Origin of the sequence: Bradyrhizobium sp. CCBAU 45321 (genome assembly GCF_028128975.1) — a bacterium.
Taxonomy (GTDB): domain Bacteria; phylum Pseudomonadota; class Alphaproteobacteria; order Rhizobiales; family Xanthobacteraceae; genus Bradyrhizobium; species Bradyrhizobium yuanmingense.
In genome coordinates, this window is record NZ_LFKZ01000121.1 from 1 (window position 1) to 222,962 (window position 222,962).

A 222,962-nucleotide genomic window follows, 5' to 3' on the forward strand; every position below is an offset into this window, starting at 1 on the left:
CCGGGCGGGCCGCAGGGGGAGGCGGAGGAGCTGCAGGCGGCTGGGGCGGTGCAGCCGCCGGCGGCGGAGCCGCGGGGCGTGCGGGTGCTGCAGGCGGCGCCGCGCCTGGCGGTCCCTTCGGCGGCTGCTTCGGTCTTCCGTCAGGGCCCGCGTCCTGCGGCTGGGCCTGAGCGACGACGAACGGCGCAGCGTCTTGCGCATGCGATGCGGTGTTGGCCAATTGCATCGCGGTCAAAGCCGTCGTCGCAAGCAGCACGAAACGAAGGTTGGTCATGTGGTGAACTTCCCCGGAAGGTTCTTTGTCGAAGTGTCGGGATGAACGGCTAAGCGTTAGGCCGCATTGTGGCGGGCGATGCAACTGCGACCCGATTTATTTCTGCACGCAAATCATCTCACTATGGCAACGTTCATTGCGCATTCAGGCGCTGGTGGCAATCGCCTGACATTGCTTCGCCGTTTCACGCGTGATCGCGCGGCGGAATCGCATCCGTCGCAGGATTGGGCGTGAGCGGCCCGTTCGGTCCGCGCGATGGGATCTCCTCAGGCATGCGGCCCGGCAATTCGTCGGGCCGCGGCGGCGAGCCGGGCTCGCGCACCGGCGGCGTGATTTCGGGCTGCGGATTGCCGGGCGGGATTCCGGGCGGCGGCTCAGTTGGCGTACCGGGCGTCGACGGCGGAATCTCGGGCGGTTCAATCGGCATCGGCATCATCGGGATCGTTGTCCAGAGGACAACAACGAAGGTGCAGCACCGATGTTCCGCGTCACATCGCTTCGAAGACCGGATTATTCCGGCGTGTGGCAGACCGCTTCGATATTGTGGCCGTCGGGGTCGAGCACGAAGGCGCCGTAATAGTTCGCGTGATAATGCGGGCGGATGCCGGGCGCGCCGTTGTCGCGGCCGCCGGCCGCCATCGCCGTCTTGTAGAATGCATCGACTGTGGGGCGGTCCTTGGCGTGGATGGCGACGTGCACCGGCTTGTTCATCGCGCCTTCGCCCCCGATCCAGAAATCGGGCTTGCCGTCGGCTCCGAAGCCTGCAGCCGCAGCGTGTCTGGTCTGCTCGGCAGTGACCTCCATGATCAGGCTGTAGCCGAGCGGCGCCAGTGCCTTCGCATAGAACGCCTTGGCGCGCTCATAGTCGGAGACGGAGAAACCCAGATGATCGATCATCGCAACCTCCCTTGTTCGTACCCGTCAGCGGGACAGAAACGTATTGCTTCGTGTCTTGCGTGCGATCGTAAAGCCGCGCCCGACCATGTCGGCAATACAATCCTGCTGCCATTCGTTTTGTGACAGATGCTCGATCACCACCGCACGTGGCCAGAGCGATTGCGGCGCGTCGCGGAAGAAGCCGATCAGCACGCGGTCCTCAAAGCCCTCGACGTCGATCTTCAGCGAATCGACTTGGCCGACGCCGGCCTCCTCCAGAATGCGCACCAGGCGCAGCGACGGCACCTTGATGGCCTCGGCACTGGCCGTGCCGGTGACGACGTGGGTAGCGCCGAGGTTGCCGCCGCCGCTCTCGATCATCAGCTCGCCGTCGCTGTCGCCCGCGGCGGCCTGCACCAGGCGCACCTGCGGCGTCTTCGATGCGGCGTGGTTGAACGAGAGCCGTCCGAAGGTCAGCGGATGCGGCTCGATCGCCACCACTTGTCCGGATGGCCCGATCTGATGCGCCATCACCAGTGCGAAAGTGCCGACATTGGCGCCGACATCGACGAACGTGCCGCCCGCCGGGGTGTGCTGGCGCAGGAAGTCGAGCTCGTCGAGATTGTAGTCGGGATTGAACAGCGCGCCGCGCTCGGTCGCGCTGCCCTGGTGATGGAAGCGGAACGAGGCGCCCTGATATTGCACGTCGACCGGACCGTTGCGCAGCAGATTGACCAGCCGCGACATCCACGGTCGGAACGCGCCGCGCTTCAGCCCCGACCGTTGAGCGAGGCGGATGATCGCAGCCTGCGCCGCATTGGGCGCGAACGCACCGAACGGCGCGGGCGAAGGGGCATTGTCGGACGTCAAGCAGCAGATCCTCGTTGCAGGCGGCGCATGCATAGCGGGTTTTAACGAGGACTCCAACGCTCGATCACAGTCCGGTAGCCCGGATGGAGCGCAGCGTAATCCGGGATTCTTGCCGCGCGGATGGACCTTCCCGGATTGCGCTACGCTCCATCCTGGCTACGAATCACGCCGCCTTCTTTGGCGCCTTGCGCTGCCGCAAGAACCGCCCGAGCAGCCGGCGCCGGCCCTTGCGCGGAATCAGGTCGATATCGCTGACGAGCTTGGCGCCGCCCTTGCGCCGCTCCAGCACGATCTTGCGGCTGTGGAAAGCCTCCAGCTCGGCGCGATGCGCGACGCTGACGATGGTCGCCTTCGGCAGCGCCTCGGTGATCATCTGCATCATCTTGTCCTGGCTCTTCTCGTCGAGCGCCGAGGTCGCCTCATCGAGCACGACGATGTCGGGGTTGTGCAGGAGCAGCCGCGCAAAGGCGAGGCGCTGCTTCTCGCCGCCCGACAAGGTCTGGTCCCACGGTGCCTCCTCCTCGATCTTCTCCTTGAGATGATCGAGGCCGACCTTGTGCAGGGCTGCGCTGATCTCGTCCAAAGTCCAGTGGTCGGCCGCGCCGGGATAGGCGACCGCTCGCCGCAAGGAGCCGGAGGGCACATAGGGCCGCTGCGGCAGCATGAACAGCCGGCGATCGGCATGGAAATTCACGCTGCCGCCGCCCCACGGCCACAGCCCGGCGATGGCGCGCACCAGCGTGCTCTTGCCGGTGCCGGATTCGCCGGCGACCAGCAGCCGTTCGCCGGGCTCGATCACCACCTCGGTCTCGCCGACCACGGCGGTGCCGTCGTCGAGCGTGACCGAGAGATCCTTCAGCTCCAGCATGGCCTCGTTGCTGGTCTCGCCGCGCTTGATGCGGCCGAGGCCGTCGCCCTGCTCGGCGCGCTCGAGGCCGTCGAGCGACATCATCAGCGAGGCGATGCGCCGCGCACAGGCATTCCAGTCGGCGAGCCGCGGATAATTGTCGACCAGCCAGCCGAACGCGCTCTGCACGATGGTGAAGGCGGACGCGGCCTGCATCACCTGGCCCAGCGTCATGCTGCCGTCGAGGAATTTTGGCGCGCAGAGCAGAAGCGGCACGACCGGCGCAACGAGGCTCGATCCTTGCGACACCAGCGTGGTGCGCATGTGCTGGCCGGCAAGGCGCGCCCATTGCCGCAGCACGCTCGTGAAGTTGCGATCGATGCCGTCGCGCTCCTCCTCCTCGCCGCCGAGCAGGGCGATGCTCTCGCCGTTCTCGCGCACGCGCGTCAGGGTGTAGCGGAACTCGGCTTCGGCCTGGTTCTTGCCCTCGGAGACCTGCACGAAGCGCCGGCCGATCACCACGATCGATCCGGATGCGATCGCGGCGTACAGCATCGCGGCGATCACCAGGAAGCCCGGAATGGTCACGGACGAACCGCCGATCGTGACTGTAAGTGCCCCGCCGATGGTCCAGAGCACGACGATGAAGGTCGCGGCCGACAGCAGCGCCGACGTCACGCCGGCAAGAAAGTCGACGGGGGAATCGGTCGCAATCCGCAGATCCTCCGCGATCCGATATTCGGGATTCTTGTGATCGCCGCCAACGAGGTTGAGCTGGTAATAGCGCCCGTTCTTGAGCCACCGTGTCAGCACGCTCGCCGTCAGCCAGGCGCGCCAGCGTCGCTGGATGCCCATGCGCGCGAACACCTGCACGACTGCGAGCACGATGCTGCCGATCGCGAGCGGGAAGAACATTGCGGTGAGATGGAAGACGCTCGCTGCATCGCGCTTCTCGATGGCATCGAAGATCGCGCGATTCCAGACGTTGATGCCGTATTGGAAGCCGACGGTCAGCACGATCAGCAGGCCGAGACCAACCGAGAACGGCCAGGCGAGGCGGTCGCCGTTGCGGCCCCAGAAGCCGCGGGCGCTGATCCAGAACCGCGTCAGTAGATAATCCTTGCGGACCTGCTCGGCTTCCTCGGGTGACAATTCGGGGTCGGGTTCGACCAGCTCGGGCGGCGGCGGTGTCACCTCGCCGTTCTCGCCCTGGATATCGATGATGGGCGGCTTCTTGCCCTTTTCACGCGTCGCGGCCGGCTTGTACATGAACGGACAACGCCAAGGGAACTCGGCCGGTTCCCGCGAGGTTCCGGAGCCCCTATTCGGCGGCGCCGTCCCTGACGTGCCGGATCCGCGCCGCCCGATGCAGAACGCGCGACAATTCCTCGATCGAATAAGGCTTCTGCACGAGGTCGCAGCCGCCGGTACCCTCCTGCGACAGGGCCTGGCTGTAGCCGGTGGTCAGAACGACCGGCACGCCGAGTCCGCGCTCGCGGATCGCCTGCGCCAGATCGAGCCCGGTCATCCCGGGCATCACCACGTCCGAGAACACGACATCGAAGCGATCGGCGTCCACGACGAGCTCGGCGAGCGCGTCGGTCGCGTTGTCGACCAGCGTGATGCTATAGCCGAGCTCGGTGAGGCCATCGGCGGCGAAATTGGCCAGCTCGATATTGTCCTCGACCACCAGCACCGACATGCCGCTGCCGGCCACCGCCGGCGCCATGTTGGGCGCTTGGCGTTGCGGCAGCAGGCCCGGCGGCAAGCGCGGTAGATAGAGCGAGAAGGTGCTGCCGTGCCCCACCTCGCTCGCCACGGTCACCTCGCCGCCGGACTGCCGGGCGAATCCGAACACCTGGGACAGGCCGAGGCCGGTGCCGCGGCCGACCTGCTTGGTGGTGAAGAACGGCTCGAAGATGCGGCCGAGCCGCGCGGCGGGAATGCCGACGCCGGTGTCGCTGACGGTGACGCGGACGAAGCCGTGGTCCGGGCTGGCCGAAAGCTGCACCAGCGCGTCGGGAACGGTCGTCGTGGCCTCGACCTTGAAAACGATTCGCCCCTGGCCCTGCATGGCATCGCGCGCGTTGGTCGCCATGTTGATCAGCGCCGTCTCGAACTGACTGGCATCGGCATTGACGAGGCACGGCTCCGCCGGCAGCTGCATGACGATCTCGATCGCGGGGCCCAGCAGCGTGGCGAGCATGTCGTGCAGCGACTGCACCCGTGCGCCGACGTCGAACACCTCCGGCTTGAGGGTCTGGCGCCGCGCAAAGGCGAGCAGTTGCGAAGTCAGCTTGGCCGCACGCGCCACCGAATCGGCAATGGCCGTGATGTAGCGCTGTCGCCGCTCCTCCGTCAGCTGCGGACGGTTCAAGAGATCGACCGAAGCGCGGATCACCGTCAGGAGGTTGTTGAAGTCATGCGCGACGCCGCCGGTGAGCTGGCCGAGCGCTTCCAGGCGCTGGCTGTGCTTGAGCGCCTCCTCAGCCTCGCGCCGCTTTGCAGCTTCGGCCTGAAGGTGCTGGGTGCGCCGCAGAGCGAGCGCCAGCAGCAGGAACAGCAGCGCGGTGGCGGGAATGCCGAACACCAGATGCTGGCCGATGGTGGCGAGCCAGCGTGCGCGGATCGCAGAGGTCTCCAACCCGGCGCTGACATAGATCGGATATTCGGCGACGCGCCGATAGGCGATGCGCCGCTCGATACCGTCCGAGGGCCAGGCGACCGTGATGAGGCCGTGCACGGGCTGGGTCGCGATCTTCTGGCCCACCGGTCCGGTCGGATCGAGCCGAAGCTCGTGGTCGAGCCGGGGAAAATGCGCGAGCATTGCGCCGTCGGTGCGCCCCATCGCAAAGAAGCTGCCGGGATCGGTGCCAATCCTGGCATAGAAGCTTTCGAAATATTCCGGCAGCACGGAGGCCTGGATCACGCCGATGAAGCGGCCGTCGTCGGACTCGCGGCGGCGGCTGACTCCGAAGAATCGGGCGCCCTGATAGGGCGGTCGTGGCGTCAGGGCCGTGCCGATGAACGTGCCGATGCTCTGGTCGACATGGGAATAGAAGTAATCGCGGTCGGCAAAGCTCAGGTCCGGCGGCGGCGAGACGAGGCTGTTGACCAGCGCCTTTCCGTTCGCATCAAAGATCCAGGCCGATTTGAGCTGCGGCAGCGAATCGGTCAGCCGCTTTAGCCGGCGATGCAGCGTCGGCTCGCGCTCGCGGATGATGCCGTCGGGCAGGCTGCGCACGACCTCGTTGAGCTCGGCGAGGCTGCGGTCGATGGTCTCGAAGACCTTGAGCGCGTGCTCATGTGCGACGTCGACCGTGCGCTCGATCTCGCGGTCGGCGGTATCGTTGGTCGATGTGTAGGAGATCGCGGCAGCAACGACGAACAGCCCAATCGGCAGCGCCAGGGATGCCGCCATCATCCACTGCAACAGCCTCAGCGAGTTGCGTTGCGCCCTCTGCACAGTCGCTCCGTCCCTGACGGGAGCTTAACTGAATCTCGCGCAAGGAAGGAAGCAGCTTGTGCTGGAACCGTTGGTTGCGAGCCGGAAATTTGCGCGTCGAGCGGGTCAGAAAAAATTCTGCTCGAATTGACGGCAAATGCAGAACACCCCGGCCGGTTTGGCCGGGGCGGAAGAGGGGACTTCGCCTCAGATCTGGCGTTCGACCATCTTGAGCTTGAGCTCGGCGATGGCTTCGGCCGGGTTGAGGCCCTTCGGGCAGGCCTTGGCGCAGTTCATGATGGTGTGGCAGCGATAGAGCCGGAACGGGTCCTCGAGATTGTCGAGCCGCTCGCCGGTGGCCTCGTCGCGCGAATCCGAGACCCAGCGGTTGGCCTGGAGCAGCGCGGCGGGGCCGAGATAGCGCTCGCTGTTCCACCAATAGCTCGGGCAGGAGGTCGAGCAGCAGGCGCAGAGGATGCACTCGTAGAGGCCGTCGAGCTTCTCGCGGTCCTCGTGGCTCTGGCGCCATTCCTTCTGCGGGGTCGGCGAGGTCGTCTTCAGCCAGGGCTCCACAGAGGCGTATTGCGCGTAGAAATTGGTGAGGTCAGGGACGAGGTCCTTCACCACCGGCTGGTGCGGCAGCGGGTTGATCTTCACCGCGCCGTCCTTCACGTCGTGCATCGACTTGGTGCAGGCCAGCGTGTTCTGGCCGTCGATGTTCATCGCGCAGGAACCGCAGACGCCTTCACGGCAGGAGCGACGGAAGGTCAGCGACGGGTCGATGTGGTTCTTGATCCAGATCAGGCCGTCCAGCACCATCGGGCCGCAATCATTGGTGTCGATGTAATAGGTATCGACGCTTGGATTCTTGCCGTCGTCCGGATTCCAGCGATAGACCTTGAACTCGCGGAGCTCGGTCGCGCCCGGGGGCTTCGGCCAGGTCTTGCCGCCAGTGATCTTGGAGTTCTTCGGAAGTGCGAATTCAACCATTCGATTAAGGCCTTCGCTGTTCGATCAATACACGCGCGACGCTTAGTAAACGCGAGCTTTGGGCGGGATGTACTGCACGTCGTTGGTCATGGTGTAGTTGTGAACCGGGCGATACTCGATCCTGACCTTGCCGGCATCGTCAAGCCAGGCCAGCGTGTGCTTCATCCAGTTCTTGTCGTCCCGCTCGGAGAAGTCCTCGCGGGCATGGGCGCCGCGGCTCTCGGTGCGGTTGGCGGCCGAGTTCATCGTCACCACCGCCTGCGAGATCAGATTGTCGAATTCCAGCGTCTCGACGAGGTCCGAATTCCACACCAGCGAGCGGTCGGAGACGGCGATGTCGGTGATGCCGCTGTGGACCTTCGCGATCAGGTTCTGGCCTTCGCTCAGCACTTCGCCGGTGCGGAACACCGCGCAATTGTTCTGCATCACGTGCTGCATGCCTTCGCGCAGCTTCGCGGTCGGCGTGCCGCCTGAGGCGTAGCGGTAATGGTCGAGGCGACCGAGCGCCATCTCGGCCGAGTTCGTCGGCAGCTCGGGCTGCTTGGCGTTGGGTGTGAGCTTTTCGGCCAGGCGCAACGCGGCGGCGCGGCCGAATACGACGAGGTCGATCAGCGAGTTGGAGCCGAGGCGGTTGGCACCGTGCACGGAGACGCAGGCCGCTTCGCCGATCGCCATCAGGCCGGGGATCACCGCGTTGTCGTCGCCGTCCTTCTTGGTCAGCACCTCGCCGTGATAGTTCGTGGGGATGCCGCCCATGTTGTAATGCACGGTCGGCACGATCGGGATCGGCTCGCGCGTCACGTCGACATTGGCGAAGATCTTGGCCGATTCCGAGATGCCCGGCAGACGCTCGGCGAGCACGGCGGGATCGAGATGGTCGAGATGCAGGAAGATGTGGTCCTTCTTCTTGCCGACGCCGCGTCCCTCGCGGATCTCGATGGTCATCGCGCGCGAGACCACGTCGCGCGAAGCGAGGTCCTTGGCCGACGGCGCATAGCGCTCCATGAAGCGCTCGCCTTCGGCGTTGACGAGATAGCCGCCTTCGCCGCGGGCGCCCTCGGTGACGAGGCAGCCCGAGCCGTAGATGCCGGTCGGGTGGAACTGCACGAACTCCATGTCCTGCATCGGCAGGCCGGCGCGCAGCACCATGCCGCCGCCATCGCCGGTGCAGGTGTGCGCCGAGGTGCAGGAGGCGTAGGCGCGGCCATAGCCGCCGGTCGCTAGGATCGTGGTCTGGGCGCGGAAGCGATGCAGCGTGCCGTCGTCGAGCTTGAGCGCGACGACGCCGCGGCAGGTGCCCTGGTCGTCCATGATCAGGTCGATGGCGAAGAACTCGATGAAGAACTCGGCCGCGTGGCGCAGCGACTGGCCGTACATCGTGTGCAGCATGGCGTGGCCGGTGCGGTCGGCCGCGGCGCAGGTGCGCTGCGCCTGGGCCTTGCCGAACTCGGTGGTCATGCCGCCGAACGGACGCTGGTAGATCTTGCCGTCCTCGGTGCGCGAGAACGGCACGCCCCAATGCTCGAGCTCGTAGACCGCGTCGGGCGCGTTGCGCACCATGTATTCGATCGCGTCCTGGTCCCCGAGCCAGTCCGACCCCTTCACGGTGTCGTACATGTGCCAGCGCCAGTCGTCCTTGTGCATGTTGCCGAGCGAAGCGGAGATGCCGCCCTGCGCCGCGACCGTGTGCGAACGGGTCGGAAACACCTTGGTGATGCAGGCGGTGCGGAGGCCCGCTTCGCTGCAGCCGACGACAGCGCGCAGGCCGGCGCCGCCGGCGCCGACCACGACGACGTCGTAGGTGTGGTCTTCGATCGGATAGGCTTTTCCGTTGGTGGCGGGAGCGCCGTTGCCCTTGCCATTGGTCTCAGCGGCCATGGGTTACACTCCGGAAGAGAGCTTCAGGATCGCGTAGGTCGAGGCGAGCGCCACGGCGACCGAGAAGAAATTGTTGAGCATGATCGCGGTGAGCTTGAGCTTCTCGTTATGGACGTAGTCCTCGATCACCACCTGCATGCCGATCTTCATGTGCCAGGCGCTGGCGAAGATGAAGAGCAGCAGGATCACCGCAACGGGAATGGAGCTCAGGGTCTGCGCCGCATAGACCTGGTTGCGGCCGAGCAGCATCATGATGATGACCAGCGCCGGGATCATCAGCAGCGTCATGGCGACGCCGGTGATGCGCTGGCGCCAGAAATCGGACGTGCCGGAATGCGCGGCGCCGAGATTGCGGACGCGCCCGAGCGGGGTGCGCATCGAGGGACGCTTCGGAGAGCCGTGCGACTCGTCAAAGCTCATCGGCCGCCTCCGTTCGCATAAGCGATGATCCAGATCAGCACCGTCAGTGCGATGCCGCCGACCAGGGCGCCCCAGGTCAGCGCTTCGCGCTCATTGGCCTTGAAGCCGTAGCCGAGATCCCAGACGAAATGCCGGATGCCGCTGAGCATGTGGTGCATCAGGGCCCAGGTGTAGCCGAACACAATCAGCCGGCCGATGATGCTGCTGGAGAAAGCCTGGACATGGGCATAGGCGGTCGGGCCGGAGGCCGCGGCAACCAGCCACCAGACCAGCAGCAGGGTTCCGACGTAAAGGGCGATACCGGTGGCGCGGTGCACGATGGATAGAGCCATCGTCAGCGTCCAGCGATAGGTTTGGATGTGCGGCGAAAGCGGTCGTTCGATCCGTGCGGTCATGGGCGGCTTTTGATGTTTGTTGCGGCCCAGCATGGGGCGCGCGGGGATCGCGAAAGGTGGGCTCTATTTACGGAGTCGATCTGGCCTGCGCAATCACCAAATCGCCATAAAACGAACTGTGGTTCAGCTCTATGGCCTTGATGAACCAAGGCCAATCAGGGTCTTGGTATACCAGCCTATCGGTCCGCAAACGAACATAGGAATCTAAATTCATCACTTCGGGGCCGGCGTTTGGCGCATTGAAATCACTACTGGAACGCCTCTAAGCCGTTGCGAGCCGGGGCGTGGCAATGCGTTAGCGAAGGATGCCGGGCGCGAATCTGCCCGGGCCGTTGCCCGATTGGGTTTTTGGCACTCTCACCGGTTCACGCGCTGCGGGCCGATATGCGCAACCTGCATTCCACCCCAGCCGGGCCGCGCGACGTTCGGCCGCCCAGATCGGATCGCCTACTGCTGCCGATGCGCTCGGCTGCATCTATGCCGGATGGCCCGCCGCGGCGAGCTATCCGGCTTGTCGCAGCCCTGCAAGTGCCCTTCGGGTTCAGCTCGTCTCGCTGCTCCGCGCCGCGCTGATGATGCCGATGAGCCTCGTCACCCTGCCGCTCGGCGTGAAGGCCGCGGATGCAATGTCGAAGCGCACGCTGGAGATGGCGTTCGGGTGTTATCTGTTGATCGTAGGCAGCCGGTTCGTCCTGAGCCTGCTGGGCTGGCTGTAGCCGCCACATCCACCGTCATTGCGAGCGAAGCGAAGCAATCCAGGCTGTCTCTGCGGAACGATTCAGGATTGCTTCGTCGCAAGTGCTCCTCGCAATGACGGGGAGAGAGCAGAGCCAGAAAACGCAAGGCGGACTAATCCTTCAGTCGCACTTCGCTGTGGAACCATGATCGGAGATCGCCGATGCCTTCGATGCGATCGGAGTCGGAAAGCACCTTCAATCGCGCAGCAATCACTTCGCCTTCGATCTGCAATCCAAGCTCTTTGCAGCGATCCAACACATAGGTGACCATCATCGCGGTTTTTCGCCAGGTCGGCTTCATGACCGAGAAAATAATCTCGTCGAGTTGCTTTTCGGTCATCGACGCCGGGAGCTGCACCTCATCCCACGTGAGTTCGCAAATATACCTCAGCGGTTCTCGATCGGATTTTGGCGGCTCCAGATCCGGGTACTGATCGTAGATCGGCTGGAGCAGTTCGTCCTCTAAGGCGGCAACGACTTCCTCAAGCCAATCTCCGAACCCGATCCGCTCAGCCTTGCCAAGTGCCGCGATGCCCATTCGGGCCTGGTCGAGGGCCCTATAAGCATCGAGGAGATGATCGTTGATCCGGACAGCCTGCTCGCGCTTCATGCATCTCCCCAGCCCCGGAGCATTCGCTCCTACTTCTTCGCGTAAATATCCTTGTACGTCTCGCGCAAGATGTTCTTCTGCACCTTGCCCATCGTATTGCGCGGCAGCTCGTCGACCACGAAGACCCGCTTGGGCATCTTGAATTTCGCGAGGCGCCCGTCGAGGCCCTTCAGCACGGCCGCTTCATCGATGCTCGCGCCGGGCTGGCGCACCAGCACGGCCGTGACACCCTCGCCGAAATCGGCGTGCGGCACGCCGATCACGGCCGACTCCACCACGCCAGGCATGGCGTCGATCTCGCTCTCGATCTCCTTCGGGTAGACGTTGAAGCCGCCGGAGATCACGAGATCCTTGCCGCGTCCGAGGATGTGCACGTAACCCTTGTCGTCGATCTTGCCGAGGTCGCCGGTGATGAAGAAGCCGTCGGGCCGGAATTCGGCCTTAGTCTTCTCCGGCATGCGCCAATAGCCCTTGAAGACGTTCGGCCCCTTCACCTCGATTATGCCGATCTCGTCGCGCGGCAGCTCTTTTCCTGTCTCGGGATCGGTCACGCGCACGGAGACGCCCGGCAGCGGGAAGCCGACCGCACCGGGCACGCGCTCGCCGTCATACGGGTTCGACGTGTTCATGTTGGTCTCGGTCATGCCGTAGCGCTCGAGCACGGCATGGCCCGTGCGCGCCGACCATTCGCGATGGGTGTCGGCGAGCAGCGGCGCCGAGCCCGAGATGAACAGCCGCATGTGCTTCGTCGTCTCATGCGACAGCGCGGGGTTCTGCAGCAGGCGGGTGTAGAAGGTCGGCACGCCCATCAGCACCGTCGCGCGCGCCATCAGCTTGATGATCAGGTCCGGATCGAGCTTCGGCAGGAAGATCATCGAGGCGCGCGCGAACAGCGTCACGTTGGTCGCCACGAACAGGCCGTGGGTGTGGTAGATCGGCAGCGCGTGGATCAGAACGTCCTTGTCGGTGAAGCGCCAATAGTCGACGAGCGAGAGCGAGTTGGACGCGAGATTGTCATGCGTCAGCATCGCGCCCTTGGAGCGGCCGGTGGTGCCCGAGGTGTAGAGGATCGCGGCGAGATCGTCGTTTTCGCGCGGCACCGTCGTGAATTCGCTCCTCGCCTTGTCTGCGGCCTCCGTCAGCGAGCCCTTGCCGTCAGCCCCGAGCGTCTCGACCTTCGCCCTCACCTTGCCTGCGATCGGCGCGAGGCCTTCTGCCTTGGCGGGATCGCAGACCACCAGCGACGGCTCGGCATCGCCGATGAAGTAGTCGAGCTCGTTCAGCGTATAGGCCGTGTTCAGCGGCAGAAAGACCGCGCCGGCGCGCACTGTGCCGAGATAGAGCACGATATTGGTGACCGACTTTTCCACCTGTACCGCGACGCGGTCGCCCGGCTTCACGCCGCGCGCGACCAGCACGTTCGCCATCTGGCCCGCGTGCGCGATCAGATCGCCATAGCTGATATGGGCGCCGTCATGCGTCTCGATCGCGAGCCGCTTCGGATCGGCGAGGCCCTCGAACAGGCGGGAAAACAAATTGGCGTTGGCAGCTTGGTTCATGCAACATTCCTCACCGGCATAGGCCGGTCAAAACCGAGGGCTGGATTAGCAAAAACCGCCCCGATGAAGCAACGGAGACAGTTTGCATGTCAAAAAGCGGGAAACGCGTGGCCTGGGTCACGGGTGGTGGCAGCGGGATCGGGGAGGCCGGCGCCGAGGCGTTAGCTGCCGACGGCTGGACGGTGGTGGTCTCGGGCCGGCGGCAGTCAGCCCTCGATGCCGTGGTGGCGAAGATCACGGGGGACGGTGGGGCGGCCGAGGCCATTGCGCTCGACGTCGCCAACGCGGCCGCAGCCCAGAAGGCGGCCGATCAGATCGTCGCGAAGCACGGGCGCATCGACCTGCTCGTCAACAATGCCGGCATCAATGTCCCCAAACGCAGCTGGAAGGACATGGAGCTGGAGGGCTGGGACAGACTGGTCCAGGTCAATCTCAACGGCGTGCTTTATTGCATGCGCGCCGTGCTGCCGACGATGCGCCAGCAGCAGGACGGTTCCATCATCAACGTCTCGTCCTGGGCCGGCCGTCACGTCTCGAAGATGCCGGGCCCGGCCTACACCACCACCAAGCACGCGGTGCTGGCACTGACCCATTCCTTCAACATGGACGAATGCGTCAACGGCCTGCGCGCCTGCTGCCTGATGCCGGGCGAGGTGGCGACGCCGATCCTGAAGCTGCGTCCGGTGGTGCCGAGCGAAGCCGAGCAGGCGAAGATGCTGCAGCCCGAAGACCTCGGTCGTACCATCGCCTTCATCGCGAGCATGCCGGCGAGGGTCTGCATCAACGAAGTGCTGATCAGCCCGACGCATAATCGCGGGTTCATTCAGACGCCGAACAACAGGGATTGAGGCGAGGACACTGCCTCAACGGGCACGCCGTCGTAGGGTGGGCAAAGGCGCGAAGCGCCGTGCCCACCGTCTCTCTCCGCATTTGCGTTTGGTGGGCACGCTTCGCTTTGCCCATCCTACGGCTTCGCTACGCTTGTCCAGGACGGCAGTGGGGTTTTGTCGCGTGCTCTGGTTCGCACACGAACATCCCCGCCGATAGTTTCACCCATCACAAAGAATTTTTCCCCGAAACCGCACCTGAAACCCTCCCGTAGTTCGGTCCAACGACGGCACTGCTGCATCACCCTCAACTGTCGCAGGCGCCGTTGTTGCTCAGCTCAACGCCGGCCATCGCCGGTCTCAATTCAATCGGGAGACTCTCTCATGTCGAAGCGCATTGCCTATCTCGCTGCCGCCGCCTTCAGCGCCCTGGCTCTCACCGCGACCGTCGTCGCGCCCGCCAGTGCCGAGGAAAAGACCGTGATGGTCGGCGGCGCCGCGATGTACCCGTCCAAGAACATCGTCCAGAACGCGGTCAACTCCAAGGATCACACCACGCTGGTGGCGGCGGTGAAGGCGGCCGGCCTGGTGCCGACGCTCGAAGGTAAGGGCCCGTTCACGGTGTTCGCGCCGACCAACGCCGCCTTCGGCAAGCTGCCGGCCGGCACCGTCGACAACCTGGTCAAGCCCGAGAACAAGGCGACGCTGACCAAGATCCTCACCTACCATGTCGTGCCCGGCAAGCTCGCGGCTTCCGACCTCACCGACGGTAAGAAGCTGAAGACCGCCGAAGGCGAGGAGCTGACGGTGAAGAAAATGGACGGCAAGGTCTGGATCGTCGACGCCAAGGGCGGCACCTCGATGGTGACGATCACCAACGTCAACCAGTCGAACGGCGTGATCCATGTGGTCGATACCGTGCTGATGCCGGCGACGTAACACCGCGCGATCCTGTTTCATCCCCGAACAGGACGTCCTCAGACCGCGAGCCGGGGATACCCGGCTCGCTCTTTTGTGACCACAATAGCCTCACGACATCGATTCGATGGCGAACGGGATGTAACGAAAGCCGAAACACCGGCGTATAATCGCTGTCACACGCCCTCAGGATGGAACCCGCCATGGCGAGCCTCACAGTCACCGACGAGCAGGTCACGGCCACCAAGTCCAAAGTGATCCAGCCGGCCTGGGTGCGGGTCATGCATTGGATCAACGCGCTCGCCATGATCCTGATGATCCTGTCGGGCTGGCAGATCTACAACGCCTCGCCGCTGTTCGACTTCCGCTTTCCGCGCGAGTACACGCTGGGCGGCTGGCTCGGCGGCGGCCTGCTCTGGCATTTTGCGGCGATGTGGCTGCTGATGATCAACGGCCTCGCCTATCTCGTCACCGGCATCGCCACCGGCCGCTTCCGCAAGAAGCTGCTGCCGATCACGGCATCGGGCGTGCTCCACGACGTCAGGGCGGCGCTGACCTTCAAGCTCGGCCATGACGATCTCACCGTCTACAATTACGTGCAGCGGCTGCTCTATGCCGGCATCATCGTGGTCGGCGTGCTGATCGTGCTGTCGGGCCTTGCGATTTGGAAGCCCGTGCAGCTCTATTATCTCGTGATGCTGTTCGGCGATTATCCGGCCGCGCGCTATGTCCACTTCTTCTGCATGGCCGCGATCTGCGCGTTTCTGGTCGTTCACGTCTTGCTTGCGCTGCTCGTGCCGAAGAGTCTGCGCGCGATGATCATCGGTCGCTGAGGAGGAGAATCGTCATGGCGAAGCGTCCGTTCCTCATTCCCGGCGTCGACAAGCGGCTGCTGATCAAGGATTCCATCAAGACGATGCCTGACGTCACGCGCCGCCGCTTCATTGCGGGCGGCGCCAGCCTGGGAGCGCTGACGCTGCTCACGGGTTGCGACGTCATCGACTCGTCCTCGGCCGAGACCATGCTGGCGAAGGTCTCGAAGTTCAACGATGCCGTGCAGGCCTGGATGTTCAATCCCGACGCGCTGGCTCCGACCTTCCCCGAAAGCGCGATCACCAAGCCCTTCCCGTTCAACGCCTATTACGATCTCGACGACGCGCCCGATATCTCGGCCGCCGATTGGAAGCTCGAGGTGCGCGGCCTCGTCGACAACAAGAAGTCCTGGACGCTGGATGAACTCCATCAATTGCCGCAGGTCACGCAGATCACGCGTCACATCTGCGTCGAGGGCTGGAGCGCGATCGGCAGCTGGACCGGCACGCCCTTGCGCGATTTCCTCAAGCTGATCGGCGCCGACACGCGCGCGAATTATGTCTGGTTCCAGTGCGCCGACAAGGACGGCTACAATTCACCGCTCGACATGCGCAGTGCGCTGCATCCGCAGACCCAGATGACGTTCAAATACGCAAACGAGATCCTGCCGCGCGCCTACGGCTTTCCGATGAAGATCCGCGTGCCCACCAAGCTGGGCTTCAAGAACCCGAAATACGTGGTCTCGATGGAAGTCACCAACGATTACAAGGGCGGCTATTGGGAAGACCAGGGATATAATTCGTTCAGCGGGAGCTGAGAGGGCGAATAGCGAATCGGGAGTGGCGAATAGGGAAGCAATGAAGCCAACCCGCTCTCAATTCGCCACTCGCTATTCGCTATTCGCCTTTCGGGCCCACTTTCCTCTGGCACAACGCCGCCACCGCGCCCAGCGCCAATAGCGCCGCCGACACATTCAGCGCGTAACTCAGGCTCCCCAGCGCATCCGTAATCGCGCCGACCACGATCGGCCCGAGCGTCTGGCCGACGCCGAACGAGATCGTCATCGCCGCGATCGCGGTCGGCCACACCTCTGGCGGATAGTTGAAACGGACGAAGGCGGTGGTCGAGCCGACCACGGCGAAGAAGGCGACGCCGAACACGATCGCGGAGACCGCGAGCCAGGCCGGCGAATGCCCGATCATCGGCAGCGCTGCGCCAGCTGCGTTGGTGCCGAGGATGATGGCGGTGGCAAGTCCGCCGCGATCGAGCGCCAGCACGCCGCGCCAGGCCCAGGGCGTCACGAACGCGGATAGGCCGATCAGGCCCCAGAACGCCGCCTGCGCCGCGGCCCCGCCGCCGCCGTCGCGCACATAGGCGATCATGAAGGTCATGTAGGCGATATAGCCGGCGCCGAACAGGAAATAACCGGCCAGATAAATCAGCACCGGCAGGATCGCGAACGAGGCATGACCGCCTTCGGAGAAGCGCGCGCCGCTCTCGATGCGGATCAGGAACAGCGGGATCGTCATCGCGACCGACAGCAGCGTCAGCGCCCACCACACGATCCACCACGAGCCCGGCCCAAAATGTTGCAGCGTGAACGGGGCGATCAGCCCCGAGGACAGAATGCCGATGCCGGGTCCGGCATAGAACAGGCTGAGCAGGAAGTTGGCCCGTTCGGGCCGCGACTGGGCGATGGTGGCAGCGAGTGCGCCGCCGGCGACGAAGCCGGCCGCCGCGCCCAGGCCCAGCACCAGGCGCGCCAGGCTCAGCGCGACGAAATCCCCCGTCAGCGCGCAGGTGGCGAGCGCTGCGACGCAGGCAATTGTTCCGCCGCGGATCGCGGCGGCCCAGCCGACGCGCCGGATCAGGCGGGACGCCACCAGCGCGCCCACCAGATAGCCGACGGCGTTGATCGTGTTCATGAAACCGGCCGCCGAGTATGACCAGCCGAGGTCCTCCCGCATATCAGGCAACACCAGCGCATAGGCAAAGCGGCCGATGCCCAGTCCGACAGTGGCGGCCAGCGACAGCGTCAGGATCAGCCGCGCGGGACGCGCGTAGGGCAGGCGGTCAGGGGCGTGCAAGGGGTACTCCGGCCTGCCCAGTGTGGCAGGCCCCGCCCGCCTTGCACAGCCGCACCCCGGCAATGGTGTCTTGCCAAGCGCGCAACGCCGCTCTAGCACTCCGGCGCCGTCATTCCGGGGCGCGCGAAGCGCGAGCCCGGAATCCATAACCCCGGCTGGTGGCTATGGATTCCGGGCCCGCGCTAAGAGGCGCGTCCCGGAATGACGAGAGAGGATCGAAAAGGACACGACCATGGCGACCCACAAACTGCTGCTGCTTCCCGGCGACGGTATCGGCCCCGAGGTGATGGGCGAGGTGAAGCGGTTGATCGACTGGCTCAATTCGGCCGGGATCGCCAAGTTCGAGACCGACACCGGCCTCGTCGGCGGCTCCGCCTATGATGCGCACAAGGTGTCGATCTCCGAAGGCGACATGGCCAAGGCCAAGGACGCCGACGCCGTGATCTTCGGCGCGGTCGGCGGCCCGAAATGGGATGCCGTGCCTTACGAGGTGCGCCCGGAGGCCGGCCTCTTGCGCCTGCGCAAGGATCTCGCGCTGTTCGCCAACCTCCGTCCCGCCGTGTGCTATCCGGCGCTCGCGGATGCTTCCAGCCTGAAGCGCGAGGCGATCGAGGGCCTCGACATCGTCATCGTGCGTGAGCTCACCGGCGGCGTCTATTTCGGCGAGCCCAAGACCATCACCGATCTCGGCAACGGCCAGAAGCGCGCCATCGATACCCAGGTCTACGATACCTATGAGATCGAGCGCATCGGCCGCGTCGCCTTCGAGCTTGCCCGGAAGCGCAAGAACAAGGTGACGTCGATGGAGAAGCGCAACGTCATGAAGTCGGGCGTGCTCTGGAACGAGGTCATGACTCAGGTCCACAAGCGCGAATACCCCGATGTCACGCTCGAGCATCAGCTCGCCGATTCCGGCGGCATGATGCTGGTGAAATGGCCGAAGCAGTTCGACGTCATCGTGACGGACAATCTGTTCGGCGACATGCTCTCCGACATCGCGGCGATGCTCACGGGTTCGCTCGGCATGTTGCCCTCGGCCTCGCTCGGCGAGGTCGACGTCAAGACCAAGAAGCGCAAGGCGCTGTACGAGCCCGTGCACGGCTCGGCCCCCGATATTGCCGGCAAGGGCCTCGCCAATCCTATCGCGATGATCTCGTCCTTCGGCATGGCGTTGCGCTATTCCTTCGACATGGGCGATCTCGCCGACAAGGTCGACCAGGCAATCGCTGCCGTGCTGGCCAGCGGCCTGCGCACCGCCGACATCAAGTCGGAAGGCACCACGGCCGCTTCCACCACGCAGATGGGCGAAGCGATCCTGAAGGAATTGCAAAAGCTGCACGCGTAGCCACAAGCACCGCCATCGTAGGGTGGGCAAAGCGTAAGCGTGCCCACCGCTTCTATCGCGATTGCCGAGAGATGGTGGGCACGGCGCAAGCGCGCCTTTGCCCACCCTACGGCGTCTTCATCGGAGCCGCCTCATGGATACACCCCGCCCCAAGATCGCGGAAACCGTCATCCATGAGACGGTGCGCCTGCGCGAGGCGCAGATCGGGCGACGCTGCGAGGTGCTCGCGAACACGCGCATCGAATATGCTTCGCTCGGCGACTACTCCTATCTCGGCGAGAATTGCGACGTCGCCGACGCCGTGATCGGCAAGTTCACGGCGATCGCCAACTCGGTGCGGATCGGTGCGCCAAACCACCCGATGGGCCGTCCCTCGCAGCACCGCTTCACCTACGTCCCCGAATATTACGAGGCGGGCGCGACGCGCGACCGCGACTTCTTCGCAGGTAGGCGCGGCGACCGGGTGATCGTCGGCAACGACGTCTGGATCGGCCACGCCGCCATCCTGCTGCCGGGCGTGAGCGTCGGCGATGGCGCAGTGATCGCCGCAGGCGCCGTCGTCAGCCGCGATGTCGAGCCGTACACCATCGTCGGTGGCGTTCCCGCCCGTCCCATCCGCAAGCGCTTTGACGATACCGTTTCCGCAAGCCTGCGCCGCATCGCCTGGTGGGATTGGCCGGATGCGCTGATCTTCGAGCGCCTCAGTGATTTCCGCTCCGAGGCCATCGAAGAATTTTGCCGGCGCTACGATCCGGCAGCCAACGCGTGAGGCGCACGCATCTCGCGAAAAACAAAAATGGCCGGGCGTGAGCCCGGCCATTTTGCTTCGGATCGCTGTCCGCCTCAGTACAGCGGGAAGTTCTGCGGATAGCCGCCGACATCCTGCGGCGGGGAGAGCGGCTGGCGGTCGATCGGCCGGTTGAGGTTCTCGCGGGCGAAGGACGGATAGCCCACGGCCGGGGGGAAGGCATAGTCGGTGAACTTGCGGTCGCCCGGATTGACCTCTGTGCCGCCGTCCAGCCAGGAGCGCTTGCTCACATAGAGGCGCGTGCGGCCCTGCTGGTAGACCGTGTTGGGTCCACCAGGGCCGTAATAGGGCCGGCCGCGGTCGTCATAGCGCTGCTTGGTCCTGGTGTCGGCGGAAGTCGGGGTCGCGAACGCAACGGCAATTGCGGCGCCCGCCGCAAGCAATGTCGCCAGTTTGTTCGCGGCAGAAAATTTCAAGCTCATCACGTCCCCTTCAGGCGGCAGGCCGCCAGTCGATTTCACCCCATACTAGCCCGGCCGGGGCGGACGCAACTAGGTCAATTGGGTCACACCAGCTCGGAATAATCGTGCGCGCCGGCAAAAGTTGCATGCAAACCAGCCACTTGAGCTTGATGCAGAATCCTTGATGCAAGTCAAAGCGCTCCGCGCAATTGCGCGTTCGCTGCGCCCAGCAGCCAGTCCGGCGAGCCCTGGGGGTCACAGCCGCGGCGCCTGAGCTCGGCATGGGCGAACAATTCCGCCAGCCTCGGCTCGTTGCCCGAGGCCAGCAGCGTCAGCCGGTTCAGCGTGCAGGCGATCGCCGCGCGCCGGGCGGGCAAGCTGTCGCCCTGGCAAGAGAAGCCGGAGATTTGCAAGGCAGGCTCCTCGTAGCGCTTGAGATAGCCGAGGCAGGCCCGCGTCCCCTCTGTCGCGCCGACCGGCCGGAACAGGGCGACGGGGCCGAATTTGCTGTCGATCAGGCCAGCCTGCTCGAGCGGGGCATCTGCACTCAAACCCATCCGAGCGGCCAAGCCCGCGGCCGCCGGCCGTGTCACGTCGAATTCGGCGCCTTGGCGGTAGATTTCGAGCTCGGCCACCGGCTTGTCCGCCATATCGGTCCAGCGCAGCACGTCCCTGCGGCCGCCTTCGGGATGCCGAAAGATGATGTAAGACGCTGTTTTTTCTGATGAATCGATCCGGCTGACGGCGAAGGCCGGATGCGAGCGGTGGGCGATGCTCCAGTCCGGTCTGTCCCTCGGACCATCGCCACGCAGGTCGGGCAGCTGTCCCAGTCCTGCGAGGGCGAGGATGGCAAACAGGGCGAGCGCCCCTACATAGGCGACCAGATGCGCCAGCGTGCCGACGATCTCGTCGGCGACGGCCAAGAGCGTCAGCTGGATCTGGGTAGGGCTAACGGCCGTGCTGGCCTCAGGCGACTGCATCCACGTCCCTAAGGCATGGTCTTAACGTTGTCTTGAGGCCGGTTCTCGCATAGAAGCGCTGCTCTTCCTGTTTAAGCGTCAGCTTCGGGAACGTGCTTTTTCATCGGAGAGTGAACGATGGGTTACAAAGTCGCAGTCGTCGGCGCGACCGGCAATGTCGGTCGGGAAATGCTCAACATCCTGGATGAGCGCAAATTCCCCGCGGACGAGGTCGTGGCCCTGGCGTCGCGCCGCAGCGTCGGTGTCGAAGTCTCCTATGGCGACCGCACCCTGAAGGTCAAAGCGCTCGAGCACTACGACTTCTCCGACGTCGACATCTGCCTGATGTCGGCGGGTGGGTCGGTGTCGAAGGAATGGTCGCCGAAGATCGGCGCCGCCGGCGCTGTGGTGATCGACAATTCCTCGGCCTGGCGCATGGATCCGGACGTGCCGCTGATCGTGCCCGAGGTGAATGCGGCCGCGACCGAAGGCTTCAAGAAGAAGAACATCATCGCCAACCCGAACTGCTCGACCGCACAGCTCGTGGTGGCGCTCAAGCCGCTGCACGAGAAGGCGACGATCAAGCGCGTCGTGGTCTCGACCTATCAGTCGGTGTCGGGCGCCGGCAAGGACGCGATGGACGAATTGTTCTCGCAGACCAAGGCCGTCTACACCAACGACGAGCTGGTCGCGAAGAAATTCCCCAAGCGCATCGCCTTCAACGTCATCCCCCACATCGACGTCTTCATGGAGGACGGCTACACCAAGGAAGAGTGGAAGATGATGGCGGAGACCAAGAAGATCCTGGATCCCAAGATCAAGCTGTCCGCCACCTGCGTGCGCGTGCCCGTGTTCGTCGGCCATTCCGAGGCCGTCAACATCGAGTTCGAGAATCCGATCACCGCCGATGAAGCCCGCGAGATCCTGCGCAAGGCGCCGGGCTGCCTCGTCATCGACAAGCAGGAGCCCGGCGGCTACGCCACGCCCTATGAAGCGGCCGGCGAGGACGCGACTTACATCAGCCGCATCCGCGAGGACGCGACGGTGGAGAACGGCCTCGTGCTCTGGTGCGTGTCGGACAATCTGCGTAAAGGCGCCGCCCTCAATGCGATTCAGATCGCGGAAGTCTTGATCAACCGCAAGCTGATCACCGCCAAGCAGAAGGCGGCGTAAGGGGCTTACATAGGCCGGACTTCGACCACGTCAGGCACGAAGTGCTTGAGCAGGTTCTGGATGCCGTGCTGGAGCGTCGCCGTCGATGACGGGCAGCCGGAGCAGGCGCCCTTCATGTTGAGATAGACGATACCGTCCTTGAAGCCGCGGAAGGTGATGTCGCCGCCGTCATTGGCGACGGCCGGCCGCACCCGGGTCTCGATCAGGTCCTTGATCATGTCGACGGTCTCGGCGTCGGCTTCATCGAAGAACTCGTCCTCGTCGTCGAGATCGGCATCGCTGTGCGCTTCGCCGTCGGCGAGCAGCGGCGCGCCGGACATGTAGTGCTCCATGATGGCCCCCAGAATCGCGGGCTTGAGCTGCTGCCACTCACCGCTCGCCTTCGTCACGGTGATGAAGTCCGATCCGTAGAACACGCCGGTGACGCCGGGCACCTCGAACAGCTTTTCGGCGAGCGGCGAACGCGCCGCCGATTCGCGGCTCGAAAATTCCATCGGGCTGCCGTCGACCACGACGCGGCCGGGAATGAACTTCAGCGTGGCGGGATTGGGGGTTGCTTCGGTTTGAATGAACATGGTTTTCTCCAGACGTCGCCGGTTCAAGGCCGGCGCGTGCTCTATCCCCTAGCAGATGGCGACGGCGAACGCACGGTCAAGGGGAAGGCTGGACGTTTCGGTGCAATTTCAGTGGGTTAAGGTACGCAATCTTCTCTCGTCGTCATGGCCGGGCTTGTCCCGGCCATCCACGCTTTGCTTCGTCGTGCCAAGAACGTGGATGCCCGGGACAAGCCCGGGCATGACGAGTAACCCACCGGCAGAGCCGTCTACGACAGCGAATCCACGCTTTCGTCGCTCAGCGCGCCCGAGATAATCGTCACCGGCACCGGGAAGGTGCCGAGCGCATTTGCGAGCAGCGAGACCAGGGGTCCGGGCCCCTCCGCGCCAGGATTGGCGGCGAGCACCAGCATGGCGATATCGGGGTCCTCGTCGATCACTGCGAGCAGCTGTTCCATCGCGCTGCCCTCGCGGATCACCCGCTCCGGCGTGATCGCAGCGATGCCGTTGGCGCGCCCGGCGGCGCGGTCGAGTGCGGCCTCGGCGGCTTCCTGCGCTTCGGCGCGCATGATGTCGGCCACCCCCAACCATTCCTGGCTCTGCTGCTCCGGCTCGATGATGCGCAGCATCACCACGCCGCCGCCGGCGCGGATCGCCCAGCGGCTTGCGTAATAGACGGCGCGATCCCATTCGGCGCTGTCGTCGACGATGACGAGGCATTTGGGCTTGTGACCCGGCTCGTAGCAAAGTCGCTTGCTGGTCATGCATGTCCCGGATTGTGCACGGGGAGCATGCTGCCACACTCCCGCGATGTTTGGGAGGGGCGAAGCGGCCGGCGCCGTGGCGCCAGCCGGTATCGTGAAGCGCGCCCTAGCGCCGGCGGATGAAGCCAACGATGTCCTTGGAGAGCTTCATGGTCTCGTCGGCGATCGCGCGCGCCCGATCGGATCCCTCGTTCAGGATCGCGTCGATATGGCCGGGGTCGGCGACGAGGCGCTTCATCTCGCCGGCGATCGGCGCGAGCTTTGTCACGCACAGCTCTGCCAGCGCGTTCTTGAAGCTGGAGAACTGGCCGTTGCCGAATTCGCGCAGCACGTCCGCCTTGGAGCGGCCGGACAGCGCGGCGAAGATGCCGACGAGATTGTCGGCCTCGGGCCGCGCTTCCAGGCCTTTCTCTTCCGTCGGCAGCGGCTCCGGATCGGTCTTCGCCTTGCGGATCTTCTGCGCGATGGTGTCGGCATCGTCGGTGAGGTTGATGCGCGAATTGTCGGAGGCGTCCGACTTCGACATCTTCTTGGTGCCGTCGCGCAGGCTCATCACGCGCGTCGCCGGACCCGTAATCAAGGGTTCCGGCAGCGGGAAGAACAGCCCGTCATTGACGCCCTGCGCGCGGATCGAGTCGCCGAAGTCGTTGTTGAACTTCTGCGCGATGTCGCGCGAAAGCTCGAGATGCTGCTTCTGGTCCTCGCCCACGGGAACGTGGGTGGCGCGGTAGAGCAGAATGTCGGCGGCCATCAGCACGGGATAGTCGAATAGACCGACCGAGGCGTTCTCGCGGTCCTTGCCGGCCTTCTCCTTGAACTGGGTCATGCGGCCGAGCCAGCCCATGCGCGCAACGCAGTTGAAGATCCAGGCGAGCTCGGCATGGCCGGAGACCTGGCTCTGGTTGAACACGATGTGCTTCTTCGGGTCGATGCCGGCCGCGATGAACGCGGCGGTCACCTCCCGGGTGTTGCGCGCGAGCTCGACCGGCCCGCCCCAGACGTCCACCCCTTGCGTGATCGCGTGCATGTCGACGACGCAATAGATGCAATTGTGGGTTTCCTGCATCTTCACGAAGTTGACGATGGCGCCGAGGTAATTGCCGAGGTGGAGATTGCCCGTCGGCTGGACGCCCGAAAAGACCCGTTCAACGAATGGCATGGTCAGCCTTCCCATAGGTATTCGGCCGTCGTTTCCAACAGCGGCGCTGCCCCGTCAAGGGTCTTTCGCCGGGCTCGCGGTTTAGCCGGGCCGTTTCAACGCGTTAACCGCCTCACGCCAGGAGGCGGCGCCGACGGTTTGCAGCAGCAAGCCGTAGACGGCGATCCCGGCCACGATCTGTACACCCAGCGCAATGAAGTGGATGAGCCCATGGGCGCCGGCAGGCACCAGACCCGTTGTCAGCCAGAGCAGGGCGCCCATGGCGATCGCGGCCAGCACGATCCGCGGCAATCGCGTGCGGGCACTCGCATCGATCGAGAAGCCGAACGCGGCCGTGCCCTTCCGGATCAAGGAGAGCGCGCTGCTCCAGGCGCCGGCCGCGATACCAGCCGCGATACCGCTCGCGCCAAGGAGATGGCCGAGCAGAATCGCGAGCACGACCGTCACCACGAAGCCCTTGGCGGTCGCGAGCAGCGGCGTCACCGTGTCGCTGCGGGCATAGAACGCCGGCGACAGCGCCTTGATCAGCACATGAGCCGGCAGGCCCAGCGCCAGCCACATCAGCGAGCGCGCGGTGGCCGCGCTGTCCTCCGCACCGAACGCGCCATGCTCGAACAACAGCCGCACGATCGGTTCGGCCAGCACGATCAGGCCGAGGGTGGCCGGCAGCGCCAGCCCGGCGGCAAGCTCGAGCGCGCGGGATTCGGCATGCGCCACCGCGTCGCGATCGGAGCTAGCGACGGCGCGCGTCAGCTCCGGCACCAGCACGGTGCCCATGGCGACGCCGACGATGCCGAGCGGCAGCTCGATCAAGCGGTTGGCGAAATAGAGCCAGGACACGGCGGACGGCGTTGCGGACGCGATGATCGCACCCGCCACCATCAGCCATTGCGGCCCCGAGCTTGCGATCATGCCGGGGATCGCCTTGGCGAAGAAGCCGCGCATCTCCTTGTCGAAACTGGCGCGCAGCGGTGTCGCCAGGCGCGCGCTTCGCCGCGACAGCAGCATCAGCAATTGCAGCAGGCCGGCCAGGCCGACCGTCGCCGCCAGGATCCACGCGGCGAAGCCGGCGTCTGCATGCCAGACCAGCAGCATCACGATCGCCGCGATCAGCGCAATGTTGAACAGCAGTGGCGAGAACGCCGTCAGCGCGAAGCGCCCCTGCGCATTGAGAAGCCCCATCAGCACGGTGACGGGACCGGCGAAGGCGAGGTAAGGCAGCATCAGCCGCGCGTTCTGAACCGCGAGATCGAGCGTGCCACTGCCGAGGAATCCCGGCGCGATGACCGTCATGATCAGCGGCATCAACAAGGCGATCAGGATCGAGCTCGCGATCAGGGCCGCGCTGACCGTGCCGAGCACGCGCCCGGCGAACGCCGCGGCTTCCGCCACCCCGTCGCGGTCCCGCACCCGCAGCCAGGCTGGGATCAGCGCCGCGTTCAGCGCGCCCTCGCTGAGCAGCCGCCGCACCACGTTGACGAGCTGGAACGCCGCCAGAAACGCGTCCGCCACCGCGCCAGTGCCGAGCAGCGCCGCAATGAGGGAATCGCGGGCGAAACCCAGCAGGCGCGAGGCCAGCGTTCCCGTCGAGACGGTCAGGAAGGAGCGGATCATGCTCTCGAAAATACCGTTGCTTGCCCGCCAAGGCCCGGTCGTGATAGGCCGCGAGCTTGGATTTCAGGCCGACAGGAAGCGGATTTCCGGTTAGATCGCAATCCGGCAAACAGGATCAAGGTGAATGGCTGACGTGAAATATGACGTTCTCGGCATCGGCAACGCGCTGTTCGACGTGCTGGTTCGGACCGACGAGGCCTTTCTGGCCAAGCATGGCATGGCGAAGGGCAGCATGTCGCTGATCGACGAGGCGCGCGCGGCGGCCATCTACAAGGACATGGGTCCGGCGACCGAGGTCTCGGGCGGTTCGGCCGCCAACACCATCGTCGGTATCGGCAGCCTGGGGGCGCGCGCCGCCTATGTCGGCAAGGTCAAGGACGACCAGATCGGCAAGCTCTACGTGCACGACATTCGCGCCGCCGGCGTCGCCTTCAACACGCCCGCTGCCAAGGACGGCCCCGCCACCGGCTGCTCCTACATCCTGGTCACCGGCGACGGCGAGCGCACCATGAACACCTATCTCGGCGCGGCGCAGGACCTGTCGCCCGCCGACATCGATCCGGCCGAGATTGCGGGCGCGGGCATCGTCTACCTCGAGGGCTATCTCTGGGACCCCAAGAACGCCAAGGAGGCCTTCGTCAAGGCGGCCAAGATCGCCCATGACGCCAAGCGCAAGGTGGCGCTGACGCTGTCGGATTCCTTCTGCGTTGATCGCTATCGCGACGAGTTTCTCTCGCTGATGCGGAGCGGCACCGTCGACATCGTGTTCGCCAACGAGTCCGAACTGCACTCGCTCTACATGACCTCGGATTTCGACACCGCGCTGAAGCAGCTGCGCAACGACGTCAAACTCGGTGTAGTGACCCGCAGCGAGAAGGGCTGCATGGTGGTGTCGTCGGAAGACGCGGTCGCCGCGCCGGCCTTCCCGGTCGAGAAGGTGGTCGACACCACCGGTGCCGGCGATCTCTTCGCCGCCGGCTTCCTCTACGGCCTCGCGCGCAACTTCGGCTACAAGCAGTGCGGCGAGCTCGGCGCGCTCGCCGCCGCCGAAGTCATCCAGCACATCGGCGCCCGCCCGCTGGTGTCGCTGAAGGAGCTGGCCGAGCAGCGCGGGTTGACAGGTTAAGGTCCCGCTCTCACTCCGTCATTGCGATCCTCATTCTCCGGTGTCATCGCCCGCGAAGGCGGGCGATCCAGTATTCCGGAAGCATCAGCGGGTTACGAAAAAGCCGCGGCGTACTGGATTCCCCGCTTCCGCGGGGAATGACACCGTCAGTGTTGCGCGAGTGTTCGACAACTCAGGCCGTCTTCGCCGCCTTCAATCCCAGCCGCTGCTCGACTGCCTCGCGCATCAGGAATTTCTGGATCTTTCCGGTTACGGTCATCGGAAACTCGTCGACGAACTCGACGTAGCGCGGAATCTTGTTGTGGGCGATCTGGCCTTCGCAGAAGGCGCGTACTTCCTCAGCCGTCAGTTGCTCGCCCGTTCTGACGCGTATCCAGGCGCAGAGCTCTTCGCCGTAGCGGGTATCGGCGACGCCAAAGATCTGCACGTCCTGGATCTTGGGGTGACGATACAGAAACTCCTCGATCTCGCGCGGATAGAGGTTTTCGCCGCCGCGGATCACCATGTCCTTGATGCGGCCGACGATGTTGCAATAGCCCTCGTCGTCGATGGTGGCGAGATCGCCGGTGTGCATCCAGCCGTTCGCGTCGAGCACGTCGGCGGTCTTCTCCTTCTCGTCCCAATAGCCCAGCATGATGCTGTAGCCGCGGGTGCACAGCTCGCCGCGTTCGCCGCGTTTGACGATCCTGCCCTCGAGATCGACGACCTTGACCTCGACATGCGGATGGATTCGCCCGACGGTGGAGACGCGGCGCTCCAGCGGATCGTCCACCGCGCTCTGGAAGCTGACGGGGCTGGTCTCGGTCATGCCGTAGGCGATGGTGACCTCACGCATGTTCATCTCGGTGTTGACGCGCTTCATCACCTCGATCGGGCAGGGCGCGCCGGCCATGATGCCGGTCCGCAGCGATGTCAGGTCGAAGCTGGAGAATTCGGGGTGATCGAGTTCGGCGATGAACATGGTCGGCACGCCGTAGAGCGCGGTGCAGCTCTCCTGTTCGATCGTGCGCAGCGTCGTGAGCGGGTCAAAACCCTCGCCGGGATAGACCATTGCAGCGCCGAGCGTCACAGAGGCGAGGTTGCCCATCACCATGCCGAAACAATGATAGAGCGGCACCGGAATGCAGATGCGGTCCTGCTCGGTAAGGCGCATTGCGCGGCCGACGAAATAGCCGTTGTTGAGGATGTTGTGGTGGGTCAGCGTCACGCCCTTGGGTGATCCGGTCGTGCCGCTGGTGAACTGGATGTTGACGGGATCGTCGAACTGCAGTTCCTGGCCGAGCGCGGCCAATTGCTGACGGTGTCGGTCGCCGCCCATGCGCGCGACCTCGTCGAAGGCAATCGTGCCGGGTGCGGCCGGGCCGCCGATCTGGATGACATTGCGGAGGGCCGGCAGCCGTGCCGCATGCAGCTGTCCGGGCTTGGCGGATGACAGCTCCGGCAACAGCGTGTTGAGCATCTCCATGTAATTGCTGGTCTTGAACGCCGTCGCGGTGACGATCGCCGCGCAGCCGACCTTGCGGAGGGCAAATTCCAGCTCGCTCAGGCGATAGGCAGGATTGATCGTCACCAGGATCAGGCCGGCCTTGGCGGCGGCGAACTGGGTCAGCGTCCATTCCGGCCGGTTCAGCGACCAGATGCCGATCCGCTGGCCCCGCTCGAGCCCGAGCGCAAGAAAGCCGGCCGCGAGCGCATCAACCCGTTCGGCGAATTCCGACCAGGTCCATCGCACGCCGTGGCTGGGCGAGACCAGCGCCTCGCGGTCGCCCCAGCGCCGCGCGGCATGGTCGAGACTCCGGCCGATCGTGTCGCCGAGCAGCGGCGCGTCCGAGATGCCGCAAACGTAGCTGTCCGCCCTGTCCGACACGTCAAAATCCTTTCGTCATGGAATGAGCAGCTTGATCCTCTTCGGTCGGCATGGCCAGGCCGAGCCCGGCCATGCCGCGTGGCGAGAGCACTCAGCCCCTTACGCCGCCTTCTGTCCGCTTCCGGCAGCATCGAGCCCGGCATAAACGCCGCGCTCAAAGCCTGCGAACGCCTCCAGGCATTTCGCGTCCGCGAACGGCAGCAGCTGCATCAGGATGACGCCGGTGACGTCTCGCGCCGGGTCGATCCAGTAATAGGTGTTGGCGAGGCCCGCCCAGGCGAGGCTGCCGGCGCTGCGGCCCTCGGCGGTCTTGGCGGTGTTGATCATGAAGCTGAGGCCCCACTTCTTCACCTGCTCCGGATAGAGATCGACGTCGTTGGTGTACATCGGCGCCGCCGTCGTCATCTTGGTCATGTTGAGATCGCCCATCTGGTTCTGGCTCATCATGGCGACCGTCTCGGCTTTCAGCACCTGGTTGCCGTTGCCGCGGCCCTTGTTGAGGATCATCTGGGTGAACTTGATGTAGTCGGACGCGGTCGAGTAGAGGCCGCCGCCGCCCATGTGGAATTCCGGCTCCTGCTCCAGCTCGAACGGGATCGCTGCGAGCTGGCCGTCCTCGCCGCGCGCATGCATGCCGACCAGGCGCTTGCGCATGTCGTCGGTGATCTTGAAAGCGGTGTCGCGCATGCCGAGCGGCGCGAACAGATTGTCGCGCAGGTACGCGTCGAGCCGCTTGCCGCTGGCGGCCTCCACGGCCTTGCCGACGAAATCGATGTTGGTGCCGTACTCCCAGCGCGTGCCGGGGTCGGACATGATCGGCGTCTTCAATGCCGCGTTCTGGCAGGTGGTGATGGCGGGAATGCCGTTCTTGTCCAGATAGACCGCGAGATCGCCGTTCCACATGTTGTAGCAGAAGCCGGCGGTGTGGGTCATGAGCTGGCGCAGCGTGATCGGCCCCTTGGCCGGGCGCAGCTTCGCCTCGCCATTGGCGTCAAAACCTTCGAGCACCTGCGGATTGGCGAGCTCCGGCAAAACATTGCCGATCGGCGCATCCAGCGACAGCCTGCCCTGCTCGACCAGCTGCATGGCGCCCGCTGTGGTCACCGCCTTCGTCATCGATGCGATCCAGAACACGCTGTCGGCGGTCATCGGATCGGGCTTGGACAGATCGCGCTTGCCGAACGCACCCTGATACAGCACGTCTTGACCGCTGGCCGCGATGGCGACGACGCCCGGAATCTCCTTGGTCTCGCTCTTCTGACGCAGAATCTCATCGATCTGGGCTTGGCTTTGCATGGCGTTTCCTCGGGTTTGATTATTGTTGGAAGTGATCGATTGTCTTCCCGGATCTCCGGCGCGGCAAGCGCCATCTATGTACCTGCACCGGTCGCGATGTCGTGACTTGACGGTCTTGATCCAACGCAGGACGACAACGAGGCTGAGCGCGTACGCTCTTTTACAATCTGCGGTGGATCGACGTGTCTCGCCTCACCTTGGATGGGTTTCTCGCGATATGCTTCGTGGTTTTCGAACCCCTGAAACATTTCGTGAGCTGCCGCGTTCAGCACCCGGCCCGATCGACGAGCCGTTAAGACTTGATGCAAATGTGCCGGCCGTGGATGGGCGGCGAGGGGGACCTCAGATGATTTCGACCTGGAGCGAATGGAAACGCTATCCCCGTGCCGGACGGGGCGAGAATCTGGAGGCGCCGATTTCGCCCGGCATTTACGAGGTCCGCATCGCCGGCACCGGCGCGCTCTATTCCTTCGGCGCCGTCGACAATCTGGCGCAGGCGCTGGCGCTGCTGCCGGTCGGCTCGAAGTCGTGGTTCGGCCGTCGCGACACCTCCCACGTTCCCGATCTGGAATACCGGACCTGCGCGACCTCCACGAAGGCGGACGCCAAGGCCGCGGCCGAACGCATGATCGGACGCCGCGAGACCTATATGAGCGGCGCGGCCTGATCCTTCCGCGGCGGTGGTGCTTCACCTCTCCCCGCCGGGGAGAGGTGAAGGACCAGCGGCCCTCAGCTTAACTCCCAGCAGATGTGCGTTGCCGGGCGGTGCATTGCGCATCGCTTGCTCCTATATTCCGGGCCGATCCGATCGCCCAGGGAGAAACGCCATGACACCGACCGCCGCCGCACGCGCCCCGCAAGCCACCGCCACTCTGCGCGACCGGTTGAAGGACCCCTCGCTGCTGAAGGAGGCCTGCTACATCGACGGCGCCTGGGTCGGCACGCCGGTCTTCGCCGTCAACAATCCCGCCACCGGCGTCGAGCTCGCAAAGGTGCCGCAGCTTGGTGCCGACGACACCACCCGGGCGGTTGAAGCCGCCGAGCGCGCCTTTCCGGCCTGGGCAAAGCACACCGCCAAGCAGCGCTCCAACATCCTGCGTAAATGGTTCGAGCTGATCACGGCCAATCGCGAGGACCTCGCGCTGATCCTCACCTCCGAGCAGGGCAAGCCGCTCACCGAGGCGCTCGGCGAGGTCGATATCGGCGCGGCCTATATCGAGTTCTTCGCCGAGGAAGCGAGGCGCGTCTATGGCGAGACCATCCCGACCCAGCGCGCCGATGCGCGCCTGCTCGCCATCAAGCAGCCGATCGGCGTCTGCGGTGCGATCACGCCGTGGAATTTCCCGAACTCGATGATCACGCGCAAAGTGTCGCCGGCGCTGGCGGCCGGCTGCACGGTGGTGCTCAAACCCGCCAACGAGACGCCGCTGTCGGCGCTGGCGCTGGCCGTGCTCGCCGAGCGGGCCGGCGTCCCCAAGGGCGTGCTCAACATCATCACGGGCGATGCGCCGCCGATCGGCAAGGTGCTGTGCGAGCATCCGGCCGTGCGTTTCGTCGGCTTCACCGGCTCGACCGCCGTCGGCAAGATCCTCTACCAGCAGGCCTCGGTCGGCGTGAAGCGGCTCGGCCTCGAGCTCGGCGGTAACGCGCCGTTCGTGGTGTTCGACGACGCCGACATCGACGCCGCGGTCGAAGGCGCCATCGTCTCGAAATACCGCAACATGGGCCAGACCTGCGTCTGCGCCAACCGCATCTACGCCCAGGACAAGATCTACGACGAGTTCGTGCAGAAGCTGTCGAAGAAGGTCGCCGCGATGAAGATCGGCGACGGCACCGAGAGCGGAGTGACGCAGGGGCCCCTGATCAACATGAAGGCGGTCGACAAGGTCGAGCGCCACATTGCCGATGCCGTCAAGCGCGGCGCCAAGGTCGTCACCGGCGGCAAGCGCAGCGAGCTCGGCCGCTCCTTCTTCGAGCCGACGGTGCTGGCCGACGTCAAGCCTGACTCGCTGGTGTCGCAGGAGGAGACCTTCGGCCCCCTCGCACCCGTGATCCGCTTCAAGGACGAGGCGGACGTCATCGCGATGTGCAACGCCTCGCCCTTCGGCCTCGCCTCGTACTTCTACTCCCGCGATATCGGCCGGGTCTGGCGTGTCGCCGAGGCGCTGGAATCGGGCATGGTCGGCGTCAACACCGGCCTCATCACCACCGAGGTCGCGCCCTTCGGCGGCGTCAAGGAAAGCGGCCTGGGCCGCGAAGGCTCGCGTCACGGCATGGAAGAATATGTCGAGATCAAATACGTGATGATGGCGGGGGTGTGAGAGCCGCCGTCCTCTTCGCGAACGCGAGGCAGGCAGAAATGGTGGAGAGGGGCTCCCGGCCTCTCCACGTCATTGCGAGCGGAGCGAAGCAATCCAGAATCCCTCCACGGAAGACTTTGGATTGCTTCGCTGCGCTCGCAATGACGGAGCTGCGGTAACAGCCGGGCCTAAATCTTCAGCTCTGTCCCCGTCACGCGCCGATACGCTTCCAGGTACCGCTTGCTGGTCGCGTCCACCACGCTGGCCGGCAGCGGCGGCGGCGGGGCGTCGCCGTTCCAGCGGCCGGCGCGGCGTTCGACGTCGAGATAGTCGCGCAAGGGCTGCTTGTCGAAGCTCGCCTGCGGCTGACCCGGCTTGTAGGCGTCCACCGCCCAGAAGCGCGACGAGTCCGGCGTCATGACTTCGTCGATCAAGATGATGCGGCCGTTCTTGTCGCGGCCGAACTCGAACTTGGTGTCGGCGATGATGATGCCCTGCTCGCGGGCGAGCTCCTCCCCGAGCGTGTAGATCGCGCGCGTCATGCTCTCCAGCGTGTAAGCGACCTCGTCGCCGACCACGGTGCGCATCTTGGCGATAGTGATGTTCTCGTCATGGCCGCTCTCGGCCTTGGTCGCCGGGCTGAAGATCGCCGGCTCCAGCTTCTCGCTCTCGACGAGGCCGGCCTTCAGCTTCTCGCCGGCCAGCGTGCCGCTCGCGGTATATTCCTTCCAGGCGGAGCCTGAGAGATAGCCGCGGATCACGCATTCGATCGGAAACACGGTGGTGCGCTTGCACAGCATGGCGCGGCCGAGGATCTCGGCGCGGTGCGGTTTCAACGCCGGCACGGCCGCGACGATCGCGTCGGTGTCGGCGCTGATCATGTGATGCGGCACCACGCCTTCGAGCTCATTGAACCACCACGCGCTGATCTGCGTCAGCACTGCGCCCTTCATCGGGATGGTCTCGCCCATCACCACGTCGAAGGCGCTGATGCGGTCGGTGGTGACGAGCAGCAGGCGGTCGTCGTCGACAGCGTAGATATCGCGCACCTTGCCGCGTCCGATCTTGGCAAGCGGCAGGTCGCTGGAGAGCATGGTGGTCATCGGCAAAGCCTTCGCACAGGGAATCCAGCCGCATTCGTTGTGCGGCCGGACACCGGATTAGCCTATTCCGGCAGCGGAATGAACTCGTGTTCCTGCGGAACTGCGGCGAAGCGGCCGGTTTTCCAGTCCTGCTTGGCCTGCTCGATCCGCTCCTTGCTGGAGGAGACGAAATTCCACCAGATGTGGCGCGGGCCCTCCAGCGCATCGCCGCCGAGAAACATCATTCGCGTGGCCTTCAGGGCTTTCACGGTGATGCGGTCGCCGGGCCGGAAGATCAGCAGGCGCGGCCCTTCGTAGCGCTCGTTCGCGATCTCGACCTCGCCGTCGACGACATAGATCGCGCGCTCCTCATGGTCCGGATCCAGCGGCACGCTCGCGCCTGCCACCGCCGTGACCTCGGTGTAGAACCAGGGCGAGACCATCGACACCGGCGAGGTGATGCCGAGGGCGGAGCCCGCGATCACCCGCGCGGTGAAGTCGCGCTCGGAAATCATCGGCAAATCGCCTGCCGCATAATGCTGGAACGACGGCGCGATCTCTTCGGAGCCCGCCGGCAGCGCGATCCAGCTTTGCAGGCCGAGCATCTTCTGTCCCGAGGCGCGCTGCGCGTCCGGCGTGCGCTCGGAATGCGCGATGCCGCGCCCGGCCGTCATCAGGTTCATCGCGCCCGGCGCGATCTCCTGGACGTTGCCCTCGCTGTCGCGATGCATGATTGCGCCGTCGAACAGATAGGTGACGGTGGCGAGCCCGATATGTGGATGCGGCCGCACGTCCATGCCCTTGCCGGAGACGAACTGCACCGGTCCGAAATGGTCGAAGAAGATGAACGGCCCGACCATCTGCCGCTTGCCGTGCGGCAACGCCCGCCGCACCGCGAACCCGTCACCGAGATCGCGTGTGCGCGGCACGATGACGAGATCGAGCGCATCGCAGGACATGGGATCGCCGAGCACGGGATCGTTCGAGGGCTGCCAGCTCATGAGTGGACTCCTTTTGGCTTTGTTGGACGCGACGGTAGCAGACTTTCACATCAGCGTCGCGACAAAGCGAGCGCCCGACGTCGCAGCTGCGATAGCCTACATACTCCGCTGTCATGCCCCGGCTTGACCGGGGCATCCAGTACGCCGCAGCCCATCGATTCAACCGCTGCCGTCTCGGAGTACTGGATCGCCCGGTCAAGCCGGGCGATGACAGCTGTGGATGCCGCCGCTAGCCCTTGCATGCGGATGGACCTTGAAAAAGCGAGCCTGACGAACGATGTTCGGCTGCCTTCAACTGCGACCGTTCGACCCAGCCGATGACCCTTACCGCAACCGAGCTCGCCTTCCGCGCTGCCAGCGTCGCGCTGCTGCTTGTGCTCGCGGCCTCGCTTGTCTCCGGCCTCCGTCATGTGCTGGCAGCCCGCCTCGGCGCCGTCTTCGCGTTAGGCTCGGCGGCGCATGCCGCGAGCTATTCCATCGGCGTGTCGTCGCCCGTTCCGATCTGGCACGCGCCGCTGATTGCACTGTCGACCGGCAACATCGTCGTGTTCTGGCTGTTCACGCGCGCGCTGTTCGACGACGACTTTGGGCTACGCTGGTGGCATGGTTTGATCTGGGCCGCGGTGACCGCCTTCAGCTTGGTCGGGTGTCTCTGGATCGCGCCGGGCGGCAACGCGCGGTTCTCCGTGACGGCAGTGAACCTGATCGTGCTCGGCTTCATCGCGCTCGCGGTGGCGCAGACGATCGGATCGTGGTCCGCCGATCTGGTCGAGCGCCGCCGCCGCCTGCGCGTCGTCATCGTCTGCGCCGCCGCACTCTATGGCGGGTCGAATGCGCTGCTCCAGATCCTCGTTGCCTTCAGCGTGGGCGATGTCGCCGACACGATCAATACCGGCGTGCTCGCCTGCATCGTTGCCGCGATCGCCTACGCCATGTTGCGCGTCGATGGCGCCGATCTGTTTCCGATTGGGCCAGAGCCCGCACCGGCGATCGCGCCGATCCAGCCTTTGGCCGAGGACTCCGACAAGAAACTCATCGATGCCCTGATGCGCCTGATGGCGGACGAGCGGATCTATCGCCAGGAGAACATCACCATCGGTGTGCTGGCGGGCCGGCTGAAGATTCCCGAATACAGGCTGCGCCGGCTGATCAACCAGCGGCTCGGCTATCGCAATTTCAATGTATTCCTGAACAACCACCGCATCGAGGAAGCCAAGGCCGCGCTCGCCGATCCCTCCCAGGCCGAGGTCCCCGTCATCACCATCGCCATGGACGCCGGCTTCCAGTCGCTGGGACCATTCAACCGCGCCTTCAAGGCGGTGACAGGCGTGACGCCGACCGAGTACCGGCGGTTGAAGACGAGTGCGGCGTGATCCTTCTTTACCTCTCCCCGCTTGCGGGGAGAGGTCGGATCGCTCTTGCGATCCGGGTGAGGGGGAACAGGTCTCACGACGAACTCGTCTGGGGAGAGAGCCCCTCACCCCAACCCTCTCAGCGCGAGCGAAGCTCGTCGCGGCCCCGTAAGAACGGGGAGAGAGAGCAGACCCATCGCTGTCTCACTTTCGTATCACTCTGAAATAGCTCGCTTATTCCAAAATCGGCCAGCCCGCCCCGATTTCAACCAACCCCTTTTCCAAATCCGGCGAGCATCCCCCATCCGCATCCCGCTTCCTCCCCGGCATACGCCCCAGCCGGAGAACGCCCGTGACCCGCCGCCGCAAGATCCTCCTCATTGCCTCCGCGATCGCCGCAGCCGGCCTCGCGCTCGGCGCGGCCCGGGCTCGCGACGTGCCGAAGGTCGCGACCGGCTTCGTCGCCGATATCCTGTGCGCCGAGACGTTCGTCTCCGGCCTCGATCCCAGGCGCAACTTCGCCGAGACCATGGATGCCATGCCAGGAGCGAGTCTGATCGACTGGGCGATGGAGTACAGGGTCGACCGCGTCCGCAAGGATGTCACGGTGACGCTGTTCGGCCTCGGCCGCAGCCACGCCATGTATCGCGAGGGCCTCGGCTGCACGCTCGAGCACGGCGCTGGCATTGCCTCCGTCGAGCCGCTGCCTGACGACAAGCGGCCCGCGTTGCTTCCCGCGATCGCCGGCCCCCCGATCGTGCCGCCGCAGAGCCCCGAGCTCGGCGCCGCGCTCGACCGGGCCTTCGCCGAGCCCGCTCAACCGCCTTACCGCCGCACCCGCGCCATCGTCGTGATGAAGGCCGGCCGCGTCGTCGCCGAACGCTACGCCGACGGCATCGGCCCCGAGACGCCGCTGCTCGGCTTCTCCATGACCAAGTCGGTGGTCTCGGCGCTGATCGGCGTGCTGGTGCGCCAGGGCAAGCTGAAGCTCGACGGCCCCGCACCGGTCGCCGCCTGGAAAGATCCCGACGATCCGCGCCATGCCATCAATGTCGATCAGCTGCTGCGCCACACCGCGGGCCTTGCGCTCGGCAGCTCGCTGCAGGCCTCGCTCGGCTCCGCCTTCGAGCCGGTCAACCGGATGAAATTCGCCGAGAAGGACATGGCCGCCTATGCCGAAAGCATGCCGCTCGCAACCGCGCCCGGCACCGCATGGAATTATCACGACGGCAACACCCTCATTCTCTCGCGTCTGATCCGTGATGCGGCCGGCGGCACACCGCAAGACGCGCTGCGCTTTGCGCGCCGCGAATTGTTCGCCCCGCTCGGCATGCGGAATGTGGTGCTCCAGCTCGACGGCGCCGGCACGATCGAAGGGTCGAGCGAGATGCTCGCCTCCGCCCGCGACTGGGCGCGCTTCGGCCAGCTCTATCTCAATGACGGCGTCGCCGGCGGCAAGCGCATCCTGCCGGAAGGGTGGGTGAACTATTCGGCGACGGCCACGCCGAATGCCTGGGTCGGCATCGGCGCCGGTTTCTGGACCAACCGCGGCGACAGCTTTGGCGCAAATTTTCGCGTGGAGCACGGCTGGCCGCGCGATGCCTTCTTCGCCAAGGGCACGATCGGGCAGTACGCGATCGTGGTCCCGTCGGAGCAGCTGGTGATCGTGCGGCTCGGACGTTCCCCAAACGCACCGCCGCAAGCCGACGGCGTGTTCGAGTTGGTGCGGGATGTCGTGGCAGCAACGCGCGAGAAGGGGAAGCTGGCGGGAGAGGATTAAGACGCCTCTTACCCTCCCCTGGGGGGAGGGTCGATCGCGCGCAGCGCGAGCGGGGTGGGGTGACGGTCTCTCAGCGACGAACAGTGCCCGAGTGGAGAGATCACCCCACCCCGTCACGCAATCTCGCTTCGCTCGATCGCGTGCCGACCCTCCCCCTCCAGGGGAGGGTAAGAAGCGGCTGCGGCTCTAGCTCTTACCTCCCCAATTCCGTCGCCTGCGCCACGCGGTCGAACCGCTCCAGGGTCATGATCGCATCCGCGAACTTCTCCGCGCGCGCGTTCAGCACGGGACGGGCCAGCGTCAAAAACTTCTGCTGCATCGCCTGCGTATCCGGGAACGAGGTCGGCTCGCCGGAGGGATCGGCGTAGAGCCGCTCGTGCACGCCGTCGTCCGTGGTGATGCTTACGCGCGCGCCGAAGGGATGGGTGCGGCCGATCTCGAGCCGGTCATCCTGCACCACGTCGAACTTGTCGGCGAGCGCGTCGATGGCGGCATCGCCGAGCCGGTTGTAATCGTCCCAGCCGAATGAACCCTGGTCGAGTGCGAGCGCGCCGGTGAAGAACATCGAGAACTGGCCGCCGACGATCGAGCGCGGGTGCCGCTTGGTCGCGGCGTCGCCGGTCAGCGTGATGCCGTTGCGGTGTAGGCCGATCTCGACGCGCTTGACCTGCTCCGGCGTCAGATTGTGCTCGCGCCGCATCGCGATGAGCGCGTCGATCGCGGCATGGGTGTAGCGGCAGCTCGGATAGGGCTTCACGCCGATCTTCATCGTTTCATAGGTCTTGCCGAGCTCGGCCACCGCCTTGTCCGGATGCGCATCGTCGGTATAGCCGGCGAGCAGGCCGTGCTTGCCTTCGACCGACTCGGTCGCACCGACGAAATCGTTGCGCGCCAATGTCGCGGCGATCACGCCGTTCATCGCGGCGGCGCCGACCTGGTAGCGCTTGTTCCAGGCGCCGTTGACCAGGAATTGCAGCGAGCCCGCGGCCTGGCTGCCGGAGACGCCGAATGCTGCAATCAGCTGCTTCTCGCTCAGGCCGAACAGCTTGCCGGCCGCCGCGGCGGCGCCATAGGTGCCGGCGGTCGCGGTCGGGTGGAAGCCGCGCGCGTAATGCGAGGTCGGATCGAGCGCGTTGCCGAGCCGGCAGCATACCTCGTAACCGGCGACGATCGCCGTCAGCACGTCGCGCCCGGAGGCGCCGACCATCTCGCCGACGGCGAAGGCGGCCGGCACCACCGGTGCGCTCGGATGCAGCGAGGAATCGGCATGGGTGTCGTCGAAATCGAGCGAATGTCCGAGCGCGCCGTTAAGCAGCGCCGCGACCGCCGGCGTCCAGGTCTTGGTATCGCCGAACACGGTGGATTCGCCCTTGGCGTCGAGCGCCAGCGCCTCCAGCATCTTCAGCATCGACGGGGTCGATTCCGCCTCGCGCCGTGCCCTGATCGCGCTGCCGAGGAAGTCCAGCGTCAGGACCTTGGCGCGCTCCAGCACCTCCGCCGGAATATCCTGGTATTTCAGATTGTAGACATAGGCGGCGAGCGTTGCGGTTTCGTGAGCCATCGTGTTTCCTCGATTTGGCGCGCAAGTTAGGCGGGCTGATTTGGCCTTTCAAGCGGCCTTGCGGGTGCGGGGATCAGCCATGCTTTTGCTTAGGCGAAAAGGATCGGGATATTCCGCATGACGCGCGCAAGGCAGCTGTTCGACCGGATTCGCGCGCGGCGGACGCAATTGGGGCTGGCGATCCGGGTCACCGTCGCCGCGACCGCGGCCTATGCGATCGCGACCGCGCTGCATCTGCTGCTGCCGCTCTGGGCGGTGCTGACCTCGCTGATCGTGACCCAGATGAGCGTCGGCCGCTCGCTGAAGGCGACGCGCGACTACATGCTCGGCACCATCGGTGGAGCCCTCTATGGCGGCGCCATCGCCATCCTGCTTCCCTATTCCAGCGAGGCGGGCCTGCTCGGCCTGCTGGTCCTCTCCGTCGCTCCGCTCGCCTTCATCGCCGCGATCAATCCGAGCCTCAGCGCCGCCACGGTCACCGCCGTGATCGTGCTCCTGGTTCCGACCCTGCATCATGCCGATCCCCTGACCTCGGCGATCGATCGGGTCAGCGAGGTCGGTGTCGGTGCCGTCACGGGATTGCTGGTCTCCTTCCTGGTGCTGCCCTCGCGCGCGGTGCGGCAGATCCGCGCCAGCGCGGCGGTTCTGCTCGAATTGATCGCCGATGCCCTCGCCGAGCTGCTGGCAGGCCTCACGCGCGGTCGCGACAACGACGCGCTGCACCGGATCCAGGACGGCATCGGCACCGCGATGGTCAATCTGAATGCGATCGGCTCCGAAGCCGAGCGTGAGCGCGCGGCGCGGCTGTCGAGCGGTCCGGACACCGGCCCGTTGCTGCGAACGATCCTGCGGCTGCGCCATGACGTCGTGATGATCGGCCGCGCCACGGTGGTGCCGCTGCCGGTGGAAGTGCAATTGCGGCTGGCAGCGCCCCTGTCGGAAGTGTCGACCGTGATCGCCCGCTTCCTCCGCTCGGCCGCTGGCGCCTTGCGCGAGGGCGCCGGCGCGCCGCCGATCCATCCCGTCCATGTCGCGCTCCAGCACTACGCCGAGGCGGTCGCGTCCGTCCGTCAGGATGGCCTGATCCGCGGTCACCCCAGCGACACCGCCGAGCGCTTCTTCGCGCTCGGCTTCTCCCTGGAGCAGATGCACCAGAATCTCGGCGACCTCGATCGCGTCGTCGGCGAATGGTCGGAGGCCTCGACAGATAAAACCGCACGCCTTGCGGAGTGAGTTCGGACGCGTCGTCGTCAACGTCGGCTTTCGACAGTAATGCGCGTGTGCGAAGCGCGGCGGTGATCGGCGGTCTGCGGCTCTGAGTCGCTCCACGCACGAGGTTCCATCGGGTCATGTTGCTGACGCATTCTCTGTTTTAATCGGCGAGAAGCTAAACACGACGTGAGGCCACCTCGGTTCTCACAACGGTTCCGTAGCCAGGGGTTGGCTCGAATCCGCAAAACGATCGGCAAGTTCATGAGCGCTGCTGCGTTCGCTTGACCACGTGTGCGGTTCTGGAACCGGACAATCTAAAAAATCACAGGACTCATGATGCTCTTCCGCTCGAGCGCCGCAATTTGCGGCGCCCTGGTTACGCTCGCCTTGTCTGTTGCCGTTGCTCGAAGTGAAACGCGTGGGGATCACTCAAGTGCCGTCGTCGATGCCGCCTCCGGCGAGGCGATCGTGGGCGCGGCGTCGACGTACAATCCGTTCAAGCCCGGCAAGGAGGAGGGCGGTCCGCAGACGGCCTCCGGCGAGCGTTATGATCCCTCTGCCTGGACCGCCGCCATCAAGACGAGCTTGCGCCGGAAATTCGGTGGAGTCGGATTTGGCGCGAGGCCGAAATATGCTCTCGTCGAGGCCGTGGGCAAGAAGGTCATCGTCAAGATCAACGACGTCGGGCCATTAAGACCTGGCCGCATCATCGACTTCAATGAACGGACGATGCGCCATTTCGATCCGAGCATGGACCTCGGCGTCATTCCTGACGTGAAAGTCAGTCCGCTCGCGGGCGACAATTGGACTCCAGGGCCGGTGGGCTGAACACGGGGTGTTCGTTCAAATATCGGCCCGCACAGTTCATCGGACAGACTCCACGATCCGTCCCATCATGTTGCGGACCACGAGCTTGTGGAAGGGCATGATTAGCGCAAGATAGGTCCGGCCGAGCCGGTTGTGCGTGCGCACCAGCGTGGTCGAGGTCACCTGCCGGCTCGCGGCATCGCCTGAAACGTCGATGACGATGCGGAAGTCGAGGTGCGAATCGTCGAAGCCTGCGACCAGCTGCTCCGGCGTCTCGCTCAGCACCGGAAACAGGCCGATCATGCCGCGTGGGGCCGGCGCGCCTTCGCCCGATGTCTTCAGCCCGAACGGCCTCACCAGAATGTTGCGCAGCCGCAGCAACGCGTCGATCCAGCGCGGCCCGTTCAGCACCATTCTCGTGCAGGCCTCGCGGGCATTCACCGCTGCGGCGCCGATGTCCACGCAAAACGCGTCGATGAACTGCGCGCCGCCGAGCAGCGCATCGGCATCGACTTCAGGCGCGACTTCGCGGACCGTCCCGATCATCCCGCCATTTTGCGCGTCAGCATCCGGAAGCGCAAGATCAGGAGCCCGGCATAGACGAACGTGCCGATCGAGAATCCGATCCAGACGCCGACCGCGCCCAGCCCTGTGTGGAACGCCAGCAACCAGCCGATGGGAAAAGAGACACCCCAATAGCCGATCGCGGCGAACAGCAGCGTCATCTTGGTGTCGTTGATGCCGCGCAGCGCGCCGCCCATGATGGTCTGCAGGCCGTCGGCGATGAAGAAGCTGGCCCCGACCAGCAGCAGCGTTGCCGTCAGCTCGACGGTGGCCGCACTTTCGCTGCCGCCGCCGAAGAACAGCCGGCCGAGCTGATAGCGACCGATCACGATGGCGATCGTCAGCGCGGAGACCAGCGCGAGGCCGAGCACGGCTGCGACGAGCCCTGCGCGTTTCACCGCCGCCGGATCATTGCGGCCGAAGGCATGACCGACTCGTACCGTCGCCGCCATGCCGATGCCGAGCGGCACCATGAACAGCACGGCGGTGATCTGGAGCGCGATCTGGTGCGCGGCAATCGCGGTGGTCGAGATCAGGCCCATCAGCAGCGCGGCCGAGGAGAACAGGCCATATTCCAGCAGCAGCGAGAACGAGATCGGCGCGCCGATCGCGATCAGCTGGCGCATCAAGGGCCAGTCGATCCGCCAGAGGCGGGCGAGCGGATGATAGTCCACGAACGGCTTGCGCAGCCCGGCGATCGCGAGCGCGGCGAGGAAGGTGCCGAGATTGACCAGCGTGGTCGCAAGCCCCGCGCCGAACAGGCCGAGCTCGGGCAGGCCGAACAGGCCGTGGATCAGGGCATAGACCAGCGCGGCATTGACCGGGATCGCCGCCAGCGTGATCCATAACGGCGCCTGCGGCCGGTTCACCGCGCTCATCATGCTGCGCAGCGCGATGAATCCGAGCGCCGGTGCGATGCCCCAGGCCAGGCCGTTCAGATAGTGCTGCGCAAGCGCGGCCGAGTGCGGTGTTTGACCGAGTGCGAGCAAGATCTGCTCGCCATAGAGCGGCGAGGCCATCATCGGCAGCGAGATCAGCAGCGCGGCCCATAGGCCGACGCGCAAGGAGCGGCGAATGCGCCTGACGTCGCCGGCGCCGAACGCCTGCGCCGCCAGCGGCGACACTGCGGACGTCAATCCGAGCCCGAACGTGAAGCTGACGAAATAGACCGTATGGGCCAGCGCCGCCGCGGCCACCGCCTCCTCGCCGAGCCGCCCGATCATCGCAAGATCGGTCGTGATCATCGCGATCTGCCCGAGTTGCGTCAGCATCAGCGGCACGGCGAGGCGCAGCGTCTCGATGAATTCTTCGGCAAGGTGGTTCCGCCGTGCGTCCAGGCGTGCCCGGTACCGCCGTTTGGTATCCAAAAGCTCGGTCATGCCGGGGACATAGCAGCCTCGATCGGCGAAGTAACGGCAAAGAAATGTGAGGGCGGGTGCCGCTGAAAAAAGGGCGGGCTCAGGCGAAGGAAAGGTCGGGTTGCGCCGTATTCGTCATGTGCGGCGAATCTGGGCCGGTCTCACATTGGAAATTGAGCATGATAACGAGATTTAGACTGACGTTCGCCGCGCTGTTCATCGGTTCTGCCATCCTGAGTGCCGGCGCCGCTGCAGCGGCCGACCTGAGGCTGCCCGCAGCGCCGCCCCCGCATGCGGCGTCGGCAGCCCTGCTGAGCTGGGCGGGGCCCTATTTCGGCGTTCTGGCCGGCTATCTGTCGGGCCGCTCCGAGATCTCGCTGCCGGCGACGGGTGAATTCCACTTTGTCGATCCGAAGGGCGCGATCGTCGGTGCAACGGCGGGCTTCTCGGCGCAATGGGGCCGGATCGTCGCCGGGCTCGAGGGCGACGTGAACTTCGTCGATGCGCGCGCGACGATCGATACCGGCTTTGCGCCGACACCCGCCGTCACGCAGCTCCAATCCGCGGTCAATTGGAACAGCCACCTCCGTGGACGGATCGGCTATGCTTTCGACCGCACGCTGCTGTTCGCCGCCGGTGGCCTTGCCGTCGCGGGCGTCGAGAGCAAGGCGTTCGACAATGGGATCGGCGCCGTTGCGAGCTGGAGCGATACACGGATCGGCTGGTCGATCGGAGCGGGCGGGGAATTCCGCTTCGCACCGCAGGCCTCGGTCCGGCTCGAATATCTCTATGACAATTACGGCTCGAAGACGCTGGCCGCCCAGACGATCGGCGCGACGACGTTCGGCGCGCGCGAGTCCCGGCTCGACACGCACACAGTACGAGCCGGAGTCTATTGGCGCTTTTGATGCTCGGTTGGAGGCGGCTATCGCCTGGTAGGATCGGTTCGCAATTCTCGGCTACGATGTCCGCAGGCCAGAGCAACAGATCGATGTGATGGAAGAGCCATCGGACGAGAGCTTGATGGCGGAGGTTTCGGCGCAGCGGCAGCACGCGTTTCGCGTCCTCATGCGGCGCCATATGCCTCGGGCGCTGCGGGTCGCGGAGCGGATCGTGCGCGACCCGGTCGAGGCCGACGACATCGGCCAGGAGGCGTTCATGCGTGTCTGGACGCACGCAGCCTCTTTCGACCCAGAGGTTGCGAAATTCACGACCTGGCTCTACCGCATCGTCCTCAACCTGACGTTCGACCGCACGCGGCGCCGAACGTTCCAGCCCCTCGAAGACGCTGGCGATGTGCCCGATTCGGGACCGCACGCCGTCGAACGGCTCATCGCCGATGAGGAGGTTCGCCTTCTCAACCGCGCGATGGCCGGCCTGTCGGACCGGCAGCGCGGCGCGATCGCCCTCTTCCACATGGAGGGATTGAGCGGTGAGGAGGCGGCGAACGCGATGAATCTCAGCGCCAAGGCGTTCGAATCGCTGCTGGGCCGCGCCCGCACGGCGCTCAAGGCAAATGTTCAGAAAATACAGCAGACGGGGAGCCACGTATGACGCCCGAACAGTTCAGACAATTGGCCGAGACATGGGGAGGTGACGTCGAGCGCTGGCCCGCGCCGACGCGCGAGGCCGCGCGGCGGATTGCGGCGACTGCGGAAGGCGCTGCGGTCCTGGACCAGCAGTCGCGCCTCGACCGGCTCCTTGCCGTCGCCCCGGAGATCGAGACGGCGAGGGTGGATCGTTCGAGCTTTCTGGTCCTGCAAAGGCTCGCCGCCATCCCGCAGCAGCATAGGCCGGCATGGCATCAGCGCCTGCTGCGCTGGCCGGCGCTCGTTCCCGCCGCAAGTGTCGCCTGCTCCGTGATGGTGGGTGTGTGGCTGGCGGGAGCGCTGCCCTATGCCCACGCGCCGTCGGACCCCCTGTCCGTCATGAGCGGCGTCTTTGACATCTACGCAATCGGCTATGGATCGGTGCAATGAAGTTCTGGCGAGAATGGTCCACTCCCTGGCGGGCGCTCATGCTGCTGTCGCTGTGCGTCAACGTCGTGCTGTTCACCTATGTCTCGGCGCAATGGCTGCGGCCCGGCGGCTTCAGGGCCGGTGCGGGCGTGCCGCTGCGCATGATCGAGCGTGTCGCCGAGAGACTTCCGGCGGAAGACGCGGAGATCCTGTGGAGCATCTATCGCGGCAAGGAGGCGGAGCTGGCTCCGCTCCAGGCCGAGTACCGGCTCGCATTGATGAAGGCGATGAAAACGGCGGCGCAGACGAATCTCGACAAGGCCGAGCTGGAAGCAGCCGTGAAGGATGCCCGCGACAAGCGCGTGAAGATTGGCGACCTCGTCGTCTCGACCTTCGTCGAGATGCTGGAACGAATTTCAGCGAAAGGACGCCGACAACTCGTCGGCGGCTATTTTCGCTGAGCCGCGCAGAGTGAACGAGGGATTCGGCCCGTCCAGACGTATCACCTACATCGATGTCTGCGAATTGGTGGAGATGATATGGTGCAACGATTTGACAGGACGGCAAGCGGACCAGTGGTGAGGTTCTCGCATCGGACGGCCGTCTACGTGCGTGCGGGTCTTGCGGCCGCGAGTCTGGTCGCACTTCTCGTGCTGTTTCTTTCGCAAGCCTCCGCAGGCGATGCGCGGAGTGAGGCGAAGCAGGCCTGCAAGGCAGACTATTCACGGTTCTGCGCCGGCACCATGCCCGGTGGCGGCCGCATCCGCAAATGCCTCGGCGACAATTACGCGAGCTTGTCCGGGGCCTGCAAACAGGCCGTCGACGCGAATCCGTCAAAATAGACCAGGTTAGCTCCGCTCCGGCACGCGCTTGATCTTCGCGCCAAGCGCGTTCAGCCGCTCCTCGATGCGCTCATAGCCGCGCTCGATCTGGTCGGCGTTGTTGATCGTCGAGGTGCCCTCGGCGCACACGGCCGCGAGCAGCATCGCCATGCCGGCGCGGATGTCGGGCGAGGTCATCGTGGCGCCGTGCAGGCGGCTGGGGCCGGCGATGATGGCGCGGTGCGGGTCGCACAGCACGATGCGCGCGCCCATCGCGATCAGCTTGTCGACGAAGAACATCCTGGATTCGAACATCTTCTCGAACATCAGGATCACGCCCTCGCATTGCGTGGCGGTGACAATGGCGATCGACATCAGGTCGGCGGGGAAGGCCGGCCAGGGCTGGTCCTCCAGCTTGGGCACATGGCCGCCGAAATCGTCCTGGATCTTCAATGTCTGATTGGAGGGCACGATGAGGTCGTCGCCCTCGATCCGGCAGACGATGCCGAGCCGCTCGAAGCCCATGCGGATCGAGCGCAGATGCTCGACGCCCGCGCGCGCGATGCGCAAGGGCGAGCGCGTCACCGCGGCAAGCCCGATCAGCGAGCCAACCTCGATGTGGTCGGGCTGGATCCGGTACGTCGTCCCGCCGAGCGTCGCTTGACCATGAATGATCATGGTGTTGGTGCCGATGCCTTCGATCCTGGCGCCGAGCGCGACCAAGAAATTGGCGAGGTCCTGCACATGCGGCTCGGAGGCCGCGTTGCGCAAATAGGTGATGCCGTCGGCGGCGACCGCCGCGACCAGCGCGTTCTCGGTGGCGGTGACGCTCGGCTCGTCCAGGAACACGTCCGCGCCCGCGAGCTTTGGCGCGCGGAATTCGAGCCGGTCGGTCGCGGTGACCTTGGCGCCGAGCTGCTCCAGCGCGAGCACATGCGTGTCCAGCCGGCGGCGGCCGATGACGTCGCCGCCCGGCGGCGGCAGCATCACTTCGCCGCAGCGGGCGAGCAGCGGCCCGGCGAGCAGGATCGAGGCGCGAATACGCACGCACAGCTCGGGGTCGAGGTCGGCGGCGCGGATGCTCTTGGCATGGATATGAAGCGTGTTGCGCGCGGACCATTCGGCCGACGCGCCGACCGAGCGGACCAGCTCGACCAGCGTCTCGGTGTCGCGGATCCGCGGCACGTTCTCCAGCACGACCGGATGCTCGGTCAGCAGCGCGGCGGCGATGATCGGTAGCGCCGAATTCTTATTGCCGGACGGCTCGATCGAGCCCGAGAGCCGGTGACCGCCCTCGACGATGTATTGGATGGGCGCCACGGGGTTCTCGCTGTCCTGTTGAGTGGGAGGGCCTGTTTCGGGCGGAAACTACAGAGATTTGAGCGCGGGAGCAATTGTACTGGGCGGTGGTTCGTGGCCGTTCCGTGAGCCCAGGCGAGGCTGCTGATCCCTCATGGTGAGGAGCGCGGAACGCGCGTCTCGAACCATGCAAGCCCCTATGTCGCCCGTGGCCATCCTTCGAGACGCCCGCTTTTGCGGGCTCATCAGGATGAGGACGGGAGCTTGTGGCAAGCGGCCCTCAAAACAGCCCGATGATATTCCCGATCACATAGAGGATCGCGATCAGGATCAGGGCCCCCATCATGAAAAAGGAGATTTCGATGGCGATGGCGCCGGTGCCGAGCGTGGCGGCGACGGCGGCGAGGAGCCGTTCCTCCCGGAAGATCAGGGAGAGCACCGAAAGCAGGATGGCGAGCAGGCCGAGCGAGATTGCCGTGACCGATGCGGTTTCACTCCAGCTTCGTCCAGCCGACTTCTCGACCTTCGGAGCCTGATACTCGACGCCCTTCACCTTCGCGACGATGCGGTCCTTGATGCGATGTCCGGTGTCGACGATCACCTTGTCCGCCGGCGGCGGCGGAAACACGATCGGCACGACCCAATGCGGTAGCACCGCCGCCATCAGCGCCAGCACGCCGACGATGCTGCCGATGATGCCGAGGCGGCGTGAGGGCACAGCGGAACTGGGCGTTGCAGAGGCGGTCATGGCGCGACATTTCCCGGCCGGAATTGGCCTTGCGGGTTCATGCCGTTTCGTCGCGACGGCCCGTGGTGAGGTTCAGAGCCGAATTGGTGCGCCGTCATGCCCGGGCTTGTCCCGGGCATCCACGTTCTTTGTTCCGCGGGGCAAGACGTGGATGGCCGGGACAAGCCCGGCCACGACGCCGCGGAAGCAGCGAGCCCTCAAATATCGATCGTCGCGCTCAGCGAATGTTCCTGAATGAAATCGCGGCGGGGCTCGACGACGTCGCCCATCAGCTTGGTGAAGATGTCGTCGGCCTCGTCGACCTCCTTAACCTTCACCTGGAGCAGCGAGCGTGCCTCGGTGTCGAGCGTCGTTTCCCAGAGCTGCTCCGGGTTCATCTCGCCGAGGCCTTTGTAGCGCTGCAGGCTGATGCCCTTGCGGCCCGAATCGGTCACGGCCTCGAACAGATCGACCGGGCCGTGGACCACGTGCTCTGAGTCCTTGCGCCGCAGCTTGCCGGAGCGGGCGTAAACGTCCTGGAGCTTGGTCGTGTATTCGTCGAGCTTGCGCGCCTCGGCCGAGCCAAGCAGCGCATCGTCGATGACGGCGGCTTCCTTGACACCGCGCACGGTGCGCTCGAACAGGAAGCCCTGGCCCTCGATGAATTGTCCGACCCAGCCGCGCTCGACCTCCTCGGCCTGGTTGTCCAGCCGGCTCGCGATGTATTGCGCGGCGGCCGCCGCCTTCTCGGGATCGCCGTAGATCTCCTTGTTCAGCACGCCGGTGATGGCGGCCTGCTCGACCACCTTGCGGTTATAGCGGCTGTGCAGGTTGCGCAGGACGCTGCGGACTACGCGGGCGTCGTCGACCAGTGCGCGCAGATCGCGCCCGGAGCGGTCGCCGCCGGTGCCGGGGATGTACACGCAATCATCGAGGCCAGCGTCGATGAGATAGTCTTCCAGCGCCCGCTCGTCCTTCAGGTACTGCTCGGACTTGCCGCGTGAGACCTTATAGAGCGGCGGCTGGGCGATATAGAGATAGCCGCCGTCGATGATGTCGCGCATCTGCCGGTAGAAGAACGTCAGCAGCAGCGTGCGGATGTGAGCGCCGTCGACGTCGGCGTCCGTCATCACGATGATCTTGTGATAGCGCAGCTTCTCGACCGAGAACTCGTCGCTGATGCCGGTGCCGAGCGCGGTGATCAGCGTGCCGATCTGCTCGCTCGACAGCATCTTGTCGGGACGCACGCGCTCGACGTTCAGGATCTTGCCGCGGAGCGGCAAGACGGCCTGGAACTCGCGGTTGCGGCCCTGCTTGGCGCTGCCGCCTGCCGAGTCGCCCTCGACGATGAAGAGCTCGGACTTGGCCGGATCCTTTTCCTGGCAGTCGGCGAGCTTGCCCGGCAGCGAGGAGACCGAGAGCGGGCTCTTGCGCGTCAGCTCGCGCGCTTTTCGCGCAGCTTCACGGGCCGCCGCGGCCTGGATCACCTTGCCGACGATCATCTTGGCTTCGCTCGGGTGCTCCTCGAACCAGGCAGCAAGCGCCTCGTTGAGGACGTTCTCGACCACGGGGCGCACTTCCGAGGACACCAGCTTGTCCTTGGTTTGCGACGAAAACTTCGGATCGGGCACCTTCACCGAGAGAACGGCGGTGAGCCCTTCGCGGCAATCGTCGCCGGTAAGCGCGATCTTTTCCTTCTTCGCATTGGCCTCGGCATAGCCGTTGACCTGGCGCGTCAGCGCGCCGCGGAAGCCGGCGAGATGGGTGCCGCCGTCGCGTTGCGGGATGTTGTTGGTGAAGCACAGCACGTTCTCGTGGTAGCTGTCGTTCCACCACAAAGCGGCCTCGACGCCGATGCCGTTGGCTTCCGAGCGCACCATGATCGGCGCCGGCACCAGCGCCTTCTTGTTGCGGTCGAGATATTTGACGAACTCCTCGACGCCGCCGGAATAGAACATCTCCTCGCGCTTCTCGACCGCGTGGCGCATGTCGGAGAGCACGATGTTGACGCCGGAATTGAGGAAGGCGAGCTCGCGCAGCCGATGCTCGAGCGTGGCGAAGTCGTATTCGACGTTCTTGAAGGTCTCGGTCGAGGCCAGGAACGTCACCTCGGTGCCGCGCTTGCCCGGGGCATCGCCGACGACCTTCAGCGGCGCCACGGCATCGCCGTGGGCGAACTCGATATAGTGCTCCTTGTTGTCACGCCAGATGCGCAAGCCGAGCTTGCTCGACAGCGCGTTGACGACGGAGACGCCGACGCCGTGCAGGCCGCCGGAAACCTTGTAGGAGTTCTGGTCGAACTTACCGCCGGCGTGCAGCTGGGTCATGATGACCTCGGCCGCCGAGATGCCTTCGCCCTTGTGGATGTCGACGGGAATGCCGCGGCCGTCGTCGCGCACGGTGACGGAATTATCCGCGTTGAGGATCACCTCGACGCGCGAGGCATGGCCGGCGAGCGCTTCGTCGATGGCGTTGTCGACGACCTCGTAGACCATATGGTGCAGGCCCGAGCCGTCGTCGGTGTCGCCGATATACATGCCCGGGCGCTTGCGGACGGCATCGAGTCCCTTGAGCACGCGGATCGATTCCGCGCCGTAATCGCTCGCGTTGGAGGGCTCGTTTTCGGCAGCGTGCTGCCGAGCAGGTTCTGTCATGAGAGGCCTTCGAGATGTCGCCCGAATCAGCGGCGCAAAAGGCGCTGATTTGCGGGGCTATTTGTGCCATGAAAGACCGCTTGCGCCTAGCGCAAAGTATCCTCCGGCAACCCTTTGAGCAGATAGGGTTTTTTGGCCGGTTTTCAAGGCGCCGGAGGGCCGATTCTGGGCGCCGCAAAAAGCCCGATTCGAGGGCAGTTTTTTGCCTCGAAAAGCCGTGGATTTTGCGGGGCGAAAGGTGCGGTTTTGGTCGGGCTACAGCGTCGGTGCAACCTCTCCCGCTTGCGGGATCGGCGCGTCCGGGCGATGCGAAGCATCGTCCCGCGCGCAGGGTGAGGGCTTTCTCATCTTGGGGATTGTCCCAATGTGGAAGCACCCTCCCCAACCCTGTCCCGCAAGCGGGAGAGGGAGCGCACCTGCTTCGTGGCGCCTCAATACATCTGCAGCGGCAGCACGTCGCCGCTCGGACCCACCAGAAGGCCCCAGGCCTCGCCGGCGGCAACGGTCAGGGACTCGCTACGCGCAGGGCGGCCGGGCAGGCGCAATGCGTACACGTATTTGCCGGGCGGTAGGTCGAGCATCGGGCCTTTCGGTGATTGCGGGCCGCCGGCGCCGGCTGCGATCTTCACCGTCTGCTTGTTGATCGTCAGCGCGGCCTCGTTCGCTGCCATGTTTCCGAGCATGAGCCGCGCTTGTCCCGCCTTCGGCATGATCTCGGCCTTGGCCGCGACATCGGCATTCTTCTGCGCCAGGCTGACCGTGGTCTCGCCCTTGGCGCGGCCGAGCTTGAGCATGGCGGGACCTTGCGGCGAGGTGAAGTCGATCTGCGCGCGTTCCGCGGACACGGTCGCGCCGTCGGCTCTCTCCTGCCAGCCCAGCTTTGCAAGCTCGGCCCGGTAGAAGGCGAGGACTTCGTCGAGCGAAGCGGGGATGCGGGCCTCGAGCTCGCGGCGGAGCGGCGCTTCGCCTCCGGGTATCTTGGTGGTGGCGAGCGATTTCGACGAACGCTGCGTCGGCACCGGCAGCGGGGACTCAGGATCGGGCTTGAGCGGCTCGGCGGATTTGGCCTGAATCTCCACCGCCGCGCCGGCCGCAGGCTTGGCCGCTTCGGTCACCAGGCCCGATCCGTCGGCGCGGACATTCACCTTCGGGCCCATCTGCATCACCGTCATCGAGATCGACTTGCCGCCCTTCGAGAACGCCATCACCGCCATGTTCGGCTGGTTGATGACGGAGGGCTGCTCCTTCCAGCCCGAGCTCTTCAGCGCGGTCCGATAGAAGCTGCTGAGCGCCTTCACGCTCGACGCCGAGGAGAATTCCAGGTGGCCGTCGCCGCCTTCGAACGTCACGGTTTCGGCGTTTTCGGGCAGCGGCACCGGCGTCTTGCTGTCAGCGAGCGCGGTGAGCGGGGCGTCCGACAGGGAGGCGGCCTGCGTCTTGCGCCTGATATCATCGGCCGCAATGAGCTGCTGAGCCGTACCCAAGGCATCGCTCAGGAATCTCGCGTCGGCCTCCTTCTTCGCCTTGGCGCGGGCGGCGAGCGCGGATTCCTTCACCTGCGCGGTCAGGCTGACCATGGTGAAATCATATTTGCGGCCGAGCCGCAGCACGCCGGTTTCATCGGTGTTGGAGATCTTGATCGCCACCTCGTCGCCGGGCGCGAGCGGTGCGCTGCCATCCTCCTGCCAGCCGCGCGCGGCGAGCTCGCGTTGATAGAAGGCGCGCACGGCGGGCAGCTCGGCCATCGCGGCGGCCGAGATCTCGCGCTTGTTCGAGCTGGCGCTGCCGAGGCCCCGCGCAGATTTGGTTGGCTTCGGCCGCGGCAGACCGGCCATGTCGTCGTCGGCCTCGAGCACCTCCGGCAGCGCGAACGGCGCGACCCGGATCTCGACATTGGTGCGGCCATCGTCGCGGCGCGTCAGGGTCAGCATCACCGGCTTCTGGTAGACGTGCGTCGCGTCGCGATCGGGGTGGTCATAGAAGACGCGAACGCCGTTCGGAACGGTCCCGGCAAGATCGGCGTTCGGCCAGCGCAAGGCCGTCTCTGGGTTCAGCTTGCGCCACCCCATCGCCGCCATGTCCTTGGTAAAGAATGCTGCGGTCGCATCGAGCGCGCCGGGCGCGATGCAGCTGAGATAGGGCCGGGTCTCGTCGAACACGAGATCGATCGCACCTTCCGGAAAGGGCACGTTCGCATAGATCCGGTTCGGCGTGTAGAACACGGCGGACTGGTCGGGTCGCCCGCGCGCCTGTGTGAAGGAAACGCGCAGCCCTTGCCGTCCCTTCTTGAAGGTCAACGCTGCGCTTTTCTCATCCAGCGGATACACATAGGGCACCCAGCCGTCGGCGCTCAGCAGCTTCCTGGTGGCGTCCGACGTGGCGGCAAGCGGGGTCGGCACGGTGTAGATCACGCGATAGGTGTCGGGACGCGAAGTGTCCTCCACCGCACCGTCGAGCCGCGGCAGCGTATGGACGTCGACGATGCCATCATCTGCCGCGCCGGCGGGACGCGAGGGGATCGCTATCGCGAGAATGCCGCAGGCAAGCAGCAGCCATCTTGCCGGGACTTGCGCCCCGCGCCGGATCATCGGCATCGTCACAAAACTCCTGGATGTCGCGCGGGTCGTCATGCCCTTGCACATTGGCGGGCTGCGGCGCCGTCGGCGCGGCCTCAGACGAGAAGTCGCGCCGGGAACCGGAGAGGTTCAACAGGCTCAGTACAGCTGCAACGGCGGCCAGGCGTCACCGTCGCGCCCGACCGTGAGCTCCCAGGTGTCGCCGGCGGCGACGGTGAGGATGTTCGTGGTGGCGGGTTGGCCCGGGACGCCCAGCCTGTACGAATACTCGCCCGGCGCGAGGTCCAGCGCGACGGCGTTCGCGCCGGCCGGGCGCGGGATGGTCCGCTCGTTGATGGTGAGGACCGCTTCCTTGTCGCCGATATCGCTGAACACCAGCTTCGCCTGGCCGGGTTCGGGCAGCACGTTCGCCTTCGTCGCCGTGTCCGCGTTCTTCTGCACCAGATGAACCGAGGTGCCGGAATCCTTGCGGTCGAGCTTCAGCGCGGCCGGCCCCAGCGGCGAGACGAAGGCGAGCCGGACGTGATCGTCGTTGACCACGGCGCCATCATGCTGCTCTTGCCAGCCGAGCTTGCGAAGCTCGGTCCGGTAGAAGGCGAGCACGTCGCTGAGCCCCGCGGGCACGGTGGCCTCCAGCCTGACGCGGAGCGGCGCGTCGACGCCCTGCATCAGCGTGCTGTGGATCCCTCTATAAGTGTAGCGGGTCGGTGCGGGCAGCTTGGCATCGGAATCCAGCGTGAGCGTCGTCGGAAACAGATGCGGCAGCGAGGCACCGGCGCTGGCCGCGAGCATGCACATCGCAAGCAGGGCGAAGCCGCACGCAAACAACTGCCATCGTGCCGGGGCTTGCGCCCCATGCCTCACCGCCGTCATGCTCATGCTCCAAAAATATCGCGAAGGATATCGCGCATGTCCGAGTGCTGCGCGATGGCCGCTTCTTGCGGCCTCAAGCAGCTAGTCGCGATCTGGAACAGGCGGGTTCAATGTGGCGGCCTAGCCGCGGGCCGAGACTCGTCCGCTCTCGACGTCAAACACTTCGCCCCCCGCGCCGATCTCGGCGAAGGCGGCAGGATCCGCACCGGTCAGCCACACCTGCGCGCCGAGCTTCTTCAGCTCCTCGAACAACGCCGCCCGGCGGTTCGGATCGAGATGCGCAACCACCTCGTCGAGCAGCAGCAGCGGCACGATGCCGGTCATCTCGGCGACCAGACTCGCATGCGCCAACACGAGGCCGATCAGCAGCGCCTTCTGCTCGCCGGTGGAGGCATCGCGCGCCGGCATGCTCTTGGGCGCATAGATCACCTGGAGGTCGGTGAGATGCGGGCCGTCGGTGGTGCGGCCGGCGATCGCATCGCGCGGACGGTTGTCGCGCAGGATCTGGCGGTAGCGGTCCTCGACCGAGGTCGCGGTCTCCTCGAGCAGCGCATTCTCCATCCAGCCGTCGAGCGCGATTTGAGCGGACGGAAATGCGGATTCTTGCGCGCGCGCGTTGAGCATGCCGGTGAGCCTTGCCGCAGTCTGGCCGCGCGTGGCCGCGACCGCGACCGCGAGCTCGGCCGTCTCGCGCTCGATCGCGTCGCACCAATGGTCGTCGTAATTGCGCGTCTCCAGCAGGCGGTTGCGCGAGCGCAAGGAGCGCTCGAGCGCGTTGATGCGGCTGGAATGCTCGCTGTCGATGGCGAGCACGAGACGGTCGAAGAAGCGCCGCCGTTCGGACGCTGCGCCCATGAACAGCCCGTCCATCGCCGGCGTCAGCCACACCATGCGGATATGATCGCCGAAGGCGCTGGCCGAGCCCACCGGCTCGCGGTCGATGCGGCAGCGCCGGCTGACCGTGGTGTCCGCGCGCGGCGCATCGATGCCGGTGCCGAGCGTCGCCAGCCCCAGCGCGCCCTCGACCTGCGCCGACACCGCCCAGGAGCCGTCGCCCTGGTTGTCGGCGACATCCTCCAGCGTCGCCCGGCGCAGGCCGCGGCCCGGCGACAGGAACGAGATCGCCTCGATGCAATTGGTCTTGCCCGCCCCGTTCGGCCCGACCAGCGCCACCAGATCAGCCGCCGTCTCGAGCCCCGCCGCCCGGTAATTGCGAAAATGCGTCAGCGTCAGCCGATGAATGCGGGAGGGGGTCATGAGATCCGTTTTCCGTCATGCCCGGCCTTATGCCGGGCATCCACGTTCTTGGCTCCGAAGACGTGGATGGCCGGGACAGGCCCGGCCATGACGATGTAGTGACAGGTATGGATGCCGGTAGCCCCTCACACCCGCATCGGCATCAGCACGTACAGCGCGCTCTTGTCGTCGCGGTCCTGCACCAGGGTCGGCGAGCCGGGGTCGGCGAGGCGGAGCGTGGCGACGTCGCCTTCGATCTGGGCGGCGATGTCGAGCAGATAGCGGGAGTTGAAGCCGATATCGAGCGCGTCGGAGGCGTATTCGACCTCGAGCTCTTCGGTCGCGCTGCCGGAATCCGGATTGGTCACCGAGAGCACCAGCTTGCCCGCCGACAGCGACAATTTGACGGCGCGGCCGCGTTCGCTGGAGATGGTGGAGACGCGGTCGACCGCGTTCTCGAAATCCTTCTTGTCGACCACGAGCTCCTTGTCGTTGTTCTGCGGAATGACGCGGCCGTAATCGGGGAAGGTGCCGTCGATCAGCTTCGAGGTCAGCACGACGTTGCCGATGGTGAAGCGGATCTTGGCCTGCGACAGCTCGATCGTCATCTCGGCCTCGGTGTCCTCGATCAGGCGCTGCACCTCGCCGACCGTCTTGCGCGGCACGATCACGCCGGGCATGCCCTCGGCCCCCTTGGGCTGCACCAGGTCGAGCTGGGCGAGGCGGTGGCCGTCGGTGGCGACACCGCGCAGGGTGGCGGCCTTTGGCGTGCCGGCGGCATGCAGATAGATGCCATTGAGGTAATAGCGCGTCTCCTCGGTCGAGATCGCGAACTGGGTGCGGTCGATCAGCCGCTTGACGTCCTTGGCGGCGAGCGAGAACGAATGCGACATGTCGCCAGCGGCCAGATCCGGGAAATCGTTCTCCGGCAGCGTCTGCAGCGTGAAGCGCGAGCGGCCGGCGCGGATCGCAAGCACGGCGCGGTCGCCGTCGGCCTCCAGCACGATCTGCGAGCCGTCCGGCAGCTTGCGGACGATGTCGTAGAACATGTGCGCCGGCACGGTGGTGGAGCCCGCGGTCGCGGTTTCCGCCGGCAGCGTCTCGGTCACTTCGAGGTCGAGGTCGGTCGCCTTCAGCGACAATTTCGCGTTCTCGGCGCGCACCAGCACATTGCCGAGGATCGGGATCGTGTTGCGGCGCTCGACCACGCGGTGGACGTGGCCCAGCGACTTCAGCAATTGTGCGCGTTCGACCGTAACCTTCATTGCACTACTCGCCCGATCCCTTAGGAAAACACAGCGTTGAGAAGGCCGGGCGGCGGGACGCGCGCCACGGCACCGAAGACCCCGCAAGGCCGGATCATTCCTGCCGATATGACCAAAGCCGTCTGGGTCGCGCAAGGTGCCGCGGATGCCCCGCGGATTCAAGGGATTGGGGCCAGTTCCCCACGATTTACCGCGCCAAAACGAAGACCGCGCCCAGGTGTAGGTGCGCTCCCTCGCCCCGTTCTTACGGGGAGAGGGTTGGGGTGAGGGGCTTCTCTCCGCGGGCGAGCCTGCCGTTGGATCGGTACCCCCTCACCCGGATCGCAAGAGCGATCCGACCTCTCCCCGCAAGCGGGGAGAGGTGAAAGAAGAAATAGGCCTTTATTCCTGAAGCTGGCGCTTCAGCGATTCCACTTCCTCCGACAGCGCGGTGTCCTTGGAGACCAGCGCCTCGATCTTGCGCACCGCGTGCAGCACGGTGGTGTGGTCGCGACCGCCGAAGCGGCGGCCGATCTCGGGCAGCGAGCGCAGCGTCAGCGTCTTGGCGAGATACATCGCCACCTGGCGCGGGCGAACCACATTGGCGGTGCGGCGCGAGGACAAGAGGTCGGAGCGGCTGACATTATACTGCCGCGCCACCACGCGCTGGATGTCCTCGATCTTGATCCGCTTGGGCTCCTGCGGCCGCACCAGGTCGCGCACCTCGTGCTCGGCCATCTCCAGCGTCACCGGCCGGTTGTTGAGCTTGGAATGCGCCAGCAGGCGGTTGATCGCGCCTTCGAGGTCGCGGCCGTTATGGGTGATGGTGCGCGCCAGATAATGCAGCACCTCCTCGGGCACCTCGAACGTGGCGTGATGGGCGCGGGCCGCCGCGACGCGCGACTTCAGGATGCCGTGGCGCAGCTCCTCGCCGAGCGATCCCATCTCGACCACGAGCCCGCCGGCGAGCCGCGAGCGGACGCGATCGTCGAGGCTCTCCAGATCCGACGGCGGACGGTCGGCCGCGATCACGACCTGGCGGCCGGCGTCGATCAGCGCGTTCAGCGTGTGGCAGAACTCGGCCTGCGTCGACTTGCCCTGCAGGAATTGGAGGTCGTCGATGACAAGCACGTCGATGCCGCGCAGCGCTTCCTTGAAGGCCAGCGCCGTCTGCGTCTTCAGCGCGGCGACGAAGCCGTACATGAATTTTTCGGCCGTGAGATACAGCACCTTGCGCTCGTTGCCGGAATTGCCGGCCCAGGTCACGGCCTGCAAGAGATGCGTCTTGCCGAGGCCGACGCCGGCATGGATGTAGAGCGGGTTGAACATCACGGGGTCGCCCCGACGCCCTTCGGCGACCTGGCGCGCGGCCGCATGGGCCAGCGTGTTGGAGCGGCCGACGACGAAGCTGGCGAAGGTCAGGCGCGGATCGAGCGGCGAGCCGCCGAGCGCGTCGTGATTGGCCGAGACCGGCGCGGTCGCGGTCGAACGCAATTCCGGCGTCGGCGCGCGGCGCGCCTCGACCGGCACCGGCGCTTCCTTCGGCTGCGCCGAGGGGCGCACGGCGGACCGCACCGTGAGATCGATGCGATGCACTTCCGGCATCTCGGCCTGCCAGCACGACAGCACGCGCTCGGCATAATGGGCCTGAATCCAGCTCTTCAGGAACCGCGTCGGCACCGAGAGCCGCACGCTCTCGTCCTGCACGCCTTCCAGATCCATGCGTGCAAACCAGCTGGTGTAGACGTCCTCGCCAACGCTCGAGCGCAGCCGACCCTTCACGCGTGACCAACGATCCTGTTCCATTGTCATCGTCAGAAAACTTCTCTTGAGAGATATAGTTGCGTTTGTGAGCGCCATGCAGGGTTCTTGCCACGGTCCCTGAAGTGGCGCGACCTCGAGCGAGTCCATCGTCGGGCATAGCTCGACCGTTCGGCGCGAACGCCGCGGGTCAGATCAGCGATGTCAGAGATGGAGGGGTCGCGAGGTCAGCGCGTACTCGGCGCTCCGTCACACGCGGGAGGCTGCAGATCCGACGGAGCTGAAACGGCATCGTTGGAAAAGGAAACGTGCTGAAATACCGCGTTGAGTCCGTAAGACATGATACCTCCCCGTCCTGCCGTGATCGCTCACGACAAGGTCCTGCGTGTCCTGAAGACAACCGCGCCGTACTCCTGTCGCGGATGCCTGCCCAAATGTACTAGCCGTCCGCTCGACTTCGCCACCTTGTGTGCCGGGATAGCTTCGCGATGTCTCTCTTGTACGCCTTGGCGCGACGGGATGGATAAGAACCCGCTTGGAGACATTCAGACAAAGTACTACCCTTCCCACATTGCTGTGGGTTCGTCCGACAATCACTTGTTGAAGCGTCGCCTACGTGCACATCGCCGCCGATTTGCACGCTCGCCCCGTTTCCGATACCGCGCTGGTCTCAAGATCGTGGGCGCCGCTGACGACCTAAGGAATACACTAAGCGGAAAGACTCGCAACGAATTGATTCACACTTGAGCCAGCAAAAAAACTTGACGTCAGTTAACGTCGCACGTGGGTTGTGCACAGGCTCGGAGCAAGTTTTTGGATTCGTGCACAGAATCGAAAATGCCGGACCTCATGTGACAATTCTCCGCCACCGCCGATTTTTTTTACAAATTTGTCACGCGTTCGACGCGCGGGCCGAATTTTCCAAATGCTTGCGGTCGCTATGTCGATAAGTGATTAACGAGACATCGTTTTTTGAGTCTCGTTTCACAGGGTAACTCCATCGTCACACGCATTCCTGTGAATCTACGGTGTGCAGAACTCTCGTCCGCCACCGATTCAATTCGCGCCCGCCTCACAGGGGTTTTTTGCAACGCAGTGAAGTTTCCGCTGTTGCAGAACATCAGCAGGTAAAATTACGGAACGAAGACTGACGGACGATGCAAATCGTCCAAGCGACGCGTGAGCCTCGCGCGACTGCTTGCGTAAATTTGACAGCCAACGAAAAAGCCCGGCGCGAGGCCGGGCTGTTTGACGCGCTGACCGGATCGACCGATCAGGCGATGTCGCCAAGATGACTTAGCAAGATTTACTTCGCGAGCTTGGCGATCTGCGCGGTGAGGCGCGAGACTTTGCGGCTGGCGTTGTTCTTGTGAATGATGTTGCGCTGGGCGGCGCGCATCAAGGCGGGCTCGGCCGTCGCGAGCGCCTTCACGGCAGCGGCGCGGTCGCCGCTCTTGATGGCTTCCTCGACGTTGCGCACGGCGCCACGCATCTGGGTGCGGCGCGACTTGTTGACGGCGGTGCGGCGGGCGATCTTGCGCGTCGCTTTCTTGGCGGAAGTGGTATTGGCCATGGTCTCAATGTCCTTTGCGGGTACCGGTCGCGTCTTGGTCGGGTAGCGCCGGCTTGCTTGACCGCGGAATCGACGCTCGGATTTAGGGTGTTCGGTTGCTGGGCCGTTCCCGGAACATGAGCGACCGCCTTGCGGCTGTCTCTGAGGCTCCAAGGTGTCTTCAAGCTCGGATGAGTCCTGAAGCCCAGGGTGCCTGCAACTGCTCAAAGAACAGCGGCGGCGGGATTGCGCCCACCGCCAGTTGGCGCCCTTATAGAGAGGGTCTTTCGCACCGTCAACGCTTTCGGGCGCCGGAAACGCGCCTTTGGCGGCCTGGATGAGTGCCGTAACGCCCTGAAGAGGTTGAATTTCTGCCGTCGGCCGGCTATTGGCTGGCATCGTTCCGAAAAGGTCGTCCGCTCGGACGGCCATCGTAGGTGAGGCATGATCCGCGGCTTTTTCCGACTGATTGGGCTGTTGCTGCTCGCCGGCGGGTTCATCTTCATGGTCTATGACGGCGCCCGCTGGGTGGCCGACCAGACCCTCAAATTCACCCGCTTCGGCCAGTTCTGGAACGACATCAATCAGGCCAGCCAATCGGCCTTTCGCACCTGGGTCGAGGCCAAGGCGCCCTGGCTCTGGACATCGGTGATCCGCCTGGTGCTGGAGCAGCCGGTCTTCGCCGTCCTCGGCATTCTGGGAATCCTCCTGATGATCCTGTTCCGCCCGCGGAAACCGCTGATCGGCTATTCCCGGGATTGAGCTCGCGTGAGCGCGTAACCGAGCTGCCTCTTACCCTCCCCTGGAGGGGGAGGGTCGGCTCACATTTGAGCGCAGCGAAAATGTGAGACGGGGTGGGGTGACAGTCTCTCCACGTCCACACTGCCCGAGTGGAGAGATCACCCCACCCCGCTCGCGCTGCGCGCGATCGACCCTCCCCCTCCAGGGGAGGGTTGGAGCCTCCACTCAACGCTTTATTAACCATAACCGGTGCATCACTGGAGCTGTCTCGTTTCGAGGATGGGTCCGGTGCCGGTTGCACGCGCGTTTCGATGGTCGAACTTGGCGTCCTTGGCAGCGTCCGCCGCGCTCGCTTTGGGCGGCTGCATGCAGACCGCAACTCCCGTCGCGATGGTGCAGCCTCGTCCCGATCTCGATGCCATGGCCTATGGCCAGCCCTATAATGCGCCGCGGCCGGTCGTCGTCGCCAACAACGGCGGTGGCGCGATCGCAGCGCTCAGCAATTCTTTTGCCGCTTCGCCCGCACCGATGCCGGTCGGCTACGCCGCGCCGATGGCGGTGCCGGTGCGCAATGGCGCCTCCTATCATCTCGACGCCGGCGACAAGCTTCGCGTCGTGGTCTACGGCCAGGAAGGTCTCACCAACAGCTATGCGATCGACGCCGGCGGCTCCATCACCATGCCGCTGATCGGTGCGGTGCCGGCCCGCGGCCGCACCACGGCGGGGTTGGCCGGCGAGATCGCCGCACGCCTGCGCAACGGCTACATCCGCGAGCCTTCGGTGGCGGTCGAGATCGAGACCTATCGTCCGTTCTTCATCCTCGGCGAGGTCCTCGCACCCGGCCAATATCCTTACGTGCCGAACATGACGGTCGAGAGCGCGGTCGCCATCGCCGGCGGCTTCTCGCCGCGCGCCAAGCGTGACATGGTCACCGTCACGCACACCGAGAACGGCGGCGCCATGCGCGCCGTGGTGCCGCTCGGCACGCCGCTCGCGCCCGGCGACACCGTGTTCGTCGGCGAGCGCTGGTTTTAAGACTCTCTCCCCTCGTCATTCCGGGGCGCGCGTTAGCGCGAACCCGGAATCCATTCCTCCACCAACTCTGCCGCCTTGATGGATTCCGGGCCCGCGCCTGTCGGCGCGTCCCGGAATGACGGTGGAAAGAGGCGGGGCTCTACCTCAAATGCTTCGCAAAAAACGCCATGCTGCGCGGCCAGGCGATGTCGGCGCTGGCCTTGTCGTAGCTGGCGCGCTCGTCGCAATGGAAACCATGCTGGGCGCCCGGATAGATGTGAACTTCGACCTCGGGCCGCTTAGTTTTGATGGTCTCGACATCGGCGAGCGGAATGCCGGCATCCTTCTCGCCGAAATGCAGTTGGGTCGGCACCTTCGGCACCTCGTCGGCGAAGCGCACGACAGCGCCGCCGTAATAGCCGATTGCCGCCTTCAGGCCGGTCAGTCGGGTCGCCGCGACGAAGGCGATGCTGCCGCCTAAGCAGAAGCCGATGATGCCGATGGGCCCGACGCTCTTCACCGCATCGATCGCAGCTTGCGTGTCGCGCAGCATCGCGGCCCAGTCCGGATTGGCCACGAACTTGCGCGCCTCTGCGATCTCGTCGGGCGAATAGCCCGACTGGAAGTTCGGCGCCGTCCGATCGAAGATCGACGGTGCGATCGCGACATAGCCTTCCCCGGCAAGGCGGTCGCAGACCGAGCGGATGTGGTGATTGACCCCAAAGATCTCCTGGATCACCACCACCGCGCCCTTCGGCGTGCCGGCGGGATCGGCGCGATAGGCGCCGAGCTGGAAATTGTCCGAGGCCGTCAGCTTGATGTCCTGTCCCACGCGGGTTGTCCTTCTTGGTTGGTCCTTGATCGAGAACTACGGCCGCTCTGCAAACTCGTCATGCCCGGGCATAGCCGTCTAAAGGACGGCGTCGCTTCGCTCGCCTATGTCCCGGGCATCCACGTCTTGTCTCAGCTCTCAGCCCGAGAGAACGTGGATGGCCGGGACAAGCCCGGCCATGACGATCCGGAATATCGGCGCTCAACACTACTCCCACATCCAGTTCTCGCCGTAGTCCTCCTTCCATCCGGCCAGCCGGCCGTGACGGAACTGCAGAAACAGGCGATGGCGATAGGGGATCAGGCCGCTGCCGCCGATGTTGCGCAAGGCGAGATAGATCTCGTGGCCGGGACGTCCCCGCACATATTGCAGCTGCTGCCCGAGGGCGCGCGCGGTCTGTTCGGCATCCATGCCGAAGGCGAGCGGAATGTTGTTCGACAAGGTCGTGACGAAAGGCTGGCGCTGCGGCACGGCGCCGATCGGCTCGGCCTGTGCGGATAGCGACAGCAACATCGTCCCCGCAGCCAGCATCATCAGCTTCATCGCCTGTGTCCCTGCTCGATCGGCCTACGCCGGCAAGTTCTTCAGGAAAGGCACGACCGCGTCAACAAAAGCCTGGGGCTGATCAATGTTGACGGCGTGGCCGGCGGCGGGGATCACGACCTTTTGTGCGCCCGGGATCTTCGCGGCCATGTAGTCGGACGCGGCGAGGAACGGGGTGTCGTCGGCGCCGACAACGATCAGGCTGGGCACCTTGATCTCAGGCAACAGCTCCATCACGCGCGCATCGCGCTGGGTCAGCATGCCTCGCGCGGCGAGCGCAAGGCCCCTAGCGTTGCGATGGCTCGCGGTTGCGCGCTCGCGCGTCGCCGCTTTCAAGACCTCGAGGCCTTCGCGGTCGAGCCGGTCGGCGGTGGCGAGCGCCCGCGCGTTCCAGGCTTCGCGCGCATCGTCCTTCCTGAAGCCGGGGCCGGTGTCGATGATCAGCAGCGCGCGGGCCCGCTCCGGATGTGCGCGGTAGAACGCCAGCGACATGTACCCGCCGAGCGAAAGCCCGCCGATGATGGCGCGCTTGGCGCCGACCGCATCGAGGATCGCCGCCATGTCACCGACCGTGAGGTCTTCGCTATAAGCACTCGCATCGTCAGGGTAATCGGACTGGCCGTGGCCGCGCATGTCCCACAGGATCAGCGTGTGGTCCTTCGCCAGCGCGTCGATTTGCCCATGCCACATCGCCGAGGTCGAGGAATAGCCGTGGGTGAGCAGCAGCGGCGGCCCGTCGCCATGAACCTCGTAGTAGATGTTGACGCCGTCGCGATTGATCTCCGGCATTGTTTCCGGCCCTTTCTTTTCTCGCCACCAACTCGGTGCTTCACCCTCCCCTGGAGGGGTCCGGGACGAGCGCAGCTCGCCCGTGGGTCGGCTCACATGGGGCGGAGCGAAATGTGAGACGGGGTGGGGTGACGGTCTCTCCACCTCCAACAGTGTCGTGTGGAGAGATCACCCCACCCCGCTCGCGCTCCGCGCGATCGACCCTTCCCCTCCAGGGGAGGGTAAGGTTTGCGTGCGGCTGCACCTTAGCTCGCCAAGTTACCTCGAAGAAACTGCCTGAATGCGATGGCACGCATGCCCGAGGCATGCGCTGTTGTGTCCAGTGGCTGCGTCGCCGCCCTTGGCGCGGCGCACAACGAGCGAGTGTGGCGGTCGTTTTTTCGACTCGTTCCAAATTGCGTTTGCCTCCGCGTCGGAACGCGATCATTCTCGCCGGCAAGGCTGACGCCAGCCCGGTGGGCGTCCGCCATTCAAGTTGCCGCCGTAAGCGGCTTCATGCACCGGCAGGGGAAGACGCCTATGCCAACTCTCACCATCAACGGGCGGAGTCTGTCCGTGGATGCGGCGAACGACACGCCGCTCCTCTGGGCGATCCGCGAGCAATTGCAGATGACCGGCACCAAGTTCGGCTGCGGTGCCGGGCTGTGCGGTGCCTGCACCGTGCACGTCAACGGTGAAGCCGTGCGCTCGTGCCAGACCATGCTCAGTGACGTCGCCGGCAAGAAGATCACCACCATCGAAGGCCTTTCCGCCAAGGGCGATCATCCCTTGCAGAAGGCCTGGATCGCCGAGCAGGTGCCGCAATGCGGCTATTGCCAGTCCGGCCAGATCATGCAGGCGGCCTCGCTGCTCGCCAAGAATCCCAATCCAACCAAGGAAGAGGTGGTCACCCATATGGACGGCAATCTCTGCCGCTGCATGACCTATTCGCGGATCCAGAAGGCGATCATGCGCGCCGCATCCGAGATGCGCACCGCCTCGGCCACCTCGAGCGAGCGGAGGCCCACATGAACGAGCATGTGAAGAAATCGACACCCGAGACGACGGATCTCAGCCGCCGCTCCTTCCTCGTCGGCACCGCCGCGACCGGCCTCGTGCTCGGCTATGCCGGCGTGCCCGGCATCGAATCGGCAGCCGCCGCGCCCGCCAATTTCGAGCCGAGCGTCTGGTACGCGATCGCGCCGGACGGGCTGGTCACCGTGACCTGCGGCAAGGCGGACATGGGCCAGCACATCGCCTCCACCATGGCGCAGATCGTCTGCGAGGAATTGGGCGCGAAATGGAGCGACATGCGCGTGCGGCTCGCCTCCAACGATCCCAAGTTCAACGATCCCGTGCTGGGCGCGCAGATCACCGGCGGCAGCTGGTCGACCATGATGAACTTCGAAGCGATGAGCCGCGCCGGCGCCGCCGGTCGCATCGCATTGACCGAAGGTGCCGCCGCCGCCATGGGCGTGCCGGCATTGGAGCTCGTGGTGCGCGATTCCATGATCGTGCATCCGAAATCGAAGAAGCAGATGTCGTTTGCCGATGTCGTGAAAAGCGGCAAGGCGACGAAAACCTTCACGCCCGACGAGCTGAAGGCGATCAAGCTGAAATCGCCGGACCAGTACACCATGATCGGCGTCTCGGTTCCGCAGCTCGACATCCCCTCCAAGACCAACGGCACGGCCAAGTACGGCATCGACGTGATGCTGCCGGGCATGGCCTATGGCGCCCTGGTCACGCCGCCGGTGCGCTTCGGCGCCACCGTGAAATCGGTCGACGACAGCGCGGCAAAGAAGGTGCCGGGCTTCATCAAGGCCGTCACGCTCGACGACAAGACCGGGACGACGTCGGGCTGGGTCGTCGCGGTCGCCAGCACCTACGCCAACGCCAAGAAGGCGGCGCAGGCGCTGAAGATCGCCTATGACGCGGGTCCGAACGCGAAGCTGTCGAGCGAGTCGCTGCTCGACGAGGCCAAGCGGCTCCAGAAGCTGGACGATTCCGGCCAGTTCTTCGTCAAGGACGGCGATCCCAATGCAGCCTTCGGTTCGGCGGCCAAGGTGGTGGAGGCGGAATACACCACCAGCATCAACATCCACGCGCCGCTGGAGCCGATGAACGCCACTGCGGAGTTCAAGGGCGACATCCTGCACATCTATTCCGGCAACCAGTTCGCGACGCGCTCCGGCGCGATTGCGGCGGGGGCGGCCGGGATCGATCCGAAGTTCGTGGTAATGCACCAGATGTGGCTGGGCGGCGGCTTCGGCCGGCGTCTCGATGCCGACATGATGATTCCGGCGGTGCAGGCGGCCAAGGCCGTCGGCAAGCCGGTGAAGGTGATCTATTCGCGCGAGAACGACATGACGATGGATTTCTCGCGTCCGCTCACCTATCAAAAGGTGAAGGCCGGCGTGGACGGCGATGGCAAGCTCATTGCGATCAGCCACGACGTGGTCTCGGCCTGGCCGACCGCGCGCTGGGGAATTCCCGATTTCCTGACGCCCTCGGTCGACAAGAAGGGCCCGCTCGATTCCTTTACGGTGAACGGGGCGGACTTCTTCTACACCGTGCCCAACCATTATGTGCGCGCGATCAAGAACGAGCTCGCGCACAACGCCACGCCGTCCGGCCAGCTTCGCTCGGTGGCGCCGGGCTGGACCTTCTGGGCGGTCGAAAGCATGATCGACGAGATCGCGGCAGCCACGGGCAAGGATCCCGCCCAGTTCCGCATCTCGTTGCTCGACGGCGCCGGCAAGAACGACGGCGGCGCGCAGCGCTTGCGCAACACGCTGCTCGCCGCGATGGGACTGTCCGGCTATGGCACCAAGCAATTGCCGAAAGGCGAGGGCATGGGCGTCGCCTGCGTCTCCTCGCAGGAGCGGGCGACCGCGAGCTGGACGGCGTGCGTGGCTCACGTCGCCGTCGCGCCGTCGGGGGAGGTGACCGTGAAGAAGCTCACGGTCGCAACCGACGTCGGCACGCAGGTGCATCCCGACAATGTCCGCGCCCAGGTCGAGGGTGCGGCGCTGTGGGGCCTGTCGCTGGCGATGTACGAGAAGGCGACGCTGAAGGACGGTGGCATCGAGCAGACCAATTTCGATGGCTACACGCCCTTGCGCATGAGCCAGACGCCCGAGGTCGCGATCGCCGTGATCGCCAATGGCGAGAAGGCCACCGGCGTCGGCGAGCCCGCGGTCACCGTGGTCGCGCCGGCCATCGGCAACGCCATCTTCAATGCCAGCGGCGCCCGCGTCCGGGCGCTACCGATCACCGCGGAGGCCGTGAAGGCGAGCATGAAGGCGTAAGCCGAGCCGCTATGGCTGAATGAGCTGATCCGCCGGAGGGCATGCCCTCCGGCGGATTGGTTTTGGGTGCGCTCGGTATTTATTTCGTCGTCATGCCCGGGCTTGTCCCGGGCATCCACGTTCTTCGCACGTCTAGCCCAAGGCCGTGGATGGCCGGGACAAGCCCGGCCATGACGGAGAGAAAATTCCTCTTTTCCATCAATGCCCGTTCTACTGTGCATGGGGTTGTTTGGCCGGTTGTGAAATTCCCCCCTGAACCCCAATCCGTAAAATTGCGTGCAATTCCCCAAGGTTCCATTGAGCACGCCTCTTAAGGGCCAGAGAACCTGATCCGGCTTAGGCTCATCGGCCAATACGCCCGAGTTTCCGGTCCTTGTGGGGAAGCCATGAACGCCACAGCCAAATCCGCCGCCAAACGCCGGCTCCTGCTCGCCTCCGATCGGAGCGACGGGAGCAGCGAGCTCGCCAGCATCCTGAAAGCGGTCGGCGACGTCTCCACGGTGAAGACGGACGAGATCCCCGCCCAGCCCTCGCGCGATCTCTCCGGCCTCGTGGTCGACATCAACCTGCGCTCGCCCGACAGCGTGCAGCGGGTCCGCAACAAGCTGCGCGGCGACGCCTATCGTTCGATGCCGCGGCTGTTCGTGCTCGCGGACGCCCTGCATCACGGCACCATGCAGGCCTGGGCGCTAGGAGCCACCGACACCATTTCACGCCCGCTCCAGGCTGAGGCCATCCTGCAGCGCATCCGCGCCGCCTTCCCGGACACCGCGGCCTATGACGCGACCGATCGCGGCAAGACGCTCAACCGCGGGGTCGAGGCGGCGCATGCGGTGCTGACCAAGATGTTCGAGAAGCTGCCGCTCGGAGTGCCTCTGACCTTCGACGACGTCATCGCCGCCGAGAGCAAGATCCTGAAGGCGATCAAGCATTCCTCGCTGCGCGAATGGCTCACCACGGTCGGCTGTCACCATGTCGGCAGCTACCGCCATTGCCTGTTCGTCACCGGCTTCGCCGTCGCCTTTGCCCAGCATCTCGGCATGCGCGAGGACGACCAGCGCCGCCTGACCCGCGCCGCGCTGCTGCACGACGTCGGCAAGGCCTTCGTTCCGGCCTGGCTGCTCGACAAGCCCGGCAAGCTCACCGACGAGGAGATGGCCGAGGTCCGCCAGCATCCGCGCCGCGGCTATGACGCGCTCGCCGCGCAAGGCGGCTTCCCGCCGGAGATGCTCGACGTGGTGCTGCATCACCACGAATTCCTCGACGGCTCCGGCTATCCGAACGGCCTGTCGTCGAACCAGATCAGCGACATCGTGCGCCTGACGACGATTGTCGACATCTACGCCGCGCTGGTCGAGAAGCGCGCCTACCGCATGCCCTTCACCCACTCCCGCGCCTTCACGATGATGGAAGGCATGGGCGGCAAGCTCGACCAGCAGCTGCTGCAGGCGTTCCGCCCGGTCGCGCTGGGGTCGTTCTAGCCGGGATGCCGTAGGGTGGGTTAGCCTCGCGGCTGCGCGAAGCGCAGGCGCCAGGCGTAACCCACCATGCCTCCGCAATTGCCGAACGAAGTTGGTGGGTTACGCCTTCGGCTAACCCACCCCACGAGCTCACCCCACCAGCTTCCGCAGCTCCGCCTTCGCCACCTTCTCCAGTGTCGAGCGCGGCATGTCGTCAACGAGCCTGATCTCGCGCGGCAGCTTGAAGTCGGCGAGGCCCTTGCGGCAGGCTTCCATCACGCGATCATGCAGATCGGGTGCAGCGCCCGCGACGCCGCCCTGCGGGATGATGAAGACCACCGGCACCTCGTCCAGCATCGGATGCGTCTTCGCCACCACTGCGGCCTCGCGCACGCCCGGCACGAGTGCGATCACCTGCTCGATCTCTGAGGCCGCAACGTTCTCGCCGCCCACCTTCAGCATGTCCTTGGCGCGGTCGCCGAACTTGATGAAGCCGTTCTGCAATCGCTCGACGCGGTCGCCGGTGAGAAAGAAGCCGTGCTCGTCAAAACTCTCGCGCGTCGCCTTCTCGTTGTGCAGGTACTCGGCGAACAGCGACAGGCCGGGGATGCCCTTGATCGCGAGGTTGCCCGTGCCGCCGACCTCCGTCGGTCGTCCGTCGTCGTCGGTGATGCGGATCTGATATTCGGGCGCCGCGCGGCCGATAGACATCGGGATGTTGGGCTGATCGACCTCGCCGACGATGCCGTGGGTGATGGTCTCGGTCATGCCCCACCAGCCGATCATCTTGACGCCGAAGGCGGCAAAGGCCGGCGGCTCGTTGATGGCGGTGCCCCACAGGCGGAACTTGTGGTCTTTCGGGATCTCCTGCTCGAGCAGCGCCTTCATGCAGAACGGAATCGTCGAGGTCCAGGTTGCGCCATGCTCGCGCGCGACGCCCCAGAACCGGCTGGCGGAGAAGCGCGGCTGGATCACGCAAGTGGCGCCGACCCACAGCGTCGCCAGCATGGAATAGGCCAGCGCATTGGTATGGAACAGGGGCAGGTAGGCCTGGTGCACGTCGCCGGCGTGAAGGTCCTCGTGCGCGGCGTTGATCTTGGCGCCCCACAGCGCGTTGGCATGGGTCCACAGCACCGCCTTGGGTCGCGACGTCGTGCCCGAGGTGTATTGCACGCTGCATGGCGCCAGCGGATCGGACGCGCGCCGGGGACGATCGGCACTGTCGGCGAACAGCGATTCGAAGCTGTCGCCGGGCGAGACGCCCCGCGCGGGGGCCGCGCCCGCATCGTGCGAGGTCACCGCCAGCCACCTTATGTTGCGGCAGTTCTGCGCGACGGCTTCCGCATAGGCCGGCTGCGTGATCGCGGCGACCGCGCCGCAATGATCGGCGAAATACGCGATCTCGGCCGGCGCCGAGCGCGTGTTGGTGGTGACCGCGACGGCCCCGAGCTCGACGCAAGCGAACCAGGCCAGCATCGCCTCGATGCAATTGTCGAGATGGATGAGCACATACTCGCCCGGCTTGATGCCGCGCCTGGCGAGGCCGGCCGCGAGCGCGCCGACGCGCTCGTGAAATTCGCCGTAGCTCCAGCGCCGCGCCGGCGCGTCGAACGGCGCCCAGATCAGGAATGGATGATCACGCCGGACTTCGGCGCCCAGCTTGAGCAGCCAGGGCACGTCGAGCCCGTCGAACGGGCCCACGATTCCGGCTGTGATCTGTTGAACTGGCATGGCTCCTCCCGGTGCAGCCTGCATCCTGCTGGCGGCTGCCTTTTGATTATTGCGTCTTCCTGCCATTGGACGACGCGGGAAGCAAATCGGGGGTATGCGTGAGCGCGCTCTCTCGGCCGTCATTGCGAGCGCAGCGAAGCAATCCAGACTCTCTCCACGGAGGCAGTCTGGATTGCTTCGTCGCAAGCGCTCCTCGTAATGACGGCGTTCGGGGGCGCGGCGGCTCTATTAGCCGGCGTCCCCGTACGACGAGATTTCGATCAAACTGCCATCGGGATCGCGGCAATAGACCGAGCGCAGCGTGCCGCGGGCGCCTTGCCTCGGGCCCGGACCTTCCTCGATCGCGACGCCATGTGCCTGCAAATGCGCCACCACCTCGTCCGGTGTGGCCGAGGTGAGAAAGCACAAATCTTCGCTGCCGGCGGTCGGATGGCTCGCGGTGAACCACTCCACCTTGTCGGCATCGCGTTGTCGGACGTTGATCCTCTGGTTACCGAATTCAAGGAAAGTCCGCGGCGCTTTGCCGCCGCCGGGATCGAACACCTTGACTTCCATGCCGAGAATCCTGCCGTACCACGCAGCACTTGCCGCGACGTCGCTGACATTGATCACGAGATGATCCAGGGCATGAACCTTGACCGGCATGTCTCATCCTTTCGTCGTGATGTGCCCCGCGCACTTTCCGCACGCGGCAAGCTTTGTTACAACCGCAGCGACGCGGCTTTCAAGCCATCCGACTTCAAGAACAACACTGGGAGAACCCTTGAGATGATCACTCGCCGTACCGCGCTGGGCCTGCTCGCCGCCAGTCCGCTTGCAGCCACCCCGCTGTCGAAGGCCCTTGCCGCCGATTATCCGGTCCGTCCAGTGAAATGGGTGGTGGGCTATCCGCCGGGCGGCGCCACGGACATCCTGGCACGGCTGATCGGCCAGCGCCTGTCGGAAAAGCTCGGCCAGCAATTCGTGGTCGAGAACAAGCCCGGCGCCGGGAACAACATCGCGACCGAATCGGTCATCAATGCCGAGCCCGACGGCTACACGCTGCAGCTGGTCAATCCGGCCAACTACATCAACGCCTCGCTCTACAAGAATCTGAAGTTCAACTTCGTGAACGATATCGCGCCGGTCGCCTCGTTCCAGCGCGTGCCGAACGTGATGACCGTCAACAAGGACGTGCCGGCCAAGAACGTCGCCGAGTTCATCGAGTACGTGAAGGCCAATCCCGGCAAGGTGAACATGGCCTCGTCCGGCAACGGCACCTCGGTGCATCTGTCCGGCGAGATGTTCATGGCCATGACCGGCTGCAAGATGCAGCACGTGCCCTATCGCGGCGCCGCGCCCGCGATCACCGACATGCTCGCCGGCCAGGTGCAGGTGATCTTCGACAACATGCCCTCGATCATTCAGCACATCCGCTCCGGCAGCCTGCGCGCGATCGGTGTCACCACCACGGAACGCTCGCCGCAGCTGCCCGACGTGCAGCCGATCGCCGACACCGTCAAGGGCTATGAGGCGAGCGCGTTGTTCGGCATGGGCGCGCCGAAGAACACGCCGAAGGAAATCATCGCCAAGCTCAACGCCGAGGTCAACGCGGTGCTCAAGGACCCCGACATGGCCAAGCGCCTGGTCGAGCTCGGCGGCGAGCCGCGGGTGCAGACGCCCGAGGCGTTCGGCGAGGAGATCAAGGCCGAGACCGAGAAGTGGAAGAAGGTCGTCGACTTCGCCGGCCTGAAGGTCGAGTAGAAATCTCGTGATGACGAGGAAGAGAGCCCTGCCGTTCGGCAGGGCTTTTTTCTTGGCTGCATTGCCGGCAACCCGATCACGCTCTCGTGCGGATCCGCGCCTGCGCCTTCCGGCTTGACGTTGCCGCGCTCGCGTCTATACTAAACCACATGGTTAAGTATCAGGACGAGACGCTGGACCGGACTTTTGCGGCGCTGTCAGACCCGACGCGGCGTGCCTTGCTGGCGCGCCTCGGCGAGCAGGACGGCCTGTCGGTGAGCGAGCTGGCGGCCCCGTTTGCGGTATCGTTGCCGGCGATCATGAAGCATCTCGACGTGCTCACCGATGCCGGGCTGATCGTGCGCGAGAAGACCGGGCGCACGGTCGCCTGCCGGCTGACCGCGCAGCCGATGGAGCAGGCGATGAACTGGCTCAATCGCTATGCGCAGTTCTGGTCCCACAATCTTGATCGCCTTGCCGCCTTCGTGGAGGAAGAGACATGGCCAACGCAGCCGCCAACACCGCCGAACGCCCGGCAGAACGACCAAGCCTCACGCTCACGCGCCGGCTCCGCGCACCGCCGCAAAAGGTCTACGCCGCCTGGACGCAAGCCGCGCAGCTAGCGCAATGGTTCGGGCCGCCGAACATGAAGCCGGCGACGCTTCAAGCCGAGCTCGACGTTCGCGTCGGCGGCCGGTTTCGCATCAGCTTCACCGGGGACGACGGAGAATATTTCGAGGCCGGCGGCCGCTATCGCGAGGTGGTGCTGAACGAGCTTCTGGTCTTCACCTGGGCCTGGCACTCGACGCCGGAGCGTGAATCGCTGGTGACGATCTCGATGAAGCCGGACGCTGCCGGCACCTTGATGATCTTCCATCACGCCCAGTTCTTCGACGAGACTGCGCGCGACAACCACCAGCGCGGCTGGAGCTCGATTTTCGACAAGCTCGATGCTTTCGTCGCCTGACCACAAGGAGAACGCCATGCAGCAACATCAGATCGTCTCGCGCGAGCAATGGATCGTCGCGCGCAAGGCCCTTCTGGCCCATGAGAAGGAATTGACCCAGGCCCGCGAACGGCTTGCCGACGAGCGCCGCCGGCTCCCCTGGGTCAAGGTCGACAAGGCATACGAATTCGAAGGGCCGAACGGCATTGTGTCCCTGGGCGATCTGTTCAAGGGCCGGCCGCAGCTCATCGTGCAGCACGTGATGTTCGCACCCGATTGGGACGCGGCCTGCAAGAGCTGCTCGTTCTGGGCAGACGGGTTCGAGCGCATGGTGCCGCATTTGGCCGCGCGCGACACCGCCATGGTTGCGGTCTCGCTGGCGCCAAGCGCAAAGCTCGAAAACTTCAAGAAGCGGATGGGCTGGACCTTCGACTGGGTTTCCTCGGGCGGCAACGACTTCAACCGCGATTACGGCGTGACGTTCTCACAGGAAGAGGTCGCGACCGGCAAGCCGATGTACAATTTCGGGACCACGCCGCTCTACGGCCCCGAGCTGCCCGGCATCAGCGTGTTCTTCCGCGACGAGGCCGGCGCGATCTTCCACACCTATTCCTGCTTCGCCCGCGGCCTCGACATGATGAACGCCGCTTATCAATATCTCGATCTCACCCCGCTCGGCCGTCATGAGGAAGGCCTGCCCTATCCGATGGACTGGGTGCGCCTGAGCGACCAGTACGAGCCGCAGCCGGCGAAGGGTGCGTGCTGCCACGGGTGAGGGGAGCGCTCGACGCACATCAAAGGTGTCATCGCCCGGCTTGACCGGGCGATCCAGTATTCCGAGACGGCGGTGATGAATCGAGAGGCCGCGGCGTACTGGATTCCCCGCCTGCCGCCTACGCTAAAGCTTCGGCGCCCCTGGACCTCAACCCCGGCGAAGCCTTGGCGTAGCCGGGTCGCGGGGAATGACAGCTACGGGTGAGCTGCAGGGTGTGCGTTGCCCGATAGCTACCGCTTCGCTTCCGCCTGCTCCGCCGCGTTGCACGAGATCAGCATCGTGTAAGGCCGGGCGTTGGCGGCGATGTCGGTGGTCTTGCGCTCGCTCTTTGGCTCGGCGGTCTGATAGGGCACGATCGAATTGTCGAGGAAATCGCGCAGCACTCCGGTCTTGATGGCGAAATTGATGTTTTCAGGGATGTTGCCGGTCGCCACCGCGATCCGCAAGGCTGGAATCTTGCCCGTGACCACGCCGACGACCTGACCCGTGTTGTCGAACAGCGGCCCGCCGCTATTGCCGGGCTGCACGGGTGCGCTGATCTGCAGGAAGCGCGAGTCGTTGCGCATGCCGCTGAGCGAGCTCACGATCCCGGTGGTCACGCTGAAGTCCGAGGTCAGGATGCCGTGATAGGGAAAGCCGATCGCGATCACGGAATCGCCGGAGCGGATCGAGCGGTCGCGGATCCGGGCAAAATCCTTGAAGGTCGTTGTCGACGGCGCCTGCAACAAAGCGAGATCGTTGTTGGCGTCGCTCGAGACGACGCGCAGCACCATTGCGGCCTCGCCGGTGAGATTGCCCTTGATGTCGCCGACGCAGCCGTCGATCACATGATGGTTGGTGACGATGTGCCCGCTCGTGCTGACGACGAAGCCGCTGCCGCTCCTGGCTCGGGCAGGTTTGCCGCCGGCCGGCCCTGCCGCCTGCTTCTCCGCCGTGACCGCCGGCTTGGCCGCACCCTTGGTGAAATCGCCTGCCTTGCTGAGCCCATCTGCCTTCACCCGCGTGACGCAGTTCGCCAGCGCCGCGATCAGGGGCGCCGTCGACGTCAGCACAAATTGGAGTGGCTTGCTGCCGTTGGTCGTCACCACCATCAGGCTTGCCTTCTGGAAGGTGCGAGCGACGTTGGGGGGCAGGATGGTCGTCACCATGTTGGTGGTGCCGGCGGTCGCAAACAACCTCGCCTGCTCCTGGCCGTCGAAGATGAAGTCGATGGGCGCGGTATCGCCCTTGTTAAAGCGAAAGCTGGGGCTGGCAAAGCTCAGCAGCCAGGAGCCGGCCGCATTCTGCGCGACGAAGAGACTCACGCCGTTGGCGTAAGGTGCGGTCGCCGCGCAATGGGAGAACGCGCCCGTCTCGTCATTGCTGAATGCGCCGCCAGCCCAGTTGCCGACATTGACGGTGCCGAACGGCCCCGCCGCGTTCGCCCCGACCAAACTCACCTGCAACACGAACGCAACGACCAACGACCTCAACCACATACCCCAGCCCCCGGCAAACGCACTTGCATCCATCTTATCCGCGAGGGCAGGTGAGGCGCAACCGTCAGTTGTCCGCTCTCGTCCGGCTGGCCGCGACAATTCAGGCTTGCATATACTTTGCAGTACCGTATACTTTGCAATACAAAGTAACGAGGCTCTTGCCTCGTAATGTCCGGGTGGAACGAGGTTTTGGCGTTGCCGATGCGCGATCTCGACAAGGCGCTGGCCGACATCGTGACGATCCGCAGCCAGATCGCGGCGGGTACCGCCTTCCGCGGTTACGGCCCGGCGACGATGGCGGCGACCGGCGCTGTGGCGCTCATCACCGCCCTCCTGCAATTCTGGTTGTTGGATGATCCCACCGGCGAGCCGCTCGTTTTCTTCATCGGCTGGTTCATCGCCGCCGCGCTGTCTGGGCTGATCATCGGCATCGAGATGCGCGCCCGGTCGCGACGCCATCATTCCGGTCTCGCCGACGCGATGATCCACCAGGCGGTCGAGCAGTTCCTGCCGGCGGGCATTGCCGGCGTTCTGCTCGCGGTGGTGATGTGGAAGTTCGCGAGCGAGACGCTGTGGCTGCTGCCGGGCCTGTGGCAGATCCTGGTGTCGCTCGGCATCTTTGCCTCGGTCCGCTCGCTGCCGCGCACCGTCGCGCTCGCCGGCGCCTGGTATTTCGTGTCCGGCTTCGCGGTCGTGGTGCTCGCGAGCCGAACCCACACGCTGTCGCCATGGACCATGGGCCTACCTTTCCTGATCGGCCAATCGCTGATGGCGGCCATTCTGCATTTTGCGTCGGGAGACAACGATGTCGAAGACTGACAGCGCGCCCTTCTCCTATGAAGGGCTCGACCGCGTGATCCACGAGAAGGCGAGGCTCGGGCTTCTGACCTCGTTGATGGCGCATCCGAAGGGGCTGGCGTTCGGCGATCTCAAGCAGCTCTGCGGCCTCACCGATGGCAATCTCAGCCGGCACCTTGCCGTGCTGCAGGAAGCCGGCCTCGTCGAGGTGACCAAGGGCTACGAGGGCAATCGCCCGCACACCAGCTGCCGCCTCACCAAGGCCGGCCGCCGCCGCTTCCTCGACTATCTCGCCGTGCTCGAGCGGCTGGTGCGCGACGCGGCGAAGGCCGCCGGCCGCGAAGCGCCGCCGCTCGGCCGTCTCGGCATCGCCTCGACCTGATCTCCCCCTTTTTTGACCGGAGACTTTGCAATGCAAAGTGACATCACGTCCCATAACGAGAAGCTTCATGTCGGCATCATCATGGACGGCAACGGCCGCTGGGCGACGCGGCGCGGCCTGTCGCGCGTGCGCGGTCACGAGGCCGGCGTCGAGACCATCCGCCGCATCGTCGAGGCCGCGCCCAAGCAGGGCATCGGCACGCTGACGCTTTACGCCTTCTCCACCGACAATTGGCGGCGGCCGAAGGCCGAGGTCGCGGCGCTGATGACCTTGCTGCGCTTCTACCTCGCGAACGAAGTGCAGAGCCTCGTCAAGAACGGCGTGCGCCTCTCCGTCATCGGCCGCCGCGATCGCCTGCCCGACGGCATCGCCGCCGCGATCGCGCGCGCCGAGGCGGCCACCGCCGATGGCCGCACGCTGCACGTGCGCATCGCCGTCGATTATTCCGCGCGCGATGCCATCCTCCATGCCGCGGCCAAGGCGGCCGCGCTGACCAGCCTGACGCGCGAAGCCTTCTCGCAGCTCGTGACGGGCGAGGCTGGCCTTCGCGACGTCGACCTCATCATCCGCACCTCCGGCGAGAAGCGGCTGTCGGACTTCCTGCTGTGGGAAGGCGCCTATGCCGAGCTGTACTTCACCGAGCGGATGTGGCCCGAATTCGACGCGGGCGATCTTGCCGAGGCGCTCGCCGCCTTCCATTGCCGCGAGCGCCGCTTCGGCGGGCTGCAAGCCATTATGCCCGAAGAGGCACCCTCGCTCTCGCGGGTGTGACGCGCCTCGCGCACCAGCCGGCTCTCTGCCGATTGCCGCCTGGCTTGGATCGTGCTCTAGTCTTCCGGCGTTGTGTACGGGAGCGTTCGCACCATGCGCGCAGTCCTCGATTATTGCACCGGCGGAACGGAGCGGCAGCTTGCCGCCGGCACCATCATCGTCGCCGAGGGTGGCACCTCCGGCCATCTCTACGTGCTGATGCAAGGTAGGCTCGAGGTGCTCAAGGGCGAGATGGTGGTCGCCACCGTCACCGAGCCCGGCGCGGTGTTGGGTGAGATGTCCGTGCTGCTGGGCCAGCCGCACACCGCAACGGTACGGGCCTGCTCCGACGCCATCGTCTACGAATTCGAGGATGCCGCCGCGTTCCTCGAGAGGGAGCCGGGCGTGGCGCTGCTGATCGCAAAAATGCTGGCGCAGCGGCTCAACGTCGCCAACACCTACCTCGCCGATCTGAAGCGGCAATATGCCGGCCACGGCACGCATCTGGCAATGGTCGGCGAAGTGCTCCAGAGCATGATCAACCTGCCGCCGGCTGAGGTTTCGCCAGGCTCGGATCGGCAATCCGATCCAAGAATGTGAGCCAGTCGGGCGGCGCCTCGATGGGGGTGGCGGGCCGCCGCAGCGGCGCCTTCAGGTCGATCCATTGCGCCTCGCCGGCCGCCAGCCAGAATGCCTTGTCGGCATCGAGATCGAGCACGATGCAGGTCGGGGGACGGCCAGGTTGCAGGCCCGTGTTGAAGACCCAGGTCTGGCCCAGCCGGTCGAACCACGATCCATTGCTGATGAAGGGCGATTGATGCACATGGCCCGAGATCACCATCGACGGCTGGTATTGCATGATCCACTGCACCAGCTCGACGTCGCCGAAGAAGCGCTTGCCGCCCCAGCTCGTCGGTGAATCCGCCGGCGGCGCATGATGCGCCCAGATCCAGCGCTGCGGCCTGATGGCTCCGGCATCGCGCAACTGCTCGATGAGGCGTTGCTTGACCTGGGGTCCGTCCCACCACGGGCACACCGTGAACAGGGTATCGCCGACCGTCAGGCCGTCGCCGTCGCAGGCGATGCCGAGCTCGCGCACCTCCGAGATCCAGCGCGAAATCTTCTCACCTTCGGCGTTGCGCTCGTCGAGATCGTGATTGCCGGAGCAGAGGATCACGCGGGTCGTCGCGGCCAGCAGCGCGAGATACTTCTTCACCACCACGATCTGGGCGCGGAAATCCACCATCGAGCCGATGTCGAGCGCGTCGCCGGCGAAGATCACGAGGTCGAATTGCGGCGCCGCGCTGACCAGCCAGTCGAGCTGCGGCAGAGAATAGTGCAGGTCGGCCACGACCAGGCAGCGCATGGAAAATCCGACGGCCAGAGAGCAAAATGTCAGGGAATTCCAAAAACGGCATAAAGCAAGAAGCAGACCAGCCCGGCCGCCCCTTTGCATCAATCCAATGAGCGACAGCATGCTGCGTCCCGTCGCAGAGCGCAAGGGGCGGCAATGCGGGGCTGGACCGGATCGCCGAATTCTGGTGTCGTGGCCTGCTCTCAACACCTGTGTTCACATGACCTCCTTCAAGACCATTCGCGCCCGCGCCGAGAAGCGCAAGGGCGGGCCCAAGGCGCTGGACAAGTTGATGCCGGCCAAGCCGGACCTCAAGCAGCTGGCCAAGCTCGGCGACGATCGTATCCTCGCCGAAATGACCAAGCGGGTGTTCTGCGCCGGCTTTGCCTGGAGCGTGATCGATTCCAAATGGGACGGCTTTGAGCAGGCCTTCCTGCATTTCCAGCCCGCCAAGCTCACCTTCCAGCCCGAAGACTATTGGGAGGGCCTATTGCGCGACGCGCGCATCGTGCGCAACGGTGCCAAGATCATGTCGGTGCGCGACAACGCCGCCTTCGTGCAGGAGATCGCGAAGGAGCACGGCAGCTTCGGCAAGTTTCTGGCGAAATGGCCGTCCTCCGACGAGATCGGCCTGCTCGACCTCCTCAACAAACGCGGCAGCCGGCTGGGCGGCAACACCGGCCAGATGCTGCTCCGCTTCGTCGGCTGGGACGGCTTCGTGACGTCGAAGGACGTCGTGGCCTGCCTGCGCGCTGCCGGTCTCGACATCGCCGAGGAGGTCAAGTCGAAGGGCGATCTCGCCAAGGTGCAGGCGCAGTTCAACGCCTGGGCCGAGGAGACCGGCCTGCCGTACACATATCTGTCACGCATCTGCGCGCTGTCGGTCGGCGAGAACAGCAGCGAGTAGCGCGTCGATCGACAGATCGTGTGCATCCTGTGGCGATCTTGTGCTGCGAACGCGGCCGATGAAACCCGCGATCACGAAATACATTTCGCAGGAACATTTATCCGCAGCACCTGTTCGGGACTCTGAGCCAGGCGCATAAGGGCGCAGGGAATGCTCGCTCCCGCCTGGCTCGATGAAACCGGATACAACAACGGAGCAGTCCATGAAGCTCACATCTGAACAGGTGAAGCAGACCGTCAACCAGCTCGGCGCTCAGGTGCTGCCCGACGAACATCCGGCGATGCCGCAGCTCAACAGCATGTTCGGCGAGCACACCTTCTTCGTCGACGAGATGGGCCTCAAGGTGCTCGAGCCGACGGGGTCGCTCGGCAGCGACCGCCAGAGTGGCGAGGTCGTCAGCCTCGCCGATTGGGGCGATTCCGACCTGACGCGCCTGATGGCGCATGAGCCCGAACCGACCGGCGTGATCGTGGTGTTCGAGCATGTGAGGCATTGAGCAGCCCGACGGGACGTTTTGGAGACACGTGCGCCACGGCACTCCCGTGGCGCGCGGCTTTGGCGTGACTGGTGACGTGGTGATCAGCTCCACCGTCTTGCGAACGATCTGGTGCCGATCGCATTATCTGCCGCGAATGCTCTGTGCGTAGCGCCACATTTCTCCGCGACAGGCCGGAAACAGCGCAACGATCGTGAGCGAAACCGCATATGAAAGGCAGAAGCAGGCTGCCAATTCCGGGATCCCTCCGATCGAACGCGCTAGCCAGCGATGCAGCAGAGACACCGTCACCACGGAAGCGAGCGCTCCGGCGAGATGAGGCCCGACCACTTTCATGAGGTCTCGATGATGCACCGGGCCGCGTCGCCCAATCAGCCACCACAGGATGGGCGTGCGCACGCACTCGCTGATGGAATATGCGCTGGCGACGCCGACTGGTCCGAACGGCAGCCCGCATATGAAGGCGAGAATCGATGTTGAGACATTGAACAGGCCCCATCGCATGTATTCCTTGGCGCGGCCCTGGCTGAGGAAAAGCCAGTTGGCGGGGCTGTTGCTGGTCTGCAGCAGACCGGCGATGCTGAGGGCGACGAAGATCGGCGCAGCCTCGCTCCATTGGTCGCCGAGCAGGGTTTCGACCAGCGTATCGGCGGTCGCGATCATGAAGCCGACGCCAGGCAACACGAGCAGGAGCGCCGGCAGCACCGCGCGACGGAACGAATCCCGATAGCGCTCCGGCTCCTTCAGCAGGCCCGACAGCGTCGGCAGCATGATTCGCACCATCGGATTGCTGACTTGCTGAAGCGGAAACAGCAGCAACCGGCAGGCGCGGTTATACGCGCCAAGCGAGGCAGCCCCCCAGACCTTGCCGATCAACACCCCGTCGGTATTGCGGGACAGGAATTCGGCAAGATTGTAGCCGGTCACGCCGAGCCCGAAGTTCAGCATGTCGCGTGCAGCCTTGATCGAGCCGGGCCTCGACGGCAACCATCCCGAACTCAGCCACGCGCCGCTCGCGAGCACCAGACCTGATGTCAGGCTGCCGGCGAGAATGGCCCAATAGCTGTGATAGACGTACGCGACCGCGGCAGAGGTCAGTAATCCAGTCAGTGCGGCCGCGGACTCCAGGCCTGCCAGCGTCCAGAATCTCATCTGTCGCGTCAGCAACGACAAATGCTGGACGTCAGCGCCGCTGAGCAGCAACGTGACGCTCATACCAGATGTCAGTGGGGCGAGATTTGGCGCGCTGTAGAACCTGGCGACGAGCGGCGATAGCGCCACCTGTGTGGCCGCCAGTAGCGCGCCGACCGAGAGGTTCACCCAGAACAGCGCACTCAGCTCGTTGTGCGTCAACTCGTCCTTCTGCACGGTCGCGTGTCCAAGACCGAGATCCTGGAACAGCACCGCGAAGGCGAGCACCGGCGAAGCCATTGCATAAGTACCAAAGTCGACTGGCGTCAGTAGGCGCGAGAGCAGGATCACAGATCCGGTCTGCGTCGCTACACGCACGACCTGAGTGACGATCGCAGCGAGCGCACCTTTCCGTACGTTCCGGGACTGCTCGTCCTCGGACAAGCGCATGTTGAGTTGAGTCACGATCAGCTCCTCGAGCGGCGAACAACGAAAATTTCAAGCGCAGTTCGAAAGCAAGACGGTGAATCAAACGACAGTTTATCTTTTCGATTTCATGCGATTGGCGCTTCATTCATGTGCGATCAACCGGACGCCCTCATGCGCGGATCACCGCACGAGAGGGACATCGAGGCTATCGCGCGTGAGCAGCGTCGCGAAACGCCGACGACTATCCGTCAGTACGTGTCAATTGAATGGCGCGACCAAACTGCGTTCGCAAAAAACTTTACGTCGATCGCGCTCGAACGAACAGCCAATGGAGTGCATCTTGCTCAGAGCAGCGCGTCGAAACCGAAAAAGAGGCTGGTCTGTCAGCTTCACGTCAGGCAGTGCCTCGAAGATCGACACAGAACCGCTCGCAATAGTGTCAAACCTCTAGTCTTCGCGGTTCTCGTGCAACGTGTTCTTCAATGGGAATTTCGATGACGATCTGAGTTCCCGGACTCGCCTTGCTCTCGAGCAGCAAGCGCCCGTTGAGCGATGAGATGACGAGATTGAACGCGATGTGCAGTCCCAGACCGGCATTGCCTTTCTCGCGGCTTGTCGTGACGAATGGATCGAAGATGTGCGCCTGCAGGTGGTCAGGGATTCCGACGCCTTCATCAGCGCAGACAAGGCGGACTAATGTCGGATTCGGTTGGCTGACCGTGATCACGAACCGGCCGCCTCTCTTGTCAGGATACGCATGCGCTGCAGTGTTGAGGGCGAGATTGCTGATCACCTGAGCAAGCGCTCCGGGATAGCTGTTGAGCTTGATTCCCGCCGGGCAGTGTACCTCCACGGTCAGGGCATGATGCGACAGCAATGGCCCGAGCCGGGACATCAACTCCGATAGCCAATCCCTGAGCTCGAAACTGCGCCGGTCCTCATCGGCTTGATGGACCGCGACCTGCCTGAAGCTGTGCACCATTTCGGATGCTCGGTGCAGATTTTCGAAGGTCAGGTTGAGCCCCTGCTTGAGCCGGTCAATGCCCTTGGTTAGATCGGACCGCCGGACCGATGCTCCGCCCAATGCATCACTCATCGTTTGCAGGTCATCCTGCATGGCCGTCGAGGTCGTCAAGGCGAGGCCGAGCGGGGTGCTGACCTCGTGAGCGACACCTGCCACCAATTGCCCGAGCGAGGCGAGCTTTTCCGCCTGCACGAGATGCTCCTGGGTCGCGCGCAGATCGCGCAACGATTTCTCGGAGCGTTCCTTTTCGCGTTGAAGCGCCTCGGATGTCCGGAACTGCTTTCGCGCCCGGTACTCGCGCGCAGCCACCGCGTAGAGCGACAATGCGTAGGCGTTGCCGACGAGAGAGTGGTTGATGAAGCTCAGGCCGGTCGGCATTGTCGACGCGAATGTCTCGGCGACCAGCAACGCCACCCACGACAGCAGGCAGAAGATCGCCAGCGAGCCGATCCGCAAGGGCAGCATGGTCGAGACGAACAGTATGATCATCATCATGCCGGGCGCGGCAAAGGTGAAGCCCGAGGGAAGCACGAGATAGATGCTCGGCAGAATGCAGCCGGGGATGACGCAATAGATGAGAAAGATCGTCTCCGCCCATGGCTTCATCCGGCGCCGCGACAGCAGCGCCGTCAGCGGGAGCAGGATGAACACGGCGGTTCCACCGCGGATTGCGAGCGTGGTCGGCACGACTTCGGGGTAGAGCACCCAATCCCAGAGCGTGTAGCTGGCATAGGTGGCGGCGCCGAGCAGCATCGCGATCTGCGTCCATCCGAGACTGCCCCGGACATATTGGTCGACAAACCGGCGTTCCTCGATGCGGTCTTCGAAGCGCAGTCCGAGGCGTATCAATAAGGCAAGCATCCAAACTCAATCGCGAAAAGTCATGTCTGGTGTATCTACGACAGGTTTGGCGCCGCGTCGCGGATAAAGATGCCGCGTTCACCGAAGGGGCCTCAAGCCGCGTTCAGATGCCCAGCGTCAGCTGCGGCTCCGACTCGCCGGCGGCGTGGAGCGACGACAGCGAGACCCCCAGCAGCCTGACGCGCTTGGGCAGCGGCATCTCGGCTTCGAGCAGGCCGCAGGCCAGCCGCTCCAGATCGTCGCGCCCGGCAACGGCCGCCGCGACGGATCGGCTGCGCGTGATGATCTCGAAATCGGCGAACTTGATCTTCAGGGTGACGGTGCGGCCGCGATTGCCCGTCGCCTCGCAATGCCGCCAGACCTTGTCGACGAGCGGCCTTAGCTCGGCGGCAAGCGCGTCGAACGCATCGAGGTCGGTCGAGAACGTGTTCTCCGCGCCGACCGATTTGCGGATCCGGTTGGCGCGGACCGGCCGCTCGTCGACACCGCGTGATATCCAATAATAATACGCGCCCGACTTGCCGAAATTCGCGTTCATGAACTCCAGCGATTGGTTGCGGATGTCCCGGCCGGTGAACAGGCCGAGCGCGTTCATCTTCGCCGCCGTCGCCGGACCGATGCCGTGGAATTTGCCGACCGGCAGCGGCTCGACGAAGGCCGGCCCCATCTCCGGCGAGATCACGAACTGGCCGTTGGGCTTGCGATGATCGGACGCGAGCTTGGCCAGAAACTTGTTGTAGGAGATACCCGCCGACGCGGTGAGGCCGGTCTTGGCCTTGATCTTCGCGCGGATCTCGAGCGCGATGTCCCGCGCCAGCGGGATGCCTTGCAGGCTCTCCGTCACGTCGAGATAGGCTTCGTCCAGCGACAGCGGCTCGATGACGGGCGTGTGCTCGGCAAAGATGTCGCGGATTTGCCTGGAGATCGCCTTGTAGACCTCGAAGCGCGGCCTGACGAAGATCAGGTCGGGACATTGCCGCTTCGCCGTCACCGACGGCATGGCCGAGCGAACGCCGAACTTGCGGGCCTCGTAGCTCGCGGCAGCAACGACGCCGCGTTCCGCGGAGCCGCCGACCGCGACCGGCTTGCCGCGCAGCTCCGGATTGTCGCGCTGCTCCACCGATGCATAGAACGCATCCATGTCGATATGGATGATCTTGCGCACGGGCGAGGGCTCGCCGGTCGTCGGGTCGGATTCGCTCATCGCAAGATGATACAATCGCGCGGGGAGATGCGCGAGCCGAGGATGCTTCCGTCGATCAGGCGGTTGAATTTGAGCTGCACTATCGCGGCAGGGCAAAGCCATCTCAGGCTTGCGACGACAGCCGCTCGTCAGTTCCGTTCAGTCGAGATAGTTTCGTCTCGGCCGCGATCGCTTGGGAGAGGCGGAGGCTCTTACTTGCCACGGATGAACTCGAGGAGCTGGCTTGAGGCTCCGTCGCCAACGCGCTGCGCACCTGCGACCGTGAGGTGATTGACGTCCCAATAGAGCCAGAGGCCGTCCATGGCGGTCGGACACTCGGCTTCTCCGCACAAATAACGTTCTGGATAGAGCAGAAATATCTGGTTCGGGTAGCGGCTCCGGATCTCCTCGAGCATGGCATGGAATTCGCGATTGTCGGCCTGCACGCGATCGAGGGGCACGGCAGGACAGGGCTTGGTTGGTGCGTGCCAGAGGGGTCCCGGTGCGAAGCGGGACATCGGGCTGCGGCAGCCCGGCTCGACTCCGGGCGCTATGATCAGGATGCGCCGTCCGCTGCCGCCGAGCTCATTTATCGTGTTCTCGATGCCGGCCCGCCAGACTTGCAGGGCCGGTGCATCGACCTCCGGCGTGAGCTCGTTGCGGAGCGCATTGCCGTAAGTCATCCAGGATTGGCTGAGCACGATTGGAGCCTGGTTCTGCCTGATCGCGGCGAGGTAGGTATCGCGCTGGCGTTTGCAGTCCTGCGAGCCGTCGAACGCTGTTCGCACCAGCCCGACGAGCAACGGACAACCTTCGGCCGTATAGGCCTCTCCCCGGACGGCGGCGCGCTTTGCCGCCGGGTCCAGCGCTGCGACATAATGCTCGGCGAAGGAGTCGCCGAACACTTGCACGCCAACGGGGTCGCTCAATGAACCGAAGGCACATTTCGATTGTGCGCTCTTGGCGCACGGCCAGAAGCCGAATCGCTGCAGATCGGCGACCTCGCGGGCCTGTGCCGGGAGCCGCCATGGCCAGCCATCTTGACGGTTGGCCACAAATGCAACAACCGCGAGCGCGACGATCGTCGCAGCGGCGGGGCCGGCGACTCGCAACAGTGACGAGCGACCCGCGCGATACGGCTGTTCGATCAGCCGATACATCAGCGCAGCCAGCGCCATCGCGAGGGCGACGATCAGCACTTTAACCGCAACCGACTTGGCGTCGTCGCCCATGATGTAGTTTGCGTAGACGATCAGGGGCCAGTGCACGAGGTAGAGCGAGTAGGACACCAGCCCGATCCCCGTACTCAGCGGATTGGTCAGGACAGGCGAAAGGACGTGACGCTCGCCCGCCAAGATCACGCAGGCTGCACCCAGGCATGGGATGAGGGCCGTCGCGCCAGGGAAGGAGGTCGCATTGTCAAAGCTGACGACCGCGTAAGCGATCAAGGCGAATCCGGCGGCAGCCAACAGCGAGCGCGCTCCGGCCGAGAAGGTCAGCCTCTGCTCCGCAAAGACGACCAGGGCTCCGATCGCAAATTCGAAGGCGCGACAGGTCGGCAGGTAGAAAGCACCCGAGCTGTCGGTTGCGAGTGTCGCTTGCGCGACGCCAAGCGAAAGGATTGCAATGCCAAGAATGAGCAAAGGTAGTGCGCGACCGAGTTGTCTGCGTCCCAGCAGAATGAAGACGGGCCAAAACAGATAGAATTGCTCCTCGACAGCCAGCGACCAGAAGTGAAGTACGGGGCTGGGATCGGTCGAGCTGGCAAAATATGCGTGGCTGCCGCGCCAGAAGTAGAAATTCGAGACCGATACCAGCGTAGCCACGACGTCTTGAGTCAGGCCCTTGAATAGCTCCGGGGAGAACCAGAGGCCGCCGACGGCCAAAATGCCGATGATGGTGACGATTGCTGCGGGAAAGAGGCGCCGGATGCGGCGCTCGTAAAATCGGGGAATCGAAAATTCGCCGCGGTCAGTCTCGCTGAGAATGATCCGAGAGATCAGATAGCCGGACACGACGAAAAACAGGTCGACCCCCACAAAGCCGCCGCCGAACGGCGGAACGTCCAGGTGATAGAAGAATACGCTCAAGACGGCGATCGCCCGGAGCCCGTCAATGTCGTGTCGATGGGATAGCTTTGTAACCAAGTGCTGGATCCACTGGCGGCGGTTCGTCCGACTACGGATACACGCGCGCCGCTTGCCTTTAGCGCGCCTGCATGCGTTCCTCAACTGCGGAACGGGCTGAGTTCTCCCCCAATCGGGCTCGCCCCGGTCAAGCCGTTCTCCGTCAAAGCCGGCAACCCATCCGGCGCTGCTGCGAAAAGACGCAGGACTTTGCCATGGCGCGCAGCGCATCGCTTCTCGTCGCTCGCAGCCGCAACGACGCTGCGTTCCGCGGAGCCGCCGACCGCAGCCGGCTGGCCGCGCAGCTCCCGATTGTCGCGCTGCTCCACCGATGCATAGAACGCATCCATGTCGATATGGATGATCTTCACGGCCGCGGCTGCGCCAGGCATCGTGTCGGATTTGCTCATGGCTAGATGATACAATCCGGTGATGAGAAGCGAGGTGATGGATGTTTCAGTTGTTGATCTTCGTCGCGGGCGTGGTCGGCACGGGCTGGCTGATCGGCGCGACCAATCCGCCCGGCGCGTGGTATGCGAGCCTTGCCAAGCCCGGCTTTGTCCCACCGAACTGGGCGTTCCCGATTGCGTGGACGATCCTTTACGTCCTGATCGCTGTTGCGGGATGGCGAACCTTTCGCCGTGAGCCCAGGGGCAAGGCGATGCTGGCCTGGGCGGCGCAAATGGCGCTGAATTTCATCTGGTCTCCCGTCATGTTCACGATGCACCAGATCGGCGCCGCGCTGGTCATCCTCATCGGCCTGTTCGTCGCGATCGTAACTTACATTGCCATTGAGATGTCACGCGACAGGCTGGCCGCCGCCTTGTTCATGCCCTACGCCGCCTGGGTCGCGTTCGCCGGCGTGCTCAATGCGGCGATCTGGCGATTGAATTGAGGCGTTCACTTGAGAGTTCTTCAAAGAAGAATCTCAGGCTTGTGAGTGGCAAGCATGGCCGCGAAACCTAATATGTGCCCGCGGAGGACAAGCCAATGCAATACAGCTCCGAGCTCATTCACACGATGCGTCAAGCGCTGGAGACCGTGATGGCGAGCGTACCCGCCCATCAATCGGTGTTCGGCCTGAAAGCTGCCGTCGCCGAATGCATCCTGAACGCCGCCGCACACGGCCAGACCTCATATGACGGGCTGGTGACGTCCGCCTCCGACCAGATCCAGGCGATCGTCGCGATGCTGACGTGAGGGCGAGGCAGGTGGTACTTGGCCAGGTGATACTTGGCCAGGTGATACTTGTCCGTGATGCTTGGCAACCTCTGCCTGTCTGAGCGCGTCACGGCGCTGACGTAAGCTGGTCTGCAACATGCTGGCAACTATGCCCGCCGCCGCGCCGACACCCGCTAGGCACGCGGTGATAACTTGCTGCGTCGTCCGATCGGTCGGCGGCTTCTCCAGCATCTCCATGACCTGAGCGAGCGAAATCGGTCACGCGAAGTGGACGGTGCAGCCTGCAATGGCAACGCAGCAGGAAGCGCAGCGGCGAAGGTGACGAGGCGACCGCGAATTTGGTCGGAAGACGGGACATGAGCTATGAATGCGTGCAATACACGGGTCAGGCTTGGCGCAGGAGTCTCTACAACGGGTCCATCGGCGACGAGCGTGCACGTTGTCGATCCGAAGCTTCGAAAACGTACAGCGAATATCAAAAAGGGCAGATACCAATCGCGAAACGTGAGTCAGCCGATGGAAAACCAACAGGCCTTGCGGCGTCCTGCGAACAACTCGTTGTCGAAGAAAAGGCGGCCGGCCGAAATCCGGTTCGAATAGCGTTCGCAGCTGTCACTCTCATAGGTAGGCTCAGGGCATTCGCCGATCCCGCGTCCGCTTCGCCGACTGCAAAAGGAGCGTTATCTATGAGCACCGCGAGCGACGCCCGTTTCTGGGACAGGTCGTCACGGAAATATGCCAAGAGTGCGGTCGCGGATCCGGCTGGATATGAGCGCACGCTCGATCGGACCAGTGCCTTGCTAAAGCCGGGCGACCGGGTGCTTGAGCTGGGCTGCGGAACCGGGACGACGGCGCTGAGGCTCGCAGCCGATGTGCAAAGCTATCTTGCGACGGACTTTTCCGCCGAGATGATCGAGATCGCCAGGGAGAAGCACGGCGCCTCCTCCATCCCGGGGCTTGCCTTCCAGACCGGGACGGTGGAGACGCTCGCCCCTGAGGCCGGGCCGTTCGATGCGGTCCTGGGCTTCAACTATCTCCACCTGGTCCGCGACCTGCCCGGCACCTTGCGGCGCATCAATGCGCTGCTCGCACCGGAGGGCCTGTTCATTTCGAAGACGCCGTGCCTCGGGGACATGAACCCGCTCATCCGGCTAGCGTTGCTGCCTGCAATGCGCGCGATCGGCATGGCGCCTTATGCCGGTGCTTTCCGGGCATCGGAGCTGGGCGAACTGATGGAGGCCGCGGGCTTCGAGATTCTAGCCACGGAAAACCACGCGACCAAAGGCAACGAGGCCCGGCCATATATCGCGGCGCGCAAGCGCCAAGGCAGGATGCGATGAAGCTGCCGAGCGGCCAGTCTGTCGACGCTGCGATCCACGCAGTGCCGCTCGACCACTGGCGCACCCGACACGATTCGAACGTGTGACCTTTGCCTTCGGAGGGCAACGCTCTATCCAGCTGAGCTACGGGTGCAGAGAGGCCTGATGTAGCCGATTGGCGCGGGGCGGGCAACCGCTTCTCGCAGGATCAAGCTCAAGCCGTTTTGCGCCTGACCAGGGCCGGAACCGCCTCTCCGTCGCGGGTGGCGATTTCGGCAAGCACCCGGTCGGCGCAGATGACGCGGTTGCGGCCGAGGCGTTTGGCGACATAGAGCGCCTCGTCGGCCGCGCCGAGCAGCCGGTCGGGGCCGCCGTCGGCACCGCCGGGAATATGGCTTGCGACGCCGACGCTGAGGGTAACGTGGTCGCCGGCGCCGATCGCGCCATGGGCGATCGCCAAGGCCATCACGGCGCAGCGGATCGCCTCGGCCACCATGCAGGCGCTGTCGCAATCCATGTCGGGGAGGATCAGCGCAAACTCCTCGCCGCCATAGCGGCTGGCGAGGTCGAGCGGGCGCACCGCGTGCCGGTTGACGACGGAAGCGACCGCGCGCAGGCACTCGTCGCCGCTCTGGTGGCCGTGCTGGTCGTTGAACAGCTTGAAATGGTCGACGTCGACGAACAGCAGGGCCAGCGGCTTCTGCGTGCGCTGGGCGCGGGCCCATTCGCCGAGCAGCATCTGGTCGAAGGCGCGGCGGTTCGCGAGGCCAGTGAGCCCGTCCTTGGTGGCGAGCTCCTTCAGCGCCATCTCGGCGCGCTTCTGGTCGGTGAGGTCGCGCAGAGTCTCCACCACCGCGATCAGGTTGCCGGCCTCGTCGTGGATCGGGCCGGCGTCGATGGCGAGATAGAGCTGGCTGCCGAGTTTGGGCATCACGCACCAGTTCTCCGCGGAGAAGCCGAGCCCGTTGTGGCCGCGCGCGGCATATTCCGAATAATACTCCGGCAACTGCTCGGGCCGGTCGAGCGCGACGAGGTCGGCAAGGCAGGGGCGCTTCGTCTCGTAGAACGCCTGCCAGTGCTTGCTGGTGCCGATCACTTCGGCGGCCCCGACGCCGGTCAGCCGCTCGCAGGCTCTGTTCCAGATCACGACGCGGCGCTTCGGGTCGATCACGAACGTCGGCACCACAAGGTGCTGCATTAGCCGCACGGCGTAGGAATCGGCGACATCGAGAATCTTGCGCGACTTCGGCATCAGGCCACCGCAGCCACGGGTAAGGCCCCGGGCGAGCCATCGCCGGCGCCGAACAGCTTGCGTACCTCGCTGGCCGGCTTCGGTGCACTGAACAGATAGCCCTGCATCTGCGTGCAGCCGAGCGCGCGCAGCATGTCGCGCTGCGCCTCAGTCTCGACGCCCTCGGCGACCGTGGTCATGCTGCTGGCGGCCGCGATGTTCACCACCGCCTGCACGATGACGGGCGAGCCGGTGGCCTCGGCGATGTCGACGACGAAGCAGCGATCGATCTTGATCTTGTCGAACGGGAAGCGCTTCAGGTAGCTCAGCGAGGAATAGCCGGTGCCGAAATCGTCGAGCGCGATGCGCACGCCGATCGACCGCAGCTGGTGCAGGATCGAGAGCGCCGCCTCGTCGTCGCGGATCAGCACGGCCTCGGTGATCTCAAGCTCGAGCCGGCGCGGGTCGAGGCCGGAGGCGGCGAGCGCGCCCGCGATCCGCAGCGCCAGCGTGTCGCATTTGAGCTGCACGGGCGAGACGTTGACCGCGACGCGCACATGCGCCGGCCAGGTCGCGGCCTCGTTGCAGGCCATGCGCAGCACCCAGTCGCCGAGCTCGTTGATCAGGCCGGTGTCCTCGGCGACCGGAATGAACTCGGCCGGCGACACCATGCCGCGCTCGGGATGGCGCCAGCGCAGCAGCGCCTCGCAGCCGGACACTTCGTTGGTGCGCAGGTCGACCAGGGGCTGATAGTGGATCTCGAAGCCGCCGTTCACCAGCGCCTGGCGCAAATCCTGTTCCATGCTGAGGCGCGCCTTGGCGCTCGCGTCCATCGCCGGCTCGAAGAAGCGGTGGGTGCGGCGGCCTTCGGCCTTGGCGCCGTACATCGCGAGGTCGGCGTTCTTGATGAGTTGATCGAGGTCCGAGCCGTCCTGCGGCGCCAGCGCAATGCCGATGCTGGCATCGGTCGAGAGCTGGTGGCCGAGGCAATGATAGGGCTGGCGGATCGCCTGGTAGATCTTCGTCACGAAGGACAGCACGTCCGCGGGGGACTGGATCCCGGTCTGGATCACCGCGAACTCGTCGCCGCCGAGCCGCGCGATCAGGTCGCCCTGCGTCAGGCAACCGCGCAGCCGGGCCGCGATCGCCTTCAACAGCTCGTCGCCGACATGGTGGCCGAGCGAATCGTTGATGCCCTTGAATTCGTCGACGTCGATGTAGAGCAGCGCGAATTGGCAGCCGTCCGCGACATGCGCAAGCTGGCGTTCGATCTGCTCGCGGAACAGCGTGCGGTTCGGCAGGTCGGTCAGCGCATCGTAATGCGCCATATGCGCGATCTTCTCGTCGGCACGCCGACGCTCGGTGACGTCGTCGATGACGTGAATGAGGTAGCGCGGTTCGCCGGCTTCATCGCGGAGGCCGATCCGGGTCGAGGTAATGTAGCGCAGGCCCATGCCGGGCATCTGCCAGGCGTGCTCGTCCTTGAACAATCCGTTGGCCGATGCCAGCGCCCTGCTGTCGTCCTCGGTGATGTGGGCAGCGGCCGCCTCGGGGAAGATGTCGAAGGCGGTCTTGCCGACGACGTCCTGGCGGGAGTGACCGAACAGCTGTTCGGCGACGACGTTGAGCAAGAGATATTGCCGGGTCCGGGCATCCTTCACGGTGATCTGCGAGGGGATATGGTCGATGATCTCGCGCAGGAAGGTGTAGTTGCGGTCGCGCTCCTGTTCGAGCTTGCGGCGCTCGGTGATCTCTTCGATGGTGGCGACCCATCCGCCCTGTGCGAGCGGCGTGTTGATGACCTGAAAGGCGCGGCCATTGGCCAGTTGATGGGTCAGCGTCGCGACTGTGCCCTCGGCGGCGACCCGCATGACCTCGGCGCAGAAGGCCTCGACGTCGCCGTCGAAGGCGCCGCGCTCCTTGCGATGATACATCGCCTCACGGATGTGACAGCCGGGCTTGATGACGTCGTGCGACAGGCCGAACATGTCGGCGTAGCGGCGGTTGCAGGTGACGATGGTGCCGCACGCGTCGTACAGGACCAGCCCCTGCGACATGTTGTTGAGGGCAGTATCGAGCCGCAGCCGCTCCGCCTCGATCCGCTGCTGGGCCTCGCGGTTCTGCTGGTTGATCTGGCGAATGATCAGATAGAGGATCAGCGCGATTACGCCGGCCGAGAAGCCTGCCGTTGTCACCAAGAAGCCGGTTTGCTGCCGCCAGTCCGCAAGTGCCGCTGCCGTGGTACTGGTGGCGATGATGACCAGCGGGAAATGCGTCAGCGACGCAGCCGAGCCGAGCCGCTCCTCACCGGTGACGGGGCTCCTGCCGCGGAGCGTCTGCTGACCGCCTTCGGCCAGCGCTTTCTGCATCAGCGGCCCGTCCTTGAAGTTCCGCCCGATCAGCTCCTCGGCGTGCGGATAGCGCGCCAGCATCTTGCCCTCGCGATCGAGCAGCGAGATGGCCGTGCCGTCGGCGAGCGCGACCGACGCGAAATATTGCTGGTAGCTGTTTGGGTCGATCCGCCGCACCATGGCGCCGAGGAATGTGCCGTCCGCGCCGCGCAGCCGGCGTGCGACGACCGTGGTCCATTTGCCGATGATGAGGCTGCGGACCGATTCCAGGATGACCGGCTCGGCCGCCGGGTTGAACTTGAACGACTGGAAATAGGCGCGCGCGGAGATGTTGATCTTGGGCAGCGGCTGGGCCCGCGACCAGTTGATCAGATCGCCCTCGGCATCGTAGATCGCGATGTCGCCGAGATACGACACGGAGCTGATCTTGCCGCGCAGCATCTGGTTTGCCGCAGGCCCGGACATGCGCTCGCGGAACGTCGCAGGCGAGGTGATCTCAGGCAGGTTCATCTGCCCGATCAGGTCGGCGGCAACGACCTCGGAATCCTCGAATTGCTGATCGAAATGCCGCGCGATCAGCTTCACCGTGTTTTCAAGCTCGCGTTCGCGGTTGGCGAGGGTCCGCTCGCGAAACTCGCCGATGGCAACGGCCGTGGCGATGAAGATGCCGGCCACCAGAAACACGCCGCACAGGGTCAGCCACAGGACAGGACCACGGCGCGCCAAGGCCTCCCAGCCGTTTCTCGCGGCTCGAGACATTCCGGCTGCTACGCTGGCAAAGACCTGGCGCATTCCCCCTCGCTGGAGGATCACGAATACACCGCACAAATGGCGCAAACCTTAGGAAAGCCAGTTACCTAAGCATTAATCCGGCTGGTGTGATCGCATCAATCGTAGCGCTACGCGCATCGCACGCGACGGTTGTGTTCGCGCGCCGCAATCGCGGCGCCGCATGGTAAATCATCGGCTAATGCGAGGGGCCGGCAGACTTCTTGCCGCCGCCATGGCGCAGCCGTCCGACCACGCCGGTCGGGAAGAAATAGACGCTGGCGATGAACAGCAGCCCGAGCCACAGCAGCCAGCGGTCGGGATGCAGCAGCCCCGGCAGCAGCGGCAGCCCGGCTTCGCCCGCCGCCTTGGAGGCGACGCCCATCAGCGATTGCAGATAGTTCTGGGCGAGGATGAAGATGGTGGCGCCGATGATCGCGCCGTAGATCGTGCCCATGCCGCCGATCACCACCATCAGCAGGATGTCGAGCATGATGGAGAAGCTCAGCGAGGTGTCGGGACCGGCATAGCGCAGCCACAGCGCGTTCAGGATGCCGGCGCTGGCCGCGACGAGGGCGGCGAGGCAGTTGGCGTAGGTCAGGTGGAACACAGTGCGGAAGCCGAGCGCCTCGGCGCGGAAACGATTTTCGCGGATCGCCTGCAGCACGCGCCCGAACGGCGAGTTCACCACGCGCAGCAGCGCGAGGATCATCAGGCCCGAGATCGCGAACACCAGGTAGAAGGTCAGGATGCGGCCGTTGATCTCGAAGCCGAACAGGTTCTTGGAGATCAGCACCGTGCCGGGGCGCAGCAGCTCCGGTAGCTGGAAACTGCGCCCGTCCTCACCGCCGGTCAGCCAGGACAGCTGCGAGGCCAGCACCTGGAAGGCCGAGGCGACCGCGAGCGTGATCATGGCGAAGAAGATCGCCGCGACCCGCAGCGAGAACAGCCCGATGGCGAGCGCAAGCAGGGCTGCGAGCGGCAGGCCGGCGACGATGCCGGTGGCGACTGCGGCCCAGTTCGGACCCATGCCGTACAGCGCGATGGCGATCGCGTAGCTGCCGATGCCGTAGAACATGGTGTGGGCGAACGACACCGAGCCGGTATAGCCGAGCAACAGATCGTAGGAGGCGACTAGCGCTGCGAACACGCAGATCTTGGCCGCGACGTTCAGCGCCTTGGCGCCCGGGAACAGGAACGGCGTTGCCGCCAGCGCCAGGATGATGACGACGAGAACGAGCGTCAGGACGCGGCTGCGCGGCGGATCGCCTGAGAGGATCATCATCGGCTGGTCACCGCATAGAGGCCGCGCGGCCGCCACATCAGAATGGCGACCATCAGCAGGATGTTGGAGACGAGGGCGAGCTTCGGCACCAGGAAGCCGCCGTAATTGGCGACCATGGCGACCAGAATGGCGCCGATGAAGCAGCCGCCGATCGATCCTAGCCCGCCGATGATGACGACGATGAAGATCAGGACGGTGAGGTCGTCACTCATGGAGGCGTGCACCTGCTCGCGATAGAGCGCCCACATCACGCCGCCGAGTCCGGCCAGCGCCGATCCGGTCATGAACACGCCGAGGAACAGGCGGCGGATGCGGTAGCCGAGCGCCTCCACCATCTCGCGGTTCTCGACGCCGGCACGGATCAGGAGGCCGAGCTTGGTGCGGTTGAGCACGAGCTGGATCGCGATGAAGACGGAAAGCCCGATCAGCATCGCCAGCACGCGGTACTTGGCGATCGCGACGTCGCCGATGATGAAGGAGCCGCGCAGCGAGGCTGGCAGCGGCATCGGGATGATCTGCGGTCCCCACAGCGCATAGAGCGTCTGTTCCGCAACAATGAGGCCGCCGGTCGTCATCAGGATCTGCTTCAGGTGCTGGCCGTAGACGGGGAGGATCAGCACGCGCTCGACGACGAGGCCGAGCGCGCCGGAGACCGCCATCGAGAGCAGCGCAGCCGGGGCCAGCACCGCGAGGTTCGTTAGAAGCGAGTCGGCCTGGATGGACGCCGCGAACGGCGCCAGCACCAGGGTCGCGACATAGGCGCCGACGGCGATGAAGGCGCCGTGGCCGAAATTGAGCACGTCCATCAGGCCGAACACCAGCGTTAGCCCTGAGGCCATGATGAAGATCATCATGCCCATGGCGAGGCTCGCGACGGTCAGGGTCAGCCAGGACGAGGTCGATCCGATCAGCGGGATCATCAGCAGCGCGAGCGCGAGCGGCAGCAGGATCGGCGCGAGATCGCGCTTCGGCTTCGGCAGCGGATCGGTTGCGGCAAGGTCTGTCACTGATGCGCCTCCAGGCTCAGGCCGAGCAGCCGCTCCTGCAGCGGCACGTCGGCGGCGAGTGCCGCCATCTCGCCGCGATGAACGATGGTGCCGTTGTCCATCACCAGCACGTTGTCCCCGAGCTCGCGGGCGGCAAAGAAATTCTGCTCGACCATCAGGATCGTCGCGCCCTTTCGCTTGATCTCCTTCAGGCACTCGATCAGCGCCATCACGATGGCGGGCGCGAGGCCCTTGGTCGGCTCGTCGATCAGGAGCAGCTTGCGCGGCTCGACGATCGCGCGGGCGATGGACAACATTTGTTTCTGCCCGCCCGACAGGCTTCCCGCGCGCGACAGCCAGAAGCGGCGCAGCGCCGGGAAGAAGCCGAAGATCCAATCCAGCTGCTTGTCGTCGAGCGGCGCGTCGCGCGCCGCCAGCACCAGGTTCTCCTTCACGGTGAGATCGGAGAACACTGCCATGCTCTCCGGCACGTAGCCGACGCCGAGCCGCGCGATGTCGGGCGTAGCAAGGCTCTCGATGCGCTGGCCTGCCAGGGTGATCTCGCCTTTCGAGGCCTGCCACAGGCCCATGATGGTGCGCAGCGTCGTGGTCTTGCCGGCGCCGTTGCGGCCGAGCAGCATCGTGACCTGTCCTTCCGGCACCGTGAGATCGATGCCCTGGAGGATGTGATAGCGCCCGATATGGGTGTGCACGCCGGAAAGCTTGAGGAGATCGCTCATGCTGCGCTCCCTGCAGCGTTCTTGGGCGCGATGCCGAGATAGGCTTCCTGCACGATCGGTGAGGCGATCACCTCGGCGGGTGCGCCGTCCGCCACCAGCTGCCCGTTATGCAGCACGATGATGCGGTCGGCGAGCGAGCGCACCACGTCCATCTTGTGCTCGACCAGGAGGATGATCTTGCTCCTGTCCTGCTTGAGCTGCGCGATCAGGTTCAGGACGATCGGCACCTCGTCGATGCTCATGCCGGCGGTCGGTTCGTCGAACATGAAGACTTTCGGCTCCAGCGCGATCATCAGCGCCACCTCGAGCTTGCGCTGGTCGCCATGCGACAGCGCGGTCGCAGTGACGCCGCGGCGATTGCCGAGCGCGACCTGGTCGAGAATGGCGTCGGCGCGCGCGATCAGGTCGCGGCGCACCGTCCAGGGCCGCAGCATGTCGTAGTGCGTGCCCGCCGCCGCCTGCACCGCGAGGCGGACATTCTCTTCCACTGAGAGGTTCGGGAAGAGATTGGTGAGCTGGAAAGCGCGTCCGAGACCCGCACGGGTGCGCATCGGTGCCGAATGCTCAGTGATGTCGGCGCCGTCGAACAGAATACTGCCGCCGGATGCCCGCAGCTGGCCCGAGATCAGATTGAAATAGGTGGTCTTGCCGGCGCCGTTCGGCCCGACGATGGCGGTGAGCTCGCCCGGGCGAAACGTGCAGGAGACATTGTTGACCGCGACATGGCCGCCGAAGCGGATGGTGAGGTCGCGGGTTTCGAGGGTGAGCGGCATGGGTGTCTGGCAAAGGATGAAACGAGATAGATCCGCAGGTCACGGTGCGCTCCCTCCCCCGCTTGCGGGGGAGGGGTGGGGAGAGGGCTGTCTCCGCGGGCGAGAACCCCCAAGAGGAGAAAGCCCTCACCCGGCGCGCGGGACGATGCTTCGCATCGCCCGGGACGCGCCGACCTCTCCCGCAAGCGGGAGAGGTGGAACTCACCGCTTGTTCTTGATCGGAACGTTCATGTCCTCGATCTTCAGCTCGCGCACCGGCTCGAGCACGGCCCAGGCGACGTTCGGATCGACCTTGACCTTGAAGTGATACATGCTCTGCAGTGCCTGATGGTCCTCTTTCCGGAACACCATCTTGCCCTTCGGCGTGTCGAACTCGAGGCCCTCCATCGCGCTGATCAGCTTCTCGGTGTCGGTCGACTTCGCCTTGGTGACGGCGGCGACGACGGACATCGCGGCCGCAAAGCCGCCCGCGGTGAAGAAGTCCGGCGGCGCGTTGAAGCGCTTCTGGTGCTCGGCGACCAGCCAGTCGTTCACCGGGTTTTTCGGGATCTCGTAGAAATAATAGGTCGCGCCTTCCATGCCGGGCAGACCCTTGTAGGCGGCGAGCGCCGGCAGGATGTTGCCGCCGGTGGAGAGCTCGATGCCGTAGCGCTTCGGGTCCATGTCCTGGAGCTTGGCCAGCGGATTGCCGGCACCGGCCCAGATCACCCAGATCACCTTGCGGCCGGGCTTGTCCTTCAGCGCGTCGAACAGGCGCTGGCCGACCGCGGTGAAGTCGGTCGTCGAGGTCGGGGCGTATTCTTCGGCGGCGAGCGTCGCGCCGGTCTTGGCGAGCGCCTCCTTGAACGCGGCGACGCCGTCGCGGCCGAAGGCGTAGTCCTGCGCCAGCGTCGCCACGGTGACGCCCTGCTTGCCGATCGCGACCGCGTTGGAGATCGCATCCTGCGAGGAGTTGCGCGCCGTGCGGAAGATGTAGCGATTCCACTTCTCGCCGGTAATCTGGTCCGCGACCGCCGGCTCGACGATCAGGATCTTCTTGTTCTCTTCGGCGACGGGAAGAATGGCAAGCGCCGCGGCCGACGAGGTCGTGCCGATCGCGATGTCGGCCTTGTCGTCTTGATAGGCCTCCGAGAGCGCGGCCTTGGCCAGGTCAGGCTTGCCCTGGTCGTCCTTGGTGATGATGACGATCTTGCGGCCGTCGAGCGTCATGCTGCCCTTGGTGGCGTATTCGAGACCCATCTTCAGGCCGGTCTCGGTCTGCTTGGCGTAGGCTTCGAGCGGACCGGTCTTGCCGTAGATCAGCGCGATCTTGAGATCGTCGGCGAGCGCGGAGGTGCCCGCGCCGAGCGCGAGGATGGTTGTTGTTATGATGAGTGATCGACGCACGATGGTCCCTCCTGATTTAAAAGTTTCTGCCAACAGCGATTTGCACAACGTTACGAACATTGCAATTGAACCTTCCGACGGAGCGCGCTTGCGCGTGAACATGCATCATTTTTAGGCCTGGCTCTCTTTGCGCGCCGCGCCGGCCTCGATCTGGCGCCAGTCCGACTGCGCTTCCTCCGCGCTTTCAAAGATGTGCGGCGCGACGCCGCGTTTCTCCAAGGCTTCGCCGAGCTTGATGCGCAGGAAACCCGACGTCGTGTAGCGCGACACGCCGGAATAGAAGCGATCGACGAGGCTGCGCACCATGGCCGAATAATCGTCCATCAGTTCCGGCAGGATGGAAAAATTGTCATAATTGACGATGGCGTAGACGCGGCGTCCGAGCGGCGCCAGGCGGGCCTCGACGATGGCGGCGATGGTGTCGATCTCCGCCTTGCTTCGCAGCGGGTAGCGCTCGAGATTGACGAAGAACAGGTTCTGCTGCTCGTCCAGTGTGAAGCGCTGGTCGAGCGGGATGGTGAGCAGGCGCTCGCGCAAATCCATCAGCCCGTCCCCGAAGATGCGCGCGTCCATCAGTGCGGGGTCGCGCGGGATCAGCGGCTTGAAATCCATCAGGCGCAGGATGTCGCGCTCGATGTCGATGCCGGGCGCGACCTCGACGAGCTCGAGCCCGTCTTCCCGGAGCTCGAATACGCAGCGCTCGGTGACGTAAAGGGTGCGTTGCTTGCGCGCGGCGGCAAACGGGCCGCTGAAGGTGACGTGCTCGACATTCTCGACGAATTTGCGCGACGTGGCCTCGTCCAGAATGACGAGCTTGCCGTCCTTCACCGCGATGCGCTGCTTGCCGGCGCCGAATGTGCCCACGAAGATCACTTCCTTGGCGTTCTGGCTGATGTTGATGAAGCCGCCGGCCCCGGCGAGCTTCGGTCCGAACTTGCTGACATTGAGGTTGCCGGCGCGGTCGACCTGGGCAAGGCCGAGGAATGCGGCATCGAGGCCGCCGCCGTCGTAGAAGTCGAACTGGTACGGCTGGTCGATCACCGCCTGCGTGTTGATCGCCGCGCCGAAATCGATGCCGCTCGCCGGGATGCCGCCGATCACGCCCGGCTCCGCCGTCAGCGTGATGAGGTCGATGATGCGCTCTTCATTGGCGACCGAGGCGATCCCCTCGGGCATGCCGATGCCGAGATTGACGACGCTGTTGGCCTTCAGCTCCAGCGCCGCGCGCCGGGCGATGATCTTGCGCTCGCCGATCGGCATCACCGGTAGCGAGGCGGCGCGGACCCGGATCTCGCTCGAGAAAGCCGGATTGTATTGCGTGCCGAAAGTCTGCCAGTGGTTCTCGGGCCTCGACACCACCACGCAGTCGACGAGGATGCCGGGAATCTTGACTTGACGCGGATTGAGGCTGCCGGCCTCGGCGACACGCTCGACCTGGGCGATGACGATGCCGCCGGAATTATGCGCCGCCATGGCGATGGCGAGCGCCTCCAGCGTCAGGGCCTCCTTCTCCATGGTGAGATTGCCGTCGGGATCGCCGGTGGTGGCGCGGATGATCCCGACATCGATCGGGAACGTCTTGTAGAGCAGGCATTCCTCGCCGCGCAGCGTGATCAGCTCCACCAGGTCTTCGGTGGTGCGTGCGTTCAGCTTGCCGCCGCCGTGCCGGGGATCGACGAAGGTGCCCATGCCGACGCGGGTGATGTGGCCGGGCCGGTGCGCGGCGATATCGCGGAACAGATGGGTGATGACGCCCTGCGGCAGGTTGTAGGCCTCGATCTGATTCGCAATCGCGAGCTGCTGCAGTTTCGGCGCAAGGCCCCAATGCCCGCCGATCACGCGCCGCACCAGGCCTTCATGTCCGAAATGATTGAGGCCGCGCTGCTTGCCGTCGCCCTGTCCGGCCGCATAGACCAGCGTCAGATTGCGCGGCTTGCCTTGCGTATAGGGCGCATCGCCCTCGTGGGACAGATAGAGCTCCTCCAGTGCGACGGCGATCTCCTCGGCAAAGCCGATGCCGACGAAGCCGCCAGTTGCCACCGTGTCGCCGTCGCGGATCAGCATGACGGCTTCATTCGCCGAGACGACCTTGCCCTTCTCGGAATTGCGTAAGTAAGGCAGAGCTGGATGATGGCTCACGGCGTTTCTCCCGCTCCCTGGACCGTAGGCCTTGTTGTGCTTGATCTTATCGCGAAGCGCTGCCCCGGAACAGGTTGCTCCTCGCGAAGGAAAGACGGCAAAGCGGAGAGCAAGGTCCGCGCCAGATCCTGCAACGTCGCGCAAAACCGCTGAAATCTGCGGCAATTGCCTGCGATCTGTCCCGGAAGAGCAGCCGGGTGCGGTGTCCGGAATCCGAGACTCCGGACAGTCCGGTGTCTCGAAACTCAGACGGGCGCCGATCCCGCGGCGAGGCCGAACTTGGCGAGCTTCTTGTAAAAGGTCGCGCGCGAGATCCGCAGCATCCGGGCGGCCTCGGTGATCTGGCCGTTGCTGGCGGCGAGCGCCTGTTCGAGCGTCTGCTTCTCGAACTCGGCCTCGGCTTCGGCATAGGGTACCACCAATCCGGCCGGGCGCTCGGCCGGTGCAAGCCTGACCTCGGTGCCGATGGGGAGAATGCGGGCGACATCCTCGCCGGTGAGCCGCCCGGAATCGCTGAGGATGAGCGCGCGCTCGAGGATGTTGCGGAGCTCGCGGACATTGCCCGGCCAATCGTAACGGGCGAGCGCGGCGAGCGCGCTCGGCGTGATCTTCGCCTTGACGTAGTCGCCCGACGCGCTGATGTCGTCGAGCAGCCGGGCGCAAATGTCGGGGAGATCGTCGAGGCACTGACGCAGCGGCGGCAGGTCGACCGAAAGCACGTTGAGGCGGTAGTAGAGATCGGCGCGAAATGCGCCGTCGCTGACACGCTTGCGCAGGTCCACATTGGTCGCGGCGATGACGCGGACGTCGACCCTGGTGATCTTGTCCGAGCCGAGCGGCTCGATCTCGCGCTCCTGCAGCACCCGCAGCAGCTTGGCCTGCAATTGCAGCGGCATCTCGCCGATCTCGTCGAGAAACAGCGTGCCGCCGTCGGCGATGCGGAACTTGCCCTCGCGTCCCCGTCGGTCGGCGCCGGTATAGGCGCCCGGCGCAGTGCCGAAGAACTCCGACTCGATCAGCGTCTCGGGGATCGCGGCGACGTTGACGCTGACGAACGGCTTGTCGGCGCGCGAGGAGGCGTTGTGGATCGCCTGCGCCAGCATCTCCTTGCCCGTTCCGGTCTCGCCGGTGAGCAGGACCGTGACGCTCTGCCGCGCGGCGCGGCTGGCGATCTCCTTGGCGCGCGCGATCGCCGGCGTCGTGCCGACGAAATCGGCGAAGGTGAAGCGCGCCGCGCGGGCGTTGGACAATTGCCGCCGAGCCAGCCGCAGATCGCTCTCGAGCTGGGCGACGCGGGCGAGCAGGGGCTTCAGGCTTTCGAGATGATCATAGAGCACGAACCCGATCGCGCCGATCACCGTCCCGTCCTCGTCCTCGATCGGCATTCGGGTGACGACGAGCTGCTCGCCGCCGAGCTCCATAATGTCGAGCAGGATCGGCTCGCCGGTCTCGGCCACCTTCCGCATCAGGCTGTTCGGGATGACCTCCTCGATCGACCGGCCGATCGCCTCGCTGGCATGGTCGAGACCGAGCGCGGCAAGATATTTCTCGTTGACGTAGACGACGCGCCCGCCGCGATCGATCGCAATCGCGCCCTCGCAGAGCTTCTCCAGCCGCTCGAACAGCGTCTCCATCGCGCGCGCACGGAGATAGGCGGAATCGGTGATCGAGGAGGTGGCGGCAGGCATGAGATACCTCGGGGAGGTCCGCCCGTGTATTAGCAAAAGTGCAGCGATTTCAAAGGGGGAATTCGGCATCGGGGTGCGCCCCATACTCAGCCGTCGTCCCGGACAAGCGAAGCGCAGATCCGGGACCCATACCCCCAGGGAGATGTGACTACGGGGACTCGGAGTGACGTCTCGGCGCCAAACCACGTCTTGTGGTTATGGGTCCCGGGCTCGCGCTTTGCGCGCCCCGGGACGACGGCGGTATGTGTTGCGCCGGCGCCGCCCCTACCGCCGGTACCCGCTCGCCCGCGAATAGCCCTGGCGGTTCTGTTGCGCCGGGCGGCTTGCCATGCTGACCCGCGCCTCGCTCGAGGAGGGCGTTGCGAGCTTCAGCTCCTCCAGGAAGATCGGCCGGGAGAAATAATAGCCCTGTGCGTAGCGGATCTTGGTCGCCGCCTGCAGATAGGCCAGCTCCTCGTAGGTTTCGAGGCCTTCGGCGATCACCGTCATGCCGAGCGCCTCGCTCAAGGATTCGATCGCGCGCAGGATGCCCTGGCTGCGCGGGCGCTTATGAATGTCGGTGATGAAGGAGCGGTCGATCTTGATCTCGTCGGCGGTGATGTCGGCCAGCGCCGAGAGCGAGGAATAGCCCGTGCCGAAATCGTCGATGGAGACGCCGACGCCGAGCTTGCGGAACATCGGCAGAATCTCGTCCTGAAAATGATTCTTGGCGACGAAAGCATCTTCCGTCACCTCGATCATGAACCGCTGGGGAAAGCCGGTCTCTTCCAGCGCCTGCGCAAAGCTGCGCATGAACTCGGGATTGCCGGCCTGCTTGGCGGCGACGTTGATGCTGATGGTCGCTTCCGGGCCGAACGTGTCGTTGATCAGGTCGATCGACTTGACGATCTCGGCGAGCACGAGATGGGTCAGCTCGTCGATCAGGCCGAGCTCACTGGCAAGATCGATGAACGAGCCGGGCGCCTGGATCACGCCTTCGTCGTCGCGCAGGCGGACCAAAGCCTCGATGCCCTTCACCGCTTGCGTTCGGATATCGACCTTGGACTGGAAGGCGCAGCAGAAGCGCTTTTCCAGGATGGCGAGCCGCAGCGACTGCTCGACCTTCATCCGCGCCTGAGCCTCGCGCTCCATGCTGGCGTCGAAGAACGCGGCCAGTCCCTTGCCGTTGTTCTTGATGCGGTACATCGCGATGTCCGCGTTCTGCCGCAGCGTCTCGAAGCTGCGTCCATGGTCGGGATAGAGGCTGATGCCGACTGAGGTCGAGGCGAATACTTCCGAATGGTCGATGAAGAACGGCGCGGTCAGCCGCTCCAGCGTCGATTGCATGAATTCGGCGACTTCCTCCTGGCTCTGGATCGGTGACAGCAGCAGCAGGAATTCGTCCCCCGAGATGCGCGAGAGCATGTCGGAATCGCGCAAGTCCCGTCCGAGCCGCTTCGACAGCTCGACCAGCAGCGCGTCGCCCACGGCGTGGCCGTAATAATCGTTGATGTGCTTGAAATTGTCGACGTCGAGGAAGGCCAACGCAAAGCCTCCGCCGCCGTCGTCGCGCGCGAGCAGGGCGTTGGCGCGGTGCTCGATCACGCGGCGCGAGGGCAGCCCGGTCAGCTCGTCGAAATAGGCCGAGCGGAACAGCTGGTCCTCGAAATTCTTCTGCTCGGTGATGTCGGAGGACGCCGAGATCAGCAGCTCGCGTCCGTCGAGACGAACGGGGCGATGGGTCGTGAGCAGCACCTTTCGCGCAGCGCCGACGTGAAGCGCTTCCTCGGTCACGACCGGCTGCCCGTCGCTCAGGGCCTGGCGGCAGGCTTCGCGCCGCGGCGTCAGATCGGGTGAAGGACGGCTGCCATCCAGGCCGAGCTGCGCGGCGGCGGCATCGTTGACCAGCAACAGCTCGCCATGCGCGTCCTGCACGGTGAGGCCGGCCGGCAGCATTCTAACGATTTCCTTGAGAAAACCGAGCTCCGCTTCAGTCGCGCCGGAATATTGGTTGTCGTTCATAGAAGTCATGAATCTTGTTGTTTCAGCGCGCCTTTGCAATGGGCGCGATCTTCCGCGGTTCCCTCTTAAGTTTGGTTAAGGGGTCAGGAGAAATACGGGGGTGTTTTGGAGAAAACTTGCGACGATCCGACGCGCGCTGGCGATCGTCATTAACGGAGCGTCAACGCCGCATGAAAAACTGCGATCGGAGTGCTTTCGAGTCTGACGCAGGATCAGGTGTGGCTATGGGCACCGGCTGGCTCCACAGCGTCATGGCCGGGCTTGTCCCGGCCATCCACGCCGTTCACGCGGCACAAAGAACGTGGATGCCCGGGCCAAGCCCGGGCATGACGACCTCTGCAAAATCCAAATGCGATTGCCCTGCGCAAGCGGGGGAGGGAGCGCACCTCCCACGTTGCGACACTTGAGCCTTACCGCTCGTCGCTTCGTGGAATTCGACACTGCATGATGCAATGCAGCCCGGTTTTCAGATACGAGATCTCAGTTTTGCCGTCGAAGGCCGACAGTGCCGACTTCAAGAGCTTGGTGCCGAAGCCGGGCTCCGACACCTTGTCCACGCTCGGTCCTTCGGTTTCGTCCCAGGTGATCGTCAGGCGGTCGTCGGTGATGGTCCATGACACCTGCAACAGACCGCGCGGTGAGGAGAATGCGCCGTACTTGCCTGCATTGGTGGCAAGCTCGTGAAACATCAATGACAGTGTGACCGCGAGCTTGGGCGGCAGGAACAGCCGCTCGCCGTTGAGCGTGAAGCGGACATGGCCGTAAGGCCCGAGCTCGGAGATCAGAAGGTCGCGGATGTCGCAGCCGGCTTTGTCGATCCGCGAGATCAAATCATCGGTTGCAGCCAGCGAGCGCAGCCGCGGATCGACCCGGGCCCAGACCTGCGGCTGGTCGTGCAACACCTGGTGCACCACGGCATGCACTGTCGACAGCTTGTTCTTCAGCCGATGCTGGAGCTCCTCGACCAGCAGCTTGCGATAATCTTCTTCCTCGATCAGGCGTCTGGAAATTCGGCGCTGCTCGGCCAGCATGGTGCGATAGTGCTCGACACCCCAGATGGTGATCGCGCACACGGCCCAGTAAAGCGCCAGCAGGACAAACCGCGCGCGATCGGCAAACGCATCGCCGAAATTCAGCGCGACGCCGAGCACGCCGCCTACGAGCGCCGTCACGATGCCGATCCGGAATCCGCCCACGGCCGCAGCAAAGAAGACGGCTGGGAAGTACGGCGTGAAATAGATGTCGGGACGAACCTGAGCGAGGCCCCAGCGGACCAGGGTTGCAGCCAACAGGCAGACCACCGCAAAGCCGATGCTTAGACCGACCGAGGGCGGCGCCGCACCCTGCCAGCCCTTGCGGAACTCCTCGATCAGCTTCCTCATGCCCTGCCTGGTTGCGATAGGCGTTCGACGATCGAGCGGCCCGTGAGGATGTTACGCATGCCGCCCCTTGAAGCATAGCTTGCCTTGTCGGAAGCGGGCAGGAATAGTGACCGCTGCGGCGACGGCGGCGGCCGGCATTCGCCATTTGGCATCAAATCACTCGAAAACAGGAACATTCCATGGGCAGGCTGGACGGCAAGGTTGCGGTGATCACGGGGGCGACGAGCGGCATCGGATTGCGCACTGCGGAAGTCTTCGTTGCCGAAGGTGCCAAAATTGTGATCGCAGGCCGACGCGTACCGGAAGGCGAGGCGCTGGCGAAGCAGCTCGGGGAAAGCTGCATCTTCCGTCAGACCGACGTCACCGTCGAAGCGCAGATGCAGGCGCTGATCGCGCTCGCGGCCGACAAGTTCGGCAGGATCGATTGCCTGTTCAATAATGCCGGCGGGCCGGCGCAGACCGGCGGCATCGAAGGGCTCGAGGTCGAGCGGTCCGATGCGGCCATGGCGACGCTGGTGCGCAGCGTCATGCTCGGCATGAAGCACGCCGCGCTCTACATGAAGAAGCAGGGCGGGGGCAGCATTATCAACAATGGCAGCATTGCTGGCCGCCTCGCCGGCTTCTCGTCGTCAATGGTCTATGGCGCGGCCAAGGCGGCGGTGATCCATCTCACCAAATGCGTGGCGATGGAGCTCGGCGAATCCAATGTTCGCGTTAATTCGATCTCGCCCGGCGCGATCGCGACCGGCATCTTCGGCAAGGCGCTGGGGCTCTCGACCGATGCCGCCGAGAAGACGCCGGCGGTGATGCGCGAGGTCTACAAGACCGCGCAGCCGATCCCCCGCGCGGGTCTTCCTGAAGATATCGCCCAGGCCGCAGTGTTCCTGGCCAGCGACGAATCCAGCTTCATCAACGGCCACGACCTCGTCGTCGACGGCGCCATGACCGGCGGCCGCAACTGGAGTCAACAGCAGCAGGGCTATGTGGCTTTGCGCAAGGCGTTCGATCAAGGGGCGTAGGCGGCGGCAGATGACGGTGCAGTAGGGTGGGCAAAGCGAAGCGTGCCCACCATTCTTTCCGTCGCGGCAAATCGTGGGCACGGCGCTCCGCGCCTTTGCCCACCCTACGAGTTCTACTGCGCAAGGCGTTCGACGAGGGGGTGTAGCGGATAGTCTCGTGCCCCGGACGCGGTGCGGCGCGAAGCGCCGCTCCGCAGAGCCGGGGGCCCATCCATCCGCAGCTTGCCTGTGGCAATCTAGGTCCCGGCTCGCGCTTCGGGCGTCCGGGACACGAAAAGCTACACCGCCTTCACCTTCACCCGCAGCCCGTCCCGCGGCTTCGGGATCGGCCACATCTGCCAGTCCGGCTTGTAGCCTGGCGCGAGCGACACTTCGATATTCTCCAGGAAATGCCGCGCGAAGCATTTCGCCTGCATGTAGGCGAAGTGCAGGCCGAGGCACATATGCGCGCCGCCGCCAAACGGCACGAAGGCGAAGCGGTGGCGGCCACGCTGGGCTTCCTCGGTGAAGCGCAGGGGATCGAAGCGGTCCGGCTCCGGCCAGATCTCCTTCATGTGGTGGGTATAGAGCGGGTTGATGCCGATCGCCGTGCCGGCGGGGATCGCAAAACCCTTGAAGCTGAAATCGCGCATCGCGCGGCGCGGCATCGACGGCACCGGCGGCTTGAGCCGCAGCGCTTCCTTGAACGCCATCTCGGTCAGCGGCATCTTCTCGAGATCGTCGAAGCTGGTCGGCGCGCCGGAGGCGAGGCCGAGCGCGAGCACCTCCGCGCGCAGCCGGTCCTGCCAGTCCGGATTGGCGGCGAGCTCGCCGATGAAGGAGGTCAGCGACGAGGTCAGCGTGTCGTGCGCGGCCATCATCAGGAAGCTCATATGGTCGATGATGTCCTGGTCCGACAGCAGCGCGCCGTTCTCATGGGTGGCGCGGCAGAGCTGCGAGAACAGATCGTCGCCGCCGTGATTGCCGCGCCGCAGCGGAATCTGCTCGCGGAAATAGGCGATGATGCGCTTGCGTCCCTTCACCCCTCGCGCCATCTGGGTGCCGGGCAGGGGGCGGCGGATCGGGGTGACGGCGGCGGCCACCATGTCGACGAAGGCGCGGTTGATCTCGTCGACCTCGGGCCCGATATCGGCGCCGAGGAAGGAGGCCGCGGCGAGATCCAGCGTGAGCTGTTTCATCGCCGGATAAAGCTGCATCTCTCCCGGCTTCGCCTTCCACTGCGCGACGCGCGCGGAAATGCCCCGGTCGAGATCGCCGAGATAGGACTTCATCGGTCCCGACTTGAACGCGACCGAGAGCGCCTTGCGATGCAGGCGATGCTCCTCGAAATCCAGCAGCATCAATCCGCGCGGAAACAACAGCCCCAGCACCTTGTCCCAGCCATGGGTCGAGGAGAACAGCTTCTGCTGGTCGAACAGCACGAGCTCGTTGGCCTCGGGCCCGAGCAGCACGACATTGGTCTCGCCGAAAAAGTGCGTGCGGTAGACCAGGCCGTATTTGGCGCCGTTCGCCTCGATATGGCCCTTGGGATCGGCGAGCACCTGAAAGGTCTTGCCGATGATCGGCCAGCCTTCGTCGCCGGGAATGTGGGTCAGCTCGTTGCGCCTGGGCGGAGTGAACGGAAGCGCAGGGGCGGCCACATTCTGCATCGACATGACGATTGCTCCGATTGCCTAGCCCAGCAAACATAGCACGATCCGGGCGCGATGAGCTGCGGTCGTCTTGCGCACAAAATCGTCACTCCCACCGCCGTCGTCCCCGCGGAGGCGGGGACCCCATAACCACAGGGAGGAGTTTTGGTGCGAGGCTGGTAGCTCCGAGTCTTCGTAAATCCGCATCCTGTGGTTATGGGTCCCGGGCTCGCGCTGCGCGCGCCCCGGGACGACGAGTGGAGTGCCTAACGCTTCGCCGCTTCCTTCTGCAGATCCGGCGCGTTGACGGCGGGAATGGCGACACGGCCGGGGCCGGTGACCTTCAGCGCCTCGGCGGCCTTCTCATTTTCCATGATCTTGGCCATCACGGCCTGACCCGCGCGCTCGAAGATCGCGCGGTTCTCGATCACGAATTTCTGCGACTTGCGAAGACCGTCGATATAGCCGTTGATCTCCGGCACGACGTAGCGCGCCACCATGTCCCAGCTCCGGCGGGTGTTTTCCGGATTGGCCCAGTCGTGCACGAAGCCGATGATGGCGCCGACGCCGCCGGAGACCTGCATCACGTTCTTGATGGTCTTGACGAGATCGTCGGGCGTGCCGATCGTGGACGCGGCCCCCTCGACGAAGGCGGTCTTGTCGACGGCCTCGTCGGGCGAGGAGAACGCGGTGAGGCCCGGCCGCTGCAGCGTGCCGACATTATATTCGTTGTGCCAGCGCATCAGGCCGGCGCCGGCCTCGCGGCGGGCTTGTTCACGCGTCTCGGCGATGTGCCAGGTCAGGAGCACGCGCCAGTCGGCGCGACGCACTGTGGTTCCGTGCTTCATGGCGGCATCCTCGGCGAACTGCCATTGCTGCTGCAGCGACATCAGGCCCTGCGTCGTCATCGAGCCCAGCGAGATGATGCCGATGCCGTATTTTCCGGCCAGCGTCATGCCAGAGGGCGAGATCTGCGAAGCCACCACGAACGGCATCTCCTCCTGCAAGGGCAGGATCTGCAGCGCGGCGTCGTTCATCGTGAACCAGTCGCTCCTGGCGGTGACGCGCTCGCCGTTGAAAAGGCGTCGGATGATGCCGATCGCCTCGTCCTGACGGTCGCGCTGCGTCATCGGATCGATGCCGAGCGTGTGCGCATCGGAGGCGAGCGCGCCCGGTCCGGAGCCGAAAATGGCGCGGCCGCCGGTCATGTGGTCGAGCTGCACCATGCGCTGGGCGACGTTGAAGGGATGGTGATAGGGCAGCGACACCACGCCGGTGCCGAGCTTGATCCGCTTGGTGCGCTCGCCGGCCGCGGCCAGGAACATCTCGGGCGAGGCGATCATCTCCCAGCCCGAGGAATGATGCTCGCCGCACCAGAATTCATCATAGCCGAGCGCATCCAGCTGCTCGACCAGGTCGAGATCGCGCCGGAACTGGAGCATCGGATGCTCCCCGATCGGGTGATGCGGGGCAAGAAAGGCTCCGAACTTCAGGCGCGCCATGGCGGTCTCTCCGGCTGAATTTTCTGTTTGTTGGTCGTGTCAGGCTACGTGCCTGACGGCACGAACGCAATCACGCGATGTCCCGCGCGGTGGAATGCAGGCATGCGCGGCGGCAAGCGAGACGTTGCGTAGTCCTCGCCCGCTTCGCGCTTCATCACGATTACGACACGCAGCGCGATTGGGCGGGTCCCTTCATTCGCGTTCGACACCTCCACGTCGAAGCCTCACAATCAGCGCGCGCAGAATTCCTCGCCTCGCTCGTGTCATTTGTGACATTCGTCATGATCGGCGCCCCATTTCCGGCGCGGATGCGCCGCGCACCGGCACGAGATTGCGACGTTGCGGTTAATGCGTGCGGATTCTTGCGGATTCTCAGCCAATTTCCCGAGATTGACAGCGCACGGTCTTTTTATTTTGCGCCGCAGCAACTATCTGGTTGGGCTGGACGTTGAACGTCGCCCACCAGGAACTTGCCGTGTCGTTAGCCCGAAACATCGACCTCTTGAGACGTCTGCCCCGGCTGGACGGACTGCGCTTCGCCGAGCCCGGCCGTGGTGCAGATGGATCTAGCCCGCTGCAGGAGGTCACCGGCTTCGGCGACAATCCCGGCGCCTTGCGCATGTTCGCGTTCGTGCCGGCGCAATTGCAGCGGCCGCGCGCGCTCGTCGTCGTGCTGCATGGCTGCGGGCAAACGGCGGCCGCTTACGATCTCGGCGCGGGCTGGTCGACGCTCGCGCAACATTACGGCTTTGCGCTATTGATGCCCGAGCAGCAGCGCATCAACAATGCCAACACCTGCTTCAACTGGTTCAATCCGGAGGACACCGCGCGGGACAGCGGCGAGCCGCGTTCGATCCGCGCGATGATCGCGCACATGGTGAAGACGCATCGCATCGATCCCAGGCGCGTCTTCATCACCGGCCTGTCGGCCGGCGGCGGCATGACCTCGGTGATGCTCGCGACCTATCCGGAAGTTTTCGCGGCCGGCGCGATCATTGCCGGGCTGCCTTACGGCATCGCCTCGAACTTGCGCGAGGCGCTCGACGGCATGTTTCATTCCCCGGCGCGCCCTTCGCGCGAGCTCGGCGATCTCGTGCGCAGCGCCTCCGACCATCGCGGCCCTTGGCCGAGGGTCTCGGTGTGGCACGGCAGCGCCGACCGCACCGTCAATCCCGGCAATGCCAACGAGATCGTCAAGCAATGGCTCGACCTGCATGGCCTGCCTGAACTGCCGATGGCGGAGACCAATGTCGACGGCTATCCGCGCCAGGCCTGGTGGGACAAGGACGGCGAGACGCTGGTCGAGTCCTATGCCATCACCGACATGGCGCACGGCACGCCGCTGGGGCTCGCCGACAACGATCAGCGCTACGGCATTGAAGGCGCCTTCCTGATCGAGGCTGGCATCTCCTCGTCCTACCACATCGCGAAGTTCTTCGGCCTCACCGGCTGGATTGCGGACGCCGCGACGACGAAGGCGGAAGCCAAATCCACGACGAAGTCCGCGACGAAGCCTGCCGCGAAGCCGGCGCTCTCGCCCGCGCCGCATCTCGCCCGCTCGATCCGCACCCTCGTCGCCGCGGAGCCGGCCGAGCCGCAGGGCGAGAAGGTGCGCGGCTTCGACCTCGGCCAGATCATCACGCGCGCGCTCACGGCCGCGGGGCTGATGAAGTAGCCCCGCTGTCGTCCCGGACAAGCGCGCCTGAAGCGCGCGCCGATCCGGGACCCATAGCCACAGGACAAAGTTGGGCACGAAGAGGTGACTCCGAGTCCCCGTAACCACATCTCCCCGTGGTTATGGATCCCGGATCTGCGCTTGCGCTTGTCCGGGATGACAGCGGAGTTTGTAGCGGCGGCTTCAATTCAGCTCCGCGAAAAGCTACCCCGTCTGATCGATCACCTCGACCGGCGTCACCGTCACCTCGCCGCCTGCGACCTTCCGCGTCACCTCCTGGTAGTGCTTGAAGAAGTCGCGCGATTGCAGCGTTTTCTGCGCAGCATCGTCGGCGACGCTGGCGAAGTGGAGATAGCTGCCGTCGTCGCGATGCTTCAGGCAACGATACCCGATCCTTCCCTTCAGCTCCGCATCGGCGTCGATCGCCCTGATGAAGCGGCCGATCTCGCGGTGCCACTCCTCCGTCGTGCCGTTCTTGAACTCGTATCTGATCATGAAGTGCTTCATGTGACGCTCCCTGTTCGTCTTGTGCGCCATCATCTGAGCCTTGCATGCGATCCCGCAAGTATGGACAAAATTGATAGTATGGACTTTTTTGCCGTTGCTCCTATCCTCGTCGCATAGCGTTTTCGAGCGAAGTGGTACCGGTTCGCGTAGAGAAAACGCGTCAAAACAAGAATCTTCCACATGGAGGAAACGACATGGCGAAGACGTCTCCCGCGCGCATCTGTCCGGTTGCGGCGTTTCAGAAGATGATCAGCGGCAAATACAAGCTGCGCATCGTCTGGGATCTCAAGGACGGCCCGCGCCGCTACGGCGAGATCAGAAGCGGCTTGCTGCGCGGCGCGTCAGGCAGCGCCGAGATCACCCCGCGCGTGCTCAGCCGCGAATTGAAGGCGTTGACGATGAGCGGCCTGATCGACCGCAAGGATTTCGGCGAGGTGCCGCCGAAGGTCGAGTACCGCCTGACGCGAAAAGGAAAGAGTTTTGTGCCCGTCGTCGCGGCGATCCGCGAATGGGGTGAACGAAACCTCGGCGAGCCCGTGCTCACCGAGGCTGCCGAATAGCGCATGATCCGGACCCGAAGGGCCGCGCTCGCGTAAAGAGTGAAGCGGTTTTCCGACTAGATCATGCGCGAGCAATAAGCCTACATCTCGCCGGTGATGAACGGATTGGTCATCCGCTCCTGGCCGATGCTCGAGCCGGCGCCGTGGCCGCAGATGAAGCCGACATCGTCGCCGAGCGGCAGCAATTTCGTCTTGATCGAACTGATCAGCGTGGCGTGACTGCCGCCGGGCAGGTCGGTGCGTCCGACCGAGCCGGCGAACAGGACGTCGCCGACATGGGCAAACCGCAGATCATTGTTGAAGAACACCACGCTGCCGGGTGAATGACCTGGACAATGCAGGATGTCGAACTGCAAGCCGCCGATCGACACGCTGTCGCCCTCGTCGAGCCAGCGGTCGGGCGTGAAATCGCGTCCTCCGGTCATGCCGAAGCGCGCGCCGCTCGCCACGACGTTGTCGAGCAGGAACTTGTCCGCGACATGCGGTCCCTCGATCGGCACCTTGAGCGCATCGCGCAGCTCGGCCGCGCCGCCGACGTGGTCGATATGACCATGGGTCAGCCAGATCTTCTCCACGGTGACGCCGGTCTGCTTGATCGCGTCCAGGATCTTCGGCACGTCGCCGCCGGGATCGATCACCACGGCCTTCTTGGAAGGCTCGTCCCAGATGATGGTGCAGTTCTGTTCGAACAGCGTCACGGGAACGATGATCGCGCCCGCCTTCGCTTGCCGGGATTCTTGAGTGTCGTTTTGCTCGGTCATGGCCTCACAATGCCGATTTTTGCCGAGCCGCCAAGCAAAAGATTCGTCCCCGCACCGGGGAACAACCGTCACACGGCCGTCCCAATTGGCCTGCCAATTTGAACCGGGGCGTTGCTGTCGCGTTCTCCCGCGCAAGGCGTCAGATTTGGGTGGTCTTCGGCATGGCTCACGACAACGAGAATTGGTGGCGCGACGGCATCTTCTATCAGATTTATCCGCGCTCGTTTCAGGACTCGGACGGAGACGGCGTCGGCGATCTCGCCGGCATCCTCAAGCGGCTGCCTTACGTCAAATCGCTCGGCGTCGATGCGATCTGGCTGTCGCCGATCTTTCCCTCGCCGATGGCCGATTTCGGCTACGACATCTCGGACTATGTCGGCATCGAGCCGCTGTTCGGCACGATGGCCGATTTCGACGCGTTGCTCGCGGCCGCCCACGACAATGGCCTGAAGCTGATCCTCGACCTCGTGCCGAACCACACCTCCGACCAGCACCCCTGGTTCATCGAGAGCCGGTCCTCGCGCGACAATCCCAAGCGCGACTGGTACATCTGGCGCGATCCGGCGCCAGGCGGGGGCGTGCCGAACAATTGGTTGTCCGAGTTCGGCGGCAGCGCGTGGGCTTTCGACGAGACCACGGGGCAATATTACTACCACGCCTTCCTCGCCCAGCAGCCGGACCTCAACTGGCGCAATCCGGACGTCCGCGCCGCGATCTACGACGTGATGCGGTTCTGGCTGGACAAGGGCGTCGACGGCTTTCGCGTCGACGTGATCTGGCACCTGATCAAGGACGCCGAATTCCGCGACAATCCGGCTAACCCGCACTACGTCGAGGGTCGTCCGCCGAACGAAAAAATCCTTACGCAATATTCCACCGACCAGCCGGAGGTGCATGACGTCATCGCCGAGATGCGGCGCGTCACCGATTCCTATGGCGCGCGCGTCCTGATCGGCGAGATCTATCTGCCGCTGCATCGCCTCATGGCCTATTACGGCAACGATCTCACCGGCGCGCAGATGCCGTTCAACTTCGCGCTGCTCTCGACCTTCTGGAGCGCCCGCTCGATCGAGAAGATCATCGAGGACTACGAAAAGGCGCTGCCGCGCGGTGCCTGGCCCAACTGGGTGCTCGGCAATCACGATCGCCCCCGCGTCGCGAGCCGCGTCGGGCCCGAGCAGGCCCGCGTCGCGGCCATGCTGCTGCTGACGCTGCGCGGCACGCCGACGCTGTACTACGGCGACGAGATCGGCATGCACCAGCTCGCGATCGCGCCGGAGGACGTGCGCGATCCCTTCGAGAAGAACGTGCCCGGCATCGGTGTCGGCCGCGACGGCTGCCGCACGCCGATGCAGTGGGATTCCTCGAACTTCGCCGGTTTTTCGCAAGCAAGGCCGTGGCTGCCGCTGCCGGAGGACCACATCCGCGAGAATGTCGCCAATCTCGAAGCCGATTCCCGCTCGATCCTCAGCCTCTACAAGCGCCTGATCGGCTTGCGGAAGAGCTGCCCTCCGCTGGTCACGGGCGATTATCATCCGATCGCCGCGCAAGGTGATCTCCTGATCTACCGCCGCGAGGCCGGCGGCAAGGCCGTGATCGTCGCGCTCAATCTCGGCCCCGATCCGGTCGCGGTGACCACCAGCGCGATCCGTTTCGGCAGCAGCATCTTGCTGTCGACGTTCCTGGATCGCGAAGGTGAGGAGATCGAAGGCGTGCTGGACCTGCGCGGCAACGAGGGCGTGGTGGTGGCGGCGCCGTAAACTGTCGTCCCGGGGCGCGCGTCGCTTCACAACCGCGGCCTGTGGCTATGGATTCCGGGCTCGCGCCAGGTGGCGCGCCCCGGAATGACGGGTGGGGAGACGGTGTCCGCCCCTCATGGAATCGGCTATTCTCGCCGTATGGACAACACCGCCCGCATCACACTCGTGCCGCCGCCGGATCGTCGCCAGTCGGAGACGGCGCTGGCGATCGCGCGCGGCACCGCGCGTCTGTTGCGCTCGCTCGGCTTCTCCTGCATCAGCGAATTGCCGTTGCCGTCGGGCCGGCGTGCCGATCTCGTCGCGCTGAACGAGCGCGGCGAGATCTGGATCGTCGAGATCAAGTCGTCGGTCGAGGATTTGCGCGCCGATCAGAAATGGCACGAATACCGTGCCCATTGCGACCGGCTGTTCTTCGCCTTCACGCAGGATCTGCCCTGCGAGATCTTCCCCGGTGACACCGGCCTGATCGTCGCCGACGCCTACGGCGCGCACCTGCATTGCGAGGCGCCCGAGCACAAGCTCGCCGCCGCCACCCGCAAGCAGATGACGCTACGTTTCGCGATGGCGGCGGCCTTGCGGATCAACCGTCTGGTCGATCCGCAGGGCCACGCGGATTTTTGGGAATGAATGCGTAGGGTGGATTAGCGCAGCGTAATCCACCAATTGCCGCCGCACGCGGGAGAGGTGGATTACGCCTTCGGCTAATCCACACTACGAGACCTTTACCTCGGCGCGCGCTTGGCCAGGATCCGCTGCAGCGTACGCCGGTGCATGTTGAGCCGGCGCGCCGTTTCCGAGACGTTGCGGTTGCACATCTCGTAGATGCGCTGGATGTGCTCCCAGCGGACGCGGTCGGCCGACATCGGGTTGGCCGGCAGCTCGGATTTGTCCGTGTTGGTCGACAGCAGTGCGGCGACGACGTCGTCGGCATCCGCGGGCTTGGAGAGATAATCGATCGCGCCCATCTTCACCGCGGTTACCGCGGTGGCGATGTTGCCGTAGCCGGTCAGCACGATCGCGCGCGCATCCGGCCGCTTCTTCTTGAGCGCCGAGACCACGTCGAGGCCGTTGCCGTCGCCGAGCCGCAGATCCACCACCGCGAACGCCGGCGCCGATTTGCCGATCTGCGCAAGCCCGTCCGAGACCGTGTCGCATGATGTCACCGAAAAGCCGCGGCTCTCCATGGCTCGTGACAAACGCTCCAGAAACGGCTTGTCGTCTTCAACGATGAGCAGCGAGCGATCGGTCTGTTCGTTCAGTTCGGCAATGGCGTTCAAGGTTGTGTCCTCTCTCCAGCGCATTGACATATGGCGCCGCAACGGCGCGGTGCCAAGGCGCCAAATGGTCGATCCGCCCCGTTGTGCGACGCAAGGTCGCGGCTATCCTATTGTTTCTTCGAGCGTCTCGATAGCCTCAAAACGCTGTCGCGGCCATGTGATCTGAACCACCGCACCATGGTCCGGAAAGATCCGGTTGGTAAACGAGACCTTGGCGCCGGTGCGCTCCAGCAAGGTGCGCGCGATGAACACGCCGAGGCCGAGGCCACGCCGTTCGCCGCCGCCATCATCCTGGGGCCGTCGCCGCGACAGATAGGGCTCGCCGATCCGGTTGAGGATATCGGGTGGAATGCCCGGTCCGTCGTCGGAGATCACGAGCTCGATATGGTCCTGGTTCCACCAGGCGTTCACCTCGACGGTGCTGCGGGCGAAATCGACCGCGTTCTCGACGATGTTGCCGATGCCGTAGAGGATCGCGGGATTGCGTGAGCCGACGGGCTCGGTCGCCGCGGCCACGGCGATCCGCACCTTGATGTCGACGCCGAAATCGCGGTGCGGGGCCACCACCTCCTCCATCAGCTCCGACAGCTTCATGCGATCGAACGGGGCCCCGGTGGGGGAGAGCTGGGTGATCTTGCTGAGGATGTCGCGGCAGCGCTGGGTCTGCTCGCGCAAGGTCTTCAGGTCGGCGGCAATGGTTGGCTCCTTCACCGTCTTTTCCAGCTCGCGCGAGATCAGGAAGATCGTCGCGAGCGGCGTGCCGAGCTCGTGTGCGGCCGCGGCGGCAAGGCCATCGAGCTGGGTCAGGTGCTGCTCGCGCGTCAGCACCAGCTCGGTTGCGGCCAGCGCGTCCGCAAGCTTGCGCGCCTCCTCGGTCACCTGGAACGAGTAGAGGCTGGTGACGCCGATCGCGAGCGCAATCGAAAGCCAGACCCCGACGAGATAGACCGGCGGCAGCACCAGGGGATCCTCGGAATCCCACGGCAGCGGAAAATGGAAGAAGAACAGGACCGACGCGCAGGCCACCGCGAGCAGGCCGAGGCCGAAGGTGAAACGGGCCGGCAGCGCCGTGGCCGAAATCAGCACGGGCGCGAGGAACAGGAACGAGAACGGGTTCTGCAGTCCGCCGGTGAAGAACAACAGGCCGGCCAGCTCGACGATGTTCAGCGCAAGTAGGCCGGCCGCCTGCATCGGCTCCAGCCGCTGCATCGGATTGGCTGCGGTCTGGAGTGCGAGGTTGAGCGCCGCCGAGAGCGCGATGATGCTGACGCAGGGAATGATCTCGACGTTGAACTCCAGCCCCTGGGCCACGATGAAGATCGCGGCGAGCTGCCCCAGCACCGCCAGCCAGCGCAGCCGCAGGATCGTGTCCAGCCGGATATGCCGCTGCGCGTGATGGAAGTCGGAATCGGCAATTTTGGTCATATCGGCCAATGTGGCGGCGCTTTCCAAGGTCACGGACGCCAGGCTGAAGGAACCGCCCGGTGAGGAGCCCTTACATCGAGCCTTGCGCTCGCCGATGCAATAGCAGAAGAACGGCCAGCATGACCGAGAATGGCAAGGCTTCAAGTCGGCTGACTGTCGCGGATCAAGATTCGTCCGCGGCAATTGCGGTCGATCACCTCGTCAAGGTCTACAAGCAGACCCGCGCCGTCGACGACATCTCCTTTTCGCTGCCGCGCGGCAGCATCACCGGGCTGCTCGGCGGCAACGGCGCTGGCAAGACCACGACCATCGCGATGATCATGGGCTTGGTGCTGCCGACCTCCGGCCGCGTGCAGGTGCTCGGTCACGAGATGCCGGACGAGAGTGCGTCCGTGCTGGGGCGGATGAATTTCGAAAGCCCCTATGTGGACATGCCGATGCGGCTCACGGTGCGGCAGAACCTCACCGTGTTCGGCAAGCTCTATGCGGTGAAGAACCTCACTGAGCGCATTGCCAGGCTCGCCGCCGATCTCGACCTCGGCGATTTCATCGACCGCGCCAACGGCAAGCTCTCCGCCGGGCAGAAGACCCGCGTTGCGCTGGCGAAGGCGCTGATCAATCAGCCCGAGCTGCTGCTCCTGGACGAGCCGACCGCCTCGCTCGACCCAGATACCGCCGATTGGGTGCGGGCGCATCTGGAGCGGTATCGCCGGGACAACAACGCCACCATTCTCCTCGCCTCGCACAACATGCTCGAGGTCGAGCGGCTCTGCGACCGCGTCATCATCATGAAGCGCGGCCGCATCGAGGACGACGATACCCCCGAGGCGATCATGGCCCGCTACAACCGCACCACGCTGGAGGAGGTGTTTCTGGACGTCGCCCGCGGCCGGGCGAACGGGGCGAAGGAGGCGGTGCGGTGAGGGGGAGTTGTAGAGCCCTGGATAGGGTCCCGTCATTCCGGGGCGCGCGGAGCGCGAGCCCGGAATCCATAACCACAGGCGGCAGCTGCGAGGCGAGACTGGTAACTCCGAGTCTTCGCCAAATTCAATCCTGTGGTTATGAATCCTCAGATGCGCAATTGCGCATCATAGCCCGCGACTATGTCGCGTCCCGGGATGACACTTTCCATCCGAGCTATGGGCTGCCCCTATGACCGGCCTCTCCCTCCACCGCGGCATCTCGCTTCATCGCATCGGCGCGATGATCCTGCGCTATTGGTATCTGCTGCTGTCGTCCTGGCCGCGGCTGCTCGAGCTGCTCTATTGGCCGGCGCTGCAGGTCATCACCTGGGGCTTTCTCCAGTATTACATCGCCGAGAACGCCAATTTCTTCGCGCGCGCCGGCGGCACGCTGATCGGCGCCGTCATCCTCTGGGACATCCTGTTCCGCGGCCAGCTCGGCTTCTCGATCTCGTTCCTGGAGGAGATGTGGGCGCGCAACCTCGGCAATCTCATGATGAGCCCCTTGAGGCCGATCGAGTTTCTGCTGGCGCTGATGGTGATGAGCCTGATCCGGCTTGCGATCGGGATCATTCCGATGACCCTGCTCGCGCTGTTCCTGTTTCACTTCAACATCTATGCCCTCGGCCTGCCGCTGATCGCGTTCTTCTGCAATCTGATCTTCACGAGCTGGTCCGTCGGCATCTTCGTCTCCGGCCTCGTGGTGCGTAACGGCCTCGGCGCCGAGAGCATCGTCTGGACCTTGATGTTCGCAATCCTGCCGCTTGCCTGCGTCTACTATCCCGTCAGCGTGTTGCCGGTCTGGCTGCAATACGTCGCCTGGGCGTTGCCGCCCACCTATGCCTTCGAGGGAATGCGCGCGCTGCTGATCGAGCAGACGTTCAGGAGCGATCTGATGATGGAGGCGTTGCTCATCAACGCCGTCCTTTTGGTTGCATCTTTTGGGGCATTCCTTGCCCTTTTGCGCAGCGCAAAGCGGCACGGTTCGCTGCTGTCGGGCGGTGAATAAAGTCACTTTCCCGTGGATTCACGCTGATTTGGCGGTTTTCGGCACGTAGATGTACGGAACCATGCATTGACGCAATATTACGCATTCGGCAGTATGCTGCGATGCGAAGAGGAATATGACGATGCCTATTGGTGAGTTCGGCGGCGCACCGCCCCTGGCGGCAGAAGGCAGTCCGGTCCTGACGACGCCGATGTACTGGATGTACGAGATGGCGCACGCCTCTCTCAATCCGGCGCGTGCGGTCACCGACGCGACCAAGCTGCTGTTTCAGAATCCCCTCAATCCCTGGTCGCGCACCGAGGTCGGCAAGTCGGTCGCCGCGGCCTGCGAATTGTTCGAGCGCACCACGCGCCGCTACGGCAAGCCGGAATGGGGTCTCAACGACACCGAGGTCAACGGCATCCGCGTCCCCGTCGAGATCCGCTCGGTCTGGGAAAAGCCGTTCTGCAAGCTGCTCTACTTCGACCGCAAGTTCGCCCGTCCGCTGCGCAGCCCGCAGCCGCGCGTGCTGATCGTGGCGCCGATGTCCGGCCATTATGCCACGCTGCTGCGCGGCACCGTCGAAGCCTTCCTGCCGGCGCATGAGGTCTACATCACCGACTGGGCCGATGCCCGCATGGTGCCCTTGAGCGAGGGCCGCTTCGATCTTGATGATTACATCGACTATGTCATCGAGATGCTGCATGTGCTCGGCGGCAACACTCACGTGATGGCGGTGTGCCAGCCCTCCGTGCCCGTCGTCGCGGCGGTCTCGATCATGGAAGCGCGGCGCGATCCGTTCGTGCCGACCTCGATGACGCTGATGGGCGGCCCGATCGACACCCGTCGCAATCCGACCGCGGTGAACAACCTCGCCCAGGAACGCGGCATCGACTGGTTCCGCAACCACGTCATCACAAAGGTGCCGTTCCCGCATCCGGGCATGATGCGCGACGTCTATCCAGGATTCTTGCAGCTCAACGGCTTCATCAGCATGAATCTCGACCGGCACATGGATGCCCACAAGCAGCTGTTTGCCCATCTGGTGAAGGGCGACGGCGATCTCGCCGACAAGCATCGCGACTTCTACGACGAATATCTCGCGGTGATGGATCTGTCGGCCGAGTATTACCTGCAGACCGTCGACACCGTGTTCGTGAAGCACTCGTTGCCGAAGGGCGAGATGACCCATCGCGGAACCCGCGTCGATCCTTCCAAGGTCAAGCGCGTCGCGCTGATGACGGTCGAAGGCGAGAACGACGACATCTCCGGTCTCGGTCAGACCGAGGCGACGCACACATTGTGCAGCGCGATTCCCGATCATCGCCGCGTTCATTACGTCCAGAAGGGTGTCGGACATTACGGCGTGTTCAACGGATCGCGTTTCAAGTCGGAGATCGTGCCGCGGATTCACGACTTCATGGTTTCGGCTGCGAATCCTGCTTCGTTGCAGGCGCTTGCGGCTGAATAACCCTGAATTTCGGCTTTCCCGTCGAAATTTGAGCCTCTGCCAGGGGCTCCCGCGGGGGCAAGTTCCCGCCAGATTCGCGGTATTTAGGTAGCTTTATAGGAGTGAGTCTACCCTCACCCCTTGGGGGTGTCGCATGCGTGCAGCGGGGGCGAAAAAACCCGGTTCCAACCCCAGTCTATAGGGTCTCCCGGACGCCTGACCGCTGTATATTGGGCAAATGATTTGTTTTTGCGCCGAGCGCTTTCCCTGGCGGCGGTTATGGCAGAATCCGGGCGCTCTCCTGCCCCCCGGACTGACAGACATGGCCACCCGCGCACTCCTTTATCGTCGGCCCCACGAACCGAAGACCCTCGTCATCACCCACGGATCGCAATTTTTTGCGATTCGGCTGCGCCGGCACCGCCGCGCGCGCCGCTACACGCTCAGAATTCATCCGAGCGACCGCGAAGCCATCCTCACCATGCCGCCGCGCGGCACGCTCGCCGAAGCAAAGGACTTCGCACAGCGTCACGGTGCGTGGATTGCCGCGCGCCTCGGCCGCTTGCCGAAGGCCGCACCGTTCCAGCCGGGCACGGTGATACCGCTGCGCGGCACGCCGCATCGCATCGTTCATCGCGCCGGTACCCGCGGCACGGTGTGGACCGAGGTGCGCGACAGCGGTGAGCGCATTCTCTGCGTCGCCGGCGGCCTCGAGCATGTCGACCGCCGCGTCGGCGATTTCCTCAAGCGCGAGGCGCGCCGCGACCTGCAGCGCTCGGCGGAGGTCTACGCGGCCGAGCTCGGCGTCAGGGTCAAGCGCCTCTCGATCCGCGATCAGTCCAGCCGCTGGGGCTCCTGCACCTCGGCCGGCTCGCTGTCGTTCTCCTGGCGCCTGATCCTCGCCCCGCCCTTCGTGCTCGACTACCTCGCCGCGCACGAGGTCGCTCATCTCGTCGAGATGAACCACTCGCCGCGCTTCTGGCGCGTCTGCGGCAAGGTCTGCCCGTCGATGGAGCGCGCCAAGAAGTGGCTCGACACGTACGGGAATGATCTGCACCGGTACGGTGTGGAGGATTAGGACTCGGCCCGAGGATCGGGCCTACGTTGCCAACTCAGCAAACACTGTCATCGCCCGCGAAAGCGGGCGATCCAGTACTCCGTGACGCCAGTGGTTGAATCGAGAGGCTGCGGCGTACCAGATCCCCGCCTTCGCGGGGAACGACAGTTGGGAACGCATCGGTGCGCTCTGCTCCATTCTCGCCACACTTCGCGACGATTGCGCCGCTTGCCTGATTAATCCCGGCGCATCAACCGCTTCGCAGCATCCAGCGTGCGTCTCGCCGGACGTCGCATTCTACTGTGCATGGGGTTGTTTTCGCAGTTTTGTTTGGAGGCCCTTCGCAAGGCCTACCGGTTTCCGCCAAACAGCCGGTCCATCAGCCAGCCATCGAGCCCGGCTGCCGCCTCGGGCCGCACATTGGCGCGCGTCGGAGGGGGCGGGCGATAGCCGCCGGCGTTCGGTTGTGCCGGTGCGGCAGATGTCGGCGGCGACACCTGCGAGGCTGCCTGCGCGAGGTTCGACAGGCCCCAGCCGCCCGGTGCGCTCGGCAAGGCTGCCACCGGCACGCCCTCGTGCGCGGCCTTCATGAAGCGCGACCAGACTTCGACCGGCAGGCCGCCGCCGGTCGCCTTCTTGGTCGGCGAGTTGTCGTCGTTGCCGAGCCAGACGCCGGTGACGAGGCTCGCGGTGTAGCCGATGAACCAGGCGTCGCGATAATCCTGGCTGGTGCCGGTCTTGCCCGCCGCCGGCCAGCCGGGGATCTCCGCCTTCTTCGCGGTGCCCGATATCAGCGTCTCCCGCATCATCGCGTTCATCATGCCGACATAGCGGGGGTCGACGACCTGATTGCGCTCTTCGGGTTGACGAATGTAGAGCAGCTTGCCGCCGACCGTCCTGATCCGCGTGACGACATGCGGCGCCACCGCGAGGCCGCCATTGGCGAACGGTGCATAGGCGCCGACCAGCTCGACAACCGAGACTTCGGACGTGCCGAGCGCGATCGAGGCGTTCGGCTCGAGCTTGGAGGAGATGCCGAGCCGGTGCGCGGTGCGCACCACGTTCTTCGGCCCGACCTCGAGGCCGAGACGGATGGCCACCGTGTTGAGCGACATCGCCAGCGCCTGCGTCAGCGTCACCGCGCCGAAATATTCATGGGTGTAGTTCTCAGGACGCCAGCCCTTGACCTCGATCGGCGCGTCCTGGCGCATGGTGTCGGGCGTCAGCCCCTGCTCGAGTGCGGTGAGGTACACGAATGGCTTGAACGAGGAGCCCGGCTGGCGCTTGGCCGTGACCGCGCGATTGTACTGGCTGTCGGAATAGTTCCGCCCGCCCACCATGGCGCGCACGGCGCCGTCGGGCGTCATGGCGACCAGCGCGCCCTGGCTGACGTTGAACTTCACGCTCTTGGCCGCGAGCTCGTCGATGATGGCCGCTTCCGCGACGCTCTGCAGCTTCGGATCGATCGTGGTCTCGACCTTGATGCTCTCGTCGATCTGGCCGACCAGATCGTCCAGCACCTCGCCGATCCAGTCGGCGACGTAATTGACCGTGCCGGCGCCGGCCGGCTTCACGTTGTAGGAGGGATGGCCGATCGAGGCCTTGGCCTGCGCGTCGGTGATGAAGTTTGCATCCGCCATCGCCGCGAGCACGATTTGCGCCCGCGCTTCGGCGCCTTCGGGGTTGCGGTTCGGGGCGAGGCGGGACGGCGACTTGACGAGGCCGGCCAGCATCGCGGCTTCCGCGACCGTCACGTTCTTGGCCGACTTGCCGAAATATTTCTGCGCCGCCGCCTCGACGCCGTAGGCGCCGGAGCCGAAATAGACCCGGTTCAGATAAAGCTCCAGGATCTCGTCCTTGGAATGCTTGCGCTCCAGCCAGATCGCGAGCTCCACCTCCTGCAGCTTGCGCTGAATGGTGCGCTCCTGGGTCAGGAACAGGTTCTTCGCGAGCTGCTGAGTCAAGGTCGAGCCGCCCTGCGAGACGCCGCGATGAAGCACGTTGGTGACGAGGGCGCGCAGGATGCCAACCGGGTCGATGCCGAAATGCGAATAGAAGCGGCGATCCTCGATCGCGATGAACGCCTTGGGCAAATACGGCGGCAGATCCTTCAGCGCGACATTGGCGCCGGCCATCTCGCCGCGCTGCGCCAGAATGCTGCCATCGATGCCGACGATCTGGATCGTCGGCGGGCGCTTCGGGATCTCCAGCGACTGGATCGGCGGCAGATGCGCGCCGACATAGATCACGACGCCAATCACCGCGATGACGCCCCACAGGCTCAGCACCGCGCCCCAATAGACCAGGCGGCCGAGACCGAACCCGCCCCGCGACTTCGCTCGTCGCTTGGCGCCGCTGCGGCTGTCTGATGCTTTGCGCTCGCGTGGCGCCTCGGTGCCGGCATCCTCGCTCTTGCGCTTGGCGGATGCTTTCGCAGATTTCTTCGGCTTGTCGTCGCCGCCGGGAACGCGGTCTGCTGGGGTGAGGCGCAGATCGGCGAGCGCCGCGGGCAAGCCGAACAGCGGCTCCTTCCGCGCACCCTTTTTCTTTCCCCACGCCATACGCAAAACGCCCGGTCAGCCCGCCCCGCCGAGACGCTAGCGGTCGCTGTTTAAGGCCGGGTTACCCCGGCGTTAACGCGCGATTAGGAGATGCGGCATTCGCCGGCCGCAGTTCCGCTTCCGGGGCGGCAAGGCTAGGATCGCTCGTATCAATAAGAAGAGGGAGCGCCATGGGCCATATCGATCCGACCAAGGAGATCTTCGCGCAATTCCGGGAGAACGATCGCCCGGGCCCGATCCACATGCTCAACCTGGTCCGCCTGCGCAAGGAGGCGGCCTATCCCGACGGCCGCAAGGCCAGCGGCGCGGAAGCCTATGCGGCCTATGGCCGCGAAAGCGGCCCGGTGTTCGAACGGCTCGGCGGCCGCATCGTCTGGCAGGGCAAATTCGAGCTGATGCTGATCGGCCCGCAGGAGGAACGCTGGGACCATTGCTTCATCGCCGAATATCCAAGCGTCGCCGCCTTCGTCGAGATGATCCGCGACCCCGTCTATCGCGAGGCGGTGAAGCACCGCCAGGCCGCGGTGGAGGATTCGCGGCTGATCCGGCACGCCGTGCTGCCGGTCGGGAAGAACTTTGGGGAGATACCGACCTGAACGCCATGTAGGAGGCTCTCTCGATCGTCATGGCCGGGCTTGACCCGGCCATCCACGGCTTCCTTGACGCCCCAAGAACGTGGATGCCCGGGTCTTCGCCTCGCCGAAGCGGCTCCGGCCGCGCAGGCGGGACAAGCCCGGGCATGACGTCGCAGAGGCAGATGCGTTCTAGCCCGACGGGCCGGTGTCCTCGATGATCGGTCCGAACAGCTCCCAGCGCTCGCCGTTGAACTTCATCATCTGCATCTGCTTGTTGACGCGGTAGTCGTTCGGCCCGGTGTTGATCTTGATGCCGGGCAGCGCCAGGCTCGGCGTGTAGCCCTTGATATTGGCGGCCTGCTTCATGATGTTCGCACGCGTCAGATCGTCGCCGCATTGCTTCAAGACCTGCACCAAGAGCTCGGCGACCGAATAGGCGTAGGTGTTGATGGTGTTGAGCTTGTCACCTTCCGGGAAATACTTGTCCATGAAAGCGAAGAAAGCCTTCACGCCGGGGTCGTCCTTCCACTGCGGGTCGCTCGGCTCCTTGCCGTAATTGGTCGAGATGATGCCCTTGGAGATGTCGAGGCCTGCCGGCTTCAGCGTCGCCGAAATCGGGCTCGCGTTGATGTCGAGGATGTGCACCGGCGTCCAGCCGAGATCGGCAAGCTTCTTGATCGCCTGCGCCGCGAATTTCGGCGTCGAGGCGTTATAGAACAGGTCGACGCCCATCGACTTCAGCTTCACCACCTGCGAGTCGACGGTGGGGTCGGTCACCTCATACGACACCTCGCCGACGATCATGTTGGCCTTGTCGCCGAGGCCGCTCTTGAGGCCGGCAAGATAGTCGCGGCCCATGTCGTCGTTCTGGTAGAGCACGCCGATCTTGGCGTTGGGGTGATTGGCGAGAATGTATTTTGCGTAGATCCGCCCCTCGGACACATAGTTGGGATTGTAAGCGATGGTCCAGGGATAGTTCTGCGGATCGTTGAAGCGCGCGGCGCCGGTCGAGGCCAGCAGCTGAGGTACCTTCTTGCCGTTGAGGTACTTCTGCACGGCGGCGTTCGCGGCTGTGCCGATCAGCTGAAAGGTGAACAGGACCTCATCGCCCTCGACCAGCTTGCGCACCTGCTCGACGGTCTTCGGCGGCGAATAGGCGTCGTCATACTGGATCAGGTTGATCTTGCGGCCGTTGATGCCGCCCTGATCGTTGATCATCCTGAAGTATGCGGCCTGGGTCTTGCCGATATTGGCGTAGACCGAATAGGCGCCGGAGAACGGCACGGTCTGGCCAATCTTGATCTCGGTGTCGCTTGCGCCGGTGTCGTATTTTTTCTGGGCGAGGGCCTGGCTGGTCGAGACTGCGACGGCGAGCGCCGCCGTGGCAGCTAAGAAGGCTCTGCGATTGTTCATATTGGAACGTTCCTCCTGACGGAATTATCGGCCGATGGTCTTTCTCCGTTGATTGCAACGGTCGCCATCGCTGCCGAAGATTGTGGAGGAAGCTTCGCCGCAGCGCAAGGATCGCGGCGCTGTGCCGTAGCGTCTCAGGCGAGAAACATCGCAATCAGCGCGATTGCCGCAGGCAGCGCCTGCAGGATCAGGATCCGCGTGCTGACGGTCGCCGCGCCATAGGCGCCGGCCACGATCACGCAGAGCAGGAAGAACACCTTGATCTGGAACGCGAAGGCCGGGTTGCCGTGGAACAGGCCCCAGACCAGGCCGGCCGCGAGGAAGCCGTTATAGAGGCCCTGATTGGCGGCCAGCATCCTGGTGATCTCGGCCTTCTCGGGCGAATTCCGAAACACCTTCAGGCCCAGCGGCTTGTCCCAGAGAAACATCTCCAGGACGAGGAAGAAGACGTGCAGCGCCGCGACCAGCGCCACCAGGACATTGGCGATCAGGATCAAGGTGAGCTCCCCCAAAGCATCAGCTTTCGGGTGGACGTTAGCACGGCCGCCGTGGCAAGTGCGATCGATGTGTTTCGATTGCTGGTGCCGCAATGTCCGCTCGATCAACCAAGGTGCCTGAACGCTTCGGCCTCGATCGCCTGACGACGCCGATCGGGATTGCGCTGCTCGTCACCGACGCCGAGGGCAAGCTGCGCGCGCTCGACTGGGAAGACTATGAGCACCGCATGCGCGAGCTGCTGCGCCTGCACTATGGCGCGGTGGATCTGCGTGATCAGCCTGCGCCGTCGGACATGCGGACCGCACTGTCGCGCTATTTCGACGGTGATCTCGGTCAGCTCCAGAGCATCGCATGGCGTATCGCCGGCACGCCGTTCCAGCAAAAAGTCTGGACCGCGCTCGCGCAGATCCCCGCCGGCACCACGATGAGTTACGGCGCGCTCGCCGCGAAGATCGACATGCCCAGGGCGATCCGCGCCGTCGGCCATGCCAACGGCTCAAATCCGATCAGTGTGGTGCTCCCCTGCCATCGCCTGATCGGCGCGGACGGTTCGCTGGTGAAGTATGGTGGTGGCCTCGAGCGCAAGCGTTGGCTGCTGCGGCACGAGGGAGTGGAGGTTTAGGTCTTTCAATTCGTCATTCCGGGGCGCGCGTAGCGCGAACCCGGAATCCATTTATCCGCGTCACTAGTGGCCCGATGGATTCCGGGTTCGCCGCTGCGCGGCGCTCCGGAATGACGAGTGGAGAGAGATGCGCGCCTCCGAATGAAGATAGGCGCGCCCGTCCGTTCACGCCGCCGGCTGCACCGCCTTGTCGCCAGCCATCACATGGGTCAGCGCGCTCTTGATCGCGGCCTGGCGCGTCGGCGCGTTGATCTGCGCGCCCAGGAGGTCGGTGACGTAGAACACGTCGCGTGCGCGCTCGCCGAAAGTCGCGACATGGGCCGAGGCGATGTTGAGATTGAGCTTGGAGATCGCGGTGGTCAGCTCGTAGAGCAGGCCGGGCCGGTCGAGCCCGGAGACCTCGATCACGGTGTAGCGATCGGACCATTGGTTGTTGATGGTCACTTCCGGCTCGATCACGAACGGCCTTGCCTTGCTGCGCACGGTGCGCCGCGCCACCACTTCGGGCAGGCGCAGCTTGCCCTCCAGCACGTCCTCGATCATCTCGCCGATGCGCGTGGCGCGCCGACCCTCGTCCTCGTCGCGGTCGTATTCGCGCGAGATCGAGATGGTGTCGAGCGCGCGGCCGTCGGTCGTGGTGTAGATCTGGGCGTCGACGATGTTGGCGCCGGCCGAGGCGCAGGCGCCGGCGATGATCGACAGCAGCCAGGGATGGTCGGCGGCGAAGATCGTCAGCTCGGTGACGCCGCGCACCTCGTCGAAACCGACATTGATCGCGAGCTTGTGGCCGGCCTGCTCGCTGGAGCGGACGAAGCGGGCGTGGCGGATCTTGCGCGGCAGCTCGACCTTGAGCCAGTAGGCCGGATAGTGCCGGCCGATATAGGCGTCGAGCTCGTCGTTCGGCCATTCGGCGAAAGCCATGCGGAATTCGGCGTGCGCAGCGGCGAGGCGCTTGCCGCGGTCGACTTCCGAGAAGCCGCCGGTCAGCACCGGCTCGGTCTCGTAATATAGCGAGCGCAAGAGCTGCGCCTTCCAGCCGTTCCACACGCCCGGGCCGACGCCGCGGATGTCGGCGGTGGTCAGGATGGTCAAGAGCTTCATCTGCTCGACCGACTGCACCACGGCAGCGAAATTCTCGATGGTCTTGCGATCGGAGAGGTCGCGCGACTGCGCGACCGTGGACATCGTCAGGTGCTCCTCGATCAGCCAGGCCACGAGCTCGGTATCGGCCGGGCTAAAGCCGAGCCGCGGGCAGAGCCGCCGCGCCACCTTGGCGCCGGCGATGGAGTGGTCCTCGGGACGGCCCTTGGCGACGTCGTGCAGCAGTGTTGCGATGTAGATCACCGCGCGGTGCTCGGGCCGGATCTTGCGGAACAGGTCGCTCGCCAGCGCGAACTCCTCGATGCCCCCGCGCTCGATGTCCTGCAGGAAGCCGATGCAGCGGATCAGGTGCTCGTCGACGGTGTAGTGATGATACATGTTGAATTGCATCATCGAGACGATCTTGCCGAAGGCGCGGATGAAGTGACCGAGCACGCCGGTCTCGTTCATCCGCCGCAGCACGATCTCGGCATTGTCCGAGGTCAGGATCTCCATGAACAGCCGGTTGGCCTCGGGATTTTCGCGCAAGCCCGCGTTGATCAGGCCGAGCGAGCGCGTCACGTCGCGCATCGCATCCGGATGGAAGGCGAGGTTGTTCTTCTGCGCGAGGCGGAAGATGCGGATCAGATTGACCGGGTCGTGCTTGAACACGTCGGGCGCGGCGACGTTGATGCGGTTGTTGTCGACGATGAAGTCGTCGCTGTCGGGGACGCGCCGCTTCACGGTGCTCGGTCGCAGCCGCGCCATCACCCGGCTCAGCACCGGCGCGGGCTTGGCCTGCTGGTCCTCGAGCTTGGCGCAGAGGATGGCGGTGAGGTTGCCGACTTCCTTGGCGACCAGGAAGTAGTGCTTCATGAAGCGCTCGACGTCCTGCATGCCCGGATGCGAGGTGTAGCCGAGACGGATCGCGATCTCGCGCTGGAGATCGAAGGAGAGGCGCTCCTCGGCTCGACCAGAGTAGAAATGCAGATTGCAGCGCACCGACCAGAGGAAGTCGGCGCAGCGGCGGAAGGTGCGATATTCCTGCGCATCGAACACGCCGCGCCCGACCAGCTCGTGGGTGTCGCGGACGCGGTAGACGTATTTGGCGATCCAGAACAGTGTGTGCAGGTCGCGCAAGGCCCCCTTGCCGTCCTTGACGTTGGGCTCGACCAGATAACGCGACTGGCCGCCGCGGCGGTGGCGCTCCTCGCGCTCGGCGAGCTTTGCGGTGACGAATTCGGACGCGGTGCCCTGCACCACTTCCTTGTCGAAGCGCTCGACGAGCTCGTCATAGAGCGGCTTGTCGCCGGTGAGGAACCGCGTCTCCAGGATCGCGGTGCGGATCGTCATGTCGCCGCGCGCCTGCCGGATCGATTCGTCGACCGATCGCGTGGCGTGACCGACCTTCAAGCCCATGTCCCAGAGGCAATAGAGGATCGCTTCGGCGACCTGCTCGCCCCAGGCGGTCTGCTTGTAAGGCAGGATGAAGAGCAGATCGATGTCCGATTCCGGCGCCATCAGGCCGCGGCCGTAGCCGCCGGTCGCCACCACCGCCATGCGCTCGGCCCCGCTCGGGATCGGCGAGCGGTAGAGATGGCGCGTCGCGGCCGAATACAGGATGCGGATGATCTCGTCCTGCACGTGGCACAGCCGCTCGGCGCAGCGGCGGCCGTGGCGGTCCTTCAGAAGGATCGCCTGGGCGGCGGCGCGCGCCGCGATCAGCTCCGCCTTGAGCAATAGCGCCATCGCCGTGCGGAACGCGTCCTCGCGCCCCTCGTGCTTCTCGGCAAGGGCATCGACCGCTGCGGTGATCCGCGCGGTATCGAAGCGCTCGTCCACCTGTGGCTTCTGCTCAGTCGCGACGCTGTCCATGTCTCACCGGATATAAGAGGTGACAGGCGCTGTCACGAGACATTCGCAAGGGGACGACCGGCGAGTTTGGCCACGCCGAGGAATCGGCTCCGCCCCCCGGGTATCGGTGCCTGGGTAACGTCATGAATGTGCTCAGATTTTTTCATGAATCCCCGGCGGCTCATGACTGCCTCCACCAATCATGGGCTGACACCAAACCGATCGCGCTCTATACCGCTCGTTGATATTCCGGGAGAGAACAACATGGACGCTGCAGAGCTGCGCCGGATGCAGGCCCCGATCAAGGAGCGCTACAAGACCGATCCCAAGGCTGCGCTGATCACGCTGAAGGCCAAGGGCTCCACCGATAGCGACGGCATCGCCTGCAAGGTCGAGACCGGCCGCGCCATCGCAACGGCCGGCCTCCACCCCGCCACCGGCGGTTCCGGCCTCGAGCTCTGCTCCGGCGACATGCTGCTCGAAGCCCTGGTCGCCTGTGCCGGCGTCACGCTGAAATCGGTCGCGACCGCGATCGAGGTGCCCTTGAAGACCGGCAACGTCTACGCCGAGGGCGATCTCGATTTCCGCGGCACGCTCGGCGTCGACAAGGAGACCCCGGTCGGTTTCGCCGAGATCCGTCTCCGCTTCGAGGTCGACACCGACGCCGCCCAGGACAAGCTCGACCTGCTGCTCAAGCTCACCGAGCGCTATTGCGTGGTCTACCAGACCATCAAGAACGGCCCGAAGGTTTCGGTGTCGATGCAAAGGATGTAAGACGCAGGCCGTCATCCCACCGATTGGTGTCGTCCCGGGGCGCGCCGCTTGGCGCGAGCCCGGGACCCATAATCCCCGGCCGTCGGGATTTCGGACGGTCGTTGCTCCAGCTCTCAAACATGTCGGCCTGTGGTTATGGATTCTCAGGTGCGCAATTGCGCACCGGAGCTCGCGCTTCGCGCGCCCCGGAATGACAGATAGAAATGTCCCTCGACCTCCACTTCCTCCTCTTCCTGCTCCTGCGCATGGCGATCGCGGCGGCGTTCGTGGTGACGGCATCGATCATCACCGAGCGCTCGGGACCCGTGATCGGCGCGCTGATCGCGACCCTGCCGGTCTCGGCCGGGCCGTCCTACGTCTTCCTTGCGATCGATCATGACGCCGCGTTCGTCGCGCAGGGCGCGCTGGCGAGCCTGCCCGTCAATGCGGCGACGATCTTGATGTGCCTCACTTACGTTGTGCTGTCGCAGCGGCACGCTCTCGTGGTGAGTTGCGGAAGCGCTTTCGCGGTATGGATCGGGATGGCCTCGATCATCCGCTCATTCGACTGGTCGCTCGCCGCGGGGCTCGCCGCCAATCTGATCGCGTTCGGCATTTGCATTCCACTGCTCGCGCGCTATCGCCATGTGAAGATGCCGCTGGTGACGCGTCGCTGGTATGATGTGCCGATGCGCGCTGCGCTGGTTGCGACCCTCGTCGCCATCGTGGTTTCGACATCGAGCTGGGTCGGCCCGCGCATCAGCGGCATCATTGCGCTGTTTCCCGTGGTGTTCTCCAGCATCATGGTCCTCCTGCATCCGCGCATCGGTGGACCGCCGACCGCCGCCGTGCTCGCCAACTCCGCCTGGGGCCTGCTCGGATTTGGCATGGCGATTGCGGTCCTGCACGTTGCAGTCGTGAAATTTGGATTGGCGGTAGGTCTTTCGCTCGCGCTTGCAAGCTGCGTGGTGTGGAACCTGATGCTGTGGTGGCGTGGACGCAGAAGGCTGCGCATCGAAACGTAAGCATTGTGTCCAGGATTTTGCGGCCTTTAGCCGGTAGTTCCGCGGTGTTTGACGGCGGGTTTCCGATAGTGTCGTTAATTTAATCTTCGTGTCTTGACCCTACACTTGCTCGTTGTCCGTAGAGACGGCGCCGTTGAGGGCTACATTTCCACCAGTACGAAAAGTTGTGAACGTCGAGCCGAAAGGCTCGAGCGCGAGCGCGACGCTGCGCACGCCATGCAAATGATTTCTCGTCGAGGAGATACTTGAATGTTCGGTCGCAAGTCCAACACTGATGCACAAGCGCGGCTCGATGCCATCGGCCGATCGCAGACGATGATCGAATTCAACCTTGATGGAACGATCATCACGGCCAATAAGAATTTTCTCGACGCCCTGGGCTACCGGCTCGAGGAGATCCAGGGGAAGCATCACTCGATGTTCGTGCCGGCCGACCAGCGCGACAGCGCCGAGTACAAGGCATTCTGGGCTGCATTGAACCGTGGCGAGTATCAGGCGCGCGAGTTCAAGCGGATCGCGAAAGACGGCCGCGAGGTCTGGATCGAGGCATCCTACAATCCGGTGCTCGACGGCAACGGCAAGATGGTGATGGTCGCCAAGATTGCGACCGACATCACCGAGAAGAAGATCCGCAGCATGACGGACGCCTCCAAGATTGCTGCCATCAGCCGCGCCCAGGCCGTCATCGAGTTCAAGCTCGACGGCACCATCGTCAGCGCCAACGAGAATTTCTGCAAAGCGCTCGGCTACTCGCTCGACGAGATCAAGGGCAAGCATCACAGCCTGTTCGTGGCCGAGGCTGACCGCAACGGCGCTGCCTACCGTGAATTCTGGGCCGCGCTCAACCGCGGCGAATACCAGACCGGCGAGTTCAAGCGGATCGGCAAGGGCGGCCGCGAGGTCTGGATCCTCGCCTCCTACACTCCGTTGCTCGACGAGAGCGGAAAGCCGTATGGCGTCGTCAAGTTCGCAACCGACGTCACCGCGGAGAAGCTGAAGAATGCCGATCTCGCCGGCCAGATCGCGGCGATCGACAAGGCCCAGGCCGTGATCGAGTTCAACATGGACGGCACGATCATCACCGCCAACGGCAACTTCCTCGGCGCGCTCGGCTATTCGCTGGCCGAGATCAAGGGCCGCCACCACAGCATGTTCGTCGAGCCCTCCGAGCGCGACGGCGCCGGCTATCGCGAGTTCTGGGCGGCGCTCAATCGCGGCCAGTATCAGGCGGCCGAATACAAGCGCATCGGCAAGGGCGGCAAGGAGGTCTACATCCAGGCCTCCTACAATCCGATCCTCGACCTCAACGGCAAGCCGTTCAAGGTCGTCAAATACGCCACCGACGTCACCAAGCAGGTCCTGGTCCGCATGGGCAATGAGCGCGTGCGCGGCATGATGGAATCGGTCGCCGCCGGCTCGGAGGAGCTCAACGCCTCGGTGCGGGAGATCTCCGAGGCCATGACCAAGTCGCGCGAGACCGCGATGAGCGCGGTCGAGCAGGTCGGCGCCGCCGACGCGCAGGCCCAGCGCCTCACCGAGGCCGCGCAGGCGATGAGCGGCATCGTCGAGATGATCAACAACATCACGGGGCAGATCAACCTGCTCGCGCTCAACGCCACGATCGAATCGGCGCGCGCGGGCGAGGCCGGCCGCGGCTTCGCGGTGGTCGCTTCCGAGGTCAAGAGCCTCGCCAACCAGGCCAAGCAGGCGACCGACAAGATCGGCCAGGAGATCGGCAGCCTCAACAGCATCTCCGGCGACGTCGTCAGCGCGCTCGGCTCGATCAAGCAGGCGATCAACAATGTCAGCGAGTACGTGACCTCGACCGCCGCCGCGATCGAGGAGCAGAGCACGGTGACCAACGAGATGTCGACCAGCATGCAGCGCGCCGCCGCGGAAGCCGCGGCGATCGCGGCGAGGGGCTAGGCCGGGCTCGGAATTGTAGGGTGGGCCAAAGGTGCGCTCTTTGCGCGCCGTGCCCACCATATCTCCCCGATCGTTTCAGGGAGCGGTGGGCACGCTCCGCTTTGCCCACCCTCCGGCACCATCACTGCTTCGGCAGCTTCGCCTTCAGCGCATACAGCGCATCCAGCGCCTCGCGCGGCGACATCTCGTCGGGGTGCAGCGCCTTCACCGCCTCCACCAGCAGCTCCGCTTCGCTCGGCGGCGCGGCTTCGGTGGCGGCGCGCGAAGGGACAGCGAACAGCGGCAGATCGTCCACCAGGGCTCGCGCGGTCTGGCCGCGGTCCTGCGCTTCCAGCTTCGACAGCACCGATTTGGCGCGCGTGATCACCGCCGGCGGCAGGCCGGCGAGTTTCGCCACCTGGATGCCGTAGGAGCGGTCGGCCGAGCCCGGCAGCACCTCGTGCAGGAACACGACGTTGCCCTGCCATTCCTTCACCCGCACCGTGGCGTTGAACATCCGCGGCAGTTTCGCCGCGAGCGCGGTCAGCTCGTGATAATGCGTCGCGAACAAGGTTCGGCAGCGGTTGCTCTCGTGCAGATGCTCGATCGCGGCCCAGGCGATCGAGAGGCCGTCGAAGGTCGCGGTGCCGCGGCCGATCTCATCGAGGATGACGAGCGAGCGCTCGCCGGCCTGGTTCAGGATCGCCGCGGTCTCGACCATCTCCACCATGAAGGTGGAGCGGCCGCGGGCGAGATCGTCGGCGGCGCCGACGCGCGAGAACAGGCGGTCGACGATGCCGATCCGCGCGCGCGTCGCCGGCACGAAGCTGCCGATCTGGGCCATCAAGGCGATCAGCGCGTTCTGGCGCAGGAAGGTCGATTTACCGGCCATGTTGGGACCGGTGAGCAGCCAGAGCTGGCCTGCCCCCACCCTACCCTCCCCCGCCTGCGGGGGAGGGTAGGGTGGAGGTACGGGAGAGAGGTCGCAGGCATTGGCGATGAACGGCTCGCCGTTGCGCTTGAGCGCCTGCTCGACCACGGGATGGCGGCCGGCCTCGATGGCAAAGCTGAGCGAGCCGTCGACCTCGGGCCGCACATAGTTCTCGTCGACGGCGAGCTTGGCCAGCGAGGTCGCGACGTCGAGCAGCGCAAAGCCTTGCGCCGCGGCGCGCAGATCGTCGCTGATCGCGAGCGCCTTGGCGCAGAGCCGCTCGAAGATCTCGAGCTCGAGGCCGAGCGCGCGGTCGCCGGCATTGGCGATCTTGGCCTCGATCTCGCCGAGCTCGGCTGTAGTGAAGCGCACCTGTCCCGCCAACGTCTGGCGATGGATGAAGGTCGCGTTCAGCGGCGGCGACATCAGCTTGTCGCCGTGCTGGGCGGTGACCTCGACGAAATAGCCGAGCACGTTGTTGTGCCGGATCTTGAGGCCCTTCACGCCGGTTTGGTCGGCGTAACGGGCCTGCATCGAGGCCACGACCAGACGCGAGGCATCGCGCAGGTTTCGCGCTTCGTCCAGCGCCGGCTCGTAGCCCTGGCGCACGAAGCCGCCGTCGCGCTTGATCAGCGGCAGCTGCTCGTCGAGCGCGCTGGCGAACTCGGCAGCAAGCGCGCGCGACGGCCGCTGCAGCGCCGCCATCACCGCCGCGATTTCCTGCGGCGGTTGATCCATTTCGGAGAGCCGCGTCAACACCTGGTCGGCGGCTAGGATGCCGTCGCGGATGCCGGCGAGGTCGCGCGGCCCGCCGCGGCCGACCGAGAGCCGAGCCAGAGCGCGCGACATGTCGGGCGCGCCGCGCAGGATGCTGCGGATGTCCTCGCGCGCGGCGGAATCGGCCACGAAGGCGCTGACCGCATCTAACCGGCGGGCGATCGCCGGCGCATCGGTCAGCGGCGCCGCCAGACGCTGCGCCAGCAGGCGGGAGCCTGCCGAGGTCACGGTGCAGTCGATCGCATCGAGCAACGAGCCGCGGCGTTCGCCGGCGAGCGTGCGCGTCAGCTCGAGATTGGCGCGCGTCGCCGGGTCGATCGCCATGGTCGCGCCCGAGGCCTCACGCGCGGGCGGCGACAGCGGCGGATGCTTACCGACCTGGGTGCGGTCGACATAGGTGACGGCGGCGGCCGCGGCGGTGGCTTCGAGGCGCGTCAGCTGCGCGAGCCCGTCCATGGTTGCGACGGCAAAGTAGTCGCACAGCCGCTTCTCGGCGGTGGCGCCGTCGAAGACGTCGCGGGTCAGCGGCGTCACCGCCGGCAGCTCGCGCAAGGTCTGGCCGAGCTCGTTGTCGCTGTAGAGGGCGTCGGTGACGATCGCCTCGTTCGGGTTGATGCGCGCCAGCGTCGCGGCGAGCTCGCCGCCGGAGACCTCGGTGACCATGAATTCGGCCGTCGAGATGTCGATCCAGGCAAGGCCGAAGCGGTCGCCGCCGGCGCTGGAACGGGCGCGCGCGATCGCCAGCAGGTAATTGTTGGCACGCGCATCGAGCAGCGTGTCCTCGGTCAGCGTGCCGGGCGTCACCAGCCGCACCACGCCGCGGCGTACCACGCTCTTGTTGCCGCGCGCTTTCGCCGCCGCGGGATCCTCGGTCTGCTCGCACACCGCGACCCGGTGCCCGGCGCTGATGAGACGATGCAGATAATCCTCGGCGCGCTCGACCGGCACGCCGCACATCGGGATATCCGCGCCCTGGTGCTTGCCGCGCTTGGTCAGGACGATGCCGAGCGTCCGCGAGGCGATCTCGGCGTCCTCGAAGAACAATTCGTAAAAGTCGCCCATCCGGTAGAACAGCAGCAAGCCCTGATGCGCTGCCTTGATCTCCAGATACTGCTCCATCATCGGCGTGACGCGCGCGGCAGTCTCGGCCTGCGGCGCGGGCGTGTCGTCGGCGGGCGGAACTTGTATCGGCTGTTGCATCGTCATGGGCGGCGCAACCTACAAAATTTCGCCACTTGCTCCTATCGCTTTGGCCGGAGCGGCGAGGTTTTCCACGTTGTCCGCAGTGGGGGCGCGAGGTGCTGCCACATTCTCGGTCGTCATTTCGCGTTCGCGCCAAATGGCACGCCCCGGAATGACGGCTGCCCCGCGAAACCGTCAATTGACCTGCCGCGGGCGCCCTCCTAAAACTCCGCCGACATTGAAGAATTTGGCCGGATCGCGGCATTCAGGGAGAACAATGATGCGTGACGTCTTTATCTGCGATGCCGTGCGGACCCCGATCGGCCGTTTCGGCGGCTCGCTCGCCAAGGTGCGTGCCGACGATCTCGCCGCCGCCCCGATCAAGGCGCTGATGGCCAAGCACCCCAAGCTCGACTGGGCGCAGGTGGACGAAGTGTTCTTCGGCTGCGCCAACCAGGCCGGCGAGGACAATCGCAACGTCGCGCGCATGGCGCTGCTGCTGGCGGGCCTGCCGGATTCGGTTCCCGGCCAGACCCTGAACCGGCTTTGTGCCTCGGGCCTGGATGCGGTCGGCGCCGCGGGCCGCGCCATTCGCTCCGGCGAGATCGAGCTCGCCATTGCCGGCGGCGTCGAGTCGATGACCCGCGCGCCCTTCGTGATGGGCAAGGCGCAGGAAGCCTTCTCGCGCTCGGCCGAGATCTTCGACACCACGATCGGCTGGCGCTTCATCAATCCGCTGCTGAAGGCGCAGTACGGCGTCGACGCCATGCCGGAGACCGGCGAGAACGTCGCCGAGGAGTTCCAGGTCTCGCGCGCCGATCAGGACGCCTTCGCCATCCGCTCGCAGCAGCGCGCAGGCGCTGCGATCGCAGCCGGCTATTTCGCGGAAGAAATCACGCCCATCACCATTCCCGGCGGCAAGGCCGGCCCGATCACCATCGACAAGGACGAGCATCCGCGCCCCGAGACCACGCTGGAAGGTCTCGCCAAGCTGAAGCCGATCGTGCGCAATCCCGGCACTGTGACCGCCGGCAACGCTTCCGGCGTCAATGACGGGGCCGCGGCCATGATCCTGGCCTCGGAAGCCGCGGTCAGGAAGCACGGCCTGACGCCTCGCGCCCGCATCCTCGGTCTTGCGTCGGCCGGCGTGCCGCCGCGGATCATGGGTATCGGCCCGGTGCCCGCGACCCGCAAGCTGATGGAACGCCTCGGCAAGAAGATCAGCGATTTCGACCTGATCGAGCTGAACGAAGCTTTCGCTTCGCAAGGCATCGCCTGCATGCGCCAGCTCGGCGTCGCCGATGACGCCGATTTCGTCAATCCGCATGGCGGCGCCATCGCGCTCGGCCATCCGCTCGGCATGAGCGGCGCCCGCCTCGCGCTCACAGCCGTGCACGGCATGGAGAAGCGCGGCGGCAAGCTGGCGCTCGCCACCATGTGCGTCGGCGTCGGCCAGGGCGTTGCGGTTGCGATCGAAAAGCTGAATTGACGGGACGTGTAGCGTCCTGTCATCCCGGCGCTCAGTGCCCAGGACTCGTCATGCCCGGGCTTGTCCCGGGCATCCACGTTTTTTGGTGCTCTGAGAAGGTCGTGGATGGCCGGGACAAGCCCGGCCATGACGAAAGGTGAGAGGATCGTCCCATGATCATCGAGCGCGAGAAGGACGTCACGGCCGCGGCCCTGGCGGTGATGGAGCGGACATCCGATCCGCGGCTGCGCGATATCATGGTCTCCCTGGTCAAGCATTTGCACGCCTTCGTCCGCGATGTCAGGCTGACCGAGAAGGAGTTCCGCGATGCCACGGCAATCGTGGCCGAGCTCGGCAAGCTGACCACCGATACGCATAACGAAGTCGTGCTGATGGCGGGGTCGCTTGGCGTTTCCTCGCTGGTGTGCCTGCTCAACAACGGCGATCAGGGCAATACCGAGACCGATCAATCATTGCTCGGGCCGTTCTGGCGGTTGAATTCGCCCCGGGTCGAGAATGGCGGATCGATCGTGCGCTCGCAGACACCGGGAGCCACGCTGTTCGTCAGCGGCCGCGTCGTCGATAAGGACGGCCGTCCGGTCGCCGGTGCCGAGGTCGATGTCTGGCACGCCTCGCCGGTCGGCCTTTACGAGAACCAGGACCCCGAGCAGGCCGACATGAACCTGCGCGGCAAGTTCACGACCGATTCCGACGGGCGCTTTTCCTTCCGGTCGGTGATGATGGTCGGCTATCCCATTCCGACCGATGGTGTCGTCGGCCGCTTGCTCGCGGCGCAGGCCCGCCACCCCTATCGTCCCGCGCATCTGCATGCCCTGATCTTCAAGCCCGGATTCAAGGTGCTGATCTCGCAGGTCTATGATCCCAGCGACCCCCATATCGACAGCGACGTGCAGTTCGGTGTGACGCAGGCGCTGATCGGTAAATTCGTGCGCCACGATACGCCGCATCCGACGGCGAAGGACGCCTCCGTGCCCTGGTATTCGCTCGACCATACCTACCGGCTCGAGGCCGGGGAGGCGGTGCTTCCGCGTGCGCCGATCAGGTAACAGCGGGACGGCTGCCATGCGCGGGAACGCCTCTAAACCGGCTTTCCCAAATTAGTTATATCCTATAATGATTGGCGAAAGCGTTGACCAGCCGGACCACGAAGGCCGGGGAGGAGTTCGCCAATGACATTCATCTATCCCACCGGGAGCAACGCGGCGCATCCGCTGCCGCTGTCGCCCGACTACAAGAGCTCGATCAAACGCGCGCCGAACAAGCCCTTGATCCCGATGCCCCATACGCTGTCGGAACTGACCGGGCCGGTCTACGGCCACGAGACCGTGCGCGAGGGCGACAACGACCTCACCCGCCAGCACGCAGGCGAGCCGCTCGGCGAGCGCATCATCGTGCATGGCCATGTGCGCGACGAGGACGGCCGCGGCGTGCCGAACTCGCTCGTCGAGATCTGGCAGGCCAATTCCTGCGGCCGTTATGTCCACGTCCGTGATCAGCATCCGGCGCCGCTCGATCCGAATTTCACCGGCGCGGGCCGCACCGTGAGCGATGCGTCCGGCTATTATCGCTTCGTCACCATCAAGCCTGGCGCCTATCCCTGGGGCAATCACCACAACGCCTGGCGGCCTGCGCACATCCATCTCTCGGTGTTCGGCCATTCCTTCGTCACGCGCCTCGTGACGCAGATGTATTTTCCGAACGATCCCTTGTTCCCGTTCGATCCGATCTTCAACTCGGTGCCGGACGAGAAGGCGCGGGCGCGGATGGTCTCGTCGTTCGACTTGGAGAATACCCAGCCCGAATGGGCGCTGTGCTACCGCTTCGACGTCGTGCTGCGCGGCAAGGACGCCACCCCCATGGAGAACCATTAAGTGCAAGAGTCCGCGAAGCCCGACGGGATTACCCCATCGCAGACGGTCGGTCCGTTCTTCAAATACGGCCTGACGCCGACCGGCGAGTACGCCTGGAACGACGCGTTCACCAACTCGACGCTGACGCCCGATGTCACCGGCGACCGCATCCGCATCGAGGGCCGTGTCTTCGACGGCGACGGCGTGGCCGTCCCCGATTGCATGCTGGAGATCTGGCAGGCGGATGCGCAGGGCCGATTCGCCGATCCCCAGGACAAGCGCGCGCTGCCGAATGCGAGCTTCCGCGGCTTTGCCCGCTGTGGCACCGACAAGGACGGCAACTATTCTTTCGAGACCATCAGGCCGGGCGTAGTGCCGGATCCCGAGGGCAAGCCGCAGGCGCCGCACATCCTGCTTGCGGTGTTTGGCCGCGGCATGCTCAGGCATCTCTACACCCGCATCTATTTCAACGACGAGGCCGGCAACGCCGCCGATCCCGTGCTGGCGCTGGTGCCTGCCGATCGCCGCGCCACGATCACTGCGGTCCGCGAGGCCGGCAAGCCGGTCTACCGGCTCGACCTGCACCTGCAGGGCGACAACGAAACGGTGTTCTTCGACGTATGAGGGTCGGGCGTGCCGGGGAGGCCTGCTCCTCGGCACACATATCTCATTCGGCGCATCGGAGCCGGTGCTGCGTTGCCGCACCAGACTCGAACGTTGATTTTGCGCGGTTGTGCGTCAGCCTCGCTGACTCAATACCGATGCCTTGATGTCCATTTCTCCGTATTCATGCGGGCTTCGTGAAATACAATTCCGGCGCGAATCAATCCCGTATTTACCGTAGTCGTCTAGGATGGCCGCAGTTTCGACGCCGACCTGGATTGTTTCATGAAATTTCGTCTGTCCTTGTCCTCTGCGATCGTCGCGTTTGGCGTCGTTCTCGCCATTGGTTTCGCCGCCGTTGTTTCGACCAGCCTGTACGCCCTAAAAGAGCTCAAGGTCGGCGGTCCGCTCTATTCCGACATCAAGCTCGGCAACGACCTCATCGCCGACATCCTGCCGCCGCCCGAATACATCATCGAAGCCTATCTCGAGGCGACGCTGGCCATGCGCGAGCCGGACCAGCTGGCGGCCCACGGCGAACGTCTGGTCCAGCTTCGCAAGGACTACGACGACCGCAAGGCGTTTTGGGTCTCCTCCAGCCTCTCGGCCGACCTCAAGACCGCGCTGGTGTCGAAATCCGATGCGGAGGTGCAGAAATTCTGGAAGGCGTCGGATCAGCTTCTGCCCGCCCTCAAGGCCAAAGACGCGGCGGCTTCCGAGCGCGTCTATGCGCAGCTCAAGGAGGCCTATACCGCGCATCGCGCCGTCATCGACAGCATCGTCGAGAGTGCCAACAAGCGGAATGCCGCCATGGAGAAGCTGGCCGCGGACCGCGACAGCGCGATGCTCTATATCCTCCTCGGCGTCTCCATCGCCGTTCTCGCCTTCGTCACCGCCGGCCTGCTGGGTGTTGCCCTCGGCGTGGTGCGCCCGATCGTGCGCATGACGGATACGATGCAGAAGCTCGCGACCGGCGATCTCGCCGCCGACATTCCGTTCGCCCAGCGCCAGGACGAGGTCGGCTCGATGGCGGGCGCGCTTGTGGTGTTCAAGCAGGCGGCGGTCGAGAACTCCCGTCTGCGCGAGGAGCAGTTGCGGCAGGAGCAGGCGGCGGCGCTCGCCAAGCGCTCCGCCCTGCATCAGATGGCCGAAACGGTCGAACGCGAGACCGGCCGCTCGGTCGATACCGCGACTGCGGCGACGCAGGGGGTGGAGCAAGCCGCCTCCGGCCTCTCCGAGATCGCAAAGTCGCTCTCTGCGCAGTCGCAGGCGGTGGCGGCGGCTTCGACGCAGGCACTCGGCAGCTCGCAGGCCGTCTCCGCTGCGGCCGAAGAACTGAGCGCCTCGATCCGCGAGATCACGAGCCAGGTCGCGCGGACCAGCACCGTCACCAAATCGGCGGTCGCCGGCCGCGAGCAGGCGCGTTCGACCATTCAGGCGCTGGCCGGATCGGTGAAGAAGATCGCGGAGGTCTCTGACCTCATCGGCGGCATCGCAGGCCAGACCAACCTCCTCGCGCTCAACGCGACAATCGAGGCGGCGCGCGCCGGCGAGGCCGGCCGCGGCTTCGCGGTGGTTGCCGCCGAAGTGAAATCCCTGTCCGACCAGACCGCCAAATCCACCGAGGAGATCGGGCGGCTGATTGCCGAGATCCAGGCCTCGACGCAGGCCGCGGTCGACGCCGTCGAGGCCATGGGAGGCCACATCGTCGAGATCGACGGCGTGGCGACTTCGGTCGCTGCCGCGATGGAACAGCAGGATGCCGCGACCCGGGAGATCACGCGGTCGATTTCCGAATCGGCCTCCGCCGCACAGGAGGTCTCGGCCAAGATCGGCGACGTCAGCCGCGATGCCGCCTCCGTCAACCAGCGCGCCGCGGATGTGAGGCAGGCGATCGCCGGGATGACAGCCAATCTCGATCAACTGCGTGCGATCGTCGTGCGGACGGTGCGCGACTCGACCGCCGCAGCCTGAGCCGGCGGCAGCCGCTGGTGCCCGGGCATGTGATCGTGCAGTATGACGGGGGACAGGGGCATCGTGGTTCATGACATCTCCACAATTGCCGGCGGTCGTTGAGCCCGCCCGACTGACGGCCGCGCTGCGCCGGGGCGGCGCGCTGGATGCAGGCGCCGTCCGCGAGGTGAAGGTGCTGCATCAACGCGACACCGTGGTGTCGCATATCGTCAGGCTTGGGGTGCGCTATGTCGGCGAATCCGCCGGTGCTCCGCAGTCGCTGATCCTCAAGACGCCCAATGCCGCTTTCGCCAAGCGCCTCGCCAATGGCGGCCGGCGCGAGGTGGGCTATTACACGCAGCTGGTGCCGCAGATGCCGCCGGGACTCGTGCCGCGCTGCTTTGATGGGCATTTCGACGAGGACAGCTTCGCCTGGCATCTGCTGCTGGAAGATCTCACCGACAGCCACGAGATCGCGACCACCTGGCCGGTGCCGCCGTCGCGCGAGCAGACGTTCGCCATCGTCACGACGCTGGCGCGCTGGCATGCAGCCTGGTGGGACCATCCGAGCCTCGGCGACACCGTCGGCACCTGGGCGAGCGTGGAGGACCGCGCGCAACGCATGGAGACGTTCGCGGGGCTTTACGATCGCTTTGCCGATCTTCTCGGCGATCGCCTCAGCGAAGAGCGGCGGATCCTCTATCGTCGTCTGATCGATCAGTCGGAGCGGCTGTCCCAGCGTTACCATTCACGCCGCCACCTCAGCATCACGCATGGCGACGCCCATGTCTGGAATTTCCTGCTGCCGCGCACGGGCGTCGATGACACCGTGCGCATCTTCGATTTCGATCTGTGGAGCATCGACGTTCCGACCCACGACCTCGCCTATATGATGGCGATGCATTGGTATCCGGAACGCCGGCAGGCGCTCGAACGGCTGCTGCTCAATCTCTACCACGACACGCTGGTCGAGAGCGGCATCAGCGGCTACACCCGCGGCGCGCTCGATCGCGACTACCGCTGGGCGGTGCTCTGGCAGATCACGCGGCCGGTCTGGCAGTGGAGCATCAACATCCCGCCGCTGATCTGGTGGAACAATCTGGAACGGGCGTTTGCGGCCGTGGACGATTTGGGCTGCGAGGAGCTGTTGTAGCGCTGATCGTGTGGCAAGTCGTCATTGCGAGGAGCGCTTGCGACGAAGCAATCCAGGGTGTTTTCGCGGATACAATCTGGATTGCTTCGCTGCGCTCGCAATGACGGTGTGAAGCGCCAAAGTCCGATGACTACTCCATCACCGCATGCTCCGGCCCCGCCGCCTGCTTGCGCAGCGTGGCCTTGGTCGAGCCGACCAGCAGAGCGAGCGGGATGGTGCAGAGGATGAAGAGCATCACCAGCTGATAGTCCTGTGCGAAGGCGATGATCTGTGCCTGGACGCTGACCATCCGGTCGGCCATGGCGCGGCCGGCGTCGGTGGACAGATTGATCAGGCCGCTGACACCAGGCATCTGCAGCGCGTGGTTGAACGGATTGACGTGCTCGGAGAGGATCGCATAGGTCCGCCGCGTGCCCTGCGACAGCTCGGCGATGACGACGGAAATGCCGACCGAGCTCGCGACGTTGCGCATCAGGGTAAGCATCGCGGTGCCGTCCGTGCGCAGCTCGTTCGACAACGTCAGGAACGCCACGGTCGAGAGCGGCACGAAGACGAGGCCAAAGCCAAAGCCCTGGATGACGCTGACGGTGACGATTTCCGGCACCTGGGTCAGATCGGTCCAGCCCGTCATCTGGAACAGCGAGCCCGCCGTCAGCGTCAGGCCGCAGATGATCAGCGTGCGCGCCTCGACATAACGCATCATGCGGCCGACCAGCATCATGGCGAAGAAGGTGCCGATGCCGCGGGTCGCCAGCAGCAGGCCGGCAGTGATGATGGGATAGCCGATCACGTTCTGCATGTAGGGCGAGGCCAGGGCCATGGTCGAGAACAGCACGAGCCCCATCACGATCATGAACAGGCAGCCGCTGACGAAATTGCGGTCCCGGAACAGGGCGAAGCGGATGAACGGGGTCGCGGTCGTGAAGGAGTGCGCGAGGAAGAAATAGAAGGCGGCGGCCGAGACGATGAACTCCGCCACGATCTCGTTCGATTCGAGCCAGCCCAATTGCTCACCGCGGTCGAGCGCGAGCTGGAGCGCGCCGATCGCGACCGCCAGCGCGGCGAAGCCGAACCAGTCGAATTTGAGGCTGAAATCCTTCCTGGTCTCGTCCATGAAGACGACCAGCCCGAGCACGGTGATGATGCCGAACGGCAGGTTGACGAAGAACACCCAGTGCCAGGAATAGGTCTCGGTGAGCCAGGCTCCCAGCGACGGTCCCATGATCGGACCCATCATCACGCCCATGCCCCAGATCGCCATCGCCTTGGCGCGTTCCTGGAGCGTGTAATAGTCGAGCATGACCGATTGCGACAGCGGCACCAGCGCCGCGCCGAACACGCCCTGCAGCAGGCGGAACAGCACCATCTGGTTGATGTCCTGCGCGAGGCCGCACAGCACCGACGCAATGGTGAAGCCGGCCGAGCAGATGATGAAGATGCGCTTGCGGCCGAAGCGGTTGGCGATCCAGCCCACCGGCGCCGTCATGATCGCGGCGGCGACGATGTAGGAGGTCAGCACCCAGTTGATCTGGTCCTGTGAGGCCGACAGCGTGCCCTGCATGTAGGGGAGGGCGACATTGGCGATGGTCGTGTCCAGCGCCTGCATGATGGTCGCGGTCATGGCGCAGATCGTCACCATGTTCCGGCGCAGGCCGGGGACCATCAGATTCGCATTGGCGTCGGACATCGCGCCAGTCCTTGTCTTATTCTTAATCCTGGCCCGCGGTCGCGGACAGGCCGAGCAGGCCGGCGAGCGTTCGCTTGTGTCCGGTGTCGATGGTGGCGTAGACGCTCATGCCGGCTTTCAGCTTCCGCACATATTTGTCGTTCTCGTCGAAATAGATGCGGATCGGGACGCGCTGCACCACCTTGACGAAATTGCCCATGGCGTTCTGCGGCGGCAGGATCGCGAATTGCGCGCCGGTGCCGGGCGAGAGCGAGCCGATCTTGCCCTTGAAGACATGGTTGGGGAACGCGTCAACCTCGAGCGTGACCGCCTGGCCTTCGGTGACATAGGTGAGGTCGCTCTCCTTCGGATTGGCATCGACCCAGGGATGGGCGACGTCGATGATGGAGAACACCGGCGTGCCGGCGGGGACATAGCGGCCGAGCTGAATCTGCTCGACCTGGGTCGCTACACCATCCATCGGCGCGCGCAAGACGGTATGGTCGAGGTTGCGCTGCGCGTCATCCAGCTTGGCTTTCGCCTGAGCGTAGGGCGGGAATTGCTCGAGCGGCAGATCAGGGTTGCCGAGCAACTGGGTCTTTGCGTTGGAGAGCTGCTGCTTGATGTACTGCGCCTGCGCCCCGGCGGTGACCAGCGCATTCGAGGCATTGTCGAGATCGAGCTGCGAGCCGAAATTGTTCTTCACCAGCGCCTGCTTGCGCTCGACGTCGCGCTGCTTCAGATCGATGCCCTGCTGGGCGAGGCCCAGCATGTCGCCATAGATCTTGATGTTGGCGACGAGGTTGTCATAGGTCGTGCGCGCCTGCGCGAGCTGCGCCTTGGCCTCCTCGACCGCGAGGCGGAACGGAACCGGGTCGATCTCGAACAACTCGTCGCCCCGCTTGACCGACTGGCCTTCCTTCACGACCACTTTCAGGATCTTGCCGGAGATGTCGGGCGTCACCAGCACCTTCTGTGCGCCGACATAGGCATCGTCGGTGCCGACATAGCGGCCTCCATGCAGATAGAAGGTGACGCCTCCGACGGTGACGATCACCGGCAGCACGACCAGGAGCAGGAATCGGCGATAGCGGCGCAGGCCCGCCAGCAGGCGGCGGCGCGGATCGGTGCCGGCCTTCTTGGTCGGCTTGCCGCTGTCGCTCTTCGGCTCAGGCTGCAACTTGATGACCTGATCAGCCATGGCGCTGCTCCTTACGTGCTTGCTCCGTGCCGGATGTCTGGATCGCGGTTCGCACGTTTTCCTTGATGGTTTCGAGTTGGGTGAGGAGGCGGTGCGCATCCGCCGGATTGATGCCGTCGAGTGCGTTCGCCGTCAGCTCCGACTTCAGGCCACTCATGCGGCCGAGCAATTGCCGTCCGGCCTTCTTGAGATACAGGCGCTTGACCCGGCGATCCGAAGCGTCGCTGCGGCGCTCGATCCAGTCGTTGTCGCAGAGCTTGTCGATCAGGCGCGTCAGTGTGATCGGCTGCATCTCCAGCAGCTCGGCGAGCTCAGACTGCTTCATGCCCTCGCTGCGCTCCACCTTGGCCAGCACCGCCCATTGTGCCCGGGTGATGCCGAAGCGCGACGCCTCTTTGTCGGCATAGACGCGCAGGAGGCGATAGAGCTCACCGAGCGTGAACAGGAAATTCTGGTCGACCGACCCGCGCGTCATGAGCGTCGTCTCCACTAAGCTTTGCATATAATAAGCAAGCTTATGATTGTTTCACGGCCCGGTCGCGCGGTGCTGTCCCGCGGGAGGAGCATGGCTGGCAGCCGGGCGGCTCGTCGTGCTTTGGGTTCCCCCGCCGAAATGCTAGAAGAGGGTTACATGAGCCTCGCGAAGCCGGCATTCCCCGCGCCCGACCATGATCACGGCCGCTGCACCGCGGACGCGCTCGCGCATGCCGAGGTGGTCTGTGAACGGCGCGCGCAGAAATTCACGCCGATCCGCCGCCAGGTGCTGGGTGCGTTGCTCTCCAGCCACCGCCCGCTCGGCGCCTACGAGATCATCGACGAGCTCGCCAAGTCGATGGCGCGGCCGGCGCCGATCACGGTCTATCGTGCGCTCGATTTCCTGATGGCCAACGGCCTCGTGCACCGCATCGAAAGCCGCAACGCCTATCTCGCCTGCGCCGCCCACGACCACGATGCGACCTCCGCGGTTGCGTTCCTGATCTGCGAGCGCTGCGGTCTGGTCGGCGAGATTCCCTCGGCGTCCTTCGCCAAGGACCTCAACGCCGCCGCGCGCAGCTCAGGCTTCGCGCCAAAGCTGTCTGTGGTGGAGATCACGGGCGTCTGCACGCATTGTCAGAAAATGTCTTGAAGCAATAACGGCGCAAAGCCGGATTCTTGGAAAGAAATGTCCGCACCTCAAGCCATACCGTCCGCCGGTCGTCCCCTCAGTGCCGGCGCCATCGCCCTGATGCTCATGCTGTGCCTGACCTGGGGGTTCAACCAGATCGCGGTGAAGCTGGTGCTGCCGGACATCCCGCCGATGCTTCAGGCCACCATCCGCTCGATGGGCGCGCTGCCGGTGCTGTTCATCATCGGCACCTTTCGTGGCGTCAAGTTCTTCGAGCGTGACGGCACCTGGAAGCCGGGCCTGTTCGCCGGGCTGATGTTCGGCATCGAATTCGTGTTGATCTTCCAGGGGCTGCACTTCACGTCTGCTTCCCGTGCGGTGGTGTTTCTCTACACCGCGCCGTTTTTCGTGGCGCTCGGCTCCTATCAGGTGCTCGGCGAACGACTTGGCGCCTCGCAATGGCTGGGCCTCGCCATCAGCTTTGCCGGTGTCGCGCTTGCGATCGGCGTGCCGCAGCCCAATGTCGATTCGCATGTCCTGCTCGGCGATCTCATGATTGTCGGCGGCGCCGCGCTGTGGGCCGCGACGACGCTGGTCGCCAAGAGCACCCGTCTGCGCTTCGCCGCCCCCGAGAAGGCGCTGGGCTACCAGGTCGCGACCTCGATCCCCATCCTCGGGACCGCGGCCTGGCTGTTCGGCGAATCCATCACCCACACGCCGAGCCCGCTGTCGCTCGGCCTGATGGCGTTCCAGGCGATCTGGGTGGTGGGAACCACGTTCACGCTTTGGTTCGCGCTGGTGAAGGCCTATTCGGCCAGCAAATTGTCCGCTTTTACCTTCATCACCCCTTTGTTTGGCGTGGTGGGTAGCTATTTCATCATGCACGACACCCTGAGCCTGACATTCGGGGCCGCAGCGGTCCTTGTAATTGCTGGGCTTTTCCTGGTTAACCGTCCCAGCCCATCGGCTGCGGCGCCGCGTGATGCATTGCTGAACGTCACCAAAACCTGATATTTGGACCGCCATGAACAAGCTCGAAAACCCTCTCGATTCAGACATTGCGGGCCCGGCGCCCCGGCACCGGACCACCCAGGTCAAGGTCGGCAACGTCGCTGTGGGCGGCGGTGCGCCGATCGTCGTGCAGTCGATGACCAACACCGACACCGCCGATGTCGAAAGCACCATCGCCCAGGTCGCAGCGCTCGCGCGCGCCGGCTCCGAAATGGTCCGCATCACCGTGGACCGCGAGGAAGCCGCGGCCGCCGTTCCGTACATCCGCGATGGCCTCGCCAAGCGCGGCATCAATACGCCGCTGATCGGCGACTTCCATTATATCGGGCACAAGCTGCTCGCGGCCTATCCGGCCTGCGCGGAAGCATTGGCCAAATACCGCATCAATCCCGGCAATGTCGGCTTCAAGGACAAGCGCGACACCCAGTTCGCCGACATCATCGAGATCGCGAACAAGAACAACAAGCCGGTGCGCATCGGCGCCAATTGGGGTTCGCTCGACCAGGAGCTCTTGACCAAGCTGATGGACGAGAACGCGGCCTCGCCCAACCCGCGCGACGTGCGCGCGGTGACGCGCGAGGCCATGGTGCAGTCGGCGCTGCTCTCGGCCGCGCGCGCCGAAGAGCTCGGCATGCCCAAGGACCGCATCATCCTCTCCGCGAAAGTCTCTGCGGTGCAGGATCTGATCGCGGTCTACCAGGATCTTGCGGCGCGTTCGGACTACGCCATCCATCTCGGTCTCACCGAAGCCGGCATGGGCTCGAAGGGCATCGTGGCGTCCTCGGCCGCGCTCGGCATCCTCCTGCAGCAGGGCATCGGCGACACCATCCGCATCTCGCTGACGCCCGAGCCCGGCGGCGACCGCACCCGCGAGGTGCAGGTCGGCCAGGAGCTCTTGCAGACCATGGGCTTCCGCACCTTCGTGCCGCTGGTTGCGGCCTGCCCCGGCTGCGGCCGCACCACCTCGACCACGTTCCAAGAACTGGCCCGCTCGATCCAGGATTTCATCCGCGACGAGATGCCGACCTGGAAGACCAAATACCCCGGTGTCGAGGAGCTCAACGTCGCGGTGATGGGCTGCATCGTCAACGGCCCCGGCGAGTCCAAGCACGCCAATATCGGCATCTCGCTGCCCGGCACCGGCGAAGCGCCGGCCGCGCCCGTCTTCGTCGACGGCAAGAAGTTCCGCACGCTGCGCGGCCCGACCATCTCCGCCGACTTCAAGGCGCTGGTGATCGACTACATCGACCAGCGCTACGGCCAAGGCGCCAAGGTGCCGGCGCCTGCGGCGGAGTAAGCATCTCTTCAACATCGGAATCGTAGGACGGGTTAGCGCAGCATAACCCGCCTTATTTTTTGCGGACGCGAAGTGGCGGGTTACGCTTCGCTAACCCGCCCTACATTGCTACGATGGCTCCCAATCAAGAACGATCGGGAGACACGCCATGAGCTCACTCGCCGGCAAGCAGGGCCCGCGCTATCGCCACACCGCTGAAGGCGGCGCGCCCTACGAGACCATCGCCGTCGAGAAGCTCACGCCCATCATCGGCGCGGAAATCAGTGGCGTCGATATCGGCAAGCTCGTCGATGGCGATGCCCGCTCCAACCGGCAGATGGACGAGATCCACCGTGCGCTGGCCGAGAACCTCGTCATCTTCTTCCGCGACCAGCACATCACGCCGCAGCAGCATCTCGCCTTCGGCCGCAAGTTCGGCGAGTTGCATTTTCATCCCGCAGCCCCCCACGAGGACGAAGACCCCGCCTTGATGAAGATCTATGCGGACAAGAACTCGCCGCGCGCCAATGGCGAGGGCTGGCACTCCGACGTGTCCTGCGATCTCGAGCCGCCAATGGGCTCGATCCTCTACATCAAGCAATGCCCGCCGCGCGGCGGGGACACGCTGTTCGCCAACATGTATGCGGCCTATGAGGCGCTCTCGGAGCGCATGAAGGCCTATCTCGACGGCTTGACGGCGCTGCACGACGGCGAGCCGATCTATCGCGGGCTCTATGCCAATTATGGCGTTGCCGATCGTCCCTCCTATCCCCATGCCGAGCATCCCGTCGTGCGCACGCATCCGGTCACGGCTAAGAAGGCGCTCTACGTCAACCGCGGCTTCACCCGCCACATCAACGGCATCCCGCGCGACGAGAGCGATGCGATGCTCGCCTATCTCTACCAGCACGCCGAAAACCCGCTGTTCCAGTGCCGCTTCCGCTGGACCGAGAACGCGATCGCGTTCTGGGACAACCGCTGCACCCAGCACCGCGCGATGTGGGACTACTGGCCGCATACGCGTTCCGGCACGCGCGTGACGGTGAAGGGGGAGCGGCCGGTGTAATGGGCCGGGCTCGGGAGACCAATATCAATCAGTCGGCTTCGCGCAAAAGGAAAGCCCCGGACGCGAGACCGGGGCTTCGTTTGTCGAAGAACGGCCAAAGTCAGTACTTGGCGGCGATCGGACCACCGAAGCGGTAATTGATGCGGGCGGTGACGATGTCGACATCCTGGCGGATCGTATCACCGCGCGTGACCCCCGGAACGATCGACGAGCTAAAGGTGATGTCGCGATGGCCCATGAACAGGTGATCGTATTCGAGCGCCAGCGACCAGTTCGGCGCGAAACCGTATTCGATGCCGGTACCCACGACGCCGCCCCAGCGGGTCTCGGTGGCGCGATCAAACACCTCGCCGGTGCTGGTGGTCACGCCCTCGTACTTGTCGCGGGTGACCGCGGCGCCGCCCTTTACGTACCAGAGAACGTTGTTCCAGCTGTAGCCGACCTGGCCGGTGAATAGGCCGAGCGCATCAACCTTGGAGCGGTTGGTGAAATTGCCGTAGAACAAGCTGGAATTGGAGCCGGTGAAGTCGGCCCAGTTGCCCTGCGCCTCAACACCGAACACCCAATTGGTGGCCTGCCAGCGATAGCCGATCTGACCACCGACGGTGGCGCCACTCGCATCGTGACAGCCTTCCCGGAAGGGCGGCGCAACGGTGAAGCCGGCATCGTTGTAGATGTTCCAGCACTTGTCGGCCCAGCCGCCACCGCCGTTGATGCCGACGTAGAAGCCGCTCCAGTCGTAGATGGGAGCGATTGCGGGTGCCTTGGTGTAGGGGCGGGCTGCAAGGTCAGCGGCCGAAGCAGTGCCTGTGAACAGCACCATCAGAGAGGCGGTTGCGAATGCGAGTTTCTTCATTTGACCCCGTAGACATTCAATGGACGATTCGAATTCAACCCGCCCTAAATACCGCCTAATTGCGCATTCGTCCGTCGCTCCGCCGCAACAGTCGCCGACAATCTCCACGAGCGCGCGAACCGCGCGATTGCCAGTGCCGCATCGCGCGGCGACACAATCGGGATTTTCATTTTTTCTCAAATAGTTGGTTGCTCGCGCGATGGCCGGCCTGATCGCCAAGACAGGGCGTCCTGGGGTCAGACGGCGCGTTGACGCTCGGACCTCCCTGCGTCAAGTTGATCAAGAGCAAAAAGCACCTTCGAAGATCGGGGCGTGCTTCGTGCCGGGGGACTTCAACTTCCTCACCGAAAGCCGTGCCGGCACCGGCATGCGTGAGCAGCAGCGGAGTAGCGCTTGAGGCACCTACGGAGCGTCATCGTCGCGCTGGTCGCCTCGATCGTTATGTCATCGCTTGCATTCGTCGAGGCCGGCGAGGCTGCTATCGCGCGAAAGAGTGCGAAACTTGGGCCGAAACCCTCACCTTCGTTCAGGTGTGAGACGCCCAAATTCCGGATCGTCGTCGATGTCGGCCACACCCCGGACTCCTACGGTGCGCTCAGCGCCCGCAACGATCCGGAGTTCGGCTACAACTTCCGCCTCGCACGGCTCATCACGGCCAAGCTCAAATCCGAAGGCTTTGCCGCAACCCGCCTCCTCGTCACCGATGGCAAGGCACGGCCGAGCCTGTTCAAGCGCGTCGGTGCTGCGAATGAAGGCCGCGCCGATCTGTTTCTGTCGGTCCATCATGATTCGGTGCCGGACAAGCTGCTCGAGACCTGGGAATTCGACGGCGCAAAGAGCTATTTCAGCGATCGCTTTTCGGGCCATTCGCTATTCGTATCGCGGCAGAATCCGCACTTCGCCACCAGCCTGATGCTGGCCCGCATGATCGGCAAGCAGCTGAAGGAGCAGGGCCTGAACTATGCGAGCCAGTACACCCTGCCAGTGATGGGCCGCTACCGGCGCCAGCTGCTCGACAAGGATGTCGGCGTCTATCGCTATGACGGCCTGGTCGTGCTGTCGCGCACGCGAAGCGCCGCCGTGCTGCTCGAGGCCGGCTCGATCATCAATCGCGACGAGGAAATGGAGATGAACTCGCCGGAGCGGCAGGAGACTGTCGCGGGCGCCGTTGCGGCTGCGATGAGGGAGTTTTGCGAGAAGCGGTAAGGAGTCGTCATTGCGAGCGCAGCGAAGCAATCCAGAGTCTTTCCGCGGCGGCAGTCTGGATTGGTTCGCTGCGCTCGCAATGACGAGGAAGCTACAGCGGCCCGCCGCGATATTCCCTATTCGCCAGGCTCGCCTCCTCCAGATCCAGATCGCGCTCGATCCGCCGGCGCGTCTCGTCGGTGATTTGGCCGTCGCGCAGCAGGTTGTGGATGAACTTGCGCTCGGCGGCGATCAGGTCGCGGGTCAGAGCGGTGCCGGCGGCGGAGACGTCGTGACGGTTGGGATTGAGCGAGTCTGGGAGCTGGTTGAGGCGGATGTCGTGGCGGGCGCGCATTAGCCGCATCACCTCGTCGGAAACCGCTTTCTCCGCAGTGAGCGCATCGAGCGATTTCAGCGCGGCCTCCAGCGCCTGACGGCGCGCGGCGATCTCCGCTTCGTGCTCGGTAGCATGCTCGTGACGACCGGCCTCGGCGACGCCGAGCCACCGCACGATCGGCGGCAGCGTCAGGCCGACGCCGATCAGCGTCACGAAGATGACACCGAACGCGACGAACAGGATCAGGTCGCGATACGGAAACGCTTCGCCGTTCGGCAGCGTGAACGGCAGCGCCAGCGCGGCGGCGAGCGACACCGCGCCGCGCACGCCGGTAAAGGCGAGCACGAACGGCCATTGCCATGGCGGCGACGGATCGCGCTCGCGCAGCGACCTGGAGAGCATTCGCGGCAGATAAGTTGCGGGATAGAGCCAGGCAAAACGCGCGATCACGACGATCACCAGGACCAATGCAGTTGCGATGAGAATGTCGTCGAGCGGAAAAGTCTTCGATTTCTCGTAGAGCGCGCGCATCTGGAAGCCGGTGAGCAGGAACAGCATGCCCTCGATCAGGTAGATCACGAGATCCCAGAAGAAGATGCCTTGCAGGCGCGTCGCCGAGGAGATCAGCAATGGGCCGTTCCAGCTGACGTAGAGCCCGCAGGCTACGGTTGCGATCACGCCGGAGCCGCCGACATGCTCGGGCAGCCAGTACGAGACATAGGGCGTGATCAGTGACAGTGTCAGCTCGACCTGCGGATCTCCAGACCATTTGCGAAGGCGCAAGGAGAGCCAGCCGACGCCGATGCCGAAGGCGATCTCGCCGGCGACGATGAGGAGGAATTCACCGGCCGCGAGCGGCAGCGAGAAGTGGCCGATGAGGATCGCGGCGAGCGCGAAGCGGTAGAGGATCAGCGCGGTGGCATCGTTGGCGAGACCTTCGCCCTCGAGCACGACCAGGATGCGGCGCGGCATGTTCAGGCGGCGGGCGATCGCGAGCGGCGCCACCACGTCGGGGGGCGCGACGATGGCCCCGAGCAGGAAGCCGACGGTCCAGGGCAGGCCGATCATATAATGCGTGGCGGCCGCCACCATCGCCGTGGTGAAGATCACGGCGCCGACCGCGAGCAGCACGATCGGACGCAGGTTCTTCTTGAATTCGCGCCAGCTCATCGCGACGCTGGCCGAGTAGATCAGTGGTGGCAGCACCACCAGCAGCACCAGCTCCGGCGGCAGCTCCACCGTCGGCATGCCCGGCACGAAAGCAAGGCCGACGCCCGCCAGCATCAGCAGGATGGCAGGGGCGACGTTGAAGCGGCGTGCGGCCAGTGCCACGCCTGCCAGCACGGCAAGCAGGATGAGAAAGGTCTGAAACTTCGCTTCCATGATGGTCTGTCTTGACCCGGAAGCGACGGCTAGGTCAATGCGCGGCTCACGCCAGCCGTTCGGCCACCATCCGCCCAATCCGCGCGAACGCGGATGTGATCTGCGTCGCGTTCGGCGTGCCGCCCTGGGTATAGGCCGCGATCAGGATCGGCGTATCCGGCTTCGGCCAGGCGACCGCGATGTCGCCCGAGGCGTCCTTGCCGTTGTTGCCGGTCTTGTCGCCGATCTTCCAGCCTGCCGGGAGTCCGCCACGCAGGCGGTTTGCGCCGGTCTTGCAGTTCACCATCCAGTCGGTGAGCAGGGTCCGCGAAGCAGGCGACAGCGCCTCGCCCGTGACCAGCCGGCGCAAATTTCCCGCCATCGCCGCCGGCGTCGTGGTGTCCCGGGGGTCGCCGGGCTGCGAGCGGTTGAGCTCGGGCTCGTTGTGGTCGAGCCGCGAGGTGGTATCTCCGAGCGACCGCCAGAATGCGGTCAGCACGGCGGGGCCGCCGATCCGCGCCAGCAGCAGATTGGCGCAGGTGTTGTCGCTGAGCTCGACGATGGCCTTGCACATCTCGCCGACCGACATCTTGCCGGCCGCGAGATTTTCCCTCGCCACCGGCGCGTATTCCAGCAGATCTGCCTGGCCATAGCGGATCATGGCCGCGAGTTGCTCCTCGCCGCGATCGACCCGCGCCAGCACGTTGGCGGCGAGCGAAGCCTTGAACGTCGAGCACATCACGAACCGTTCGTCGGCGCGCCAGGCGAGCTTCTTGCCGGTTGCGAGATTCTCCGCATAGAGCCCGATCCGCCCGCCGCTCTCGCGCTCGTAGGATTCGAATTCTGATGGGGCATCCCCGGCGAGCACAGGAGAGGCGGCCAACCAGGCGAATGAGGCGAGCAGGGAGCGGCGGTCGACAAGCATGGTGATTTCCAGGCGCGCAGGGGTGGGAGATGGAGTGAACGCTGCATCCGCATCGTCATTGCGAGCGCAGCGAAGCAATCCAGACTGTCTCCGCGGTGAGATTCTGGATTGCTTCGCTGCGTTCGCAATGACGGAGAATTGGATAGCGAGTGCGTCCGAATTCGGGCAGCAGGACGGCGCCCGTCACTCCCTCAAATCATATCGGTACGACTTCGACACGATCTGCCAGCCGTCGGCGAGCTTCATCGCCACGAGATAATCGGTGAAATAGCGCGGCGGCAGCTGGCAGCGCACCTTGATGAAAGCGGTCTTGTCGTCCGAACGGTCGATGGTGACGATGAAGTCCTCGCGCGGCTTGCCTTCGGCCTTGGCCGAGGTGCGCTTGCGCACGCGGTCGAGCCAGTCCGACACGGTCAGAACCTGGAGCTCGCCCTTTTCGACCCAGCGCAGATCGGCGGAGGGATGGAAGATGGCGCCGAGCTTGTCGGCGTCGCCCTCGTAAAGTCCGTCAAAATAGGATTGCACGACGGCTTCGACGCTCGACCGGTCCTGGCTCATGGATCGTTCCTTTGCATGATGGCTTCGGGCCAACTTAGTCGTACACGTCGAAATGCGCTATGGGTGTGTCAGCGATTTGCGCGAAGGCGTCACGATGACAGAATCAGAAAATTCGAACGCTCGCATTCTTGTCGGCGAATGCTTTTGCCGCGCCGTGCGCTTCGAGGTGGCCGATGCGTTCGCCTATGCGATGAACTGCCACTGCTCGAACTGCCGGCGCACCACCGGTGCCGCCTTCAAGCCCTTCGCCGGCATCCGGCAAGACAGGCTTCGTATTGTCAGGGGGTGGCGACCTCCGGATGATTTTCGGCGACGACACCACCCATGACGCGCATTGTGGCCGCTGCGGCTCGCTGCTCTATTCCCGGGTCCGGGAAGGAGAGTGGGTCCACGTCGCCATGGGAACCCTGGTCGATGCCCCCTCGATCCGGCCGAGCGCCCATATTTTCGTCGGCTCGAAGGCGCCTTGGCATGAAATTGCGGACGATCTGCCGCAATATCGGGAGCACATCGGGGTTGTCTGACGGAACCCGGTCCGCACCGCCGTCCGTTGGCGAACCGCGACAGCGCTGGCGCGACAAACAAGAGAGGTCGTACGGCCTGCCGTCGGGGTCCGCTTCGTGACCTCCATCACAAGCGCCGGCGGAGGATGTTGCTAAAGCGGTCCCAAAGGGCCGGACGGCCCGGAACCATCGGAAGTCGTGTCATGCGCAGCTTGCTCAGACTTTGTCCGCTTTTCGTCGCCCTCGGCCTGATGTTCGGCGCCGGGCCGGCTGTTGCCGGAAAGCGCGTGGCGCTGGTGCTGGCCAATTCGGCCTATCAGCACGCGCCCTCGCTCGCCAATCCTGTCAATGACGGGTCGGTGATGGCCAAAACCCTGAAGGAGGCCGGCTTCGACGTCGTCGACTCCCGGCACGATCTGTCGGCGCTGGAGACACGGCGCGTGCTCCGCGACTTCGCCGACGCGACCCGCGACGCCGAAATCGCCGTGGTCTACTACGCCGGCCACGGCATCGAGGTGGAGGGCTCGAACTATCTGATCCCGGTGGATGCCAAGCTCGAGCGGGACACCGACGTCTTTGACGAGGCGCTCTCCCTCGACCGTGTCCTGGTCGCGGTCGAGCCCGCCAAGCAATTGCGTCTGGTGATCCTCGATGCCTGCCGCGATAATCCGTTCAGCAAACGGATGAAGCGCACGGTCGCTTCGCGCGGCATCGGCCGCGGCCTCGCCCAGGTCGAGCCGTCCAGCCCCAACACGCTGATCGCCTATTCGGCCAAGGCCGGCTTCACCGCGCAGGACGGCGACGGTGCCAACAGCCCGTTCACCATCGCGCTGTCGAAGCATCTGACGACGCCGGGCCTCGACGTCCGCCGCGCCTTCGGCTTCGTGCGCGACGATGTGCTGAAGTCGACCGGCAACAAGCAGGAGCCGTTCGTCTACGGCTCGCTGGGTGGCGAGGACGTGCCGCTGGTGCCGGTCAAGCTGGCGCCGGCGGCGCCCGTAGCCAATCCCCAGGCCGATATCCGCCGCGACTACGAGCTCGCGCTCCAGGTCGGCAACCGGCCGGCTTGGGAAGCCTTCCTCGCCCAGCATCCCGACGGGTTCTATGCGAGCCTTGCCAAGCTCCAGCTCGAGAAGATCGGCGCGGAGCAGGCGCATGCGGCGGCGATCGCGAAAGCGAAGCAGGCCGAGGCCGAGCGCGACCGCCTTGCTGCGCTCGGCGCGCAGAAGGATGCGCAAGCCAGGGCCGCGGCCGATGCGAAGGCCGCCGAGCAGGCGCAGCTTGCCGCGCAGAAGGCCAAGGAGCAGGCACAGCAGCAGGCGGCCGCCGCCGAGCAACAGCGCGTCAACCTCGCCGCCACGGCGCCGGGCGTTGCGCCGGGCAACACCACGAACGCCTCCGGCACCAACGTCGCCGCCCTCACCCCGGCGACCGCGCCGGCCGATCTCAACCGCTCGGTGCAGAGCGAGCTCGGCCGCGTCGGCTGCTTCTCCGGGCAGGCCGACGGCAATTGGAATACGTCCTCGCAGCGGTCGCTGTCGCAGTTCAACCGCTATGCCGGCACCAAGCTCGACGTGAAGGTGGCGAGCACCGACGCGCTCGATGCGGTCAAGGCCAAGCCGTCGCGGGTCTGCCCGCTGGTCTGCGAGCACGGTTTCAAGGTCGAAGGCGACAAGTGCACCAGGATCGTTTGCGGCAACGGCTATGTGCTGAACGACGACAATGAATGCGAGAGGAAGCGCGCCGCCAAGCCCGCGTCAAAGCCCGCGACCTCGCGGCGCGACGACGGCGAGGACCGCCCCGCGCGGCAGCGGGCCGGTGCTGGAGCGGGCGGCTACGGTGCAGCTGCGGCGGCTGGCGCGGGTCGTGCCTCGAGCGGCAGTGGTCAGATCTTTTGCAACGCTCTGCTCTGCCGGCCTGTAAGGCCCGGTTGCCGTCTCGTCTATCGCGGCGGCGGCGGCCCCCACGTCGACGCCAATGCAGAGGTCTGCAACTGAAATGGCACGGCTTTCCTGACCACTCGAACAATAACCTAAAGCGCGATGACGATTCATCCTAATCGCATCGCGCTTTAGCTCAGTTCTTCCGCTCGGCCACGAAACGCGCGGCGGCCTGCAAAATTGCGGCGCGGTCGCCGAAGATCGAGACGGCGCTGTCGGCGCGCGCGAGCAGGTCGCGCACGCGCTGCTTGGCGCCTTCGATCCCGAGCTGGGTTACGAAGGTGGTCTTGCCGAGCGCGGCATCGGCGCCGGCCGGCTTGCCGAGCGCGGCCGCATCGCCCTCGACGTCGAGCAGATCGTCGGCGATCTGGAAGGCTTCGCCGAGCGCGCGGCCGTAATCGTCGAGCGCCTGATATTCCGCCTTCGAGGCCTGGCCGAGGATCGCGCCGGCAATGCAGCCGTAGCGCAAGAGCGCGCCGGTCTTCATCTGCTGGATACGGGCGACGTCGATCGGCTCGTTGCCGCCAAAGCGGCCTTCGCCGGCGAGATCGAGGATCTGCCCGCCGACCATGCCGCCGATGCCGGCGCAGCGCGCTAACGCGCGCGTCAAGAGCAGCCGCACATTGGCGTCGCGATGGACCTCGTCGCGGGTGATGATGTCGAAGGCGAGCGTCAGGAGGCCGTCGCCGGCGAGGATCGCGGTGGCGTCGTCGGTCTGCTTGTGCAGGGTGGGGCGGCCACGGCGCAGGTCCGAATTGTCCATGGCCGGCAGGTCGTCATGGATCAGCGAGTAGCAATGGATGCATTCGAGCGCGGCGCCTACGAGCAATGCCGCCTCGCGCGGCACGCCGAACACGGCGGCGCTCTCGACCACCAGGAACGGCCGCAGGCGCTTGCCGCCGTTCAGGCTCGAATAGCGCATTGCGTCCATCAGTCGCTTGGGCCGGGCGATTTCGTCATGCAGGATGTCGTCCGACAGCAGGCGCCCGAGCAGGGCTTCGGTGTCATCAGCGGTCTTGTCCAGACGTTTGGCGAAATCGGACGGGGACGTGCCGGTCATCAAGAAGGGCTCCAGAACTAAAATTCGGCGGGACAATCCTTTATGCGCCCGCGCCAGTCAATCGTTTGGAAGGCCTAAAAAGTGCTGGAAAAGGCCCGAATTATCACAGACTTAATACTCCAGCCCGTGGCCGCTCTTCAGTTTGCACCGGAAAGGTCGATTTGCGCATCGTCAAAATCCTGCTGGTGGTGCTCGCGCTCGTGGTCCTCGCGCCCTATGTGATCGCGCCGTTCTACCGCACCGGTCACCCAGTTTCGACGTTGATGGCCTGGCGCAGCTTGCGCGGCGCGCCGGTGCATCGGGAGTGGATCGATCTCGCTGATATGTCGCCCTCTCTGCCGCGCGCGGTGGTGGCGGCCGAGGATGCCCATTTCTGCAAGCATCACGGCATCGATTGGGGGGCGCTGCGCGAGGCGATCGACGACGCCAGGGAGGACGGCACCGCCTTCCGGGGCGCCTCCACCATCACCCAGCAGGTCGCGAAGAACCTGTTCCTCTGGCAGGGGCGCGACTTCGTTCGCAAGGCGCTCGAATTCCCGCTGGCGCTATGGATCGACCTCGTCCTGCCCAAGCAGCGGATTCTCGAAATCTACCTCAACATCGCCGAGCTCGGCCCGCAGGGGCAGTTCGGGGTCGAGGCGGCCAGCGCCTATGCCTTCGGCAAATCGGCCGAAAGCCTCTCGCCCCGCGAGGCGGCGCTTCTGGCCTCAATCCTGCCGAATCCGGTCAAGCGCAGCGCCCGGACCCCGGGACCGGGCGTCCGGCGGCTGGCCGCCACCTATATGGCGCGGGGGCAGGCGAGCTCGCTTGCGACCTGCTGGCGCGAAAATCGCTGATTTTTGGCCCGTTCCGGGCGCATTTTCCGGCCCAAGAGCCTAGCTTTACGGCCAGCCTTCCTCTATAAGCGCGGCCTTGATCGGCATTCAGCTCGCCTCGTTATTTGCGGGTGCTGAGCCGTCCCTTCGCGGACGATGCCCTGATGACACCAATCCCTAGAGGATATTGAAATGGCCGTTCCGAGAAGAAAAACCTCGCCGTCGCGCCGTGGCATGCGCCGCTCGGCGGACGCCATCAAGAAGCCGACCTATGTGGAAGACAAGGACTCCGGCGAGCTCCGTCGTCCGCACCATCTCGACCTCAAGACCGGCATGTACAAGGGCCGTCAGGTCCTGAAGAAGAAAGAGTCCTGAAGCCAGGATCTTTCTCGGGCGGGAGATCGGACCCGCCCGATTTCGGCCAACCCATGAGATAGACGGTGACGGCGGCGGAGCGGATGCTTCGCCGCTGCATTGTTCTGTCCGGATATCTTGATCGAGAAGGCATCAAGCCGATGGTCGGTTTCCCGCTGCTCCTGATTCCGCTCGCGGTCTACAACATCATCGCCTTCCTGATGCCGACCGTGTCCTTCACGGACGTGCTGTTCAAGGTGCCTATGGTGTCCGGAGAGGTCTGGCCGGTCACGCTCGCCGATCTCCTGCTCGCGCTCGGCGTCGTCTTGCTGCTGTTAGAGGTGGTCAAGGGTGCGCGGCCGGGCTCGAAATTCCTGATGGATCATTTGCTGTCGCTGATCATCTTCGGCGCGGCCGCTGCCGAATTCGTGATGTGGCCCAAATTCGGCAACTCCACCTTCTTTCTGCTGGTGCTGCTGGCGATGGCGGACTTCTTCGCGGGCATCGCCCAGCGCACGCGCCGCCGCGTCACCTATGTCGCCGAGACCACGGTGCCGGCGCCGCGCAAGGCCAAGCGCAGGGGCGAAGCGCCGGTGGAGGATGTGGAGTCCGAGCGCAAGTTCGAGCCTGTGATTGCGCCGCAGCCGGCGCCGTCCGCGCCTACCGCGCAATCCGTCGCCGAATCCGTGCTGATGGATCACCCGGCGCCCAAGCCAGTGCAGGGCGCCCCCTCGCCGGAAATTCCCTCGCCGCAGCTGCAGCCGGGGAACGGCACGCCGTCTTCCGACACGCCGCCGCGCTGATTTCTCTGAATTGGCTCGCATCTCACCGCCGCGGCAGTGTGCTCCCTCGCACCGTTCTCACGGGGAGAGGGTTGGGGTGAGGGGCCTCTCTCCGCGGATGCGATAGCCGCGGGACCTCTACCCCTCACCCGGGATCGCACCGGACGATGCTCGCATCGCCGAGGCGATCCGACCTCTCCCCGCAAGCGGCGAGAGGTAAGAAGCGCGCTCTCACTTCAATCAATCTTAAGCCACCTGACGCGTGCGCGCGCTGACGGTTCCGAGCGGGCGCTTGCTGCCATAGGCCATCAGCGCATCCTCGGGAGAGGCGCGGCGGAGCCGGCTCGTTTGCGGCAGCTGCTCGGCATTGGCGATCAATTGTGTGACGAAGCTCGGATCGGGGCGCGGCAGCGGCGCCTTGCGGACCCACTGCAACGTCGGCATCAGCGGCACCAGGGCCGTGCCTGTGCCGTTGTCCGCCGCGTCCGGTCGATCAGTACCCAACATCGCAATCACCGTTGATCCGGCGAGACTGTCGCGTTTCGGGACGCAGGCGCCGGTGCGAGTCCTGTACTCGCAAGGCCTATGCCGGCCGGACCGGATTGGTTCCGACGCCTTCGGAAACGTGGTTTCCAAATTGTTTATCAACTTTGCCTAGGTTCGGCAGCGAATCTGGCTCTATCCTGTGCCGGCTCAGGACTTCTCCACTGTCCCGAAACGAGGCGACTTTGACCCCTGGATTGCCGCAAGCCTCCGACATCCTGGCCGCGCTCGGTCAGGCCGTGTTCGCCTGGGATATCGCCAGCGATGCCATCGTCTGGGGTGAGCAGGTCAGCGCCGTTTTCCCCGGCATTCCCGCCGAGCGGCTTTCGACCGGCGCCGAATTCGCCAAGCTGATCGAGCCCGCGCAAACGCTGCGGACGGCGGCACTGGCACTGACGTCCCCGGTGCACGGCGCCGACGGCACCCCTTACCGAATCGAGTACGGCGTGCGCATGAGCGCCTCCGATCCCGTGATCTGGATCGAGGAGACCGGCCGCTGGTTCGCAGGTCCCGACGGCCGTCCCACGCGAGCGATCGGCTCCGTCCGCATCAACAATGAGCGCCACGCCCGGGACGAGGAATTGAGTAGGCTGGCCCGGCTCGATCCGCTGACCGGCGAGCTCAACCGCTCGCATCTGATCGCGGCGCTGGCCGAGGCGATCGAGGAGACGACGCGCTTCCGCTCGACAGCGGCCTTCATGCTGGTTGGCATCGATCATCTCGCCCGCGTCAACGATGCCTTCGGCTTCGACGTCGCCGACGCCGTGATCCTCGACGTCGCCAAGCGCATTCGCGCGCGCCTGCGCGGCGGCGACGTGCTCGGGCGCTTCTCCGGCAACAAGTTCGGCCTGATCCTGAAGAACTGCACTGTCGACGACATGAACGTGGCCGCCGAGCGCTTCCTCGCCGGCATCCGCGACGAGGTGGTGCCGACCAAATCCGGTCCGGTCTCGGTCACCGCCTCGATCGGCGCGGTCAGCCTGCCGCGTTATGCCCGCAACACCGACGAGGCCGTCAACCGCGCCCATGAGACGCTCGACGCCGCCAAGCGCCGCCGCTCCGGCTCGTTCGCGGCCTGGCGTCCGGATGCCGCGCGCGACGCACAGCGCCGCGTCAACATCCGCGTCACCGACGAGATCGTCACCGCGCTCAACGAGCGCCGCATCAGGCTCGCCTATGAACCCGTGGTCTCGGCTGTCTCGCGCGAGCGCGCATTCCATGAATGCCTGGTGCGGATGGACCAGGGCGACGGCCAGGTGCTGCTCGCGCCCGACATCGTGCCGGTCGCCGAACGGCTCGGCCTGATCCGCCTGGTCGATCACCGCGTGCTCGAGCTCGTGGTCGCCGAGCTCGCGGCGGCGCCCGACGTCTGTCTCAGCCTCAACATCTCGCCGGATACGACCATGGATCCGGACTGGTGGGCGGGGATCGAATCGCTGATGCTGGCCCATCCCGGCGTTGCCGAGCGGCTGATCGTCGAGATCACCGAGACGGTCGCGATCCAGGACATCGACGACGTCCGCGCCTTCGTCAGCCGCCTCAAGCATTTCGGCAGCCGCATCGCCATCGACGATTTCGGCGCCGGCTACACCTCGTTCCGCAATCTGCGCAAGCTCGGCGTGGACATCGTCAAGATCGACGGCGCCTTCGTGCAGAACATCACCCATTCCGCCGACGACCGCGCCTTCGTGCAGACTCTGATCGACCTCGCCCGCCGCCTCGACATCAAGACCGTCGCCGAATGGGTGCAGGACGACGAAGCCGCAAACATGCTGCGCGATTGGGGCTGCGACTACATCCAAGGCCGCCTGATCGGGCTGGCATCGGCGGAGCGCCCATGGGGCCTGCCGTCGGACAGCGCGCTGCCTGCGGCGGGCTGAGATGGCGTAGGGTGGGTTAGCCGAAGGCGTAACCCACCACTTTACGATCCGCGTCGAGAGAGAAGTGGTGGATTACGCCTTCGGCTAATCCACCCTACAGACCCTCACGCCCCCTCGTCCAGCGCCACCAGCTCGCGCTTCTTGCGCAGCGACGGCAGCAGCGGCGCGATCAGCAGCACCAGGGCAAGCGCGAGGCACGCGCCCGAGATCGGCCGCTGCACGAAGGTCCAGAGATCGCCCTGCGACAGGATCAGCGACTTGCGCAAATTGTTCTCCATCATCGGACCCAGCACGAAGGCCAGCACCAGCGGTGCCGGCTCGTAGCCGAGCTTTCGCATGAAATAGCCGATGATCCCGAACGCGATCATCACATAGACGTCGAACACGTTGTTGCTCGAGCAGTAGACGCCGAGGATCGTGAACAGGATGATCAGGGGGAACAGGATGTTGTAGGGCAGCTTGAGCAGCTGCACCCACATGCCGATCATCGGCAGGTTCAGGATCAGCAGCATGACGTTGCCGATATACATGCTGGCGACGATGCCCCAGAACAGGCCGGGGTTCTGCGTGATCATCAGCGGGCCCGGCTGCAGGCCGTGAATGACGAAGGCCCCGAGCAGCAGCGCCATCACCACGTTCGGCGGGATGCCGAGCGTCATCAGCGGAATGAAGGCGCCGCCGGCCGCGGCGTTGTTCGCCGATTCCGGGCCGGCGACGCCCTCGATCGCGCCATGGCCGAACCTTTCAGGCGTCTTCGACAGCCGCTTCTCCAGCGCGTAGGACGCGAATGACGAGACCACGGCGCCGCCGCCCGGCAGGATGCCGAGGAAAAAGCCGAGGATGGTGCCGCGGCCGACCGGACCTGCGCTCGCCTTCCAGTCCTCCTTGCTCGGCAGGAGATGGGTGATCCTGGTGTTGATGACGTCGCGCTTGATCGCCTGCTCGGTGTTGAGCAGCACCTCGGCGACGCCGAACAGGCCCATCACCACGGGCACGAGGCCGATGCCGTCGATCAGCTCCATGCGGCCGAAGGTCAGCCGCGGCTGCGCGGTGATGCTGTCGAGCCCGATCAGCCCGAGCACGACGCCGATGCACGCCATCAGCAATGCCTTCGGCATCGAGCCCTGGGTGAGGAAGGTGAGCACGACAAGGCCGAGCACCATCAGGCTGAAATACTCGGCCGGGCCGAAGGCAATGGCGAGGCTGGCAAGCCTCGGCGCCACCAGCATCAAGGCAACCAGCGCAAAGGTGCCGGCGACGAAGGAGCCGAACGCGGCGATGCCGAGCGCGGGGCCCGCGCGGCCCTGCTTCGCCATCTGGTGGCCGTCGATGCAGGTCACGACCGAGGCGGCTTCGCCGGGAATGTTGACCAGGATCGAGGTGGTCGAGCCGCCATACATCGAGCCGTAATAGATGCCGGCCATCATGATGATGCCGGATTCCGGCGTTCCAGACAGCGTCACAGGCAGCAGCAGCGACATCGCCGAGATCGGGCCGATGCCGGGCAGCACGCCGACCAGCGTGCCGATGAAGACGCCGATGAAGCAATAGAGCAGGTTGACCGGCAGCAGCGCGACGCCGAATCCATGTACCACGTTGACGAGCGTATCCATGGGGTCAGCCGATCCCGAACAGGCCTGACGGCAACTGGATCAACAGCAGTCGCTTGAGCACCCACCACATGCCCAATGGCACCAGCAGCGCGATCGGAATCGCCAGCGTCCAGCGCACCGGATCGATCAGCCGCAACAGCAGCAGCATCAGCGGGATCGATGACAGCAGGAATCCCAGCGGCTCCAGCGCGAAGGCGAATGCGGTGAGGCAGGCGATGAGGACAAGCGGCTTGCTCCAGCGCACGTTCTCCCAGCGCGAGGCCAGCGTCGGCCCGCCCTCGGTGATCGCCGAGACGATGATGGCGCCCGCGAACACGCACATCAGGATGCCCGTGTAGAACAGCACATAGCCGGGGCCGGGATCGTTGATGGTGCCGAGCTTGAGCTTCAAGCCCGACCAGATCACGAAGCCGCCGAGTGCGAGCCCGATCAGCCCGCCCCAGAGTTCGGAGTTGCTGAGGCGGAGCTTGACGTTGGTACGGGTGGTCATCGCGATCTCTCGTGCCCCGGACGCAGCGCAGCGCGAAGCGGTGCGCTGCAGAGCCGGGGCCCATGCGTGTGGAGGAAAGGGTGGATCCCCGCTCTGCAGTGCATCGCTGAAGAAGCGCTGCATCGCGTCCGGGACACACTAGTAGCTCGATCCTACTTCTTCGCGAGCCCGAGCGTCTCGATCACCTTGCGCTCGGACGCCGTGACCTCGACGATGAACTTCTTGTAGTCCTCGGTGTTCTTGTAGTTCGGCACCATGTCGTATTTCGCGAGCGTGGCGATCACCGCGGGATCCTCGACTGCCTTCTTGAAGGCATCGTGCAGCTTGGCGACGATCTTGGGATCCATTCCTTTCGGGCCGGCGATACCGAACGGGGAATCATAGACCATGGGATAGCCGAGCTCCTTCAGCGTCGGCACGTCGGGATAGTTCGGCGACCGTGCCCCGGTCCACACCATCAGGAGCCGCAGCTTGCCGGCGTCGACCAGCGGCCGCCATCCCGTGGAATCCGCCTGCAGCATGGTGTGCTGTCCCAGCACCGCGGCATTGGTCTCCGCACCGCCCTTGAAAGGGACCTGGGTCAGCTTGATGCCGGACATCGCGGCGATCTGCTCCATGCCGATATGCAGCGAGGTGCCGGCGCCGGGCGTGGCATAGGTCACCTTGCCCGGATTTGCCTTTGCGAACTCCACCACGTCCTTCCAGCTCTTGAACTGCGATTCCGCGCTGGTGGTCACGCCGAACGTGTAGCCGGTGAGATGGACGATATAGGTGAAATCCTTTGCCGGATCCCACGACACCTCCTGCATCAAGGGCAGACGAAACACGGTGATCGGGATCTGCGAGATGGTATAGCCGTCCGGCTTCGCCGCCGCCGCCATCGTCGCGGGCCCGACCGTGCCGCTGCCGCCGGCCTTGTTGTCGATCACGATCGGCTGGCCCAGCACCTTCGAGGCGCTGTCGGCGATCGCGCGCATCGAGAGATCAGTCGATCCGCCGGCCGGCCAAGGCACGATCAACGTGATCGGTTTCGTCGGGTAGTCCTGCGCATTAACGGCCGTGGAGAGCAATGCGCCCATGACGGCGTGCACCGCGGCAAATGCAATCGTCTTCAGCCCGTATCCCGACATCGAAAGCCTCCCTCGCGGCGGCCTCTCTGGGGGCGCCGTCTCTCGTTGCGAGGCGATTGTTCCTGAATTTGACGGAGAAGAAAAGCGTGTTGCGCGCATCGCTGTGCGGCCGTCGGTCAGCTAACGCCGACAGAGCCGACATCTGCGACAATTCGTCGTTTGGCCGCGTGCCGAGAGGCGGAATTTGAGCGGCCGAAGCGGGTCAGGCCACCCGCCGAACCGTGTTCAGCGTCTCGATGGTGCGGTCGACTTCCGAGGCGAGACACGGCTTGCCGAAGTAATAGCCTTGCACCGCGGTGCAGCCGCATTCGCGGACGAAGTCGAGCTGTTCCTCGGTTTCCACGCCCTCCGCCGTGGTCTCGACGCCGAGCACGGAGCCGAGGCTCGCGATCGTTCTGACGATGGCAACGCTCTCCGGGCTTTCGCCGAGCGTTCCGACGAAGGAGCGATCGATCTTGATGCGGTCGAACGGAAACTTGCGCAGATAGCTCAGGGAGGAATAGCCGACCCCGAAATCGTCGAGGCTGACGCGCACCCCGAGTGCGCGGAGCTGGTGCAGGATGTCGATGGTCGCCTTGCTGTCGTCCAGCAGCGCCGTCTCCGTGACCTCGAGCTCGAGCCGCTGCGGCGGCAGGCCGGCTTCCGCGAGCGCGCTCGTGACCATCGCCACCAGCCCGCGGGAGCGGAACTGCACCGGAGACAGGTTCACCGCGACGGTGACGCCGGGCCAGGACGCGGCGGTGGCGCAGGCCGTGCGCAGCACCCATTCGCCGATCGGAACGATCAGCCCGTTCTCCTCCGCAATCGGGATGAACTCGGCCGGAGAGACGAAGCCGCGCGAGGGATGCTTCCAGCGCAGCAATGCCTCGAAGCCGGTGAGCTCGGAGGAATCGAGCCGCATCTGCGGCTGGAACACCAGGTGGAATTCACGCCCTTCCAGCGCGCCGATCAGGTCCTGCTCCAGCGCGTGCCGGCTGCGCGCCTGTTCCTCCATCTCGGGCTCGAACAGCTGATAGGCTCCGCGCCCCTTGGCCTTGGCCTGGTACAGCGCGAGGTCGGCGCATTTCATCAGCTCATCGGCATCGAGTCCGTGGTCGGGTGCGATCGCGATGCCGACGGAGACGCCGACATGGATCGACTGGCTTTCCAGCGGCGGCGGATGACCGATGATCTCGACCAGGCGGCGGGCGAGCGCCTCGGCCGATTGCGGCTGCGGCCCGCGCTGGAGAACGGCGAACTCGTCGCCGCCAAGCCGCGCGACGGTGTCGTGCTCGCCGACATTCTCCTTGAGACGCGCCGCGACCCAGCGCAGCAGGCGGTCGCCGGCGGCGTGACCGAGGCGGTCGTTGACGGTCTTGAAATTGTCGAGGTCGAAGCACAGCACGGCCATGGCGCCGCCGGCGATCGCGACCTGGTTCAGTCCCTCGCCCATCTTCTCGCGGAACAGCGTGCGGTTGGGCAGGTCGGTGAGCGAATCGTGCCGCGCCATGTGGGCCACCCGGGCCTGGGCCTTGTGGCGCTCGGTGACGTCCTCATAGGTCACGACCCAGCCGCCATGCTCCATGCGCTTGTGATTCAGCTTGATGATGCGGCCATCGTTCAAATGGCGGTGCAGCGTGTGCTCGCCCTCGCGCAGCCTCTCGACGTAGTCGGCATAGAGCTTGGCGCCGGTCATGTTCGGATGGATACCGAGCTCGCAGCTGTGCTCCATGATCTCTCGCATCGAGACGCCTGGCTTCACGATCTCCGGCGACAATCCGTACATCTCGATGTAGCGGCGGTTGCAGACGATCACGCGCAGGCTGCCGTCGAGCATGCACAGGCCCTGGCTCATGTTGTTCAGGGCCGCGTCGAACCGGCGGTACTGCTCGCTCAGCTCCTCGATCGCACGCTCGCGCTCGGTAATGTCCTCATAGGTGGCGACGAAGCCGCCTTCGGCCAGCGCGCAATAGCGCACCGAGATCACCGTGTCGTTCGACATACGCCGGCGCATCGGCGAGGAATCACGGCTCGCGATCCGCGCGCGGGCGGCTTTGAGGATCTGCTGCGGGCTGTATTCCGGGGAAAACGCGCCGTTCGCCATGGATCGCTCGATCAACTCGGCGAGGTGTGTGCCGGGGCGCGTCTCCTCCGGCGACAACAGGTAGATCTTGAGGTAGGTGGAGTTGCAGACCCGAAGCCGCATGTCGCTGTCGAAGAAGGCGAGCCCGTGCGCCATGTTCTCCAGCGCCGCATCGAGGATGAAATTCTGCTGCCGCAGCGTTTCCTCGTATTGCAGCCGCTCCGTGACGTCCTCGTGCACCGTCACCCAGCCGCCGTCGGGCAGGAAGCGGGAGACCGCCTGCACCATCCGTCCGTCGTAGCGCATCACCAGCAGCGTCTTCGGCTTCCTGCTGCGCACGTCCTCCAGCCGGCTCTGGTAGAATTCGTCGCCCGACATGCCCGGCAGGTTGCCGCGCGACATCCAGTGCTCGATCACCGTGGAATGCGCGACGCCGGGCTTCACGATCTCGGGGTCGAGGTTGTAGAGCTTCAGGAACCGTTCGTTGCAGACGACGACACGGCTGTCGACGTCGTACATGATCAGTCCGTGCGACATGTTGGCGAGCGCGTGCTGGCTGCGCTCGGTCTGCACGAGCAGTTCCGCTTCGAGCCGGGCGAGGCGGGTGACGTCGTCGCAGATCGTCATCCAGCCGCCGCCGGGGAGCGGCTTCAGCTCGAGCGACATGACGAGGCCGCTCGCCAGCATTTGCTCGGTGCGGAACGGCTTGCCCGCGGCGATCTGCGCCATCCGCGTCGAATACAACGCATCGAGCTGGTCTTGCGGAAAGTTGCCGCGGCTTGCGCTGTGCGCGAGCACCTCGCGATAGCTGGTGCCGACCCGCACGATTTCGGCCGACATGTCGAACAGCGTGAGATAGCGCTGGTTCGTCACCACGATCCGGTTGTCGGCATCGTAGACGCAGACGCCCTGTTCCATGTGGTCGAGCGCAAGCTGGCTCAGCGCGACCAGGGCGCCTGGGCCCTGCTCAAGACCTGTACCAAGCTCGCTGTCGTGGGTCGACGTCATGGGTCGGCAGGGCCTCGGCGGGCAATAGACTTGATGCAACCTAATTCAGCCGCCGAGGCTAGCGAACAGGCCGGAAAATTCCCTTAAGCGCCGTAGTTTACGGAGGGTGATCGGCGATGGTGAGCGCACGCGTAAACGGCCCGCTGCCAAGGCGATACGCCGTAGCTCCGGACGAGCGCGGCGATATTCCCGCTCTGCTCGTACAGATTTACAGAGCCGGGCGTTGCTCTACGGCCCGTACAGCACGAGCTCCGTGTCGGTGAGGTCGCCGAGCTGTGGCTGGTGCGGGCCCCTGAAGTATTTCCGGCCGCGCCGCTCGGTGTAGATGCCGACGAGGCCGGGAACCGGACCGTTGGCATCGACGGCCACCGCGATCTTGCCGAGCCGCAGCAGCAGCCGTCCGATGCGGCCGGCGCATTCGGCAAATTCTGCGGTGCTCCGGCAATAGATCAGCTTCATGGCGGGCGGTGCGATGAAACCGCGGCGGATGCGCACCGGTTGCAGGATGAAGGGGAAGGTTCCCTTCGGCGTGCGGCAGACGAGGCTAAGGCAATTGTAGCGCGCATGTCGCGTTAAAAGCTCGGTCTCCGTCTCGGAAAGCCCCTTGATCTCCTTGGCGTGCGGCGGAATGACCTCGATCTCGTTCCAGCGCGGGACGCGCGCTAGCGCAGGGACGGAGAAGAATATGCCGCGGCAATAGGCGCGAAAGCCCTGCGTTTCGATGATCGGCCAGGTCCACTGCGCGGGGCTGATGTTGAAGTAAGTGACGTCCTTGTGCCGCTGGGCGATCTTGGTCAGCAGCGGCGCGTAGTTGCGGTAGGCCGGGTCGACATACCAGCTCGACAAATTGCACCGGATGGCGGTCTCTTCGCCCTCCTTGCGTGAGGTGTAGATCAAGAGCAGCACGCCGACCGGCGTGCCGTCGTCGTCGAGCATATAGCCGAAGCGCGGATAACCCTCCGGCACGGCCCGGAAGGCCTGTCGGCGCAGACCCTGGATCCAGTAGTCGCGTGAACGGCCGACGAAGCCGCGCGTCAGCAAGTCCGCGATCTTGTCGACGTCGGACTCGGTGATCTCGCGGCATCGGACCTTGGTATGGATCACGCTCGTCTTGCCCGTGGAAATGGCCGGCCTCGTGAGTTGCTTCAGCGCCAGCCTTCGCCATGGGCCTCGGCCGCGAGAGGCGGCTGCAGGCTCAGGACGTCCCGCACCTTGGCGGGCCAGGCGGAAAGATCGGTGCCGTGGGTGTGGAACATGGCGACGGCCAGACGGTCCATGCCGAAGGCAACGCAGCCGGTGTGGGCCGGCTCGCCGTCGGCGTCCTGGATTCCCCAGGTCGTGCCGAAATGCTCGCGGTGATAGTTGAAGCTCATGCACGCCGTCGGCTGCTCTTCCGAGCGCAGCGGAATGAGCAGCTCGAACTTGAGCTGCTGCTGCTTCTGACTGACCGCTTTCATCTGGCCGACGCGGCCGAAGAACGGATCGCTGGCATAGTCGACGCGGAAGCTGAGGCCGAGGTCGGTCGCGATCTTCTGCGCGCGCACCATCCAGCGCTCGCGGAAATCGGCGACGTCGTCGGGGCTGCCGATGCAGACATATTCGCGCATGCGGAACGATTGCAGCCGGTCGAGATGCTTCGACGGCTCGCGGCGGAAGCAATCCGCGGCAACGTCGAAGCGCAGGCCACCCTTCGGCAATTGGCCGCGGCTCGCCGCGATCGGATAGACCGGATAGCAGGCGGCCGGCGACAGCACGAGATCGGCCGGCGACAGCGAAGTCGTCCAGTCGCCGCCGGCATCGAAGCGGCTCACCGCGGCGTTGATCTCGCGTTCGGTGCCGTGCAGGCCGCAGACGCAGCCGAGCAGGTTGGGAAAGCTCTTGAGATAGCCGGATTTCTCCAGCTGCGAGCGGCTCATCACCGGCGGGAAGCGCATCACCTCGGTGCCGGCCTCGCGATGACCGGTGATCAGCGCGGCGAGCTTCTCGACGATGCTCTCATAAAGTGCGGTGCGAGCATAGACGCCGTCGGCGCCCATGCGGTGGAACAGCTTGTCGGCGAGATGATCGAGCGGATCGATCATCTGCGGCGCGGTGGTGGGCGAGTCGGGGAGGACGGCAATATTCATGGGTCGATGTCCTGCTATCTCAAAATTTTCTTGTTGAAGCGGTCGCGGAGGTACGTCAGTCGCGAAGGCTCGCCGGCACCCCGCTCATCAATGTCGATGTCGCGGCATTGGCCAGGATCCGGTCGTTGTTGATCATGATCGGCGACGACAGCACGTCGCGGAGGTGGCGGCCCATGGTGAACTCGCCGTCGTTGCGATAGCCGGCAAGTCCCGCGGTGCGCATCGCGTGCATCACGGTCTCGACCGCGAGCTCGGAGGCCTGCACCTTCAAGAGCGTGATCGAGGACTGGAAGTCGAGCGAGCTCAGAGCACGCTCGTCGTGCTCGACGCGGGCGAAAGCGTCGATATTGGCTGATATCAGCGCGCGCAGCTTGGCCAGCGACATCTTGGCGGCGGTGAAGTGCGCCGCGGCCGGGGGCATCTGTCCGCCAGACGCGCGAGCCGCCTTGCGGATGAAGGCCTGCGCGCGCGTCACCGCCGCAGCGGCGATGCCGGCCCAGGCCGACGACCAGCACAGATGCGCGAACGGCGTCATGGTCTGGGCGTGGATCTTGTCATAGGATTCCGGGAAGACGCGGTCGGCGGGGCAGTCGACCTTCAGCTCGAACCCCGTCGAGCAGGTGCCGCGCATGCCGAGCGTTTCCCAGCCCAGCGTCCGCTTCAGCGAATAATCGTCCTTGGCGAGCGCCAGCAGCACCTGGTCGGAGGCGGCGGCTTCGGTGGCGCGGCGGGCGATGGTGACGAGGCCATCGGCTTCGGCGCCGTAGGAGATCACGGTGGCGTCGCGCACCAGCGAGACGGTATCGCCGGCATGGTCGACCGCAGCCGCGCTGGCGCGGATGTTGCCGCCGTTCTGGCCTTCGGTGGTGGAAGAGGCGAGCAGCCACTGGTCGCGGGCGACCCGGCGCATCATGGTCTCCATCCAGGGGATGCCATGGCCGTGCCTGATGACGCAGGCGACCTTGGTCTGGTGCATCGCGTAGATCATCGCCGTGGACGCGCAGGCGCGTCCGAGCGTGTAGCAGATGTCGGTGACGTCATGGATCGAAGCGCCGAAACCGCCGAACTCGACCGGGATCATCACGCCGAGCAGTTTCTGCTCACGCGCGACGTCGAAAGCCCGGTGCGGGAAGCGGGCGTCGCGATCGACCTCGTCGGCGTCGGCCGCGGCCGCTGCGGCGGTCCGGGCGGCGCGCTCGATCAGGGAGGGACCCTGCTCGAGAAAGCTCGCCTGCATTTCGTCGACAGTGAGGACTGCTTCACGCACGTTCATGCTCGTCCGCCTCCGGTTTGCCGTTCGAGATCGCCGGCATCATTCGCGATGCCGCTTGAGGCGATCCTCCAGCCATCTTTGCTTGTGAGACGAGGCTACGGATTTAATTCAAATTCGTCGATGAAATAGAGGGTAAACAAAACCCAATTCCGAACGAACAGTTAAGGTCCGGTTGTTCGCATCGCCGGATTTTCCGGTATCGCGTTAGGACTCTGGAAGAAGGCTGGATTTCCGACAATCTGAGTCATCGTTTACTAAGAAACGCGAAGTATTGGTGTCGCCCATTGCAGGACCGGCAGCCCGCACCCATCGTAGCCGGCAGTTCGGTCCGACCTCGATAGACAGATGGGAATTTGCCGATGCAGGCCTTCGATACCGTTTTGCGCAATCGCATCATCAAGCTGGTGAAGGGCATCCTCGAGCAGAATTCGCTCGCCGCAGACGTTACGCCTTCGTCCAAGCTGGTCGATATCGGCCTGACCTCGATGGACATGGTCAATCTCATGCTCGGCGTCGAGGCCGAATTCGACTTCACCATTCCGCAGTCCGAGATCACACCGGAGAATTTTCAGTCGGTCGAGACGCTGGAGCGGATGGTCGCGATGCAGCTCCAGCCGGCGACCGCGGCTTAACAGGGGCGCATCTCCCCCCGTTCCAAATCCGCCGCAAAACTGGCATAGCTTAACCATGTCACATTTGGCGGACAGGGTGGAGCAGGCATGACGCAGGCGGTATTGGGCATCATCGGCGGCTCGGGCATCTATGACCTGCCCGGCTTAGAGGGTGCGCGCGAAGAGGTGATCGAGAGCCCCTGGGGCGAGCCGTCGGCTCCTTTAAGGCGTGGCTCCATCGCCGGCCTGCCGATCGTGTTCCTGCCGCGGCATGACAAGGGGCACCGGCTGTCCCCCTCCGACATCAATTATCGCGCCAACATCGACGTGCTGAAGCGCGCCGGCGTCACCGATTTGATCTCGCTCTCGGCCTGCGGTTCCTTCAGGGAGGAACTGCCGCCGGGCACCTTCGTTCTCGTCGACCAGTTCGTCGACCGCACCCACAAGCGCGAGAGCTCGTTCTTCGGCCGCGGCTGCGTCGCGCATGTGTCGATGGCGCACCCGGTCTCGCCGCGGCTGCGCATCCATCTGGCGGCCGCCGCGGAGGCGGAAGGCATCGCGATCGCGCGCGGCGGCACTTATGTCTGCATGGAAGGGCCGCAATTCTCCACTTACGCGGAAAGCATGACCTACAAGACGCTGGGCTACTCGGTGATCGGCATGACCAATATGCCCGAAGCCAAGCTCGCCCGTGAGGCGGAGATCTGTTACGCCACCGTCGCGATGGTGACGGATTTCGACTGCTGGCATCCCGACCACGATGCGGTCACTGTGCAGGACATCATCCGCGTGCTGAATTCGAACGCCGACAAGGCGAAGGCGCTGGTGGCGCGGCTGGCCAAGGATTTTCCGCGTGAGCACGAGCCGTGCCCGATCGGTTCGGACCGTGCGCTCGACACCGCGCTGATCACGGCGCCGGAGGCGCGCGATCCCGAGCTCCTGAAGAAGCTCGATGCGGTGGCCGGGCGCATCCTGCGAGCGTGAGACGCAAGAAAAACGAAAAGGCAGAATGCCATGAAGGTCGACGGCAAGCATTTCCGCAGCATCTGGCGCGAGCGCGACGGCTGGTCGGTCGGAGCGATCGATCAGCGCCGGCTGCCGCATGAATTCGTCGTTGCGCGGCTGACCTCGTGTGAAGATGCGGCCGTTGCTATCAGGGACATGCTGGTGCGCGGCGCGCCGCTGATCGGCGCCACCGCCGCCTACGGCATGGCGCTCGCGATGCGCGAGGATGTCTCCGACGCCGGGCTGCAACGCGCTTATGACACCCTCGTCGTGGCGCGGCCGACCGCGATCAATCTGAAATGGGCGCTGGACGAGATGCGCGCGGCGCTCGCGCCGATCGATCCGGTGGAACGGGCGGAAGCGGCCTATGCGCGCGCCGACGAGATCGCCGAGCAGGACGTCGAGATCAATCGCGGCATTGCCGACAACGGCCTGAAGCTGATCGAGGCGACCGCGGCGAAGAAGCCGGGCGAGGTGGTCAACGTGCTGACCCATTGCAACGCCGGCTGGCTCGCCACCGTCGATTGGGGGACGGCGACGGCGCCGATCTATCTCGCGCATGAGCGCGGCATCAAGATCCATGTCTGGGTCGACGAGACCCGTCCGCGCAACCAGGGCGCCTCGCTCACGGCCTGGGAGCTTGGCCATCACGGCGTGCCGCACACGGTGATCCCGGACAATACCGGCGGGCACCTGATGCAGCACGGCATGGTCGATCTCGCCATCGTCGGCACCGACCGCGTCGCCGCCAATGGCGACGTCTGCAACAAGATCGGCACTTACCTGAAGGCGCTCGCGGCGCATGACAATGGCGTGCCGTTCTACGTCGCGCTGCCGTCGCCGACCATCGATTTCGCCGTTCATGACGGCATCCGCGACATTCCGATCGAGCAGCGCAGCGGCGTGGAGGTCACCGACATGACCGGCCGCACCGCGGACGGCCGGCTGGAGACGGTACGCATCGTGCCCGAGAACTCGCCGGTCGCGAACTACGCCTTCGACGTGACGCCGGCGCGGCTCGTCACCGGTCTCATCACCGAGCGCGGCATGCTGAAGCCGGATCGCGCCGCGCTGGCGTCGGCATTTCCGGAACGGATCGCTGCTGCGGCGAAGTAGATTTGGTTGGGCGATATCTCGCCACAACCGTCATTGCGAGCGCAGCGAAGCAATCCAGACCTCCTCCGCGGAAAGACTCTGGATTGCTTCGCTGCGCTCGCAATGACGGCGTATGTCGAACTACCCCAGCTTCAATCCCGTCGCCGTCTCCAGCTCCGCGATCGCCTGCGCGCCGCTCGTGACCTTGATCGTGGTCATGCCCATCTGGCGCGCCGGCTTCAGGTTGACGCCGAGATCGTCGAGATAAACGCAATTGTTCGGGTCGACCTTCAGCGTCTCGACCATCATCTGGTAGATGCGTGGATCCGGCTTGCGCAGACCGATCTTGGCGGATTCGATGACGTGATCGAACAGCACCATGACTTCGGCGATGTAGAGGGAGCGCCCCGTCATGCTGCCGATCGCGTTGGCCGGCAGATTGTTGGTGATGCAACCGGTCTTGAATTGCGCCTTGATGCGCTTGAGGGCCTCGACCATCTCCGGGCGCAGATCGCCCTGCAGCAGCGGCAGCACGTCTCGGCCGCGCACCTCCGCGCCGAGCGCGAGCGATTCGGCGGCGAACATTGCGTCGAACGTCTCGATGTCGACCTCGGCCCGCTCGAATTTGGCCCAGGCGTTTTCCAAATGATTGGCGGCGTTGGTGCGCCGGATGATATCGGCGGGCAGGCCGCGCTCGGTCTCGAACCGTGTGAACGCCTCGAAGGGCGAGCTCGTCAGCACGCCGCCGAAATCAAAGATCACCGCCTCGATCGCCAATGTCCTGCCCTCGTCAATTGCTTTCCAAGAGGGCTAGCATGCGCTATCGGCAAGAGCCAGTCCGAAGCAATCGCCCGCCTTCACCGATGCCGATGCGTGTTCCCATGAAGAAGCTTGCCACCTTCATCGCAGTTGCGCTGCTGCTGACTGCGCCCGCTCACGCCATCGTCGGCGGCGGCACGCCGCAGGCAGATGGCGTCGCCCGCGCCGTCGTCACCATCGTCGGATCGCGCGGCAATTTCTGCACCGGCAGCCTGATCGCCCTGAGGCTGGTGTTGACGGTCGCCCATTGCGTGCAGCCTGGCGCGGATTACAAGGTGGTCGATCGCGGCGGCGACGGCCAGCCGCAATTGCTGAACGTGCGCACCGTCGCGATCCATCCGAACTTCAACATGCAAGCGATGCAGGCGCATCGCGCCACCGCCGACGTGGCGCTGCTGCAGTTGGAAACTCCACCAAAGGGAAAATCCACGGTGACGGTCGGCATGCCCACGATTCCAATTCAGGTCGGCAGCCGCTTCGTCATCGCCGGCATTGGCGTCACGGTTCACGGTGACGGCAAAAGCGGTGGCACCACGCGCGTTGCCGGCCTCGTCGCAACCGGACAGCCCGGCACGCTGCAGATTCGCCTGGTCGATCCCGTAACCAACGGTGTTCGCGGCGGAATTGGCGCCTGCACCGGCGATTCCGGCGGCCCCGTGTTCGAGGACAGGTCGAACGGTCCCGTGCTCGTCGGCCTCATCAGCTGGTCGACAGGACCGAACGGCGCCGCCGGTTGCGGCGGCTTGACCGGCGTGACGCCGCTGACACTCTATCGCGACTGGATCTTGCAGACCGCGCGGAGCTGGGGTGCGGCACTGTGATTTGACCGCGACTTGATCTATGTCATTTTGAAGCGGAGGCGCGGCGGGTGATCATGCCCGTCGCGGAGGAAACGCGCCGTCCAATCAAGGACGGCCACAAAGACAAGCAAGGCATAGAAGCAACAATGAATGTCGCTGTTCGCAGTCACGCCACGGCCAAACAGGCTTCGGAACATTTCGACGTGCTGATCGTCGGCGCCGGCATCTCCGGCATCGGTAGCGCCTATCACATCCAGAAGCAGCTTCCGGGCACGAGCTACGTCATCCTGGAGACGCAGGAAACATTCGGCGGCACCTGGAGCACGCATCGCTATCCCGGCATTCGCTCCGACAGCGATCTCCACACCTTCGGCTACAGCTTCAAGCCTTGGGTCGGCCCGCCAATTGCGACCGCCGAGGAGATCCTCTCCTATATGAAGGAGGTGATCGACGACAACGATATCGCGCGGCACATCCGCTACAAGCACAAGATCAGTTCCGCGAGCTGGTCGAGCGAGCAGAACCTCTGGACCATCGACGCCGTGACGACCGACACCGGCGAGCCCAGAACTTTCACGGCGAACTTTCTCTGGATGTGCCAGGGCTATTATCGCCATTCCGAAGGCTACACGCCGGAATGGAAGGGCATGGACCGTTTCAAGGGCCGCATCGTCCATCCCCAGACCTGGCCCGACGATATCGACCTCACGAACAAGAAAGTAGTGGTGATCGGCTCGGGCGCGACCGCGGCAACACTGGTGCCGAACATCACCGACAAGTGCGCCCATGTCACCATGCTGCAGCGCTCGCCGACCTACTTCCGCCTCGGCCGCAACGCCATAGAGATCGCGGAGGAACTACGACGGCTGCAGGTCGACGAAGCCTGGATCCACGAGATCGTGCGGCGGAAGATCCTGTTCGAGCAGGATGCCTTCACCAAGCTCTGCGTGTCCAAGCCCGAGCAGGTGAAGAAGGAGCTGATCGGCCAGATCAGCGCCGTGCTCGGTCCCGACTACGACGTCGAGACCCACTTCACGCCAAAATACCGGCCCTGGCGGCAGCGCATCGCCTTCGTGCCGGATGCCGATCTGTTCAAGGGCATCGCCAGCGGCAAGGCCTCCGTCGTCACCGACGAGATCGAATGCTTCGTTGAGACCGGCATCCAGCTCAAGTCCGGCAAGCTGCTCGAGGCCGATGTCATCGTCACTGCGACCGGCTTCAATCTTGCCGCGCTCGGCGATATCGCCTTCGAGATCGACGGCAAGCCGCTCGCCTTCGGCGACACCGTCACCTATCGCGGCATGATGTTCACGGGCGTGCCGAACATGGTCTGGGTGTTCGGCTATTTCCGCGCCAGCTGGACGCTGCGCGTCGATCTCGTCGCCGATTTCGTCTGCCGGCTGCTCGGGCACATGAAGGCGAAGGGCGCAAAGAAGGTCGAGGTCAAGCTGCGCCCAGAGGACCACAACATGCCGATCTTGCCCTGGATCGATCCGGAAAACTTCAACCCCGGCTACATGATGCGCAACATGAACCTGCTGCCCAAGCGCGGCGACAAGCCGGAATGGCAGCACAGCCAGGACTACTGGACCGAGAAGGACGAGATCCCGAAGACGAACCTGGACGACAAGGCGTTTGTGTACAGTTGAAGCAAGCCGATGTAAGGGGCGGCTAGCGACCGCCATACACTCCGCTGTCGTCCCGGGGCGCGAAGCGAGCCCGGGACCCATAACCACAGGGAGTGGTTATGAAGCGAGCTGGTCACTCCGAGTCTTCGCCAAACTACTCCCTGGGGTTATGGGTCCCGGATCGGCGCTCCGCTTCGCTGCGCTTGTCCGGGACGACACTGTTAGCTGGACTAGCGGCATCTCAACTCATTTGCAGCAGTCTCAAGAATTCCGCCGCGTCGCATTCGCGGCGATCGCGGCCGCGGCGGTCCGGTTCTCCACCCCGAGTTTGGCGTAGATCTGCTCCAGGTGCTTGTCGACGGTGCGCGGGCTGAGGCCCAGAATTTGCGCGATGTCGCGGTTGGTCTTGCCTTTGCTGAGCCAGGCCAGCACCTCGCCCTCGCGCGTGGTGAGGCCGAGCTCGCTGGTGAATTCGGGCGGCAGCGCGGTGCCGGCTTCCTTGGACAGCCGCAGCAGGAACTCGTTCGGCGCGGTCTCGCCCATGTAGTAGAAGCGGAGCTGCGGATTGTCGGGCAGCGACGCGGCCTGGGATTTGGAGCCGCTCTTGGCCTTCGCCTGCTCGAGCCATTGCAGCAGCGCCGGCGGCAGCACGAACTCGTCGGCCTGCGCGCCGTGATGGTCGGATAGCAGCTTCTGGGCCTGCGGCGTCGCCCACAACACGCTGCCGTGGCGATTGACCGCGAACAGGAAACGGCCGGAGACGTCGAGCGCGGCGCGCGCGCTCTGGGTCAGCCGGGCATTGCCGAGATGGACCCGGATGCGCGCCAGCATTTCCTCGATCACGATCGGCTTGGTCACGTAGTCGACGCCGCCGGCTTCCAATCCACGCACGATGTGCTCGGTTTCGGCCAGACCCGTCATGAAGATGACCGGCACATTGGCGAGACCCGCGTCGCGCTTGAGCCGGCGGCAGGTCTCGAAGCCGTCGATCCCTGGCATCACGGCGTCGAGCAGGATGATGTCGGGCGTGATCTGGTCGATGATGCGCATCGCCGCGGCGCCGTCGAGCGCCACCATCACCGTCATGCCGGCGCCGTCGAGCGCGTCGGTGAGCAGCCGGAGCGTCTCCGGGGAATCGTCGACGACGAGCGCGACGTCGCGCTTCTTCGATTCAATGCTCATAAGCATGCAACGTCTTCAATGTGTCCATGTACTGGTCGAGATCGAACCGATCGACCAGCGACCGCATCTGCGCGACGAAGTCGGCATGTTCGGGGTGCTCGCTGCCGATCTCGTCCAGCTTCAGCTGGATGCCCTTGACGTAGCCGATCTGGCCGAGCCCGATCAGCGCCTCGATGTGCCGCAGCGGCGGCTTCGATCCGGTCTCCGGATGCCAGAACGGCACCGCGACCTCGTGCGAGCCGTATTGCCATTCGATCTTGAGAAGCTGGCGAATCGTTGCCAGCAGCCGCGGGATGTCGATCGGCTTCATCAGGTAGCCGTCGTGGAAGGGCTGCGCCAGCGGCGTGCCATGAGCCTCGAGCGCGCTTGCCGACACCATCAGGATGCGGGCCTGATGATGGCCGCTGGCGCGCAAGGCCTCGGCGACCGCCCAGCCGTCCATGGCGGGCATCGAGATGTCGAGCAGGAACAGATCGGGCCGGCAATGCTGCGCCAATGCGAGGCAGCCGGCGCCGTCGGGCGCGCTGAGCAGGATGAAGCCGAGCGGCGTTAGCACCTCGCGCAGGAGGTCGCGATGCACGGGATCGTCGTCGGTGACGAGGATGGTCTTGCGCGGGCCGTGATAGCCTGAGACCGGCGCCTCCACCGGCGCGGTGCGCTGGGGATTGGCGACCTCCGAGAGCAGGATCTTGACCCTGAAGGTCGAGCCGGTGCCGACCGTGCTCGTGACCTTGATGTCCCCGCCCATCACGCCGGCGAGCAGGCGGCTGATGGTGAGCCCGAGGCCGGTGCCGGTCTGCGGCTGCGAGGCGCCGAGCGCACCCCGCTCGAAAGGCGCGAAGATGCGTTCGAGATCGCCACCCTGAATGCCCGGGCCGGTGTCGATCACCTCGAACTCGGCGACGGGGCTGCGATAGTGCACCACGAACTGCACGCTGCCGGACTGGGTGAACTTGATGGCGTTCGAGAGCAGGTTGATCAGCACCTGACGCAGCCGCTTCTCGTCGGCATAGACCACGCGCGGCAGCGTCGGCGGCCGCCTGAACACGAAGTCGATGCCCTTGGCCGCGGCCTGGAGGCGGAACATGCCGACGAGCTGGTCGAGGAACTCGCTCAAGCGCACCTCGTCGCGCGACAGATACAGCCGCCCCGCCTCGATCTTGGAGATGTCGAGGATGCCGTCGATCAGCCCGGAGAGATGGTCGGCGCTGCGGCGGACGACGCGGACCTGGTCACGCGGCTTGGCACCAAGGCTCGTATCCTGCTCGAGCAGTTGCGCATAGCCGCTGATCGCATTGAGCGGCGAGCGCAGCTCGTGGCTCAGCCCGACCACATAGCGGCTCTTGGCGAGATTGGCGGATTCGGCGACCTCCTTGGCACGCTGGAGCTCGGCATCGGTGCGCTTGTGCGCGTCGATCTCCTGGATCAGCAGCGCGGTCTGCCGCCGCGTCTCGGCCTCGGCGGCGCGGCGGCTCTGCTGCGCCAGCACGAACAGCCACGCCACCACGCCGATGATAATGCTGAGCGAGAAGAACACCTTCCACAGCACGTCGGACACGAGCTCGTTGTCGCCGTGCACGTTCGCCGACGTCTGTAGATAGATGAGTCCCAGCACCAGGGCGATCAGGCCGGCGGAGACCACGAAGACACCGATATAGTGGCCGACTTGCGAGTTGATCCGGGCGTAGATCGGCTGCGGCATCAGCCGGCCCAGCGTTTCCGACACCTGCGCCTGGAATCTCGCGTGCGGCTTGCAGAGATCGTGGCAGCGCGCGTCCAGCGAACAGCACAGCGAGCAGATCGGCCCCGCATAAGCGGGGCAGGAGGCCATGTCCTCCGGCTCGAACGAGTGCTCACAGATGCAGCACTGGATCGCCTCGATGTTCTGCCAGCTCCGCTTCGGCTTGCGCGCGATGTAGTATTTGCCGCCCGTGGCCCAGGCGATCAACGGCGCCGTGAGGAAGGCCGCCGCGAGCGCGATGAAGGCCGACAGCGCCTTCGCGGTCGGCCCGAACAGGCCGTAGAAGGCGCTGATCGAGACGATGGTCGCGATCGTCATCGCTCCCACGCCGACCGGATTAACGTCGTAGAGATGCGCGCGCTTGAACTCGATCTGCTGCGGCCGCAGTCCGAGCGGCTTGTTGATGACGAGGTCGGCGACCAGCGCGCCGACCCAGGCGATCGCGACATTGGAATAGAGCGCCAGCGTCTGCTCCAGCGCCTTGTAGACGCCGATCTCCATCAGCAGCAGGGCCACGATGACGTTGAAGACCAGCCAGACCACGCGCCCGGGATGGCTGTGGGTCAAGCGCGAGAAGAAGTTCGACCAGGCGATCGAGCCGGCATAGGCGTTGGTGACGTTGATCTTGACCTGCGACAGGATCACGAAGGTGCCGGTCAAGGCCAAAGCGAGGTCAGGCTGCGACAGCACGTAGCGGAAGGCTTCGAGATACATGTGCGCCGGCTCGGCCGCCTCCTCGGGCGGCACGCCGTGGCTGAGCGCGAAGAAGGCGAGGAACGAGCCCGCCAGCAGCTTCAGCGCGCCCAGCACGATCCAGCCCGGCCCCGCGCTCATCAGCGCCATCCACCAGGAGGCCCTGGAGGCGCGGCGGTCGCGCGGCAGGAACCGCAGGAAGTCGACCTGCTCGCCGATCTGCGCCACCAGCGAGAACACGACCGAGGCCGCAACGCCGAACAGCAGGAGATCGAAGTGCCCGTTGAGATCGCCGTGCTCGCCGGAGAATTTGTGCCACTCCGCAAAGGAGCGCGGATTGTGCCAGGCGATCGCGGCGAACGGAATGATGTGAAGGATCACCCACAGCGGCTGCGTCCACAATTGGAAGCGGCTGATCAGCGTGATGCCGTAGGCCACCAGCGGGATGATGACGACGGCGCTGATGAGATAGCCGACCGGCCGCGGAATCCCGAAGCACATCTCGAGCGCGGAGGCGAGGATCACGGCCTCGATCGCGAAGAAAATGAAGGTGAAGGACGCGTAGATCAGCGAGGTGACGGTCGAGCCGATGTAACCGAAGCCGGCCCCCCGCGTCAGCAGGTCGATGTCGATGCCGCATTTGGCGGCATAATACGCAATCGGCACCCCGCAGCCGAAGATGATGACGGAAACCACGACGATGGCGGCAGTCGCGTTGGTGACGCCATAGTTCAGCGTGATGGTCCCGCCGATCGCCTCCATCGCCAGGAACGAGATCGCGCCCAGTGCCGTGTTGGCGACGCGGGCGGCGGACCAGCGCCGCGCGCTCTTGGCGGTGAAGCGCAGGGCGTAATCTTCCAGCGTCTGGTTGGCGACCCATTGATTGTACTGGCGCCTGACGCGGTCTATTCGCTGCCGCCCTGCCACTTAACCCCACTCCCGATACGGACCCGGACCCCTCGCAAATTCCGTACCAGAAGCCTACGTCGGCATTTTGCGGTGCAGTATACGCGATCTTGCGTATGCGTGCGCTGCATAAATTCGAGCCATCCTCACGGGCACCAATCGCGTGTTCTCGAACAAAAGTGGGGTGCTCATGTCAGACGAAGCAAACAAGGGCCTGTTGTCGCCGCTGCGGCGCAAATTATTGATGGGAATGGCCGCAGTGCCGGCCATCACCATGCTGCCGCGCGGGTCATTTGCGCAGGCGCCGGCGACCTCGGCGGTCAACACCACGGGTCTGGCCGTCACCGACACCGAGGTCACGGTCGGCATCCTGCATTCGGCGACCGGCACCATGGCGATCTCCGAGACCGGCTCGATCCAGGCCGAAAAGCTCGCTATCGAGCAGATCAACGCGGCCGGCGGCGTGCTCGGCCGCAAGATCAAGTTCATCCAGGAGGACGGCGCGTCGGACTGGCCGACCTTCGCCGAAAAGGCGAAGAAGCTGCTCGTCAACGACAAGGTGGCGGCGATCATGGGCTGCTGGACCTCGGCCTCGCGCAAGGCGGTGCTTCCTGTCGTCGAGCAGTATAACGGCATGCTCTACTACCCGACCTTCTACGAAGGCCTCGAGCAGTCCAAGAACGTCATCTACACCGGCCAGGAAGCGACCCAGCAGATTCTCGCCGGCCTGAACTGGATCGCCAAGGAGAAGGGCGCGAAGTCCTTCTTCTTCATCGGTTCGGACTACATCTGGCCACGCACCTCCAACAAGATCGCGCGCAAGCATGTCGAGAACGTGCTCAAGGGCAAGGTCGTCGGCGAGGAATATTATGCGCTCGGCTCGACGCAGTTCAACTCGGTCATCAACAAGATCAAGCTGACCAAGCCGGACGTGATCTTCACCGACGTCGTCGGCGGTTCGAACGTCGCCTTCTACAAGCAGCTCAAGGCGGCCGGCATCGATCTCTCCAAGCAGGCACTGCTGACGATCTCGGTGACCGAGGACGAGATCGACGGTATCGGCGGCGAGAACATCGCGGGCGCTTATGCCTGCATGAAGTACTTCCAGTCGCTCGATAATGCGAACAACAAGGCTTTCGTCTCGGCGTTCAAGAAGATGTGGGGCGAGAAGACCGTGATCGGAGACGTCACCCAGGCTGCCTATCTCGGCCCCTGGCTGTGGAAGCTGACGGTCGAGAAGGCCGGCTCTTTCGACGTCGACAAGATCGCCACGGCCTCGACCGGCGTCGAGTTCAAGGGCGCGCCGGAAGGCTATGTGCGCATCCACGAGAACCATCACCTCTGGTCGAAGACCCGGGTGGGGCGCGCCAAGCTCGATGGCCAGTTCGAGCTGATCTACGAGACCGCCGATCTCATTGAGCCGGATCCGTTCCCCAAGGGCTACCAGTAAGAGCGCTACCAGTAAGTCGCGACCCCCGTCGCACTTTTCCCCCAAGGCAAAACCGCTCCCTGGCGTGGATCGCAAGTCCATGCCTCAAGCCCCCGCGTCGCGAACCTGCTCGCGACGCGGGACCCTTTCCCGACGGAGGACATGGATGTTCGGCGACTATTCGATTGGCGACCTCGGCTCGATCTTCGTCATGCAGGGGTTTGCCGGACTGATCCTGTTCTCCGTCTACGTCCTGATGGCACTCGGCCTTGCGATCATCTTCGGCCAGATGGGCGTCATCAACATGGCCCACGGCGAGTTCATGATCCTCGGAGCCTACGTCACCTGGATGACTTCCAATCTCTTCCAGGCCTATTTGCCGAGCCTCTTCAGCGGCTACTTCTTCCTTGCCATGATACTGGCCTTCCTCGCATCGGGCGCGCTGGGCATGCTGGTGGAATGGGGGCTGATACGGCACCTCTACAAGCGCCCGCTCGATACGCTGCTCGCGACCTGGGGCCTCAGCCTGATGCTGCAGCAGGCCTATCGCTCAGTGTTCGGCGCGCGCGAGGTCGGCGTCGAGCTGCCGCAATGGATGCTGGGCTCGCTGCGCGTCACCGACAGCATCGAGGTGCCGATCAACGGCGTCTTCGTGATGTGCCTCACCGTGCTGATCACCATTGCCGTCGCCTACGTTCTCTACATGTCGCGCTGGGGCCGTCAGGTCCGTGCGGTCGTGCAGAACCGCATCATGGCCGGCGCGGTCGGCATCAACACCGAGAAGGTCGACCGCTACACCTTCGGGCTCGGCTGCGGCATCGCCGGTGTCGCCGGCAGCGCCTTCACCATGATCGGCTCGACCGGGCCGACGTCGGGCCAGCTCTACATCGTCGACACCTTCCTCGTCGTCGTGTTCGGCGGCGCCGCCAGCCTGCTCGGCACCATCGCCTCGGCCTTCTCGATCTCGCAGACGCAATCGACGCTCGAGTTCTTCATGTCGGGCTCGATGGCCAAGGTGCTCACGCTGCTCGCCGTCGTCGGCATCCTGATGCTGCGGCCGCAGGGTCTGTTCGCCCTCAAGGTCCGCAAATAACGAGAAGCAGGCAAGTCATGATCATCAACTCACGCTTCTTCAACCGATCCGAACTGATGGGCTTCATTGCGCTCGCCGCCGTGCTGTTCGTGATCCTGCCGCTGACGCTGGACGTGTTCCGCCTCAACCTGGTCGCGAAATATTTGACCTACGCCTTTGTCGCGATTGGCCTCGTGCTGTGCTGGGGCTATGGCGGCATCTTGAGCCTGGGGCAGGGCGTGTTCTTCGGCCTCGGCGGCTATTGCATGGCGATGTTCCTCAAGCTCGAGGCCTCAAGCGTCGAGAACACCAAGATCCAGTCGACGCCCGGCATTCCCGATTTCATGGACTGGAATCAGATCACGGCGCTGCCGTTCTTCTGGCAGCCGTTTCACAGCCTCACCTTCACCATCCTCGCCATCATCCTGGTGCCCGGCCTGTTCGCCCTGATCATCGGCACCGCGATGTTCAAGCGCCGCGTCGGCGGCACCTATTTCGCGATCATCACCCAGGCCGTCGCCGCCATCCTCACCATCCTGATCGTGGGACAGCAGGGCTATACCGGCGGCATCAACGGCATGACCGACCTGCGCACGCTGAAGGGTTGGGACATCCGGCCCGATCACGCCAAGATCATCCTGTACTTCGTCGAGGTGGTGTTGCTGTTCGCCTGCATCGGCATCGCGCAGTTCATCCGCCTGACCAAGCTCGGCCGCATCCTGGTGGCGATGCGCGAGCAGGAGGACCGCGTCCGCTTCTCCGGCTACAGCGTCGCCAATTTCAAGATCTTCGCCTTCTGCATGGCCGCGATCTTCGCCGCGATCGGTGGCGCCATGTTCGCGCTCAATGTCGGTTTCATGTCGCCGTCCTTCGTCGGCATCGTGCCGTCGATCGAGATGGTGATCTACACCGCGGTCGGCGGGCGGATGTCGATCTTCGGCGCTGTCTGGGGCGCCATCCTGGTGAACTTCGCCAAGACCAGCCTGTCGGAATCCTTCCCTCAACTCTGGCTGTTCGGTCTCGGCGCGCTGTTTATTGCGGTCGTGCTCGCTTTCCCCAACGGCCTGTCCGGGCTTTGGGCCGATTACGTGCAGCCCCGCATCGACCGGCTGTTCGCCTCGCGCAAGCCGAAGGCGGGCTGGACCGACAATTCCGTCGCCGACGGCGCACCGGCAGAGTGAGGAGGCGATCATGCTCATCGGTCATCAGCCCAAGGACTTCCTGCTCGCGGTCTCCGGCCTCACCGTCTCGTTCGACGGGTTCAAGGCGGTCAACGACCTCTCCTTCTATGTCGAGGAGAACGAGATCCGCGTCATTATCGGTCCCAACGGCGCCGGCAAGACCACGGTGCTCGATTTGATCTGCGGCAAGACCAAGGCGACCTCGGGCTCGATTCAGTTTCGTGGCAAGGAGCTCACGAAGATGAGGGAGAACGAGATCGTGCAAACCGGCGTCGGTCGCAAGTTCCAGACGCCGTCGGTGTTCGAGGATCTCACCGTGTTCGAGAATCTCGAGATCTCGTTTCCGCGCGGCCGCACCGTGTTCGGCTCGTTGACCTTCCAGCGCGATCAGCCGGTGAAGGAACGGGTCGAGGAAGTCGCCGAGATGATCTTCCTCAAGGACAAGCTCAACACCTATGCCGACGAGCTTAGCCATGGCCAGAAGCAGTGGCTCGAGATCGGCATGCTGCTGATCCAGGATCCCGATCTGCTGATGCTAGACGAGCCCGTCGCCGGCATGAGCGTGTCCGAACGCGCCAAGACCGCCGAGCTGCTCAACCGCATCATCAAGAACCGTTCGGTGCTGGTGATCGAGCACGACATGAAGTTCGTCGAGGACATCGCGCACAAGGTCACCGTGCTGCACCAGGGCCAGATCCTTTCGGAAGGGACCATGGAGAAGGTGAAGAACGATCCCAAGGTCATCGAAGTGTACCTGGGCCATTAAGGAGCACGCTGATGCTGGCTATTTCCGATCTCCACGTCGCCTACGGCCAGAGCGAGGTGCTGCACGGGCTCAACGTCAAGGTCGCGGCGAACGAGATCGTCGCGATCATGGGCCGCAACGGCATGGGCAAGACCACGCTGATGAAGTCGCTGATGGGCATCCTGCCGGCCAAAAGCGGCTCGGTGAACATGGACGGCGCCGAGCTCGGCAACCTCAAGAGCTTTGAGCGCGTCGCCAAGGGCCTCGCCTATGTGCCGCAGGGCCGCATGATCTTCTCCACCATGACGGTGAAGGAGAACATCGAGACCGGGCTCGTCGTCTCGGGCGGCTCCGAGGTGCCTGACGACATCTACGAATTGTTCCCGGTGCTGCTCGAGATGAAAGGCCGCCGCGGCGGCAATCTCTCCGGCGGACAACAACAACAATTGGCGATCGCGCGCGCGCTCGCCACCAAGCCGAAGGTGCTGCTGCTGGACGAACCGACCGAAGGCATCCAGCCCTCCATCATCAAGGAGATGGCGCGCACCCTGAAGCGCATCCGCGACGAGAAGGGGCTGTCGATCGTCGTGTCCGAGCAGGTCCTCAGTTTCGCGCTCGACATCGCCGACCGCGTGCTGGTGATCGAGAACGGCGAGATCGTGCGCGACGATCCGCGCGATGCCGTCGATGCCGCGCAGGTCTCGAAATATCTGTCCGTCTAACCAACCGTGTAAAAGGGGAGCATCTCGATGCCAGAGACACTGATCAAGGTCGATCTCACCAAGTCGGCCTATGAAAACGACATGGTGCACAACCGCTGGCACCCCGACATCCCGATCGTGGCCTGGGTCAATCCCGGCGACGATTTCATCATCGAGACCTATGACTGGACCGGCGGCTTCATCAAGAACAACGATTCCGCCGACGACGTGCGCGACATCGACCTGTCGATCGTGCACTTCCTCTCCGGCCCGATCGGCGTCAAGGGCGCCGAGCCCGGCGACCTTCTCGTGGTCGACCTGCTCGACGTCGGTCCGCTCAAGGAGAGCCTGTGGGGCTTCAACGGCTTCTTCTCCAAGCAGAACGGCGGCGGCTTCCTCACCGACCATTTCCCGCTGGCGCAGAAGTCGATCTGGGACATCAAGGGTCTCTACACCTCGTCGCGTCACGTGCCCGGCGTCAATTTCGCCGGTCTCATCCATCCCGGCCTGATCGGCTGTCTGCCCGATCCGAAGATGCTGGACACCTGGAACAAGCGCGAGGCCGAGCTGATCTCGACCAACCCAACCCGCGTGCCCGGCCTTGCCAACCCGCCGTTCGCGCCGACCGCCCATGGCGGCCGCGCCAAGGGCGACGTCAAAGCCAAGATCGGTGCCGAGGGTGCGCGCACCGTGCCGCCGCGCGAGCATGGCGGCAATTGCGACATCAAGGATCTCTCGCGCGGCTCGAAGATCTACTTCCCGGTCTACGTCCCCGGCGCGGGCCTATCGATGGGCGACCTGCACTTCAGCCAGGGCGACGGCGAGATCACCTTCTGCGGTGCGATCGAGATGGCCGGCTGGCTCCACCTGAAGGTGGAAGTGATCAAGGACGGCATGTCGAAGTACGGCATCAAGAATCCGATCTTCAAGCCGTCGCCGATCACGCCGAACTACAAGGACTATCTGATCTTCGAAGGTATCTCGGTGGACGAGGCCGGCAAGCAGCACTATCTCGACGTCCACATCGCCTATCGCCAGGCCTGCTTGAATGCGATCGAGTATCTCAAGAAGTTCGGCTATTCCGGCGCCCAGGCCTATTCGATCCTCGGCACCGCGCCGTGCCAGGGCCACATCTCCGGCGTGGTCGACGTGCCCAATGCCTGCGCCACGCTGTGGCTGCCGACCGAGATCTTCGACTTCGACGTGATGCCGTCGGCGGCCGGTCCCATCAAGCACATCACCGGCGACATCCAGATGCCGATCTCGCCGGACAAGTGACGCCGCGCTCCCTCTCCCCGTTCTCTCGGGAGAGGGGCGGGGTGAGGGGCTGTCCCGGACGCCCGGAGGCAGCGCGTTGTGTGAACAGGCAAGAGCGTAGGTGATGCGATGCCGGTCTACGAATATCTCTGTGACGATTGCGGTCCCTTCAAGGACCTGCGCCCGATGGCGGAATGCGACGATCCGCAGAGCTGCCCGCACTGCGAGACGATGGCGCCCCGCGTCATCCTGACGGCGCCGAACTTCTTCTGCATGCCGGCGGAGAAGCGCAAGGCGCACGCCGTCAACGAGCGCAGCACGCACGCGCCGCAGACGCTGGCGCAATATAAGGCTTCCCATGGCCCGGGCTGCGGCTGCTGCTCCTCGGGCAAGACCGTGAAGGACAAGGGTTTGGCGGACAGGAAGAAGCCGGCGCGGCTGATGACCAAGACCAGGAGCGGCGCCAAGGGCTTTCCGACCGCACGCCCCTGGATGATCAGCCACTAACCCACGCCAGCATCAGACAACAGGAGCGCTCGACATGCTTCACGGTGACATCTCCAGCAGCAACGACACGGTCGGCGTCGCGGTGGTCAATTACAAGATGCCCCGCCTGCACACCAAGGCCGAGGTGCTCGACAACGCCCGCAAGATCGCCGACATGATCGTCGGCATGAAGGTCGGGCTGCCCGGCATGGATCTCGTGATCTTCCCGGAATATTCCACACAAGGCATCATGTACGATGCCAAGGAGATGTACGAGACGGCCTCGATGGTGCCGGGCGAGGAGACCGCGATCTTCGCGGAAGCCTGCCGCAAGGCCAAAGTGTGGGGCGTGTTCTCGCTCACCGGCGAACGCCACGAGGAGCATCCGCACAAGGCGCCCTACAACACCCTGATCCTCATGAACGACAAGGGCGAGATCGTGCAGAAGTATCGCAAGATCATGCCCTGGGTGCCGATCGAAGGCTGGTACCCCGGCAATTGCACCTATGTCTCCGAGGGGCCGAAAGGCCTCAAGGTCAGCCTGATCATCTGCGACGACGGCAATTATCCGGAGATCTGGCGCGACTGCGCCATGAAGGGCGCGGAGTTGATCGTGCGCTGCCAGGGCTACATGTATCCGGCCAAGGAGCAGCAGGTCATGATCTCAAAGGCCATGGCCTGGGCCAACAACGTCTATGTCGCGGTCGCCAATGCCGCCGGCTTCGACGGCGTCTATTCTTATTTCGGTCACTCCGCGATCATCGGCTTCGACGGACGCACGCTCGGCGAATGCGGCGAGGAGGATTACGGCATCCAGTACGCCCAGCTGTCGAAGCATCTGATCCGCGACGCGCGCCGCAACGGCCAGTCGCAGAACCATCTCTACAAGCTCGTTCATCGCGGCTACACCGGCATGATCAATTCCGGCGACAGCCCGCGCGGCGTCGCCGCGTGCCCGTATGATTTCTACAAGAACTGGATTAGGGATCCCGAAGGCACGCGCGACATGGTCGAGGCAATGACCCGCTCGACGCCGGGCACTGATGAATGTCCGATCGATGGCATTCCAAATGGATCGGCAGCCAGCAATTACTGAGCTGTTGCGGATACCGCCTTACCCTCCCTGGAGGGGGAGGGTCGATCGCGCGCAGCGCGAGCGGGGTGGGGTGATCTCTCAGCACCGGCAGTGTGCGAGATGGAGAGACCGTCACCCCACCCCGTCTCGCATCGCTATAGCGCTGCGAGCCGACCCTCCCCCTCCAGGGGAGGGTAAGAAAGAGCGCTACCGCTTCTGCTCCGTGGGCCGGCGCGGGGGCCGCGGCGGCGCCGGCGTGCCGCTCATTTTGTTGGCGGCCTCGCTGACGTCGAGCAGCGAGCGGCGAATGTCTTCGAGGTAGGACGCCGACTTCTTCTTCATGGTGCCGGCAAGCTCGTGCAGTCCCTGGATCTTCTCGAACAGCTCGTCGGCCTTGCCATCGACGAAGCCCGGCACCGCGCCCTCGATCTTGGCGACCGCCTTGTCGAAGCCCGCAAAGGCGCTATCGACCTTGGCCATGACCGAATCGATCTCGGCGCCCTTGCTCCTGAGGTCGGCGGTATAGGTCTCGAACGTGTGCAGGCCCTCCTTGATCCCTGGGGCGTTGTTCACGATGGTGCGGTCGACGCTGTGCAAGGTTTCGACGATGGTTTCGGCGTCGCTGAGATCGGCGGTCAGCACGGGAATCCCATCCGCGTCCAGCGGCACCGGCGGTGCAGAGGGGGCGCCGCCGATCAGCGAGATCGCGGCAATGCCGGTGAGGCCCTGGAACTCGATTCCGGCCACGGTGTCCTTGCGGATCGGCGCGGTGTTGTCGAGCATGACGAGCGCCACGATCCTGCGCGGACTCTCCAGCTTGATCGACTGGATCTGGCCGGCGGGCACCCCGTCGAAATTGACCGGCCCGCCGCGGCGCAGCCCGCTGGCGGAGCCGCCCTCGAACACCACGCGCAACTGGCTGCGGCTCTGGATGGTGCGCCATTTCTGCGCGCCGAGCAGGCCCCCGAACGCCACGGCGATCGCCGCCAGCGTTGCCGTTCCGATCACAAGATTGCTCGCGCGTGCCATGCAGGCTGAGTTTAGGGCCAAAGCGGGGAAGTTGGAAGGAGCCCGCGATGCTACGTAGGGCGGGTTAGCGAAGCGTAACCCGCCGCTTTCGCTCCGCAGCCATGTAATTTGGTGGATTACGCTAATCGACCCTACACTTCTCAATGTCCTGCCGCCCGCCTTGCGGCTGCATTGTTCAGCACAATCAGGGCATCGACGGCCACGCCAGTCCTGGTGTTGATCAGGAACGGGTTGATGTCGATCGAGGCGATACGATCGCCCGCATCCGCAATCAGGTTGGATAGCCCGACCAGGGCCTTCACCGCCGAGGCCTCGTGCAAGGCCGGCCTGCCGCGATAGCCGCGCATCTTGATGCCGGCCTTGGTGCGGCCGATCAGGAGCTGTGCCTCGGCCTCGTCCAGCGGCGCGCCGGCGAGCGCGACGTCCTTCATCAGTTCGATGTCGATGCCGCCGGTGCCGAACAGCACGACGGGCCCCATCTCCGCATCGAGCGAGGCGCCGACCACCAGCTCGAGCCCGGTCTTGACTTGCTGTGCGATCAGGATGCCGTCGAGCTTCGGCTTGCCCTTGAGCTTCGCCACCCGCGCGGTGATGTCGGCGAACGCCTTCTTCACCTCGGCGGCGCTGTTGAGGTTCAGCACCACGCCGCCGATGTCGGACTTGTGCAGGATCTCCGCACTGACGAGCTTTGCCACGACCGGAAAGCCGATCTGCTTGGCAATCTTGACGGCGTCTGCCGCGGTCTGTGCGATCGCCTCCTTCGAGATCGGGATGCCGTAGGCCTTGAGCAGCTTCTTCGAGGCGACCTCGTCGAGCGCGGCGCCGGTCGCCGATGTCAACGTCTTCTCCAGCACGGCGCGCGCGGCGGGTTTCGAGCTCGAGACGATATCGGGCACCTCCTTGCGCAGCTTCGCATAGGCGAGCAGCGACTTGATTGCGGTCACCGCGCGGTCCATGCCCTGCATCACCGCGAGATGCGGCAGCGACTTCCGCAAATCCTTGGTGTACTCGGTGAAGCCGATCGACATCGCGCTGATGTAGATCACCGGCTTGCCCGCCTTGCTCGCCATCTCGTTGACGATACGCAAATTGCGCTCGCGCAGCTCGTGCGGCGCCTTCGGCAGTTCGGCATCGACGATGACGATGTCGATATCGGGGTCGTCGATCATCAGCTTGATCGATTTCATGTAGACGGAGGGATCGACCACCGCGGCAAAGCCGGCATCGAGCGGATTGCCGACGATCGAGCCGGGGCCGAGCATCTTCGCCAGCTCCGCGCTGACATGCGGGCTCAGCGGCGCGAAGTTCAGGCCTGCAGCGTAGAAGGCGTCGATCAGCATGCCGCGCTTGCCACCGGAGAGCGTCACCGCGGCGAGCCGGTCGCCTTTCGGAACGGCCGCGTGCACGAAGCACTCGGTGGTCTCGATCAGCTCGTCGAGGCCGCCGACCCGGATCACACCTTCGCGCGTCGCGATAGCGTCGAACGTCTCGATCGAGCCGGCGAGCGCGCCGGTATGCGCCATCGCCGCGGCGCGGCCGCCTTCGGAGGCGCCGAGCTTGAGCGCGATCACCGGCTTGCTCGCCGCGCGCGCCGCCTTGCAGGCATCGCGGAACGCCTTGGTGTTGCGCACCCCTTCGAGATAGACGACGATCACCTTGATGCTCGGATCCTCGGCGAAATAGCGCATCAGATCCGGCGTTTCGAGCCCGGCCTCGTTGCCCGTGGTCACCATGTAGCCGACACCGACGCCCCGGTCTTCCAGCGTCTGGCGGATCGCCATGACGATGGCACCGGATTGGCCGGCGATCGCCACCGCGCCCTGTTCCATAGTGACGATGCGATCGTCGATATTGGTGAAGAGCTTTTCGCCGGCGCTCAAATTGCCGAGGCAGTTCGGGCCGGTGACGGCGAGCCCCGTCTCGCGCACGGCCGCCTGCAGTTCGGCAGCGAGCTTCTGGCTTTCGTCATCCTGCAGCTCGCTGAAGCCGGAGGTGACGATGGTGGCCGAACGCGCGCCGGCTGCGGCGGCATCGCGGATCACCTGCACGGCAAAGCGCGCAGGCACCAGCACCAGGACGTGATCGGGCTTCTCCGGAAGGCTCGCAAAATCCTTGTAGCAGGGAACGCCCCAGATGGTGTCCCGCTTGGCGTTGACCGGATAGAGCCCGCCTTCGAAACCGTACTTGATCAGATTGTTCCAGATGCGCTCGGCATAGTTGCCGGGCTTGTCGGTCGCGCCCACCAGCACGACGTTATGCGGGTGCAGCATGGCATGGATGCCCTTGACGATGTCGCTGGCATCGGGTGGCGGAAACCATGGACGGGACGCGGACGCAGCAGACACATGGGCTTCCATGGCGTGACCTCACCTGTTGTTCTTATTGGTGTCGCGTCACTCTGTTCTATGGCGAGTCCTTTGGCAACTGTGTGGCTGGTATGCCGTGTGGTGGAATGAAGCGCGCACCGGTGCGTGTCAGTCCGATCGGCGATCTATCCGTCGGCGCCAATCAATGTCGCATGCAAGATGTAGCGCTCGGGTCCGGATGTGACTGCATCGAATGGCCAGCAGGTCGCGAGAACAAGCTCGAAACCCTGTGCCATGGGATCGATGCCGGATGCATCGAAGCGAACCACGGCCGAGGAATCCGCGCGATAGCGAAAGTGTCGACCGTCACTGCGCGTGACATCGATGACGTCGCCAATGGCAACATCCTTCAGGAAGCGGAAATGAGTGTCGCGATGGGCGGCATAGACGGCAATCCCGCGTTCGCCCGCATCAGCCGTGTGCTGGATATGGCCGGGCCCGAAAGCGAGCGCCTGCCCGCTCGCGCCTTCCAGCACGATGGCGCTGGCACCGATCCGCTTCACCTCGATCCGCGCGACCGGCCAGGTGTCGGCCCATGACCAGGGCTTTACCGCGACGCCCGTCGCCACACTCGTGTCGAAAGCGCGCTCCAGCAGCACCTGCGCCAGCCACGCCTTGGCGTGGATATAGGCGCCGTCGCCGAACAGGACGAGGCCGATCAGCGCCAGGATCAGCGGAGAGATGACGCGGGGCATTTTATCCACACTCGTCATTGCGAGCGAAGCGAAGCAATCCAGAGAGTCTTTCAGCAGAGGCAGCCTGGATTGCTTCGCTGCGCTCGCAATGACGGTGAGAAAAAAGGCGCGCGCGGCCGTTTGGAAGGGACGGGCAGCCGCGCGCGCTAACAGAGGAGTTCGGGGGGCTCCTCTCTCAAGCGGCGTCGGTGAGCAAGGTCCGACGCCGGTTGAACACGAACAGGATCAGGGCAAGCACGATCAGGATGAAGCCTGCGATCATCTTCAGCTCGGCCGAGGTCGCGGTTTTGGGCAGGCGGATCGCGTCGGGCGCAGCAGGCATCGGCCGTCGCGTCGCCGGCTGATTGCGCGCATCGGCATGGCGCTCGTGCAGCTGCGTTGGCGTCAGATGCGGCCGCTCGCCGAATACCTTCTCGAAGTCCCAGCCCGCGGGCAGGTTAATCGGCAGCTCGCTGAGCTTGAGCGGTTCGCCTTCGGGACGGCTTGGCGTCTTGTCGACCGCGACGAGGCTGGTCAGCCGCGTGACGATCTGATGGTCGAGCGCCAGCGCCAGGATCGCCTTGTCAGCTTCCTCCGGCGTCATCTCGCGCAGGGTGCGCGCGACCTCCGCATCGGCGATCTTCCGCCTGGCCCAGAGCTTCGACAAGCCCTTGCCTTCGGCTGCGTTCTGCAGCGGCAGCGTCACCGACCACGGACGGTCGCCGACGCGGCCCTTGATATCGAGCGAGCCTGCGAGCTTGTCGAGCCTCGCCGCCAGCACCAGGGGCTCGTCGCGATAGACGTCGGGAATGATCGCCGGGGTGATGTCGGCCTGCGCTTCGGAGAACGTTGCGGTGAGGCCGGTCACGGCCGGATTCTCCAGCCTGGCGAACAGGCCGCGCATGCGCTCCTCCACCTGCTCGGTGGAGCCGATATGGGTGAAGGCGCCGCGGCCGAGCTCGGCGGCGCGGGTCATCAGATAGGTGTTGGGCGCGGACCCGATGCCGACCATGAAGACGCGCGAACGGCCGCGCATCGTCGTGATCGCATCGAACAATTGCTGCTCGTTGCCGATCGCGCCGTCGGTCAGGAACACGACCTGGCGGACCATGCCGGTGTCGCCGAGCCTGTCGGTCAGCGCCGCGCGCATCGCCGGCACCATCTCGGTGCCGCCGCGCGCCTGCAAGGCGCCGACGAAGAAGGTCGCCTCGCCGATATGCGTTGCATCGGCCGGTACGGAGGCCGGAAACAGCATGTCCATGGTGTCGTCGAAACGGATCACGTTGAAGCGGTCATTCGGCTGCAGGCGGCCGAGAGCGTAGAGCAGGCTTGCCTTGGCCTGCACGATGGACGTGCCGCCCATCGAGCCGGAATTGTCGATCACGAACACGACCTCGCGCGGCAGCAGCTTCTGCGCCGCCTGCTCGGCGCTCGGCGGGGTGACGAAGGCGAGCAGGTAATCGGCATCGCCAATGTGCTCGCGGAACAGGCCGACCGACGGTGCGTTCTCGGCAACCGGCTTCCAGGTCAGCTCGAAATCACGGTCGGCGGAAACGGCTCCATCGGCGAGCGTCACCACGCGCGTCATGTTATCAGGACTTTCCGTCTTGACGTTGTGATGGTGGCTCGTGACCTCGCCGAGCGCAAAGCCGGCCTGCAGGCGCACCGTGATGCTGGTCGGATTGACCGGCGCATGTTTGGCGGGATCCAGCACAGGGGGTGAGATGCGCTCGCGATCAGGCACCGGGTCCGACGTCGCCGCGCCCCAGCCCGAGCCATCCTTGCGGAATTCGACGCTCTGGATGATTGGTGCGGGATTGTAGCGCGGCCCGACCACGAGCGGCAGGCGCAACGAATATTCGTTGCCGACTTGACGCACCGGCTCCTGGTACTCGATCTGCACCAGCACGGTTTCGCCGGGACCGATATTGGCAACCGAGTTGGTGAAGATGTTCGGCCGCTCCTGCTCGGTGAGCGCGGCCTTCTGGCCGGCGCGGCGCGCCTCCTCGTAGATCACGCGCGCCTGCTGGCGTTCCTTGATGTCGCCGATGATGACGCGATCGCCGACCACCATCTTCAGCGTGTCGACGGCGCCGCCGGCTGCGAGCGGATAGACGTAGGTGGCCTCGACCCAATCCTTGGTCGGGTTGCGGAATGCTTGCGTGACGCGGGCGCGCAAGGTCGCGCCCGACACGGTGATGTCGATATCGGTCCCGAGGCGGATCGCCTCGAGGGTGGCGCCGTCCTCCTTCAGCAGCAGGCTGCCCGACCGTGCTTCGCCGGGCTGGAGCAGGCTGGCCTGTTCGGTCGTTGCCGACCAGCTCGCCCCGAAACTCACCAGCAGGGCCAGGAAGGCGACCAGCATCACGGCGATGCCTTGCGCCAGAAGGAACAGTCCGACCTTGATGAGGCGGCTCAACAGCGGGTGGTCGTCGCTATCGGCCGTGTCGTAGGCGTTCATTTGGCTTGCTCCGAAGCAGGTTTGCTGGTCCTCAGCATCCGCCCGCGGGGCGGCCTTTCGCGAGCAGAATGATCGGCAATGTTCCGCCGCGGCCGGCCCAGGCTCGCTTGAGCCGGGGCGGTCATGTGCGGTTTTGTGCTGGTTTGTCCGCCCTGCTAGAGTGACGGCCTGGAGCGGGGCTGACGATGCAGACGCAGGACAAACTCACCGACAAGCAGCTTTCCGACGAGCAGAGCCGCGAGATCGCCGAGACCATTCGCGAGGAGCTCGCCCGGCGCCGGATGTCGCGGCAGGCGCTGGCCGAGCAGGCCAAGCTCAGCCTTTCGACGCTGGAGAAGGTGCTCGGTGGTCGGCGGCCGTTCACGCTGGCGACGACGGTCCGGCTGGAGCAGGCGCTCGGCGTCTCCTTGCGCAAAAGTGTCGTCGTGTCGACGCCGCCGGCCGCAAACGACGTCGCGCCCGACAGCCTCGGCTCCTATGCCCACCGCGCGGTGACCTGGCTCGAGGACGTCTACATCACCCTGCGGCCGTCGTTCGGCGACAAGGACGCGATCTTCGCCTATCGCACCGAGATCGCCTGGGAGCCGAAGATCTCGTCGCTGGTCTTTCGCGAGGGCGAGCGGACCGATGCCGCCTACGAGCATACCGGCGAGGTCGCCGTCCCCCATCAGTCCGGCTTCATCTACCTCGTCATCATCAAGCACGGCCAGCACCGCGTGATCACGGTGTCGCGGCCGACGGTATCAGGCGAGATGTACGGCATCATCTCGACGCTGCGCGCAGGACCCGGCTCGCAGCTCACGCCGATCGCGGCGCCGATCGCCTATGTGCCGCTCCGGAATATCCCAAAACCTTCCTTGGGCCGGGTCGCGCCCGAGGATCCCAACCATGTCCTGTACCGACAGCACTTGCGCCGCACGGTGGAAGAGCCGTTTGCGCTGTTTCTGACGTTGTGACAGCAATCCGCTGGGGGGTGCGTTGCTGGCTTGCTCGAAGCGTCCGCGCCGATCAGCCACTCCGCGCAAGTGAGCGGCCGAGGTTCGAGCCATGGTGGCCGAGACGAATCCGGTCGAGGCAAGTCTCGCGATGAAGAGCCCGTTCTATACCGCCGAGCATGACGCGTTCCGCGACGTGATGCGGCGCTTCGTCGAGAAGGAGATCGCGCCGTTCGCCCATGACTGGGACGAAGCCGGCGAATTCCCGCGCGAGCTCTATCGCAAGGCGGCTGGAATCGGCCTGCTGGGACTTGGATTCCCGGAGGAATATGGCGGCATCGCCGCCGACCAGTTCATGAAGATCGTCGCGAGCCAGGAGCTTGCGCGTGCCGGCGCGGGCGGCGTCAGCGCCAGTCTGATGAGCCACACTATCGGCTCTCCCCCGATCGCGCGGGCCGCACGGGCCGAGGTGAAGGCACGCGTGCTGCCACAGGTGCTGGCCGGCGAGAAGATCTCCGCACTGGCGATCACCGAGCCGGGCGGCGGCTCGGATGTCGCGAACCTGCGCACCCGCGCGCGGCGCGACGGCGATCATTACTTCGTGAGCGGGGAGAAGACCTTCATCACGTCAGGGATGCGTGCCGATTACCTGACGGTTGCGGTGCGGACCGGCGGCGAGGGCGCCGGCGGCGTCAGCCTGCTCCTGATCGACGGCGATACGCCCGGACTGTCGCGCACCAAGCTGAAGAAGATGGGCTGGTGGGCCTCCGACACCGCGACGCTGCATTTCGACGCATGCCGCGTGCCAGCCGAGAACCTGATCGGCGAGGAGGGCCAGGGCTTCAAGATCATCATGCAGAACTTCAACAGCGAGCGCATGGGCATGGCCGCGAGCTGCACCGCTTTTGCCCGCGTCTGCCTCGACGAGGCGATCGCCTACGCCAGGGAGCGCCAGACCTTCGGCAAGCCGCTCGCACAGCACCAGGTCATCCGCCACAAGATCGTCGACATGGCGCAGAAGGTCGCGGCATCGCAAGCCATGCTGGAGATGCTGGCCTGGAGGCTCGAGCAGGGCGAGAGCCCGGTCGCCGAAATCTGCATGATGAAGAACCAGGCGACGCAGACCATGGCGTTCTGCGCCTCGGAAGCGGTGCAGATCTTCGGCGGCGCCGGCTTCATGCGCGGCATCAAGGCCGAGCGCATCTACCGCGAGGTCAAGGTCAACGCCATCGGCGGCGGCACCGAGGAGATCATGAAGGATCTGGCGTCGCGGCAGATGGGGTTGTGAGCCCGGTCATTCCGGGGCGTGCGCAACGCGCACGAACCCGGAATCCATCGGGCCGCACGTACCGTAGAAGAATGGATTCCGGGCTCGCGCTACGCGCGCCCCGGAATGACGAGAGGACAGAATGCTATTCACCGCCGACCACGACGACATCCGCCGCTCCCTGCAAAAATTCATCGCGGGCGAGATCAATCCGCACGTCGATGAGTGGGAGAAGGCCGACATCTTCCCCGCGCACGAGCTATTCAAGAAAATGGGCAGCCTCGGCTTCCTCGGCCTGAACAAGCCGGTGGAGTTCGGCGGCTCGGGCCTCGACTATTCCTACGCGTTGATGATGGCGGAGGAGCTGGGCGCCATCACCTGCGGCGGCGTGCCGATGGCGATCGGGGTGCAGACCGACATGGCAACGCCCGCGCTGGCGCGGTTCGGCTCCGACGAGGTGCGGCGCGAATTCCTCACCCCCTCGATCTCCGGTGACTACGTCGCCTGCATCGGCGTCTCTGAGCCCGGCGCAGGCTCGGACGTCGCCTCGATCAAGACCCAGGCGCGTTCCGACGGCGACGATTACGTCATCAATGGCGGCAAGATGTGGATCACAAACGGCACTCAGGCCGATTGGATCTGCCTGCTCGCCAACACCGGCGACGGCCCCGTTCACCGCAACAAGTCGCTGATCTGCGTTCCCATGAAGAGCAAGGGCGTCACCGTCGCGCGAAAGCTCGACAAGATGGGCATGCGCTCCTCCGACACCGCGCAGATCTTCTTCGACAATGTCCGTGTGCCCAAGCGCAACCGGATCGGTGAGGAGGGCCAGGGTTTTACCTACCAGATGATCCAGTTCCAGGAGGAGCGCTTGTGGGGCGCGGCCGCCTGTCTGAAGGCGCACGAATACATCATCGACCAGACCATCGAATACACCCGCAACCGCAAAGCCTTCGGCAAGTCCATCCTCGACAACCAGGTCGTGCACTTCAAGCTCGCGGAGATGCAGACGGAGGTCGAGCTCCTGCGCGCGCTGATCTATCGCGCCGGCGAGCAGCTGGTCGCCGGCGAGGATGTGACGCGGCTCGCGACCATGGCCAAGCTGAAGGCCGGCCGGCTCGGCCGCGAGCTCACCGACGCCTGCTTGCAATATTGGGGCGGAATGGGCTTTACCAACGAGACACCGGTCAGCCGCGCCTATCGCGACAGCCGCCTGACCTCGATCGGCGGCGGCGCCGACGAGGTCATGCTGATGGTCCTGTGCAAGATGATGGGCACGCTGCCCGGCAGCAAAGGAAACGCCTGATGATCACGCTCTATCATTGCGACGCCGCGCGCTCGTTCCGTCCGCTCTGGATGCTGGAGGAGATGGGGCTGCCCTATGAATTGAAGATGCTGCCGTTCCCGCCGCGCGTCTTCGCCAAGGATTATCTCGCGCTCAATCCGCTCGGCACCATCCCCTTCATGATCGACGGCGAGACCAGGATGACGGAGTCCTCCGGCATCTGCCACTACCTCGGCATCACATACGGCCCGACGCCCTTGATGGTCGGCCCTGAAGATCCCGCCTACGGCATGTTCCTGAACTGGATGTACTTCAGCGACGCCACGTTAACCTTCCCGCAAACGCTGGTGCTGAGATACACCCAGCTTGAGCCGGAGGAGCGCCGCAACCCGCAGGTCGCCACCGATTACGCGAAATGGTTTCTGGGGAGACTGCGCGCGGTCGAGGCAGCGACCGCGAATGCCGAAACATTGTGCGCTGGCCGCTTCACCGCCGCTGACATTGTCATCGGCTACGCGCTTCGGCTCGCAAGCAATATCGGGCTTGCCAAGGATTTCGGGCCAAACGTCGCGGCCTATTGGGCGCGCCTGCAGCAGCGCGAGGGTTTCAAGCGCGCGGTTGCTGCGGAGCGAAAGGCCGGGCAAGAGCAGAATGTCGCGCCGAGGGTGAGGGCGTAAGGAGGGCTGTCATTCCGGGGCGCGGAAGCCCGACCCGGAACCTCGAGATTCCCGGTTCGCGCTATTGCGCGTCCACGACGCGACATGTCTTTTGACAGCGCTATCCTACCGTGACAGCGCCCAAATTTCCGCTAAGGTGACCTCCGTCCGCAGCGGCCAGAGAGCCGCGCGAGGAGGAACCCAATGGAATATAACGGTCGCGAATCCGACCACCTGATGCTGATCACGCCGGAGCGGGTGTTTTATGCAGGCCTGCTCGGCCGTCCCCGCAAACGGACACCCGGCTGCTGCCATGTCTATGTCGCGGTGAAAGGCAATCTGCACCTGACGATCGACGACGTTCTCACCACCGGCGAGTTGTTCGTCACCCTGCCGAACCAGCGGCACTCCATCGCCAGCGACTACCGCACCGTGATCAGCGTGACGCTGGAGCCGGAAAGCATGCCGGATGGCGTGATCGAAGCCTTGGCCGCGCGCCTCACCGGACCCGACCAGGCCGCCTATGTCCGCAAGATCCTCGCCGCCTACGCACTTTTGCGTCAGCGCCGCTATGGCGACATCACCACGGCCGAGTTCGACGAGATGTGCTTCGGCGAGGCGCTGCCGCGCCGCGTGCTGGATCCGCGCGTGATGCGTGCGGTGGCCCGCATCGAGCGCTTCTCCGGCGAGCCTGTCACAGCGGATACCTGCGCCGCCGAAGCCGGCCTTTCGGCCTCGCGCTTCCTGCATCTGTTCAAGGAGGAGACCGGCATCTCGTTCCGCTCCTTCCGCGCCTGGAAGCGCGCGCGGCACCTGCTGCACTTCGCCAACCAGGACCTCAACCTCGCCCATCTGGCGCAGGACATCGGCTATCCCGATTCCACGCATTTCAGCCACTCGATCCGGCGCTTCTACGGCTTGAAGCCGCGCGCGATCTTCGTCGGCTCGCGGGATCTTGCGATCTATCGCAGCAACGAGACCGTGCGGATGGCGGAGGCGAGCTAGGCACGCTCTCGTAGGGTGGGCAAAGCGTAGCGTGCCCACCATCTTTGCCAAACACCGACAGTGGTGGGCACGGCGTAAGGGCGCCTTTGCCCACCCTACGAAAGCTCGTCTTTTCCCAGCTTCTCCGCGCAAGAAGCCGCATGTCGCGCGTCACATGATCGCAACCGTTGAATTCTCAACGTGCGAGACATTGAACGCATGAGCGACAAGGCCGTCATCACCTGCGCGCTGAACGGCGTGCTCACCGACCCCAAGCAGCACAACGTGCCCGTGACGCCCGAGCAGATGGCGCGCGAGGCCAGGGCTGCGTTCGAGGCCGGCGCGTCCATCATGCACATCCATCTGCGCCAGCAGGCGCCGGGCAAGGGACATCTGCCGTCCTGGGAGGTCGCGGTCAGCAAGGAGATCCAGCAGGCGATCCGCGAAGCCTGCCCGGGCGTGATCATCAACCACACCTCCGGCGTGTCGGGGCCGAACTATTCCGGCGCGCTCGACTGCATCCGCGAGACTAGGCCCGAGATCGCCGCCTGCAACGCCGGCTCGCTGAACTACCTGAAGGTGAAGGCTGACAACAGCTGGGCCTGGCCGCCGATGATGTTCGACAATTCGGTCGACAAGGTGAAGGACTATCTCGACGTCATGAACGCGGTCGGCACCATCCCCGAGTTCGAATGCTTCGACGTCGGCATCGTCCGCTGCGTCGGCATGTACCACCAGGTCGGCATGTACAAGGGCCCGCTCGAATACAATTTCGTCATGGGCGTCGCCTCCGGCATGCCCGCAGATCCCGAACTGCTGCCGATCCTGATCAAGCTGAAGCGGCCCGAAGCGCATTTCCAGGTCACCGCCATCGGCCGCGAGGAGATCTGGCCGCTGCACCAGCGCTGCGCCGAGCTCGGCGGCCATCTCCGCACCGGGCTCGAGGACACCTTCTATCTCGCCGACGGCAAGAAGGTGACGTCGAACGGCCAGCTGATCGAGGCCATCGCCGCCTGCGCAAGGCGCGCCGGCCGCGAGATCGCGAGCCCCGCCGAGGCGCGGAAGATCTTTGGGACGAACAGGTAAGGTATCGCCTCACCCGTCATTGCGAGCGAAGCGAAGCAATCCAGAATCTCTCCGCGGATGCAGTCTGGATTGCTTCGTCGCTTCGCTCCTCGCAATGACGAGCAGGATCAAGTCATGTCCACCATCGAAAACACCATCTCTCCCGGCAGCGCCGCCTATCAGGCCAACCGCGACGGCATGCTCGGCCTGATCGACCGCATGCGCGCGCTCGAAGAACGCACGCGCGCCGCATCCGCCGCGGCCAAGGATCGCTTCCACAAGCGCGGCCAGCTGCTGCCGCGCGAGCGCGTCGCGCTGGTGCTGGACCCCGGGGCGCCCTTCATCGAGCTGTCGACGCTCGCCGGCTACATGTTCGACGTGCCGGATGCGAACAAGAGCGTGCCGGGCGGCGGCGTCATCGCCGGCATCGGCTTCGTCTCTGGCATCCGCTGCATGGTCAGCGCCAGCGATTCCGGCATCGACGCCGGCGCGCTGCAGCCTTACGGCCTCGACAAGACCTTGCGGGTGCAGGAGCTCGCGCTGGAGAACAAGCTGCCTTATGTGCAGCTGGTCGAAAGCGCCGGCGCCAATCTGCTGCGTTACCGCGTTGAGGATTTCGTTCGCGGCGGCAATATCTTTCGTAATCTCGCGCGGCTCTCCGCTGCGGGGCTGCCGGTCGTCACCGTCACGCACGGTTCCTCCACCGCCGGCGGCGCCTATCAGACTGGGCTCTCCGACTACATCGTCATGGTCCGCGGCCGCACCCGCGCCTTCCTCGCCGGGCCCCCGCTGCTGAAAGCCGCGACCGGTGAGATCGCGACCGAAGAGGAGCTCGGCGGCGCCGAGATGCATACGCAAATCTCCGGCCTCGGCGATTACCTCGCCGAAGACGATCGCGACGCTCTTCGCATCGCCCGCGAGATCATGGCGGCGCTGCAATGGGAGCGGCCGGGCAAAGCCTCAGTGCAGTTCAAACCGCCGCGCTACGACCAGGACGAGCTGCTCGGCATCATGCCGATGGACCACAAGCGCCCGGTCGACATGAAGCAGGTGATCGCGCGCATTGTCGACGATTCCGATTTCACCGAGATGGCACCGAGTTACGGCCCGGCCACCGTCTGCGGCCATGCCCGCATCGAGGGACAGGCCATCGGCATCATCACCAATAACGGCCCGCTCGATCCGGCCGGGGCCAACAAGGCGACGCACTTCATCCAGGCCTGCTGCCAGACCCGCACGCCGATCCTCTATCTCAACAACACCACCGGCTACATGGTCGGCAAGGCCTATGAAGAGGCCGGCATGATCAAGCACGGCTCCAAGATGATCCAGGCGGTGACGTCGGCGACCGTGCCGCAGATCACCATCTATTGCGGCGCCTCGTTCGGCGCCGGCAATTACGGCATGTGCGGCCGCGGCTTCCATCCGCGCTTCTGCTTCTCCTGGCCCAACGCCAAGACCGCGGTGATGGGCGGCGAGCAGGCCGCCGAGACCATGGCGATCGTGACCGAGGCCGCCGCGGCGCGCCGCGGCAAGCCGATCGAGAAGGACAGGCTGGACGCCATGAAGGCTGAGATCATCGGTGTGTTCGACGGCCAGATGGACGTGTTCTCGACCAGCGCCCGCGTGCTCGACGACGGCGTGATCGATCCGCGCGACACCCGCGCGGTGCTATCGGAGGTGCTCGCGATCTGCCGCGAGGGCGATGCGCGCACGCCCCAGCGCATGCAGTTTTCGGTGGCCCGCCCATGAGGAACGGATCAGTGCAGCATTGGCCGTTCTTCAAGGTTCTGGTCGCCAACCGCGGCGAGATCGCGCTGCGCGTGATGCGCAGCGCGCGGCGTCTCGGCCTCGGTGTCGTCGCGGTCTATTCGGATGCGGATCGCGATGCGCTCCATGTGAAGCAGGCGGATCAGGCCGTGCGCATCGGCGAAGCCTTGCCGGCGCAGTCCTATCTCGACATTCCCGCGATCATAGAAGCGGCGAAGGCGAGCGGCGCGGATGCCGTTCATCCCGGCTATGGCTTTCTTGCCGAGAACGAGGCGTTTGCCCGCGCCTGCAAGGATGCCGGCCTCGTCTTCATCGGCCCGTCGCCGCAAGCGATCGAGGCGATGGGCAACAAGGCCGGCGCCAAGGAGATCATGAAGAAAGCCGGCGTGCCCATCGTGCCCGGCTACCAGGGCGCTGAGCAAGGCGACGAGGTCATGCTCGCGGAAGCCAGGAAGATCGGCTTCCCCGTGATGATCAAGGCGGTCGCAGGGGGCGGTGGCCGCGGCATGCGGCTCGTCACTGAAGCGGCGTCCTTCACCGATGCGCTGCGCAGCGCTCGCTCGGAAGCGAAGGCCGCGTTCGGCGATGCAACCGTCATCCTCGAACGCGCCATCGAGAACCCGCGCCACATCGAGATCCAGGTGTTCGGCGACAGCCACGGCAACGCCATCCATCTCGGCGAGCGTGATTGCTCGGTGCAGCGGCGGCATCAGAAGCTGATCGAGGAGGCGCCGTCGCCTGCCGTTACGCCTGAGCTGCGCGCGAAAATGGGCGAGGTCGCGGTCGCCGCCGTCAAGGCGCTCCGCTACGAAGGCGCCGGCACGCTCGAATTCCTGCTCGATGCCAGTGGCGCATTCTACTTCATGGAGATGAATACGCGGCTGCAGGTCGAGCATCCCGTGACAGAGGCGATCACCGGGCTCGATCTCGTCGAGCTGCAATTGCGTATCGCGCGCGGCGAGCCGCTGCAGATCAAGCAGCAGGACATCAAGTACTCCGGCCACGCCATCGAGGTGCGGCTCTGCTCCGAAGATGCCGCGCAGGATTTCATGCCGCAGTCCGGCCGCATGGCACGCTGGCAAGTGCCCGACGGCATCCGCGTCGAGCACGCGTTGCAACCGGGCTCGGAGATTCCGCCATTCTACGATTCCATGATCGCCAAGCTGATCAGCCATGGCGCCAATCGCGAGGAGGCGAGGGGACGGCTGATCGTTGGCCTCGAGCAGCTCACCGCGTTCGGCGTGACGACCAATCAGGCGTTCCTGTTGTCGTGCCTGCGTCATCCCGGCTTTGCCAAGGGTGAGGCGACGACGGCTTTCATCGGCGCCCATCGCGACGAGCTGTTGGCGCCGCGGGCGGATGCCGCGTTCGATACCGCGCTGGCAGGCCTGCTGCTCTACGTCACCAATCCGCGCGCGCCATCGTGGCAAGGTGGCCGGAGCCTCGCCGCCACCTTTCCACTGCCGGCGAAAATCGAGATCGCCGGCCACGCGCACGAGCTCGACATCACGCGCGAACGCGACGGCAGCTACACGGTCATTGCTGACGGCCGCCAGGAGAAGTTCGAGATCGACCAGCTCGATCCCGACGCCGTCCGCTTCCGCCACGCCGGCGTGATGGACGGCGCAAAATTCCTGCGGGATGGCGAACGGCTCTATCTGCAGCATCGCGGCATCCCGCTCGCGGTGAATGATCTCACGCTGGCCGCACCGCAGGCCGCCGCAAGCAATGGCGGTGACGGCAAGGTCCGCGCCGCCATGAACGGCCGCGTGGTCGCCGTCCTGGTCAAGCCCGGCGACCGCGTCACCGCTGGCCAGCCGGTGCTGACGCTGGAAGCGATGAAGATGGAGCACGTCCACAAGGCCGGCATCGCGGGCGTGGTTAGCGCGATCGACGTCGCCGAAGGCGATCAGGTCACGACGGGCCGCATCGTCGCGGAGATCGGGGCGGGTTAGCGCCACAAACGCGGTCTCGTAGGCTGGGCAAAGGCGCGCAGGGCCGTGCCCAGGAATGTCGATCGCAGACGGGATCGTGGGCAAGCTTCGCTTTGCCCACCCTACGGCTGTGGCAGCCGCTCACGTTCCGAAAATGAAGCAATTTCAATATCTTGATTGTCGCGTAAACTTCACGGCCTTTCTCATTGAACATAGTTCATTTTCAAGCTACCAATATTGAACGATGTTCATATCTGGAGATGTTCATGCTGCGCGCGCGCGACCAAGCTCAACCGGCCAATGCACTGGTCCCGCCAGTCGTTCGCCGACTCTCGTACGCCCCACTCCAAACCGGCGAGAAATATCTTATCGGTGCCCTCCTCGTCCTGACGCTCACCGCGCTTCTGGCGCCCACGATGCCCGCCGCCGCCTGGCACATCCCGCATTTTGTCGATAGCCGCACCTGGCTCGGTGTGCCCAATGCCGGCGATGTGCTGAGCAATCTCGCCTTTCTCGCGATGGGCGTGTGGGGGGCGGAGCGGCTGCGCGCCCGCAATGATGCGCCGGTGGGTGCGAGCTGGTTCTTCGTGGGGTTGATCCTCACTTGCCTCGGCTCGGGCTTCTATCATCTCGACCCCGATGCGCCGCAACGGCTCGTCGCCGATCGTCTCGGCATGGCGGTCGCGTTCGCAGGATTTCTGGGCATCGCGGCCAGCGAGCGGATCAGCACGCGCGCAGGCGAGGCGGTGCTGGTGCTGACGATGATCGCGGGCCTGCTGGCGGCCTGGGTGGCACGCGAGAATCTCACGCCATGGGTGGTCGTGCAGTTCGGCGGCATGGCGCTGGCCATGGGCCTGGCGTTCACACGCCCGCGGCCCGGCGCACTTGGCGTGCCGCTCGGCGGCGTGATCGTCTTCTATGTGCTGGCCAAGCTGTTCGAACTCGGCGACGTGACCGTGTTCGAAGCGACGGGGCATATCGTCTCCGGCCATACGCTCAAGCATCTGGCTGCGGCACTGGCGGCGTGGCCGGTGATCCGGGCGCTGGGATCTAGGCCGGGTACTCATTGAGCGGCTGGCCGCCGCTTGATGTCCCCTGCGTAGGGCGGCGCCGCAGGGCGCGCGGCGCGCCGATATGTGCTAAGCTTCTCTGGCCGGTTGAGCATCGGGAGAGGATTGTGACGCGACGCGAGTTCATCGCGCTCGTCAGCAGCGCGGCGGCAGTCCGACCGCTCGGCGCGCGTGCAGAGCGCCCGCCAGAACGTGTCCTCTATTACACATACTCGGCCGGCTATCGGCACGACGTCATACCACTTTCCGAAGCAATCCTGACGCAGCTTGGAAGGAATTCCGGTGCCTTTGAGGTCATCGCAACCGAAGACTTGTCTGAATTTTCGACCGGAAACCTCGAGCGGTACGCCGCTGTGATGTTCTACACAAGCGGTGAAATTCCGATGAGCGGCGCCCAGAAGATGGCACTTCTCAACTTTGTGCGTTCGGGCCGTGGCTTTCTCGGCGTTCACTCGGCCACGGACACATTCTACACTTGGCCAGACTATCTCGATCTGATCGGCGGCTACTTCAACGGTCATCCCTGGCATCAGGGTGTGACCATCGAGGTTGCTGATGTTGCAGATCCACTGGTGGCGTTTCTGGGGAATTCGTTGCAGTTGAACGATGAAATCTACCAGATCAGCGACTTCGACTATCGCCGATCACGCGTGCTCCTGCGCCTCGATCAAAGTTCGGTGGACCTCAATAAGGCCGGTGTGCATCAACGCTTCTATGGTTGGCCGCTCGCCTGGAAACGATTTTACGGCGAGGGGCGAGTATTCTATTCGGCGCTTGGCCACGAGGCGTCGGTCTGGCAGGACCCGCGCTGCCAGAAAATCCTGACTAACGCTATCCTCTGGTCTACGAGACGGTCGGCCTAGTGCAACCGGATTGCTATGCCGCTTGTGCCTTTCCTGCAGGCAAATATTGTGACGGCTATCGAGAATCCGCGCCAACAGCGGCCCAGTTGGCAATCAGTTCTTACAAGGCCGATCAATCGTCTACGCCAAAGTCCGTCAATCTCCAGCCGGATTCATCCTTGGCGAACGAGTAGATGATCGAGTCGCAAAAGGCAGAGTAGGTAACCACCCCCTTGGGAGATGTGTCCTTGACAGGCTTCTGCTTGGCAAGACACGCCCGGTGCGCAGGTCTGAAAGCACCCTTCCAGATCACAGGAAACTCCGCCGCTCGCCGCAGATCCTGGTAGAGGACAGGATATTTAATCATGTCCGATACGGCCTTCTGGTCGCTCTTGCCGACTGCAGCTTTGAACTGCGTCCAGAACGTTGCGAAACCGTGATTGCTCCCTGCCGCAAGCCCCGGTCCCGCTGATGTCAGCAAACCAGCTACAAACAGCGTCCCGCCGATGACCGGTCCCATCCAATTCATTCTAATCTCTCCAGCGTCCACGATCGGCACTTGAGACCAGCCGGGACCTCGCGACATCTGTCGCAGGAGAGAACTTGTAGGTTCACAAGGAGAGGCCGCCTGCCCGGAGTCATTGCGGAAGCGTTCTTAGGAGGCCGCGACGGGTTGCTGCCTGCATTCACCCTCGTTGTTTCTCTTCAGCGCTTTTTCCATCGGAGCTTTTAGAACGCTCTTCGAAACGATCAGCGCCCTTGGCCAGATCATGCCCTATCTTGCTCTCGTTTTTCGCTTCGTCTTCGGAAGCCGCTTCGTGCAAACCTTCAGCGGCCTGTTCCCCCGCTTTTGATGATTTTGGTTCGTGAGCCATTTGTGAAACCCTCCTGATAAAGGGGCTTTCCAGGAAACTTGCTGGTCTAGCCAGCTTGACGAACCACTTTCCAATCGGATCGCCTGGGCATTGTTCCAAGTCCCATTGAGGCTCTTGGTCGCCGCGTAAACGCCAAGCAGTACAGGCTAACACCAGCGGGAAAGAACCTATGGTGTGTCAGCTCCGAAGCGTAAGCGCTTCTAATTCGAGCCGGAATGTCCGCTTGGGGTCATGAGCTCTCTTCGGAGCGACGGTTGCCTGCTTCCGGTCTACTCCAATGAGGCGACCAACCGGGACGCGCCGAGACTTCGCGTTTGGGCCAGAAGCGGAAGTCTGAGTTGCGCCGGATCAGCTCTCGTTGCGACGTCGAAACAGTGTGCCGAAAAGCTCTCGGAGAGAATATCGCCGATAGTGGGCGCCGTATGAAAACCGCAGCCGTCGTTCCCGCCGCTTTGCGATTGCCCTTCCGTGACGGAAGTAAAGAGCGATGGTCGCGAGAATGACGATAACGCCAATGATCCAGTGTCCAGACCCAAATAGCGCAATGATGAATAGCCAAACGACGAAACCCGCAACCAGCCAAAGAAGCAAATAGCCAATATACGAGGGAAAATCCGGCATCTTGTTTATCGGCATGCTTCCCGACCACTCCGTCACTGGACCAGCTGCAATGCGCACCAACCTGGCTCTAGTACGTCAACCGATAGGCCCAGGAGATGGGTAAAGTTCTGATGTTGAATCGCGAATGACATTACCGTTAGCCTCAGCCACGGCCCAAATTACATGCGAAGCCCACGCTAATCTACCTTCGCAAGGGCCAATAGCCTCTACTCGCTTGACGATTGTTTAACCGAAATCCGCGTTAAAGTTGCAGTGTTCCATGGGCATTGCTACCGATTGAGTTACCATCGGCAAGCGTTTTTCAGCCCGGAGAAGTAAATGAAATTGGGCTTAGAGCTAAGGCGGGTCCTGAGCGGGATTGCTTTTCTGTCCGTGCTCTTGCCCTTCTGTTCTACGGCAATTGCGTCTGACGCCGAGACTTACCAGACGGCTGCTGCCGTTGCCGTAAGCAAGCTGGATTTTGACCGAGCCATTCAAATCTACTCCAAAGGGCTCGAACAGCAATTCAGTCTCAAGGACCGGGCGGAGCTGCTGCGGATGAGGGGTGTAACTGCTCAGCTGGCAAAAAGATGGGATCAAGCCGAAGCTGATTTTACCGCGGCCGTCGAAATGGTCGGTTCTACCGACCCGCGCGCTTATCGGGACCGCGGCTTTTTCTATCACCACAGAGGTCACTTCGAACTTGCGCTAGCCGACTACACCGCAGCGGCGAAGCTGTTCCCGGATAACGGGGCTTTCCCCAACGGTCAGGGGCTGGCGCTTCTGGAGCAGGGCAAATTCGACGAAGCGATCAAACGGTTTGACGAAGCGATAAAGCTTGCGCCGACATCAGGTCTATTCATGCTCGGAAGGGCCGAGGCCTACAATCGTTCCGACCGACCGCAAACCGCTTTGGGGGATTACGACAAGGCGTTGGCGCTCGGACATCTCACGCTAAACGATACTTATCGACTTCGCGTGGGTGTCGGAGCCGCTCATCTCAAACTGAAGAATGAGAAGGCCGCGATCGAAAGCTTGGATAAGGCTGTCGAACTCGACCCCAATTCGACTACAGCCCTCAGATACCGAGGCCTGGACTATGAACTGGCGGGTGAGCTTGATCGTGCGTATCGCGACTATGAGACCGTCTTAAGACTACATCCAGGCGACGAATTTGCCGTGAAGCAGCTGCAGAGGCTCCGCGCGAAGTAGGGATCAAAGGTCGCCTGATCTACAACCATTACCTCAGATATGGCTGCTCGGGTGGCCTCGGAAACTGAAAGCATCAGGTCCGCTTCGGGTCAAAATGCGAAGAACTCAGGTTGAGAAAATCTAGCCAGGTTCACTACGATGAGCGGACCTCCGCCAGCGGAGCCGCAACTTCGCCTTCGGGCCAGAAGCGGAAATCTGTCGCTGCGGCAGAGATGTCCATCAACCCCGCAGGCTAACTCCGTTAATTGAGGAGGTGAAGGGCCGCTGCATGAAGACCGGCAGTTGCTGAAGCTAAGACCGGACCACCCTCCTCAGCCCTTCCCCCATCGATGCGCGTCACCACTCCGCCCGCCTTTTCGATGATGGGGATCAACGCAACGATATCGTAGGATTGGAGCGAAGGTTCGACTGCGAGGTCAATGCGACCAGCAGCGACCATCGCAGTGGCGTAGCATTCGCCGCCGTAGCGAGTCATCCGGACTGAGGCGGCAAGGCGATCGAAGGCCTGCTTGAGCTCACCATCATAGCGATCAGGCGAGTTCGTATGCAGGATGGCCCGCGACAGCGTGCCGACGTCTCGCGTGGACAGTCGCTCGCGCTTGCCTGCATATTCGTACCAGGCTCCATCGGCGGTGGCCCAGAAACGCTCACGCGTGAAGGGCTGGCTCATCATTCCCTGTTCGGCTCGACCATTGACGGTGAGCCCGATCAGTGTGCCCCAGACGGGAAGGCCGCAGATGAAGGGACGCGTCCCATCCACGGGGTCTAAGACCCAGCGGCAGGAACCGCTTCCGGTTAGACCGAGTTCTTCGCCCAGAATGGCATGGTCGGGATATTCGGCCTCGATCGCAGCTCGAATAGCAATCTCGGCCTGCCGGTCAGCGTCGGTCACCGGGTCGAAGTAGCCCTCTCCAGTTTTGGAATCGATGGCAAGGGCGGTGCGAAAGCGTGGCAAGGTTTCGCGATCGGCGATATCTGCCAGTCGATGGAGGAAATCGGCGCTCGGTAGTCTCGGCATCAAACACTCCAATTGTGCACGCTCACTGCCGTTGTATCCGGATGGCTGGCGAATTACATCCTAAACTTGCATAATGTCCGGTGGTGATCTTGAAGGTCGCCCTCGAGACCTCGCCAGGCGCTATAAGTCGCTCGACCTGATCCGGTCGCCTCCTGGCGACGTATTGAATACCGAGGCGGTGGGCTGCACTCATCAACGGAAAGACTCGCGCAAGCACAACGAGCAGGTCCAGCCCTCCGTTGGAGGGCATGCGAACGGACAGCGGCGTAGCAGGGGTAGTGTTCGCACCATCACTGGAGGCTGAATACCAGGCTGATTTTGTCCCGGGACGTCACTCGCCAAAAGAACAAGCCTGCATTCGGTTCCATTTCGCACCCGCACCCACTTTCCACATCGCAGATCGATCATCCCCACAATAAGTCTTGGCCGTGCGGCGTGAAAGCCAATACGCTGTGTGGTGGCAATGACGCCAGACGCACTCGTGGGTCGCAACAGCGGGTATCAGCATTGCGGACAAGAGTGCGTGCGTGAGATCCGTTGAGAGGCTGCGCGATGACCGATCTTTCCTTGAAAGCCGCGACACCTGCTCCACCCGACACCGATGCCGAGCCGAGCCTGCGCCGGGTCATGGGCCCGTGGCTCCTCCTGCTTTTCATCGTCGGCGACATTCTCGGCACCGGCATCTATGCGCTCACCGGCCAGGTCGCCAACCAGGTGGGCGGCGTCGTCTGGCTGCCGTTCCTCGTCGCCTTCGTCGTGGCGCTGATCACTGCGCTGAGCTATCTCGAACTCGTCACCAAGTATCCGAAGGCCGCAGGCGCCGCGCTCTACACCCACAAGGCGTTCGGCATCCATTTTATCACGTTCATCGTTGCGTTTGCGGTGATGTGCTCGGGGATTACCTCCGCTTCCACTGCCTCTCGCGCTTTCTCTGCAAACATGTCGAACGCGTTTGGCCTGGGCCTGTCGGGGTTCGGCATTACCATGACTGGGCTCGTCTTCATGGCGGTTGTTGCCGCGGTCAACTTTCGCGGCGTTGGCGAAAGCGTCAAGGCGAACGTTGTTCTGACCTGCGTCGAGCTAACGGGCCTCTTGATCATCATCATCATCGGCCTTTGGGCGATCGGCCTCGGCCAGGGTGACGTCTCGCGCGTCACGCAGTTCAAGGCAGGCGATGCCGGCATGTTCTGGCCGGTGATCGCTGCGACCACGCTCGCGTTCTTTGCCATGGTCGGCTTCGAGGATTCCGTCAACATGGCGGAGGAATGCAAGGATCCGACACGGCATTTTCCAATCGTGCTGCTTGCCGGACTGCTCATCACCGGCGCAATCTACGTGCTGGTCTCGATCTCGGCGATTACGCTGGTTCCGCCGGAGAAGCTCGGCGAAGGCGAGACGCCGCTGTTGCAAGTGGTGAGGGCCGGCGCGCCGAACTTTCCGCTCTGGATCTTCGGCTTCATCACCATGTTTGCGGTGGCCAACTCCGCGCTGATCAACATGCTGATGGCGAGCCGGCTCGTCTACGGCATGAGCCGCGAGCATGTGCTGCCGCCGGTGCTTGGCAAGGTGCATGCGAGCCGGCGTACGCCCTACATCGCGATCGGCTTCACCACGCTGCTGGCATTCGCACTGATCACCTTTGTCGGCGAAGTGCCGGCGCTCGGCGGAACGACCGCGCTGCTTCTGCTCTGCGTGTTTACGGTGGTCAATATCGCGGTGCTGGTGCTGCGCAAGGACAACGTCGCACACGACCATTTTCGTACGCCGACGATCCTGCCGGTGCTGGGGGCAATCTCCTGCGCATTCCTGGCCGGGCCATGGACCGGACGGGCGATGGTCCAGTACCAGGTCGCGGGGGTCTTGATCGCCATCGGTGTCGTGCTCTGGGTGATCACGACGCTCGTCAACCGCGCCCAAGGCGTCAGGCCCGAGCAGCCAGACATGGAGACGATCGGCGGACGGGGACCTGTGAACTAGCTGCAGCTCGGGTGGTGCGATGCTGCCCGACGCGGCGAGGTCGGCTATGGGTCATTCGCGTCGATTTCGCCGCGTCACCCCACGTCCGGTCTAGCCCCGGCTGCTGACGCACGACGCCATCGCGATCTTCGCCTTCGGGCCAAAAGCGGAAATAAGGGAGGACATGTGCGCCTGACCAGAGGCCATTCGGCTCGCAACCAGCGGGTTCGATTGATCTACATCAACCTCCTGTGCAGAGAGAGCCGCAATCTGGCAAGCGGGGCTTGAAGAATTCAACGAAAGGTTCCCTCATGCTCCGCTATATTCTCGCTCCCCTTGCCGCTTTCGTTTTGCTCGTGGTCTGCTTGATCCCCGATGATGCCGAGGCTCGGCGCGGCGGAGGTGCCTATCGGGGTGGCGGCGGTTACCGCGGCGGTGCGGTCGCAGTTCGAGGACCGCGGGGCGGCGGCGCTGTTGCGGTGCGCGGCGCTGGCTACCGGGGCTACGGCTATCGGGGCGGCTATCGCGGTTACGGCTATCGGGGCTACGGTGTCGGAGCGGCAGCGGTAGGCGCGGCTGCGGTTGGCGCTGCTGCGTACCGCCGCAGTTGCTACGATGCGTACGGAAACTATATTTGCGCCTATTAATCCGTGGCGCCGCGCGATAGCCCGGCTGGCCCTCTGCGCACAAGCGCGGGCGGTGACCGTCCGACGATGGTGACCCCCGCAAGCGTCAGTGGTCTATCCTTCTTCGCTCACGATGAGGGCAAGCGTCTCAAGCTGGTTTCCCAGCGCCGTCCAGCTATGCGAAATATTGGTCAACACGGCAGCTCGGCGGGCCGAATTGGCTGGATCGGCTGCGAGGATTTTGTAGTTCGCCGCATATGTTCTGCATTGGTCAATGGTTGGCATTAGGACCCTTCCGGCGGGGTAGAACTCACCCGTGTTAGGGGCAACATTACCGGCCTTCTGCAAGTTCCTGCCTGGTATCAGTTAGGGCAGGTGAATTCCTGCTGGGGCCGCGCGACGGCCTGTGTAAACGTATTCCAAAATCATTCTATCGCTCTAAATTACACAGGTCATGTACTAACCTGCTTTTCCGAACGGGGGGCGGAAAGGCTGCACTAGGCTTGGAGTTCTTTTCGGCCGTTCGCTAAGGTTTGCCCATAGCTCGGGAGGATGCTGTGACTGCTTTGAGCGAACAACGCGTCCGTGAGATTTACGAGCATTTCGCCCATGGTCGTTTAAGGGACCTTGAGGATGCTTTAGACGAGCAGATCGATTTTCTGAGCCATGCTCCGCCTGATCTTTTCCCGTACCTCGGAAGGCGGCGCGGCCGGGCCGATGTTCTGCGAGCATTCGCTGAAGTGCATGAAAAGCTGGAAGTTCTGTCGTTTTGGCCTATGACCATTGTGGTCAATGATGACCGCGCGGCTCTCTCGGTTATTATTAAGGTGAAGGATCGCGCCACGGCACGGTCTGCCCACTACCTTGCAGCACACTTTCTTCGGTTTCGCAAAAACCGCATCATCGACTTTTGCGCCATCATCGACTCCCTCGACGCAGCGCGCCAATTGGCTGGGCAGGAGCCTACCGTTCAAAGATAGCTAATGGAGTCACGGGAGGTCCGCTTTGGGTCATTCGCGTCGGTTTGCCGGTGCGGCAATGACTTCCGGTCTAGCCGGACAAGCGGACGTGGTCAGATCGGGCCCGCAGGTCTCGAACGGGCCAACAGCAGACTCAGTCCAATCAAGCGTACTAGCGACTGGATTGTGAAGTTATCGCCTTCCCGACTTTGCGGATGTGCTCCACGAAAAGGCCGACGGCCGGGCTCAAGGTGCGATTCTTCAAGGTAAAGATCGCTACGGGCCGCGCTGTCGCCTGTGGGCCGAGATCGATCGGTAAGGTCTTCACGACCAAACGTTTCACGTTGAGGACGGGGACCGCGGAGGCGGCGACGATGCTCAGGTACTTGCCGGTCATTAGCAACATGTCGCGCAGTTGGAACGAATAGGTCAGCACGCTCGCCTGCGGAACGCTCAGGCCGCAATTGCGGAAAGCTTCCTCGATGAAGATGCCCGGCATTTCGTTCGGCGGATACAAAATCCACTTCTCGTCCATGAGGTCCGCGAGTTCGAGCGTCCGACGCCGCGCCCACCTGCTTGCCGTTCCGGCAACGACAACGAGCGGGTCGTGATACAGAATCTCGGCGTCCAAATCCTCCTCGGCGAATGCCGGCCCGATACGGCCGAGCATCAGGTCGACGTTCCGGTCGCGCAACTCACGGATATCCAGGGCCAGGGGGTTGGTCTAGATCACGTGCAACTTGATGCCGGGATACTGATCGCCAAGCTGTTCCACGACGGCCGGAAGCAGGGTCGCCGCCAAGGTTTCGGGGCATCCCACCCGGACCTCGCCAACGCGCGGATCAGACATGAACTCGATTTCGCCGACCCCCTGCCGCAGCTCATCGAATACGCTAAGGCCGCGTTGCACAAAGGCGCTGCCATAGGCAGTGGGTTCGATGCCCTGAGGACCGCGATCCAATAGTCGCACGCCGAGCGCATGCTCCAGATCGGCAATGGACTTCGAAACCGCGGGCTGCGTGATGGACAACTGCTGCGCCGCCTTGGCCATGCTGCCGCGCTGCACGACGGTCAGCAGTACGTGCAGGTCGCGCAGACGGATGCGGCGACCGATCCGAGTGTCCCAATGCTCACGCGAAGGCATAACTTTTTCCTCATTTAGATAGTCCCAATTCGCGTATTCCCTTTATAGCGCGCCCCCATATCCTCCGCAGCAGATTTCGAGGACGGAGGTTCGCGGTGGCAATCCAGAGTCGGCAATTGCATCCCCTCTTCGTCGCCGAGATAACCGGCGTCGACCTGCGTACCTGCGGTCCCTCAACGACCGTCGAGATCGCAGCGGCACTTGAGCGCCACGGCGTGTTGGTATTTCGCGGGCAGGCACTCGAGGACAGGCACCAGGTCGAGTTCAGCAGGCTGTTCGGGTCGCTGGAAGCCCCGATTGGAACGATCCGCCGTGATCGCAAGCACCGCCTGGGTCGCGAGCTCGCGGACATTTCGAACCTCGATGAGAACGACAATATCCGCGCATCGTCCGACCGCTGGCGCATGATGCTGCGCGCCAACGAGCTTTGGCATACCGACAGCTCGTTCAAGCCTGTTCCGGCGAAATTCTCGCTTTTGTCGGCGCGCGAGGTTCCGCCGGAGGGTGGCGAGACTGAATTCGCCGACTTGCGAGCCGCCTACGAAGCGCTTGACCCTTCGACCCAGGACAAGATCGCACCGCTCGTCGCCGAGCATTCGATCTTTCATTCGCGCAGCCTCGTCGGCTACACGGAATTTTCCGACGAGGAGCGCGCCGCGTTGCCGCCGGTTCAGCAGCCCTTGGTACGCCTACATCTCGGCTCCCAGCGCAGGACGCTATTCCTCGCATCGCACGCATCGCACATCGTCGGGTGGCCGATCCCGCAGGGTCGCGCGCTGCTCAAGGACCTGACGGATTTCTCGACCCAGCCGCGCTTCGTCTACCAGCACCATTGGCGCGTCGGCGATCTCGTCATGTGGGACAATCGCTGCACCTTGCATCGCGCCCGGCCGTACGACGACATGCGATGCCGCCGCGACATGCGCCGCACCACGGTCGAAGATTCGACGGCGCCGCAGTCGCACTCCTTCAATCCCCCAGCAGCCTGAAGGAGATGGCTATGACCAAACTCACACGTCGCTCTGTACTTGGCGGTCTCGCAGCTTCCGTGGTCACGCCCCTTCACGCCGATGCCGTGTGGCCGAGCCGTCCCGTCACCCTGGTGCACGGCTGGCCGCCAGGCGGACCAACCGACACCGTCGCTCGCCTTATCGCCGAGGGGCTTGGGCGCCGTCTTGGTCAACCGGTCGTGATCGACCCGCGGCCCGGAGCAGCCGGAACAATCGCCGCAGCGCACGTCGCTCGCACGGCACCTGACGGCTACACGTTAATTGCGATCCCGGGCGGACATGCGAGCACCGCCGCGCTCTACAGCAAGCTGCCCTATCGCACCGTCGAAGACTTCTCGATGATCGGAATGATCGCCGACTATCCGTTCGTCGTTGCAACTTACCAGGACCACACGATCAGGTCGATGACGGACCTACTCGGCGAAGCGCGCACGCGCGGCGCACCGCTGCTTTACGGCACGCCCGGCGTCGGAACGACGCATCACCTGCTGATCGAGCTTCTCGCAAAGACAGCCGGGGTCCGATTCCAGCACGTCCCCTATCGGGGTAGCGCTCAGGTCGTTACCGACCTCGTCGGCAGGCGAATCGACTTCATGGTCGATCCGCCGACACTGGTAGCCAAAATGGCACGTGAAGGTCAGATGCGCGCCCTCGCGACCACCGGCACCACCCGTTTCTTCAGCCTACCGGAGGTCCCAACCATCGCGGAGGCAGGCCTTCCCGACTACGCCGTCACATCCTGGCAGGGCCTCGCGGGACCGGCCGGAATGCCGGCGTCTATCGTGCAACGCCTGAATGCCGAGATCGCCGCTATCCTGGCGGAGCGTCCTTTCACCGAGCGCCTGCGTGCGCTCGGCAACGAGCCGCGATCGTCGACCCCAGACGAGTTCAAGGCTCGTGTCATCCTCGATGTCGCCAAATGGACGAGCGTCGTCGCCGACGCCAACATCGAGCGCCTCTGAGAACTGCCGCCACGACGCATGCGCTGGCGCGTCGACGGCGTCGTTCTCTCGACTTAAAAGGCCGCCATGAGTGAACTTCTTCCCGCTTTGGCTTTTCAGTCTCGCCATCCCTGCGCAGTTTCTTGCTCGTCGCGGGGCTTGAGCTTGAGCGGGAGGGGGCTCAAGCAGCGCAGATTCCAATCGGCGCGTCGATGAGCCCGCCGCCAGCAGCGCATGCAAAAGAGGCGCGGCCATGCAATTGCCAGAGATCACGCTCATCTTCTTCTACGTGTTCAACGTATTGCGGATTGCTGCTTACCTTCCGCAGATTCTGCGTGTCGCGGCTGATCGCGATGGTGCCAGGGCGATCTCGTATACGACGTGGTTCGTATGGATCGGTGCCAACGGTTCGACCGCGGCTTACGCACTGGTCATTGCTCCAAGCCTGGCCCTGTTCGTGGTCAGCATGCTCAACGCGATTGGATGCGCGGCCGTTGTCGTGCTCACAGCCTGGAAGCGTCATCAGCTCGGAGCCGCATAAGCAACTACAAGACCACCGGCGTACTGTCAGGAAGAAGTGTTGTGCATTGATCACCTTCTGCTTTGGGT

Annotated in this window: 192 protein-coding genes, 1 tRNA gene and 5 pseudogenes; 99 read left to right on the top strand and 99 right to left on the bottom strand. The window is 64.6% G+C overall.

What is annotated here, in order from left to right:
* From ACM43_RS17120 to sdhC, 10 genes and pseudogenes are all read right to left on the bottom strand, one after another.
* Positions 1-274: pseudogene (locus ACM43_RS17120) on the bottom strand (OmpA family protein); the annotation flags it as partial.
* A 184-nt stretch (positions 275-458) separates the two neighbouring features.
* Positions 459-701: a hypothetical protein gene (locus ACM43_RS17125; protein WP_036002774.1), complete on the bottom strand. Its 243-nt coding sequence runs from the start codon at positions 699-701 to the stop codon at positions 459-461.
* An 83-nt stretch (positions 702-784) separates the two neighbouring features.
* Positions 785-1,171: a VOC family protein gene (locus tag ACM43_RS17130; RefSeq protein WP_271541515.1), complete on the bottom strand. Its 387-nt coding sequence runs from the start codon at positions 1,169-1,171 to the stop codon at positions 785-787.
* Between the two features lie 24 nt (positions 1,172-1,195).
* On the bottom strand, positions 1,196-2,020 hold the full coding sequence (locus tag ACM43_RS17135) for an FkbM family methyltransferase (RefSeq protein WP_271541517.1): 825 nt from the start codon (positions 2,018-2,020) through the stop codon (positions 1,196-1,198).
* Positions 2,021-2,183: 163 nt separating this feature from the next.
* Complete coding sequence (locus tag ACM43_RS17140) at positions 2,184-4,136, bottom strand: ABC transporter ATP-binding protein/permease (RefSeq protein ID WP_271541518.1); 1,953 nt, start codon at positions 4,134-4,136, stop codon at positions 2,184-2,186.
* Positions 4,137-4,188: 52 nt separating this feature from the next.
* The gene (locus ACM43_RS17145) at positions 4,189-6,333 is read right to left on the bottom strand and encodes a hybrid sensor histidine kinase/response regulator (protein ID WP_271541520.1); all 2,145 of its coding nucleotides are present in this window, start codon (positions 6,331-6,333) and stop codon (positions 4,189-4,191) included.
* 186 nt (positions 6,334-6,519) lie between these two features.
* On the bottom strand, positions 6,520-7,302 hold the full coding sequence (locus tag ACM43_RS17150; protein WP_036002750.1) for a succinate dehydrogenase iron-sulfur subunit: 783 nt from the start codon (positions 7,300-7,302) through the stop codon (positions 6,520-6,522).
* 42 nt (positions 7,303-7,344) lie between these two features.
* The gene (sdhA, locus tag ACM43_RS17155; protein WP_271541526.1) at positions 7,345-9,180 is read right to left on the bottom strand and encodes a succinate dehydrogenase flavoprotein subunit; all 1,836 of its coding nucleotides are present in this window, start codon (positions 9,178-9,180) and stop codon (positions 7,345-7,347) included.
* Between the two features lie 3 nt (positions 9,181-9,183).
* Positions 9,184-9,600, bottom strand: a complete 417-nt coding sequence (sdhD, locus tag ACM43_RS17160) for a succinate dehydrogenase, hydrophobic membrane anchor protein (RefSeq protein ID WP_036002745.1) — start codon at positions 9,598-9,600, stop codon at positions 9,184-9,186.
* On the bottom strand, positions 9,597-9,995 hold the full coding sequence (gene sdhC, locus ACM43_RS17165; RefSeq protein WP_271541832.1) for a succinate dehydrogenase, cytochrome b556 subunit: 399 nt from the start codon (positions 9,993-9,995) through the stop codon (positions 9,597-9,599). Before sdhC ends, sdhD begins: the two co-directional genes overlap by 4 nt.
* Positions 9,996-10,453: 458 nt before the next feature.
* Between sdhC and ACM43_RS38960 the strand changes: the two are divergent.
* Positions 10,454-10,711 (top strand): annotated as a pseudogene (locus tag ACM43_RS38960) (sulfite exporter TauE/SafE family protein); the annotation flags it as partial.
* A gap of 133 nt (positions 10,712-10,844) precedes the next feature.
* On the opposite strand, the gene ACM43_RS17175 reads toward ACM43_RS38960, so the two are convergent.
* Together ACM43_RS17175 and ACM43_RS17180 are read right to left on the bottom strand one after the other, a co-directional pair.
* A complete protein-coding gene (locus ACM43_RS17175) occupies positions 10,845-11,342 on the bottom strand; it encodes a hypothetical protein (RefSeq protein ID WP_271541532.1) in 498 nt (165 codons plus the stop codon).
* Positions 11,343-11,371: 29 nt separating this feature from the next.
* Positions 11,372-12,901 carry a malonate--CoA ligase gene (locus ACM43_RS17180; protein WP_271541534.1) on the bottom strand — a complete coding sequence of 510 codons (1,530 nt, stop codon included), beginning with the start codon at positions 12,899-12,901 and terminating at the stop codon, positions 11,372-11,374.
* An 86-nt stretch (positions 12,902-12,987) separates the two neighbouring features.
* On the opposite strand from ACM43_RS17180, the gene ACM43_RS17185 reads away from it, so the two are divergent.
* The 4 genes from ACM43_RS17185 (at position 12,988) to ACM43_RS17200 (ending at position 16,276) form a co-directional block, all read left to right on the top strand.
* A complete protein-coding gene (locus tag ACM43_RS17185; protein ID WP_157284932.1) occupies positions 12,988-13,749 on the top strand; it encodes an SDR family oxidoreductase in 762 nt (253 codons plus the stop codon).
* A 363-nt stretch (positions 13,750-14,112) separates the two neighbouring features.
* Positions 14,113-14,667, top strand: a complete 555-nt coding sequence (locus ACM43_RS17190; RefSeq protein ID WP_036024154.1) for a fasciclin domain-containing protein — start codon at positions 14,113-14,115, stop codon at positions 14,665-14,667.
* 182 nt (positions 14,668-14,849) lie between these two features.
* The gene (locus ACM43_RS17195) at positions 14,850-15,479 is read left to right on the top strand and encodes a cytochrome b/b6 domain-containing protein (RefSeq protein WP_036002769.1); all 630 of its coding nucleotides are present in this window, start codon (positions 14,850-14,852) and stop codon (positions 15,477-15,479) included.
* A 14-nt stretch (positions 15,480-15,493) separates the two neighbouring features.
* Positions 15,494-16,276, top strand: a complete 783-nt coding sequence (locus tag ACM43_RS17200; RefSeq protein ID WP_271541542.1) for a molybdopterin-binding protein — start codon at positions 15,494-15,496, stop codon at positions 16,274-16,276.
* Positions 16,277-16,355: 79 nt separating this feature from the next.
* Here ACM43_RS17200 and ACM43_RS17205 read toward each other — a convergent pair whose 3' ends face one another.
* Positions 16,356-17,546, bottom strand: a complete 1,191-nt coding sequence (locus ACM43_RS17205; RefSeq protein ID WP_271541544.1) for a YbfB/YjiJ family MFS transporter — start codon at positions 17,544-17,546, stop codon at positions 16,356-16,358.
* A gap of 232 nt (positions 17,547-17,778) precedes the next feature.
* Between ACM43_RS17205 and leuB the strand changes: the two genes are divergently transcribed.
* Positions 17,779-18,891, top strand: coding sequence for a 3-isopropylmalate dehydrogenase (leuB, locus tag ACM43_RS17210; protein ID WP_271541546.1), 1,113 nt, complete (start codon positions 17,779-17,781; stop codon positions 18,889-18,891).
* A 133-nt stretch (positions 18,892-19,024) separates the two neighbouring features.
* A complete protein-coding gene (locus ACM43_RS17215) occupies positions 19,025-19,660 on the top strand; it encodes a DapH/DapD/GlmU-related protein (protein WP_271541548.1) in 636 nt (211 codons plus the stop codon).
* Positions 19,661-19,734: 74 nt separating this feature from the next.
* Here ACM43_RS17215 and ACM43_RS17220 read toward each other — a convergent pair whose 3' ends face one another.
* A complete protein-coding gene (locus ACM43_RS17220) occupies positions 19,735-20,121 on the bottom strand; it encodes a hypothetical protein (RefSeq protein WP_157284925.1) in 387 nt (128 codons plus the stop codon).
* A 170-nt stretch (positions 20,122-20,291) separates the two neighbouring features.
* Entirely contained in the window at positions 20,292-21,080 is a 789-nt protein-coding gene (locus tag ACM43_RS17225; protein WP_271541552.1) for a hypothetical protein, read from the bottom strand.
* A gap of 117 nt (positions 21,081-21,197) precedes the next feature.
* On the opposite strand from ACM43_RS17225, the gene ACM43_RS17230 reads away from it, so the two are divergent.
* The gene (locus ACM43_RS17230) at positions 21,198-22,232 is read left to right on the top strand and encodes an aspartate-semialdehyde dehydrogenase (RefSeq protein WP_271541554.1); all 1,035 of its coding nucleotides are present in this window, start codon (positions 21,198-21,200) and stop codon (positions 22,230-22,232) included.
* Between the two features lie 5 nt (positions 22,233-22,237).
* Here ACM43_RS17230 and ACM43_RS17235 read toward each other — a convergent pair whose 3' ends face one another.
* The 4 genes from ACM43_RS17235 to murJ all read right to left on the bottom strand — a co-directional run bounded on the left by ACM43_RS17235 (position 22,238) and on the right by murJ (position 26,323).
* A complete protein-coding gene (locus ACM43_RS17235) occupies positions 22,238-22,807 on the bottom strand; it encodes a NifU family protein (RefSeq protein WP_271541556.1) in 570 nt (189 codons plus the stop codon).
* 248 nt (positions 22,808-23,055) lie between these two features.
* Positions 23,056-23,550 carry a universal stress protein gene (locus ACM43_RS17240; protein ID WP_271541558.1) on the bottom strand — a complete coding sequence of 165 codons (495 nt, stop codon included), beginning with the start codon at positions 23,548-23,550 and terminating at the stop codon, positions 23,056-23,058.
* A 106-nt stretch (positions 23,551-23,656) separates the two neighbouring features.
* Positions 23,657-24,709 carry a tryptophan--tRNA ligase gene (gene trpS / locus ACM43_RS17245; protein WP_271541560.1) on the bottom strand — a complete coding sequence of 351 codons (1,053 nt, stop codon included), beginning with the start codon at positions 24,707-24,709 and terminating at the stop codon, positions 23,657-23,659.
* 81 nt (positions 24,710-24,790) lie between these two features.
* Positions 24,791-26,323, bottom strand: a complete 1,533-nt coding sequence (murJ, locus tag ACM43_RS17250) for a murein biosynthesis integral membrane protein MurJ (RefSeq protein WP_271541562.1) — start codon at positions 26,321-26,323, stop codon at positions 24,791-24,793.
* A 124-nt stretch (positions 26,324-26,447) separates the two neighbouring features.
* Here murJ and ACM43_RS17255 point away from each other — a divergent pair, with 124 nt between their 5' ends.
* Positions 26,448-27,449, top strand: coding sequence for an adenosine kinase (locus ACM43_RS17255; protein ID WP_271541563.1), 1,002 nt, complete (start codon positions 26,448-26,450; stop codon positions 27,447-27,449).
* 172 nt (positions 27,450-27,621) lie between these two features.
* Here ACM43_RS17255 and ACM43_RS17260 read toward each other — a convergent pair whose 3' ends face one another.
* Positions 27,622-29,316, bottom strand: a complete 1,695-nt coding sequence (locus tag ACM43_RS17260; RefSeq protein WP_271541565.1) for an AMP-binding protein — start codon at positions 29,314-29,316, stop codon at positions 27,622-27,624.
* 99 nt (positions 29,317-29,415) lie between these two features.
* Complete coding sequence (locus ACM43_RS17265; protein WP_271541567.1) at positions 29,416-30,612, bottom strand: serine hydrolase domain-containing protein; 1,197 nt, start codon at positions 30,610-30,612, stop codon at positions 29,416-29,418.
* A gap of 346 nt (positions 30,613-30,958) precedes the next feature.
* Here ACM43_RS17265 and ACM43_RS17270 point away from each other — a divergent pair, with 346 nt between their 5' ends.
* The gene (locus tag ACM43_RS17270) at positions 30,959-31,279 is read left to right on the top strand and encodes a hypothetical protein (RefSeq protein WP_100236193.1); all 321 of its coding nucleotides are present in this window, start codon (positions 30,959-30,961) and stop codon (positions 31,277-31,279) included.
* 160 nt (positions 31,280-31,439) lie between these two features.
* Positions 31,440-32,933 (top strand): NAD-dependent succinate-semialdehyde dehydrogenase, encoded by a 1,494-nt coding sequence (locus ACM43_RS17275; RefSeq protein ID WP_271541569.1) that lies wholly within the window; start codon positions 31,440-31,442, stop codon positions 32,931-32,933.
* 167 nt (positions 32,934-33,100) lie between these two features.
* Here ACM43_RS17275 and ACM43_RS17280 read toward each other — a convergent pair whose 3' ends face one another.
* Both ACM43_RS17280 and ACM43_RS17285 read right to left on the bottom strand, forming a co-directional pair.
* A complete protein-coding gene (locus tag ACM43_RS17280; RefSeq protein WP_271541571.1) occupies positions 33,101-34,015 on the bottom strand; it encodes a phosphoribosylaminoimidazolesuccinocarboxamide synthase in 915 nt (304 codons plus the stop codon).
* A gap of 62 nt (positions 34,016-34,077) precedes the next feature.
* On the bottom strand, positions 34,078-34,995 hold the full coding sequence (locus ACM43_RS17285; RefSeq protein ID WP_271541573.1) for a pirin family protein: 918 nt from the start codon (positions 34,993-34,995) through the stop codon (positions 34,078-34,080).
* 317 nt (positions 34,996-35,312) lie between these two features.
* Here ACM43_RS17285 and ACM43_RS17290 point away from each other — a divergent pair, with 317 nt between their 5' ends.
* Together ACM43_RS17290 and ACM43_RS17295 are read left to right on the top strand one after the other, a co-directional pair.
* Positions 35,313-36,368, top strand: a complete 1,056-nt coding sequence (locus ACM43_RS17290; RefSeq protein WP_271541574.1) for a helix-turn-helix domain-containing protein — start codon at positions 35,313-35,315, stop codon at positions 36,366-36,368.
* 331 nt (positions 36,369-36,699) lie between these two features.
* Positions 36,700-38,127, top strand: a complete 1,428-nt coding sequence (locus ACM43_RS17295) for a serine hydrolase domain-containing protein (protein ID WP_271541576.1) — start codon at positions 36,700-36,702, stop codon at positions 38,125-38,127.
* Positions 38,128-38,320: 193 nt separating this feature from the next.
* Here the strand turns inward: ACM43_RS17295 and ACM43_RS17300 are convergent, their stop codons facing one another.
* A complete protein-coding gene (locus tag ACM43_RS17300; protein WP_271541578.1) occupies positions 38,321-39,688 on the bottom strand; it encodes an MmgE/PrpD family protein in 1,368 nt (455 codons plus the stop codon).
* Positions 39,689-39,805: 117 nt separating this feature from the next.
* Between ACM43_RS17300 and ACM43_RS17305 the strand changes: the two genes are divergently transcribed.
* Together ACM43_RS17305 and ACM43_RS17310 are read left to right on the top strand one after the other, a co-directional pair.
* On the top strand, positions 39,806-40,921 hold the full coding sequence (locus tag ACM43_RS17305) for an FUSC family protein (protein WP_271541580.1): 1,116 nt from the start codon (positions 39,806-39,808) through the stop codon (positions 40,919-40,921).
* A 447-nt stretch (positions 40,922-41,368) separates the two neighbouring features.
* Positions 41,369-41,728, top strand: a complete 360-nt coding sequence (locus tag ACM43_RS17310; RefSeq protein WP_271541582.1) for a septal ring lytic transglycosylase RlpA family protein — start codon at positions 41,369-41,371, stop codon at positions 41,726-41,728.
* A gap of 36 nt (positions 41,729-41,764) precedes the next feature.
* On the opposite strand, the gene ACM43_RS17315 is transcribed toward ACM43_RS17310, so the two are convergent.
* Positions 41,765-42,253, bottom strand: coding sequence for a DUF2867 domain-containing protein (locus tag ACM43_RS17315; RefSeq protein ID WP_271541584.1), 489 nt, complete (start codon positions 42,251-42,253; stop codon positions 41,765-41,767).
* Positions 42,250-43,650 (bottom strand): MATE family efflux transporter, encoded by a 1,401-nt coding sequence (locus ACM43_RS17320; RefSeq protein ID WP_271541586.1) that lies wholly within the window; start codon positions 43,648-43,650, stop codon positions 42,250-42,252. Before ACM43_RS17320 ends, ACM43_RS17315 begins: the two co-directional genes overlap by 4 nt.
* 158 nt (positions 43,651-43,808) lie before the next feature.
* Between ACM43_RS17320 and ACM43_RS17325 the strand changes: the two genes are divergently transcribed.
* From ACM43_RS17325 to ACM43_RS17345, 5 genes are all read left to right on the top strand, one after another.
* On the top strand, positions 43,809-44,537 hold the full coding sequence (locus ACM43_RS17325) for an outer membrane protein (protein ID WP_271541587.1): 729 nt from the start codon (positions 43,809-43,811) through the stop codon (positions 44,535-44,537).
* Between the two features lie 79 nt (positions 44,538-44,616).
* On the top strand, positions 44,617-45,183 hold the full coding sequence (locus tag ACM43_RS17330) for an RNA polymerase sigma factor (RefSeq protein WP_271541834.1): 567 nt from the start codon (positions 44,617-44,619) through the stop codon (positions 45,181-45,183).
* Positions 45,180-45,608, top strand: a complete 429-nt coding sequence (locus ACM43_RS17335; RefSeq protein ID WP_271541588.1) for a hypothetical protein — start codon at positions 45,180-45,182, stop codon at positions 45,606-45,608. The genes ACM43_RS17330 and ACM43_RS17335 overlap by 4 nt, the downstream gene beginning before the upstream one ends.
* Entirely contained in the window at positions 45,605-46,048 is a 444-nt protein-coding gene (locus ACM43_RS17340; RefSeq protein WP_271541589.1) for a periplasmic heavy metal sensor, read from the top strand. Before ACM43_RS17335 ends, ACM43_RS17340 begins: the two co-directional genes overlap by 4 nt.
* Before the next feature lie 78 nt (positions 46,049-46,126).
* Positions 46,127-46,429 (top strand): hypothetical protein, encoded by a 303-nt coding sequence (locus ACM43_RS17345; protein ID WP_271541591.1) that lies wholly within the window; start codon positions 46,127-46,129, stop codon positions 46,427-46,429.
* Positions 46,430-46,435: 6 nt separating this feature from the next.
* Here ACM43_RS17345 and murA read toward each other — a convergent pair whose 3' ends face one another.
* The 9 genes from murA to rpsT all read right to left on the bottom strand — a co-directional run bounded on the left by murA (position 46,436) and on the right by rpsT (position 60,351).
* Positions 46,436-47,728 (bottom strand): UDP-N-acetylglucosamine 1-carboxyvinyltransferase, encoded by a 1,293-nt coding sequence (gene murA, locus ACM43_RS17350; protein ID WP_036024088.1) that lies wholly within the window; start codon positions 47,726-47,728, stop codon positions 46,436-46,438.
* Between the two features lie 259 nt (positions 47,729-47,987).
* Positions 47,988-48,455, bottom strand: a complete 468-nt coding sequence (locus ACM43_RS17355) for a hypothetical protein (RefSeq protein WP_157284906.1) — start codon at positions 48,453-48,455, stop codon at positions 47,988-47,990.
* A gap of 197 nt (positions 48,456-48,652) precedes the next feature.
* On the bottom strand, positions 48,653-51,088 hold the full coding sequence (gene gyrB / locus ACM43_RS17360; protein ID WP_036038672.1) for a DNA topoisomerase (ATP-hydrolyzing) subunit B: 2,436 nt from the start codon (positions 51,086-51,088) through the stop codon (positions 48,653-48,655).
* 431 nt (positions 51,089-51,519) lie between these two features.
* Positions 51,520-53,682, bottom strand: coding sequence for a hypothetical protein (locus ACM43_RS17365; protein ID WP_271541598.1), 2,163 nt, complete (start codon positions 53,680-53,682; stop codon positions 51,520-51,522).
* Between the two features lie 120 nt (positions 53,683-53,802).
* On the bottom strand, positions 53,803-54,537 hold the full coding sequence (locus ACM43_RS17370; protein ID WP_271541600.1) for a hypothetical protein: 735 nt from the start codon (positions 54,535-54,537) through the stop codon (positions 53,803-53,805).
* A gap of 120 nt (positions 54,538-54,657) precedes the next feature.
* On the bottom strand, positions 54,658-55,794 hold the full coding sequence (recF, locus tag ACM43_RS17375) for a DNA replication/repair protein RecF (protein WP_271541602.1): 1,137 nt from the start codon (positions 55,792-55,794) through the stop codon (positions 54,658-54,660).
* A gap of 125 nt (positions 55,795-55,919) precedes the next feature.
* Complete coding sequence (gene dnaN / locus ACM43_RS17380) at positions 55,920-57,038, bottom strand: DNA polymerase III subunit beta (protein ID WP_036002613.1); 1,119 nt, start codon at positions 57,036-57,038, stop codon at positions 55,920-55,922.
* Positions 57,039-57,419: 381 nt separating this feature from the next.
* Positions 57,420-58,829, bottom strand: coding sequence for a chromosomal replication initiator protein DnaA (gene dnaA / locus ACM43_RS17385; protein ID WP_157284864.1), 1,410 nt, complete (start codon positions 58,827-58,829; stop codon positions 57,420-57,422).
* A gap of 1,255 nt (positions 58,830-60,084) precedes the next feature.
* Positions 60,085-60,351: a 30S ribosomal protein S20 gene (rpsT, locus tag ACM43_RS17390; protein WP_157284863.1), complete on the bottom strand. Its 267-nt coding sequence runs from the start codon at positions 60,349-60,351 to the stop codon at positions 60,085-60,087.
* 423 nt (positions 60,352-60,774) lie between these two features.
* On the opposite strand from rpsT, the gene ACM43_RS17395 reads away from it, so the two are divergent.
* Positions 60,775-61,092 (top strand): hypothetical protein, encoded by a 318-nt coding sequence (locus tag ACM43_RS17395; RefSeq protein WP_025033220.1) that lies wholly within the window; start codon positions 60,775-60,777, stop codon positions 61,090-61,092.
* Between the two features lie 267 nt (positions 61,093-61,359).
* Positions 61,360-62,106 carry a polysaccharide biosynthesis/export family protein gene (locus tag ACM43_RS17400; RefSeq protein ID WP_225131885.1) on the top strand — a complete coding sequence of 249 codons (747 nt, stop codon included), beginning with the start codon at positions 61,360-61,362 and terminating at the stop codon, positions 62,104-62,106.
* Between the two features lie 139 nt (positions 62,107-62,245).
* On the opposite strand, the gene ACM43_RS17405 is transcribed toward ACM43_RS17400, so the two are convergent.
* The 3 genes from ACM43_RS17405 to ACM43_RS17415 all read right to left on the bottom strand — a co-directional run bounded on the left by ACM43_RS17405 (position 62,246) and on the right by ACM43_RS17415 (position 64,249).
* On the bottom strand, positions 62,246-62,917 hold the full coding sequence (locus tag ACM43_RS17405; protein ID WP_271541607.1) for a dienelactone hydrolase family protein: 672 nt from the start codon (positions 62,915-62,917) through the stop codon (positions 62,246-62,248).
* 207 nt (positions 62,918-63,124) lie between these two features.
* The gene (locus ACM43_RS17410) at positions 63,125-63,460 is read right to left on the bottom strand and encodes a hypothetical protein (protein WP_157284861.1); all 336 of its coding nucleotides are present in this window, start codon (positions 63,458-63,460) and stop codon (positions 63,125-63,127) included.
* 24 nt (positions 63,461-63,484) lie between these two features.
* Entirely contained in the window at positions 63,485-64,249 is a 765-nt protein-coding gene (locus tag ACM43_RS17415; protein ID WP_271541609.1) for an alpha/beta fold hydrolase, read from the bottom strand.
* A gap of 519 nt (positions 64,250-64,768) precedes the next feature.
* On the opposite strand from ACM43_RS17415, the gene ACM43_RS17420 reads away from it, so the two are divergent.
* From ACM43_RS17420 to ACM43_RS17430, 3 genes are all read left to right on the top strand, one after another.
* Complete coding sequence (locus tag ACM43_RS17420) at positions 64,769-65,260, top strand: (2Fe-2S)-binding protein (protein ID WP_271541611.1); 492 nt, start codon at positions 64,769-64,771, stop codon at positions 65,258-65,260.
* Positions 65,257-67,539 carry a xanthine dehydrogenase family protein molybdopterin-binding subunit gene (locus ACM43_RS17425; RefSeq protein WP_271541613.1) on the top strand — a complete coding sequence of 761 codons (2,283 nt, stop codon included), beginning with the start codon at positions 65,257-65,259 and terminating at the stop codon, positions 67,537-67,539. Before ACM43_RS17420 ends, ACM43_RS17425 begins: the two co-directional genes overlap by 4 nt.
* A 386-nt stretch (positions 67,540-67,925) precedes the next feature.
* Positions 67,926-69,020: an HD-GYP domain-containing protein gene (locus tag ACM43_RS17430; RefSeq protein ID WP_036024045.1), complete on the top strand. Its 1,095-nt coding sequence runs from the start codon at positions 67,926-67,928 to the stop codon at positions 69,018-69,020.
* A 129-nt stretch (positions 69,021-69,149) separates the two neighbouring features.
* Here ACM43_RS17430 and ACM43_RS17435 read toward each other — a convergent pair whose 3' ends face one another.
* The gene (locus ACM43_RS17435; RefSeq protein WP_271541615.1) at positions 69,150-70,730 is read right to left on the bottom strand and encodes an AMP-binding protein; all 1,581 of its coding nucleotides are present in this window, start codon (positions 70,728-70,730) and stop codon (positions 69,150-69,152) included.
* Positions 70,731-70,958: 228 nt separating this feature from the next.
* A complete protein-coding gene (locus ACM43_RS17440; protein WP_271541617.1) occupies positions 70,959-71,375 on the bottom strand; it encodes a VOC family protein in 417 nt (138 codons plus the stop codon).
* A gap of 123 nt (positions 71,376-71,498) precedes the next feature.
* Here ACM43_RS17440 and ACM43_RS17445 point away from each other — a divergent pair, with 123 nt between their 5' ends.
* The 4 genes and pseudogenes from ACM43_RS17445 (at position 71,499) to ACM43_RS17460 (ending at position 74,173) form a co-directional block, all read left to right on the top strand.
* Positions 71,499-72,473: a Bug family tripartite tricarboxylate transporter substrate binding protein gene (locus tag ACM43_RS17445; protein ID WP_157284857.1), complete on the top strand. Its 975-nt coding sequence runs from the start codon at positions 71,499-71,501 to the stop codon at positions 72,471-72,473.
* 149 nt (positions 72,474-72,622) lie between these two features.
* Entirely contained in the window at positions 72,623-73,075 is a 453-nt protein-coding gene (locus ACM43_RS17450; RefSeq protein WP_036038647.1) for an ArsR/SmtB family transcription factor, read from the top strand.
* An 8-nt stretch (positions 73,076-73,083) separates the two neighbouring features.
* A pseudogene (locus ACM43_RS17455) lies at positions 73,084-73,419 on the top strand (SRPBCC family protein); the annotation flags it as partial.
* A gap of 16 nt (positions 73,420-73,435) precedes the next feature.
* A complete protein-coding gene (locus ACM43_RS17460; RefSeq protein WP_271541619.1) occupies positions 73,436-74,173 on the top strand; it encodes a DUF899 domain-containing protein in 738 nt (245 codons plus the stop codon).
* A gap of 230 nt (positions 74,174-74,403) precedes the next feature.
* Here ACM43_RS17460 and ACM43_RS17465 read toward each other — a convergent pair whose 3' ends face one another.
* The gene (locus ACM43_RS17465; RefSeq protein WP_271541621.1) at positions 74,404-75,651 is read right to left on the bottom strand and encodes a S1C family serine protease; all 1,248 of its coding nucleotides are present in this window, start codon (positions 75,649-75,651) and stop codon (positions 74,404-74,406) included.
* Between the two features lie 201 nt (positions 75,652-75,852).
* On the opposite strand from ACM43_RS17465, the gene ACM43_RS17470 reads away from it, so the two are divergent.
* The 4 genes from ACM43_RS17470 to ACM43_RS17485 all read left to right on the top strand — a co-directional run bounded on the left by ACM43_RS17470 (position 75,853) and on the right by ACM43_RS17485 (position 78,181).
* Positions 75,853-76,470 (top strand): hypothetical protein, encoded by a 618-nt coding sequence (locus ACM43_RS17470; RefSeq protein ID WP_271541623.1) that lies wholly within the window; start codon positions 75,853-75,855, stop codon positions 76,468-76,470.
* The gene (locus ACM43_RS17475) at positions 76,457-76,831 is read left to right on the top strand and encodes a transcriptional regulator (protein ID WP_036024038.1); all 375 of its coding nucleotides are present in this window, start codon (positions 76,457-76,459) and stop codon (positions 76,829-76,831) included. The genes ACM43_RS17470 and ACM43_RS17475 overlap by 14 nt, the downstream gene beginning before the upstream one ends.
* A gap of 30 nt (positions 76,832-76,861) precedes the next feature.
* A complete protein-coding gene (locus ACM43_RS17480) occupies positions 76,862-77,602 on the top strand; it encodes a di-trans,poly-cis-decaprenylcistransferase (protein ID WP_271541626.1) in 741 nt (246 codons plus the stop codon).
* A gap of 93 nt (positions 77,603-77,695) precedes the next feature.
* Positions 77,696-78,181 carry a Crp/Fnr family transcriptional regulator gene (locus ACM43_RS17485; RefSeq protein ID WP_036002505.1) on the top strand — a complete coding sequence of 162 codons (486 nt, stop codon included), beginning with the start codon at positions 77,696-77,698 and terminating at the stop codon, positions 78,179-78,181.
* On the opposite strand, the gene ACM43_RS17490 is transcribed toward ACM43_RS17485, so the two are convergent.
* Positions 78,120-78,947, bottom strand: a complete 828-nt coding sequence (locus ACM43_RS17490; RefSeq protein WP_271541631.1) for a metallophosphoesterase family protein — start codon at positions 78,945-78,947, stop codon at positions 78,120-78,122. The genes ACM43_RS17485 and ACM43_RS17490 overlap by 62 nt on opposite strands.
* A 208-nt stretch (positions 78,948-79,155) precedes the next feature.
* On the opposite strand from ACM43_RS17490, the gene ACM43_RS17495 reads away from it, so the two are divergent.
* Entirely contained in the window at positions 79,156-79,842 is a 687-nt protein-coding gene (locus tag ACM43_RS17495) for a DNA-3-methyladenine glycosylase I (protein ID WP_157284851.1), read from the top strand.
* Between the two features lie 202 nt (positions 79,843-80,044).
* Entirely contained in the window at positions 80,045-80,338 is a 294-nt protein-coding gene (locus tag ACM43_RS17500) for a hypothetical protein (RefSeq protein ID WP_036024052.1), read from the top strand.
* Between the two features lie 123 nt (positions 80,339-80,461).
* Here the strand turns inward: ACM43_RS17500 and ACM43_RS17505 are convergent, their stop codons facing one another.
* The 5 genes and pseudogenes from ACM43_RS17505 to ACM43_RS17525 all read right to left on the bottom strand — a co-directional run.
* Positions 80,462-81,919: a lipopolysaccharide biosynthesis protein gene (locus ACM43_RS17505; protein ID WP_271541838.1), complete on the bottom strand. Its 1,458-nt coding sequence runs from the start codon at positions 81,917-81,919 to the stop codon at positions 80,462-80,464.
* A gap of 418 nt (positions 81,920-82,337) precedes the next feature.
* Positions 82,338-83,783 carry a sensor histidine kinase gene (locus ACM43_RS17510; RefSeq protein ID WP_271541634.1) on the bottom strand — a complete coding sequence of 482 codons (1,446 nt, stop codon included), beginning with the start codon at positions 83,781-83,783 and terminating at the stop codon, positions 82,338-82,340.
* Positions 83,784-83,886: 103 nt separating this feature from the next.
* Positions 83,887-84,987: a DNA polymerase IV gene (gene dinB / locus ACM43_RS17515; RefSeq protein ID WP_271541636.1), complete on the bottom strand. Its 1,101-nt coding sequence runs from the start codon at positions 84,985-84,987 to the stop codon at positions 83,887-83,889.
* A 191-nt stretch (positions 84,988-85,178) separates the two neighbouring features.
* Positions 85,179-87,323 carry an acyltransferase family protein gene (locus ACM43_RS17520; RefSeq protein ID WP_271541638.1) on the bottom strand — a complete coding sequence of 715 codons (2,145 nt, stop codon included), beginning with the start codon at positions 87,321-87,323 and terminating at the stop codon, positions 85,179-85,181.
* Positions 87,323-87,502, bottom strand: a pseudogene (locus ACM43_RS17525) (Y-family DNA polymerase); the annotation flags it as partial. The pseudogene ACM43_RS17525 and the gene ACM43_RS17520, both read right to left, overlap by 1 nt.
* 41 nt (positions 87,503-87,543) lie before the next feature.
* On the opposite strand from ACM43_RS17525, the gene ACM43_RS17530 reads away from it, so the two are divergent.
* From ACM43_RS17530 to ACM43_RS17540, 3 genes are all read left to right on the top strand, one after another.
* Complete coding sequence (locus ACM43_RS17530; RefSeq protein ID WP_271541640.1) at positions 87,544-87,987, top strand: TspO/MBR family protein; 444 nt, start codon at positions 87,544-87,546, stop codon at positions 87,985-87,987.
* Between the two features lie 95 nt (positions 87,988-88,082).
* Positions 88,083-88,292 (top strand): hypothetical protein, encoded by a 210-nt coding sequence (locus tag ACM43_RS17535; protein WP_157284847.1) that lies wholly within the window; start codon positions 88,083-88,085, stop codon positions 88,290-88,292.
* A gap of 668 nt (positions 88,293-88,960) precedes the next feature.
* Complete coding sequence (locus ACM43_RS17540) at positions 88,961-89,614, top strand: class I SAM-dependent methyltransferase (RefSeq protein WP_271541645.1); 654 nt, start codon at positions 88,961-88,963, stop codon at positions 89,612-89,614.
* A gap of 56 nt (positions 89,615-89,670) precedes the next feature.
* Here the strand turns inward: ACM43_RS17540 and ACM43_RS17545 are convergent.
* The 12 genes from ACM43_RS17545 to ACM43_RS17600 all read right to left on the bottom strand — a co-directional run bounded on the left by ACM43_RS17545 (position 89,671) and on the right by ACM43_RS17600 (position 106,323).
* Positions 89,671-89,747: transfer RNA gene (locus ACM43_RS17545), tRNA-Arg, on the bottom strand.
* A 60-nt stretch (positions 89,748-89,807) separates the two neighbouring features.
* Positions 89,808-90,845, bottom strand: coding sequence for a sensor domain-containing diguanylate cyclase (locus ACM43_RS17550; protein WP_271541647.1), 1,038 nt, complete (start codon positions 90,843-90,845; stop codon positions 89,808-89,810).
* The gene (locus tag ACM43_RS17555; RefSeq protein WP_271541649.1) at positions 90,845-93,967 is read right to left on the bottom strand and encodes a bifunctional diguanylate cyclase/phosphodiesterase; all 3,123 of its coding nucleotides are present in this window, start codon (positions 93,965-93,967) and stop codon (positions 90,845-90,847) included. Before ACM43_RS17555 ends, ACM43_RS17550 begins: the two co-directional genes overlap by 1 nt.
* A 175-nt stretch (positions 93,968-94,142) precedes the next feature.
* Positions 94,143-95,228, bottom strand: a complete 1,086-nt coding sequence (locus ACM43_RS17560) for a branched-chain amino acid ABC transporter permease (protein ID WP_157285318.1) — start codon at positions 95,226-95,228, stop codon at positions 94,143-94,145.
* Positions 95,225-96,235: a branched-chain amino acid ABC transporter permease gene (locus tag ACM43_RS17565; protein WP_271541651.1), complete on the bottom strand. Its 1,011-nt coding sequence runs from the start codon at positions 96,233-96,235 to the stop codon at positions 95,225-95,227. Before ACM43_RS17565 ends, ACM43_RS17560 begins: the two co-directional genes overlap by 4 nt.
* Positions 96,232-96,954 carry an ABC transporter ATP-binding protein gene (locus ACM43_RS17570; RefSeq protein WP_109142068.1) on the bottom strand — a complete coding sequence of 241 codons (723 nt, stop codon included), beginning with the start codon at positions 96,952-96,954 and terminating at the stop codon, positions 96,232-96,234. The genes ACM43_RS17565 and ACM43_RS17570 overlap by 4 nt, the downstream gene beginning before the upstream one ends.
* Complete coding sequence (locus tag ACM43_RS17575) at positions 96,951-97,727, bottom strand: ABC transporter ATP-binding protein (RefSeq protein WP_271541653.1); 777 nt, start codon at positions 97,725-97,727, stop codon at positions 96,951-96,953. Before ACM43_RS17575 ends, ACM43_RS17570 begins: the two co-directional genes overlap by 4 nt.
* A gap of 201 nt (positions 97,728-97,928) precedes the next feature.
* Positions 97,929-99,113: a substrate-binding domain-containing protein gene (locus ACM43_RS17580; RefSeq protein ID WP_271541655.1), complete on the bottom strand. Its 1,185-nt coding sequence runs from the start codon at positions 99,111-99,113 to the stop codon at positions 97,929-97,931.
* A gap of 111 nt (positions 99,114-99,224) precedes the next feature.
* Positions 99,225-101,252, bottom strand: coding sequence for an acyl CoA:acetate/3-ketoacid CoA transferase (locus tag ACM43_RS17585; RefSeq protein ID WP_271541657.1), 2,028 nt, complete (start codon positions 101,250-101,252; stop codon positions 99,225-99,227).
* A gap of 245 nt (positions 101,253-101,497) precedes the next feature.
* Positions 101,498-102,940 (bottom strand): sigma-54 interaction domain-containing protein, encoded by a 1,443-nt coding sequence (locus ACM43_RS17590; RefSeq protein ID WP_271541660.1) that lies wholly within the window; start codon positions 102,938-102,940, stop codon positions 101,498-101,500.
* A gap of 264 nt (positions 102,941-103,204) precedes the next feature.
* Complete coding sequence (locus ACM43_RS17595; RefSeq protein WP_271541840.1) at positions 103,205-104,941, bottom strand: putative bifunctional diguanylate cyclase/phosphodiesterase; 1,737 nt, start codon at positions 104,939-104,941, stop codon at positions 103,205-103,207.
* Positions 104,942-105,351: 410 nt separating this feature from the next.
* Entirely contained in the window at positions 105,352-106,323 is a 972-nt protein-coding gene (locus ACM43_RS17600) for a sensor histidine kinase (RefSeq protein ID WP_157285324.1), read from the bottom strand.
* 179 nt (positions 106,324-106,502) lie between these two features.
* Between ACM43_RS17600 and ACM43_RS17605 the strand changes: the two genes are divergently transcribed.
* Entirely contained in the window at positions 106,503-107,342 is an 840-nt protein-coding gene (locus ACM43_RS17605; RefSeq protein ID WP_271541662.1) for an SDR family NAD(P)-dependent oxidoreductase, read from the top strand.
* Between the two features lie 278 nt (positions 107,343-107,620).
* Here the strand turns inward: ACM43_RS17605 and ACM43_RS17610 are convergent, their stop codons facing one another.
* A complete protein-coding gene (locus ACM43_RS17610) occupies positions 107,621-108,997 on the bottom strand; it encodes a cytochrome P450 (protein WP_271541664.1) in 1,377 nt (458 codons plus the stop codon).
* A 242-nt stretch (positions 108,998-109,239) separates the two neighbouring features.
* Positions 109,240-110,475 (bottom strand): LLM class flavin-dependent oxidoreductase, encoded by a 1,236-nt coding sequence (locus ACM43_RS17615; RefSeq protein WP_271541666.1) that lies wholly within the window; start codon positions 110,473-110,475, stop codon positions 109,240-109,242.
* A gap of 475 nt (positions 110,476-110,950) precedes the next feature.
* Between ACM43_RS17615 and ACM43_RS17620 the strand changes: the two genes are divergently transcribed.
* A complete protein-coding gene (locus tag ACM43_RS17620; RefSeq protein ID WP_271541668.1) occupies positions 110,951-112,150 on the top strand; it encodes an extracellular catalytic domain type 1 short-chain-length polyhydroxyalkanoate depolymerase in 1,200 nt (399 codons plus the stop codon).
* A 204-nt stretch (positions 112,151-112,354) separates the two neighbouring features.
* Here ACM43_RS17620 and ACM43_RS17625 read toward each other — a convergent pair whose 3' ends face one another.
* On the bottom strand, positions 112,355-112,657 hold the full coding sequence (locus ACM43_RS17625; protein ID WP_246732347.1) for a hypothetical protein: 303 nt from the start codon (positions 112,655-112,657) through the stop codon (positions 112,355-112,357).
* A gap of 194 nt (positions 112,658-112,851) precedes the next feature.
* Here ACM43_RS17625 and ACM43_RS17630 point away from each other — a divergent pair, with 194 nt between their 5' ends.
* Positions 112,852-113,217 carry a winged helix-turn-helix transcriptional regulator gene (locus ACM43_RS17630; RefSeq protein WP_271541672.1) on the top strand — a complete coding sequence of 122 codons (366 nt, stop codon included), beginning with the start codon at positions 112,852-112,854 and terminating at the stop codon, positions 113,215-113,217.
* 80 nt (positions 113,218-113,297) lie between these two features.
* Here ACM43_RS17630 and ACM43_RS17635 read toward each other — a convergent pair whose 3' ends face one another.
* Entirely contained in the window at positions 113,298-113,978 is a 681-nt protein-coding gene (locus tag ACM43_RS17635) for an MBL fold metallo-hydrolase (protein ID WP_271541674.1), read from the bottom strand.
* Positions 113,979-114,139: 161 nt separating this feature from the next.
* Between ACM43_RS17635 and ACM43_RS17640 the strand changes: the two genes are divergently transcribed.
* Both ACM43_RS17640 and ACM43_RS17645 read left to right on the top strand, forming a co-directional pair.
* Positions 114,140-115,738 carry an alpha-amylase family glycosyl hydrolase gene (locus tag ACM43_RS17640; protein WP_271541676.1) on the top strand — a complete coding sequence of 533 codons (1,599 nt, stop codon included), beginning with the start codon at positions 114,140-114,142 and terminating at the stop codon, positions 115,736-115,738.
* Between the two features lie 138 nt (positions 115,739-115,876).
* A complete protein-coding gene (locus ACM43_RS17645) occupies positions 115,877-116,365 on the top strand; it encodes an MmcB family DNA repair protein (protein WP_271541678.1) in 489 nt (162 codons plus the stop codon).
* Positions 116,366-116,460: 95 nt separating this feature from the next.
* Here the strand turns inward: ACM43_RS17645 and ACM43_RS17650 are convergent, their stop codons facing one another.
* Together ACM43_RS17650 and ACM43_RS17655 are read right to left on the bottom strand one after the other, a co-directional pair.
* Complete coding sequence (locus tag ACM43_RS17650) at positions 116,461-117,015, bottom strand: ActR/PrrA/RegA family redox response regulator transcription factor (RefSeq protein WP_271541680.1); 555 nt, start codon at positions 117,013-117,015, stop codon at positions 116,461-116,463.
* 102 nt (positions 117,016-117,117) lie between these two features.
* A complete protein-coding gene (locus ACM43_RS17655; RefSeq protein ID WP_271541842.1) occupies positions 117,118-118,440 on the bottom strand; it encodes an ActS/PrrB/RegB family redox-sensitive histidine kinase in 1,323 nt (440 codons plus the stop codon).
* Between the two features lie 119 nt (positions 118,441-118,559).
* On the opposite strand from ACM43_RS17655, the gene ACM43_RS17660 reads away from it, so the two are divergent.
* From ACM43_RS17660 to ACM43_RS17675, 4 genes are all read left to right on the top strand, one after another.
* Positions 118,560-119,363, top strand: coding sequence for an ABC transporter ATP-binding protein (locus tag ACM43_RS17660; RefSeq protein WP_271541682.1), 804 nt, complete (start codon positions 118,560-118,562; stop codon positions 119,361-119,363).
* 229 nt (positions 119,364-119,592) lie between these two features.
* A complete protein-coding gene (locus ACM43_RS17665; protein ID WP_271541684.1) occupies positions 119,593-120,411 on the top strand; it encodes an ABC transporter permease in 819 nt (272 codons plus the stop codon).
* A 121-nt stretch (positions 120,412-120,532) separates the two neighbouring features.
* The gene (locus ACM43_RS17670) at positions 120,533-121,861 is read left to right on the top strand and encodes a polyhydroxyalkanoate depolymerase (RefSeq protein ID WP_025033269.1); all 1,329 of its coding nucleotides are present in this window, start codon (positions 120,533-120,535) and stop codon (positions 121,859-121,861) included.
* A 217-nt stretch (positions 121,862-122,078) separates the two neighbouring features.
* A complete protein-coding gene (locus ACM43_RS17675) occupies positions 122,079-122,918 on the top strand; it encodes a M48 family metallopeptidase (protein WP_271541686.1) in 840 nt (279 codons plus the stop codon).
* A 329-nt stretch (positions 122,919-123,247) separates the two neighbouring features.
* Here the strand turns inward: ACM43_RS17675 and ACM43_RS17680 are convergent, their stop codons facing one another.
* Entirely contained in the window at positions 123,248-125,458 is a 2,211-nt protein-coding gene (locus tag ACM43_RS17680; RefSeq protein ID WP_271541688.1) for a transglycosylase domain-containing protein, read from the bottom strand.
* Between the two features lie 170 nt (positions 125,459-125,628).
* Here ACM43_RS17680 and ACM43_RS17685 point away from each other — a divergent pair, with 170 nt between their 5' ends.
* On the top strand, positions 125,629-126,054 hold the full coding sequence (locus ACM43_RS17685) for a DUF1330 domain-containing protein (protein ID WP_025033272.1): 426 nt from the start codon (positions 125,629-125,631) through the stop codon (positions 126,052-126,054).
* A 168-nt stretch (positions 126,055-126,222) separates the two neighbouring features.
* Here ACM43_RS17685 and ACM43_RS17690 read toward each other — a convergent pair whose 3' ends face one another.
* Positions 126,223-127,446: an ABC transporter substrate-binding protein gene (locus tag ACM43_RS17690; protein ID WP_157285338.1), complete on the bottom strand. Its 1,224-nt coding sequence runs from the start codon at positions 127,444-127,446 to the stop codon at positions 126,223-126,225.
* A gap of 134 nt (positions 127,447-127,580) precedes the next feature.
* A complete protein-coding gene (locus tag ACM43_RS17695) occupies positions 127,581-127,937 on the bottom strand; it encodes a DUF1304 domain-containing protein (RefSeq protein WP_271541845.1) in 357 nt (118 codons plus the stop codon).
* Between the two features lie 98 nt (positions 127,938-128,035).
* Between ACM43_RS17695 and ACM43_RS17700 the strand changes: the two genes are divergently transcribed.
* Positions 128,036-128,566, top strand: a complete 531-nt coding sequence (locus tag ACM43_RS17700) for a methylated-DNA--[protein]-cysteine S-methyltransferase (RefSeq protein WP_271541690.1) — start codon at positions 128,036-128,038, stop codon at positions 128,564-128,566.
* 165 nt (positions 128,567-128,731) lie between these two features.
* On the opposite strand, the gene ACM43_RS17705 is transcribed toward ACM43_RS17700, so the two are convergent.
* On the bottom strand, positions 128,732-131,521 hold the full coding sequence (locus ACM43_RS17705; RefSeq protein WP_271541692.1) for a [protein-PII] uridylyltransferase: 2,790 nt from the start codon (positions 131,519-131,521) through the stop codon (positions 128,732-128,734).
* 243 nt (positions 131,522-131,764) lie between these two features.
* Between ACM43_RS17705 and ACM43_RS17710 the strand changes: the two genes are divergently transcribed.
* The 3 genes from ACM43_RS17710 to ACM43_RS17720 all read left to right on the top strand — a co-directional run bounded on the left by ACM43_RS17710 (position 131,765) and on the right by ACM43_RS17720 (position 135,204).
* Positions 131,765-132,274, top strand: coding sequence for an OsmC family protein (locus ACM43_RS17710; RefSeq protein WP_271541694.1), 510 nt, complete (start codon positions 131,765-131,767; stop codon positions 132,272-132,274).
* A gap of 203 nt (positions 132,275-132,477) precedes the next feature.
* Positions 132,478-133,278 carry a hypothetical protein gene (locus ACM43_RS17715; protein ID WP_271541696.1) on the top strand — a complete coding sequence of 267 codons (801 nt, stop codon included), beginning with the start codon at positions 132,478-132,480 and terminating at the stop codon, positions 133,276-133,278.
* A 249-nt stretch (positions 133,279-133,527) separates the two neighbouring features.
* A complete protein-coding gene (locus ACM43_RS17720; protein WP_271541698.1) occupies positions 133,528-135,204 on the top strand; it encodes a methyl-accepting chemotaxis protein in 1,677 nt (558 codons plus the stop codon).
* Between the two features lie 121 nt (positions 135,205-135,325).
* Here ACM43_RS17720 and mutS read toward each other — a convergent pair whose 3' ends face one another.
* Positions 135,326-138,097 carry a DNA mismatch repair protein MutS gene (mutS, locus tag ACM43_RS17725; RefSeq protein WP_271541700.1) on the bottom strand — a complete coding sequence of 924 codons (2,772 nt, stop codon included), beginning with the start codon at positions 138,095-138,097 and terminating at the stop codon, positions 135,326-135,328.
* A gap of 256 nt (positions 138,098-138,353) precedes the next feature.
* Between mutS and pcaF the strand changes: the two genes are divergently transcribed.
* The 6 genes from pcaF (at position 138,354) to ACM43_RS17755 (ending at position 145,121) form a co-directional block, all read left to right on the top strand.
* The gene (pcaF, locus tag ACM43_RS17730) at positions 138,354-139,562 is read left to right on the top strand and encodes a 3-oxoadipyl-CoA thiolase (RefSeq protein WP_271541702.1); all 1,209 of its coding nucleotides are present in this window, start codon (positions 138,354-138,356) and stop codon (positions 139,560-139,562) included.
* Between the two features lie 152 nt (positions 139,563-139,714).
* Positions 139,715-140,608, top strand: coding sequence for a dioxygenase family protein (locus ACM43_RS17735; protein WP_271541704.1), 894 nt, complete (start codon positions 139,715-139,717; stop codon positions 140,606-140,608).
* 123 nt (positions 140,609-140,731) lie between these two features.
* Positions 140,732-141,433: a protocatechuate 3,4-dioxygenase subunit beta gene (gene pcaH / locus ACM43_RS17740; RefSeq protein ID WP_271541706.1), complete on the top strand. Its 702-nt coding sequence runs from the start codon at positions 140,732-140,734 to the stop codon at positions 141,431-141,433.
* On the top strand, positions 141,434-142,036 hold the full coding sequence (gene pcaG / locus ACM43_RS17745; protein ID WP_271541708.1) for a protocatechuate 3,4-dioxygenase subunit alpha: 603 nt from the start codon (positions 141,434-141,436) through the stop codon (positions 142,034-142,036). It abuts the gene before it with no gap.
* A 264-nt stretch (positions 142,037-142,300) separates the two neighbouring features.
* A complete protein-coding gene (locus tag ACM43_RS17750; RefSeq protein ID WP_271541710.1) occupies positions 142,301-143,989 on the top strand; it encodes a methyl-accepting chemotaxis protein in 1,689 nt (562 codons plus the stop codon).
* A 70-nt stretch (positions 143,990-144,059) separates the two neighbouring features.
* Entirely contained in the window at positions 144,060-145,121 is a 1,062-nt protein-coding gene (locus ACM43_RS17755; protein ID WP_271541712.1) for a phosphotransferase, read from the top strand.
* Positions 145,122-145,251: 130 nt separating this feature from the next.
* Here the strand turns inward: ACM43_RS17755 and ACM43_RS17760 are convergent, their stop codons facing one another.
* Genes ACM43_RS17760 through ACM43_RS17770 form a run of 3 tightly spaced genes read right to left on the bottom strand, consistent with a single transcriptional unit; the run spans position 145,252 to position 148,463 of the window.
* On the bottom strand, positions 145,252-146,835 hold the full coding sequence (locus ACM43_RS17760; protein WP_271541847.1) for an MDR family MFS transporter: 1,584 nt from the start codon (positions 146,833-146,835) through the stop codon (positions 145,252-145,254).
* The gene (locus tag ACM43_RS17765; RefSeq protein ID WP_271541714.1) at positions 146,831-147,988 is read right to left on the bottom strand and encodes an HlyD family secretion protein; all 1,158 of its coding nucleotides are present in this window, start codon (positions 147,986-147,988) and stop codon (positions 146,831-146,833) included. The genes ACM43_RS17760 and ACM43_RS17765 overlap by 5 nt, the downstream gene beginning before the upstream one ends.
* Positions 147,981-148,463, bottom strand: coding sequence for a MarR family winged helix-turn-helix transcriptional regulator (locus tag ACM43_RS17770; protein ID WP_157285353.1), 483 nt, complete (start codon positions 148,461-148,463; stop codon positions 147,981-147,983). The genes ACM43_RS17765 and ACM43_RS17770 overlap by 8 nt, the downstream gene beginning before the upstream one ends.
* 156 nt (positions 148,464-148,619) lie before the next feature.
* Between ACM43_RS17770 and ACM43_RS17775 the strand changes: the two genes are divergently transcribed.
* The 4 genes from ACM43_RS17775 to ACM43_RS17790 all read left to right on the top strand — a co-directional run bounded on the left by ACM43_RS17775 (position 148,620) and on the right by ACM43_RS17790 (position 152,446).
* On the top strand, positions 148,620-149,114 hold the full coding sequence (locus ACM43_RS17775) for a Fur family transcriptional regulator (protein WP_271541716.1): 495 nt from the start codon (positions 148,620-148,622) through the stop codon (positions 149,112-149,114).
* A gap of 36 nt (positions 149,115-149,150) precedes the next feature.
* Positions 149,151-150,104: a DMT family transporter gene (locus tag ACM43_RS17780; protein WP_271541718.1), complete on the top strand. Its 954-nt coding sequence runs from the start codon at positions 149,151-149,153 to the stop codon at positions 150,102-150,104.
* A gap of 13 nt (positions 150,105-150,117) precedes the next feature.
* Positions 150,118-151,401, top strand: coding sequence for a flavodoxin-dependent (E)-4-hydroxy-3-methylbut-2-enyl-diphosphate synthase (ispG, locus tag ACM43_RS17785; protein WP_271541720.1), 1,284 nt, complete (start codon positions 150,118-150,120; stop codon positions 151,399-151,401).
* Between the two features lie 148 nt (positions 151,402-151,549).
* Positions 151,550-152,446 carry a TauD/TfdA dioxygenase family protein gene (locus ACM43_RS17790; RefSeq protein ID WP_271541722.1) on the top strand — a complete coding sequence of 299 codons (897 nt, stop codon included), beginning with the start codon at positions 151,550-151,552 and terminating at the stop codon, positions 152,444-152,446.
* A 100-nt stretch (positions 152,447-152,546) separates the two neighbouring features.
* On the opposite strand, the gene ACM43_RS17795 is transcribed toward ACM43_RS17790, so the two are convergent.
* On the bottom strand, positions 152,547-153,302 hold the full coding sequence (locus tag ACM43_RS17795) for an outer membrane protein (protein WP_271541724.1): 756 nt from the start codon (positions 153,300-153,302) through the stop codon (positions 152,547-152,549).
* 441 nt (positions 153,303-153,743) lie between these two features.
* Here ACM43_RS17795 and ACM43_RS17800 point away from each other — a divergent pair, with 441 nt between their 5' ends.
* On the top strand, positions 153,744-154,508 hold the full coding sequence (locus tag ACM43_RS17800) for an N-acetylmuramoyl-L-alanine amidase (protein ID WP_442869317.1): 765 nt from the start codon (positions 153,744-153,746) through the stop codon (positions 154,506-154,508).
* A gap of 91 nt (positions 154,509-154,599) precedes the next feature.
* On the opposite strand, the gene ACM43_RS17805 is transcribed toward ACM43_RS17800, so the two are convergent.
* The 3 genes from ACM43_RS17805 to ACM43_RS17815 all read right to left on the bottom strand — a co-directional run bounded on the left by ACM43_RS17805 (position 154,600) and on the right by ACM43_RS17815 (position 157,669).
* Positions 154,600-156,207, bottom strand: coding sequence for a Na+/H+ antiporter (locus ACM43_RS17805; protein WP_271541729.1), 1,608 nt, complete (start codon positions 156,205-156,207; stop codon positions 154,600-154,602).
* 46 nt (positions 156,208-156,253) lie between these two features.
* Positions 156,254-157,111 carry a class A beta-lactamase gene (gene bla / locus ACM43_RS17810; protein WP_271541731.1) on the bottom strand — a complete coding sequence of 286 codons (858 nt, stop codon included), beginning with the start codon at positions 157,109-157,111 and terminating at the stop codon, positions 156,254-156,256.
* A gap of 183 nt (positions 157,112-157,294) precedes the next feature.
* Positions 157,295-157,669 carry a nuclear transport factor 2 family protein gene (locus ACM43_RS17815; protein ID WP_271541733.1) on the bottom strand — a complete coding sequence of 125 codons (375 nt, stop codon included), beginning with the start codon at positions 157,667-157,669 and terminating at the stop codon, positions 157,295-157,297.
* Positions 157,670-157,763: 94 nt separating this feature from the next.
* Here ACM43_RS17815 and ACM43_RS17820 point away from each other — a divergent pair.
* Positions 157,764-158,193 (top strand): annotated as a pseudogene (locus ACM43_RS17820) (GFA family protein).
* A gap of 182 nt (positions 158,194-158,375) precedes the next feature.
* Complete coding sequence (locus tag ACM43_RS17825) at positions 158,376-160,169, top strand: caspase family protein (protein WP_271541735.1); 1,794 nt, start codon at positions 158,376-158,378, stop codon at positions 160,167-160,169.
* Between the two features lie 79 nt (positions 160,170-160,248).
* Here ACM43_RS17825 and ACM43_RS17830 read toward each other — a convergent pair whose 3' ends face one another.
* Positions 160,249-161,172 (bottom strand): polyprenyl synthetase family protein, encoded by a 924-nt coding sequence (locus tag ACM43_RS17830; protein ID WP_109142099.1) that lies wholly within the window; start codon positions 161,170-161,172, stop codon positions 160,249-160,251.
* Between the two features lie 161 nt (positions 161,173-161,333).
* Here ACM43_RS17830 and mtgA point away from each other — a divergent pair, with 161 nt between their 5' ends.
* The 3 genes from mtgA (at position 161,334) to ACM43_RS17845 (ending at position 163,144) form a co-directional block, all read left to right on the top strand.
* Positions 161,334-162,008 carry a monofunctional biosynthetic peptidoglycan transglycosylase gene (gene mtgA / locus ACM43_RS17835; RefSeq protein ID WP_271541738.1) on the top strand — a complete coding sequence of 225 codons (675 nt, stop codon included), beginning with the start codon at positions 161,334-161,336 and terminating at the stop codon, positions 162,006-162,008.
* 171 nt (positions 162,009-162,179) lie between these two features.
* A complete protein-coding gene (rpmF, locus tag ACM43_RS17840; RefSeq protein ID WP_007598106.1) occupies positions 162,180-162,362 on the top strand; it encodes a 50S ribosomal protein L32 in 183 nt (60 codons plus the stop codon).
* A 140-nt stretch (positions 162,363-162,502) separates the two neighbouring features.
* Complete coding sequence (locus tag ACM43_RS17845) at positions 162,503-163,144, top strand: hypothetical protein (protein ID WP_271541740.1); 642 nt, start codon at positions 162,503-162,505, stop codon at positions 163,142-163,144.
* Between the two features lie 225 nt (positions 163,145-163,369).
* Here ACM43_RS17845 and ACM43_RS17850 read toward each other — a convergent pair whose 3' ends face one another.
* Positions 163,370-163,630 carry a hypothetical protein gene (locus tag ACM43_RS17850; protein WP_271541742.1) on the bottom strand — a complete coding sequence of 87 codons (261 nt, stop codon included), beginning with the start codon at positions 163,628-163,630 and terminating at the stop codon, positions 163,370-163,372.
* A gap of 221 nt (positions 163,631-163,851) precedes the next feature.
* Between ACM43_RS17850 and ACM43_RS17855 the strand changes: the two genes are divergently transcribed.
* A complete protein-coding gene (locus ACM43_RS17855; RefSeq protein ID WP_271541744.1) occupies positions 163,852-165,546 on the top strand; it encodes a bifunctional diguanylate cyclase/phosphodiesterase in 1,695 nt (564 codons plus the stop codon).
* A 104-nt stretch (positions 165,547-165,650) separates the two neighbouring features.
* On the opposite strand, the gene ACM43_RS17860 is transcribed toward ACM43_RS17855, so the two are convergent.
* The 7 genes from ACM43_RS17860 to ACM43_RS17890 all read right to left on the bottom strand — a co-directional run bounded on the left by ACM43_RS17860 (position 165,651) and on the right by ACM43_RS17890 (position 175,248).
* Positions 165,651-167,159 carry a tripartite tricarboxylate transporter permease gene (locus ACM43_RS17860; protein WP_271541746.1) on the bottom strand — a complete coding sequence of 503 codons (1,509 nt, stop codon included), beginning with the start codon at positions 167,157-167,159 and terminating at the stop codon, positions 165,651-165,653.
* A gap of 4 nt (positions 167,160-167,163) precedes the next feature.
* Positions 167,164-167,649 (bottom strand): tripartite tricarboxylate transporter TctB family protein, encoded by a 486-nt coding sequence (locus ACM43_RS17865; RefSeq protein ID WP_271541748.1) that lies wholly within the window; start codon positions 167,647-167,649, stop codon positions 167,164-167,166.
* A gap of 152 nt (positions 167,650-167,801) precedes the next feature.
* Positions 167,802-168,779: a tripartite tricarboxylate transporter substrate binding protein gene (locus tag ACM43_RS17870; RefSeq protein WP_271541750.1), complete on the bottom strand. Its 978-nt coding sequence runs from the start codon at positions 168,777-168,779 to the stop codon at positions 167,802-167,804.
* A 202-nt stretch (positions 168,780-168,981) separates the two neighbouring features.
* Positions 168,982-171,849 (bottom strand): PAS-domain containing protein, encoded by a 2,868-nt coding sequence (locus ACM43_RS17875; protein ID WP_271541751.1) that lies wholly within the window; start codon positions 171,847-171,849, stop codon positions 168,982-168,984.
* Positions 171,850-172,077: 228 nt separating this feature from the next.
* The gene (locus ACM43_RS17880; protein WP_271541753.1) at positions 172,078-172,953 is read right to left on the bottom strand and encodes an acyl-CoA acyltransferase; all 876 of its coding nucleotides are present in this window, start codon (positions 172,951-172,953) and stop codon (positions 172,078-172,080) included.
* A 41-nt stretch (positions 172,954-172,994) separates the two neighbouring features.
* A complete protein-coding gene (locus ACM43_RS17885; RefSeq protein WP_271541755.1) occupies positions 172,995-173,975 on the bottom strand; it encodes an amino acid--[acyl-carrier-protein] ligase in 981 nt (326 codons plus the stop codon).
* Positions 173,976-174,030: 55 nt separating this feature from the next.
* Positions 174,031-175,248, bottom strand: coding sequence for an acyl-CoA dehydrogenase family protein (locus ACM43_RS17890; RefSeq protein ID WP_157285369.1), 1,218 nt, complete (start codon positions 175,246-175,248; stop codon positions 174,031-174,033).
* Between the two features lie 359 nt (positions 175,249-175,607).
* Between ACM43_RS17890 and ACM43_RS17895 the strand changes: the two genes are divergently transcribed.
* The 3 genes from ACM43_RS17895 (at position 175,608) to mtnA (ending at position 177,980) form a co-directional block, all read left to right on the top strand.
* Positions 175,608-175,880 (top strand): phosphopantetheine-binding protein, encoded by a 273-nt coding sequence (locus tag ACM43_RS17895; protein ID WP_271541759.1) that lies wholly within the window; start codon positions 175,608-175,610, stop codon positions 175,878-175,880.
* An 87-nt stretch (positions 175,881-175,967) separates the two neighbouring features.
* Complete coding sequence (locus ACM43_RS17900) at positions 175,968-176,843, top strand: S-methyl-5'-thioadenosine phosphorylase (RefSeq protein WP_057025947.1); 876 nt, start codon at positions 175,968-175,970, stop codon at positions 176,841-176,843.
* Positions 176,844-176,873: 30 nt separating this feature from the next.
* Positions 176,874-177,980 carry an S-methyl-5-thioribose-1-phosphate isomerase gene (gene mtnA, locus ACM43_RS17905; protein WP_271541762.1) on the top strand — a complete coding sequence of 369 codons (1,107 nt, stop codon included), beginning with the start codon at positions 176,874-176,876 and terminating at the stop codon, positions 177,978-177,980.
* A 120-nt stretch (positions 177,981-178,100) separates the two neighbouring features.
* Here mtnA and ACM43_RS17910 read toward each other — a convergent pair whose 3' ends face one another.
* Positions 178,101-178,736: an HAD-IA family hydrolase gene (locus tag ACM43_RS17910; protein WP_271541764.1), complete on the bottom strand. Its 636-nt coding sequence runs from the start codon at positions 178,734-178,736 to the stop codon at positions 178,101-178,103.
* 104 nt (positions 178,737-178,840) lie between these two features.
* Here ACM43_RS17910 and ACM43_RS17915 point away from each other — a divergent pair, with 104 nt between their 5' ends.
* Both ACM43_RS17915 and ACM43_RS17920 read left to right on the top strand, forming a co-directional pair.
* Positions 178,841-179,599: a S1 family peptidase gene (locus ACM43_RS17915; RefSeq protein ID WP_271541766.1), complete on the top strand. Its 759-nt coding sequence runs from the start codon at positions 178,841-178,843 to the stop codon at positions 179,597-179,599.
* A gap of 125 nt (positions 179,600-179,724) precedes the next feature.
* Positions 179,725-181,227, top strand: a complete 1,503-nt coding sequence (locus ACM43_RS17920; RefSeq protein WP_271541768.1) for a flavin-containing monooxygenase — start codon at positions 179,725-179,727, stop codon at positions 181,225-181,227.
* A 240-nt stretch (positions 181,228-181,467) separates the two neighbouring features.
* Here ACM43_RS17920 and ACM43_RS17925 read toward each other — a convergent pair whose 3' ends face one another.
* Both ACM43_RS17925 and ACM43_RS17930 read right to left on the bottom strand, forming a co-directional pair.
* Positions 181,468-182,394 carry a response regulator gene (locus tag ACM43_RS17925; protein ID WP_442869316.1) on the bottom strand — a complete coding sequence of 309 codons (927 nt, stop codon included), beginning with the start codon at positions 182,392-182,394 and terminating at the stop codon, positions 181,468-181,470.
* The gene (locus ACM43_RS17930; protein WP_271541770.1) at positions 182,378-185,749 is read right to left on the bottom strand and encodes a hybrid sensor histidine kinase/response regulator; all 3,372 of its coding nucleotides are present in this window, start codon (positions 185,747-185,749) and stop codon (positions 182,378-182,380) included. Before ACM43_RS17930 ends, ACM43_RS17925 begins: the two co-directional genes overlap by 17 nt.
* Before the next feature lie 169 nt (positions 185,750-185,918).
* Between ACM43_RS17930 and urtA the strand changes: the two genes are divergently transcribed.
* The 8 genes from urtA (at position 185,919) to ACM43_RS17970 (ending at position 193,695) form a co-directional block, all read left to right on the top strand.
* Positions 185,919-187,178 carry an urea ABC transporter substrate-binding protein gene (gene urtA, locus ACM43_RS17935; RefSeq protein ID WP_271541772.1) on the top strand — a complete coding sequence of 420 codons (1,260 nt, stop codon included), beginning with the start codon at positions 185,919-185,921 and terminating at the stop codon, positions 187,176-187,178.
* Positions 187,179-187,323: 145 nt separating this feature from the next.
* Entirely contained in the window at positions 187,324-188,250 is a 927-nt protein-coding gene (gene urtB / locus ACM43_RS17940; protein ID WP_036002129.1) for an urea ABC transporter permease subunit UrtB, read from the top strand.
* Positions 188,251-188,267: 17 nt separating this feature from the next.
* A complete protein-coding gene (urtC, locus tag ACM43_RS17945; RefSeq protein ID WP_271541776.1) occupies positions 188,268-189,410 on the top strand; it encodes an urea ABC transporter permease subunit UrtC in 1,143 nt (380 codons plus the stop codon).
* A gap of 10 nt (positions 189,411-189,420) precedes the next feature.
* A complete protein-coding gene (gene urtD, locus ACM43_RS17950) occupies positions 189,421-190,176 on the top strand; it encodes an urea ABC transporter ATP-binding protein UrtD (protein WP_271541778.1) in 756 nt (251 codons plus the stop codon).
* 11 nt (positions 190,177-190,187) lie between these two features.
* Positions 190,188-190,877 carry an urea ABC transporter ATP-binding subunit UrtE gene (gene urtE, locus ACM43_RS17955; RefSeq protein WP_036002119.1) on the top strand — a complete coding sequence of 230 codons (690 nt, stop codon included), beginning with the start codon at positions 190,188-190,190 and terminating at the stop codon, positions 190,875-190,877.
* A 27-nt stretch (positions 190,878-190,904) separates the two neighbouring features.
* Positions 190,905-192,134: a formamidase gene (gene fmdA / locus ACM43_RS17960; RefSeq protein ID WP_028133835.1), complete on the top strand. Its 1,230-nt coding sequence runs from the start codon at positions 190,905-190,907 to the stop codon at positions 192,132-192,134.
* 108 nt (positions 192,135-192,242) lie between these two features.
* Positions 192,243-192,620 carry an FmdB family zinc ribbon protein gene (locus ACM43_RS17965; protein WP_157285380.1) on the top strand — a complete coding sequence of 126 codons (378 nt, stop codon included), beginning with the start codon at positions 192,243-192,245 and terminating at the stop codon, positions 192,618-192,620.
* Between the two features lie 34 nt (positions 192,621-192,654).
* Positions 192,655-193,695: an aliphatic amidase gene (locus ACM43_RS17970; protein WP_271541782.1), complete on the top strand. Its 1,041-nt coding sequence runs from the start codon at positions 192,655-192,657 to the stop codon at positions 193,693-193,695.
* Between the two features lie 186 nt (positions 193,696-193,881).
* Here the strand turns inward: ACM43_RS17970 and ACM43_RS17975 are convergent, their stop codons facing one another.
* From ACM43_RS17975 to ACM43_RS17990, 4 genes are all read right to left on the bottom strand, one after another.
* Entirely contained in the window at positions 193,882-194,703 is an 822-nt protein-coding gene (locus ACM43_RS17975; RefSeq protein ID WP_271541784.1) for an MlaD family protein, read from the bottom strand.
* Positions 194,704-194,843: 140 nt separating this feature from the next.
* Entirely contained in the window at positions 194,844-197,060 is a 2,217-nt protein-coding gene (locus tag ACM43_RS17980) for an acetate--CoA ligase family protein (protein WP_271541786.1), read from the bottom strand.
* Positions 197,061-197,194: 134 nt separating this feature from the next.
* Complete coding sequence (locus ACM43_RS17985; RefSeq protein WP_271541788.1) at positions 197,195-197,764, bottom strand: class GN sortase; 570 nt, start codon at positions 197,762-197,764, stop codon at positions 197,195-197,197.
* A gap of 175 nt (positions 197,765-197,939) precedes the next feature.
* Positions 197,940-200,204 carry a marine proteobacterial sortase target protein gene (locus ACM43_RS17990; protein ID WP_271541790.1) on the bottom strand — a complete coding sequence of 755 codons (2,265 nt, stop codon included), beginning with the start codon at positions 200,202-200,204 and terminating at the stop codon, positions 197,940-197,942.
* 185 nt (positions 200,205-200,389) lie between these two features.
* On the opposite strand from ACM43_RS17990, the gene ACM43_RS17995 reads away from it, so the two are divergent.
* The 10 genes from ACM43_RS17995 (at position 200,390) to ACM43_RS18040 (ending at position 212,033) form a co-directional block, all read left to right on the top strand.
* Positions 200,390-201,160, top strand: coding sequence for a helix-turn-helix domain-containing protein (locus ACM43_RS17995; RefSeq protein WP_271541792.1), 771 nt, complete (start codon positions 200,390-200,392; stop codon positions 201,158-201,160).
* A 130-nt stretch (positions 201,161-201,290) separates the two neighbouring features.
* Positions 201,291-202,427 carry an acyl-CoA dehydrogenase family protein gene (locus tag ACM43_RS18000; protein ID WP_271541851.1) on the top strand — a complete coding sequence of 379 codons (1,137 nt, stop codon included), beginning with the start codon at positions 201,291-201,293 and terminating at the stop codon, positions 202,425-202,427.
* A gap of 121 nt (positions 202,428-202,548) precedes the next feature.
* Complete coding sequence (locus ACM43_RS18005; RefSeq protein ID WP_271541794.1) at positions 202,549-203,712, top strand: acyl-CoA dehydrogenase family protein; 1,164 nt, start codon at positions 202,549-202,551, stop codon at positions 203,710-203,712.
* A complete protein-coding gene (locus tag ACM43_RS18010) occupies positions 203,712-204,368 on the top strand; it encodes a glutathione S-transferase family protein (protein WP_271541796.1) in 657 nt (218 codons plus the stop codon). The genes ACM43_RS18005 and ACM43_RS18010 overlap by 1 nt, the downstream gene beginning before the upstream one ends.
* 183 nt (positions 204,369-204,551) lie before the next feature.
* Positions 204,552-205,352 (top strand): helix-turn-helix domain-containing protein, encoded by an 801-nt coding sequence (locus ACM43_RS18015; RefSeq protein WP_271541798.1) that lies wholly within the window; start codon positions 204,552-204,554, stop codon positions 205,350-205,352.
* Positions 205,353-205,550: 198 nt separating this feature from the next.
* Entirely contained in the window at positions 205,551-206,417 is an 867-nt protein-coding gene (locus ACM43_RS18020; protein WP_271541800.1) for a 3-keto-5-aminohexanoate cleavage protein, read from the top strand.
* 114 nt (positions 206,418-206,531) lie between these two features.
* Entirely contained in the window at positions 206,532-208,148 is a 1,617-nt protein-coding gene (locus ACM43_RS18025) for an acyl-CoA carboxylase subunit beta (protein WP_271541802.1), read from the top strand.
* Positions 208,145-210,121, top strand: a complete 1,977-nt coding sequence (locus ACM43_RS18030; RefSeq protein WP_271541804.1) for an acetyl-CoA carboxylase biotin carboxylase subunit — start codon at positions 208,145-208,147, stop codon at positions 210,119-210,121. The genes ACM43_RS18025 and ACM43_RS18030 overlap by 4 nt, the downstream gene beginning before the upstream one ends.
* Before the next feature lie 245 nt (positions 210,122-210,366).
* Positions 210,367-211,170: a hypothetical protein gene (locus tag ACM43_RS18035; RefSeq protein ID WP_271541806.1), complete on the top strand. Its 804-nt coding sequence runs from the start codon at positions 210,367-210,369 to the stop codon at positions 211,168-211,170.
* 107 nt (positions 211,171-211,277) lie between these two features.
* Positions 211,278-212,033 (top strand): ThuA domain-containing protein, encoded by a 756-nt coding sequence (locus ACM43_RS18040; RefSeq protein WP_271541808.1) that lies wholly within the window; start codon positions 211,278-211,280, stop codon positions 212,031-212,033.
* A 112-nt stretch (positions 212,034-212,145) separates the two neighbouring features.
* Here ACM43_RS18040 and ACM43_RS18045 read toward each other — a convergent pair whose 3' ends face one another.
* Together ACM43_RS18045 and ACM43_RS18050 are read right to left on the bottom strand one after the other, a co-directional pair.
* Positions 212,146-212,541, bottom strand: a complete 396-nt coding sequence (locus ACM43_RS18045; protein ID WP_271541810.1) for a hypothetical protein — start codon at positions 212,539-212,541, stop codon at positions 212,146-212,148.
* 157 nt (positions 212,542-212,698) lie between these two features.
* On the bottom strand, positions 212,699-212,887 hold the full coding sequence (locus ACM43_RS18050) for a hypothetical protein (RefSeq protein WP_260375729.1): 189 nt from the start codon (positions 212,885-212,887) through the stop codon (positions 212,699-212,701).
* Positions 212,888-213,826: 939 nt separating this feature from the next.
* Between ACM43_RS18050 and ACM43_RS18055 the strand changes: the two genes are divergently transcribed.
* On the top strand, positions 213,827-214,699 hold the full coding sequence (locus tag ACM43_RS18055) for a tetratricopeptide repeat protein (RefSeq protein ID WP_271541813.1): 873 nt from the start codon (positions 213,827-213,829) through the stop codon (positions 214,697-214,699).
* A 241-nt stretch (positions 214,700-214,940) separates the two neighbouring features.
* Here ACM43_RS18055 and hisN read toward each other — a convergent pair whose 3' ends face one another.
* Entirely contained in the window at positions 214,941-215,717 is a 777-nt protein-coding gene (gene hisN / locus ACM43_RS18060) for a histidinol-phosphatase (RefSeq protein WP_271541815.1), read from the bottom strand.
* 627 nt (positions 215,718-216,344) lie between these two features.
* On the opposite strand from hisN, the gene ACM43_RS18065 reads away from it, so the two are divergent.
* Positions 216,345-217,694: an APC family permease gene (locus tag ACM43_RS18065; RefSeq protein ID WP_198399861.1), complete on the top strand. Its 1,350-nt coding sequence runs from the start codon at positions 216,345-216,347 to the stop codon at positions 217,692-217,694.
* A gap of 290 nt (positions 217,695-217,984) precedes the next feature.
* Positions 217,985-218,320 (top strand): hypothetical protein, encoded by a 336-nt coding sequence (locus ACM43_RS18070; protein ID WP_271541817.1) that lies wholly within the window; start codon positions 217,985-217,987, stop codon positions 218,318-218,320.
* A gap of 93 nt (positions 218,321-218,413) precedes the next feature.
* Here the strand turns inward: ACM43_RS18070 and ACM43_RS18075 are convergent, their stop codons facing one another.
* The gene (locus tag ACM43_RS18075; protein ID WP_271541819.1) at positions 218,414-218,584 is read right to left on the bottom strand and encodes a hypothetical protein; all 171 of its coding nucleotides are present in this window, start codon (positions 218,582-218,584) and stop codon (positions 218,414-218,416) included.
* Positions 218,585-218,856: 272 nt separating this feature from the next.
* On the opposite strand from ACM43_RS18075, the gene ACM43_RS18080 reads away from it, so the two are divergent.
* The gene (locus tag ACM43_RS18080; RefSeq protein WP_271541821.1) at positions 218,857-219,279 is read left to right on the top strand and encodes a nuclear transport factor 2 family protein; all 423 of its coding nucleotides are present in this window, start codon (positions 218,857-218,859) and stop codon (positions 219,277-219,279) included.
* A gap of 151 nt (positions 219,280-219,430) precedes the next feature.
* Here ACM43_RS18080 and ACM43_RS18085 read toward each other — a convergent pair whose 3' ends face one another.
* Together ACM43_RS18085 and ACM43_RS18090 are read right to left on the bottom strand one after the other, a co-directional pair.
* Complete coding sequence (locus ACM43_RS18085) at positions 219,431-219,952, bottom strand: LysR substrate-binding domain-containing protein (RefSeq protein ID WP_271541823.1); 522 nt, start codon at positions 219,950-219,952, stop codon at positions 219,431-219,433.
* A gap of 30 nt (positions 219,953-219,982) precedes the next feature.
* Positions 219,983-220,402 (bottom strand): LysR family transcriptional regulator, encoded by a 420-nt coding sequence (locus ACM43_RS18090; RefSeq protein ID WP_271541825.1) that lies wholly within the window; start codon positions 220,400-220,402, stop codon positions 219,983-219,985.
* A 95-nt stretch (positions 220,403-220,497) separates the two neighbouring features.
* Between ACM43_RS18090 and ACM43_RS18095 the strand changes: the two genes are divergently transcribed.
* The 3 genes from ACM43_RS18095 (at position 220,498) to ACM43_RS18105 (ending at position 222,894) form a co-directional block, all read left to right on the top strand.
* Positions 220,498-221,391: a TauD/TfdA dioxygenase family protein gene (locus tag ACM43_RS18095; protein WP_271541826.1), complete on the top strand. Its 894-nt coding sequence runs from the start codon at positions 220,498-220,500 to the stop codon at positions 221,389-221,391.
* Between the two features lie 11 nt (positions 221,392-221,402).
* On the top strand, positions 221,403-222,374 hold the full coding sequence (locus tag ACM43_RS18100) for a Bug family tripartite tricarboxylate transporter substrate binding protein (RefSeq protein ID WP_271541828.1): 972 nt from the start codon (positions 221,403-221,405) through the stop codon (positions 222,372-222,374).
* Positions 222,375-222,606: 232 nt separating this feature from the next.
* On the top strand, positions 222,607-222,894 hold the full coding sequence (locus ACM43_RS18105; protein ID WP_271541830.1) for a hypothetical protein: 288 nt from the start codon (positions 222,607-222,609) through the stop codon (positions 222,892-222,894).
* Positions 222,895-222,962 lie beyond the last annotated feature (68 nt).

Coding starts and splice junctions, on each gene's coding strand:
- ACM43_RS17125 (WP_036002774.1), bottom strand. CDS start 701: ATGCCGATTGAACCGCCCGAGATTCCGCCGTCGACGCCCGGTACGCCA.
- ACM43_RS17130 (WP_271541515.1), bottom strand. CDS start 1,171: ATGATCGATCATCTGGGTTTCTCCGTCTCCGACTATGAGCGCGCCAAG.
- ACM43_RS17140 (WP_271541518.1), bottom strand. CDS start 4,136: ATGTACAAGCCGGCCGCGACGCGTGAAAAGGGCAAGAAGCCGCCCATC.
- ACM43_RS17150 (WP_036002750.1), bottom strand. CDS start 7,302: ATGGTTGAATTCGCACTTCCGAAGAACTCCAAGATCACTGGCGGCAAG.
- sdhA (WP_271541526.1), bottom strand. CDS start 9,180: ATGGCCGCTGAGACCAATGGCAAGGGCAACGGCGCTCCCGCCACCAAC.
- sdhD (WP_036002745.1), bottom strand. CDS start 9,600: ATGAGCTTTGACGAGTCGCACGGCTCTCCGAAGCGTCCCTCGATGCGC.
- sdhC (WP_271541832.1), bottom strand. CDS start 9,995: ATGACCGCACGGATCGAACGACCGCTTTCGCCGCACATCCAAACCTAT.
- ACM43_RS17175 (WP_271541532.1), bottom strand. CDS start 11,342: ATGAAGCGCGAGCAGGCTGTCCGGATCAACGATCATCTCCTCGATGCT.
- ACM43_RS17180 (WP_271541534.1), bottom strand. CDS start 12,901: ATGAACCAAGCTGCCAACGCCAATTTGTTTTCCCGCCTGTTCGAGGGC.
- ACM43_RS17185 (WP_157284932.1), top strand. CDS start 12,988: ATGTCAAAAAGCGGGAAACGCGTGGCCTGGGTCACGGGTGGTGGCAGC.
- ACM43_RS17190 (WP_036024154.1), top strand. CDS start 14,113: ATGTCGAAGCGCATTGCCTATCTCGCTGCCGCCGCCTTCAGCGCCCTG.
- ACM43_RS17195 (WP_036002769.1), top strand. CDS start 14,850: ATGGCGAGCCTCACAGTCACCGACGAGCAGGTCACGGCCACCAAGTCC.
- ACM43_RS17200 (WP_271541542.1), top strand. CDS start 15,494: ATGGCGAAGCGTCCGTTCCTCATTCCCGGCGTCGACAAGCGGCTGCTG.
- leuB (WP_271541546.1), top strand. CDS start 17,779: ATGGCGACCCACAAACTGCTGCTGCTTCCCGGCGACGGTATCGGCCCC.
- ACM43_RS17215 (WP_271541548.1), top strand. CDS start 19,025: ATGGATACACCCCGCCCCAAGATCGCGGAAACCGTCATCCATGAGACG.
- ACM43_RS17220 (WP_157284925.1), bottom strand. CDS start 20,121: ATGAGCTTGAAATTTTCTGCCGCGAACAAACTGGCGACATTGCTTGCG.
- ACM43_RS17225 (WP_271541552.1), bottom strand. CDS start 21,080: ATGCAGTCGCCTGAGGCCAGCACGGCCGTTAGCCCTACCCAGATCCAG.
- ACM43_RS17230 (WP_271541554.1), top strand. CDS start 21,198: ATGGGTTACAAAGTCGCAGTCGTCGGCGCGACCGGCAATGTCGGTCGG.
- ACM43_RS17235 (WP_271541556.1), bottom strand. CDS start 22,807: ATGTTCATTCAAACCGAAGCAACCCCCAATCCCGCCACGCTGAAGTTC.
- ACM43_RS17240 (WP_271541558.1), bottom strand. CDS start 23,550: ATGACCAGCAAGCGACTTTGCTACGAGCCGGGTCACAAGCCCAAATGC.
- trpS (WP_271541560.1), bottom strand. CDS start 24,709: ATGCCATTCGTTGAACGGGTCTTTTCGGGCGTCCAGCCGACGGGCAAT.
- murJ (WP_271541562.1), bottom strand. CDS start 26,323: ATGATCCGCTCCTTCCTGACCGTCTCGACGGGAACGCTGGCCTCGCGC.
- ACM43_RS17255 (WP_271541563.1), top strand. CDS start 26,448: ATGGCTGACGTGAAATATGACGTTCTCGGCATCGGCAACGCGCTGTTC.
- ACM43_RS17265 (WP_271541567.1), bottom strand. CDS start 30,612: ATGCAAAGCCAAGCCCAGATCGATGAGATTCTGCGTCAGAAGAGCGAG.
- ACM43_RS17270 (WP_100236193.1), top strand. CDS start 30,959: ATGATTTCGACCTGGAGCGAATGGAAACGCTATCCCCGTGCCGGACGG.
- ACM43_RS17275 (WP_271541569.1), top strand. CDS start 31,440: ATGACACCGACCGCCGCCGCACGCGCCCCGCAAGCCACCGCCACTCTG.
- ACM43_RS17280 (WP_271541571.1), bottom strand. CDS start 34,015: ATGACCACCATGCTCTCCAGCGACCTGCCGCTTGCCAAGATCGGACGC.
- ACM43_RS17285 (WP_271541573.1), bottom strand. CDS start 34,995: ATGAGCTGGCAGCCCTCGAACGATCCCGTGCTCGGCGATCCCATGTCC.
- ACM43_RS17290 (WP_271541574.1), top strand. CDS start 35,313: ATGACCCTTACCGCAACCGAGCTCGCCTTCCGCGCTGCCAGCGTCGCG.
- ACM43_RS17300 (WP_271541578.1), bottom strand. CDS start 39,688: ATGGCTCACGAAACCGCAACGCTCGCCGCCTATGTCTACAATCTGAAA.
- ACM43_RS17305 (WP_271541580.1), top strand. CDS start 39,806: ATGACGCGCGCAAGGCAGCTGTTCGACCGGATTCGCGCGCGGCGGACG.
- ACM43_RS17315 (WP_271541584.1), bottom strand. CDS start 42,253: ATGATCGGGACGGTCCGCGAAGTCGCGCCTGAAGTCGATGCCGATGCG.
- ACM43_RS17320 (WP_271541586.1), bottom strand. CDS start 43,650: ATGACCGAGCTTTTGGATACCAAACGGCGGTACCGGGCACGCCTGGAC.
- ACM43_RS17325 (WP_271541587.1), top strand. CDS start 43,809: ATGATAACGAGATTTAGACTGACGTTCGCCGCGCTGTTCATCGGTTCT.
- ACM43_RS17335 (WP_271541588.1), top strand. CDS start 45,180: ATGACGCCCGAACAGTTCAGACAATTGGCCGAGACATGGGGAGGTGAC.
- ACM43_RS17340 (WP_271541589.1), top strand. CDS start 45,605: ATGAAGTTCTGGCGAGAATGGTCCACTCCCTGGCGGGCGCTCATGCTG.
- ACM43_RS17345 (WP_271541591.1), top strand. CDS start 46,127: ATGGTGCAACGATTTGACAGGACGGCAAGCGGACCAGTGGTGAGGTTC.
- ACM43_RS17355 (WP_157284906.1), bottom strand. CDS start 48,455: ATGACCGCCTCTGCAACGCCCAGTTCCGCTGTGCCCTCACGCCGCCTC.
- gyrB (WP_036038672.1), bottom strand. CDS start 51,088: ATGACAGAACCTGCTCGGCAGCACGCTGCCGAAAACGAGCCCTCCAAC.
- ACM43_RS17365 (WP_271541598.1), bottom strand. CDS start 53,682: ATGCCGATGATCCGGCGCGGGGCGCAAGTCCCGGCAAGATGGCTGCTG.
- ACM43_RS17370 (WP_271541600.1), bottom strand. CDS start 54,537: ATGACGGCGGTGAGGCATGGGGCGCAAGCCCCGGCACGATGGCAGTTG.
- recF (WP_271541602.1), bottom strand. CDS start 55,794: ATGACCCCCTCCCGCATTCATCGGCTGACGCTGACGCATTTTCGCAAT.
- dnaN (WP_036002613.1), bottom strand. CDS start 57,038: ATGAAGGTTACGGTCGAACGCGCACAATTGCTGAAGTCGCTGGGCCAC.
- dnaA (WP_157284864.1), bottom strand. CDS start 58,829: ATGACAATGGAACAGGATCGTTGGTCACGCGTGAAGGGTCGGCTGCGC.
- rpsT (WP_157284863.1), bottom strand. CDS start 60,351: ATGGCCAATACCACTTCCGCCAAGAAAGCGACGCGCAAGATCGCCCGC.
- ACM43_RS17395 (WP_025033220.1), top strand. CDS start 60,775: ATGATCCGCGGCTTTTTCCGACTGATTGGGCTGTTGCTGCTCGCCGGC.
- ACM43_RS17410 (WP_157284861.1), bottom strand. CDS start 63,460: ATGAAGCTGATGATGCTGGCTGCGGGGACGATGTTGCTGTCGCTATCC.
- ACM43_RS17415 (WP_271541609.1), bottom strand. CDS start 64,249: ATGCCGGAGATCAATCGCGACGGCGTCAACATCTACTACGAGGTTCAT.
- ACM43_RS17420 (WP_271541611.1), top strand. CDS start 64,769: ATGCCAACTCTCACCATCAACGGGCGGAGTCTGTCCGTGGATGCGGCG.
- ACM43_RS17425 (WP_271541613.1), top strand. CDS start 65,257: ATGAACGAGCATGTGAAGAAATCGACACCCGAGACGACGGATCTCAGC.
- ACM43_RS17430 (WP_036024045.1), top strand. CDS start 67,926: ATGAACGCCACAGCCAAATCCGCCGCCAAACGCCGGCTCCTGCTCGCC.
- ACM43_RS17435 (WP_271541615.1), bottom strand. CDS start 70,730: ATGCCAGTTCAACAGATCACAGCCGGAATCGTGGGCCCGTTCGACGGG.
- ACM43_RS17440 (WP_271541617.1), bottom strand. CDS start 71,375: ATGCCGGTCAAGGTTCATGCCCTGGATCATCTCGTGATCAATGTCAGC.
- ACM43_RS17445 (WP_157284857.1), top strand. CDS start 71,499: ATGATCACTCGCCGTACCGCGCTGGGCCTGCTCGCCGCCAGTCCGCTT.
- ACM43_RS17450 (WP_036038647.1), top strand. CDS start 72,623: ATGGTTAAGTATCAGGACGAGACGCTGGACCGGACTTTTGCGGCGCTG.
- ACM43_RS17460 (WP_271541619.1), top strand. CDS start 73,436: ATGCAGCAACATCAGATCGTCTCGCGCGAGCAATGGATCGTCGCGCGC.
- ACM43_RS17465 (WP_271541621.1), bottom strand. CDS start 75,651: ATGTGGTTGAGGTCGTTGGTCGTTGCGTTCGTGTTGCAGGTGAGTTTG.
- ACM43_RS17470 (WP_271541623.1), top strand. CDS start 75,853: ATGCGCGATCTCGACAAGGCGCTGGCCGACATCGTGACGATCCGCAGC.
- ACM43_RS17475 (WP_036024038.1), top strand. CDS start 76,457: ATGTCGAAGACTGACAGCGCGCCCTTCTCCTATGAAGGGCTCGACCGC.
- ACM43_RS17480 (WP_271541626.1), top strand. CDS start 76,862: ATGCAAAGTGACATCACGTCCCATAACGAGAAGCTTCATGTCGGCATC.
- ACM43_RS17485 (WP_036002505.1), top strand. CDS start 77,696: ATGCGCGCAGTCCTCGATTATTGCACCGGCGGAACGGAGCGGCAGCTT.
- ACM43_RS17490 (WP_271541631.1), bottom strand. CDS start 78,947: ATGCGCTGCCTGGTCGTGGCCGACCTGCACTATTCTCTGCCGCAGCTC.
- ACM43_RS17495 (WP_157284851.1), top strand. CDS start 79,156: ATGACCTCCTTCAAGACCATTCGCGCCCGCGCCGAGAAGCGCAAGGGC.
- ACM43_RS17500 (WP_036024052.1), top strand. CDS start 80,045: ATGAAGCTCACATCTGAACAGGTGAAGCAGACCGTCAACCAGCTCGGC.
- ACM43_RS17505 (WP_271541838.1), bottom strand. CDS start 81,919: ATGCGCTTGTCCGAGGACGAGCAGTCCCGGAACGTACGGAAAGGTGCG.
- ACM43_RS17510 (WP_271541634.1), bottom strand. CDS start 83,783: ATGCTTGCCTTATTGATACGCCTCGGACTGCGCTTCGAAGACCGCATC.
- dinB (WP_271541636.1), bottom strand. CDS start 84,987: ATGAGCGAATCCGACCCGACGACCGGCGAGCCCTCGCCCGTGCGCAAG.
- ACM43_RS17520 (WP_271541638.1), bottom strand. CDS start 87,323: ATGCGCTGCGCGCCATGGCAAAGTCCTGCGTCTTTTCGCAGCAGCGCC.
- ACM43_RS17530 (WP_271541640.1), top strand. CDS start 87,544: ATGTTTCAGTTGTTGATCTTCGTCGCGGGCGTGGTCGGCACGGGCTGG.
- ACM43_RS17535 (WP_157284847.1), top strand. CDS start 88,083: ATGCAATACAGCTCCGAGCTCATTCACACGATGCGTCAAGCGCTGGAG.
- ACM43_RS17540 (WP_271541645.1), top strand. CDS start 88,961: ATGAGCACCGCGAGCGACGCCCGTTTCTGGGACAGGTCGTCACGGAAA.
- ACM43_RS17550 (WP_271541647.1), bottom strand. CDS start 90,845: ATGCCGAAGTCGCGCAAGATTCTCGATGTCGCCGATTCCTACGCCGTG.
- ACM43_RS17555 (WP_271541649.1), bottom strand. CDS start 93,967: ATGCGCCAGGTCTTTGCCAGCGTAGCAGCCGGAATGTCTCGAGCCGCG.
- ACM43_RS17560 (WP_157285318.1), bottom strand. CDS start 95,228: ATGATGATCCTCTCAGGCGATCCGCCGCGCAGCCGCGTCCTGACGCTC.
- ACM43_RS17570 (WP_109142068.1), bottom strand. CDS start 96,954: ATGAGCGATCTCCTCAAGCTTTCCGGCGTGCACACCCATATCGGGCGC.
- ACM43_RS17575 (WP_271541653.1), bottom strand. CDS start 97,727: ATGCCGCTCACCCTCGAAACCCGCGACCTCACCATCCGCTTCGGCGGC.
- ACM43_RS17590 (WP_271541660.1), bottom strand. CDS start 102,940: ATGCCTGCCGCCACCTCCTCGATCACCGATTCCGCCTATCTCCGTGCG.
- ACM43_RS17595 (WP_271541840.1), bottom strand. CDS start 104,941: ATGAACGACAACCAATATTCCGGCGCGACTGAAGCGGAGCTCGGTTTT.
- ACM43_RS17600 (WP_157285324.1), bottom strand. CDS start 106,323: ATGAGGAAGCTGATCGAGGAGTTCCGCAAGGGCTGGCAGGGTGCGGCG.
- ACM43_RS17605 (WP_271541662.1), top strand. CDS start 106,503: ATGGGCAGGCTGGACGGCAAGGTTGCGGTGATCACGGGGGCGACGAGC.
- ACM43_RS17610 (WP_271541664.1), bottom strand. CDS start 108,997: ATGTCGATGCAGAATGTGGCCGCCCCTGCGCTTCCGTTCACTCCGCCC.
- ACM43_RS17615 (WP_271541666.1), bottom strand. CDS start 110,475: ATGGCGCGCCTGAAGTTCGGAGCCTTTCTTGCCCCGCATCACCCGATC.
- ACM43_RS17625 (WP_246732347.1), bottom strand. CDS start 112,657: ATGAAGCACTTCATGATCAGATACGAGTTCAAGAACGGCACGACGGAG.
- ACM43_RS17630 (WP_271541672.1), top strand. CDS start 112,852: ATGGCGAAGACGTCTCCCGCGCGCATCTGTCCGGTTGCGGCGTTTCAG.
- ACM43_RS17635 (WP_271541674.1), bottom strand. CDS start 113,978: ATGACCGAGCAAAACGACACTCAAGAATCCCGGCAAGCGAAGGCGGGC.
- ACM43_RS17640 (WP_271541676.1), top strand. CDS start 114,140: ATGGCTCACGACAACGAGAATTGGTGGCGCGACGGCATCTTCTATCAG.
- ACM43_RS17645 (WP_271541678.1), top strand. CDS start 115,877: ATGGACAACACCGCCCGCATCACACTCGTGCCGCCGCCGGATCGTCGC.
- ACM43_RS17655 (WP_271541842.1), bottom strand. CDS start 118,440: ATGACCAAAATTGCCGATTCCGACTTCCATCACGCGCAGCGGCATATC.
- ACM43_RS17660 (WP_271541682.1), top strand. CDS start 118,560: ATGACCGAGAATGGCAAGGCTTCAAGTCGGCTGACTGTCGCGGATCAA.
- ACM43_RS17665 (WP_271541684.1), top strand. CDS start 119,593: ATGACCGGCCTCTCCCTCCACCGCGGCATCTCGCTTCATCGCATCGGC.
- ACM43_RS17670 (WP_025033269.1), top strand. CDS start 120,533: ATGCCTATTGGTGAGTTCGGCGGCGCACCGCCCCTGGCGGCAGAAGGC.
- ACM43_RS17675 (WP_271541686.1), top strand. CDS start 122,079: ATGATTTGTTTTTGCGCCGAGCGCTTTCCCTGGCGGCGGTTATGGCAG.
- ACM43_RS17680 (WP_271541688.1), bottom strand. CDS start 125,458: ATGGCGTGGGGAAAGAAAAAGGGTGCGCGGAAGGAGCCGCTGTTCGGC.
- ACM43_RS17685 (WP_025033272.1), top strand. CDS start 125,629: ATGGGCCATATCGATCCGACCAAGGAGATCTTCGCGCAATTCCGGGAG.
- ACM43_RS17690 (WP_157285338.1), bottom strand. CDS start 127,446: ATGAACAATCGCAGAGCCTTCTTAGCTGCCACGGCGGCGCTCGCCGTC.
- ACM43_RS17700 (WP_271541690.1), top strand. CDS start 128,036: ATGTCCGCTCGATCAACCAAGGTGCCTGAACGCTTCGGCCTCGATCGC.
- ACM43_RS17705 (WP_271541692.1), bottom strand. CDS start 131,521: ATGGACAGCGTCGCGACTGAGCAGAAGCCACAGGTGGACGAGCGCTTC.
- ACM43_RS17710 (WP_271541694.1), top strand. CDS start 131,765: ATGGACGCTGCAGAGCTGCGCCGGATGCAGGCCCCGATCAAGGAGCGC.
- ACM43_RS17715 (WP_271541696.1), top strand. CDS start 132,478: ATGTCCCTCGACCTCCACTTCCTCCTCTTCCTGCTCCTGCGCATGGCG.
- ACM43_RS17720 (WP_271541698.1), top strand. CDS start 133,528: ATGTTCGGTCGCAAGTCCAACACTGATGCACAAGCGCGGCTCGATGCC.
- mutS (WP_271541700.1), bottom strand. CDS start 138,097: ATGACGATGCAACAGCCGATACAAGTTCCGCCCGCCGACGACACGCCC.
- pcaF (WP_271541702.1), top strand. CDS start 138,354: ATGCGTGACGTCTTTATCTGCGATGCCGTGCGGACCCCGATCGGCCGT.
- ACM43_RS17735 (WP_271541704.1), top strand. CDS start 139,715: ATGATCATCGAGCGCGAGAAGGACGTCACGGCCGCGGCCCTGGCGGTG.
- pcaH (WP_271541706.1), top strand. CDS start 140,732: ATGACATTCATCTATCCCACCGGGAGCAACGCGGCGCATCCGCTGCCG.
- ACM43_RS17750 (WP_271541710.1), top strand. CDS start 142,301: ATGAAATTTCGTCTGTCCTTGTCCTCTGCGATCGTCGCGTTTGGCGTC.
- ACM43_RS17755 (WP_271541712.1), top strand. CDS start 144,060: ATGACATCTCCACAATTGCCGGCGGTCGTTGAGCCCGCCCGACTGACG.
- ACM43_RS17765 (WP_271541714.1), bottom strand. CDS start 147,988: ATGGCTGATCAGGTCATCAAGTTGCAGCCTGAGCCGAAGAGCGACAGC.
- ACM43_RS17770 (WP_157285353.1), bottom strand. CDS start 148,463: ATGACGCGCGGGTCGGTCGACCAGAATTTCCTGTTCACGCTCGGTGAG.
- ACM43_RS17775 (WP_271541716.1), top strand. CDS start 148,620: ATGAGCCTCGCGAAGCCGGCATTCCCCGCGCCCGACCATGATCACGGC.
- ACM43_RS17780 (WP_271541718.1), top strand. CDS start 149,151: ATGTCCGCACCTCAAGCCATACCGTCCGCCGGTCGTCCCCTCAGTGCC.
- ispG (WP_271541720.1), top strand. CDS start 150,118: ATGAACAAGCTCGAAAACCCTCTCGATTCAGACATTGCGGGCCCGGCG.
- ACM43_RS17790 (WP_271541722.1), top strand. CDS start 151,550: ATGAGCTCACTCGCCGGCAAGCAGGGCCCGCGCTATCGCCACACCGCT.
- ACM43_RS17795 (WP_271541724.1), bottom strand. CDS start 153,302: ATGAAGAAACTCGCATTCGCAACCGCCTCTCTGATGGTGCTGTTCACA.
- ACM43_RS17800 (WP_442869317.1), top strand. CDS start 153,744: ATGTCATCGCTTGCATTCGTCGAGGCCGGCGAGGCTGCTATCGCGCGA.
- ACM43_RS17805 (WP_271541729.1), bottom strand. CDS start 156,207: ATGGAAGCGAAGTTTCAGACCTTTCTCATCCTGCTTGCCGTGCTGGCA.
- bla (WP_271541731.1), bottom strand. CDS start 157,111: ATGCTTGTCGACCGCCGCTCCCTGCTCGCCTCATTCGCCTGGTTGGCC.
- ACM43_RS17815 (WP_271541733.1), bottom strand. CDS start 157,669: ATGAGCCAGGACCGGTCGAGCGTCGAAGCCGTCGTGCAATCCTATTTT.
- ACM43_RS17825 (WP_271541735.1), top strand. CDS start 158,376: ATGCGCAGCTTGCTCAGACTTTGTCCGCTTTTCGTCGCCCTCGGCCTG.
- ACM43_RS17830 (WP_109142099.1), bottom strand. CDS start 161,172: ATGACCGGCACGTCCCCGTCCGATTTCGCCAAACGTCTGGACAAGACC.
- rpmF (WP_007598106.1), top strand. CDS start 162,180: ATGGCCGTTCCGAGAAGAAAAACCTCGCCGTCGCGCCGTGGCATGCGC.
- ACM43_RS17845 (WP_271541740.1), top strand. CDS start 162,503: ATGGTCGGTTTCCCGCTGCTCCTGATTCCGCTCGCGGTCTACAACATC.
- ACM43_RS17850 (WP_271541742.1), bottom strand. CDS start 163,630: ATGTTGGGTACTGATCGACCGGACGCGGCGGACAACGGCACAGGCACG.
- ACM43_RS17860 (WP_271541746.1), bottom strand. CDS start 167,159: ATGGATACGCTCGTCAACGTGGTACATGGATTCGGCGTCGCGCTGCTG.
- ACM43_RS17865 (WP_271541748.1), bottom strand. CDS start 167,649: ATGACCACCCGTACCAACGTCAAGCTCCGCCTCAGCAACTCCGAACTC.
- ACM43_RS17870 (WP_271541750.1), bottom strand. CDS start 168,779: ATGTCGGGATACGGGCTGAAGACGATTGCATTTGCCGCGGTGCACGCC.
- ACM43_RS17875 (WP_271541751.1), bottom strand. CDS start 171,849: ATGACGTCGACCCACGACAGCGAGCTTGGTACAGGTCTTGAGCAGGGC.
- ACM43_RS17885 (WP_271541755.1), bottom strand. CDS start 173,975: ATGAATATTGCCGTCCTCCCCGACTCGCCCACCACCGCGCCGCAGATG.
- ACM43_RS17890 (WP_157285369.1), bottom strand. CDS start 175,248: ATGAACGTGCGTGAAGCAGTCCTCACTGTCGACGAAATGCAGGCGAGC.
- ACM43_RS17895 (WP_271541759.1), top strand. CDS start 175,608: ATGCAGGCCTTCGATACCGTTTTGCGCAATCGCATCATCAAGCTGGTG.
- ACM43_RS17900 (WP_057025947.1), top strand. CDS start 175,968: ATGACGCAGGCGGTATTGGGCATCATCGGCGGCTCGGGCATCTATGAC.
- mtnA (WP_271541762.1), top strand. CDS start 176,874: ATGAAGGTCGACGGCAAGCATTTCCGCAGCATCTGGCGCGAGCGCGAC.
- ACM43_RS17915 (WP_271541766.1), top strand. CDS start 178,841: ATGAAGAAGCTTGCCACCTTCATCGCAGTTGCGCTGCTGCTGACTGCG.
- ACM43_RS17920 (WP_271541768.1), top strand. CDS start 179,725: ATGAATGTCGCTGTTCGCAGTCACGCCACGGCCAAACAGGCTTCGGAA.
- ACM43_RS17925 (WP_442869316.1), bottom strand. CDS start 182,394: ATGCTTATGAGCATTGAATCGAAGAAGCGCGACGTCGCGCTCGTCGTC.
- urtA (WP_271541772.1), top strand. CDS start 185,919: ATGTCAGACGAAGCAAACAAGGGCCTGTTGTCGCCGCTGCGGCGCAAA.
- urtB (WP_036002129.1), top strand. CDS start 187,324: ATGTTCGGCGACTATTCGATTGGCGACCTCGGCTCGATCTTCGTCATG.
- urtC (WP_271541776.1), top strand. CDS start 188,268: ATGATCATCAACTCACGCTTCTTCAACCGATCCGAACTGATGGGCTTC.
- urtD (WP_271541778.1), top strand. CDS start 189,421: ATGCTCATCGGTCATCAGCCCAAGGACTTCCTGCTCGCGGTCTCCGGC.
- urtE (WP_036002119.1), top strand. CDS start 190,188: ATGCTGGCTATTTCCGATCTCCACGTCGCCTACGGCCAGAGCGAGGTG.
- fmdA (WP_028133835.1), top strand. CDS start 190,905: ATGCCAGAGACACTGATCAAGGTCGATCTCACCAAGTCGGCCTATGAA.
- ACM43_RS17965 (WP_157285380.1), top strand. CDS start 192,243: ATGCCGGTCTACGAATATCTCTGTGACGATTGCGGTCCCTTCAAGGAC.
- ACM43_RS17970 (WP_271541782.1), top strand. CDS start 192,655: ATGCTTCACGGTGACATCTCCAGCAGCAACGACACGGTCGGCGTCGCG.
- ACM43_RS17975 (WP_271541784.1), bottom strand. CDS start 194,703: ATGGCACGCGCGAGCAATCTTGTGATCGGAACGGCAACGCTGGCGGCG.
- ACM43_RS17980 (WP_271541786.1), bottom strand. CDS start 197,060: ATGGAAGCCCATGTGTCTGCTGCGTCCGCGTCCCGTCCATGGTTTCCG.
- ACM43_RS17985 (WP_271541788.1), bottom strand. CDS start 197,764: ATGCCCCGCGTCATCTCTCCGCTGATCCTGGCGCTGATCGGCCTCGTC.
- ACM43_RS17990 (WP_271541790.1), bottom strand. CDS start 200,204: ATGAACGCCTACGACACGGCCGATAGCGACGACCACCCGCTGTTGAGC.
- ACM43_RS17995 (WP_271541792.1), top strand. CDS start 200,390: ATGCAGACGCAGGACAAACTCACCGACAAGCAGCTTTCCGACGAGCAG.
- ACM43_RS18000 (WP_271541851.1), top strand. CDS start 201,291: ATGAAGAGCCCGTTCTATACCGCCGAGCATGACGCGTTCCGCGACGTG.
- ACM43_RS18005 (WP_271541794.1), top strand. CDS start 202,549: ATGCTATTCACCGCCGACCACGACGACATCCGCCGCTCCCTGCAAAAA.
- ACM43_RS18010 (WP_271541796.1), top strand. CDS start 203,712: ATGATCACGCTCTATCATTGCGACGCCGCGCGCTCGTTCCGTCCGCTC.
- ACM43_RS18015 (WP_271541798.1), top strand. CDS start 204,552: ATGGAATATAACGGTCGCGAATCCGACCACCTGATGCTGATCACGCCG.
- ACM43_RS18020 (WP_271541800.1), top strand. CDS start 205,551: ATGAGCGACAAGGCCGTCATCACCTGCGCGCTGAACGGCGTGCTCACC.
- ACM43_RS18025 (WP_271541802.1), top strand. CDS start 206,532: ATGTCCACCATCGAAAACACCATCTCTCCCGGCAGCGCCGCCTATCAG.
- ACM43_RS18030 (WP_271541804.1), top strand. CDS start 208,145: ATGAGGAACGGATCAGTGCAGCATTGGCCGTTCTTCAAGGTTCTGGTC.
- ACM43_RS18035 (WP_271541806.1), top strand. CDS start 210,367: ATGCTGCGCGCGCGCGACCAAGCTCAACCGGCCAATGCACTGGTCCCG.
- ACM43_RS18045 (WP_271541810.1), bottom strand. CDS start 212,541: ATGAATTGGATGGGACCGGTCATCGGCGGGACGCTGTTTGTAGCTGGT.
- ACM43_RS18050 (WP_260375729.1), bottom strand. CDS start 212,887: ATGGCTCACGAACCAAAATCATCAAAAGCGGGGGAACAGGCCGCTGAA.
- ACM43_RS18055 (WP_271541813.1), top strand. CDS start 213,827: ATGAAATTGGGCTTAGAGCTAAGGCGGGTCCTGAGCGGGATTGCTTTT.
- hisN (WP_271541815.1), bottom strand. CDS start 215,717: ATGCCGAGACTACCGAGCGCCGATTTCCTCCATCGACTGGCAGATATC.
- ACM43_RS18065 (WP_198399861.1), top strand. CDS start 216,345: ATGGGCCCGTGGCTCCTCCTGCTTTTCATCGTCGGCGACATTCTCGGC.
- ACM43_RS18070 (WP_271541817.1), top strand. CDS start 217,985: ATGCTCCGCTATATTCTCGCTCCCCTTGCCGCTTTCGTTTTGCTCGTG.
- ACM43_RS18075 (WP_271541819.1), bottom strand. CDS start 218,584: ATGCCAACCATTGACCAATGCAGAACATATGCGGCGAACTACAAAATC.
- ACM43_RS18090 (WP_271541825.1), bottom strand. CDS start 220,402: ATGCCTTCGCGTGAGCATTGGGACACTCGGATCGGTCGCCGCATCCGT.
- ACM43_RS18100 (WP_271541828.1), top strand. CDS start 221,403: ATGACCAAACTCACACGTCGCTCTGTACTTGGCGGTCTCGCAGCTTCC.
- ACM43_RS18105 (WP_271541830.1), top strand. CDS start 222,607: ATGCAATTGCCAGAGATCACGCTCATCTTCTTCTACGTGTTCAACGTA.